The organism is Amycolatopsis sp. NBC_00438 (assembly GCF_036026695.1).
Taxonomy (GTDB): domain Bacteria; phylum Actinomycetota; class Actinomycetes; order Mycobacteriales; family Pseudonocardiaceae; genus Amycolatopsis.
The window spans coordinates 10,123,728-10,349,104 of record NZ_CP107923.1; the positions used below are offsets into that span (position 1 = coordinate 10,123,728).

The following is a 225,377-nucleotide window of genomic DNA, read 5'->3' on the forward strand; positions in this document are numbered from 1 at the left end:
GCTGCCGGCGCAGTCACCGGCCTACGCGGCCGCCCAGGCCGCCCGGATCATGAGCGGGATGCTCGACCGCGGCTTCACCACGGTCCGCGACGTCGCGGGCGCCGACTACGGCCTCGCCGACGCGCAGGCGGAAGGGCTGTTCCGCGGGCCGCGGCTGCTGTTCTGCGGCAAGGCGCTGAGCCAGACCGGCGGGCACGGCGACAGCCGCACCCGCGGCACCCGCGTCCGGGACGACCACCCGTGCTGCGCGGGCCTCAGCCGGATCGCCGACGGCGTCGACGCGGTCCGCGCCGCCGCCCGCGACGAGCTGCGCAAGGGCGCCCACCACCTCAAGGTGATGGCCTCGGGCGGCGTCGCGTCCCCGACCGACCGGATCGACTCGACGCAGTACTCGGCCGACGAGCTGCGCGCGATCGTCGAGGAGGCGGAGGCGGCGAACCGGTACGTCGCGGCGCACGCGTACACCGCCCGCGCCGTCAACCGGGCCCTCGAGCTGGGCGTCCGGTCGATCGAACACGGCAACCTCCTCGACGACCGCAGCGTGGAGCTGTTCCTCGCGCGGGACGCGTACCTGGTGCCGACGCTGGTGACGTACTGGGCGCTGAAGGAGGAAGGCCGCGAGCACGGCCTGCCGGAATCGAGCTGGCGCAAGGTGGACGCGGTCCTCGACGCGGGCCTGGCCGCCCTCGAACGCGCGTCCCGCGGCGGCGTGAAGCTGGTCTACGGCACCGACCTCCTCGGCGGCATGCACCGCCACCAGAACCACGAGTTCCGCCTGCGCGCCGAAGTCCAGTCACCCCTGGAGGTGATCCGCGCGGCGACGTCGACGGCGGCGGACCTGCTGAACCTGACGGGCGAGATCGGCACCCTGGCCGTCGGCGCGCACGCGGACCTCGTCGTGGTGGACGGCGACCCGCTCGCCGACGCCGGGGTGCTGACCCGGCCCTTCCGGCACGTCGTGCAGGGCGGGGAAGTGGTTTCCTAGACCCAGTTCCGCACGTCCGGCGCGTAGCCCGCCGGCTTGTCGCCGATCTTCAGGCCCGGGGTGACGATCCAGTTCTGGTAGCCCGGGGTGAACATCCGGTACACCGAGGCCGGCGGGACCGCGCTCGCCTCGTCCAGCAGGGTGCGCAGCTCGGCCGGGATCTCGAAGTCGAGGGCGGCCATGCTCGCGCCGAGCTGGTCGGCGCTGCTGGCGCCGACGATCGCGGACGCGATGCCCGGCTGGGTGGCGACCCAGTTGAGCGCGACCTGGGCCATCGTCACGCCGAGCTTGCCCGCGATCTCCTCCAGCGGCTTGAGCAGCTGCCAGTCGCGGTCGGTCCAAGTCTGGGCGTCCGGGTCGGCGAACCGGCCTTCGGTCCCGGTGCGGTACTTGCCGGTGAGGAATCCGCCCGCCAGCGGGCTCCACGCCGTGACGCCGAGGCCGAGCGTCCGGCCCAGCGGGACGTGCTCGGTCTCGATCTCGCGCTGCACCAGCGAATACGGCAGCTGCAGGTTGATCACCGGCGTGAGCGCGTTGGCCTCGGCGAACGTCTGGGCCCGCGAGGCGTACCAGGCGGGCACGTCGGAGAGGCCGGCGTAGCGGATCTTGCCCGCGCGGACCAGGTCGTCGAACGTGCGCATGACCTCCTCGACCGGGGTGAGCCGGTCCCAGGTGTGCAGCAGGAAGAGGTCGACGTAGTCGGTGCCCAGCCGGCGCAGCGACGCCTCCAGGGCGCGGATCATGTGCTTGCGCCCGTTGCCGCCCGCGTTCGGGTCGCCGTCGGCGACGCTGTTGGTGAACTTGGTGGTGAGCACCACCTTGTCGCGGACGTTCGCCTCGCCGATGAGCTTGCCGAGGAGGGTTTCGCTCTCGCCGGCGGTGTAGAAGTCCGCGGTGTCGATGAAGTTGCCGCCCCCGTCGAGGTAGCGGCGGAAGATCGGGCGGACCTCCTCCTCGGTCTTGCCGTACGCGGCGTGGAAGCCGCCGGTGCCGAAGTTCATCGTGCCCAGCGCGAGCCGGCTGACACGCAGCCCGGAGCGGCCGAGGAGGTAGTACTGGTCGAGTGCCATGGGGAAGTGCTCCTGTGCAACGGAAATCTTGTGGACTCCTCCAGGGTGCCGAGAGTTTTTTGGACCGGCAAGTCCAGTCGGTGGTGGACATCACCGGGGTCCGTTGTGGACCGGGGCGTCAGGCGAGTTCGGCCGAGACGACCGCCGGGAGTTCGCGCAGCCGGTCCAGCAGGTGGTCCGTCTCCTCGTCGGGGAGCAGCAGCGCGCAGGCCAGGGAGCTCTCGCGGACGCCGTCGCGGACGTCGACCGACAGTTCGTGGATCATGCGGCCCTGCTGGGTGAGGGTGCCGACCAGGTCGGGGATTCCCGCGGCGCCGCCGGTGAAGTACGTGGCGATGCGGCGGCGGACCAGCAGTGAGTTCGGGGCGAAAGACGTGGGGGCCATGACGGATCTCCAGAAAGTGCGGTTCTCGGGGGATCCGGGCCAGGCCCCGGTGCGAAACAGGGTCGTCAGCGCTGCGCGCCGGCGACCTGGTTCAGCCGGCGCGCCGGGTTACGAGTCGCGAGGACGTCATCAGGCGCTGCACGGCGACAGGCTAACACGAGATCACCCGTCCGCCGGGAAATGCGGGTCGACCAGGGCGGCGAGGTGGTCGTCGAGCAGCTCGACCTGCCGGTCCGGCGGGAACGCGCGCGGGTCGAACAGCGCCTGGACGACCAGGCCGAGCGTGAACGACAACGCGCCCGCGGCGACGCGCTCAGGATCGCCCGGGCGCAGCTCGCCGAGCCGTTGTGCGTCGGTGACGAGGTCGCGCAGCCGGTCGCGGCTCTCGCCGTACTTCCGCGCGTACGCGGCGCTCAACGCCGGGTCGGCGAGCGCGGTGTCCCATGAGGACACCCAGATCCGGTTGCCCGTGACCGCTTCACCGGTGAGCGGCAGGACGTCCAGGAGCAGCGCGCGCACCGCGGCGAGGCCCGGGCCGGCGGTCCGGCGGGCGCGGGTGGCAGTGCGCTCGTCCAGCAGGTCGAGCGCGTGCGCGAGCAGGTCCTGTTTGCCGCTGAAGTAGTGCGTGAGCAGGCCGGTGGTGGCGCCGAGCTCGGTCGCGACGGCGCGCATCGTCAGGCCGCCGAAGCCGTGCGCGGTCAGGACCCGCCAGACCGCCTCGGAGACGTCGCGGCGGCGGGCTTCGTGGTCTCCCCTGGGACGCGGCACGCGTGTTATCGTAACAGTCGTTGTGTGAATGGGGGCAGTTGTGTTCTTTCGATCGTTGACGGAAACCGCGCGGCTCGAGCCGCTGGAGCCGTGGCAGGCCGAGGAGTTCGCCGGGCACCTCGAGCGGGCGCGCGAGCACATCCGGCCGTGGGTCGGGCCGGCGTTCGTCACCGACGACGTCGAGGGCGCGCGGGCGACCCTGCGCCGGTACGCCGAGCGTCAGGCCGCCGACGGCGGCCGGCTCTTCGGGATCCGGCTCGACGGCCGGCTGGTCGGCGGCGTCATGTTCGTGGAGTTCGACGCGGGTGTCGGCTCGTGCGAGATCGGCTGCTGGCTCGAACCCGGCGCCGAGGGCCACGGCCTGGTCACGCGGGCCTGCGAGGCGCTGCTCGACTGGGCGTTCACCACCCGGGGCCTGCACCGCGCGGAGTGGCGCTGCCGCGCGGACAACGTCCGCAGCTCGGCGGTCGCCGAACGCCTCGGCATGGTCCGCGAAGGCGTGCTGCGCGAGTACTGGCCGTACGAAGGTGCCCGCTACGACAAGGAAATCTGGGCCATCCTCGCCCGCGACCGGAAAAACCGAACGTCGTGAGGGGCACCTTCAGGGACATCTAAGCCCTGAAGGTGCCCCTCACGACAGGTCAGGCGCCGGTGGCGGCTTTCAGGTCGGCCGCGCGGGCGGTGCTCTCCCACGGCAGGTCCAGTTCCGGACGGCCGAAGTGGCCATACGCGGCGGTCGGGGCGTAGATCGGGCGCAGCAGGTCCAGGTCACGGATGATCGCCGCCGGACGCAGGTCGAACACCTCGGTGATGGCCTGTTGGATCTTCGACGGGTCCACCGTCTCCGTCCCGAACGTCTCCACGAACAGACCCACCGGCGCCGCCTTGCCGATCGCGTACGCGACCTGCACCTCGGTCCGCGTCGCCAACCCAGCGGCGACGACGTTCTTCGCCACCCACCGCATCGCATACGCCGCGGAACGGTCCACTTTGGACGGGTCCTTGCCGGAGAAGGCGCCACCACCGTGACGGGCCATACCGCCGTAGGTGTCGACGATGATCTTCCGACCGGTCAAGCCGGCGTCACCCATCGGACCACCGATCACGAACCGGCCCGTGGGGTTGACCAGCAGCCGCGCGCCGGACGTGTCGATGCCGAGGTCCGCCAGTTCCGGCTCGACGACGTGGTCCTTCACATCGACGCCCAGCATGCGGTCGAGGTCGATGCCTTCCGCGTGCTGCGACGAGACGACGACCGTGTCGAGGCGGACCGGCTGGTCACCGGCGTACTCGATGGTGACCTGGGTCTTTCCGTCGGGACGCAGGTAGGGCAGGACGCCGTCCTTCCGCACCGCCGTCAGGCGACGGGAAAGGCGGTGTGCCAACGCGATCGGCAAGGGCATCAGCTCCGGGGTGTCGGAGCAGGCGTAGCCGAACATCAGGCCCTGGTCACCCGCACCCTGGCGGTTGATCTCGTCCTCATCGGACTCGACACGGGACTCGTACGCGGTGTCGACGCCCTGGGCGATGTCGGCCGACTGCGACCCGATCGCGACGTTGACACCGCACGAGTTGCCGTCGAACCCCTTCGCCGAGGAGTCGTAGCCGATCCGCAGGATCACGTCCCGCACGATCGTCGGGATGTCGGCGTAGGCCTCGGTGGTCACCTCACCGGCGACGTGGACCTGGCCGGTGGTGATCAGGGTCTCGACCGCGACGCGGCTGCGCGGGTCCTTCGACAGCAGACCGTCGAGGATCGAGTCGCTGATGGCGTCGCAAATCTTGTCGGGGTGCCCTTCGGTCACCGACTCCGAGGTGAACAACCTGCTGCCGGACATGACTGTCCTCGCTTCCGTGGTTTTTGTTCGGGAGTAACGGACAGCGGCAGGCATTCCCGCACGGAATGCCTGCCGCTGGTGGTGGTGAACCCGAGTTAAAGTCTTTCCCCAGTCCCCAGTGAACTTCGGTCGAACTCGGTTTCCCCGGTGGTGCGTCGGGAGGCGGTCAGCCTTCCTTCTGCCCCGATATCGCGTGCTGCCCCGATATCGCGTGCTCGTCGCCCGGCAGCCCGATCACGGTGTCCGCCGCGTTGTCCAAAATGGACACGATCCACGAGAGCAGGTCCTGCTTCGTCGTGCTGGCGGCCTCGAGCCATCGCTGCTTCCGGTCCGCCGGCACGTTCATCTCGATACTGAGGACGTCGCTGCCTTCCTCGTCGTCCACCGCCCGTGCCGCCTTGCGGCTGGCCCGGACCCGGTTGCGCAGCTCGTTGCGGGACCAGCCGAACTTCTCCGCCCGATCGAGCCAGTTCTCCTGCTGTTCTTCCGGCAGGCTGGCCAGCTCCGCGTGGTGCTGGAAGCTGAGCGCCGGCCGGCGGCGGGTCACCGAGTACCGCCGTGCCACCCACGCGTAGTTGCGGAGCGTCTGATAGTCCAGCGACGTCTTCGCGATCGCGTGCATGTAGCGGTCCGGGTACTGCGCCTGTCCGTAGATCAACCAGTCACCCAGCCACCACGTCGAGGACTCCGAGATCACGAAGATCTCGTGGCCGATCCTGCTCCACTCGTCGAGCGGGATCTGGGGTGGCAGGTTGAGGCTGGTCCGCCTGGTCAGCATTCCGTCGGTGAACGGCCGGCCGGTCAGGCGGCCTGGGGGCGAAGCGACCGGTGACCGGTCGGTGTTCCGCGGGGCGGCCGGTTCGGCGTGCCGCGGAATGCTGCCCTCTTTGCTCGTCATCATCACCATTCGTCTCCTAGGCGTCATCGACATAGACGACCTCGGCCCGCCAAACGTGTTCGCCGGGCCGCCCTGTACTCCTCCCCATTGGCCTTCTCCTCCTTCCCCGATCGGGTGAATTACTTGGTGTCAGCACCCTACACGCGAGCATCCTGCGAGGTGCCGTTCGCGGGATTTCCTGAGACGGTTCGACACGCCGTTCCGGAATGCGGTCCGAGCCGGTGAGCGGGCCCGCGGCGGCCGGGATCGGAACGGCCCGCTCGCGCGCTCGCCGTCCTATTCCGGGATAGCACCACAACGGTGTGGTGGAGGGAAAAGTGACCCCGGGCACACCCCTGGCCCGCCGGTCGGCGGTGGTGCCGCCGATTAGTCCACGCCGTGGACTAAATGAAGATCATTCGCGTTCGTCCGAGGGCTCCTCGGGCCGGCGCGGACGTCCGCGTCCGCCGCCGGTCGTGCACGAGCCTCGTGCCGAAACGGTCGTGTCCAAAGCGCCCCCAGGTGCCCCAGTGCTGCGGGCCTCGTCGGTGCCCGCTTCCGGCCGAAGCGATCCGGGTGCGCGACGACGCCGCGCAGAAGCGGACCACCTCGGTGACCAGGAGGATTCTGGCACCGTCGTAAGGGTTTGACAAGTTGAGGGGGCTGTGTCCACGTCGGACTCGGCACCGGTCCGGCACCGGCCCGCCCGGGTGCCGCTCGCGGGCGCGGCGTCCCGCCGGCGGGACGCCGCGCCCGGGGGGTGCGCAATCCCGGGTCCCGCGGGAGCACGACCGGAAATCGTCCCCTCCGGCCATTGCGGAAAGGCGCGTCACCGCCGCGTCCGCACCATTGACGCCTCCGCGTCGCCTTGCCTAGTGTTCCCGATATCCACATCGCGGCATTCTCATTCTCGCCTCGCGGTCGACGTATATCGACGAAATGGACCAGAAAATGGACAAGCCCATGAAAGGAATCGTTCTCGCCGGCGGAACCGGTTCGCGGTTGTACCCCCTGACGAAGGCGACGTCCAAGCAGCTGCTCGCGGTCTACGACAAGCCGATGGTCTATTACCCGCTTTCGGTGCTGATGCTCGCCGGCATCCGGGAGATCCTGGTCATCTCGACCCCCGAGAGCATCCCGTCCCTGCGCGCGCTGCTCGGCGACGGCTCCGACCTGGGGCTCGACATCAGCTACGCCGAGCAGGACCAGCCGCGCGGCATCGCCGAGGCGCTGCTGATCGGCGCGGACCACATCGACGGGAATCCGTCCGCGTTGATCCTGGGCGACAACATCTTCCACGGTGCCGGCTTTTCCCGGATCCTGCGCGCCGCGCGCGAGCGCCTCGACGGCTGCACGCTGTTCGGTTACCCGGTCTCCGATCCCGAGCGCTACGGCATCGGCGAAACCGACGAGCGCGGCGCCCTCGTGTCGATCGAAGAGAAACCGCTGCGCCCGCGTTCGGACAACGCGATCACCGGGCTCTACCTCTACGACTCCGACGTCGTCGAGGTCGCCCGCGGCATCGAGCCGTCGGCGCGGGGCGAGCTGGAGATCACCGACGTCAACAAGGCCTACCTCAAGGAGGGCCGGGCGCAGCTGTGCCGCCTGGGCCGCGGGTTCACCTGGCTCGACGCCGGGACGCACGACTCCCTGCTCGCCGCCAGCCAATACGTTCAGGTGATCGAAAAGCGCCAGAGCGTGCGGGTCGCCTGCCTGGAGGAGATCGCGCTGCGCATGGGGTACATCGACGCCGAGCGGTGCCGGCGCTCCGGCGAGGCGATGAAGAGCTCCGAATACGGCAAGTACCTGGTCCAGCTCTCCGAGACGCTGGGCTAGGGGGATGGGATACGCGGAGCTGACCCCGCGCGAGCTGCTCGCGCCCGGGTTCGCGGCGCCGGAGGTGACCGGGCGCGCCTGGCACGTCCGGTGGGACCGCGAGCCGGCGATCGGGCCGGACGCGCTGCCCGCCGTCGTCGACTTCCACACCTCGGGCACCACCGGCCCGCGCCGGCAGTGGCGGCGGTACGGGCCGAAGGTGTGGGCCGAGGCGGGGATGCTCGCCGACCTGGTGGCGCCCGGCCGGCCGGACGCCGTCGTCTCGTTCGTGCCGCCGGTCCACCTGTTCGGCGCGCTCGCCACGGTGCTCGTCCCGGCCCGCCTCGGCGTGCCCGCGTGGTACCGCGACGGCTTCTACGGCACCCTGCCCGACATCGGCGGCCGCCCGGCGGTGATGGCGACGCCGTGGATCTTCGAGCTGCTGCTGCGCCACCTGGACTGGGTGCGCGGGCTCGACCACCTCACCGTGCTCTACGGCGGCGCCATGCTGCCGGCCACCGCGGGCGACCTGCTGCGCGAGCTCGGCCCGGAGCGGGCCCTGCTGGTCGAGGTGCTCGGCTCCACGGAAGCGGGCGGCATCGCGACGCGCAGCTGGCGCGAAGGCGAGCCCCCGGAGTGGCAGCTGTTCCCCGACGTCGGGTTCGCGGGTCCGGTGACGCCGGGCGCCGAGGTGCCGCTGGCCGTCACCAGCCCGCGGCTGGCGTTCCGGCCCGGCGAGCCGGAGCCGGCGTCCTGGGAGGCCGACGACCGGGTCGTGCCGCTCGGCGCGCGCTCGTTCCGGCACGCCGGCCGGGCCGGGCGCCTGGTCAAGGTCAACGGCCGCCGGATCAACCTCGACGACGCCGAGTACGCCCTGCGGGCCGTGCTCGACTGCGCCGACCTGGCGCTGCTGCCGGTCACCGACCCGAAGATCGGCGAGCACGTCGAGCTGCTCGTCGCCCTCGCGCCCGGCACCGAGGTCGCCGACCTCGACTTCGCGGCCGCGTTCGCCCGCCTGGGCGTCCGGCCGCGCAAGCTGCACGTCGTGCCCCGGATCGACCGGTCCGCCCTGGGCAAGCTGCGGCACGTTCCCGCCCCCACCACACCCGACGAGGAGGTCGCAGCGAGGTGACACCGATCGCCGAAAGCCAGGGCCGCGAGCTGACCAGTTCCATGTACCTGAGCGAGATCGTCTGGAGCGCCGACTGGGACGCGAAGATCGACCCGTGCGACGACGCGGACATCGCCCGGATGCGGGCGAGCGCGCGCACCATCGAGGAGCACCTCACCGCCGACAAGCCGGTGTACGGGCTCACCCAGGGCTTCGGGCCGCTGGTGGTGTTCGACGCCGACTCCGAGATGGAGCAGGGCAGTTCGCTCATCTCCCACCTCGGCACCGGCCAGGGCGCGCCGCTCTCGCCGGACGTCTCGCGGTTGATCCTCTGGCTGCGGATCCAGAACATGCGCAAGGGCTACTCCGCCGTCACGCCGCGGTTCTGGCAGATCCTCGCCGACCTGTGGAACAAGGGCTTCACTCCGGTGATCCCGCGCCACGGCACGGTCAGCGCCAGCGGTGACCTGCAGCCGCTCGCGCACGCCGCGCTGGCGTTCGGCGGGCAGGGCCGGGCGTGGCGCCGCGACGGCGGCGGCCGGTGGATCACGGTGCCCGCGAAGGACGCGCTGGCCGCGCTGGGCCACGAGCCGGTCGACTGGCCGGTGCGGGAAGCGCTGGCGTTCGTCAACGGCACCGGCGCGAGCCTCGCCCAGTCGATCGTCAACCACCAGTCGTCGCTGCGGCTGGTCCAGGCTGCCGCGATGCTGACCGGCCGGCTCGCGAAGCTGCTGGGTGCCAACCCGGAGCACTACGACGCCGGGCACGGCATCGCGCGCGGCCAGCTCGGCCAGCTCACCGCGGCCGAGTGGATCCGGCGTGAGCTGCCCGAGGCCCAGACCCGCGACCCGAAACGCCCGCTGCAGGAGCCCTACAGCCTGCGGTGCGCGCCGCAGGTGCTCGGCGCGGTGCTCGACCAGCTCGACAACGTCGGCAACGTGCTGGCCCTGGAGGTCGACGGCTGCCAGGACAACCCGATCACCTTCGAAGGCCGGTTGCTGCACGGCGGCAACTTCCACGCGATGCCGGTCGGGCTCGCTTCCGACCAGACCGGGCTAGCCCTGCACATGGCGGTCTACCTGGCCGAACGGCAGCTGGGCCTGTTGCTGTCCCCGGCCACCAACGGCGACCTGCCGCCGATGCTGACCCCGCGCGCCGGCCGTGGCTGCGGCCTCGCCGGCGTGCACATCAGCGCGACGTCGTTCGTGTCGCGGATCCGGCAGCTGGTCTACCCGTCGTCGCTGACGACGCTGCCGACCAACGGCTGGAACCAGGACCACGTCCCGATGGCGCTCAACGGTGCCAACTCCGTGGCCGAAGCCCTGGAGCTGGGCTGGCTGGTGATCGGCTCGCTCGCCCTCGGCGTCGCGCAGCTGGCCGTGATGACCGACGCGCCGCCGGCCGACGGCGGGATCTGGGCCGAGCTCGCCGGGATCTCCCCGCCGCTGGCCGAGGACCGGCCGATGGCGGCCGAAGTGCGCGCCGCGCGCGACCTGCTCAACCGCTACGCCACCGACGCGCTGGCCAACGGCGACGCGGGATGAGCCTGCGGGTCAAGGGAATCTCGTTGCAGGTCGACGAGGTGAGCGAAGAGGTCGCCGCGCACGACCTGCGGGCGATCCGGGAGCAGCTGCACTGCACCGACGTCATCCTGATCGGGATGGACCTGCCGAAGCTGTTCACCGCGGCGCACAACGCCCTGACGGCGGGCCTCGACGTCTGGATCGAGCCGCACCCGGTGGACATCGGGCGGCGCAAGGTGCTGCGCACCCTCGAGGTCGCCGCGCTGGCCGCGGAACAGCTGCGGCGCGGCTTCCCCGGCCGGGTCAACCTGGTCGTCGGCTGCGAGTTCTCCCTGCACCTGGCCGGGATGATCCCCGGCCGGCCGGAGGCGATGCGGCTGCTCGTCACCATCCACTGGCGGCGGCGCTTCGAAAAGCGGATCAACCGCAAGGTGAACCGGCTGCTGGCGCGGGCGCTGGGCCGCGTCAAGCCGGTGTTCGGCGGCCCGGTCACCTACGCGGCGGCGTCGTGGGAGGACGTCGACTGGTCCGGCTTCGACTACGCGGGAGTGAACCTGTACCGCACGGCGTCGAACTCCGCGCAGTTCGAGGTGCAGTTGAAACAACGGCTCGCGCGCGCCGGGAAACCGCTGCTCATCACGGAGTTCGGCTGCGGGGCCTACGTCGGCGGCGCGCAACGCGGGCCGGGATCGTTCAAGATCGTCAACTGGCTGTCAGTGCCGCCCAAGATCCGCAAGGGCAACATCCGCAGCGAGCGCGTGCAGGCCGCCTACGTCGGCGACATGATCGACGTCTACTCGCGCAACGACGTCCACGGCGCGTTCGTCTACACGTTCGCGCTGCGCGACTACCCGCACTTCGCGGATCCGTTGCGGGACCTGGACATGGCGTCGTTCAGCGTGGTGAAGATCGATCCCGACAACCTGGACCGCTGGGAACCGAAGGACGTGTTCCACGAGATCGCGCGCCGGTACGCCGTTCCCGCGGTTCAGCTCGCCGGGGGTGGCCGCGCTAGCATCGAGCAACCATGATCGGTTAGACCGCTTACGGGGGACCCATGGAAATTCACCAGCTGCAGAAGCACGATCGGTTCCACATCCGGCAGAAGCAGAAGCTGATGGTCATCCGCTACCACGTGTACGCGGACGACGGCCAGGGCCAGCCGGGTGAGCTGGTCGCGTTCATCGAAGAGAAACGCCTCACGTTCAAGGAACACGCGACGTTCTACACCGACGAGAGCAAGGAGACGGTGCTCGCGAAGTTCCGTTCCCACAAGGTGGAAGAGCTGTCCAGCGCGTACCAGGTGCTGGGGACGGACGGCGACGAAGAGGTGCTCGGCCTGTTCGGCAAGAAGTTCGGCAAGTCGTTCTACCGCTCGACCTGGGTGCTCGACCAGGACGGCCGTGACCGCCTGACGGTCAGCGAGCGCAGCCAGGGCATGGCGGCGTTCCGCCGGATCTGGAAACTCGTCCCGTGGCCGGGTGACGTCGAGGTCCCGTTCTTCTGGAAGTACCACTTCGACCTCACCCGCGGCGAGGACCAGGTCGTGGGCGCGCTGGAGAAGACCGCGCGGCTGTCGGACAACTACCTGCTGCGCCTGGACGACGAGGAGATCGACCGCCGTCTGGCCCTCGGCCTCGCGATCGGCCTGGACGCGCTGCAGTACAACTGATCCTCCCGCGGCTCCGTTCAAAGCCGTCAAGGCCTCCTTACCGGCCATAAGAGCCGGTAAGGAGGCCTTCACGGCTTTACGGGGTCAGGTGAGCTGGTGCTTGCGGGTGAGCTGCTCCAGCTGGGTGACGACGTCGTTCGGGCCCGGCTGGGCCTCGATTTCGGCGCGTAGCGCCTGGGCTTGGGTGCGGAACGTCGGTTCGGTGAGGAGTCGTTGTAGCGCGTCGCGGACCGCTGGGCCCGTTGCGTCGTCCGAGTGGACTGTGAGGCCGGTGCCCTGCTCTTCCAGCTTGCGGGCCAGCAGCGGCGCGTCGAAGTCGTACGGGAGCGTCAGCTGCGGGACGCCGTGGCGGGAGAACGTCGCCAGGGTGCCGAAACCGCCGTGGTGGATCGCCGCCGTGCACGTGGCCGCCAGGGCGTCCAAGGGGACGTACGGGACCACTCGCGCGTTCGACGGGATCGGGCCCAGTGACTCAGGATCGGCGATCGTCGCCACCACCTCGATGTCCATTGTGGACAACGCGGCCAGGATGTCGCGGACGTTCACCGTGTAACCCGAGTACTCCGTCGCCGACGTGCCCAGTGTCAACGCCACTCGCGGGCGGGAGAGCGGCTGCGTCACCCAGGGTGGGACCACCGCCGCGCCGCCGTACGGGGTGTAGCGAACCGGGATCGCGTCCAGGGAGACCGCGAGGCTCGGCGGGAGCGGGTCCAGGGTGAAGTGCCCGGCGCGCAAGTGGTCCTCGTACGGGAGGCCGTGGCGCGCCGCCGTTTCGGTGAGCCACCCGGTGAGGCGGTCGGTGGCGGTGAAGCGACGGATCCAGTCGTGCGTGACGCCCAGGAAGTCCGTGCCGAACAGCACCCGGCCGTGCGCGGCGCCGCACGCGTGGGCCGCGAGGGCGCCGCTGTAGGTGAACGGCTCCCACAGCACCAGGTCCGGCCGCCACGCGCGGGCGAACTCGACCGCGCCGTCCAGCAGCGGCTCGTTGTCCTCGCCGAACGCGTACGTCACCATCATCTCGAACGCCTCGGCGCGCTCGTCGGTCCAGTCGGCCGGCGTCGGCGTGAACTCCGCGAGGTCGTACGGCTTCGGCAAGCCGCGCCGCAACGCGTCGCGCGCCTCCTGCGCCTCGGGTGTGTCGTCCTCGGGGTCGGGTTCCGGGTCGTGGCCGAGCGGGACGGCGGTGAGGCCGGCGCGGGTGATCGCGTCGGTGAACCCCGGCGTGCTCGCCACCCGGACCTCGTGCCCGGCCGTGCGCAGCGCCCACGCGAGCGGCGCCAGCGCGTAGAAGTGCGTCAGCTGGGGCAGGACGCAGCACAGGACCTTCACAGCCGGCCTCCGCGGTGTTTCGTGGTCAGTTCCTCGAGCCGGGCGACGACGTCGTTGGGGCTCGGCATCGCCGCGATCTCGCCGGCCAGCCCGGCCGCGGCGGACTGGATGCCGTCGTTGCGCAGCAGCTGTTCGACGCTCCACCGGATCCGGCGGCCGCCGGCCTGGGCCGGGTCGACCGTCAGCCCGGCGCCCTGGGCCGCGAGCTTGCGGCCCAGCAGCGGCGCGTCGAAGTCGTGCGGCAGGGTCAGCTGGGGGACGCCGTGGCGGGCGAACGTCAGCAGTGTGCCGAACCCGCCGTGGTGGATGGCCGCCGCGCAGGTCGGGGCCAGGGCGTCGAGCGGCACGTACGGCACCGCCCGCACGTTGTCCGGCACCGGCCCGTCGACCGTCGCCACCACCTCGACGTCCATTGTGGACAACGCGGCGAGCAGGTCGGTCACCTGCACGGTGTAGCCGCCGTACTCGAGCGTCGCCGAGGTGCCCAGGGTGACCGCGATCCGCGGGCGTGCCGGGGTTTCCCGCAGCCAGGCGGGAACTTCCGCCGGGCCGCCGTAGGCGACGTACCGCGCCGGGACGTACTCCAGCTCCGGTGAAGACAACCGCAGTGGTGACGGCAGCTGGTCGACGGTGAAGTGCCCGGAGCGCAGGTCATCGGTGTAGGAGACGCCGAGGCGGTCGGTCGTCGAAGTGAGCCACCCGGTGAGCCGGTCGTCCGGGACGTGCGTGTGGATCCACTCGTGCGTGACGCCGAGGAAATCGGTGCCGAACAGCACCCGGCCGTGCGCCGCGCCGCAGGCCGCCGCGGCGAACGCGCCCGCGTAGGTGAACGGCTCCCACAGCACCAGATCCGGCTGCCAGGAGCGGGCGAACGCGACCAGGTCGTCGAGGATCGGCGCGTTGAACTCGCCGAAGGCGTAGGTGACCATCGCGTCGAACGCCTCGGCGTGCCCGTCGGTCCAGTCCGAGCCCGACTCCGCGAGGTCGTACGGCGCGGGCAGCCCGGCCGGGGCCTCCTCGGCGATCTCCTCGTCGTCCTCGGCGTCGGCCGGGCCGACCGGGACGGCGGTGAGCCCGGCGTCCGTCACGGCTTCGGCGAAGTCGGGCGAGGTCGCGTACCGGACTTCGTGCCCGGCCGTGCGCAGCGCCCAGGCCAGTGGGACCGTCGCGTAGAAGTGCGTCAGCTGCGGCAAGGCGCAGAACAGGACCTTCACGAGGCACCGCCGCGGTGCTTGACGGTCAGCGCTTCCAGCTCGCCGACCAGCTGGTTCGGCGTCGGCAGCGCGTGCATCTCGTCGCGCAGCCGCGCCGCCCCCTCGGTGAACGACGGTTCTTCCAGCAGCCGCAGGACGTTTGTGCGGATCGTGCCCGCGTCGATCGGGATGCCGTGCATGTTCAGCCCGGCGCCGGTCGCCGCGAACCGGCGGCCGATCAGCGGCTCGTCGAAGTGGTACGGCAGGGTCAGCTGCGGGACGCCGTGCAGCGCGAACGTCGAGAGCGTGCCGACGCCGGCGTGGTTGATCGCGACCGAGCACGTCGACGCGAGCGCGTGCAGCGGGATGTACGGCATCAGCAGCGCGTTCTCCGGGATGCTGCGCAGCTTCTCCTGCTCGTCCTCCGGCACCGTCGCGTACAGCTCGACGTCGAAGTCGGCGAGCGCGTCGAGGACGTCCTGGATGTCGATGGTGTAGCCGGCGAAGTGCCCGGTCGCGGTGAGGCCCATGGTGAGCGCGACGCGCGGCTTCTCGGGCTTGATCTCCAGCCACCACGGCGCGATCGCGACGCCGCCGTACGGGACGTTGCGCATGTGCAGGTAGTTGAGGTCGGCCTCGCACTGCAGGCTGGCCGGCATCGGGTCGATCGTGAAGTCGCCGGTGATCAGGTCCTCGGTGAACTCGAAGCCGTACTTGCGGCCGTAGGAAGCGAACCACTTGGCCAGCGGGTCTTCGGCCTGGCCGAAACCGCGGAAGATCTCGCGGGCGCGGCCGTAGACGTCGGCGCCGAACAGCAGACGCGCGTGCGCAGCGCCGCACGCCTTGGCGGCGATGGCTCCGGCGTAGGTGAACGGCTCCCAGATGACCAGGTCCGGCTGCCACGACTTGGCGAACTCGACGAGCCCGCCGATCATGGAGAAGATCTCGTAGCGGCAGCGCTCGACGTCGTCGACGTAGCCGGTGAGCATGCTGTCCCAGTCGGCGCTCGACGGGTCTTCGACGGCGTCGTACGGCGGGTGCAGGCCTTCGCGGGCCTCCTCGAGCATGTCCTCGGTGACCTGCATGGCCACGAGCAGCCGGCGCGGGTCGACTTGGCGACCCGCCGGGACCGCAGTGAGCCCGGCCTGCGTCACCTCCTCGACGAAGTCGGGCTGCGTGGCGACGACGACCTCGTGCCCGGCCGTGCGCAGGGCCCAGGCCAGCGGCACCATCGGCTGGAACATGCTGCCCTGGTTGGCGGTGGTGAACAGGATGCGCATCGGGCTTACCTTTCGTGCGGTGCCGGTCGTGAGTGGTTAGGGCGGTTAGAACCGCCCTAACCACTCACGACCGGGTGCGGAGTTCGTGGGCTAGCTCGTTGGGGGTGGGCAGGGCCCGGATCTCCTTGCGCAGCGCGGCGGCGCGGTCGCGGAACTCCGGTTCGGTCAGCAGCTGCAGGACGTGCTCCCGGATGGCCGTGGGGGTGGCCTGGTCGCCGGGCAAGGTGAGCGAGCCGCCCTGGTCGGCCGCGCGGGCGGCGAGCGCGGGCTCGTCGAACGTCCACGGCACGGTCAGCTGCGGGACGCCGTGGCGGGCGACGGTCAGGAAGGTGCCGGGGCCGGCGTGGTTGATGACGACGTCGCAGGTCGGGGCCAGGACGTCGAGCGGCACGAAGGGCACCACCCGGGCGTCGACCGGGCCCAGGTCTTCGGCGACGGTGGCGACCACCTCGGCGTCCACAGTGGACAACTCGGCCAGGATGTCCTTGACGCTCACGGTGTACCCGGCGAACTGCTCCGTGGCCGACGTGCCCAGGGTGAGGCCGATCCGGGGGCGGTCGCGGGGGCGTTGCAGCCAGTCCGGGACCGTCGACGGGCCGTTGTAGGGGACGTACTGCATCGACCGGTAGTCGAGATCGGCGTCGAGGCGCAGGGACGCGGGCAGCGCGTCGAGCGTGTACTCGCCGGTGACCAGGCTTTCGTCGAAGTCGAAGCCGTACTTGCGGCCGTACCCGCTGAGCCAGTCCTTCAGCGGGTCGGACTCCGGGGAGTGGGCGAGGAAGCGTTCGCGCGTCACGCCGAAGACGTCGAGGCTCCACAGGAACCGCGCGTGGGCCGCGCCGCACGCCTTGGCCGCGATCGCGCCGGCGTACGTCGTGGCTTCCCAGATCACCAGGTCGGGCTGCCACGCGCGGGCGAACTCGACGAGCCCGGGGACGAGCGCGAAGTTGTTCAGCTTGTGGCCGTGCTCGATCATCCGCTCGTACCCGGCTCGCATCTCCTCGACGCCCACCGGGCGCAACGCGGCGTCGTACGGCGACGGCAGGCCCGCCCGGTCCGCCTCGGCTTCGGCGGGATCCAGGGAGAGCAGCCGCCGCCAGGTGTTCGTGCGCTCCCGGCCGACCGGGACGGCGGTGAGCCCGGCCGCGGTGATCGTGTCGGCGAAAACCGGGGGCGCGGCGACGCGGACCTCGTGCCCGGCCGTGCGCAACGCCCAGGCCAGCGGCACCATCGGCTGGAACACCGTGGACTCGGGGTAGGTGGCGAACAGGACGCGCATCGGCCTCACCGGTTCTTCTCGACGAGGGCTTCGATCTCCTCGGCGACGTCGTTGGGGGACGGCAGGCCGCGCAGCTCGTCACGCAGGTCCGTGGCGCGAGTCCTGAACGAGGGTTCGGCCAGGAGCCGTTCGACGCCCTCGCGGATCCGGACGCCGGTCGCGCGGTCGCCGCGGATCGTGAGCGACCCGCCCTGCGCGGCCGCGCGGCGGGCCAGCTCGGGCTCGTCGAAGTCCCACGGGACCGTCAGCTGCGGGACGCCGTGGCGGGCCACCGTGAGGAACGTGCCCGGCCCGGCGTGGTCGATCACGACGTCGCAGGTCGGGGCCAGGGCGTCCAGGGGGACGAAAGGCACGACGCGCGCGTTGTCCGGGATCGGGAACGCGGGATCCTTGACCGTCGCGACCACCTCGACGTCCAAAGTGGACAGCTCGGCGAGGGTGTCCGCGACATCGACGACGTAGCCGCCGAACTGCTCGGTCGCGGTGGTGCCCAGGGTGAGGCCGATGCGCGGGCGCTGGGTGGGCAGCCAGTCCGGGGTGGCGGCCGGGCCGCCGTAGGGGACGTACTGCATCGGCCGGTAGTCGAGGTCGCTCGCACGCAGGCCGATCGACGGCGGCACCTGGTCGATGCTGAACTGCCCGGTCGTCATGTCCTCGGTGAACTCGAAGCCGTACTTGCGGCCGTAACCGCCGAGCCAGTCCGCGAGCGGATCCTCGGGGGCGCCGTTCGCCGTCCGCCGGTAGATCTCGCGGGTCGCGCCGAAGACGTCGAGGCTCCAGAGCAGCCGGGCGTGCGCGGCGCCGCACGCCTTCGCGGCGATCGGGCCGGCGTAGGTCAGCGGCTCCCAGATCACCAGGTCCGGCTCCCACGCCCGGGCGAACTCGGCGAGGCCGCCGATCAGCGGGAAGTTCTCCAGCTTGTGGCCCTCGTCGACGGCGACGCGGTGGCCCTCGCGCAGGTCTTCCCAGTCGGGGTTCGCGGGGTCCTCGACCACCCGCCACGGGCTCGGCAGGCCGGCCCGCGCCTGCTCCAGCAGGGCCGGGTCGAGGCTCTCCATCCGCCAGATCGTCGCGTCGCGCCCGACCGGGACGGCCGTCAGCCCGGCCTGGGTCACCACGGAAGCGAACGCCGGCTGGCAGGCCACGCGCACCTCGTGCCCGGCCGTCCGCAGCGCCCAGGCCAGCGGGACCATCGAGCAGAAGATGGTCCGCTCGGCGATGACGGTGAACAGGACCTTCATCAGCGCGTCCGGAACTTCACGGTCAGCTCTTCCAGCTGCCCGGCGACGTCGTTGGGCGAGGGTAGCGCGAGCATCTCGTCCCGCAGGTCGACGGCCCGTGCGCGGAACCGCGGCTCGGTGAGCAGCCGGGCGACGCCGTCGGCGACGTCCTTACCGGTCGCGTGGTCGCCGCGGATCATCAACGCCGACCCGTGCGCGGTGGCGCGGCGGGCCAGCTCCGGCTCGTCGAGGTCCCACGGCAGGGTCAGCTGCGGGACGCCGTGCAGCGCGACGGCCAGGTAGGTGCCGGCGCCGGCGTGGTTGATCACGACGTCGCAGGTCGGCGCGAGGGCGTGCAGCGGCGCGTACGGCACGATCCGGGTGTTGCGCGGCACGGCGGTGAGCCGGCCGCGGACGTTGTCGGCGACCGTGGCGATCACCTCGATGTCGAGGTCGCCGAGCGCGGTGAGGACGTCCTGGACGTCCACGGTGTAGCCGTCGAAGCGGATGGCGGCGGTGCTGCCCAGCGTGAGGGCGACGCGCGGGCGGGTCGGGGCCGCCCACAGCCAGTGCGGCACCGACGCCGGGCCGCCGTAAGGAACGTGCTGCATCGGCAGGTAGTCGACGTCGTCGGCGGCCATCCGCAGCGAGCCGGGGAATTGGTCGACGCTGAACTGGCCGGTGACCATGTCCTCGGAGAACTCGAAGCCGTAGCGCTCGCAGTAGCCCTCGTACCAGTCGGCGAACGGGTCGTAGCGCTGGTCTTCCGGCTGCTGCGCCAGGAGTTTCACATAGTGCGAGCGGGTGACGCCGAACGCGTCGAGCCTTCCCAGAAGACGTCCATGGGCCGCGCCGCAGGCCTTGGCCGCGATCGCGCCCGCGTAGGTCGACGGCTCCCACAGCACCAGGTCCGGCTCCCACGCGCGGGCGAACTCGACGAGCCCGGCGATCATCGGGAAGTTCTCGGGCTTGTGGTCGGTCCACACCGCGCCCGCGTAGGCGGGCAGCATCTTCTCCCAGTCGGCGCGCTCGGGGAACTCGGCGACGTCGTAGGGCGCGGGCATCCCGGACTCGAGTTTCAGCAGCTCCAGGGCGTCTTCGTCGGAGACGCCCTCGAACTCGGCCTTCAGCTCCGCGTTGTGTTCGAGTGCGCCCATCACGGCGTCGAGGCGGCGGTACATGTCGACGTCGCGGCCGACCGGGACGGCCGTCAGCCCGGCCTGGGTGATCGTCTCGGCGAAGTGGGGCGCCGCGGCGAAGCGGACCTCGTGCCCGGCCGTGCGCAACGCCCAGGCCAGCGGGGCCATCGGCATGAACGTCGTCGGCTCGGGGGTGTCGGTGAACAGAACACGCATGGTCGTCGTCTCCTAGCGGGTGCGGTGCCGGGCGGTCAGTTCTTCCAGCCGCGGCACCAGGTCGTTCGGGCTGGGGGCGGAGAGCACTTCGCCGCGCAGCGCGACGGCCCGGCGGCGGAACTCCGGCTCGGTGAGCAGCCGCTGCACGGCGTCGCGGACGGCCGTGCCGGTCGCCTCGGTGGTGTGCAGCGCGAGCCCGGCACCGTGCTCGGCGAGCTTGCGGCCGAGGATCGGCTGGTCGAAGTGGTAGTGCACGGCCAGCTGCGGCACCGGGTAACGCGACGTCGTCAGCAGCGTCGCCGCGCCGGCGTGGTGCACGATCGCCGCGCAGGTCGGCACCAGCGCGTGCCACGGGACGTACGACACGACGCGGACGTTGTCCGGCAGCGTCCCGAGCTTCTCCTGCTCGGCCTCGGCGACGGTCGCGACCACCTCGACGTCCAAAGTGGACAGTTCGGTGAGCACGTCCCGCAGTGGGACGGTGTAGCCGGTGAAGATCTCCGTCGCGGTCAGGCCGAGAGTGAGGCCGATGCGGGGGCGTTCCGGCGGGCGCTTGAGCCAGCCCGGGATCACGGCCGGGCCGCCGTACGGGACGTACTGCGTGCGGACGTAGTCGAGGTCGGCGTTCTCCTGCAGGCTCGCCGGGAACTGGTCGATCGTGAAGTGCCCGGTGGTCATGTCCTCGGTGAAGGCGAAACCGTACTTGCGGCCGTACGCGCCGAGCCAATCGGCCAGCGGGTCCTTGTCCTGCTTCGCCTTCCGGAAGTGTTCGCGGGTCAGGCCGAAGACGTCGACGCTGAACAGCATCCGCGCGTGCGCCGCCCCGCACGCCTTGGCCGCGATCGGCCCGGCGAGGCAGAACGGCTCCCAGATCACGAGGTCCGGCTGCCAGGCCTGGGCGAATTCGACGAGCCCGGCGAGCATCGGCACGTTGTCCGGCCGGTGGATCGACGCGACGGCGTGCTCCTGCTTCTCGACGAGATCGTCCTCGTTTCCGTCGAGGACGTCCCACGGCGAGGGGAGCCCGGCGCGCGACTGTTCCAGCAGCTCGGGCTCGGTGCCGCGCCACTTGTCGACGTCCCGCCCGACCGGGACGGCGGTGAGCCCGGCCTGGGTGATGACGTCGGCGAACCCGGGCTGGCTCGCCACCCGCACCTCGTGCCCGGCGGTGCGCAGCGCCCACGCCATCGGCACGAGGTACAGGAAGGTGCTCTTCTCCGGGTTGACCGCGAACAGAACGCGCACGGGCCTTTCCTCCGTTCGTGTCAGATCCGCCACTTTCCCTAGGAAAGTGATCCGGAGGTCGTAACTCCGGAACACTTTCCTAGGGAAAGTGGCGCTTTGGTCAGTGGCGGGTGCGGTGCTTGGCGGTCAGGGCTTCGATCTCGGGGACCAGGTCGTTGGGGCTGGGTAAGGCGCGGATCTCGGTTTGGAGGCGGCGGGCCGCCGTGGTGAAGCTCGGCTCGGTGAGCAGGCGCAGGACGCCTTCGCGGACGTTCGCGCCCGTGACCTGCGTCGGGTCGAGGTTGAGGCCGGCGCCCTGGGCGGCGAGGCGGTGGCCGAGCGTCGGCTCGTCGAAGTGGAACGGCAACGTCAGCTGCGGGACGCCGTAGGGCGCGAACGCCGTCAGCGTGCCGAAACCGGCGTGCGTGATCGCCGCCGTGCACGTCGGGGCGAGCGCGTGCAAGGCCACGTACGGCACGAGCCGCGCGTTGTCAGGGATCCGCGCCAATTTCGCCTGCTCGGCCTCGGCGACCGTCGCCACCAGCTCGATGTCCAGGTCGGCGAGGGAGTCCAGGATGTCCTGCACGTTCACCGTGTACCCGGAGAAGTAGCCGGTGGCGCTCAGGCCCATGGTGAGGGCGACGCGCGGGCGTTGCGGCGGCAGCTGCAGCCAGCGCGGGACGACCGCCGCGCCGCCGTACGGGATGTAGGGCGTGCGCAGGTAGTGCAGGTCGGACTCGGTCTGCAGGCTCGCCGGGATCTGGTCGATGGTGAACTGGCCGACCGTCATGTCCTCGCTGAACTCCGCGCCGTACTTGCGCGCGTACCCGCCGAGCCAGTCCGCGAGAGGGTCGTTCCGGCCGTTGCGGATGCTCAGGAAGTGTTGACGCGCAAAGGCGTAGACGTCGACGCCGTAGAGCAGCCGGGCGTGGGCGGCGCCGCACGCCTTGGCCGCGATCGCGCCGGCCGGGGTGAACGGCTCCCACACGACGAGGTCCGGTTCCCAGTCGCGGACGAACCCGACGAGCGCCGACATGATCGCGAACGTCTCGAACCGCGCGCCCTCGGCGACCTCGGTGAACGCGCGGTGGGCGCGGTCCCAGTCGGTCGAGTCCGGCTCGTCCAGCACGGCGTACGGGTCCGGCAGACCGCGGCGCGCCTCTTCGAGGGCGGCGCTGTCCATGCCCATGGCCAGCAGCAGTCGCGGGATGCCGAGGTCACGCCCGAGCGGCACGGCGGTGAGCCCGGCCTGGGTGATCTCGTCGGCGAACGCGGGCTGGCTCGCGACGCGCACGTCGTGCCCGGCGGTGCGCAGCGCCCAGGCCAGCGGCACCATGCTGTTGAACACGGTCGTCCCCGGGCTGACGGTGAACAAAACCCGCACTACTCCTCCTTTTCCGGGTCTGCCGCGGCTTTGTCGTGAGTGTTTAGGGCGGTTCTAACCGCCCTAAACACTCACGACCCCCTGCGGTACTGGGCGGCCAGCTGGTCGGCGACCTCGTTGGGTGTGGGCATGGCCCGGATTTCGTCGCGTAGGACCGCGGCCCGGTCTGCGAAGGTGGACTCGCTGAGCAGGCGGGACACGGCGTCCGCCACCACCTCGCCCGTTGCCTGGTCGGCGCGGACCGCGAGTGCGCCGCCTTGCGCCGCGGCGCGGGCGGCGAAGACCGGGCCGTCGAAGTCCCAGGGCGTGCACAGCTGCGGGACGGCGTGGCGCGCGGTCGTCAGGAACGTGCCGAAGCCGCCGTGGGAGACGACGGCCGAGCACGTCGCCGCCAGGGCTTCGAGCGGCGCGTACGGCACGATCCGGACGCCGTCCGGGATGCTCGCCAGTTTCGCCTTCTCGACGTCCGGCAGGGTGGCGACCACCTCGACGTCCAGCTTGACCAGGTGATCCAGCACGTCCTGCACCGCGACCGAGTACCCGGCCTCGTGGTCGGTGAGGCTGATCCCCATGCTCAGCGCGACCCGCGGCTTCTCCGGCGGCTTGCGCAGCCAGTCCGGGACGGACGCCGGGCCGCCGTGCGGAAGGTATTGCAGCGGCACGGTTTCCAGCGACGTCGGCAGCCGCAGTGACGCCGGGAGCTGGTCGATCGTGAACTGCCCGGTGACCAGCTCCTCGGTGAACTCGCCGCCGTGCTTGCGCGCGTACGCGCCGAGCCAGTCACCCAGCGGATCGCCGGCGGCGGGAAACGACCGGGTGACGCCGAAGACGTCGGTGCTCCACAGGATCCGGCCGTGCGCGGCGCCGGACGCCAGCGCCGCGATCGGGCCCGCGAAACACAGCGGCTCCCACAGCACGAGGTCTGGCTCCCAGGCGCGCGCGAACTCGACCAGGCCGCCGATCATCGGGAAACACGCGGGTTTGTGCCAGTAGTGCAGGATCGCCGCGTACGACTCCTCGAGGTACTCCGGCGTCGCCTTCTCCGGGAACTCCGCGACCTCGTACGGCACCGGCAGCCCGTACGCCGGTCGCCACTGGGTGCCGCGGTAGTCGGGGTGGCGCGGCATGAGGTCCCACAGGTCGCCGTCGCGGCCGACCGGCACCGCCGTCAGCCCGGCCTGGGTGACGACCGGCGCGAACTTCGGCTGGCACGCGATCCGCACCTCGTGCCCGGCGGTGCGCAGCGCCCAGGCCAGCGGCACCATCGGCAGGAAGTGCGCCTTCTCGGGGTTGGCGGCGAAGAGGACCTTCACGCGATGGCCACTTTCGCGACCCGGTGGGCGAGCTGGTCGGCGACGTCGTTGGGCGTCGGCATGGCGAGGATCTCGTCGCGCAGCCGGTGCGCGCCCTCGGTGAACTTCGGCTCGGTGAGCACGCGCAGCAGCCGGTTGCGCAGCACCCCGCGGGCCGACGCCTGGTGGACGTGCAGCGCCAGCCCGGCCCCCTGCGCGGCGACGCGCTTGGCGAGCGCGGGCCCGTCGGCGTTCCAGGGCACGATGACCTGCGGTTTGCCGTGCAACGCCGTCGTCGCGAGGGTGCCGTAGCCGGCGTGGTGGATGACGGCGGTGCACGTCGGCACGAGCGCGTGCAGCGGCACGAAGGACACCATCCGGACGTTGTCCGGGACCTTCCCGAGCTTCTCCTGGACGCTCTCCGGGATCGTCGCGACGAGTTCCATGTCCACATCGGACAGTTCGTCGAACAGGTCCTTGAGGTCGACCATGTCCCCGCTGGACTCGGCGATGCTGATGCCCATGGTGAGTGCCACCCGTGGCTTCTCCGGCGGCGTCCGCAGCCAGGCCGGGAGCACGGCGGGGCCGCCGTAGGGCACGTACCGCATCGGCACGTAGTCGAGATCCGCCTCCACGCGCAGTGACGGCGGCAACAGCGAGATCGTGAACTCACCCGTGACCAGGCGTTCGCTCCACGGGACGCCGTACTTGCCCGCGGCCGGCGCCAGCCAGTCCTTCAGCGGGTCTTCGGCGCCTTCAGTGCTGAGGCGGGTGAAGTGGTCGCGGGTGACGCCGAAGGTGTCGAGGCTGAACAGCAGCCGCGCGTGCGCCGCGCCGACGGCCTCGGCGGCGATCGCGCCCGCGTACGTCGACGGCTCCCAGATCACCAGGTCCGGCTGCCACACCTGGGCGAACTCGACCAGGCCGGGGATCAGCGGGACGTTGCTCATCTTGTGCCACTTGGTGACGTGCAGCTTGTAGCCGTCGCGGAGGTACTCGTAGGAGACGTCCTCGGGGCGCCAGTCGACGGTGTCGTAAGGCACCGGCAGGCCGTTGAGGCCGACGCTGAACCAGTTCGTGTCACGCGCCATCAGCTGCCAGAGGTCGCGGTCCGGCCCGACCGGCACGGCGGTGAGCCCGGCCTGCGTGACGACGTCGGCGAACTTCGGCTGGCAGGCGACGCGCACCTCGTGCCCGGCGGTGCGCAGCGCCCAGGCGAGCGGCGCCATGGCGAGGAAGTGGGTCTTCTCCGGGTAGGTGGTGAACAGGACGCGCATGGCCTCATCCCTCGGTTAACTGGTGGGCGACGTCGTTGGGCGTCGGCATGGCGAGCATCTCCTCGCGCAGGTGGGCGGCGCCCTTGGTGTACGCGGGTTCGTGCAGCAGCCGGACGAGCGCGTCGCGGATGCCTTCGGTGGTCGCCTCGGTGGCGTGGATGGAGATCCCGGCGTCCTGCGCCGCGAGGCGGGCGCCGAGCGTGGGCTGGTCGACGTCCCAGGGCAGGGTGAGCTGCGGGATGCCGCGCAACGCCGTCGACGCCAGGGTGCCGACGCCGGCGTGGTGGATGGCGACCGAGCACGTCGTCAGCAGGGCGGTCAACGGCACGAACGGGACCAGGCGGGTGCGCTTCGGAACCCTGCTGAGCCGGGTTTCGGGAGTGACCGTGGCGACCAGCTCGACGTCGAGGCCGTCGACCGCGTCGAGGACGTCCTGCAGGTCCACCGGGTAGCCGCCGGTGCGGTCGTGCGCGGTCAGGCCCATGGTCAAGGCGATGCGTGGGCGCGAGGGCGGCGTCGACAGCCAGTCCGGGACCACCGCCGCGCCGCCGTAGTTCACGTACCGCATCGGGACGTGCTCCAGCGAGGCCCGGTGCCGCAGGGACGCGGGGAGCTGGTCGATCGTGAACTGCCCGGTGACCATGTCCTCGCTGAACTCGCCGCCGTACTTCTCCGCGTACGCCCCCAGCCACTCGCCGAGCGGGTCCGGCGCACCGGATGGCCGCAGCCGGAGGAAGTGGTCGCGGGTCAGGCCGAAGACGTCCTCGCCGATGAGGATCCGGCCGTGCGCGGCGCCGCACGCCTTGGCCGCGATCGCGCCGGCGTACGTCGTCGGCTCCCACAGCACGAGGTCCGGCCGCCACCACTGGGCGAAGTCGACGAGGTCGTTGATCAGCGGGACGTTGCTCGTCTTGTGCCAGCGCACGGCGATGTCGCGGTAGCCGCGCAGCACGTGGTCCCAGTCCGGGGTGGACAGTGCCGCCGTGTCGTAGGGCGCGGGCCAGCCCGTCTCGACGCCGAACAGGTGCTCGGGTCCGGTGCGGCGCAGCAGGTCCCACAGGTCGCGGTCGTGCCCGACCGGGACGGCGGTGAGCCCCGCCCCGGTCACCGCCCCGGCGAGCTTGGGCTGCACCGCCACCCGGACGTCGTGCCCGGCGGTGCGCAGCGCCCACGCGAGCGGCACCATCATCAGGAAATGGGTGCGCTCGGCGTAGGTGGTCAGCAGGACGCGCATGTCACCGCGCCCGGTGCTTCACGACGAGCTCTTCGATCCGCGGCACGGCCTGGTTCGGCGTCGGCAGCGCGAAGATCTCGTCGCGCAGGGCCACCGCCCGGTCCTGGAACACCTGCTCGGTGAGCAGCCGGTCGATCGCCGTGCGGAACTTCTCGGGCGTCACCTCGGAGACGTGGATCGACAGCCCGGCGCCCTGCTTCTCGAGCATCTTGCCGAGCGTCGGCTGGTCGTAGTGGTAGGGCAGGGCGAGCTGCGGGACGGGGTGGCGCGCGGTGGTGCCCATGGTCGCGGCGCCGGCGTGGTGGACGACGACCGAGCACGTCGGGGCGAGCGCGTGCATCGGCGCGAAGTCGACGATCCGGGCGTTGTCCGGCGTCTTGCCGAGCAGCGGCTGCTGGGACGCGGCGACCGTCGCGACCACCTCGACGTCGAGGTCGGCGACGGAGTCCAGCAGGTCGCTCAGCGGCACGTTGTACCCGCGGTAGACCTCGACCGCGCTGTTGCCCATGGTGATCGCGATCCGCGGCTTCTCCGGCGGCGTCTGCAGCCACTTCGGGACGACCGAAGCGCCGTTGTAGGCGATGTACTGCGTCCGCACGTACTCCAGGTCGGCCTCGTCCTGCCAGCTCAGCGGGAACTGGTCGAGCGTGAAGTCCCCGGTGAACATGTCCTCGGTGAAGTCGAAGCCGTACTTGCGGGCGTAGGCGCCCATCCACTCGGCGAGCGGGTCGCGGCGCTGGTCGGCCGGCTGTGCGTCCCGCAGCTTCACGAACTGCTGACGCACCTTGCCGAAGACGTCGACGCCGAACAGCAGCCGCGCGTGGGCCGCGCCGCACGCCTTGGCCGCGATCGCGCCGGCGAAGCTCAGCGGGTCCCAGACGACGAGGTCGGGCTCCCAGTAGCGGGCGAACTCGACGAGCCCGGAGATGATCGGGAAGTTGCCGTACTTGTGCCACTCGATGCCCTCGTTGGCCATCGTCGAGACCATGTGTTCCCAGGTGGCCTTCTCGGGCTCTTCGTAGACGTCGTAGGGCGCCGGGATGCCCGCGCGTTCGTTTTCGACGCCGCGGGTGCGGGCGGCGACCTTGTGCATGTCGCGGCTGTGCCCGACCGGCACGGCGGTGAGCCCGGCCTGCAGGACCTCGTCGACGAACTCGGGCTGGCTGGCGAACCGGACCTCGTGCCCGGCGGTCCGCAGCGCCCAGGCGATGGTGAACATGTACTTGTAGACGGTCCGGGGCGGGTTGGAGACGAACAGGATGCGCATGGGTTTCCTCCGGTCAGCGGGCTTCGGATGGCGAGGGAGCGGCGGCCAGCAGGCGCAGCACACTCGCGCGGACGGCGGGGCTCGACGCCCGGGAGCTGCGCCGGTACCGGGTGGCGAGGTCGCGCAGCGCCGGGAAGACGCCGGTGAGAATGCGCGGGGGTTCCTCCGCTCGGCGAGCTTCGAGCACGGGTGCGGCGGCCGTTCCCGTGGCCGGGAAGGTCGGACGGTCGGGGCCGGGCCGGGTGGTCCTCATACGTTCCTCCGGGCGGCGAGGGCTTCGAGCGCCGGGACGACGTCGTTGGGCGAGGGCGTGGCGGCCATTCGCGCGGCCAGTTCCGTGGCCCGTGCGGTGAAGGACGGCTCGCTCAGCAGCCGCAGGACGCCCGCGCGCACGGCCTTGCCCGACACCTCCGCGCCCGTCAGGGTCAGGGCCGAACCGTGGACCGTCGCGCGGCGGGCCAGCTCCGGCTCGTCGAACTCCCACGGCACGGCCAGCTGCGGGACGCCGTAGCGGGCCGTCGTCAGGTAGGTGCCCGGGCCGGCGTGGTTGATGACCGCCGCGCACGTCGGCACGAGCGCGTGCAGCGGCACGTACGGCACGATCCGGGCGTTGGCCGGGACTTCCGGGACCTTGGCGGCTTCGGCGTCCGGCAGGGTGGCGACGATCTCGGCGTCCACATCGGACAGCGCGGCTAGGATGTCCGGGACGCTCACCGTGTAGCCGCCGAAGTGCTCGGTGGCCGTCGTGCCGAGGGTCAGGCCGATCCGCGGCCGGTCGCTCCTGCGCTTCAGCCAGTCCGGGACGCTGGCCGCGCCGCCGTACGGGACGTACTGCACCGGCAGCCTCGGCAGCCGCGTCTGGAGGTGGATCGGCTCCGGCACCGGGTCGATGGTGAACTGGCCGGTGATCAGCTCCTCGTCGAAGGCGAAGCCGTACTTGCGGCAGTAGCCGGCGATCCAGTCGGCCAGCGGGTCGGGACCCGGGCCCAGGGAACGGAAGCGTTCGCGGGCCGCGCCGAAGACGTCGATGCTCCACAAGAGACGGCCGTGCGCGGCGCCGCACGCTTTCGCCGCGATCGCGCCCGCGTACGTCGTCGGTTCCCAGATCACCAGGTCCGGCTGCCACGCTCGGGCGAACTCGACCAGGCCGGTGACCAGCGGGAAGTTGTTCTGCTTGTGCCAGAGTTCCACGATGGACGCGTAGCCTCCGGCCATCTCCTCGCGCGTGCCGACACCGGAAACCGCGGTGTCATAAGGCGAAGGCAGGCCGACGCGCTCGGCTTCGGCCAGGTCGGGGTAGGCCTCGGTGAGCCGCCGCCAGTTGCCGACGCCGCGGCGGCCGACCGGGACCGGCGTCAGCCCGGCGCCGGTGATGACGTCCTCGAAGCCCGGCTGGGTCGCCACCCGCACCTCGTGCCCGGCGGTGCGCAGCGCCCACGCGAGCGTGACCATCGGCTGGAAGATGGTCTTCTCCGGGTAGGTCGTGAGCAGGACGCGCATGGTCTCTCTTCCGGGTCTGCCGCGGCTTGTCGTGAGTGTTTAGGGCGGTTAGAACCGCCCTAAACACTCACGACCTTCTGCGGAACTTGGCGGTGAGGTCTTCGAGGTCGGGGACGATGTCGTTCGGGGTCGGCAGAGTGTCCATTTCGGACTGGAGGTTCGCCGCGCCTCGGGTGAAGGACGGGTCGTCGAGCAGGCGACGGACGCTTGTGCGGATCGTGTCGGCCGTAGGTGAGCGGAGGTCGATCCCGGCGCCCAAGCGGGCCAGGCCGGCAGCGAAGATCGGCTCGTCCAGGTGGTGCGGCACGCACAGCTGGGGGACGCCGGCCCGGGCGAACGTGGCGAGGGTGCCGAGGCCGCCGTGGTGGACGGCGGCCGCGCACGTCGGCGCCAAGGCGTGCAGCGGGACGTAGGAGACCAGGCGGACGTTCGACGGGACGGTGCCGAGCCCCTGCGCCGTCGCCACCACCTCGACGTCCACATCGGACAGTGCGTCGAGGACGTCGGGCAGCGACAGGTGGTAACCGCCGAAGATCTCGGTGGCGCTCAGCCCCATCGTCAGCGCGATCCTCGGGCGTTCGGGAGGACGTTGCAGCCAGTCCGGCACCGAAGCCGGGCCGCCGTAGGGGACGTACTGGAAGCGCAGGTACGGCAGGTCGGCCTCGATCTGCAGGCTGCCCGGCAGGTGATCGAGGGTGAAGTCCCCGGTGACCATGTCCTCGCCGAACTCGAAGCCGTACTTGCGGCCGTAGCCGGAAAACCACGCCTCGAACGGGTCCGGCTCGTCACCGCGCAACCGCAGGTAGTGGTCGCGGACGCCGCCGAAGAGGTCGATGCTCCACAGCATCCGGGCGTGCGCCGCGCCGCACGCCCGCGCCGCGATCGCGCCCGCCTGGCTCAGCGGCTCCCACACGACGAGGTCCGGCTGCCAGGCCCGGGCGAACTCGACCAGGTCGGCCACCATGGGGAAGTTGCTCACCCGGTGCCAGCCGCGCACCGCCTCGGTCAGCCCCGGCTGCAGGTACTCGAGATTCTGCTTGGTGACGTCGTCGAAGGCGTCGTACGGCGGCATGATCCCTTCGCGCATCGCCTCCGTCCCGCCGGCGCGCGTCTCGGTGATGCGCCAGAAGTTGCGGTCGGACCCGACCGGCACGGCGGTCAGCCCGGCCTGGGTGACGACCGGCGCGAACTTCGGCTGGCACGCCACGCGCACCTCGTGCCCGGCCGTGCGCAGCGCCCAGGCGAGCGGGACCAGGTGGTAGAAGAACGTCTTCTCCGGATAGGTCGTCAGCAGGACTCTCATCGGACGCGCGCCTCGATCTCCGGCACGATCGCGTTCGGCGACGGCAGCCCGAGGATCTCGTCGCGCAGGTCCGCGGCCCGGTCCTTGAAGGACTGTTCGGTGAGCAGCCGTTCGACGCTCTCGCGGATCCGCGCGCCGGTCGCGCGGTGGGTCGGCAGCTCCAGCCCGGCGCCGTGCTCGGCCAGCTTGCGCCCGAGGAACGGCTGGTCGTAGTGGTGGTGCAGGGCCAGCTGCGGCACCGGGTGCCGGGACGTCGTGGCCATGGTCGCGGCGCCGGCGTGGTGGACGACCACCGAGCACGTCGGGGCCAGCGCGTGCCAGGGCACGTACGAGACGATCCGCGTGTTGTCCGGGATCCGCGTCAGTTCCGCTTGGGCCTTCTCCGCGACGGTCGCGACCAGCTCGATGTCGAGGTCGGCGAGGGCGTCGAGCGCTTCCTGGACGCCGACGGTGTAGCCGTTGAAGTGCTCGGTCGCGGTCAGCCCCAGCGTCATCGCGACGCGCGGGCGCTCCGGTGGCTTGGACAGCCAGTCCGGCACCACGGCCGGGCCGCCGTACGGGATGTACTGCGTGCGCACGACATCCAGCTCGGTCGCGGGCTGGAAACTGGCCGGGAACTGGTCGATGGTGAACTGCCCGGTCGTCATGTCCTCGGAGAACTCGGCGCCGTACATCCGCGCGTACCGGCCGAGCCACGCGCCGAGGTGATCGACGCGGCCGGGCTCCTCGGCCAGCCGCCGCCGGTACTGCTCGCGCGCCGCGCCGAAGACGTCCACCCCGAACAGGAGACGCGCATGTGCCGCGCCGCAAGCCTTCGCAGCGATCGGCCCGGCGTAGCAGAACGGTTCCCAGACGATCAGGTCCGGCTGCCAGGCGCGGGCGAACTCGACGAGCCCGCCGATCATCGGGTGGTTGGTCAGCCAGTGCCAGCCGCGCACCGCGTCGGCCATGCCCGGCTCGAGGTACTCCCAGGTGGCGCGCTCGTAGTCGTCGAAGACGTCGTACGGCGCGGGCAACCCGGCGCGGCCCTCTTCACGGCCGTCGTCGTCGCTGAGGCGGCGGTTGCGGGTGTGCCCGACCGGCACCGCGGTGAGGCCGGACTGCGTGATCACGTCCGTCAGCGCGGGCTGGCTCGCGAAGCGGACCTCGTGGCCGGCGGTGCGCAGCGCCCACGCCATCGGCGCCAGGTACAGGAAGACGCTCTTCTGCGGCGTGGTGGCGAACAGGACGCGCATAATGCTCCTTTCCGGGTCTGCCGCGGCACTTTCGAGTGAACCTGAATCCGGAGGTCGTAACTCCGGAACACTTTCTCGGCGAAAGTGCGGCTTGGGGTCAGCGGGTGCGGTGCTTGGCGGTCAGCTCTTCGAGCGTTCCGGCCAGCTCGTTCGGGGTGGGGAGCGCGAAGATCTCGTCGCGCAGGTCTGCCGCGCGGGCTTTGAAGGACTGCTCGGTGAGCAAGCGGGCGACGGCGTCGCGGACGTTCGCGCCCGTTGCGTCGCCGGTGTGGATCTCCAGGCCGGCGCCGTGCTCGGCGAGCTTGCGGCCCAGGTAGGGCTGGTCGAAGTGGAAGTGCAGGGCCAGCTGCGGCACCGGGTGCCGCGCCGTGGTGGCCAGCGTCGCCGCGCCCGCGTGGTGCACCACCGCGGCGCACGTCGGGGCGAGCGCGTGCCACGGGACGTACGGCACCATCCGGACGTTCTCCGGCATCGGCGGCAGTGTCCGCTGCACGTCCTCGGCGACCGTCGCCACCACCTCGGCGTCCAATTCGGACAGTCCTAAGAGGATCTCCGACAGCGGCACGTTGTAGCCGCCGAAGACCTCGGTCGCGGTGAGACCGAGGGTCAGCGCGACCCGCGGACGCTCCGCCGGCCGCTTCAGCCAATCCGGCACCACAGCCGCCCCGCCGTAGGGCACTAACTGGACGCGCACGGTGTCGAGCCCGGCGTCCAGGCTCAGCGACGCGGGCAGCTGGTCGATGGTGAAGTCGCCGACGGCGAGGTCCTCACCGGCGTCGAAGCCGTACTTGCGGGCGTAGCTCCCGAGCCAGTCGGCCAGCGGGTCGGCGCGGTCCGCCGGTGCCTGCCGCGCTTGCGTGCGCAGGTAGTCGACGCGGGTGGCGCCGAAGACGTCGATGCCGAACAGCAGCCGGCCGTGCGCCGCGCCGCACGCCTTGGCGGCGATCGCCCCGGCGTAACAGAGCGGCTCCCACAGCACGAGGTCCGGCTCCCAGTACCGGGTGTACTCGACGAGGTCGGCGACCATCGGGAAGTTGGTCAGCCGGTGCCAGCCCGTGACCGCGGCCGTCATCCCGTCTCGCAGGTAGTCCCACGACGCGCTACCGGGCGCGTCGAACAGGTCGTAAGGCGCGGCCACCCCGGCCCGCAGCGCGGCGCGCTCCGCCGGCCGGTTTTCGGTGATGCGCCACGGGTCCCGGTCGTGCCCGACCGGGACGGCCGTCAGCCCGGCCTGGGTGATCGTGCTCGCGAACCGCGGCAGGCTCGCGACGTGCACCTCGTGGCCGGCGGTGCGCAGCGCCCAGGTGACCGGCACCAGGTAGTTGAAGATGCTCTTCTCGGCGGGCAGGACCAGCAGGACGCGCACGGTTTCCCCCTCAGACGCTCTGGGCGACGGCGTCGCGGGCCATCGCCGCGGCGAGGTTCTCCAGGCCGTGCTCCAGCGAGACGCGCGGCGCCCAGCCGGTGGCGTTCTGGAAACCCGACGGGTCGAGCACGAAGTCGAGCAGGTCGGTCGGCATCGAGTGGTCGGCCGGCTTGACCGACACCACCGGCACCGGCTCCCGCCCGGTCTGCGCGGCGACGACCTTCGCGACCCCGCCGAACAGGTCCGCGATGCTCGTCGCGAGCCCGGTGCCGACCAGCCACGGCCTGCCGTCGACGGCGTCCGGCTGGTCGAGCGCGGCGAGGAACGCGCGGGCGACGTCGTCCACGCACACCAGGTCCCGCTTGACCGTGCCGTCGTGCCACATGGTGAGCGGCTCGCCGGCGAACGCGCGGCGCATCATCGCCGAGACGACCCCGCGGTCGAGCGCGGGGGAGTCCGAGCCCTGGGTGTAGAGCGTGGCCAGCCGCAGCGACGCGCCCCGCAGCAGGCCGGCCTCGACGGCGTCGCGGATCGCGTGCTCGGCGTCCAGCTTCTGCCGGTCGTAGGTGGTCAGCGGCCGGTCGGGTTCGGTGCCGTCGATCCGGCCCGAGATCGAGCGCCCGGCCTGCGACATCGACCCGGCCAGCAGGACCACCGGCGGGTTCTCCGGCCGCTGGTCCTTCACCGCGGCGACGAGGTCGTGCACCAGCCCGAGGTTGACGCGCTCGGCGACCGGGTCGTCCGACGACACCCGCCAGGTGCTGGCCCCGGCGATGTGCGCCACCAGGTGGATCACCGCGTCGGCGCCTTCGACGGCGTCGGCGACGGCCCCGTCGGCGGTCAGGTCGGTGGTCCGGACGTCGATGTCGGCCAACGCCCCGTCCGGGACGGTGGTCGGCCGGCGCCCGGCGAGGCGGAGGCGGACCGGCCGGCTCGCCAGTTCGCGGGTGATGGCGGTGCCCAAGAGCCCGGACGAGCCGAGCACCGTGATCAGCGGTCGTGCCTGTGCGCCCACGGCTTCTCCTCCAGTTTCGCGTCACGATGAATGTGCAGAACGGCTCTTCCGGGAATGGCCGGTTCGCCGCGGCCGGTGAGCTGCCCGAAGTCTAGGACAGCGCCGCCACCGTTTCTAAGGAATTGCGCGGTCATTTCGAGACGGCCGGTTCACGGTGTTCGTCCCAGCGCTTTTCGCCGGTCGCCACCGGCAGCGTGTCGATGTCGCGCAGGTCCTCCGCGTCCAGCCGGATCCCGGCCGCGCCGACGTTCTCCTCCAGCCAGCGCAGCCGCCGCGTGCCCGGGATCGGCACGACGTTGTCGCCGTGCGTGGTGAGCCACGCGATCGCCACCTGCGCCGGGGTCGCGCCGTGCCGGGCGGCGACCCGGTGCAGGCCGTCGACGATGCGCTGGTTGTCGGTGAGCGCGGCGGCCTCGAACCGCGGATCACGCCGTCGCGAATCCCCGTCGACGAGCTCGTCGACGGCGACCCGGCCGGACAGGTAACCGCGGCCGATCGGGCAGCAGGCGAGGAACCCGACGTCGTTCTTCCACGTCCACGGAAGGATTTCCTCGAGGTTGCGCCGCTCCCAGACGGACAGTTCGTACTGCACCGCGGCGATCGGGAAGAGCGCGTGGATCTGTTCGAGCTCCTCCACGGTGGCGTGCGAGATGCCGAGGCCGCGGACCTTGCCCTCGGTGACGAGCTCGGCCAGGGCGCCCCAGGACTCGGTCAGCGGCACGTCCGGGTCGACCCGGTGCAGCTGGTAGAGGCCGATCGCGTCGACGCCGAGCCGTTTCAGCGAGCCTTCGCAGGCCTCGCGGAGGTATTCGGGGCGCCCGTTGCGTTCCAGGGTGCCGTCGGGCCGCAGGACCAGCCCGACCTTGGTGGCGATCGTGGTGTCGGCGCGCACCGGCGCGAGCACCTCGCCGAGCAGCTGTTCGTTCGTGAACGGGCCGTAGACGTCGGCCGTGTCGAACACGGTGACGCCGAGGTCGACCGCGTGCCGGAGCACCCGCGCCGACTCCGCGTGGTCCCGCGCGGTCCGGGCGGGCCCGTAACCGTAGGACATCGAACTGCAGCCGAGCCCGATTTCGCCGACGGAAAGCGTTTCGGTGAGCCTGGTGTGCCGCATTGTCACCTCCGAGTTTCGGAATGGTGCGTTGATGGCGCGTCCGATCGCGGGGCGAAATGCGAATCGGCCGGGGGTGTCCCGGTGCCGGAAAGGAATTCGTGCGCGAGTTCCGGGTCGGCGCCGGCGACGAACGCGAGGGCCTGCTCGGTGCCGGCGTCGATCGCGCGGTAGTAGCGGTCGCCGGCCGCGGTCGGGACGCCGATCGTCATCCGCGAGCCCAGTCGCTGGAAGATCGTCTGCCGCAGCCGCCAGCCGATCACCGCGCGGGTGCGCAGCACGGTCGTCGAGCGGCCGGCCGCGCCGCTGCGCACGACCAGGTACGGGCCGATGAGCGCGTGGCCCAGCGTGCGGTAGGCGACCCAGGCCAGCGCCCAGGTCAGCGGCAGGAGCAGCAGCGGCAGCGGCCACCACGACGTCGGCACGACGCCGGTCGCGCCGAGCCAGGCGAGCAGGCCCGCGACGGCCGCCGGGCCGTAGGTCGCCCAGTACAGCCGGCGCCGGAACGCGCCGATGGGGTGGCGCAGCAGCGGCGCTTCGAGGGGCTGGTGGCCGTCCGGGAAGACGAAGCTCGCCGCGTGCCGGGCGTCGCGCAGCGGGGTGCGCGGCAGGATGTTGGCCGACTCGTTGAGCGAGGCGTTGAGCCCGGTCGTGATCACCTTGGTCTCGGCGAGGCGCATCCACCGCCACAGCAGCGGTTCGTGCAGGTGCACGCCCCGGATCCGGCGGTCCTCGCGGTGCACGGTCTTGGTGGTGAACAGGCCCTGCCGGGTGCGCAGCTCGGTGCCGTCCTCGCCGCTGGTCGTGCGGACCAGCTCGAAGTTCCAGTGCTTCGCGGCGAAGTCCAGGCCGAGGGAGAAGTAGCCGAGGACGAACGTGATCCCGACGGACGCGCCGATCGTGCGCCACACGCCGAGGTCCGCCCAGTGGATCAGGCCGGCGATGACGTCGATCAGGTCGACGGCGAACGTCTGCATCGTGAAGTACAGCGAGACGAGGAACAGGACCCCGGCGAGGATCGCCCAGACGTGAAAAACGTTGTACCACAACCAGATCCAGCGCAGCCGGGCGATGACGACCTCGCGTTCCGCCGGTGCCTCGGCGTCGCGGGGGATCAGGTCGCGCCGCAGCTGGGCGGCCGTCTCCTTCGAGAGCGCGTCGAGCTTGAACGCGGCCGAGAAGTGCTTGCCCTCACCCGAGCCGATGTGGACGACGCGCAGTTTCACCAAGCGGTGCCGCAGTTTCGCGCTGCTGCTGACGCTGCGGATGCGGTCGCGCCCGACGTGCCGCTCCTCGCGGACCAGCAGGCCGGTGCGGCGCTCGACGCGTTCGGGGGTGACGCGGTAGCGGGTGAACAGCCAGCGCCACAGGTCCCGCAGGGTCATCAGCGCGCTGATGCCGCTGACCACCAGCAGCGGCCAGACCGGGCCCGAGTCGTAGAGGAAGTAGCTCGTGATGCTGATGGCGAAGGAGATCGTGAACTTGGCCGCGTTGACGTAGAAGAGCTTGATGTCCAGGCGCAGCCAGGGAAGCCCGCTCTCCTCGGCCGGCGCGGGGGTCACGGGCTCGGTGGCCGCTTCCGCCGTCACGTCGCGTCCCCGGGGGTGGCCTGGGCGATCTCGTTGAGCCGGCGGACCGCCTCCTCGGCGATCGGCGTCTCCAGGCCTTCGATCTTCACGTGTCCCTCGTGCGAGGCCGTCGTGACCTTGATGGTCGAGAGGCCGAGCAGCTGCTCGATCGGGCCCTGCACGGTGTCGATGCTCTGGATCCGGGACACCGGGACGATCCGCCACTCCCGGGTGATCCAGCCGCTGAGCGAGTAGACGGCCTCGTCGGTCGTCTCCCAGCGGTGCACCAGGTAGCGGTAGGTCGGCATGAACAGGAAGTTCGCCGCGAAGGTGGCGCCGACGCCCCAGATGACCGGGTCGAGCCAGGTGCGGATGCCGGCGAAGATGATGTGGAGCGTGAAGAACGCGCCGAGCACGCCGATCGCCCAGAACAGCGTGTTGAGCGTGCGCCACAGGATGAACCGGCGCGCGAGCCGGTGCCGCGGCGGCCGGACGGCGAGGGGTTCGGGCCGGACCGGGAGCACGGGCCGTGAAGTATCCGTGGTGGAGTGGTCCATCGGCTGAGCCGTCCGATCTGTGAGGAGAACCGTGTCTCGCCGGCGGGACCGGTGTGCGGGCCCGGGGCGCCCGCACACCGGCGTCTGCCGCGGCCGGTCGTGAGTGTTCAGGGCGGTTCTAACCGCCCTGAACACTCACGAGCACTAGGCCGGGGCGTCCGGAGCGGCGGCGTCGGGGGCCGCCGTTCCGTCTGCGGGGGCCGGGGTTTCGGCCGGGGCCGCGTCCTCCTCGGCGACGATCTTCACGATGTAGGCCGCCAGGTCGCGGAACTCTTCGCCCTCGGTGAAGTCCTCGAACTTCTCCAGCAGCTTCCGGTCCGTCGTGTTCTCGACCTCGAGCAGCACCTGCACCACGGAAAACGAGTCGAGGTCGCGCAGGCTCTCCGGTTCGGGCATGTCGGGCTGCTCGGCGCAGATCATCCGGGCGATCTCCCGGACCATCTCCTCGACGTCGTCGACATTGGTGAGGTCGACTTTCGTGGCGTTCTCTGACATGACAATTCAGCCCTTCCGCTTAATCGTCCGTGTGGCCGCGCGGCGAATCCTTCCCCTGATGCGGGGTGACGCGCTCCGGGCGAATGCCCCCAGTCGGCAGCCGGAACCCGGCCGAGGTTAGCCAGCCCTCCGGCCCCGGTCAACAACACCGTGGCGGTCGTTGTCCCGCCGGCGGGACGGGCCGGTAATGCTCGTCGAATCGGACGCCGGCAATGCTGTGACAGCCGAGCGGAAGTGTGCTTCCATGACTCCGGCGGCGCGGCCAGCGAAAGCGAATAGTCGTCGTGCCGAATAGCCCATGTGTTGCAGCGTCCCGGAAGTCAACCGGGAATTCGCCTGCGTCGTACGAGCCCTGTCCGGTCGTGCCACGGCCGATCCCCTGGAGGTGACCCGCCCTGATGGCTCAATATGTCTGGGGTTATTTGCCGGAGTACGAGAAAGAACGGGACGACATTCTCGACGCCGTCGACACGGTCTTCCGCTCCGGCAAGCTCGTGCTCGGCCCGAGTGTGAAGGCGTTCGAGGAGGAGTTCGCCGCCTACCACGGCGTCGAGCACTGCGTCGGCGTCGACAACGGCACCAACGCCATCGTCCTCGGCCTGCGCGCCCTCGGCGTCAAGGCCGGCGACGAGGTGATCACGGTGTCCAACACCGCGGCGCCGACCGTGCTGGCGATCGACCAGATCGGCGCCGTGCCGGTGTTCGTCGACGTCCACCCCGGCACGTACCTGATGAACGTCGAGCAGGTCGAGGCGGCGATCACCGAGCGCACGACCTGCCTGCTGCCCGTGCACCTGTACGGCCAGTGCGTCGACATGGCGCCGCTGGAAGCGATCGCGGCCAAGCACGGCCTGCCGATCCTGGAAGACTGCGCGCAGGCGCACGGCGCCCGCCACCACGGGAAGATCGCCGGGTCGATGGGCAAGGCCGCGGCCTTCTCCTTCTACCCGACCAAGGTGCTCGGCGCCTATGGTGACGGCGGCGCGACGATCACCTCGGACGCCGAGACCGAGGCGAACCTGCGGCGGCTGCGCTACTACGGCATGGAGAAGGTCTACTACGTCGTCTCCACGCCGGGGTACAACAGCCGGCTCGACGAGGTGCAGGCGGAGATCCTGCGCCGCAAGCTGACCCGGCTCGACGACTACATCGCCCGCCGCCGGCTCATCGCCGAGCGGTACGTCGAGGCCTTCGCCGGCACCGACCTCGTGACGCCGGCCCTCGCGCCGGGCAACGACCACGTCTACTACGTCTACGTGGCCCGGCACCCGTTGCGGGACAAGATCATCGAGCAGCTCAAGCCCGAGGGCGTCGAGCTGAACATCAGCTACCCGTGGCCGGTCCACACCCAGTCCGGCTTCGCGAAGCTGGGCTACCGCGAGGGTTCGCTGCCCGAGACCGAGGCGGCGGCCCACGAGATCTTCTCGCTGCCGATGTACGCGTCGCTGTCCGACGTGGACCAGGAACGGGTCGTGGAGAAGGTGCAGGCGGTGCTGGCGAAGCTCTGACCCATCCGGTGGCCCGAGGAGACAGGAGAGCACGAGCATGAAGCGACTCGCGGTGCTGCACCGGGAACTGAACCCCGTGCCCGAAACCACCGGCGGCAGTGTGATGTCCATGGTGGAGTTCCACGACTGGTGGGCGGAGCGGTCGGCGGCCGGGCACTTCGCCGTCGACCGCATCCCGTTCGCCGAGCTCGGTGACTGGGAGTTCGAGGCCGGCACCGGCAATCTCGGGCACAAGAGCGGGCGCTTCTTCACCATCGAAGGCCTGCAGGTGCGCGAGGGCGGGGTCCCGACGTGGTCCCAGCCCATCATCAACCAGCCCGAGATCGGCATCCTCGGCATCGTCGTCAAGGAGTTCGACGGTGTGCTGCACTGCCTGATGCAGGCCAAGATGGAGCCGGGCAACGTCAACACGCTCCAGCTGTCGCCGACGGTGCAGGCCACCCGCAGCAACTACACGCAGGTGCACCGCGGTGGCTCGACGCGCTACCTGGAGTACTTCGTCGGCGCCGGCCGCGGCCAGGTGCTGGTGGACGTGCTGCAGTCCGAGCAGGGCGCGTGGTTCTGGCGCAAGCGCAACCGCAACATGGTCGTGCTGGTGACCGGCGACGTCGAGCTGCACGAGGACTACTGCTGGCTGAGCCTGGCCCAGATCGGCGAGCTCTCCCACCGGGACAACCTGGTGAACATGGACGCCCGCACGGTGCTCTCGTGCATCCCGTTCGCGCTGCCGGACGGCGACGGCGCGACCGGCGAGGACTTCCGGGACGCGCTCGTGCGTTCCTACCAGTACACGACCGAGGACGCACCGGGCCCGGCCCTGCACACCGCGGGGGACATCCTCAGCTGGTTCACCGAGGCCAAGACGCGCTGCGACTGGTCGGCCCGGCTGACGCCGTTGTCGGCGACGACGGGCTGGCACCGCGACGACGAGGAGATCACCGACGACGCGGGGGAGAACTTCCGCATCATCGGCGTGCGGGTCGAGGCGGGCACCCGGGAGGTCAAGGCCTGGCGGCAGCCCCTGCTCCACCCCAGGGGGGAGGGGCATGCCGCCTTCCTCGCCCGGCGCGTCCGCGGCGTGCTGCACCTGCTGGTGCAGGCCCGCCCGGAGTACGGGCTGATGGACATGGTCGAGATGGCGCCCACCGTGCACCTGCTGCCCGGCCAGGACGTGTCGTCGATCAAGGAGCCCTTCCTGCGGGACGTGCTCGAGGTCGGCGGGGTCAAAACCCACTACGACCAGAAGCTTTCGGAAGAGGGCGGCCGGTTCTACCACGCGCTGACCCGCTACCAGCTGATCGAGGTGGGCGAGGAGTTCCCGGTCGAGGTGCCGCCGAACTACTGCTGGATGACCGTGCGCCAGCTGATCGACCTGCTGCGCCACGGGCACTACCTGAACATCGAGGCCCGCAGCCTGCTGGCCTGCATCCACAGCCTCTGCTGACCCCGGGAACGGCACTTTCACGTGAAAGTGCCCACCTGGGAGCGGCACTTTCACGTGAAAGTGCCGCCTGGCCGGATTCACCGCACCGGGAAAGGAAGTTCGCGTGCGATTGCTGTTCACGACCGCGCCGTTGCGCGGCCATCTGTTCCCCCTCGTGCCGCTCGCCTGGGCGGCCCGGGCGGCCGGGCACGAGGTCCTGGTCGCCACGACCGAGGCGTTCGCGCCGGTCGTGCTCCGGTGCGGCCTGCCGGTGACGTCCTGGGGCGCCGCGCCCGAGTTCGTCGAGCTGGTCGGCGGCGAACCGCCGGTCACCGCCGAGAGCACCGAGCTGCGGCGCTCCGAGCACGGCCACGCGTTCGGGCAGATCGCCCGGGCGTGCCTGCCCGGCGCGCGGAAGCTGATCGGCGCGTGGCGGCCCGACCTCGTCGTCAGCGAGCGGGCGGAGTTCGCCGGCCCGCTGGCGGCCGCGGTCCACGACGTCCCGGTCGTCGCCTACCACTGGGGTGTCGCGCCGCTGACCGAGTACGGCCGGGCGGCGGCGATCGAGCTCGCCGCGGCGCCGCCGGACCCGGTGGGCACGCTGGACCCGTGGCCGCCGGGCATGCGGCTGCCGCACGCGTTCGGCCACGAAGGCGTCCGCGGCGGGTCGTTCAACGGCGACGTGCGGCTGCCGGGCTGGGTGTTCGAGCCGCGGGAGCGGCCGCGGGTGTGCGTCACCTTCGGCACGGTGCTGCCCGGCATGGCCGCCCTCGGGCTGCGCGAGACCGTGGCCCCGATGCTGAAGCTGCTGAAGGAACTCGACGTCGAGCTGGTGGTGGCCGCCGCCGACGACGTGCTGGCGGACTGGCCCGAGCTGGCCGCCGCGGCCGACCGCGCCGGGCGGCTCCCGCTCGCCCAGGTGCTGCCGGCCTGCGAGGCCATGGTCAACCACGGTGGCCAGGGCACCGTGCTCACCGCGCTGGAGGCCGGCTGCCCGCAGCTGGTGCTGCCGCAGTTCGACGACCAGTTCGACAACGCCGCGGCCGTGGCCGCGACCGGCGCGGGCCTGCAGCTCGCCCTGGACGAGGTTTCACCGGAGCGGGTGGCGCAGCGGTGCCGCGCGCTGCTGGACGAGCCCGCCTTCACCACCGGCGCGTTGCGCGCCGCCGCCGCGGTCCGGGCCCAGCGTTCGCCCGCGGAAGCCGTGGGCCTGCTGGAGAAGCTGGCCGCGGCATGACGAACTCTTTCCGGGACGAATTGGGGAGCTGGTAGCTATGCCGGGCGGAATGCGGATCGAAGAGACCAAGGTCCCGAATGCCTTCAGGCTGTTCCCGGAGCAGTTCCCGGACCAGCGGGGCCGGTTCCACGAGGCGTTCCGCGCGGACGCGCTCTCGGACCTGATCGGCTACCCGTTCGTGGTCAACCAGGTGAACTACTCCACGAGCCGCCGCGACACCGTGCGCGGCATCCACGGCACCACGCTCCCGCCGGGCCAGGCGAAACTGGTCACGTGCGTGCGCGGCGCGGTGATGGATGTCGTGGTGGACCTGCGCGTCGGCTCGCCGACGTTCGGCGTCTACGACGTCACCTACCAGGACGAGGACTCCGGCACGGCGGTCTACCTGGCCGACGGGCTGGGCCACGCCTTCCACGCCCTGACCGACGACGCGTGCATGAACTACCTGTGCTCGCAGAACTACGTGCCGGGCACCATGCTCGTGCTCAACCCGATGGACCCGGACATCGGCATCCCGTGGGAGCTGACCGGGCCGCCGATCATGTCCGAAAAGGACGCGAACGGCGTCGGCCTCAAGGAGGCGGAGTCCGAAGGGCTGCTGCCGACCTACGAGGAGTGCCTCGCGCACTACGCGGCACTGGGGGCGGGCGCCCCCGCGGCGCACGCTTCCTGACGAGCCCACCGACCTCCCCCCATCCCGACGAGCAGCGGAGTTTCTGCCGATGACGAGTTACCAACCGGCCCAGCGGCTGCGCTTCGGGGTGATCGGGTGCGCGGACATCGCCTGGCGGCGGACGCTGCCGGCGATGGAGACCGACCCGGCGATCGACGTCGTCGCGATCGCCAGCCGCGACGGCGAGCGGGCCCGGAAGTTCACCGACCGCTTCGGCGGCACGCCCTACGCCGGCTACCAGGCGGTGGCCGAGCACGAGGACGTCGACGCCGTCTACATCCCGCTGCCGCTGATGCTGCACGCGGAGTGGATCGAACGGTGCCTCGAAGCCGGCAAGCACGTGCTGGTGGAGAAGCCGATGACCGACGGCTGCAAGGAGTCGGCGCGGCTGCTCGACCTGGCCCGCGAGCGCGGCCTGGTGCTGCTCGAGAACTACATGTTCCTCTACCACTCCCAGCACGCGGCGGTGCGCAAGCTGCTCGCCGACGGCGCGATCGGGGACCTGCGCGGCTTCCACAGCGCGTTCACGATCCCGCCGAAGCCGCCGGGGGACATCCGCTACCAGCCGGACGTCGGCGGCGGCGCGTTCCTCGACTTCGGCGGTTACCCGATCCGCGCGGCCCAGCACCTGCTGGGCCGGGACCTGTCGGTGGCCGGCGCGGTGTTCCGCCGCGACCGCGCGCTCGACGTCGTGATGTCGGGCAGCGTGCTGCTCGCGTCGCCCGAAGGCGTGCCGGCCCAGCTGACCTTCGGCATGGAGCACTCCTACCAGAACAGCTACGCCCTTTCCGGCAGCACCGGGCGGCTGTCGCTGGACTGGGCGTTCACCCTGCCGGAGACGCACCGGCCGGTGCTGCGGATCGAACGGCAGGACCACCGCGAAGAGGTGGTGCTGGCGGCCGACCACCAGTTCGCCGGGGCGATCCGGGCCTTCGTCGAAGCGGTCGCCACCAAGGCGCCGCTGCGGGAGGAACACGACGGGACGCTCGAACAGGCCGCCTTGATCGAGCAGGTGCAGCGGGTCGCCCGCAACGTCTGGATCTGAAACTTTCCCATACCCAAGAGGGAGATTGTGAGCATGTCGAACACTGCTGAGTGCCGGATCTGCGGCGGCACGGTCGAAGAGTTCTTCGACTTCGGGCGCCAGCCGCTCTCCGACGCCTTCGTCGCGCCGGGCGCCGACCCGGAGAAGGAGTTCTTCTTCCGCCTCGCCGTCGGCCTGTGCGGCGGCTGCACGATGGTGCAGCTGATGGAGGAGGTGCCCCGCGAGGCGATGTTCCACGAGGAGTACCCGTACTACTCCTCGGGCTCCGTGGTGATGCGCGGACACTTCGAGGACCTCGCCAAGCACCTGATCGCCACCGAGCTCACCGGCGACGACCCGTTCGCCGTCGAGATGGGCTGCAACGACGGCATCATGCTCAAGACGCTGGCCGACTCCGGCATCCGGCACCTGGGCGTCGAGCCCTCCGGTGGCGTCGCCGACGTCGCGGCGTCGAAGGGCGTGCGCGTGCGCAAGTCGTTCTTCGAGGAGTCGACGGCGCGCGAGATCCTCGCCGAGGACGGCCCGGCCGACGTCATCTACGCGGCCAACACCCTGTGCCACATCCCGTACATGGACTCGATCCTCGACGGCGTCAAGGCGCTGCTGAAGCCGAGCGGCGTGTTCGTTTTCGAGGACCCGTACCTGGGCGAGATCGTCAAGCGCACGTCATTCGACCAGATCTACGACGAGCACTTCTACTTCTTCACCCTGCGTTCGGTGCAGCAGATGGCGCAGCGCCACGGCCTCGAGCTCGTCGACGCGCACCGCCTCGACGTCCACGGCGGCGAGGTGCGCTACACGCTGGCGCCGGCCGGCTCCCGGACGCCGTCGGCGGCCGTCCACGAGCTGCTGGCCGAGGAGCAGGCCGCCGGGCTGCACGAGCGGGCGACGCTCGAGGCGTTCGGCGCGAAGGTGCTGCAGGTCAAGGAAGACCTCGTCACCCTGCTGCGCAAGGCGAAGGACGAGGGCAAGCGCGTCGTCGCCTACGGCGCCACGGCGAAGAGCGCGACCATCGCCAACCTGTGCGGCCTCGGCCCGGACCTCGTCGAGTTCGTCTGCGACACCACGCCGGCCAAGCAGAACCGCCTCACCCCGGGCACGCACATCCCGGTGAAGCCGGCCGCCGCGTTCTCGGACCCCTACCCGGACTACGCGCTGCTGTTCGCGTGGAACCACGCCGACGAGATCATGGCCAAGGAGCAGGCGTTCCGCGACGCCGGCGGCCAGTGGATCCTCTACGTGCCGACGGTCCGGCTGGTCTGAGATGACCGAGACCACGACGTTCCCGGTCTCCTGGATCGGCGACTGGGCGCCGGAGCCGATCCCGGGCGGCGCGGCGGGCATCTTCAACTCGGCCGTGGCGGCGTTCGCCGTCGCCACGGCCTGGGAGGCCGGCGCCCTCGACGTCCTCGACGGCGGCGGCACCCTCGACGTGCCGGAGTTCTGCGCGCAGCGCGACCTGCACGAGCCGTCGATCCGGAGCGTGTTCGCGGCGCTGGCCTCGGTCGGCGTCGTGGTGCGCGAGGGTGACGTCGTCGTGGCCGGCCCGGAGTTCGCCGAGGTGGTCCGGGCCAAGGCGTTCTTCCACTGGCTGACGATCGGCTGCGGCGAGCTGTTCGCGAACATGCCGCGGATCGTCCGCAACTCCGAGCGCACCGGCGACTTCTTCCGGCGCGACGCCGCGGCCATCGGATTCGCCTGCCGGGACATCAACCGGCAGGCGTTCGACCCGGTGTTCGCCGAAGCCCTGGCCGGCCTGGACTTCCCGGTGACCAAGGTGGCCGACCTCGGCTGCGGCGGCGGCGGGCGGCTCATCGACCTGGCCCGCCGCTTCCCGGGCGTGCGCGGCGTCGGCGTCGACATCGCGGCGGCGGTGCTGCGTTCGGCGGCGTCGAACACCGAAGCCGAGGGACTGGGCTTCGAGTTCGTCGAGGCGGACGTCCGCGCGTTGCGGCCGTCACCGCGCTTCGAAGGCGTCGAACTGCTGACGTGCTTCATGATGGGGCACGACTTCTGGCCGCGGGAGCGCTGCGTGGCGACCCTGCGGATGCTGCGCGAGGCGTTCCCGGACGCGCGCCGGTTCCTGCTCGGCGACACCGCGCGCCTCGAAGGCGTGGCGGACCGCGAGAAGCCCGTGTTCACCCTGGGGTTCGAGACCGCGCACGACCTGATGGGCGTCGACCTGCCGACGCTCGCGCAGTGGGACGGCGTGTTCGCCGAGAGCGGCTGGCGCCTGCTGCGCGCCCGGCCGGTCGAGGTGCCCGCCGCGTCCGTGATCTTCGAACTGAGCTGATCTTCCGAGCTTGCCTGAAAGGGGAAAACGATGCGGGTCCTGGTGACCGGCGGAGCGGGTTTCATCGGCTCGAACTACGTCCGGCAGGTGCTGTCCGGGGCGTACCCGGCGCTCGACGGCGCCGAGGTGACCGTGCTCGACTCGCTGACCTACGCCGGGAACCGGGCGAACCTCGCCCCGGTGGCCGGCAGCGAACGGCTGACGTTCGTCGAAGGCGACATCTGTGATGCCTCGGTCGTAGCGGACGTGATGCGCGGTGTCGACCTCGTGGTGCACTTCGCCGCGGAGTCCCATGTGGACCGGTCGATCGCCGGGGCGGGCGACTTCGTGCTGACGAACGTCCTCGGCACGCACACGCTGCTCGAAGCGGCGTTGCGCGCCGAGGTCGGCAAGTTCGTGCACGTGTCCACCGACGAGGTGTACGGCTCGATCGACGACGGTTCGTGGCCGGAAGAGCACCCGCTGGAGCCGAACTCGCCGTACTCGGCGTCGAAGGCGTCGTCGGACCTGCTGGCGCGGGCGTACTTCCGCACGCACGGCCTGCCGGTGTGCGTGACGCGGTGCTCGAACAACTACGGGCCGTACCAGTTCCCGGAGAAGGTCGTCCCGCTGTTCGTCACCAACCTGCTCGACGGCGCGCAGGTGCCGCTCTACGGCGACGGAATGAACGTGCGCGACTGGCTGCACGTGGACGACCACTGCCAGGGCATCCAGCTCGTCGCCGAGGCGGGCCGGCCGGGCGAGGTGTACAACATCGGCGGCGGGACCGAGCTGAGCAACCTGGACCTGACCGGCCGGCTGCTGGACGCGGCCGGCGTCGGCTGGGACCGGGTGCGCCGGGTCGAGGACCGCAAGGGCCACGACCGCCGGTACTCGGTCGACATCACGAAGATCAGCACCGAGCTGGGGTACGCGCCGCAGGTGAAGTTCGACGAGGGCCTGGCCGCGACGGTGGCCTGGTACACCGGGAACCGGTCCTGGTGGGAGCCGTTGAAGGAACGAGCCGCCGAAAGGTGAAGACGTTTCGGGCCGGCGTCGGCTATGTTGGCTTCTTCGGTCGGCGTGCTGGGGGGTCGGAGGCGATGGCGGGTGCGGAGTCGCACGACCTCGTGACCGAGCGGCGGTACCACCTGGCGCCGCTGCCCGAAACCGAGACCGAGATCGACACGAGCACCGCGCCCGCGCTCGTCGGCGACCGGTACGAGCTGGGCGACCTGCTCGGCAGCGGCGGCACGGCCCGCGTCTACCGCGCCCGTGACCGCGACGCCGGCACCGAGTGCGCCGTCAAGCTGTTCCACCGCAACGCCGCCACCCTCGGGCCCCGCCGCGCCCGGGAGACGGCGATCCTGCAGGGCCTCGACCACCCGGGGGTCGTCGGCCTGCACGACGCCGGCGAGGAGGACGGCCGCGCGTACCTCGTGATGCAGCTCGTCGAGGGCGAAGACCTTTCCGAGCGTCTGCTCACCGGCCCGCTCGGCCTCGACGAGATCGTGGCCATGGCCCGGCGGCTGGCCGACGCGCTGGCCCACGTGCACGAGCGCGGCGTCATCCACCGCGATCTCAAGCCGGGCAACGTGCTGCTCGGCGACGACGGCGCGATGATCACCGACTTCGGCGTCGCGTACCTCCTGGACACCACGCGCGTCACGGCGGTCGGGTCGGTCGCCGGGACCGCCGCGTACATGGCGCCGGAGCAGGTCCTCGGCGAGCCGGTGGGGCCGCCCGCCGACGTCTACGCGCTGGGGCTCGTGCTCATCGAAGCCGTCACGGCCGAGCGCGAGTACGCCGGCCCGCGCGTCGAGGCCGCGCTCGCCCGGCTGAGCCGGCAGCCGCGCATCCCGGAAGGCCTGCCGGACGGGTTCTCCCAGGTGCTGCACCTGATGACGGCCCGCGACCCGGCGCTGCGCCCGACCGCCGCCGAGGTCGTGCGGGCGCTGTCGGAGGCCTCGTCGTCCGAGCCGTTGCCGTCCGGCCTGGTGACACCGCCTTCGCTGCCGGCGTCCCGCCGCAAGCGGGGCGTGGTGGCGGCGGCCGTCCTGTCGCCGGTGGCCGCCGGGCTGGTGCTGGTCGCGCTGGTGACCGGCAGCGGCCGGGTGACCGACAGCCTGCACTCGCCGTCCTACCCGGACCCCGGCCGGATCCCGGCCACGTCGACCGCGCCGCCGCCCTCGCCCGTCGTGATCCTCACCCCGGTCGGTTCGGACGCGGTTTCCCCGCCCGGCGACGGGAAAGCGCCGTCCGGCGGCACGGTGGCCGACGTCCAGGCACCGCCGCCGTCGATGACCACGGTGACGTCGACCGCGACCCGCGGCCCGCACCGCGGGGTCCGCCACCACACCCCGCTGAAGTCGCACTCGACCGGCAAAGCCGTCCCGCCGGGCTGGGCCGCCAAGTAAGCGGGGCGTTCGGGCCGGGGGTGGCGAGGGTCACGGGGGTGCGCGGAAACTCGTGGCCGTCGGAGGCCGGGATCGCCGAGCGCGTCCGGACGGTTACCGGGAGCATGGGGGCATGGCGCGACGTCTGGCTGCGGCCCTCCTCCTGGTGGCACTGTCCCCGTTCGTCGCCGAGTTCCTGCTCGGCGACCAGTACCTCAGCGGCACCCCGCGGCCCGGGCAGCAGTTCGGCCAGTTCGGCATGTTCGTCGCCTTCTACGGCAGTGCCGCGCTGCTCATCCGCGAGACCGCCCGGCACCTGAACCGCGGCTGGCCGACCATCCTCACCCTGAGCCTCGCCTTCGGCCTGCTCGAAGAAGGCCTGCTGACGCAGTCGCTGTTCAACCCGGACTACCTCGGCATCCGCGTGCTCGACGCCGGGCACATCCCGGCGCTGGGGATCGGCGCGCCGTGGACGGTGTACGTGCTGACGCTGCACGTCGTGTGGAGCATGGGCACGCCGATCGCGATCACCGAGGCGCTGTTCGGCCGCGAACCGTGGCTGGGCAAGCTCGGCCTGGTGTTCTGGTCGGTCGTGTTCGTCCTCGGCTGCGCCGCCGAGTTCCTGATCTCGCTGCTGGTCGGGCCCGCGCCGTTCATGTCGGCGCCGGCCCAGCTGATCGTGGCCGGGCTGATCGTGATCGGGCTGGTGGTCCTGGCGATCCGCGGGTTCCGCAAGCCGCCGCGCGACGCGCCGAAGGGCAACCACTGGGCCGGGTTCGCGGTCGGCCTGGTCGCCGGCACGGGCGTGCAGCTGCTGGAACGCTGGGAGTCGATCTCGCCGTGGCTGCTGGCCGCGCTGATGCTGGCGCTGGTCGTAGTGGCCGCCGTGGTCGTGCGGGCCCTGAACCCGCCGGCGTTCGCGCCGGCGGCGGGAACCCTGCTGACGTACTGCTGGGTCGGCCTCAACACCGCGATCGGCCAGGGTGTGGTGGCGATCATCGAGCAGTCGGTGCTGGTCGCCATCGCGGTGGCGCTGCTGCTGGTGACGGCCCGCCGGACCACGGCGGAATACTGAATGTCCACAGTGGACAGCGCCTGGCGGGACGCCGTCCAGTGTGGACTCAGGTGCCGGCCGGCTCGGTCAGCCGGGCGGCGTCGACGGCGCGGCGCATGGCCGCCGCGGTGGCGGGGCAGTCCGGTGCGATCGCGATCGCGGTGTTGACGAGCACCGCGTCCGCGCCGAGCGCCAGCGCGTCCGAGACGTGCCCGGGGGTGCCGAGCCCGCCTTCGACGACGACCGGGACGTCGACGGTTTCGATCACCGCCCGCACGGCGGCCGGGTCGAGCACACCTTGCGCGCTGGCGACCGGCGACGCCAGCACGCGCAACGCCACGGCACCGAGGCCGACGAGCCGGTTCGCCAGCTCGACGTCCGGGCAGATGAAGGGCAGCACGGAAAACCCGGCGTCGACCAGGGTTTCCGCCGCGGCGACGGTGGGTTCGCCGTCGGGCAGGTTGCCCGGCGTGCGGACGTCCAGCTTGATCACCTCGATGCCGAACGCGTCGCGCAGCTTCTTCGCGGTGTCCACGGCTTCCTCGGCCGAGTAGGCGAACGAGGTCGTCCCGATCCAGCCGTACCGGGTGAGGTCCATCGCCTCGTCGAGGTCGGAAAGCAGGAGGCTGGCCCGGTTCCCGCCGGGGTCGTAGGTGGTGATGAAGACGTCGCAGCCGCCGGCGGCCAGGACGTCGGCGACGAGCCGGGGGTCGGAGTACTGCTCGATCCCGACGATCAGCCGGGATGTGAAGGAGACCCCGCCGGTCACCAGCCAGGGTTGTCCGGCGGGGGCGTCAGCCGGTCGGTTCGCGTCGTGCACGATCCTCCTCGTCAGATCGACGACTTCGACACCGGCGGCGGCCGGCGCCCACGATCGAGGATGCCGCATCCTGGTCTGGACCAATAAAGCGCCCCTCCCCGAACGGTTTCGCTAGGGTCTCCGACCATGGATTTCCAAGACGTGGTGCGACGGCGGCGGATGGTCCGGGAGTTCGGCCCCGAGCCGGTGCCCGCCGAGAGCCTGGAGCGCATCCTCGACAACGCGACGCGCGGGCCGTCCGCCGGGTTTTCGCAGGGGCAGGCGTTCCTGGTGCTCGAAGGCGAGGCGCTCGGGCCTTTCTGGACCGTGGGCCTGGACGCCGTGCAGGAGTCGGTGCGCAGCGCGCCGCTGGTGATCGTGCCGCTGTCGTGCAAGCGGGTGTACCTGGACCGGTACGCCGAACCGGACAAGGGCTGGACCGATCGCGACGAAGCGCGGTGGCCGGTGCCGTTCTGGCACATCGACACCGGGATGGCGGCGCTGCTGATCCTGCAGACCGTCGTCGACGAAGGACTGGGCGCGCTGTACTTCGGCATCGTCCCCGAGCAGGTGGCGCCGTTCCGTGCGCTGTACGGCGTGCCCGACGACCAGGAACCGATCGGCGCCATCGCCATCGGGTACCCGGCGGAGACCGTCCCGGTCGACCGGGAGCGGTTCAAGCGGCGCCGGAAGCCGCCGGCCGACGTCGTGCACCGCGGCCGCTGGAGCTGACGCCCGGTTCCGACCGTGGAATTCGTAGCGGCCCGTGTCGCCGCCGTCGCTTTCCGGGGTCCGGTTGCGCCGGTCGAGTCGGCCTTTCGCATTCAGCTAGCGAGGGCCAAACGGCCGTGCCAAATTGATCCCATGAGCGAATACCCGAGTTATCCGGCTTCGTCCGACCCATCCGCTTCGAGCGCCGCCGCCCCCGCCCGCCCGCGCACGATCGAGATCTCGTTCTGGGCGTTCATCGCCTCGACGGTGATCAGCCTGATCGGCGGCATCCTGGTCTTCGGCAACAGGGACGACCTCACCAACGCCACCCGCGACGCCAGCAGGCAGAACGGCACCGGCCTGACCGAAGCCCAGATCGACGCGGCGGTCACCATCGGCCTCGTCGTGGCCGTGGTGATCGCGGTCGTGATCGCCCTGCTGTTCCTGCTGTTCGCCTTCAAGCTCCGCGCCGGCCGCAACTGGGCCCGCATCGTGCTCACGGTCCTGACCGCGCTCCAGCTGCTGTCGGTCCTGGTCGGCCAGAGCACCTGGGTCACCTACGTCAGTGTCCTCGCCGCGCTGATCGGCGTCGTGTACTCGTTCCTGGCGCCCTCGAGCGCGTACATCAACTCGGTGAAGGCCGTGCGCTGAACCCCGCAGGTCGCGCCGTGTCCCCCGGCGGCGCGACCTGGGGGCGGCCGGCTTCACCGGACGAGCTTGATCCCCGACGCCATCGCGCAGAAGCACAGCACCCAGAGCACGATCGGGCCGGACGCGCCGCTGAACTCGACGAGCTGCCCGACCTTCATCTTGATCTTGTCGAACCGCGCTTCGAACGCCGCGATGATCAAAAACGAAGCCAGGGCCGCCGCCGGAAGCCCGATGATGGCGGGGAAGTGGTCGGTGACCAGATCCCGCGCCCACGGTTCCTGCTTCCAGGACGCGACGGCGACGGGGAGGGTGAACACGATCGATTGGGCGAGAGCCACCAAGCCGCCGAGCCACACCACCGCGTGCCGGGCTTCGAGCGCCGGTGACGCCGCCGGAAGGCCGATGAGCGCCGGTGACGGTCAGCCGAGGGCCGTGCGGGCGGCTTCGACGTCCGGGTGGATCTCCAGGATCTCGGCCAGCCCCAGCAGCGAGATCGGCCGGAGCACCGCGCGCTGCTTCGTGACGAGGACGAACCTCGTGCCGGCCGCGACGGCGGCGCGGTGGGCGTGGATCAGCGCCGTCAGTCCGGTGGAGTCGCAGAACGTCACTTCGGACAGGTCGGCGAGCACCGGGGCACCGGCCTCGATGGCCGCCGCCAGGCGGTCGCGCAGCTCGCCGGAGACCGACGCGTCGATTTCGCCGATCGCCTTGAGCACCGTCGCGGCGCCGGTGGACGTCAGCTCGAGCGCGAAGTTGACGCGGGCGGGCGGGCCTTCGATCACCGGTGGACTCCTCGGGGACGGCGTGGAACCACGCATGACACAACCACGGCTGGCGTCTCAACCGTCTTGGTAGGACCGTAGCAGCCGGGACCGGCGGCGGCGCTGCTCCGGATGCCGGGAAGCCGCGTACGGTATGGGAGCGGAGACTGAGGAGGTCCTGGCGTGGATTGGTTCCTTGACCGGCAGGACCGCGCCTCCGCGTCGCTGCTGCGCCGTGAGATCACCGGCTACCTCGCCCGGCACGCCGTCGGCCAGGCCGAGCAGATCGACGACGCCGCGTTGATCGTGGCGGAGCTGCTCGCGAACGCCTACGACCACGGCCGCGGCGACATCTGGGTGTCGCTCCAGTGGACCGAAGTCCGGCCCGTGCTCGAAGTGCACGACATGGGCGAGGCGTTCGCGCTGCCGCGGGAAGCGCCCTCGGCGGAGCAGTACCGCGGGCGTGGCCTGTGGATCGTGTCGCAGTTCTCCTCCGAGCTGGCCGTGGCCGCGAAGCGCGCCGGAGGGAAGGTCGTGCGGTCGGTGCTGCCCGTGGCCCGCCCGGTGGAGCTGTCGATCGATCCGCCCGCGCGCCGCGCCGGCCCGCTGCCCGCCTTGTCCGAGGCCCGTCCCGAGGGCGGTTTCGGCCGGGAGAGTTTCCTGCGCGCCCTGGTCGTGCAGCTGTCGACGGCCGTCGAGCAGCAGCAGGGCCCGGCAGCGGCGCAGCGCGCGATCGCCCAGGTCGCGGCCGACATCGGCGGTCAGATGGAGCAGGAGTACCGCGACGCCATCGCCGTGCGGGCGGCCCAGCTGACCCCCGAGCAGATCGCCGAATGCCTGGTGCGGCTGAAGGCGGCGATCGGCGGCACGTTCCAGGTCGTCGAGATCACCGGCGACCGGCTGGTCTTCGTCAACTCCGACTGCCCGTTCGGCGCCGCGGTGCGCCAGTCGCCGTCGCTGTGCCGGATGACGTCCTCGGTGTTCGGCGGCATCGCGGCCCGCAACGTCGGTTCGTCGGCGGTGACGCTGGAGGAGCGCATCGCGATGGGCGACCCCCAGTGCCGGGTGGTCGTCCACCTCGGCGAGGCGGCGGCGAAAGCGGAGAACGCCCACCGCTACGCCGCGACGGTCTGAGGCTCACCGGCGCCGGAAGGCCAGCAGCGCGATGTCGTCCTCCGCGGCTTCGCCGAAGCGGTCCAGCAGTGTGTCGCACAACGACTCCAGGTCCGCGTCGTGGGCGACCGCCGCCTGGAGCAGGTCCATGCCGTCGTCGATGGTGCTGCCCCGGCGCTCGAGCAGGCCGTCCGTCACCAGCAGCATCAGCGTGCCGGGGTCGAGGGTCAGCGACGTCGCGGGCGGGCGGGGCAGGCCGATGCCCAGGAGCGGTCCGGCGATCTCGACGTACCGCGCGCCGGACGCGTCGGCGAGCAGCGGCGGGACGTGGCCCGCGCTCGCGATCTCCAGCGCGCCCGACGCGGGGTCGAGCACGACGAGGCAGAGCGTGGTGAGGCTGCGCGGGTGGTACCGGTGCAGCATCGCGTCCAGCAGGTGCAGGATCCCGACCGGCCCGTGCCCCTCCACCGCGTACGCGCGCAGGGCGTGCCGGACCTCGCCCATCACGGTCGCCGCTTCGATGGAGTGGCCGACGACGTCGCCGACGGCGATCAGCAGCCGGCCGCCACCGAGGTCGGAGACCTCGTAGAAGTCGCCGCCGATCTCCGCGTTGTCGCTCGCCGGGGCGTACCGCGCGGCCATCTCCAGCTCGGGCCGGGCCGGGAGCTCCCGGGGCAGCAGGCTCTGCTGCAGCGTCAGGGCGAGCTGGTGCTCTTCGGAGAACGTCCGCATCGCCTCGCACGCGAGCGCCGTCGCCTGGCCCAGCTGCAGCAGCAGGTTGCGGTCGTCCTCGGACCGGATCGCCCGCGCCGCCACCGTGATCGCGACGGGCAGCTTCGACGGGTTCGGGGAGACCAGGGCCACCGTCGAAAGCCCGTCCGGGGCCGCGAAGACCGAGGACGCCGGCGCGTCGGGGCCCGCCGCCCCGGTGACCTGGTCCAGCGCGCGCAGGGTGTCCGCGTGGACGACCGGGACGTCGGCGGGGCTGTCGGTGGCGGCGGAGCGCACCAGGCCGCGGTGGCTCGCGCTCAGGACGGAGGCCGGGCTTTCGAAGATCGTCGCCGCGCCGGTCGCCGCCGCGGCGAGGACGTCGTCGAACGTGCGGGCGCTGTTCATCGCGAGGGTGGCGCGGGTCAGCCGGCCCAGCCGCAGCGCCAGCCGTTCGGCGTGGGTCCGGGCGCGGTAGTACCGCAGGGCGGCTTCGACGGTGGCCACCAGCTCACCGGGGTCGACCGGCTCGACCAGGTAACCGTCCGCGCCGCGGTCGAGGCCGGTGGTGCGGTCCTCGACCTCGATGGCCGTGGCGGAGATGTGGATGACGGGCATCGCGGCCGTGCGGGGGTCGCCCTTGACCCGCTCGCAGACCTCGAACCCGCTCATGTCCGGCAGGTGGACGTCCAGCAGGACGAGGTCCAGCTCCTCTTCCGCGACGGCCTCGAGCGCCTCCCGGCCGGTGCGGGCCTCGGTGACGCGGTAGCCGTTGCGGCGCAGCCAGCTGCTGGTCAGGTACCGGCTGGGCTCGAGGTCGTCGACGACCAGGATGCTGGCCCGCCCGGCCGGGCCGGCGTCGTCGAGAGGGGAGCTCATCTGCGCACCGTCCCGGCCACCACCGCGAATGCTTCGCCGATGGCGAGTCCGAGGGTTTCCGGCGTGACCTGCGACTTGAGCAGCAGGCCGGCCCGGAGACCGGCGCCGGTCAGGTCCAGTCCTTCGGGCGCCCCCGAGGTGACCACGACCACCGGGACGTCGCGCAGGTCGGGCTTTTCCCGCAGCACCTGGAGTACCTCCTTGCCGTTCATCCCGGGCATGAACAGGTCCAGGAAGATCAGGCCGGGCCGGTGCTCGTCGAGGGCTTCGATCGCCTCGCGCCCGTCCGCGGCGTGCCGGACGTCGGCGGTGACGCCGTGGACCAGCCGGGCGAGCCGGACCCGGAAGTCGGCGTCGTCGTCCACGATGAGCACCGAGTCGACGCGCGCCGGGGTGGCCCGGGACGGGTCGGGGCGCGGCAGCCGCAGCACGACGGTGGTGCCCACGCCGTGCTCACTGGACAGCGTCAGGCCGCCGCCCAGGATCTCCGCGAGCCGGCGCGCGTACGGCAGGCCGAGCCCGGTGCCCGGCGACGCGGCCTGCAGGTCGTTGTGGACCTGGTGGAACTCTTCGAAGACGCGGTCCTGCTGGTCGGCGGGGATGCCGATGCCGGTGTCCGAGACGGTGAACCGGACGTCGCCGGAGTCGGCGTCGATGGTCAGCCGGACCTCGCCGTGTTCGGTGAACTTGAGGCTGTTGGACAGCAGGTTGCGCAGGATGCGCACGAGCATGGTCTCGTCGGTGACCAGCTCGGGTGCCGGGCCGGGCTCCTCGATCACCAGCTTGACGTCGGGCGAGGTCACGGTCGAGCGCAGGCCGCCCCGCAGCTGGAGGCAGACGGCGGTCAGGTCGACCTGCGTCGGCTGCGCGACCAGCCGGCCGGACTCGGCTTTCGCGGTGTCGAGCAGCTCGTTGACCAGGGAAAGCACGGTCGAGCCCGCGTCGTTGACCAGGCTCACCTGACGGCGCTGGTCGTCGGTGAGCGGATCGGCGCCGGGCCCGGTCAGCAGGCGGGCGAGGCCGATGACGGAGTTGATCGGCGCCCGCAGCTCGTGGCTGATGTTGGACCAGAACCGGGTCTTCGCCTCGCTGGCCGCCTTGAGCTGGCTCGACTTCTCGTTGAGCTCGGCGTAGAGGGCGACGACGCCGCGGTTCGTTTCCTCGAGCTCCTCGGAGAGTTCCTTGTAGAGCGCGACGACACCGTGGTTGGTCTCTTCGAGCTCCTCGTTGAGCCGCATCAGTTCCTGGCTTTTCGCTTCGAGGCTTTCCAGGGTTTCGAGCAGTTCCTGGTTCTGCGCCCGCAGCTCGTCCATCGGGGTGGTCACCCCGCGCTGCTCCAGGACCTGGCGCAGCCGGTCGAGGTCGGCGGCGGTGGGGGACTTCGCCGCGGGGGAGCGCAGTTTGTGCAGCGCGACCAGGTTCTGGCCGGCTTCGCGGGTGACGCGCACGTCGTCCATCAGCCGGTCCGCGGTGCTCCGGCCGCTCCGGAGCACCGTGTCGGCGGCGTCGCCGTGCCAGGCGAACTCGACGACGAGCGCGGGCGGTGCCTCCTTGAGGACGAACCGGACGGTGGCCTGCACCCCGGCGTGCACGAGGTCGCGCCCGATGTCGCTGAGCACGGTGGCGACCCGGACCTGGTCCTGGCCCTCCAAACCGGCCGCGGCGGCCACTTCGCGGCCGCACCGGCGGATCGTGAACACGTCGGGTTCCGCGCCGACCGGCAGCCGGATCAGCTCGTCGCGCTGCCGGCCGGTCATGGGCGGGGCTTGCCGACGAGCACGCCGGCGTCGTCGTGGCGGATCCCGGCGTCGCGCAAAAGGGCCGCCGCGATCGCGAGGGGAGTGGCGGCGAACAGCCGCTCACGGCCTTCGACGCTCCAGCGCTCGGTGAGGCCGTCGGAGTGCAGGACCACCGTCGCGCCGGGCGGCAGCGGGTAGTCGAACGCGCGGATCGTGCGGGCCTGGTGCCCGGCGACCCCGGGCGCCGAGATCATGCCCTGCTTGCGGCCGTCGGCGACGACGCAGCCGGCGATGTTGCCCAGGCCGGCGAACCGCACGGTGCCGGCGGCGGTGTTGATCTCCGCGACGGCGACCGCGCCGCCGCGGGTCCGGCGCAGGGCCTCGTGGATGTGTTTCACGACCGCCTCCGGCGAGGCCGTCACGTGGTCGCGGAAGACGTCGGCGGCGGCCCGCGAAGCCGCGGCCGCCAGCGGGCCGTGGCCCGATCCGTCACACATCATCAGCCGGAGCCGGCCGGGCTCGTGGTGGACGGCGTAGGTGTCGCCGCAGACCTCTTCCCCGTCGATGGGCCGGGTGAGCCCGGCGGTGTCGGCTTCGGGGATCTCCTCGAGGGGCGTCCGCCGGGGGTGGAACCGCGCGGTCACCACGGTGCCGCGGCCGGGTTCGGAGAGCACCGACGTCACGTCGGCGAGCCGGCGCACCGCGCCCATGCCGACCCCGAGCGTGCCGGTGGTGGATTCGCCGTCCCGGCCGGACGCGTCGGCGTCGGCCATGCCGGGGCCGCGGTCGATCGCGACGACCTCGACGGCGGCCTGGGTGACGGCCCGGATCGCCCGGATGACCAGCACGCCTTCGACGGCGTGCTTGGTGAGGTTGGTGCCGAGCTCGGTGACGGCCAGCCCGATCTCGGTGGCCCGGACCTCGCCGAACCCGAGCTGGGTGGCGAGCATGGCCGCGGCCCGCCGGGCCCGGCCGTGCGCCGTCGCGTCCTCGACCCGCAGCCAGGCGAAGTCCTCGGTGACGGGGAGGGAGCCGGCGGCGGTCATCGCGCCCACTTGACGACGACGATGTGCGTCCCGCGGCCGACCTCGGTGTCCAGCTCGAACTGGTCCACCAGCCGCTTGGCGCCGCCGAGCCCGAGGCCGAGCCCCTTGCCGCTGCTCCAGCCGTCGGCCAGGGCCACGGTGACGTCCGGGATGCCGGGGCCCTCGTCGTGGAAACTCGCCCGGACGCCCTTGCGGCGGCCGTCGGTGACCTCTTCGACGCGGGCCGTCCCGCCGCCGCCGTAGATCAGGGTGTTGCGCGCGAGCTCACTGGTGGCGGTGACCAGCTTGGTCTGGTCCACCAGGGACAGCTTGACCTGCAGGGAGTAGGCGCGGACGAGCTGGCGGACGCGGACGACGTCCTCGTCGGCCCGGATCTCCTGCTCGTCGGTTCTGCCGGGATCGCTCATCCCGTCACCGGAAGGAATCCCTCGTCCGGGCCGGCCGTGCTCCCGTTCCGCCGCGCGGTGAGCGTGCCGAGCACCTTGATCCCGCGCTCGAGGTCGAGCGCCGTGCGCACGTCTCCCAGCGTCAGGCCCAGCTCGACCAGGGTGATGGCCACGGCGGGCCGCATGCCGACGACGACCGTCTCGGCGTCGAACAGCTTCGAGAGCGAGGCGATGGTCGCGAACATCCGGCCGATGAACGAGTCGACGATCTCGACCGCGGAGATGTCGATGACCACGCCGGACGCCCCGGTCGTGCTGATCTTCTCGGCGAGGTCCTCCTGCAGCGCCAGGACACTCTGGTCCTGCAGGTCGATCTGGATGGAGACCAGCAGCATGTCGCCGATCTTCAGGATGGGGACGCGGTCCATCAGCGGGTCCGTTCGCGGGAGCGGCTCACGACGACGCCTTCACGCTGCAGGGCGTGGCGCAGCGCGTCGGCCAGCGTGGCCTTGGTGGTGATGTCGCCGAACTCGATCCCGAGCGCCACGATCGTCTGCGCGATCTGCGGCCGGATGCCCGAGATGATGCATTCGGCGCCCATCAGCCGCGCCGCGACGACGGTCTTGAGCAGGTGCTGGGCGACCTGCGTGTCGACGGCCAGCACACCGGTGATGTCGATGATCGCGTGCTCGGAGCCGGTCTCGACCAGCGCTTCCAGCAGCTTCTCCATGACGACCTGGGTGCGCGCGGAGTCGAGGGTGCCGACCAGGGGTACCGCGAGCACGCCCTCCCAGAGCTTGACCACCGGGGTGGTCAGCTCGAGCAGCTGCTCGGACTGCTCGCGGATGATCTCCTCGCGGGCGGTGGCGTAGGTCTCGAACGTCCACAGCCCGAGCGTGTCGAGCAGGCCCGAAAACGCCAGCACCTCGCGGAAGACCTGGGTGCTCTCGTCGTCCTCGGTCAGCTCGGAGACGGCCTGCTTGAGGGCGAAGACGCCCGCGGCGGTCTCGGACGGGCTGAAGCCCTGCCGGGCCCGGGTCCGGGAGAGGTCGGCCAGCTGCGCCTTGAGCTCGGTGTACTCGGAGCGGGTCAGGTCGCCGTCGAGGGTGATCACGGCGGTGATCGCGGAGTACAGGTCGCGCAGGTCACGCTCGAGCTCGGTGGTCGTCAGCCGCCCGCGCAGCGCCGGACCGGCCAGCTCGGCCCAGCGGCCGACCAGCCGTTCCCCGTCCTTCTCGAGCACCTCAGCCAGCCGGTGGGGCTGCCCGCTTTCCGCTACCACGTTTTCTCCTCGCGACGTCACTGGTGGTGCTGACAGTAGCCGGTCTCCCCGGCCGGGTTTCCCGTCGCGAGGGGGTAGTCCCCGAGGGGGGTGCCCGCGCGTCGCAGTCGGTGCACTTCTCACGAACGGGGGATCGGTGTGACCGGCTCGGCGCCGGGGTAATCCGGGGAAATGACGATGACCAGGGCGTACCGCGGCGGCGAGCTGAAGGAGGAGGGGTTCCCGGTCGAGCGGGTGTCGGACTTCCTCGCCGACGAGGACACGACCGTGTGGGTCGACCTGTGCGAGCCGTCGGAGGCCGACCTCGCCGCGCTGACGGAGGAGTTCGGGCTGCACCGCCTGGCCGTGGAGGACGCCGTCCACGAACACCAGCGCCCCAAGCTGGACCGCTACGACCGCCACGCGTTCCTGACCGCGTACTCGGCCGATTTCGACCAGGAGAGCGGCCGGGTGCGGACCTCCGAGCTGGCCGCGTTCGTGATGCCGCACGCCCTGGTGACGGTCCGCAAGGACGACCGGTTCGCGATGGACGCCGTCGTCGCGCGCTGGGACGCCGCCACGGACCTGGCCGGCTCGGGTGTCCCGTACCTGCTGCACGGGCTGCTCGACTACGTCGTGGACGGGCATTTCGAGGCCGTGCAAGCACTCGACGACGAGATCGAACGCCTGGAGGACCTCGTTTTCGACGACCGCCCGGACCAGGCCGAGCTGCAGCGGCGCTCGTTCCGGCTGCGCAAGAGCCTGACCGCGCTGCGCCGGGTGGTGCTGCCGATGCGCGAGGTCGTCAACGCGCTGATGCGCCGCGACCAGCCGTTCTTCGACGAGGCCACCGCGCCGTACTTCCAGGACGTCTACGACCACGTGCTGCGCGCGTCGGAATGGACGGAGTCGTTGCGGGAGCTGGTTTCCACGATCCGCGAGACGCAGCTGAACCTGCAGGGCAACCGGCTCAACCTGATCATGAAGAAGGTGACGGGCTGGGCCGCGGTGATCGCCGTCCCGACCGCGGTGACCGGGTTCTTCGGCCAGAACGTGCCGTACCCGGGCAGCGGCAGCCCGCTGGGGTTCTGGATGTCGACGCTGGCGATCGTGTTGTTGTCGGCGTTGCTGTTCGGTATTTTCCGCCGACGCGACTGGCTCTGACTACTGGCTGCGCAGCAGGACGAAGCTCGCCCGCGCCACCGTCGTTCCCGCCGACGTCACCCGGCAGGACGTGAAGACCGCGCGCCGGCCGACGCGATCCACTGTGGTCTCGGCCTCCAGCCAGCTGCCGACCGCGGCCGGCGAGAGGAAGTCGACCGTGGAGCTGACCGTGCGGACCACCGCGCCCTCACCGATCGCGTGGCGCGCGGTGCGGCCGGCGGAGATGTCGGCCAGCGTCATCAGGAAGCCGCCGTGGACCGTGCCGAGCGTGTTGCGGTGCTCCTCGCGGACGTGGACCCCGAGGACGCCGTCGTCGTTGACGTGGATCGGCCCGACCAGCGCGACGAACGGCGACGACTCCAGCAGGACGAAGCCCGGCGGCGGGCTGATCACCGGGCCGCCTGCAGGACCCGGGCGGGGCGGCCGAGCCCGGGCGTCCTGGCGGTGTGCGCGGTCACGTCGGCGAGGTCGTCGAGGAGGCGGCCGGCGCCTCGCGCAGGATCTGCCGCCGCCGGGCGACCCCCTTGGCGTACGGGCCGCGACGTGTCGGTTCGGGCATGTCCCGACGGTACCGGGAGTCCGAAAGCACAGCATCGCTGGGCTTTTGGGTACCGTCCTCGGCGTGGGGAGATCGATCACGCCGCCGGGTCGGCGGCCCGGTCGGTGGAGGTGAGGGGCGACGGCCGGAATCCCTTGGCGATCAACCAGATTCCCAGCGACAGCTCCCACAACGCGATCGGGAGCGCGGCCAGCGCCACCACCGGGGCGTCCCGCTCGACGGCGCCGGCCATCGTGGCCAGCGTGGCCGCCAGGAGCAGTGGCGCGCCGACGAACCCGAGCACGGGCAGCGCGCGCGGCACCAGGCGCGAGCGGTAGAGCAGCGAGCCGAGCAGCAGCGCGTTCACCGCCGGCATGAGACTCTGCCCGAGCAGGAACAGCCGGTCGTACAGCGCCACCAGCACCTGACCGCTGACGACCGCGTCGGCGCCGGCGCCGGTCCGCCGCAGCGTCACGACGGTCAGCAGGCACGCGACCCCGGCGATGATCGCCGCGCCCTCCAGGGTCCGGGCACCGACGAAGCCCAGCGCGACGGATTCGTTCTGCCGCTTCAAGATCGGGAACAGGGTGACAGCGGTGCCGACGCAGGCGAAGGCGACAACGACCTCCAAGGCACCGCCGACGACCGCCGCGGTGTCCGGGCCGTCGCCGGTGACGTAGTTGCGGCCGCGCACCGGGCCGTAGAGCGCGAGTGTCGGGATCGAGACGAAGGTGAGCAGGTAGAGCACGCCCGCGACGAGCGCGGTCTTCCTCGGTGAGTCCATGTGCCGCTCCGGCTGTCGGTCTCCGGTGCGCCACGTTACGCGCGTGTGCCGCCGGGGGAAACGATCCGGGACCACCCGCCTGGCCGAGCCCGGCCGCGGCGAGCGCGCCTACGCTGGGGGCGCGCCCCGGACCCAGGCGACCGCAGTCGAACGGCCCGAGGAGACCAGCTGATGACCACCACGCACAAGGAGCTCGACCCCGTCGAGATCGAGCAGATCGGCGCGGAGCTGGACAAGCTGCGCACCCGTGTCGCCGGCGAGCTCGGCGCGGAAGACGCCGACTACATCCACAACGTCGTTGCCGTGCAACGGTTCTGCGAGGTCGCCGGCCGGGTGCTGTTGTTCGCCGGCTGGTTCCCGCCCGCCTGGGCGGGCGGGGTCGCGGCGCTCACGTTGTCGAAGATCCTGGACAACATGGAAATCGGCCACAACGTGATGCACGGCCAGTACGACTGGATGAAGGACCCGGCGCTGAACTCGCGGACGTTCGAGTGGGACATGGTGTGCCCGGGCGAGCAGTGGCGCCGCTCGCACAACTTCATGCACCACACCTACACCAACATCCTCGACAAGGATCGCGACGTCGGTTACGGCATCCTCCGGATCACCGAGGACCAGCCGTGGCACCCGTACTACCTCGGCAACCCGGTCTACGCCGCGGCGCAGGCGGTGTTCTTCGAGTACGGGATCATGCTGCACGACCTCGAGGTCGACCGGATCGTGCAACGGCGGCGCAGCTGGCGCGACGTCGTCCCGCTGCTGAAACCGATGCTGCGCAAGACGGCGCGCCAGGCCGGCCGCGACTACGTGGTCCACCCGCTGCTCACCGGACCGCTCGCGCCGTTGACGCTGTCCGCGAACGTCACGGCCAACGTGCTCCGCAACCTGTGGGCGTTCTCGATCATCTTCTGCGGTCACTTCCCCGACGGCGCCGAGGTTTTCGCCGAGGAGGAGAGCGAGCACGAGACCCGGGGCCAGTGGTACCTGCGCCAGATGCTCGGTTCGGCGAACATCACCGGCAGCCCGCTGTTCCACGTGCTGTCGGGCAACCTCAGCCACCAGATCGAGCACCACCTGTTCCCGGACCTGCCCAGCCACCGCTACCCGCGGATCGCCGCCGAGGTCCGGGAGATCTGCGAGGACCACGGCCTGCCGTACAACACGGGCTCACTGTCCCGGCAGCTCGGCTCGGTGGTCCGCAAGATCTTCCGGCTCGCGCTGCCCGGACGTCCACAGTAGACCGGCGGGCGGGCTACGTCAGGCGGCCCAGCAACGTCTCCACCGTGTCGGTGTTGTCGCGGTGCGCCGCCGCCATCTGCACGTCGTGCGCGGCTTCCGGGTTCGCGTCCGCCGGCACCGTCAGCAGGGTCACGCGGTGCCGGTCCGAAGCGCCGATCACGGTCACCGTGCCGGCTCGCTGCGACCGGAACCCCTCCAGCCGGACCCGCTCGCCGTCGTGGACGATCCGGCGTGGCGGCTCGGAAAAGTCGCCGAGGTGGAACGTGACCCGCTCGATCCGGCCCAGCCGGACGGCCAGTACGGCGAACAGTTCCGGCAGTTCGCCGACCAGGTCGGCCGAGCGCGGCCACCACGCGCCGTCGACATACCCGGTCGTGGGTCCCTTCGGCTTCAACCGCAGCCGGAGCGCGTGCTCTTCGGCCGCGGGGGCGGTGACTGTGTGTGGGACCGACGTCATGTCGGTTCTCCCGTCTCCGGCCGCCGATCGCGCCCGGAACGCGCCCGAGGACGGCGCGGGCTCGAGCGCCCGCGCGCGAAATGCTCTCGGTCACCACAGACACTACACGCACCGTGTGTTAAGACTGGGGTCTACCAAAGGGGCCCTCGTGGACCAGCTCACCCTCGGCGTCGTCGCGCGTTCCCGCAAGGAAAACGAACGCCGCCTTCCCATTCACCCGCACCACTTCGAGCTGATCGAAGCCGATCTCCGCGAACGCATCTTCCTCGAACACGGCTACGGCGAAGACTTCGGCGTCGCCGACGAACAGCTGGCCGGCCTCGTCGGCGGCCTGCGCACCCGCGAACAGCTCGTCGCCGAGTGCGACGTCCTGTTGCTCGCCAAGCCGTTGCGCGAAGACGTCGCCGAACTGCGGACCGGTCAGGTGCTGTGGGGCTGGCCGCACTGCGTCCAGGACACCGGGCTCACGCAGCTGGCGATCGACGGCAAGCTGACGCTGATCGCGTTCGAGGCGATGAATCACTGGAACCGCGACGGCTCGTTCGGGCTGCACGTCTTCCACAAGAACAACGAGCTCGCCGGTTACTGCTCGGTGCTGCACGCGCTGCAGCTGGCCGGCTCGACCGGGGACTACGGCCGCCGGCTGAAGGCGGTCGTGATCGGTTTCGGCGCGACGGCACGGGGATCGGTGACCGCGCTCAACGCGCACGGCGTGCACGACGTGCACGTCCTCACCGGCCGGGGGATCGCCGCGGTCGGCTCGCCGATCCATTCCGCCACGATGGTGCACTTCGAGCACGACGAGAACAACCCGGGCGACCTCCGGCGCAGCCACGCGGTGAACGGCCGGGGCCGCGTGCCGCTGGCCGGGTTCCTCGCCGAGCACGACATCGTCGTCAACTGCGTGCTGCAGGACACCGCCGAGCCGCTGACGTTCCTCATCGAGGAAGACCTCGCCGCGTTCGCGCCGGGCAGCCTGATCGTCGACGTCTCCTGCGACGAGGGCATGGGTTTCAGCTGGGCGAAGCCCACCACGTTCGCCCACCCGGCTTTCACGGTCGGCGACGGCATCACCTACTACGCCGTCGACCACAGCCCGTCCTACCTGTGGAACTCGGCCACGTGGGAGATCAGCGAGGCGCTGCTCCCGCTGCTGCGGCCGGTGCTCGGCGGACCGTCCGAATGGGACGGTCACGAGACCGTGCGGCGCGCCGTCGAGATCCGCGACGGCGTCATCCGCAATCCCGCGATCCTCGCCTTCCAGCACCGCTCGGCGGCGTATCCGCACGTCGCGGGGTAGGCTGTCCCGACAACACACCCGCGTTGCGGAGCGATCCGGACCCTGTCCCTTCCCAGTCGGTGTGGCGGTGCAGGACACCGACCCGAGGGAGACCAGGATGCGCTGGCGGCAGGCCGGTGGCTGAGCTCGACGCGCTGCGGACCAGCGTGCTCGCCGCGCTCGCGGACGGCACACCGGGCAGCGGGGTCGACACGGTCGGCCGGGTGTGCCGGGCGTTCGTCCGGCTGCTCCCGGTGGACGGCGCCGCCGTGTCGGTGATGGCCGACGCCGGGCACCGCGAAGTCGTCTACACCAGCGACCCGGTGAGCGCCGCGCTGGCCGAGCTGCAGCTCACCCTCGGGGAAGGGCCGTGTTACGAGGCCTATTCCCTGGGCGGCCCGGTCCTGCACCCCGACCTCGTCGGCGCGCTCCCGCCGGCCTGGCCGGTGTTCGCCGCCCAGGCCGTCGCGCACCCGGTGGCGGCGCTGTTCACGTTCCCGCTGCAGATCGGGGTCGTGCGCGTCGCGACCTTGGACACCTACCGGGCGACCCCGGGCTCGCTGACCACGGTCGAGCTGGCGACCGCCCTGCAGGTGGCCGACATCGCCGCGCTGGCGCTGTCGGGCCTGCTCGGCGGCGACCGGTGGCTCGACGGGGACGGCCGGTGGATGGAGAGCGCCGGGATGCGGCACCGCGAGGTGCACCAGGCCACCGGGATGCTGATCGCGCAGCTGGACGTGCCGGCCGCGGAAGCGCTGGCGAAGATGCGCGCCCACGCCTTCGGGCACGGCCGCACGCTGCTCGACGTCGCCGCCGACATCGTGGCCGGCCGGCTCCGGCTGGACCTGGAGCCCTGAAGGGATCCACCATGAACAGATCCGACGAGAAACGAGGAGATGGTGGGCATGGCCGACCGTGAACGACAGGTGACCCGGACGTTCGTCGCACTGGCCGACACGCTCGTCGACGATTTCGACGTCGCCGACCTGCTGCACACGCTGGTGCGGCGGTGCGTGGAGCTGCTCGACGTCGCCGCGGCCGGCCTGACCCTGGTCGACGAGCGCGGCAGCCTGCAGGTCCTCGCCTCCTCGACCGAACAGGCCCGGCTGCTGGAACTGTTCCAGCTCAGCAGCGACGAAGGCCCGTGTGTGGACTGCTTCGCGAGCGGGGTCCCGGTGCTGGTCGCCGACGTCGCCGCGCAAGCCGGCCAGTGGCCCCGGTTCGCCGCCGAAGCCGCCCGCCAGGAGTACGCCTCGGTGCACGCGCTCCCGATGCGGCTGCGCAAGCAGACCATCGGCGCGCTGAACCTCTTCGGCGCCCGGCCGGGCCGGCTCTCGGCCGACGACGTCGACCTGGCGCAAGGGCTCGCCGACACCGCGACCATCGGCATCCTCCAGGAACGGGCCATCCGGCACGGGGAGACGATGTCCGAGCAGCTGCAGACCGCGTTGAACAGCCGGGTGACCATCGAGCAGGCGAAGGGCGTCCTGGCCGTGACCGGCGGGCTCAGCATGGACGACGCGTTCGTCGCGTTGCGGGGGTACAGCCGCGGCCACAACCTGCGGCTGAGCGACGTCGCCCGCGCGATCGCCGAACGGACGCTGGACCCGGGCCTCGTCCTGGCGCGCCCGAGCCGCAAGGTCTAGCCCGCGTTCACCGGCGGGTCCGGAGGAACGGCCCCGGATCACCGCCGGCGCGGGCGCCGCTGTGCAGCCAGCGGACGAAACCGCGGCGGTCGCGCCGCTCGAGCTCGTCGAGGTAGTCCTGCCGGCGCTGCACCATGCTCCGGCGGGTCGCGGGATCCCGCGCGACGAGCAGCTGGAAGTAGCTGCGCCGCCAAGCTGTGCACAGATCGTCGGTGCTCAGCTCGGCGACCGGCCGGGGAGCCGGCGGCGGCCGGGTGATCGCCGCGACGACGTCGTTCGTGCTCCGGTCCGCCGGGGTGTCCGGGCCGCGTTTCCGCCGCCGTGGCAGCACAACGGCGGCAACCGCGCCGACGGCCGCCGCCGGCAGGCTCCAGCCGAGCATGGCACCGACCGGCGCGCCCACGACCGCGAGCGTCGCGAATACGCCGGCGAAGGCCGTGGCCGCGGCCCAGATCGCGCGGATGAGCATGGTTTCGCCTCGGCGTTCGGTTCGAGCGCCGGGCTCCCGCCTCGCGCTGCCGTCGGAAACAAGCGCCGAGGTCCGGGGCGTCACCCCCGACTTTACCGGTTCCGGCGGGCTTCCGGACCACCCGGCTGGAGCTGCCGGGGCGCGCCGGTACCCGCGTAGGCTGGACCACCGCCCCGGACCCCGGCGATCCCTACGTCGACGAATCGGGGTGGCATCGTGGGACTGACCGGCGATCTGGACGACGAGTACCCGGTGGGCTGGGTCCTGACCTACCGGAACCGGCGGGGACCCGGCTGGTCGGCCGGTGTGGTCCTCGGGCCGCCGTCGCGGGATCCGGGCACCGGCCTCGAAACGATCCCGCTCGCCCCGCTCGGCGACGGCCCGGCGATCCGGGTGCCGGACCGCGACGTCATCGGCATCACGCCCCGGCGCCCGCCCGGCTGACGTCCGTCCTCAAAGGACTCACCGGGGGAACCACCCGGCTGGCCGAGCCCGGCGCGCCCCACCCGGGCTTACGCTGGACGTCGCGCCCCGGACCACGGCGCTCGAAGCGACGTCCGAGTCGAGCGGGGTGACGAGATGGCCGAGGGCGCCGGTCCCGGCGGGTATCCGCAGGGGTGGCAGGTCCGCTACCGCGGCCGCCGGGAGCCGTCGATGCCCGGCTTGCGGACGTCGCCGGAACGCATCGGCACGATCGCCGGCCCCTGCCTGCGCGACGAGCACACGAGCACCACGTGGGTCCGGGTCCGCCCGTTCCGCGCGACCCCCGAAACCCCGCTGCGGCTGGTGCGGTCGACGGACATCCTCGACGCCCGCCCACCCGGCGAGCCCCTGCCCCCGACCCCCGCGGACGACGGCGACACCGGAAAGCGCACGGTGGTGCTAGAACTGCCGAACCGCGGCCCGGTGACCTAGCGGTCCGGCCGCGCCGGGAGTCGATCGGGAGTCGGACGGCAGGGTCGGACGGCGGTGGTTGCGGCGCCGGAACCGGGCCGGGTAGCGGGTTTGCGTACCCGAGCGGTCGGCTCGCGTACCCGGAGAGTCGGCCCGCGTACCTGGAGGGTCGGTTGACGTGTTTGGAGGGTCGACTCGCGTGATTGGGGAGTCGACACGGTGCTGTTGGCGAATTCGTGGCGAGCGCCGGTGAGTGGTCTGCCGCGGCTCGTCGTGAGTGGTTAGGGCGGTTCTAACCGCCCTAACCACTCACGAGGGCCGCGGCAGACTGTGGAGGCTGGGTTCGCGCCAACAGCACCACGCGTCGCGAATCCGGCGCGGGGGCCGGGGGAGCGGGGGTTACGAGGGGGTTGGCAGGTGGCCGGGGCGGAACTGGACCAGCAAGGCCGTCGCCGTCGCGCAGACGGTGTCGCCCGCGCGCAGTTCGCCGGCGGCGTGGACCTTGCGGCCGTCGCGGCTGGTCAGGCGGCCTTCCGCGGTGAGCGGGACGCCGTAGGGCGTGCCCTGGTGGTAGTCGACCGTCAGGGACGCCGTCATGCCGGGGAAGCCGGCCGCCGCGGTGGCGCGGCCCAGCACGTGGTCCAGCACCGCGGCCACCCAGCCGCCGTGCACGCGCCCGGGCGGCCCTTCGTGCGCCGCGCCGAGAAGCAGATCGGCCCGCACCGAGTCCGGCCCGACGTGCACCCACGACAGCGGCGGGGCCAGCGGGTTTCCCGGTCCTTCGACCGGGTTGTTGATGCTCAGGTACCCGCCGCCCTCGAGCGCGGCGAGCAGCAACGGCGACGTACCGCCGGCGGCGCGCAGAACCTCGGTGACGTCTTCGATCCGCCTCGCCGCGGCGACCAGGTCGGCCTCGTCGTCGCGCACGCACACCGCGGCCTCGATCAGGTCCCGGATCCGCGAACCGAGCAGGGCCCGCGCGGGCGGCACGCCGGGGACCACCGGGTAGGCGCCCCTGAGCTGCGGTTCGGCCATCGTCCTCCTGCCCGCGAAACTAGAACGTGTTCCACATTAGCAGGATCTTCCCCGCCCGGTCCGGCCGTCGATCCGCTCGCGCGGCAGGTCGACACCCGCTAGCGACATCGCGCCGCCGCCGTTGCCGTGAAGGCCTCCTTGCCGGCCACAAGAGCCGGTAAGGAGGCCTTCACGGCTTTCACCACCTGCCGAAGCCCGCGGTCACTGCGTGACGAACGGGTTCGCGTCGAGCCCGCAGGTCTTGCCCGCCGCCGGGAACGTCCCGGAGATCAGGTAGTTCCGCTTGACCTGTTCCGTGCACGTGCTCGGCGCGTACATCGACGAGTGCCCGAAGCCGTCGGTCACGAACACCTTGGCGCGCGCCAGTTCCGCGGCGCCGTCCTGCGCGCCGTGCAGCGGCGTCGACGGGTCGTACCGGTTGTTGATCACCAGGATCGGCGCCGACGTCCAGCGGTTCCACGGCCCGGTGTACCGGTCGGTGTCCTTCGCCTTCCAGTACGCGCAGCTCATCATGTCCAGCGCGCCGATCCGCCCGAAGTACGGCACCCGCTGGTCTTCCGAGGCGGCGTACCGGCTGTAGATCGCCGGATCGGCCGGGACGTCGCTGTCGGTGCACTGGATCGCGTTGAACGCCTCGGTGCGGTTCGAGGTGTACTGCTCGCCGGTGGTGCTCGCCGTCCGCGCGGCGGTCACCGTGGTCCGGGCGTCGTACAAGCGCTGCAACAGGTCCGCGATGTCCGGCCAGCCCCGCAGGTCCGAGAGGTCGCCGGCGGTGTTGATGATCCCGGAGTACGTCCAGGTCTCCGGACCGTCGGCGCCGGGGACGGTGATCGGGCCCCGCTGGGCCCGCGTCATGATCTCGGTCCACTTCGCCTTCGGGTCACCCGAGGAGAAAGCGCAGTCCGGGCCGGCCGCGGTGCACTGCTTCAGGAACTGGTCGAACGTGTCCGAGATGCCGCGCGGGACGTCCTGCCGGGTGTCCAGCGGGACCGTCCGGCCCGTGCCGTCGTGGCCGGTGGCGCTGCCGACGAAGTCCATCGAGCCGTCGAAGACCATGGCCCGGATCCGGTCCGGGAACAGGTTGGCGTAGACGGCGCCGAGGAACGTGCCGTACGAGATCCCGTGGTAGGTCAGCTTCTGGTCACCGACGGCGCGGCGCAGCACGTCCAGGTCCCGGGCGGTGTTCGCCGTCGAGACATGCTGGAGGAGGTTCCCCGCCTTCTGGCCGCACCGGTCGGCGAGGTCTTTCGAAGCGGCGAAGAACGGCGCTTCGCCGCTCGGGTCGCCGGGCATTTCCGGGAACGACCCGAAGAACGCCTGCTGGTCCGCCTCGGTGTCGAAGCACCGGACGGCCGTGCTGTTGGCGATGCCGCGCGGGTCCCAGGACACGACGTCGAAGCGGGACCGCAGCTCGGGCGAGAACAGCCACGGCCACTTGCCGCGCTCGCGCAGCCGCTGCAGCCCGGACGCGCCGGGGCCGCCGAAGTTGACGAAGAGGGTGCCGATGCGCTTCGCCGGGTCCGTGGCCGGGAGCTTGATCAGCGCCAGCTGGATCTGGGCGCCGGTCGGCTGGTCGTAGTCCAGCGGCACCGGCGCCGTCGAGCACTGGAAGCCGTCCTGGCAGTCGGACCAGGTCAGGTGGGGTGCCGCCGGTTCGGGTGGGGTGGCGGCGTCGGCGGGCACGCCGGGCAGGGCCAGAGCGGTCGCCAGCACGGCGACCACCAGCCGGCCCGCACGACGGGTCAGAGCGGTGGGCAAGGGAAGGATCCTCCAGTTTTCGGTGCAACCCCAGTGGAACTCTCGGCTCCCAAGACGTGAGCCGGTGGGGAAAGGTTGTCACCGAAGATCGTTTTTCGCGTCAGCGTGCAGGGTCACCCCCTGTTGGCCGCAGCCGCGAAAAGTGTTCACGCGAGTGCCGTGCCACCGCCCGCGGGCACGACGAAGCGGGGCACCGGGAACTCCCCGGTGCCCCGCTTCGCGCACGTCAGGGCAGGGCCAGCGCGTCGTCGACGGTCGGGGCGAGCGTGATCAGCTCGTGGGCGCCGGCGAGCTGGATGGTCTTGAGCACCGTGGGGCCGGTGGCGACGACCCGCAGCCGGGTGGGGTTGTCGTCGGCGTCGCGGCTGGCCCGGACGATGGCGTTGATGCCGCTCGAGTCGAGGAAGGTCACCGCCGTCAGGTCCAGCACGACGGGCCCGGCCGCGGCCGCCTGCAGCGCGGTCAGGGTCCGGCTGAACTCCGGGACGGTCAGGAGGTCGAGCTCGTCGGCCACGGCGACGACGACCGCGCTGCCGCGGCGGCTGACACTGCACTGCAAGGCCGGCTGCTCGTCGGGGATCACCAGCGGCGGCGGCTCAGGGGGTTCGTTGCTGGACACCGCACCAGTCTCTCCCGGGCGTCCGGCGCCCGCAGCGTGGTGCCCGAGGTCGAGTGCCGGTTCTCACTCCGGCAGCGTGGCGCCCGAGGTCACGGTCCGCAGCGCGGCCCGCAGCAGCCGGGCGATCTGTGGCGGCGTCCAGCCCGTGCGGGTGGCCAGCTCGGCCGTCGTGAGGCGGTCCACGGCGGTGGACCACAGGGCGAAGCGCTGGCGGGGCGGCAGCTGCGTGACCTCGTCGAGCAGGACGGCGTCGTGCAGGGCTGCGTCCAGCCGCGCACGCTCGATCCGCGGCGCCAGGTCCGCCCGCAGCGCCACCAGGACACGGGCGCGCACCTGCCGTTCGGCGGCGGCGTTCCGGCAGCGCCGGTCCACCTCGGGTGCCGCGGCGAGCACCCGGCGGCACAACGCGGTGCTCGTGCGCTGGGACCGCCCGGTCTGCATCGCGACGCGGTAGACGAGCGTCAGCATCCGCCCGGGAAGATCGGTTTCGGCGGGCTGCCAGGACGCCACCGGCCGGGTGGGGCTGCCGGTCGTCATCCGTTCGCCTCGACGCCGGTCCGGTCGCTCGGCTCGCCGGGCAGGTGGCTCAGCAGCCAGACGAGCTCGGCGGCGTCGATGAGCCCGGCGTCGGCCGCGCGGATCCAGGCGCCGGCGGCCCGGCGGGTGAATTCTCGCGTGACGACAGGCCTGGTCGCGTGCTGAACGCTGTTCATCAGCTGCTCCCGATCGGCGAGTGGGGTGTGCTCGGCCACCGGGGTCCGGGGGTGCCGCGACGTGAGGAGAGTTTAGGCGCTGTCCGGTGAGTCCGCTCGATGGGCCGCCTGGGCGCGAAGACCGTGAGCTTGACCCGCAGGACAGCGCCCTGACCTCCAGGGATCGTGGCCGCGGTGGTCAGGATCCCAGGGCGAAGCGCTGCGCGGCGGAGGCGTTGCAGTCGTAGATCCGCAGCCGGTCCCCGGCTTTGCCGGCGTTGTCCGGGTCGTCCAGGCAGCGGCCCGCACCGACGTTGCGCAGCGCCCCGTTCGCGGCCGGAACCCATTGCTGAGCCGGGCTTCCGTTGCAGTCCCACAGCTGCACCGGCGTGGTGTTCGCGGTGCCGGCGTTGACGACGTCGAGGCATTTCCCGAGCGTGCGCACCGACGTGTCGCCCGGCGCGGACCACCGCTGCGCGTCCGTGCCGTTGCAGCCGTAGAGCTGCACCGCGCTGCCCGACGCGGGGTAGGCGTCGACGACGTCGGCGCAGAGCCCGGCCGGGCCCGTGACCGGTGCCGGCGGGAAGCGCCAGGCCTGGTCGGCCGTGTCGGCGCAGTCGGCCAGGCGCATCCCGTCGCCCGCCGCCGTGGCGGCCAGGCACCGGCCGGCGTTCGTCAGCTTGCCCGCCGTGGTCAGGCTCCAGGCCTGCGCGGCCGTCCCGTTGCAGGTGTAGAGCTGCACCGGCGTGCCCGCGGCCGTCGAGCCGCCGGCGACGTCGAGGCACTTGCCGAGGACGCGCACCGTGCCCCCACCGGTCGGCGGGGTGAGCTGCTGGCCCGCCGAGTGGTCGCAGGCGGCCAGCTCCAGCGGCGTGCCGTCGGCCGACGCGCCGCCGTGGACGGCGAGGCAGAGCCCGCCGCGGCCGGTCACCTGGCCCGCCGCCGGGTTGTCGGCGGCGGTGCCCGTCAAGGTGACGGTGTGCCGGGCGTTCGACGGCAGGCTCGCCGTGGTCACGGTGACCGTGCGGGAGTGCGCGTTGTAGGCCCACGCCGTCTCGGGCAGCCGCTGGCCGTCCACCGAGACCGCGGTCGGCGCGGCCGCGTTGGCCAGCCGCAGGGTGTAGGCCTTGGCCGGGGAGGTGCCGGCGGCCGCGTCGACCGTCAACGTCCTCGCGGCGTCCTGCCAGCCGAACCGGGTGGTCGACGACGCGCCGGCGCCTTCGCCGGAGTCCTCGTACAGCGAGAAGCTCCCGTCGGCGCCCGCCGTCACGTTCAGCGTGAGCTGGTCCAGCGGCGCGGCGGCGTTGTCGGTGTAGTTGGTGCGGATCGGCACGATGCCGCCGGCCTTGACGAGCACCGGCATCTCCGACAGCGGCTTGGTGATCGTCGCGGTCGACGGTCCCGTGTAGACGGTGCCGGTGAAGTAGTCGGTCCAGGTGCCCGGCGGGATCCACGCCGAGACCGAGCCGCTCGCGGTGGTGATCGGCGCGACGAGGACGTTGTCGCCGTACAGGTACTCCTGCGGGTGGGTGTAGGCCGCGTCCTGGTCCGGGTAGTTCAGGTAGAGCGGCCGGGTGATCGGCACGCCGGTCTGGTTCGCCTGCTTGGCGAGGGTGTAGGTGTAGGGCACCAGCGACTCGCGCAGCCGCAGGAACTTCTCCGCGCTGTCGCCCGCCGCGCCGGGGTAGTCCCAGGGCAGCCGGTCGCCGTGGTCGGAGTGCAGCCGGTCGATCGGCTGGAACGCGCCCAGCTGCAGCCACCGCGCGTAGAGGTCGTCGGGCAGGTGCCCGCCGTGGAAGCTGCCGATGTCGTGGCTGACGTTGCTGAGCCCGGCGGCCGCCTCGTCCGGCGTGAAGCGGGCTTCGTAGGCGAGCATGTCCCAGCTCAGCGGGGTGTCGCCGGTGAACTGGAGGGTGTTGCGGCGCTCCGACCAGGGCCCGAGCGGGTAGCTGCTGTGGATGCCGCCCTGTTCGGCGCCGCCGATGCGGCCGAAGGAGAAGCCCCGCAGGCCCTGCGCCGCCGCGTGGTCGGCGTAGGCCTGGTTGATGAAGTTGTCCGGCGCGACGCCGGTGTCCGACGCGCTCGACCGGCCGCAGCCGGAGCAGTAGTCCAGCCACCACGTCCGGACGCCCTGGGCGTCGAACGGCTTGTGCAGGTCGAAGTAGGAGCGCAGGTGCGCCGGGTTCGACCAGTCCCACACGTAGTTCGAGCCGTCGGCGATCAGCCCGCCCGCGGTCGTGTTCGCCGCCGCGAACTTCGGGTCGTTGCCCGCGATGGACGTGTGGATGTTGAGCGAGACGGCCAGGCCCTGTTGTTTCGTCCAGTTCAGGAACCCTTGCGGGTCCGGGAAGAGCGCGGTGTTCCAGTTCCAGCCGTTCCACTGCGACGGCGACTTCCAGTCGGTGTCGACGACCAGCCAGTCGATCGGGGTGAAGGTGGAGCGGAACTTCGGCAGCAGCGACGTGCGGTAGTCGTTGTCGGAGTAGGCGAAGTAGCGGGAGAACCAGACGCCGTAAGCGGACCGCGGCAGCAGTGCCGTGCCGCCGGTGAGGGCGTTCAGGTCGCCCAGGCCCTGCTTGAAGTCCTTGCCGTAGCCGAAGAAGTAGCCGTCCTGGTAGGGCTGCGCGCCGTGCGACGCCCGGTCCGTGACGGTGCGGTCGGCGTTGAGGACGGCCGAGTGCGTGTCGTCGAGCAGGTACCAGCCGTCGCGGTCGAGCAGGCCGGGGTGCTGCGGCGTCGGGACGGCCTCCGGGTTGTCCAGCGACCGGTCCCAGCCGCCGAGCACGGACTTGGGCCCGGCGCCGTAGGCGGTCGTGAGCAGCGAGGTGTCGGCGGCGGGGTAGGCCGCGGTGGTCGTCGTGACGGCGAGGCTGTCGAGGTTCACGTTGCCCGAGTCACCGGACTTGCGGTCGATCCGGACGGCGTTCGTCCCGGCGGTCAGCGGAACCGTCACCGACGCGGTCGCCCAGGTGTTCCAGGACGACGTCGCCGGCAGCGAGAGCTTCGGCCCGGGCGCGCCGTTGACCGTGGTGGACAGCGTGCGCGTGGTGGTCTGGCCGTCGCCGCCCTGCGCGTTCGCGTAGCGGACGGTGAGCCGGTACTGCCCGGCCGACGGCACCGCGGAGACGTCCTGGGCGAGCGACGCCCCGACCGACGTGAAGCCGGCCAGGAACCCCGAACCGGTGTTCCCGGTGTGGTCGTAGGCGGTCGACGCCGACCCGCCCGGCACGCCGTTTTCGGCCTCGCAGGCCGTGGCGAAGGCGCAGTAGGACGGGAACAGCGGCGCGGCCGTGACGTTGGTCGTCGTGAGCAGCACCGACGTGTTGTCGCGGGTGAACGGGCCGCTGTTCTGCCGGTACCGCAGGGTGAGGCCGGCGGTCTTGATCTCGCGGACGCCGCCGGTCACCGTGGTCGTGTAGGCGGGGGCGGGGAAGGACCGGTTCACGGCGTTGAAGGTGGTCAGGTCCTGGAACCGGTCGTCACCGGCGTATTCGAGCCGGATCAGCGTCGGCGTCAGCACCTCGAACCGGGCGTGCCCGTCCTGGACGACGGCCTGGTCCACCTGCGCGGGTCTCGGATCCCGGGCGGCGGCGACTCCGGTGACGGCGGCCACGCCCGTCACGACCGCGACCAGGGTGTGGATCAGCTTCAGCGACGGTGATCGGAACACGCGCACTCCCTTGTCCACGCAGACCTGCTGATCCACTGTCAACGTTGTCCACCGGACATGTCAGCCGCCGAATGCAGCAGAACCGCCCGAAGTGTCCTCAAAGGACGGACCACGGTGCCGTGCTGGTCCGGTGCGGGTGGCTCTTTCGGGTCCCGGCCGTTTGCCGCGGCCCGTGCGGGGTAAGCCGGGGACGGGCGGTCTCCGCCGGTCAAACAGCCGGCCGGCGGAGACCGTCTCGATCGGGCACCGGAACCCGCCGGAGGGCGTTCGCCTGGCAGGATGACCCGATGGACGCGCGCAGCAGGAACAACGTGGTCGTCACGGGCCCGGCCGACGGCCCCGTGGTGCTGCTCGCCCACGGTTTCGGCTGCGACCAGAACCTCTGGCGGCTCGTCGCCCCCGCGCTGGCCGCCCGCTTCCGCGTGGTGCTGTTCGACCACGTCGGCGCGGGGAAGTCGGACATCGCGTCGTGGTCGGCCAAGCGGTACGCCGGGCTCGACGCCTACGCCGAGGACATCCTCGGGATCTGCGACGAGCTGGACCTGCGTGACGTCGTCCTCGTCGGGCACTCGGTGTCGGCGATGATCGCCGTGCTGGCCGTGAACCGCGCGCCGGCGCGGTTCGCCAAGCTGGTGCTGCTCACGCCGTCGCCGTGTTACCTCGACGACGGGGACTACCGCGGCGGTTTCAGCCGGGCCGACATCGACGAGCTGCTCGACTCCCTCGAAGCCAACTACCTGGGCTGGTCGGCGGCGATGGCGCCGGTGATCATGGGCAACCCGGACCGCCCCGAGCTGGGCGGCGAGCTGACGGACAGCTTCTGCCGCACCGACCCGGTCATCGCGCGGGTGTTCGCGCGGGCCACGTTCCTCTCCGACAACCGCGCCGACCTGCCGGCGGTCACGGTGCCCACGCTGGTCGTCCAGACCGCGCAGGACGCCATCGCCCCGCCGGAGGTCGGCGCGTTCGTGCGCGACCGGATCGCCGGCAGCGAACTGGTGACGCTGGACGCGATCGGGCACTGCCCGCAGCTGAGCGCGCCAGAGGCGACCACTGACGCGATCCGGGCGTTCGCGGAAACGCCGTGATGTGCGAAACCGGGGACACCGACGGCAGTGAGGACACGAGCAGGGCCGCGTTTCCGGCCCTGCTCGAAGACAGCGCCGAGGACCTCTACGAAAACGCGCCGTGCGGCTACCTCTCGACGTTGCTGGACGGCACCATCGCGAAGATCAACACCACTCTGCTCGACTGGCTGGGCCACCGGCGCGACGACCTGGTGGGCCGGCGCCGGTTCGCCGACCTGCTGACCGTCGGCGGCCGGATCTACCACGAGACGCACATCGCGCCGATGCTGGCGATGCACGGCGAGGCCGGCGGCCTGGCGCTGGAGCTGCAGACCGCCGGCGGGACCCGGCTGCCGGTGCTCGTCACATCGACGGTGAAGGCGGGCGCCGACGGCACCGCCCAGCTGATCCGCAGCACGATCTTCGACGCCCGCGACCGCCGCGCTTACGAAGAGGAACTGCTGCGCGCCCGCCGCCAGGCCGACGTCGAACGCGACCGGGCCCGGGAGCTCGCGGCGATCCTGCAGCGCACCCTGCTGCCGCCCACGCTGCCGGCCGTCCCCGGTCTGGAGGTGGCCGCCTACTACCACCCCGCGTCGGTCGACGAGGTCGGCGGCGACTTCTACGACCTGTTCCCGCTCACCGGCGGCACCTGGGGGTTCTTCCTCGGCGACGTCTCCGGCAAGGGCGCCGTCGCGGCCGCGGTGACGTCCCTGGCCCGCTACACGCTGCGGGCCGCCGCCGTCTACGACCCCGACCCCGTCGGCGTGCTCACCAACCTCAACACCGTGCTGCACCAGGAGTTCCGCGGCACCGACCCGCGGTACTGCACCGCCATCTACGGCGCGCTCACCCCGGAGCCGGGCGGCTGCGCGATCACCCTGGCCAGCGGCGGCCACCCGCCGGCGGTCCTGGTCCGCGCCGACGGCACCGCGGCGTTCGTCGACACCCCGGGCGGGATGCTCGTCGGCGCGGTGCCCGGCGCCCGGTTCACCCAGGCCGGCCTGCACCTGGCCCCCGGCGACACGCTGCTGCTCTACAGCGACGGCCTCACCGAAGCCCGCACCGCACCCGGCCGGGACCGCTACAGCGAAGAACAGCTGCTGGAGTTCCTCACCACGCGCGCGTCCACCACGGCCCCGGCGGTGATCGCCGAGCTGACCGCCCTGCTCACCGGCTTCGGCGACGGCGTCGAGGACGACACCGCCCTGCTGGCCCTGAGCATCCCCGCGCGGACCCACCCGTGACCGCGGCGTTCACGACGGCCACCCGCGCGTCCGCCACGGGCACGGTGCTGGAGTTCGCCGGTGAGCTCGACGCCGCCACCTCGCCGGCCGCCCGCGCGGCGATCGAGGCCCTGACCCTGAGCCGCGGCGAGCACCTGATCGTCGACCTGTCGGCCCTGACGTTCTGCGACTCCAGCGGCATTTCCGCCCTTCTGGCGGCCCGCAACCTGGCCCTCGCGGCCGAGGCCGGGATCACCCTGGTCGGGGTGCCGAGCCCGGTGCAGCGCAGCCTCCGGCTCATCGGCCTGGCCGACTTCTTCCCCGCGCACCCCACGATCGCCGACGCCGACCGCGCCTGGGCCGCTCAGCGGTAGCGCGTCTCCGGTCGCCGCCACAGCAGCGCCACGGCGAGCAGCGCGGCCAGGCACGGTGCCACCCCGGACCACCCGAGTGCCGAGGGCAAGCCGGTGTCGCCGGAGGTGTCCTTGACGAGCAGCCCCGTCAGGCCGATCGCGACCCCGAGCACCAGCAGCACGGTCGTGGCCGGGCGCGCCCAGCGCTTGCCCGCCCGGACGGCCCACGTCGTCGTGAGCCAGGCGAGGACGCCGAGCCCGCCGACGGCGGACGACAAGGCCAGGTAAACGGAGACGGCCGTGTCGACCTGCGCCGCGGTGTAGGTGGCCGGTGGGTCTAGGGGTCGGGCGGGCACCAGGTGTCGGACGTGGGACCGTCGGCCGCTCCGCAGAAGCCGTGCACGGCCTTGTCGACTTCGCCGCCCGCCACCCCCATCACCGCGACCGGCTTGTTCTGCGGGACGTTCCGGCCGATGTCGCCGCCGAAGTCGATGGTGCCGGTGACGCCTTCGAGGTACTTGTTGACCTGCTTGGCGTCCGGGCGCGAAGTGTGGATCGCGGTGATCTCGCGCCAGATCGCGCCCGGCGTCACCGGGATTTCGGCGGCGGTCTCCCGCAGGTACGCCGCCGCGACGATCATCACCTGCGCGGCGTCGTAGGCGAGCGCGGCGTGGCCGTCGTACGAGCGGCCCTCCGGCGTCCGCTCGAACGGGAACAGCGTCTGGTCCAGCGTCGTGTAGAAGTCGAGCGCCGCGCCCTTCGGCTCGGTGACCGGCGCGGTGGCGAACGACATGTAGTAGTACGGCAGCGCGCGGTTGCGCTGGCGTTCGCCCTGGTCGGCGACGAACCGCGTGACGTCGTCGTCGCCGATCACCGTGGCGCGGCTGCCGCACTGGGCGGCGCTGCTGATGAACTGGCCGAAGTCGGGGACGCCCCGGCCGGCGAAGAACACAAAACCGTCGTAGGAACAGGTATCGCGGCCCGCCGCGCCGGCGTTGCCCACCAGCGTCTCGCCGTACCGCACGTGGGACGGCGGTCCGCCGGGGCCGCCGTCCGGGGTGAACGCCCGCGCCTCGGCCCGGAAACCCTTGTCCCGGAACGACTTGAGCGCGTCGTCACGCAGGTTGGTGCTGTAGAGGTCGGCGTCGTCGTCGGAGTAGTAGACGCGGACCACGCGCGGGCCCGGCAGCTGTTCGGCGAACCCGGCCGCCACCGCGGCCTCACGCCGGTTCTGCGGCGTCACCTGGAAGTACATCGGATTCAGGTCGGCCAGCGGGTCGGCGGACAGCGTCGAGGCGACCATCGGCAGCCCGGCGTTGGTCAGCGCGGCGATGGTCCGCTGGGTCGGCTCGCTGCTCAGGTCCAGCCCGACCACGCCGACGATGCTGCTGTCCTGCTGGGCCTGCAGCCGCAGCTGGTTCGCCACCCGCACGCCTTCCCGCATGTCGCGCCCCGCGTTGGCGATGAGCAGCCGGACGATCGGGTCGGCCGACCCGGGCGCGTTCAGCTGCCGCAGCTGGGCGACCGCGAACCCTTCCACCGACTCGCGTTCGGTGGTCAGCCCGTCGGCGAGGTGGTTGGACGACGTCAGCGCCTCCAGCACGACGAGCGTGATGTAGGGCCGCTCCGGGTGGGCCTCGTGCAGCGCCTCCGCGCGGTGGTTCTGGTCCAGCACCACCGCTTCGACCTGCCGGATCGTCGCGTCCGATGGCTGGAAGACGTCCTGGGAGCCGTCCGTGGTGCCGACGCACTCGCTGCCGGTCCAGATCAGCCAGGGGTTGTCCGAGCCGCAGTGCTCGGCGTAGGTGTCGTGGTGGCGGTAGGCGACGAACCCGGCGACCAGCGCCACCACCACGACCGGCACGCCGATCCGCGTCCACCGGCTCGCCCACCACGGCGGCCGCACCTGCCGGCGGAACCGGTAGTCGCTGCCGAGGGTCTGCAGCATCTGCTGGACCTTCGGCTCGTCGCCCTCGGCGGGCGGCCGGACGCCGATCGGCAGGTACCAGGCGGTCGGCTGACGTTCCCGCCGGTCGCGTTCGAGCTGGTTCTGCCAGGCCACGTAGGCCGCGCGCGCCTGCTCCGCCTGGAACTGCGGGCGGCGCGAGGTCGGCGACGCGTCCGGCGGCGGCGCCGGGCTGGCGCTGACCACCAGCAGCGGGTCGAAGAGGCCGACCTGGTTGCGGACCGAGTTGACCAGCTCCAGCAGGCGGTAACCGCCGTTGCCGACGCTCACCTCGTCGAGCAGCAGCACCGGGTAGGTCATCCGGCGCCGCCGCCACACCCGCCACGGCCGCAGCCGGTACGCGCGCCGCAGGTCCTCCAGGAACGCGTTGAGCAGCAGCCGGCAGACGTACTCGGGCGCCTCCTCCTGCCACTGCCCCTCGGTGAGCCGCCGGGCGAACCGCACGAAACTGCCGGACATCTCCGGCGCCAGGTGCGGCTGCCGCCGGAACCAGCGGTACCGCCCGGACAGCAGCGGGACCCGCCCGGTGACCGCGATCCGGAAGGTCAGCAGGGTCAGCCCGCGCACGAGCAGCGAAAAGACCTTCCAGATGCCCTGGTTCTCCGGCAGCTGCTTGACGGCGTCCTCGGCGGACGCGCTGAACCGTTCGGCGAGGCTGATCCGCCGGATCGCGCGCCGCAGCACACCGTCGGGATCGTCGCGGCCGTCGTAGTCCTGCAGCATCAGCCAGTAGACGAGGTCGAACAGCGGGAACGGCAGCCTGCTGGTGTGCGCCGTCGCGCTGTCGCCGAGTTCTTTCCGCGCCTCCCGCAGGATGTCCCGCAGGACGGTGACGGAGTCCGCGGTCGCGGCGCCGGCCTCGTCCCGGCCTTCGTGCTGGGCGAGCCCGGGACGTGCGTACCGGATGCTGCCCTGCGGTTTCGCGGTCTTGAGCCGGCCCGCGACCGCGGTCAGCACATCCGCGCTTTCCGGCGGCCGGACCAGGCACACCATCGGCAGACCACGCCGTTCGGACCGCTCGTCCTGATAATCGGTCCACTCGCACTGTTCGTCGAGTTTCCGAGGCCGATCCCCGAGCCGCGGCCGCAAGCACAGCGCGCCGAGCAGTTTCACCAGCGCGTCGGCCCCGAGAAAGCCGAGCGGTCCCGTTCTCCCCATCCCTCCAGGATGGCACATTTCGGACGGGACCGGTCCCGCAAATGTACCGACACCGGTGCGGGGCCTTCTTTCCTCGCGATTCCGATTCGATTCGCGATTCCGGCCGGAATCGCGGGCCGGAAGTACGTCACCGGGGCGGGCAGTGGTGCGGTGTCCGAGCGGCTCTCCACGAACCGGAGCTGGGCGAGACGCCGCAGGCGTACCACGAACCGCCGCCGCGCCGCGGCCCGCCTCCGCGTTCACCGAACCCGGCCGACCACCGCCCGAGCCGCATCCGCGACCTGACCGGCGTCGACCCGGCCCACCCGCGGGCGTCTCCCGCCTCACGGCCGCCCACCGGGCCGGCCACGCCCGCCGATCCAGGCGGCTCGCTCGGTCCTTGAGCAACGCGCGCCGTGACGATCCGCTGGATCTGTTTGGGGCCCTCGTAATCCGGGTGATCTCGGCGTCGCGCATGCGGGAATCGTCAGGTGGAATGAGGTTCCTCGAGGTTTATCGTCGCAAGGAGAAGCGCTCCGAGGTCATCGCTGTCGGTCAGCATTTCGAGGACGCCGGCCAACTGCAGGACACGGCGGACCTGGCCACGAGCGTGACGAACTCTGTAGGACGTGCCGTGATCGACAGCGATGGTGTAGCCGAATACCAGTGCGTGTATTCCGGCGCTGCTGATCGCCGTCACCTGCTGCAGATCGATCAGCAGCGTCTCCGGGCGATCGACGGTGATCAGGTCGGACAGCCGCGATCGGAGTGAGGGAGGTGCGCTGCCCAGCATCTCGCCCGTCAGGACCAGTTCGATGCTCCCGCAACTGTTCCGGCGGACGGTCATCGTGAAGGTCATCGTCTGCCTCCGGTCACTCAGGTCGACGGTCCGGCTCCCGACCAGACCCAAAGCAGAAGTTTCGACGAAAGAGCGTACGTCGGCCGCGTCTTCTTCGCGAGTCTTTGCGTCGCCGGTGCTGATCGGGGTCGGTGAGCGCCACGTCTGCAGGGCGCGTGCCGGTCGGACGCAGTCGGTGAGCGTGCGCGGCTCATGCTCGAACGCGCCCGCGCCGAGACCCTGCCGGTCGAAGAGCCGGGCACGCCCACTCCGGACAGTGGCACCCGACCAGGTCTGACGACGTGTGCGCGGCGTAAGACCTGGCCCGGGCGGCGCGGCCGTCGGCTAGGCCTGCTCTGCCAGTGCCGGCGCGACCCCGGCCCTCACGTGCGCCTTGATGAACGCGGCCGCCGCGTCGAGGGCGGCGTCGGCCTCGTCGACCAGCGCGGCGAAACCCTGGAAGACGTGCGGCAGGCCGGGTGACACCTGCAACCGGACTTCGACGTCGTGCTCGGCGGCGCGGGCGGCCAGCCGGACGGCGTCGTCGAGCAGGATTTCGTAGGACCCGACCTGGACGAGCAGCGGCGCCACCCCGGTCAGGTCGGCGAAAACAGGACTGGCCAGCGGCGTGGCCGGGTCGGTGTCGCCGAGGTAGTCCAAGGCACGCCGGCGGAGGCCGGCCGCGGTCAGCGCGGGGTCCACATCGGCCTTGGCTGTCGCGGAGCCGCCGGACACGGTCAGGTCGGCCCACGGCGAGAAGACCGTGGCCGACGACGGCTGGGGCAGACCGGCGGCCTTGACGGCGACGAGTGTCGCGGCGACCAGGCCGCCGCCGGCGGACTCGCCCACGAACGCGATCGCGGCACTCGGCGTGCCCTGGTCGAGCAGTGCCCGGTAGGCGGCAACGGCGTCGTCGACGGCGGCCGGGTACGGGCTCTCCGGCGCGAGCCGGTAATCCACCGAAATGACGCGCGCGCCGGCGCGGCGGCCCACGTCGGCGGCCAGCCCCGCGCCGTCGGCGGCGGAACCGAGGGCGTAGGCGCCGCCGTGGAAGTACAGGATCACCGTCGACGGGTCGATGTGGGGCGTCTCCACGGTGAGGACCGGGACGCCGCCGAGCTCGCCGGGGCTCGTCGAGACGTCCTCGGGCAAGGGCACTGACGCGATCATGTCGTGGAAGATCACGCGCTGCTCGCCGAGGTCACCACCGATGTCGAGGGGTGCGTGCCGCAGGATGTCCAGCAGGGCCTGGCGTTGGTCGAGCGTCATGGTGATGTCCTTCGTGGTGACGGTTGTCGTTGCTTGTCTGCGGTCGTGGCGGGTGCGGCGGTCGCGGATCACGCGGTGGTCGTCAGGACGACCTTGCCCCTGATCCGGCCGGCCGCGCTCAGCTGGTGCACCGCGGCGATCTCCGCGAGCGGGTAGCCGGCGCTGACGTCGACGCGCAGCTCACCCGTGTCGACCTTCTTCGTGATGGCGGCGAGCTGCGTCACGTCCGGGCGTAGTTGCATCCCGAGGCCCCGCACACCTCGGCCGGCGTCGCCGACGGCGGGTGTCGCTGTGCTGAGGATCGTCCCGCCCGACCGCACGAGCCCGGTCAGCGCGGCCATGTCCGGCTCGCCGATGTTCGCCAGGTTCAGCACCACGTCCACCGGTTCGGTCACCGCCGTGGTCACCGCGGTCGCGGTGTAGTCGACGATCCGGTCGGCCCCGGCGGCGCGCACCGCCTCGGTGCTCCGTGCGCTCGCTGTCGCGAGCACCGTGGCACCGGCCTGCTTGGCCAGCTGGATCGCGAAACCGCCGACGCCACCGCCTGCGCCGTTGACGAGGATCCGCTGGTCGGCGCGCAGGTCGGCGTGGTCGAACAAGGCCTGCCACGCGGTCAGCGCGGCGGCGGGCAACGCGGCGGCCTCGGCGAGCGGGATCGTGGTCGGCGCCGGGGCCACCAGCTCGGCCGGGACGACGGCGAACTCCGCGGCCGCACCGCCGAGCAGCATCGGCAGGTAGGCGATCACCCGCTCGGCGACGGCGTGCCCCTGGACGCCGTCGCCGAGTTCGATCACGGTGCCCGCGACGTCGATGCCCGGTGTGTGCGGGAGTGCGACCGGGAAGACCTCCTGGAGGTAACCCGCGCGGATGGCGGCGTCGACCGGGTTGAACGAGGTGGCCGCGACCTCGACGAGCACCTGCCCGGCCGCCGGGCGGGGCCGGTCGGCCTCTTCGTAGCGCAGTACCTCGGGGCCGCCGTACTGGTGGAAGCGCACTGCCTTCATGACATTCTCCGGATCATGGATATGTGCTTCGAGTTCGAAGTACATCGCAGACTGTATAACTGCTTCGAGTTCGTAGCAAGTGACCTGGGGTGTGTCCGCCCCCACATCCGTGCCGCGGCCCCCGAAGCCGGGCCGCCGGCTTCGCCCTCCTGGAAGTCGGCAGCCCGCTCGCGACTGCGGCCACCTCCGTCCACAAAAGACACTTTCGGGAACCGCGGTCGACCGCCGAACGCGCTGTCGGGCGCGCACCGTCCAGGCAGGACACTGCGCCCCGATCACGCAAGATCATCGTTTGCCGTCGACCGGTTGTTCACCCGGCTCGGGCGGATCCACTGCCGCCGGGACACTGTCACGCCGCGCGGGACGACGGGAGTGTCCGATGTGGTCGGCGCGGATGTCCGGCGTGATCGATCGCACCTCACCATCCAGGCCGACGTAGGTGAACGGCGCCCGGTTCAATGCCACCTCCCGAAGCTCGGACAATGGTGCCGGCCACTTACGACTTCTACCACCCGCTTCGACGCAACCGTATCCCCCGGGTAGGCGGCTGCCCACTATTTGGCCACTGATTGTCCAGAACAGACCGCGTCGTACATCGGTTCGAACTGATCGAATCCTGACAACTTCGGCATCCGCAACCGGTGCGCACACAGTCATCCGGACGGTAACTTCGTACGGAGGAAGACCATCGGCATGTGACATCCGGCGGTCTGGTGCCAAAGTGGACGATGTCTCCTTGTGGCGCCTACCGTTCGGCCAAACCCGTGACACGAGACAGATTTCGCTGCTGTTGTCACCAGGAGCACCGCCTGAAGCGGCAACTATCCGTCCCGTGGAAACACATTGACCCGGAGCACGCGTGGAAGCGCCGGCGCGCGATGGGCTAACCTCTTGCCCACGGACTGGCTTGGCGGTCGCGCCGCGGGGCTCCCGGACCCCTCACTTGCAGACGACGCCGCCCTGACGCTCGGCGTCGTCAGTGGTCCGCGCTCAGGAGACGCCCTTGACCAGTTACAGCGTTCTGGCCTCCGGCCGCCGCTTCTCCGTTCTCGCCACGTGGCCCGGAATGTATGCCGATCACACCCGGAAGGTCACCACCCTCGACGACGGCGACGTGGCCGGCGATCTCGCCGCCTACCTGACGCACCTGTCGGAGGGCGCGTGGGACGCGGCACCCTGGCTCGACACCTACCCGGTCATCGAGGCCGGCATCGCCGAGCTCATCGGCCACTTGCGCGGTCCCGGCACCATCCCGCAGATCAGCCTGTCCGGGGCCGGCTACCGCCACGTCGGCCAGTGGAGCTTCCACGACGTGACCGACATGCTGCACTCCTGCCTGCCGGACGTGCTGCCTCTGCTGAGCAGAGCCCAGCGGCTCACGGTCGCCGACGAGCTCGCCGAGGACGCCGCCGGCCGGGCCGAAGCGCTCCAGGTACTGCCTTTCCCGCAGGAACCGGGCGTCAGCGCGTCCCGCGCTTGGCAGATCCTCGAAGTCACCCGCGTGCTGGGGAACGGGCGATCCGGCCCGTTGCCGGACGGCGCGGCCGGGTGGATGGTGCGCGCGTGGGGAAGGGGTCGCTCGGTGGCCGAGCGGTGGGCGGCCAGGAACCGGCTGGCCCGGATCGAGCAACTGGTCGCGGCGTGCCGGAAGTCCGGGGGCCGCGGCGCCGCGGAGCCGCACCCCGACCCCTGTGCTCACCTCGAAGTGCCTCGAGATGCTTCGGACGCCGAGCTCGACGTCTTCCGTGTCGTGGCCCCGTCCGGACGCCGGCACTGCCGGGAGACGAGCCCGTTCGGACCGATGGTGATCACCGGCTCGGGTCGTGCTGGTTCGAAGCCCGATGTCGTCGCCGTTCTTCAGCCCGGCGATGACGAAGGTTTCGTCAAGGCCCTCGGCGTGTGGACGCTGAGCGTGCCCTGGTCGCCCGTGCGAGTGCCCACGACCTTCGCGGAAGGCGTTCCGTGCACCTAGGCGGCCGGCTGAACACTTTCGACGCCGGTTGGCAAGCACCGGGTGGAAGGACAAGGCGGACCTAGGAGCTGCATGGCGTCGGACGCGGAACTAATCACCAGATCGCTGGACGGCGACGGGAACGCCTTCGTGGAGGTGATCTGCCGCCACGAGGTCGCGCTCGGCGCTTATCTGGCCCGGCGAGTGGGGCGCGACAGGGCGGAGGACCTGCTCGGCGACGTGTGGGTGGCGGCCTACGAATCCCGGCGAAACTACGACAAGTCGTTCGCCAACGCGCGGCCGTGGCTGTACGGCGTGGCGCTGAACATGCTGCGGCGTCACTGGCGGTCGCAACCCGCCGAGGATCTCGTGCCGGACGTCACGAGCATGGCCAGCGGGTGGGACCCGTGGCCCGCGGTGGACGCCCGGGTGGACACCCAGACGTTGCTGCGGGCGGCCTTGGCGAAGCTCCAGCCGACGCAACGAGAGGTGCTGACCCTCGTCGCCTGGGAGGACCTGACCGCCGCCGAGGCGGCACGGGTGCTCGTCATACCAGCCGGCACAGCGCGCCGTTTGCTGCACCAGGCCAGGAAAGAACTGCGGAACGCGCCGGAAGTCGTTGCGTTGCTGAAGATCCCCACTGTGTGAAAGAGAGCTTGCGGACATGGATGAGATGGACTTGGTCAAGCAGGTGAAGGACGTGTCGCCCTTGCGACCGGAGGCGTACGAGCGGGCCAGGGTGACGCTGGGGACAGCGATGGTCGCGTCCGAGATGCCGGACCTGGTCGCGGCTCCGGTGCGGAGGAAGCGGTTCACCCGGACCCCTGGCTTCCGCGTGGGCGTGGGTGTCGTCGGAGTCGCGGCGGCGGTGGCGGTCGTCGTGTCGGTGACGTCGGTGACCTCGGCGCCGCCCGCCGAACCGACCGCCCAGGCGCCCGCGGCGGAGTCCAGGCTGGTGACCCTGGCGGCGGACGTCAAGGTGACCGCGGGTTCGCTGCCGGGAGACGCTTCGCTGGTCATCAGCAGCAAGATCGCGCCCGACGGAAAGCCGTACCCGATCTACACCCTGTACACCGACGCGGGCAAGATCTTCTTCGCGCAGGAGCGGAGTGCCCTTTCCGGGGCGGTGGTCCGTGGTGAGGACCTCGCTGTCTCCTACGATTCCTCGGTGGTCGCGGCCGCGCGGTTCGCGGCGAGCAGCGATCTCGACAAGGCCCGGTTGCAGATGATCAACGCGGCCCCCAACGCGTGGGGAGTGGGCCTCAGTTCGGCCGAGGCGCAGAAAGTGTGGGACAAGGCGCAGGCCGAGTTGATTCCGCGCCTGAAGGAGAAGGGGATCAAGGACCCGCAGCCGCGGCCGCGGCCCACGGGCAAGGACCTGGAGGACGGCATCAACGGCGTCCTGTGGAGCAACAGCTTCCGCGCGCTTGCCGTGGGTGCGGCGAACCCGGAGGTCCGGGCCGGGGTGCTCCGCCTGTTGTCCACCATTCCGGATGTCAAGGTCGACAAGGCGATCGTCAACGGACAGCCCGTGTTGAACCTGACGGCCGGATCCGCCTTGTTCGCCGGGCACTACGAGTACGTGCTGACGATCAACGCCCAGACCGGCCTGCCGCTCCGCTTCGAGACGAGCAAGACCGCTCCGGGCGAGAAGCCGTCGCCTCCGCAGACCTACGAGTCTTCCCGGGTGAAGGTCGCCGACATCGCGGCCGGCAAGTTCTGACCGGCCCCCGGCTCTGATCGTCCGGGAAAAGCCGCAGTACGGGTTCGCACGGCTGGAAAACCACCTCCAGGGCCATTTGTCCAGGGGCGTACAAGTTTCGGCCGGCCGTGCGAACCCGGGTGCTCTCGGGAACTTCTGGGACGAGCGCCGCTCGAGCGGCGCTCGTCCCAGCTGAAGAAGTGTGTGGCTGCGCTGACGTCGACGACCAGCGCCTGGGCACGGGCGCGGATGACGGAACGCTCGCGAACCGTTACCCTGAGGTCGCCGCGCCGGGAGGGCCCAGACCACGCGCTCGCGACGATCACCGTCGACAGCTGGCCGCGTTCCGCGCCGCGGAGGTCAGCGCAGGAGCTGATCGTGGACCACTCCGAACACCACGAGTTCCAGCGTGCCGCTACCCGGCCGCCGCTCACCCTCGTCGGGCAGCTCCCCGCCACGGGCAAGGCGCTGCTGGAGCTCGCTCTGGCCCGCCGGCCAGGCGTCGTCCTGGTCATCGCGGATGGCGAAATCGACCTGTCCACCACGCCCGCGCTCAGCGACGCCCTCGCCGACGTGATCGCCCAGCACCCGCCGCTGCTCGTCGTGGATCTCACCGCGACCACGTTCCTCGCCTGTGCCGGGCTGTCGGTCCTCGTGGCCGCACACCACCTGGTCGGTGCGCGGACCCGGCTGATCGTGGTCGCCGGATCCCCGGCGACCCGGCGGATCCTCCACCTCACCGAGGTAGACCGGATCCTGACCGTTTACGGCCGTCTCGACGACGCGTTGACCGCCGCCGCGCCGGTGCGCCGTCAGCTCGTGCTGCGGACCGTCGTGGCGGATGCCGCGATTCTCATCACCGCCACCGGCGGGGCAGCCCAGGGCGACACCGAGGCGGTGACGGACGAACTCCGGCAGGCCTGCGAGCTGTGCCGCGGCGTCGTCCTGCTCGACGTGTCGGCCTGCACGCTGCCGGTCGCCGACGTCGTGCGCAGCGTGCGTGCGGTCACCGTCGGCGAGGGCCGGCGGGGGTGCGGCGTGCGCGTCCTGACCACCGACCAGGCTCTGATCGAGGCCTTGAACACCGCAGGCATCGCGCACGGCCGTTCGACCGGTGACCGGTGACCGGTGCCGTCGTGACCGGGTGCTCAGCCCCGATCCCGGCCGGCCAACGCGGAGACGTCCAGCTTGCCGTCGAGGTACCGCCCGACCAGCAGTCCGAGGCCCCCGAGGACGAGGAGGAAGGCCCAGAAGCCGCCGAACGCGGCGGCCAGGCCCAGGACGAGGCCGGTCAGCAGGCCGATGTGGCTGTGGTTCACGGGAGCTCCTCGACGACGACGGTGACGGCGCGTGCCGCGGGGGCGGCGATGTCGCCGATGTGGACGTGCACCGGCCGGTCGGCCGGCCCGACCGCGAGGCGGACCGCGGTCCCGATCTCGGCCGCGGTGGCCGGATAACGGCCGGTGACACCGATGGTGATGTCCTCGGGCCGGACCCGGACGCCGGGGACCCGGCGTCCGGGCAGGAGCGTGGCGATCTCCCCGAAGTGACCGGCGTGCAGGGCCGCGACCTGCGGGAGAGCCGTCACGAGCGTGGCGACCACCGCGGGGTCGGGCTCCACGCCCGGAATCACTGGACGCGACCGGTCACGGTGGCGGTGTCGTCGCCCTCGTCGTCGCCGGGGAGGTGGACGTCGGAGACGGTGAGGTTCACCTCGACGACCTCGAGCCCGGTCATCGTCTCGACCGCGCTGATGACGTTGCGCCGCACGGAGCGGGCCAGGTCCGCGATGGAGACGCCGTATTCGACGAGGATCTGCAGGTCGATCGCGGCCTGGCGCTCGCCGACCTCGACGGTCACACCCTGGCCGGAGGACGCGGTCGCGCCGGGGATCCGCTCGCGCAAGGCGTTGAACGCCCGGGTCGCGCCACCGCCGAGGGCGTGGACACCGGCGACCTCGCGGGTGGCCAGGCCGGCGATCTTCTGCACCACGACGTCGGAGATGGTCGTCGTACCGTGCGCGGACGCCACCGCACCGTTCTCGCGGTCCACCACGGTGGTGGCCGCGGGGGCGGGGCTGGTCGTGGCCGGCTTCGTCATGGGGACTCCTTGGGGTCTGGCGTTCGCGGGAGGCTCCCGCTCGCCCGGACCCCTGATGGACCCGGCCGGTCCGCGAACGTCACGGCGTCCCGGGTGTGGGGTGGCTCTCGCCCGTTTCGGGTTTGAACCGGCGCGGGCCCCGATCGCACGTCAAACCGGTGCCCGACGCAGTGCGTACTTCCGGATTCGGCTGGGTAACCGCAGGTTCAGGCTGCTGTCCGCTCCCGTATCGCCTGCCGAAGGACCACATGGATCTCCCGGAACCCAGCCTGCACGAGTGCGAGATCGAGACCGGGGCGACGCCCGATCTGGCGGCCATCCGCCGGTGGGTGCGGCTCGTGCTGGCCGGTGCTCGCCCCGAGTCCGTGGATGACGCCCTGCTGCTCGTCACCGAGCTGGTCACCAACGCGGTGGACCACGCCCACGGTGTGCGGGCGCTGCGCATCCGTTCCGGCGAGCCCGGTCAGCCGGTCAGGCTGGAGATCGACGACCCGCGCCCGGACCTCGGCGTCCGGCTTTGCGAGTCGTCGTCGGAGAGTGCCCGCGGGCGCGGGCTTCTGCTCGTCGATGCGATCAGCCGCCGATGGGGCGTGACCCTCTACGACGACCACAAGACGGTCTGGGCCGACATTCTCGTCTGAAGCGGGACATCGCCGTGCTCGCTCCCCGGACCCGGAGCGCCGGGCCGGCGCCGCGCACGGCCGTGCCCAGGGCCTCGTTCAGGTGTAATCGCCTTCGAGGCCGGGTACGCCGCGCGGGAGGATCCCGACCGGGAGGAACGAAGATGATGGCCCACACCCCGCCCGCCATCGTCACCCTGCGCGCGTCCGCCTGCGAGCTGCCGCCCGGTGCCTCGGCGAGCCGCGAAGCCCGCCGGTTGACAGCGCAGGTGTTCGCGGACACCTCGCCGGCCCATCTGACCGATCTCCTCATCGTGGTCGACGAGCTGGTAGCCGACGCCGATCGGCACGGCAGCCGGCTGCGCGAGGTCCACCTGTGCCGGTTCGACATGCCGGCGGTCGCTCACATCGAGGTGATCTCCACTCCGCCGGTGACGCCGTGCCGGGACGAACCGGCTGCCGCTGATGCCGCGTTGGGACGTCTTTTCCTCGAGGAGCTGGCGGCGGCATGGGGTGTGCAGCGCGAGGGTGACGACTGGATGACCTGGGCCGAGGTGTGAGCGACCGCCGGCGAGCAGAGCGGCCCCCACGCGCCGATGGCCGCGAGTTCCCGTCGCCGGGTTCGAAGTCGAACACGGCGGAGGTCCGCTCCGGACAGGCCGGCCCCACTACAGCTGAGGCTGATTCCGGCTTCCGCCCGGCGCGGCGGTGGTTCGCGGCACTGGACGAACGGTCGCGATACCCGGCCGGGGCGGGCCCTGCCCACCCCGACCGGTACCGGGCGCCTGCGTGGCGGGGGTTGATGCAGCTCAGGAGTGACACTCGTAGAGGGTCTGCGCCATGCCCATCGGCCCGGCTTGGCCGTTCTGCTGGGCGGCCTGCCCGCCGTAGGCCGCCGGGTCGACGGCGGTGCAGTGCTGATCGATCCACTGCTGCCGCTGCCGGCCGGCGCCGCCGTTCATTCCCGGCATGCCACCGCCGGATCCACCGAGGACGAACTTCAGCTTGCCTTCGGCCGTCCACTGCCGGAGCTGACCGACCGAGGGCGAGTCGTCGCTGCCCATGAACCCGCCCATGCCGATGACCGTCTCGTCGGAACCGATGATGAAGCCCGCCACCATGCTCGCCGAGCTGTCGACGGCCAAGGTGATCTCCGCGCCGCCGCCGTGCTGCTTCGCGTAGTCCAGGATGCGATGCTGCTCGTCGGTGAGCTCGCCGTTCAGCGCGCCCATCATGCCGCCGAACCCGCCGGACGGGCGTCCGCCGCCCGGGAAACCGCCGGTGCCACCCGGTATCTCCGGGAGGCCGCCACCGCCCGGTGGCGTTCCCGTGCCACCGGGGAAACCGGCGGGCAGCTGCGGCATCCCGCCGGCGGCGTCCGGGGATCCGCCCGGCCGGAAGCCACCGGAACCGCCGCTCGGGCCCGCGGCCGGCATCACGCCGAGGTCCGCTCCGGTCGCGGCGGTCGCCGTGGACCACACCGCCGGGACCAGCAGCAGGGTGACCAGCCCGAGCACGAGCGAGACGCGCGAGAGCGCCGCACGGCGGGCTTCGACGAGCCGGGCCGCGAGCAGCGCGGCCACCGCCACCACGCCCGCCACCAGGACCGCCCAGCGCGTCCAGCCCTGCCACGAAGGGTCGCGGCTCGCCAGCACGAAGGCCCACACCGCGGTGAGCGCCACCGCGGCGGGCAGCAGCAGCCACCCGGCGGCTCCGTCGCCGCGGTAGGCGCGCCAGAACCGCGCCAGCCCCGCCGCGGAGATCGCCGCGATCGCCGGGGCGAGCATCGTCGTGTAGTACGGGTGCCAGATGCCCTGCGCGTAGCTGAACACCACCGCGGTCACCAGCAGCCAGCCGCCCCACGCGAACCAGCCGGCCCGCGGCGCCGGGTCGCCCGGCTGCTTGGCCGCCCTCCGCAGGACACCCTGGACGGCGACGACCACCAGGACGAACAGGGCCAGCGGCAGCAGCCACGCGATCTGCCCGCCGACCGACGCGCTGAACATCCGGCCGAGACCGGTGTCACCGCCGAACATCCCGCCGGCGCCGCCGCCCAGCCCCGACGGCAGGGTGATTCCCTCGGGCAGGTCCGGGCGCGGTCCTCCACTGCCACCGGGGTTGCCTTCGTTGCCGAAGATCCGGCCGAAGCCGTTGTAGCCGAAGATCAGGTTCCACGCGGTTCCGTCGGTGCTGCCGCCCATGTACGGCTTGGCCCCGGGCCACCAGTCGTGCAGCGCCACCCACCAGAACGACGACGCGACCAGCACGACGCCGGCCCCGAGCAGGTCGAGAACCCGCCGCTTGACCGGCGCGCTCGTGCCGAGGAAGTACGCCAGCGCGAACCCGGGGACGACGATCCACGCCTGCATCATCTTGGTGACGAACCCACAGCCGATGAAAAAGGCGCACCACAGCAGCCACTTCGTCCGCGGACGGCTCGCGTCCGCCTGCACCGAGCGCGTGAACGCGTAGGCCGCCGCGATGAGCAGCAGCACCAGGAGCGTGTCGGGGTTGTTGTCCCGGTTGATCGCGACGGTGATCGGGGTCAGCGTGAGGATCAGCGCGGCCAGCAGCGCCACGTTCTCGCCCGCCCACAGCCGCACCGCGCGGTGCAGGAGGAACACCGCCGCGACCCCCTCGAGCACCTGGGGGAGCAGCAGGGCCCAGCCGTGGAAGCCGAACACCAGCACCGAAAGCGCCTGCGGCCACAGCGACATCGGCGGTTTGTCCACTGTGAACACGCCGTACGGGTCGAACGAGCCGAACAGGAAGTTCGTGAAGCTGTCCGTCATGGACTTCACGGCTGCGGAGTAGTAGGTGTTGCCCAGCTGGCCCGCGCCGATCCGCCACGCGTAGAGCACACCCGCGGCGACGCAGATCCCGGCGAGCGCCCAGGCCCGCCACCGCGTCCCGGATGTGACCGTGACGCGGCCGGCGGGTGCCGCGTGTCCGGCGGCGACTGTCATTCTTCGTCCTTTCGGTTGTCCTTGCGGAAGACCCAGCCGCGCAGGAGCACGAACCGCCCCGCGGTGCCCAGCACCGAGGCCGCGAACAACACCGTCAGCTCCAGCGCGCGTGCGGGGTGCGGGTCGAGCGCGGGCAGTGCGAGCAGCGCGGCCGAGGTGAACGCGTAGTAGAGCCCGAACACCACGAACCCCTGCAGGTGCGCCTTGCTCCGGCCGACGCCCGCGCCGGCGAAGGTGAAGCGGCGGTTGGCTTCGGTGTTGAACAGCGTGGTGAGCACCAGCGCGGCCAGGTTCGCCACCAGTACCGGCCACCACAGCCGGAAGAGCCCGTACAGCACGAGGTTCGCGACGGTGGAGATCACCCCGATCACCGCGAACGACAGGACTTCCCAGAGCCGGCCGCCGCTCGGCGCGCCCAGCACGGCGTCGGGGTGGGCCGCGCGGGGTGCCGGCCGGCGGGGCAGGTCCGCCACCCGCGCGGTGCCGGCCGCTTTCGCGCGGGCGACCCGGACCAGGCCGCGGATGTCGTCGAGCGCGGTCTTGGCGACGTCGACGCGGCTGTCGGTGTCCTCGACCCAGTCGACCGGCACCTCGTGCACGCGCAACCCGTTGTGCTCGGCCAGGAGCAGCAGTTCGGTGTCGAAGAACCAGGCGTCGTCCTCGACGTGGTCCAGCAGCGGCCGGATGACGTCGGTGCGCGCGGCCTTGAACCCGCACTGCGCGTCGGAGAACCGGGCGCCGTGGCTCAGCCGGACCAGCCCGTTGTAGCAGCGGGAGACGAACTCGCGTTTCGGCCCGCGCACCGTGCGGGCCCCGGGGGCCAGCCGGGAGCCGATGGCCAGGTCGGAGTGCCCGTTGACCAGCGGAGCCACCAGCGGCAGCAGGGCGTCGAGCCCGGTGGAGAGATCCACGTCCATGTACACGACGACGTCGGCGGTGCTGGCCCGCCAGGTCTCGCGCAGGGCCAGGCCGCGGCCCTTGCGGTCGAGGTGGCGCACCCGGACCGAGTCGTGTTCACGGGCGAGCGCTTCGGCGACCTCCAACGTCCGGTCCGTGCTGGCGTTGTCGGCGATCACGATGGTCCAGCCGAACGGGAACTGGTCGCGGAGGAACTCGCGCAGCACGCGCACGCAGCCGGGCAACGCGCGTTCCTCGTTGTACACCGGGACGACGATGTCCACCGTGGCCGTCGCCGCACGGTGTTCGGGGGAGGTCCGGAGACCCCCGGTCGTGCCGACCGGCATGCTTCCTCCGTTCTCGCTGGTTCGCGGCCGAGCACGACACTGTGTGACCGGTTACGTTGCCCATACGGTGGGCTACCGATCGTGAGAAGCACCTGGACTTCACCTGAGAGAATCGTGAGAAGTGGATCTACAGCTCACGCACAGGCTGGCCGCGTAGCCTCCGCCGGATGCGACTGCTGGTGGTGGACGACGATCCCGACGTGCGGGAAAGTCTTCAGCGCAGCCTGGAATTCGAGGGCTACGACGTCGGTACGGCGATCTGCGGCGCGACGGCGATCGAGGCCGTCGCCGGTGATCGGAAGCCCGACCTGGTGATCCTCGACGTGATGATGCCCGGGGTCGACGGCCTGGAGACGTGCCGCCGCATCCGCGCGGCGGGCGAGCGGCTGCCGGTGCTGCTGCTCACCGCGCGCGACGCGCTCGGCGACCGGGTGACCGGCCTCGACTCCGGAGCCGACGACTACCTCGTCAAACCGTTCGCCCTGGAGGAGCTGCTCGCCCGCGTACGGGCGCTGTTGAAGCAGAACCGCGGCCGCCGTCGCGCGCCCGCGGTCCGCCGGTTCGCGGACCTGGAGCTCGACCCGCGCACCCGCGAGGTCGCCCGTGGCGGGCGGCGGATGGAGCTGACGCCGACCGAGTTCGATCTCCTGGTGACCTTCCTGGACTCGCCGGGCAAGGTGCTGACCAAACACCAGCTGCGCCAGGCGGTGTGGGGCACGGAACCCAGCCGTACCAACAACCTCGACGTCTACGTCGGGTACCTGCGGCGCAAGACCGAGGCGGGCGGGGCGAGCCGGCTGCTGCACACCGTGCGCGGTGTCGGGTTCGTGTTGCGGGCGCCGTGAAACGCCGCGGAGAGCGCCGGATGCTGCTGCGCAGCCGCGTCGCGCTGATCACCGCGGCGATCGTGGCACTGGCGATCGCGTCGATCAGCACCGTGACGTACGTGGCCACGCAGCACAACCTGCGTGCGCAGCTGGACGAGACGCTGCTCGGCGGCTGGCCGCCGCCCGGCGCGCAGGACCCCGCCCTGCCGAAGCCGGACTGGGCCGACCTGTGCCGTGCGGTGAACCAGGGCCGTCCGCTGCAGCGGTTCCTCGAAGGGGTCCAGCTGCTCAAGGCGGACGGGACGACGTGTTCGCCCGCAGGGGTGGACTCGGTCGTCCTCGAGCCATCGGACCGGACGGCGCGGACGGTGACGCTGCGGGACGGCTACACGCAGTCCGGCGCGCCGGTACGGGTGCTGCTCGGCCCGGCCGGCGACGGGAACGTCGTGGCCATCTCGCGCAGCCTCGCCGAAGTCGAGAGCACCTTGACCGGGCTGCGCACCGTTCTGATCGTGGTGTCGGTGCTGGGCGCGGCGCTCGCGGCCGCGGCCGGCCTGCTCCTCACCCGCCGGACCCTCGAGCCGATGGCGCGGCTGACCGCCGCCGCCGAGGAGATCGCCCGGACCCAGGATCTCGACCTCCCGGTCGCCGTGTCCGGCCGCGACGAGGTCGGCCGGATGGGCCGGGCGTTCGCGGCGATGACCGGCGCCCTCGCCGAGTCCCGCCGCCGCCAGCGGGCATTGGTGACGGACGCGGCCCACGAGCTGCGCACTCCGCTGACCAGCTTGCGCACCAACATCGACCTGCTGGCCCGCAGCGAGCGCACCGGTCGTCCGCTGGCGGACGGGCAACGCGCCCGGATGGTGGACCGGCTGCAGGTGCAGGCGGTCGAACTCGGCGATCTCGTCACCGAGCTCGTGGTGCTGGCCCGCGACGAGCACGAACTGGAGCACACCGACGTCGCCATGGCGGCCGTCGTCCGGCGGGCGGTCCGGCGGGCGTCGAGTCGCGCGCGGGACCACACCTTCGACGTCGACAACGCCGAGTGGTCCGTCCGCGGGGACGCGGGCGCGCTGGAGCGGATGGTCCTCAACCTGCTCGACAACGCGATCAAGTTCTCGCCCGCCGGGTCCGTGGTCACGGTCGGCTCGGCGCCGGGCCGGATCTCCGTCGCCGATGACGGCCCGGGGGTCGCCGCGGAGGACCGCGAGCCCGCGTTCGAACGGTTCTGGCGCGCCCCGGCGGCACGTCCGCTGCCGGGATCGGGCTTGGGCTTGGCGATCGTCGCGGACACCGCGGCCGCCCACGGCGGCCGAGCGCGGTTCGAGGACCCACTGGCCGGCCGGGGCACGCTGGTGGTCGTCGAACTGCCTCCGGCCGCGATCGACGCGTCGTAGGAGACGGTGCAGGGGTGGTAAACGCCGCCGTGAGCCCCGATCACGAGTAGGCTGCGGTGGACAGCGCCGGAGTGCCCAGCCCCTGCCCTCGCGACGATCGACCGTCGAGATCACCAGACATGATCATCGTGTCACGCGAGCACGGGCCAGTTCCTCCGCAGGGAACGATTTTGTGCGCTCAGGCGGGAATCCGGTTCGGGTCCACCGCTGTCCGGATCTTCCCGCCGACCGGCATCGCGACCATTTCCCAGGCGGTCGAGGACGCTCGGCTGTCACGTCGCACCCGTTCACCTCCATGCCCTCGAAGGGGTCTCATGATCGTCGTCACCGCGCCCACCGGCCGGATCGGCCACCAGGTCGTCGACAACCTCCTGGCCCGCAACGCGCCGGTCCGGGTGATCTCCCGCGACCCGTCCCGCCTTCCCACCGAGACACGCGAACGCGTCGAAGTGGTCGAGGGCTCCCACGGGGACCTCGACGTCGTCACCGAGGCGTTCGCCGGCGCCCACGCCGTCTTCTGGCTCGTGCCGGCGGATCCCCGCGCGCCCAGCGTCGAAGCGGCCTACGTCGGCTTCAGCGGACCGGCGTGCAAAGCCCTGGAACAGCATCGAGTCGCGCGGATGGTCGGCGTCTCGGCCCTGGGGCGCGCTACCGCGCTGGCCGGCGACGCCGGGAACGTGACCGCGTCGCTGGCGATGGACGACCTGATCGCGAGCACCGGCGTGAACTACCGTGCGCTGACGATGCCCTCGTTCATGGACAACATCGCCCGCCAGGCGGCGATGATCAAGAACGAGGGTGTGTTCACCTCACCGATCTCCGGGGACCGCAAGCTCCCGTCGTGCGCCACCCAGGACATCGCCTTGGTCGCCGCCGGTCTGCTCATCGATACGTCGTGGAGCGGAGTGGCCGAGGTTCCGGTGCTCGGCCCGCAGGACCTGTCCTTCGACGACATGGCCCGGATCATGTCCGAGGTGCTGCAGCGGCCGATCCGGTTCCAGCGGATCCCCGGCCAGGCCTACAAGGACCGGATGCTGCAGGCGGGGATGTCGGAGGCCATGGCCCAGGGCATGCTCGCCATGGCACTGGCCAAGGACGCCGGCCTCGACAACGCGGTGGCGCGCACCCCGGAAACCGGGACGCCCACCAGTTTCCGGGCGTGGTGCGAGGAAGTCCTCAAGCCCGCCGTCCTCGCCTGACGAGCGAGGCCAGTGTAGTTCAGGCGCGGGGATCGAGCCGGTCGGAGGCGATGACCGGCTGACCTGATGAGCTCACCCACGACGAACGGATCCGAATGCCCCGCACATCCGGTCGGCCCGTCAGACAGCGGGCTCGACCGGATCGGCTCGCCAGGCGTACCGGCCGCGGCACAACACGCAGGCCACGGCGACAGTCACCACAAGAACGAGGCCGACGAGGCCCGCCTGCCGCGCCTGATGCCTGCGGTGTCGGCGACGGGGCACGTGGTGCTCAGCCGCCCGGACCTGGTGCGCAGCCGGCGCGGCGACGTATCCGGAATCCGCGACCCCGGCTACGAGCCGGCCCGCCGCCGGCAAACACCCGGCGACGGCGAGGCCGACGTCGCGGCCCGGCCCGGCGGCAAACGGGGGGCGTCCTGCCGCCGAGCCGGCTGTCGATGATCGGGACGGTCGGGGGGCGTGCCGGACCGATCACCTCAGTAGAGGACAAGAGGGGTTGCTGCATGCGTTATGACGCGTGAGGCCGGATATCGCCGAGATCGGTGACACGTCGATGCTCGGCGCTCGGCCACCTGAACCTGCGAGCGGCATGGACACCAACCGGTCCCGCTATCGCTACGCGGCACTGAAGGCGACTTGCACCCGGCTGGCGCCCTCAGGAGACCACTGTGGACAGTCCAGAGTGGGCGAAAAGATGCCGGAAATCACAAATCCCCAGGCCGAAGAGATCTTCGACCTGGGGAGTGAGGGTGCGCCATCAGGGACTCGAACCCCGAACCCGCTGGTTAAGAGCCAGCTGCTCTGCCAATTGAGCTAATGGCGCCGGTGTCTGCCGGAGGTTTCCCTCGGCGACGTGGAAAAGATTAGCACCGGCTTCGCGGCCCGTTTCAAGGGGGGTCACTTACGCGGGTTCGGACGTTCCCGCCCCGGTGTCCGGGCTGGTCGGGCACACTGGAGGCGGACATCGACGACGAAACAGGCGGGTGGCATGAAGCGTTCGAGCGGCATGGGGGCGCGGCTGCTGGTGGCCGCGGGGGTGATCGGCCTCACGGTGGCCGGGTGCAGTGGCAGTCCTTCGGGTGAATCGCCGCAGGTGACGTCGTCCGCGCCCGCGCCGAAACCGGTGCTGAAGGCCGCCGCGCTCACGCTCACTCCGGCCAAGGACGCCAAGGACGTCGCGCCCGGTGAGCCCGTGACCGTCGCCGTCGCCGACGGGAAGGTCGGGGACGTGAAGCTGACCGGGGCCGACGGGAAGCCTGTCGCCGGGAAGCCGCGGGCGGACGGCGCCGGGTGGGACTCCGCCGAGCCGCTCGGGTACGGCAAGGCCTACAAGCTGACCGCGACGGCGACCGGGACCGACGGGAAGCCGGTCACCGCGGAGTCGAGCTTCACCACCGTCAAGCCCGCCCGTCAGCTCGGCGTCTCGGTGAACCTCGTCGAGGGCGAGACCGTCGGTGTCGGGCTGCCGCTGATCTTCACTTTCACCGGCAACGTCGCCGACAAGGCCGCGGCCGAAAAGGCGCTCAAGGTCACCGCCGAGCCGGCCACCGAGGGCGCGTTCCGCTGGTCCGGCGACAAGCAGGTGACCTGGCGGCCGAAGGACTACTGGAAGAGCGGCACGAAGATCAAGGTCGACGCCGCTGTCTACGGCAAGCCGCTCGGCAACGGCAGCTACGGCCGTGAGGACAAGACGATCACCGGCGCCGTCGGCGACAAGCTCGTCGCGGTCGCCGACGGTGGCACCCACCAGATGACCGTCTCGGTCAACGACCAGGTGGTCAAGACCATGCCGACGTCCATGGGCAAGCCGGGTCACACCACGCCCGCCGGGAACTACACGGTCATGAGCGAGCACAACGGCTACACGATGGACTCCGGCACCTACGGCGTCCCCGAGGACACGCCCGGCGGCTACCGCACCTTCGTCCAGTACGCCGTGCGCCTGTCCTACAGCGGCATCTTCTACCACTCCGCGCCGTGGTCGGTCCGGCAGCAGGGCCACAGCAACGTCAGCCACGGCTGCCTGAACCTGTCCACCGAGAACACGAAGTGGCTGATGGACACCTCCAAGAAGGGCGACGTCGTCACCGTCCAGAACAGCGGCGGCCCGAAGCTCGAGCCGACCGACGGCTGGAGCGTCTGGCAGCTGTCCTGGGACGAGTGGCGGACCGCCGCGAACTAGCGGTTGTCGTACGCCTCGCGGGCGGCGTCGATGTGCGGCAGGTGCTCGATGCTCCACGCCAGCAGCGGCGCGGTGGCTTCGCGCAGCGTGCGGCCCATCGGCGTCAGCTCGTAGCTGACGTTCGGGGGCATGACGGCGAGGACCGTGCGGGTCAGGATCCCGTCGCGTTCGAGGTCGCGCAGGGTCACGGTGAGCATCCGCTGGCTGATGCCGTCGACGGACCGCTTGAGCTCGGTGAAGCGCCGCGGCCCGTCCTTGAGCATGCGCACGACCAGCAGCGCCCACTTGTCCCCGACGATGCCGAGGACTTGGCGGGCCTTGCACGGGTCCTCCATGGTTACCTCCTGGGAACCGGGGCACCAATTAGTGCCGTATTGCCCGGTGCGCGTCGAGTGGATCACGATGGTCTCGGTTACCAAAGGGTACCGAGGCACGAGGAGGAACCGCTCGCCCATGACGACATTTCTGCTGGTACACGGCGCTTGGCACAGCGGGCGCAGCTGGGATCGCGTGGTTCCGCTGCTGGAGGCGGCCGGGCACCGGGTGTTCGCGCCGTCCCTGACCGGCTACGGCGACAAGGCGCATCTGCTGAGGCCCGAGGTCGGGCTCGAAACCCACGTCGACGACGTCGTCGGCCTGATCGAGCACGAGCGTCTCGACGACGTCGTGCTCGTCGGCCACAGCTACTCCGGGCTGGTCATCTCGTCCGTGGCCAACCGCGTCCCGGAGCGGATCGCGCACCTGGTCTACCTCGATGCGATGGTGCCGGAAGACGGCGAGACGGCGGTCGACGTGATGCCGATGAGCAAGCAGCTCGTCGATCTCGCCGTCGACGGCTGGCGTGTGCCGCCGCTGCCGGAGCTGCCCCCGCCGCTCGGACTGTTCGGAGTCACCGATCCCGACGATGTCGCCTGGCTGCGTTCGATGCTCTCGGACCAGCCGGTGCGGTGCCTGACGGAGTCGGTGAGGCTGGACAACCCGGCGGTGAAAGCGATCCCGCGCACGCACATCCACTGCGTCGCCGGGCGGCCGGAAGGCATCACCCGGCGGCCCGTCCCGCCCGGCGAACGGGTCCGGGAGCTGCCGACCGGCCACGACTGCATGATCACCATGCCCGCCGAGCTGACCGGCTTGCTGCTCGAGGTGGCCTAGCCCTTCGCCGAGTCGCGGACGAGTTCCCGCGCCTCGGCCTCGGTCTCGACCGCGGGACCCGAACCCCACAGCGGCTTGTTCGCCGTCTCGCGGCTGAAGTACACCGCGACGGCGCCGACCGCGCCGGCCGCCATCAGGTACCAGGCCGGCCAGAAGTCGTGGCCGGTCGAGGAGATCAGGGCCTGCATGACCAGCGGCGTTGTGCCGCCGAAGAGCGACACGGAGATGTTGAACGCGATGGACAGCGCGCCGTAGCGGATCGCGGTCGGGAACAGCGCGGGCAGCGCCGCGGGCATCGAGACCTCGAAGCAGAGCAGCAGCAGGCCCAGGCCCATCAGGCCGAGGAACGTGAGCACGAGGCCGCCGTCGTGCACCAGCAGCATCAACGGCCACGACAGCACGAGGTAGCCGAGGCAGCCGGCCATCATCACGGGCTTGCGGCCGACCTTGTCGGTGATCCGGCCGCCGACCAGGATGATCAGCATCATCACGACCATCACGACGATGATCAGCAGCAGGCCGTGCGTGGCGTCGAGGTGCAGCTGCTCGGACAGGTACGTCGGCATGTACGACAGCAGCATGTAGTCGGTGACGTTGAACACGAGCACCAGGCCGACGCAGATCAGCAGCGCGGGCCAGTAGTCGGTGAACATCTTCCAGAACGGCTCGCCGGAGCGGCCGCGCTTCTCGGCCTCTTCGGCGTGCTTCTGGAACGCCGGGGTCTCCTCGAGCTTGAGGCGCATGTAGAGGCCGATGATGCCGAGCGGCCCGGCGACCAGGAACGGGATCCGCCAGCCCCAGTCGATCAGCGTCTCGTGCGGGACCCACGTCTTCATGGCGGTGACGACGGTCGCGCCGAGCACGTACCCGGACAGCGTGCCGAATTCGAGCCAGGAGCCCATGAAGCCGCGGCGTTTGTCGGGGGAGTACTCGGCGATGAACGTCGTCGCGCCGCCGTATTCGCCACCGGTGGAGAAGCCCTGGACCATCCGTGCGAGCACGAGCAGGATCGGCGACCACACGCCGATCGAGGTGTACGACGGGATCAGCCCGATGCACAGGGTCCCGATCGCCATCATGATCATGGTGACGGCGAGGACCTTCTGCCGCCCGATCCGGTCGCCGAGGGGCCCGAACACGAGCCCTCCGAGCGGCCGCATGAGGAACGCGGCGGTGAAGGCCCCGAAGGTCCCGATCAGCCGCACCCCGGGGGCGACACTGGTGGGGAAGAATACCTCGGAGATGGTGTCGGCGATGTAGGCGTAGACGCCGAAGTCGAACCACTCCATGGCATTGCCCAGCGCGGCGGCCCCCACGGCCCGCTTGAGCAACGACTGGTCGACGACGGTGATGTCCTCGTACCGCAGCTTCTTCTTCCGCAACTTAGGTCGTGAAATTCCCACGACATCACGGTGCACCCAGCGGCCAACTCCCGCACGCTGAGCCATCCGGTCGTGAGCACTACCACCAACGGGTGAACCAAAGAGCAAACCGACGCCACCCGAGCCGACGCACCCAGGCCGACCACACGGGATGGGGGTCCGGGGGCATCCCCCGGCGGGGGTGTGGGGGTTCGACCCCCACAAGAAAAGGCAAAACCCCGGCTCGGGGAGGTCCCGCAGGGACCGACCAAACCGGGGTGACGGGGTGAGCGACGGGTTTCGAACCCGCGACCTCCTGGACCACAACCAGGTGCTCTACCAGCTGAGCTACGCCCACCATCTGAGGCAACCGCGTGCGATCACCTCGATGTCGTAATCGTAGCGGGTGCCCGCGCGTGGTTTTTCAGGGGGTTACCCCTGGTGCTGTTCCTGCACTTCAGCGGCGACGGCTTTGGCTTCGTCGCTGCTGGGGCCGGGTTGGGCGACGAAGGCGACGCGCCGGTAGTAGTCGAGTTCGCCGATGGATTCCTTGATGTCGGCGAGGGCGCGGTGGGCGAGGCCCTTTTCCGGCTTGGCGTAGTAGATGCGCGGGTACCAGCGGCGGACGAGTTCCTTGACGGAGGAGACGTCGACGAGGCGGTAGTGGAGGTGCGCGTCGAGGGCCGGCATGTCGCGGGTGATGTAGCCGCGGTCGGTGGCGATCGAGTTGCCGGCCAGTGGTGCGGTGCCGGGCTCCGGGATGTACTCGCGGATGTACTCGAGGACGCGGCGCTCGGCTTCTTCGAGGCTCACCGTGGAGCGGCGCACTTCTTCGGTGAGGCCGGAGTGGGCGTGCATCTCGCGGACGATCTCGGGCATGCCGGCGAGTTTTTCCTCGTCGGCGTGGATGACGATGTCCACGCCCTCGCCGAGCACGTTGAGTTCCGCGTCGGTCACGAGGGCGGCGATTTCGATCAACGCGTCCTTGCCGAGGTCGAGCCCCGTCATCTCGCAGTCGATCCAGACTAGGCGGTCGGTCACCTGGTGACCCTAACCCGACACGGGGACAAGAGGTGCGTTACCTGCACGTACGGCGCGTTTACGCTCGCGAGGCCGCCACCGGTGTGGTGCAGGACACAGATCGGGGAGTCGCGAGTGACGGAGCAGGGGACGCCGGCGGGCGAGATCGCCGCCGGTTATGCGAGTGAGGGTGCCGCGCTGGAGCTGGGTGCGGTGGTGATCGACGGCCGGGCGGACGCGGGTGCCGCGGTGCGCTTGCCGTTGGCGACGCTGAACCGGCACGGGCTGGTCGCGGGGGCGACCGGGACGGGCAAGACGAAGACGTTGCAGCTGGTGGCGGAGCAGTTGTCGGCGGCTGGGGTGCCGGTGGTGCTCGCGGACGTCAAGGGCGATCTGTCGGGCCTCGCGGCCGCTGGTGAGGCGAACGACAAGGTGTCGAAGCGCTCGCAGGAGCTCGGTGACGACTGGGCGGGCACGGCGTTTCCGGTGCAGTTCCTGTCGCTGGGGACCGGCGGGAAGGGCTCGCCGATCCGCGCGACGATCACGAGTTTCGGGCCGGTGCTGCTGTCGAAGGTGCTGGGGCTGAACGAGACGCAGGAGTCGACGCTCGGGCTGATCTTCCACTGGGCCGACCAGCGTGGGCTGGCGTTGCTGGACACGAAGGACCTCCGGTCGGTCATCACGCACCTGACCGGCGACGAGGGCAAGGCGGATCTCAAGGGCATCGGCGGCGTCTCGGCCGCGACGGCCGGGGTGATCCTGCGCGCGCTGTCCAACCTGGAGGCGCAGGGTGGTGAGGACTTCTTCGGCGAACCCGAGCTGGACGTCCACGACCTGATGCGCGCACGCGACGGCAAGGGCGTCGTCACGCTGCTGGAGCTGGACAACCTGCAGGCGAAGCCCGCGTTGTTCTCGACGTTCCTGATGTGGCTGCTGGCCGAGCTGTTCGAGGAGCTGCCGGAGGAGGGCGATCTCGACCAGCCGAAGCTGGTCTTCTTCTTCGACGAGGCGCACCTGCTCTTCAACGACGCGTCGAAGGCGTTCCTCGAGCGCATCGAGCAGACCGTGAAGCTGATCCGGTCGAAGGGTGTCGGCGTGTTCTTCTGCACGCAGCTGCCCACGGACATCCCGAACAACGTGCTTTCGCAGCTGGGCGCGCGGATCCAGCACGCGCTGCGGGCGTTCACGCCGGACGACCAGGCGGCGCTGGCCAAGACGGTGAAGACCTACCCGAAGACGAAGTTCTACGAGCTCGACACGGCGTTGACGTCGCTGGGCATCGGCGAGGCGATCGTCACGGTGCTGTCGGAGCGGGGCGCGCCGACGCCGGTGGCGTGGACGCGGCTGCGGGCGCCGCGGTCGAAGATGGGCTCGATCGGCGCGGACGCCGTCGCCGCTTCGGTCGCTTCGTCGGACCTGCACGCGAAGTACGCCGAGACGATCGACCGGGAGTCGGCCTACGAGAAGCTGGCCGCGAAGGTCGCCGCGCCCGCCCCCGACGCGCCCACCCCGGACGCGCCCGCGCCCGAGGCGGCACCCGCACCTGCGCCCAAGGAGAAGGACGACCCCGGGTTCATCGAGTCGGCGATGAAGAACCCGGCCGTGAAGTCGTTCATGCGGTCCGCGGCCAGTGCGCTGGGCCGGGAGATCACGCGCGGGCTGTTCGGCAACCGGAAGCGCTGAGAAAACCTGACGCGACCTGTCAGGTATCGCTGCCAAGCTGGCGTTCATCACCGACGAACAGGGGAAACCAGCCATGACCAGCACCGCCACCGCGTCGTTCGTCCTCGACCAGTGGGAGCCGCAGGCGACCGATGAGGCCGCGGGCACGGAGTTCGCCCGGGTGGCGATCGCCAAGACGTTCACCGGCGCGGTCGAAGGGACCAGCACGGTCGAGATGCTGACAGCGTCCAACGCGACTTCGCGCGCGTACGTCGCCTTCGAGCGTCTCGCCGTCTCGGTCGACGGTCGCAAGGGCGCGTTCGTCCTGCACCACACGGCCGACGACACCGGCCTGACGCTGAAGATCCTCACGGGCTCCGGCTCGGGTGAGCTGAGCGGGATCTCCGGCACGGCGAGCATCGAGATGGACGCGGAGCAGAACCACACCTTCACGCTCACTTACGAGCTGTAGGCAGCACGAAGGCCGTTTCGAGAGCCCCCGATTGACTCTCGAAACGGCCTTCGCCGGGTGTCCTCCGCGCCCCGACACGGGAGGACTGGAGGGGCCGCCCCGAATACGGCCCGTCCGCGTCTGTCAGCCGTTCACGATCTGGTCGACGATCTTCTTGGCGTCGTTGATCGGGATGGCGAAGCCGATCCCGACGCTGCCCGCGGACCCGTTGGCCGAGGCCGTCGGGCTGTAGAGCGCCGAGTTGATCCCGATGACGTTGCCGTTCGCGTCGACGAGCGCGCCGCCGGAGTTGCCCTGGTTGATCGAGGCGTCCGTCTGGATCGCGGTGTAGCTGGGCGAGTCGCTGGTCTGGTTCGAGGTGCGGTTGAACGGCGACTGCTGCTGTTGCTCGCCCTGGCCGATGTCGGACAGGTTCCGGTTCAGCGCGCTGACGATGCCGGTCGTGACGGTGTTCTGCAGTCCGCCCGGCGAGCCGATCGCGACAACTTCCTGGCCGACGGCGAGCTTGCTCGAGTCCCCGAGGCTGGCCGCCGTCAGACTGCTGGCGTTCTTCGCCTGGACCACCGCGATGTCCGCCTTGGTGTCCGCGCCGACCACGCTGGCCTGGTACTTCGTGCCGTCGGAGGTCGTGATGACGACACTCTGGGCGCCGTCGACGACGTGCGCGTTGGTGAGGATTCGGCCGTCGGCGGTGAGGATGACGCCGGAGCCGATCGCCTCGCCCTGGCCGGTGGTGACGTTGATCTGCACGACGCTCGGCGTCACCTTCGCCGCGACGCCGCTGACGTCGCCGGAAGTGCTGTTGGAGACCGTCTGCCCCGTCGCCGCCGGCGTGCTCACCGACGTCGTGCCGTCCGCCGAGGTCGCGGTCAGCCCGACGATCGCGGCGCCGCCGACGCCCCCGACCAGCGCGGCGCCGAGCGCGGTCGCGCCGACGAGCATGGCGATCCGGCCGCCCTTGCGCGGCTTCTTGAGAGCCTGCGGTGCAGGCGGCGGCTGCGGGGTGAAGAGCGGATTCGGCGCGGCCTGCTGGTGGTAGGCGTACTGCGCGTACGGCCCGTACTGCTGGGTGTTCTGGTGCGGCTGGTGCCCACCGGGTGAGGCGGGGCCGGGCCGACTCTCGTTCTCGGTCATGAACCAAGATTCGCGCCCGTGCTTGTGAACAACCTGTGGAAAACCCCGCAGCTTTGCTGAGAAGAATCAGCTGAGAAAACTCAGGCGGTTCTCAGGCTTTCCGTGCGCCTCAGTCGAAGAAAGCCGGAACGTCCAAGGCACCTCCCGCCGCCTCGAACTCGTCGTGGACGGCCTTCCGCAGCTCGGCGTCGCCGAGGTAGTCCGCGGCGGTCAGGGCCAGCCCGAGCGCGCCGTCGCGGACGCCCGCGTCACCCGTCTCCGAGCCGGCCGCGGCCGCGAACTCCTTGGTGTGCAACGCGACCGTGGGGCCGGCGATCCCGAGCATCGGGTGCAGTGCCGGCATCCGGTAGGAAAGGTTGCCGAGGTCGGTCGATCCGGTGAGCGACTCCGGGACGATGCCCGGCGGCAGCGGCTTGCGGCCGGTGCCGGCCTGGTTGACCGACCAGCGCCCGGCGAGTGCGGTGTTGAACCGGATCGGCAGGTACGCGGCCTGGGCGTCCCAGATCAGCTCGACGCCGCAGCCGGTCATCGCCGCCGCGCCCTCGGCGATCGACGTCATGCGGGTGGCCAGGTCGCGCAGCGTCTCAGGGTTCTGGGAGCGCAGGTAGAACAGCAACGCGGCGCGGGCCGGGATGACGTTCGGCCGGGCGCCGCCGTCGCTGAACACGCCGTGCACGCGGTCGCTCTGCGGGAGTTGCTGCCGCAGCGCCGAGACGCCCTGGTAGGCGGCGACCGCGGCGTCGAGGGCGTTGCGGCCCATGAACGGCTGGGCCGAAGCGTGCGCCCCGACACCGTGGAAGACCATCTCCAGCTGACGGCGGCCCAGGAACGGGTGCAGCGCGACGTCGTGGCTGAACGGGTGCAGCATGATCACCGCGTCGACGTCGTCGAAGACGCCCGCGCGAGCCAGGATCTCCTTGCCGCCACCGCCTTCCTCGGCCGGTGTGCCGATGAGGCTGACGCGCCCGCCGAGCCGTTCGGCGACCGTCGCGGCGCCGAGGAAACCGCCCGCGGCCGTGGTGCAGATGACGTTGTGGCCGCACGCGTGGCCGAGGCCGGGCAGCGCGTCGTATTCGGCGAGGACGGCGATGTGCGGACCGTCCCGCTCGGGTGTGCTCACCCGCAGCGCGGTGTCGAGGCCGCCCACGCCGACGGTCGCTTCGTGGCCGTGGCGCGCCAAGAGGTCCGCCAGCGCGCCGACCGAGCGGTGTTCCCCGAACCCTTCCTCGGGATGAGCGTGCAGATCTTGGCTCAACGCCACCAGATCGGGTGAGGTGCGCTCGACCGCGGCGGTCACCTCGGCCCGGGTCGCCTCGTCCGCGCCGGTGTGTGGCGAGGGCAGTGGTTCGGCCGCCGCCACGGCTTCGGCGGTGGCTTCGACCAGGGAACGGAGGTAGCTGTCGTCGGGCGGGACGGGTTCGGCGTGGGTCATGAGGGCGATGCTAACCGCCACCCCCGACAGTTCGCGCCGCTCAGCCCAGCCGGCCCGCCACGATCTGCGTGACCCCGGCGTACCGCTCGGTGATGTCCGTGAAGCCGCGGGCGCGCAGGCTCGCCGCGATTTCGCCGCGGTCGAACATCTTCTGCCCGCTGACGATCCCGCCGACGGACTCCAACCACCGCGCGGGTTGCCGCCCGCGGCGCGCACTGGTGAGCAGCACGATCCGGCCGCCAGGCTTGAGTACGCGCGCGAAGGAGTCCAGCGCGGTCTCCGGTTCGGCGAACATGTGGAGCGCGGCGAAGCAGCAGACAGCGTCCACAGTGGACGCTCGCAGCGGGACGCGTACCGCGTCCGCGCGCAGGTAGGCGACGTTGGCCGGGCCACCCTCGGCCACCGCTTTGGTGAGCATGGTGCGTGCGCCGTCCAGGCCGATCGCGAGTCCGCCCGGGCCGACGGCTTCGCCGAACGCGCGGGTGAACCGGCCGGTGCCGCAGGCGACGTCCAGAGCGGTTGCGCCCGGCGCGAGGTCGAGGAGTTCCGTGGCGAGCCGGACTTCGCCGGCCATGCTGGGCCCGGCCGGGCCTTTGAGCACACGGCCGAGCGCGGGGCGCCAGTACCGCTCGTAGACCCGGGGGAGCAGGGTGGTGCGCATCAGGCGCTGGGTGATGCCGGTGGGCGGCCCCGCCTGGTCCGCGGTGCCCAGCAGGTCGAGGAAGCCCGCGTGGGTGTCCGCCGGGGTCCCCAGCAGCTTCTCGAGCCGGTCGAGGGCGGTGGTCGGCACAGGCGCTCCCATCGTTCGGATACCGGCAGTATGCCCAAGCCGAGGTCACTCGACCGAGTGAACAAAGCCGGGCTCGGGTGTTCGAGGCCGGAAATTGTCGGTGCCCCTTCCTAACGTCGTCGGCGAGGTTCCGATCCGACGATCCGAGGAGGAGACATGACAGCTTCGACCATTGCCACGACCAGCGGGGAAATCCTGATCCACGGCGGGTTCGACCTGGCCGCGGCGGCCCGGTTCCTGACGGGGTTCGCGCCCGCCGGGCGGCCGGAAGCGGGCACGGAGCCCGGAGCGCTCCGGGTGGCGTTCCCGGTCGACGGCGCGTGGACGCCGATGGGAGCGGTCCTGAGACAGAGATCGCCGGGCGTGGTGGAAGCGGAGGTCCACGGCCCGGCGGAGCACACCGAAGCGGCGTTGGCCCAGGTGATGAGGATGTGCTCCCTGGACGTCGACGGCACGGAGTTCCCGGCCGCCGGCCGCCGCGATCCGGTCGTCTCGTTGCTGCAGGACCTGCACCCCGGGCTGCGGCCGGTCCTGTTCGCGTCGCCGTACGAGGCGGCGTGCTGGGCGGTGCTGAGCCACCGGATCTGGATGACCCAGGCGGTACGGCTGCGCCGCCGTCTCACCGACCGTCACGGCACGGAGGTCGACGTCGGCGGCGTGCGGCTTTCCTCGTTCCCGGCGCCGGGAGAGCTGGCGAGGCTGGAGTACCTGCCGGGCGCGCCCGCGCACAAGCTCGAGCGTCTGCGGGGCATCGCCCAGGCGGCGGCGGACGGCCTGCTCGACGCGGCGGCGCTGCGGTCGATGCCGGCGGCGGAGGCCCTCAAACAGCTGCAGCAGCTGCCGGGCGTCGGCCGGTTCAGCGCGGAGCTGATCCTGATCCGCGGCGCCGGACATCCGGACGTCTTCCCGCGAGGAGAGAGCCGCCTGCACGAGATCATGCGTGAGGCCTACCACCTCCCGGACGCCGACGTCGGCGAGCTGACGGAGATCGCGGAGGCCTGGGCGCCGTTCCGGAGCTGGGCATCGTTCCTCTTCCGGGTGGAGGGCGAGGCCCGGATGCGGGAGTCGCGATGAGCTGAGCCGCACCGGTCGTCCCCGGATCGCGGGCGCGTTCGCCCCGCCCGAAGCACCATTACCGTCCCGATCCACGAAAGTGAGGTGTGCCAACGACCCGAACCCATACCGGAAGCCGCGGACCCCGGTCCGGTGGGGACTCACCGTAGCCAGATGTCGCCTGTGGTGAGGTGTCCGGGTGAGCTCGCCCGTTCAACTCGCGCTCGGCAGCACGGCCGGTGACGTCCCGGCGGCCCTCCAAGCCGCCGCCGACCCGGCCGGGACGCTGCTGGAGCAGGCCCAGACGCCCGCCGTCATCACCCTGGTCGCCGGGGCCGTGGCGCTGCTGGTGGTGCTCGTCGGCGGCACGCCGTGGCGGCGGGCGCGCAACGTCGTCACGATCGTGCACGAGGCCGGGCACGGGCTGGCCGCCGTGCTGGTCGGACGGCGCCTGCAGGGCATCAAGCTGCACTCGGACACCTCGGGCGTCACCGTCTCGCGCGGCAAGCCCGAGGGGCCGGGGATGGCGTTCACCGCGATGGCCGGCTACCTGGCGCCGTCGGTGCTGGGGCTGCTGTTCGCCAGCCTGCTGGGCAACGACCTGGTCGGCACGGTCCTCGTGCTGATCGCGCTGCTGCTGCTCGGCGTGCTGGTGATGGTGCGCAACGCCTACGGCGTGTTCACGGTCGTGGCCAGCGCGGTCGTGCTGGCGCTCGTCGCCTTCGTGGCGCCGGTCGAGGTCCAGGCCCCGTTCGGCTACCTGCTGACGTGGTTCCTGCTCTTCGGTGGCGTCCGGCCGGTGATCGAGCTGCAGACCAAGCGCCGCCGGGGCCAGGCCCGCGACTCCGACGCCGACCAGCTCGGCCGCCTGACCGCGGTACCGCCGGTGCTCTGGGTCCTGGTGTTCGGCGTGGCGACGGTCAGCTGCCTCATCGCGGGCGGCCTGTGGCTGCTGGAGCCCGTGGCCGCCTGACCGGCAACGGTGATCGCGGACCGCCGCTGGTCCCCAAACCGCGGCAGGGTGTCGTCAAGGCCGGTGATCGCAGACCGGCTGTCCGAATTGCGGCATGGTGTCGTCGGGGCGGGGCGGGGCGGGGCGGGGCGGGGCCGGGGCCGGGGGCGGAGCGGTGATCGCAGATCGGCTGTCCGAATCGCGGCGCGGCGTCGTGCGCTCCGGCGCGGGCGTCCGGCGTTCTCGGTGTGCGGCCGGTGCGCTGTCTCGTCGCGGTCGGCCGTCGCTCGTGGTCGTGGCGGAGCCCCTGACCCACCGGGCCGGGTCGATGCGGCAAACTGGTCTCTCGCTGGTCAGCCGGAGGGAGCCGAACGATGGACGAGGTCGCCAAGGCCGTGGAGGAGTGCGCACGGGCTGCGAAGCTGGCCGCGCCGTCGCTTGCCGCCGCCAGTGCGGAGGCCGTGGACGCCGCCCTGGCCGGGATGGCCGAACGCCTGCTGACGCATCGCGACGAGATCCTCGAGGCGAACCAGGCCGATGTCGAGCGTTCGACCGCCGAGGGGATGAGCGCCGGTCTGCTCGACCGGCTCACCATCACCCCGGAGCGGCTGACCGGCATGGCCGAGCAGTTGCGGCTCCTCGCCGGCGCCCCGCACCAGGAGCGCTCGGTCGAGGTGTCCACGCTGGACGGCGGGCTGCGGCTGGTCGAACGGCGCCGTCCGGTCGGCGTGATCGGCGCGAACTACGAGGCGCGCCCGAACGTCACGGTCGACGTGGCGTCGCAGCTGGTCAAGTCGCGCAACGCCGGCGTGCTGCGCACCGGCTCGGCCGCGCTCGGCTCGGCGCAGCGGCTGCGTGAGGTGGTCATCGCGCCGGCGCTGACGGAAGCCGGCATCGACGCGGACTGCATTCAGCTGGTGCCGCGCGTGGAGCGCGAAGCCGCGTCCGCGCTGGTACGCCTGCCGAACCTGGTGCCCCTCGTCATCCTGCGCGGCAGCGGCGACAGCACGCGCGCCCTGGCCACCGAGGCCGCGATCCACGGCGTCGGCACGCTCGCCCACGCCGACGGCGGCGGCGTCCTGTACGTCGACCGCGGCGCGGACGTCACCAAGGCACGCGACCTGGTCTTCGCCAGCCTCGACCGGCTCGGGGTCTGCAACCGGCTCAACCTGCTGCTGATCCACGAAAACATCCACGACGACGTCTGGCCGGGCATCGCCGACGCGCTGGCCGAACGGGGCGTGACGCCTTCGCTGGCCCCGCACGAGCACGCGATCGGCTACGAGTGGGCCCTGGACTCCGACCGCGAGGCGACGGTCACGGTCGCCAAGGTCGGCGCCCTCGCCGACGCCGTCGAGATCGCGAACGAGCAGACCTCGGGTCTGGCCGCAGGCATCGCGACCGAGGACGAGGCCGCCGCCGATGCGTTTTTCGACGGCTACACGGGCACGGGCGTCTTCTGGAACGCCCCGACCCGCCTCCTCGACGGCTTCAAGCTGCTCGCGGTCCCGGAAACGGGCATCAACCTGGACAAGGTCCCCGGCCCCCGCGGCCCGGTGACGTACACGGACCTCTACGTCCGCCAGTACGCCGTCCTGCCCGGCTGAGCCCGCCGCCCCATCGCCACGGCGATGGGCGGCTGGGTGTGCCGCGGTCGAGGGGTTCGCCTCGCCGACGACAACAGCCGGCGGCTGGGCACCGTAGCTCGTAGGGCGGACCGCGCGGAGTAGGAACCGGGGACCGAACACCTGCGCGCCTCGGGTGACGCTCTCCGGCGTGTACTGGCACATGAAGCCGATGAAGAAGCGGGCGAGCTCGGACCACACCGAGTCGAATCCGCAGTGCCTGATCTTGCAAGCCGGAACTCCACGACTACCGCCACGCGGCTGAACGCGCGGCCGAAACGATGCGGCCCGACCCGTGGACCTGAAATCCGCAGGGTCAGTCCGAAACTGGGCGGTCAAGCTCGGCTGAGTTGAAGTCCGCAGGGTCCGGCCGAAACTGGGCGGCCAGCTCCGCGGAGTTGAAGTCCGCAGGTCCGGCCGCAACTGGGCGGCCAACTCGGCAGAGCTGAAGTCCGCGGGGTAGGTCGCGACTGCGCGGTCAAGCTCGGCGGAGCTGAGGTCGGCAGGGTAGACCGAAACTGGGCGGCCAAGCTCGGCGGAGCCGAAGTCGGCGGGGTAGACCGCAACTGCGAGGTCAAGCTCGGCGGAGTTGAAGTCCGCAGGGTCCGGCCGAAACTGGGCGGCCAACTCGGCAGAGCTGAAACCCGCGGGGTAGGCCGCACTATTTGGCCAACCTCCGCGGAGCCGGAATCCGCGCGGCCGGAACGTCTGCCGAGGCCTCGCGGCCGGAACCGGCGCCGTGCTAGCGGCGGCGGCGCCGCAGCTGGCGTACCGGGGCGATGCCCGTCAGCGTGTGGAGGTCGTCCGCCGTGTCGGCCGCGTTGATCACCAGTTCGGTGCGGTCGTCGGGGTCGTGCAGGTGGCGGAAGATCGCCGTGGGGCCGTCGCCGACCGCGATGACCGCGACCAGGCGTCCTTCCGGGTCGCGGGTGAGGCCGGTCGTCACCGCTACCCGGCGGCCTACCGTGTCGAGCGTGGTGAGCGTCCGCTCCTTCTGCCAGCCTCGCGTGGTCATGGTTCCTAGGACGTCCCGATCGCCCGCGGTGTTACGGCCCGGCATACTGGGCCGGGTGATCGACCGGCCGCACGTCCTGCTCTCCGCCGCGCAGTCGCTCGACGGTTTCCTCGACAACACCTCACCCGAACGGTTGGTGCTGTCCACTGAGGACGACTTCGCTGTCGTCGACCGGCTGCGGGCCGAGGCCGACGCCGTTCTCGTCGGGGCCGGGACCGTGCGGGCCGACAACCCGCGGCTGCTCGTCCGGTCGCCCGAACTGCGGCGGCAACGTCTTGAGCTGGGCAAGTCCGAGCAGCCGGTCAAGGTCACCCTGACCACCCGCGGCCTCGATCCGGACGCGCAGTTCTTCACCGTCGGGGACACCGAAAAGATCGTCTACGCGCCGCCCGGTGCCGCCGACGCGCTCAAGGACGTCGCCACCGTCGTCGACGCCGGGGATCCGCCCGACTTCGGCCGTGTCCTCGACGACCTCGGCGCGCGCGGCATCAAGAACCTGCTGGTCGAGGGCGGTGGCGGGATCCACACGCGGTTCCTCGCCGAAGGGCTGGCCGACGAGCTGCGGCTGGCGATCGCGCCGTTCTTCGTCGGGCAGCCGGACGCGCCACGGTTCGTCGGGCCCGGCCTCTACCCGCGGCCGTTGCGGCTGGTCAGAGCACGCGAACTGACCGGCATGGCGATCCTCGAATACCGTGCGGTCGACGAACCGACCGGCCGGGACGTCCAGCGGCTGCGGGAGGCCATCGCGCTCGCGGCCGAGTGCCCGCCGAGCCACACCTTCCGGGTCGGGGCCGTCATCACCGACGCCGAAGGCGACGTCATCGCGACCGGGCATTCCGGCGAGGGTGAACCGCTGAACCACGCCGAGGAAGCCGCCCTCGCCAGGTGCGAAGGTGACCCGCGGCTGGCCGGCGCCACCATCTACAGCTCGCTCGAGCCCTGCAGCAACCGCAGCTCGCACCCGCGCAGCTGCACCCGGCTCATCCTCGACGCCGGGATCCCGCGCGTCGTGTTCGCGTGGCGGGAGCCGCCGGTCTTCGTCGACGCCCAGGGCACCGAGCTGCTGCGCCGAGCCGGGCGGCACGTCGTCGAGGTGCCCGCGCTGACCCCGGAGGTCCAGCGCGAGAACACCCACCTCGAGTTCTGACGAGCGAAGGCCGCCCCGAGCGAGCCCGGGGCGGCCTTCGGCAGAGCGAAATCAGCAGGCGCCGTTGTCGGCCCAGACGCCCCATTCACCGGTCGTCCCGGGCTCTTCGCCCTGGGTCCACCACTTCGCGGTGAACTTGTGGCTGTTGTGCTTGACCACGTCGTCCTTCACGTAGACCTTGGTGCGATCCCACTCCGCCGCCGTGCACGAGCCGCCGCCCGGGGTGGTCGGCGTCGTCGGATTGGTGGTCGGCGTCGTCTGGGGCGGGGTCGCCCCGGCGAAGCGGACGCTGAACTTCGTGAAGTCCCAGTCGTTCTGCGGCACGTTGCTGCAGACGCCGTTGTCGGTCGTGCCGACGCAGGCACGGTCGCGGTTGACCGACCAGAACGTGAAGCGGCCCAGGCCGTGGCTGGTCGCGTAGTCGTACACCGTCTGGAAGTCCGACGTGTAGAACATCTCGGCCGCGTCCGACTTGCCGTTCATGCCGGAGAAGCCCTCGTGCGAGTACGCCGTGGCGCTGTCCCAGCCCATGTGTGACATCAGCAGGCCGTGCAGGGCCTCGAGCGCCGACACCTGCGACGAACCGCCGTTGAAGCCGCCGTCGAACGGCATGATCGAGAAGTTGTTGGGGGAGAAGCCGATCGACTTCGCCTGGTCGAGCAGCTGCGTGCCGAACCAGCCGGTGCCGGCCGCGGTGCCCGGCATGGTCACCGACACGAACAGGCCGGGGTTGTTGGCCTGCAACGTCTTCGCCGCGCCGAGCTCGTTCGCGATGGCCGCGGTGTTCTCGTACTCCGGCTCTTCGAGGTCGAAGTCGATCGCCTTGAGCGAGTACTTCGAGATGACCTGCTGGTACGCGGCGGTCGTCGCGGCCACCGTCCCGCAGGTCTGGCCGAGCTTCGTGCCGCCGTAACCGCCGACGGACACCGAGACGTCACCGCCCGCGCCGCGGATCCGGGAGATCACGCCGGCGACGTTCGTGTCCGAGGAGACCGCGGCCGTGCCGTCCCAGGTCGGGCTGCAGCCGCCGCCGTTGGGCGCCAGGATGAACGCCAGCTGGAACGCCTTGAGCCCGGTCGCGTTCATCACCGTGACGGGGTCCGGGGGATTGTTGCTCACGGGCATCAGATACGGCGCCGCGGCGTACCAGTTGTTGCCCAGCGCCGCTGTCGCGGAGGGCGCGCCGATCACGAGACTCACTGCTGTACCGATGAAGGTGGCGGCGGCGAGCCCGACGGCGGCCAGTCTGCTTCTGCGCATGATCTGTCCTCCCGGTGGGGTTCGAGGGTGGACAGATCATTGGACTAGACCATTTCAAAGTCAAGGCGAAGGCGGGGTTACGGGCGAAACCCGAGAAATGTCGCATTCCGGAGACGACGAAAGGCGGTTGCGCCACCGACATGATGGCCACCGCCGAAGAGGCCCCGGCCCGGGCGCAAAAAGCAGGCCACACGCTCCACGCAGAGTTCCGGCAAAGTCATCGCCCAAGTGAGCAGAGGCGACAACGGCAACGGCCACCATGTCGCCCGGGTAGCCAACACGCTGACGGAACGGCCAACACGCTGACGGAACGGCCAACACGCTGACGGAACGGCCAACACGCCGACCGCAATGGCCAACTCGCTGACCGGAACGGCCATTGCGCCGACCGGAACGGCCAACATGCCGACAGCGGAGTTCGGCTGGTGGTGCTGGACGCCGTGTTGGCGGTTCCCGTCGCCGTGTCGGCCGCTCCGGGGGATGTGTTGGCCGTTCCGGAAGAGCCGCCCGGCCCACACCCGCGTGAAGGCGGCCCCCACCCTCCACCGGGGGGCGTGCCCTGCTCCAGTCTATCGGTGAGGGGTGACGGGAAGCCGTGGTCCGGCCGTGGACGGCGGGGTTGTCCACACCCCGATCGGGTGTGGACAACCGCCTTACTGGGACTCTAGGTCGCCCTCCAAGGAGAGGTAGACCTCCCGCATCTGCGCCAAGAGCTCGGGGTCCGGTTCCTCCCACAGGCCGCGGTCCGCCGCCTCGTTCAGGCGCTCCACGATTCCGCGCAACGCCCACGGGTTCGCCTGGCGCAGGAACTCCTGGTTCGTCTCGTCCAGCACGTACGACTCGGTCAGCTTCTCGTACATCCAGTCGCCGACGACGCCCGCCGTCGCGTCGAAGCCGAACAGGTAGTCCACCGTTGCCGCCAGCTCGAACGCGCCCTTGTAACCGTGGCGGCGCATCGCCGCGAGCCAGCGCGGGTTGACCACCCGGGCGCGGAATACCCGGGCCGTCTCCTCGCCCAGTGTGCGGGTGCGGACCGCGTCCGGTGTCGTGCTGTCGCCCACGTACGACACCGGGGCCGTGCCCGTCAGTGCGCGGACCGTGGCGATCATGCCGCCGTGGTACTGGAAATAGTCGTCCGAGTCGGCGATGTCGTGCTCGCGCGTGTCGGTGTTCTTCGCCGCCACCACGATCCGCTTGTACGAACTCTCCATGTCCTCGCGCGCCGGGCGGCCGTCCAGGTCGCGGCCGTAGGCGAAGCCGCCCCAGACCGCGTACACCTCGGCGAGGTCCTTGTCGTCGCGCCAGTTCCCGGACTCCATCAGCGGCAGCAGCCCGGCGCCGTACGCCCCTGGCTTGGAGCCGAAGATCCGGGTCGTCGCGCGTCGCGTGTCGCCGTGCGTGGCCAGATCCGCGGAAACGTGCGCCTTGACGAAGTTCTCGGACGCGGGCTCGTCCAGCCCGGCGACCAATCGCACGGCGTCGTCCATCATCGTGATGACGTGCGGGAACGCGTCGCGGAAGAAGCCGCTGATGCGGATCGTGACGTCGATGCGGGGGCGGCCCAGTTCGGCCAGCGGAATCGCCTCGATGCCGGTGACGCGCCGTGACGCCTCGTCCCACACCGGCTGGACGCCCAGCAGGGCCAAGACCTCCGCGGCGTCGTCGCCCGACGTCCGCATCGCCGACGTGCCCCACACCGACAGCCCGACCGACCGCGGCCAGTCGCCGGTGTCCTCGCGGTAGCGGCGCAGCAGCGAGTCCGCCAGCGCCTGCCCGGTCTCCCAGGCCAGCCGGCTCGGGATCGCCTTCGGGTCGACCGTGTAGAAGTTCCGGCCGGTCGGCAGCACGTTCACCAGCCCGCGCAACGGCGATCCGCTCGGACCGGCCGGGATGTAGCCGCCGTCCAGCGCGTGCAGGATCGCGTCCAGCTCACCCGTGGTCGCGGCCAGCCGCGGGACGATCTCGTTCGCCGCGAACTCCAGGATCAGCTGGACCTGCTCGTCCGGGCCGCCCAGTTTGTCGTCGATGATGCCGCCCACCGCCGTGACGTCCCAGGAGCGCCACTCCATCGCCTCGACCAGCGACCGCGCCGTCTTCTCGATCTTGTCCACTTCGGACGTCGGCGCGTCGGAGTTCTCCTTGAGCCCCAACGCCGATCGCAGCCCGGGGATCGCGCCTTGCTTGCCGCCCCAGATCTGCTGGGCGCGCAACATCGCCAGCACCAGGTTGACGCGCGCCTCACCGGTCGGTGCCGCGCCGAGGATGTGCAGCCCGTCGCGGATCTGGGCGTCCTTGACCTCGCACAGCCAGCCGTCGATGTGCAGCAGGAAGTCGTCGAACTCCGCGTCGTGCGGGCGCTGCTCGACGCCGAGGTCGTGGTCCAGCTTCGCGGCCTGGATGAGCGTCCAGATCTGCGCGCGCACGGCAGGCAGCTTCGCCGGGTCCATCGCCGCGATGTTCGCGTGCTCGTCGAGCAGCTGCTCCAGCCGCGCCATGTCGCCGTACGACTCGGCGCGTGCCATCGGCGGGATCAGGTGGTCGACGATCGTCGCGTGCGCGCGGCGCTTCGCCTGCGCGCCCTCGCCCGGGTCGTTGATCAGGAACGGGTAGATCAGCGGCAGGTTCCCGAGCACGGCGTCCGGCGCGCAGGACGCCGAGAGCCCGGCCGTCTTGCCCGGCAGCCACTCCAGCGACCCGTGTTTGCCCAGGTGGACGACGGCGTGCGCGCCGAACTCCTCTTCCAGCCAGCGGTAGGCGGCCAGGTAGTGGTGGCTCGGCGGCAGGTCCGGGTTGTGGTAGATCGCCACCGGGTTCTCGCCGAACCCGCGCGGCGGCTGGATCATGATGATGACGTTGCCGCTCTGCAGCGACGCCAGCACGATGTCGCCGTTGTCGACGTACAGCTCGCCCGGCGCCTGGCCCCAATGCCCCTCGACGCCTTCGCGCAGCTCCGCGGGCAGCGCGTCGAACCACTCCTGGTAGCGCGCGGCGGGCACCCGGATCGGGTTGCCGGCCAGCTGCTCCTCGGTCAGCCACTCCGGGTCCTGGCCGCCCGCCGCGATCAGCGCGTGGATCAGGGCGTCGCCGTCGGGCTGGTCGGTGCCGGTCGGGTCGACGCCCGGGAACGCGTCCGCGCCCAGGTCGTAACCCAGGTCGCGCATCCGCCGCAGCAGCTCGATGACGGACGCGGGGGTGTCCAGCCCGACCGCGTTGCCGACGCGGGAGTGCTTCGTCGGGTACGCGGACAGCATCAGCGCGACGCGCCGCTCAGAAGCAGGCGTGTGCCGGAGACGCGCGTGCGCCAGGGCGATCTTCGCGACGCGGGACGCGCGCTCGGCGTCCGGGACGTACCGCGGCAGCCCGTCTTCGTCGAGTTCCTTGAACGAGAACGGCACCGTGATCAGCCGTCCGTCGAACTCCGGGACGGCCATCTGGTTGCCGGCGTCCAACGGGGAGAGGCCGTCGTCGCTCGCGGCCCAGGTCTCGCGGTCGCTGGTCAGGCACAGCGCCTGGAGGATCGGGACGTCGAGCGCGGCCATCTCGGCGACGTCCCAGGCCTCGTCGTCACCGCCGGCGCCCACCTCGGACGGCTTCGTGCCGCCCGCCGCGAGCACCGTGACCAGCAGTGCGTCGACCTTGGCCAGCTCGGCCATCATCTCCGGCTCACGAGTACGCAGCGACGCGGTGTACACCGGCAGCGCGCGCCCGCCGGCGGCCTCGATCCGGTCGGCCAGGGTGTGCACGAACGCGGTGTTCCCGGACAGGTGGTGCGCCCGGTAGTAGAGGATCCCGACGAGCGGGCCGTCCGCACGGGTCGCGGGCCGTTCGAGGATGCCCCAGGTGGGCTGCACGGCAGGCGGCTCGAAGCCGTCCCCGGTGAGCAGGAGCGTGTCGGAGAGGAACCGGTGCAGCTGCGTGAGGTTCGCCGGGCCGCCCTGCGCGAGGTAGGCGTGGGCTTCGGCGGCGATGCCGGCGGGGACGGTCGAGAGCTTCATCAGCTCGGCGTCCGGTGTCTGCTCCCCGCCCAGGACGACGACGTGCGCACCCGACGCGAGCAGCGTGTCGAGGCCCTCCTGCCAGCTCCGCGGGGTGCCGAGGATGCGGACGACCACGATGCGGACGCCGTCGAGCAGGCCCGGCAGCTCGGCGACGTCGAGCCGCGAAGGGTTCGCCAGCCGGAACTCGCCGTCGCACGAACGCGCGCTGAGCAGGTCGGTGTCCGATGTGGACAGAAGCAGGATCACGAGGTTCCTCCTCGGGGTCCGCGCCCCGGGTAGACGGGCGCGCCGGCCGGAGTTCCTGGCTCCCGGAGAGCGGGCTCTCCGGTGACAGTGGCGGGACCGCCCCGGACTCTCACCGGGTTCCTCACCTGCCGACGCGTGGGTATCGGACTCACTCTCCGGTGCGGCCGGGCACGGCGTCAAGGTGACGTCCACGGCTCTGGGGTCGGTAACCTGGGTGGTCGAGCGCTACGGATCGGGAGGCTGCCGGGTGGATTCCCTCCTCCGCGACTTCACGGCCGCGCAGTCGACCCGCCAGCCGTACCGGGTGCCGACCGTCGAAGAGCTCCGGGCCGCCGAAGCCGGCTTCGCCGCGCTGCTCGACCGGCGGCCGAACGACCTCGCTGACCTGGGGTTCTCCGTCGACGGCGACACCTTGGCCGTCCAGGAGCCCGGCACCGAACGAGCCTGGGGGCTCTACGCGATCGACCGCTCCGCGCCGCCGTCGCTGGTCGTCGAGGTGCCGCACGCCTCCTCCGACCTGCGGACCGACCGGCTCGGTCTCGCCCTCTTCCGGCAGGTCCCGGGCGCCGTCCTCGTGGTCGGGGGCGCGCACCGCCGTCGCGAAGACCCCGCGCACGAGACCCGCAGCGTCTTCCACGTCGTGACGACACTGCTCGCCCGGCGAGGCCTGCCGCAGGTGCAGCTCCACGGCTTCGGCGATGCCACCCTGACCTCGGCCGACGTCGTGCTCTCGGCCGGCGCCGCCGAAGCCGGCGACGCGGCCCGGCGGGCGGCGGACCGGCTCACCGCCGACGGTTTCCGCGTCTGCCGGGCGTGGGCCGAGCCCTGCCGGGGCCTGGCCGGCACCACGAACGTGCAGAGCCAGGCCGCCGGGCGCACGCCGTTCCTGCACGTCGAGCTCAGCCGGACGGTCCGCGAGAACCGCCGCGCCGACGTCGTCCGCGCGCTGGTCGAAGCGGATCTCCGCAAGCCTTAGTTCGCGGTCTTCGCTTACCCGAGTACGACCCGGTACGAGGCGTGCTGCCCGCACTGCACCGGATGGCGACGACGAGGCCCGCGTGCAGGCCCCTCGCCTGTGGCCGGCCGGCCAGCGCCGTGGCAGCGTCCTCTCCAGCCGCGGACGAGTGGGGACGGGCGCTGCCTCCACGATCGTCCCCGGCACGCCCCCGTTGGCACGCCGCCCGCGCGACTTCGGAGCCGATGAACCCGGCGCCGATCACGACGGTCCGCAGCGTGCGGGCTCCCGGGAGTCGGCGGGCCGCGGCTTCGGTCGCGATCACCGGCGCGTCGTTTAGGCGGACCGCTCTCCCAGCCGCGGGAACGGCTTCGTCGAGAACAGGATCTCCACCGTGACCTCGAAGAAGTCCGCGATCCGCAGCGCCAGGTAGAGGCTCGGGCTGTACTCGCCGCGCTCGAGGTAGCCGATCGTCTGGTAGTGCACGCCCAGCGCGTCCGCCAGCTCGCGGCGTGAGATCGACCGCTCCGCGCGCAGCATCGCGATCCGGTTGTAGACGACCTCGCTCATGACTCACCCCACACGCTGCATGGCCTTCTCCCGGCGTTCGGCCACCGACGAACCCGACTCGCGCCGCGCCATGCGGCGGAGCAGGACCGGGGCCAGGACCAATCCGATCACGGACCACGCGACGAGCACGGCGAGGGTCGGCAGCGGCCGCCACGAATGGCCGATCTCGGCGATGACCGCGCTGTCCGGCAGCAGCGCCGAGCGCATGCCCAGCCCCAGCCAGTACATCGGGAACACCTGCGCGATGCCCTGCACCCACACCGGCAGCGCGATCACCGGGTAGAAGATCCCGGAGATCGCCCCCAGCCCCATCACCGGCAGCACGATCAGCCCCGTGGACCGTGGGCTGCTGATCAGCGACCCCAGCGCGGCCCCGATCGGCAGGGTCGCGAACAGCCCGAGCGCCAGCACGCCCAGCAGGTGCAGGTAGGACCAGAAGCCGTCGGGAGCGAGCGAGGGATACAGGAACAGGCACGGGATCAGCACCACCAGCAGCGACGCCACCTGCCCGAGCGACAGCGTCGTGGTCTTGCCGATCAGGTAGCCGAGCATGCCGTTCGGGGTCGCCTTCGCCCGCAGCAACGTGCCGTCCTCGCGGTCGATGACCAGGTAGCTCGCCGCCCCGGTGAGCCCGGTGAACACGATCCCGGCGCCGAGCACCCCGGGCACGGTCGCCGCGCCGAGGGAGAAGCCGGTGCCGGGCACCGTCGCGTCGCGCATGAAGAACACCACGCCGAGGAAGAGCGCGGCGAAGACGATCTGGCCGACCAGGTCCTCGCGGTTGGTCCAGGTCTGCTTGAACTCGATCCAGCCCCGGGCCAGCCCGGCCCGCATCACGACGGTGTTCATCGCGCACCCGCTTCCTGCAGGCCGACCTCGGTTTCGCCGCCGGTTTCGGCGCGGTGGACGAGGGTCATGTAGGTGTCTTCCAGCGACGCGCGGCGGACTTCGAGATCGGCCACCGCCTCGCCGTGCTGCTTGAACAGGTCGTGGACGTACTTGGTCGCCTCGGTCGTCGAGTGGACGAAGTGCCGGCCGTCGATCGTCCAGCGGACCTCGGCTTCGCCCGCGATCTGGCGGGTGAGCGCGTCGGCCGAGCCGTCGGCGACGATCCGGCCGCCGTTGAGGATGAGGATCCGGTCGGCCAGCTTCTCGGCCTCGTCGAGGTCGTGCGTGGTCAGCAGGATCGTGGTGTCGAGCTCGTCGGACAGCCGGTGCACCAGGTCGTGGAACTCGCGCCGGGCCTCCGGGTCGAAGCCCGCGGTCGGCTCGTCGAGGAACAGCAGCTCGGGACGCCCGACGATGCCGATCGCGACGTCGAGCCGCCGCCGCTGGCCGCCGGACAGGGTCTTGATCTTCTTCTGCGCGTGTTCGGTGAGCCCCACCGCCGCGATCAGCTCGTCGGCGTCCCACGGCCGCGTGCTCGACGGTGTCGAGTACGGCGCGTAGTACCGCCCGAGGTGCGCGAGCAGCTCGCGGACGCGCCACTTCCCGTGGTCGCGCCAGGACTGGAGCACGACTCCCAGGCGTGCCCGCCAGTCCTCGCCGCCGTGTGCCGGGTCGACGCCCAGCACGCTCACCTCGCCGGCCGACCGCATCCGGAAGCCTTCGAGGATCTCGATCGTGGTCGTCTTGCCCGCGCCGTTCGGCCCGAGCAGGCACACGACCTCTCCTCGGGCGGCCTGGAACTCGACGCCGTGCAGGACGTCGTTCGCGCCGTAGCGCATCCGCAGCCCGCTCACGCGGACGGCGGGGTCCGCTGGATCTCTCATGGTCCGAACCCCCATCTGACTGGTGCGATCGAATGTAGCACACCTACTACATTCGATGTGACTTCTGCTGCATCCGGAATTTGACCGGCGGTCATCCGGTTCGCGGGGCATGGGAACTTGGCTGGGGCTGGCCCTTCCGGGCGGCGTGGTGATCCTGCTGGTCATGGCCGCGATCGAGTTGCGGCCGCGCAAGAACGGCTCGCGGTTCAAGGCGCGGCTGTCCGCGACCTACGTCGAAGAGACCACCGCGTTCCTCTACGGCACCAAGCGGCGTGAGCTGGAACACCGCGAGACGATGTCGATGCTCGTCGAGCAGGACGCCGACGGCGCGCCTCCCCGGCGTGACGTGGACCTGGACGCCGGGACAGCCGTCCTACGCCCGCGTCCGGCCGCGAAAGAGCCGGAGAACCGCGAGTTACAGTGACCTCATGCCGACCCCCGCGCGTGTGCGAGCCGACGCGTGCCCCGGCGTTTTCGCCACCCACGACGCCGCGGACGGCCCGTTGGCGCGGGTCCGGCTGCCCGGGGGTGCGGTTTCCGCCGCGCAGCTGCGGGCGCTGGCCGGCTGCGCCGAGGCGTGCGGCGACGGCGACCTCCACCTCACTTCGCGCGGCAACGTCCAGCTGCGCGGGGTGACGCGGCCCGGGCTCGCGGCCCGGCTGACCGACGCGGGCCTGCTGCCGTCGCCGTCGCACGAGCGGGTCCGCAACGTCCTGGCCTCGCCGCTGAGCGGGCTCGCCGGTGGCCTCGCCGACGTCCGCGGTCTGGCCGCGTCGCTGGACTCGCGCTTGTGCTCGATCCCCGAGCTGGCGTCGCTGCCCGGGCGGTTCCTCTTCGCCTTCGACGACGGCCGCGGTGACGTCGCCGGCGAAGGCGCCGACGTCTGCTGGCGCGCGACCGGCCCTTCCGAGGGAACCTTGCTGCTCGCGGGCGGCGACACCGGACGCCGAGTGGCGCTGGCCGACGCGGTCTCGGAGCTGATCGACCTCGCGCGGGAGTTCCTCCGGGTGCGCGGATCCGCGTGGCGCGTCGCCGAGCTGGACGATCCGGCGTGGCGTGGGACGCCGGTTCCCCGTGCCGACATCCCGGTGCCGGCCGGGATGATCTCGGCGTCCGCGGCGGGCGTCGTCCCGAGGTTCGGGCAGCTGTCGGCCGCGCAGGTCCGCGCGCTCGCCGGCTTCGGGCCGGTGCTGGTCACGCCGTGGAAGTCCGTGGTGCTGCCGGACGCGGCCCCCGACGTCTTCGAACGGCTCGGCTTCGGCGGCGAGCCGCTCGGGACCAGTGCGTGCGTCGGCCGGCCGGGCTGCGCGAAGTCGCGCGCCGACGTCCGCGCCGACGCCGTGTTCCGGCCCGGGCTGCGCGCGCACTTCTCGGGTTGCGAACGGCGGTGCGGCAAGCCCTCGCAGTCGCATGTGGACGTGGTCGCCGAAGTCGGCGGCTACCGGGTCGACGGCCGGTGGGTGCCGCTCGAAGAGCTGAAAGGAAGACTGTGATCGACTACCTGCGGGACGGTGCCGAGATCTACCGGCACTCGTTCGCCACGATCCGCGAGGAGGCGGACCTGGCGATCCTGCCCGACGACGTGGCCGGCCTGGCGGTCCGGATGATCCACGCCTGCGGCATGGTCGATCTGGTCGACGACGTGCGCTACACCCTCGACGTCGTCGAGTCCGGCCGCGCCGCCCTCGAGGCGGGCGCGCCGATCCTGTGCGACGCGCAGATGATCGCCAGTGGCGTCACCCGGCGCCGCCTGCCCGCGGACAACGAAGTCGTCTGCACCCTGTCCGACGCCCGGGTGCCGTCCCTCGCCGAGCGGATGGGCACCACGCGCTCGGCGGCGGCGCTGGAACTGTGGCGTGACAAGCTGCCCGGCTCGGTCGTCGCGATCGGCAACGCGCCGACCGCGCTGTTCCGCCTGCTGGAGATCCTCGACGAGGGCGTCGGCGCGCCCGCGGCGATCATCGGTGTCCCGGTCGGGTTCGTCGGCGCGGCGGAGTCCAAAGTGGAGCTGGCCAAGCGCGCGCCGGCACCGTATCTGGTGGTGCACGGGCGTCGTGGCGGCAGCGCGATGGCCGTCGCCGCGATCAACGCGTTGGCGAGCACCGAAGAATGACCGGCACGCTGTACGGCGTCGGGCTCGGTCCCGGCGACCCGGAACTCATGACGGTCAAGGCCGCGCGGCTGATCTCGGACGCGCCGGTCATCGCGTACCACAGCGCGCGGCACGGCCGGAGCATCGCGCGGTCGGTGGCCGAGCCGTACCTGCGTGAGGGGCAGATCGAGGAGAAGCTCGTCTACCCGGTCACGACCGAGACCACGGACCACCCGGGCGGCTACGAAGGTGCGATCGCGGACTTCTACGAGCTGAGCGCGAAACGGCTCGCCGAGCACCTGGACGCCGGTCGCGACGTCGTCGTGCTCTGCGAAGGCGACCCGTTCTTCTACGGCTCGTACATGTACATGCACGAACGGCTGTCCGGTCGGTTTCCCGCCGTGGTCGTGCCCGGGGTGACGTCGGTGAGCGCGGCGTCGTCCGTGCTGGGCCGCCCGCTGGTCCAGCGCGACGAGGTCCTGACGATCCTGCCGGGCACGCTGCCCGCGCCGGAACTGGCGCGTCGTCTCGCGGACACGGATTCGGCGGCGGTTCTGAAGCTGGGACGCACGTTCGGTTCGGTACGGGAGGCGCTGGCGGAGGCCGGGAAGCTCGACGACGCGTTCTACATCGAGCGCGCGACATGGGGTGAGCAGCGGATCGCGCCGCTGGCCTCGGTGGATCCCGCCTCCGTGCCCTATTTCTCGCTGGCGTTGCTGCCTTCGCCGGCTTACGCGTCTCGGCAGTCACCCGTTGTTTCGCCGCCGGTGGCCGCTACCGGTGGCGAGGTGGTCGTCGTCGGCCTCGGTCCGGCGGGTCCGGAGTGGCTGACGCCGGAAGCCTTGGCGGAGTTGGAAGCGGCCGAGCACATCGTCGGGTACGGCCCGTATGTCGCGCGGGTGCCGCAGAAGTCCGGGCAGCAGCGTCACGCGTCCGGCAACCGGGTCGAGGCGGACCGGGCGGTCGAGGCGTTGTCGCTGGCCGCTTCCGGCGCGCGCGTGGCCGTGGTTTCCTCGGGCGATCCGGGGGTGTTCGCGATGGCGTCGGCAGTGCTGGAACAGGTGTCCTTGGGGCAGGGCGCGGGAGTCCGCGTCCGGATCGTGCCGGGCGTGACGGCGGCCCAGGCGGCGGCGTCCCGGGTCGGCGCGCCGCTGGGGCACGACTACTGCGTGCTCTCGCTGTCCGACCGGCTCAAGCCGTGGGAGATCATCGAGAAGCGCTTGGACGCGGCGGGTGCGGCGGATCTGGTGCTGGCGTTGTACAACCCGGCTTCGCGGACCCGCACGACCCAGCTCGCGGACGCCCGTGACGTGCTGCTCCGCCACCGCTCGCCGTCGACTCCGGTCGTGGTGGCGCGGGACGTCGGCGGTCCGGAGGAGGACGTCCGCATCACCACGCTCGGCGAGCTGGACCCGTCCACTGTGGACATGCGCTGCCTGCTGATCGTGGGCTCGTCCCGGACCCGCGCGGAGAACGGCATCGTCTGGACGCCCCGCAGCTACTGAGTCTGCCGTAGCCCGGTCGTGAGTGGTCAGGGCGGTTAGAACCGCCCTAACCACTCACGACCGGGTCAGCGCGTCGGGTCCTTGCCGTTGGGCTGGCTCGGCCCCGGGCCCGGGGACCACCAGCCCGGGACGGTTTTCTCGCCGTGGATCACCGTCGGGGCGATGCCTTCGGTGAACGGCTCGATCTGCAGCAGCTGGCCCCACGACTGGCTCGGCTGGCCGATCAGGTAGCTCGGCACCTCGGGTTCCTCGGCCAGCTCCTCGAGCCAGCCGATCGGGCCGCCGTTGGTCGAGGACGCCCACTCCGCCTCGTCCGCCAGGCCGCCCGCCGTGATGCGGTACTCCGGGACCTGCGAAATGCCGTCGTGGGACATCACCGGCTGGGCGCACGGGTACACGAACGACGCCGGCCAGTCGATGTACACCGGCTTCGAGCCGATCTTGTCCGTCAGCGTCGTGAACGTCGGGACGCGCGGGGCCGAAGCCGCGATCCAGCCGTCTTCGGTGAGGTCGTTGTCGACGATGTTGATGCGCAGCGCGTTCGTCTCCGGGGGGAGATCGCGCAGGTTGATGCGGGTGTCGTTCCAGCCACCCGTGCCCCCGCCCGGCGGGAGCACGAACTGGCTGCGCAGGATCTTCACGCCCTCGGGGGTGTTCACGCCGTAGTCGAGGCTGACCGACGTCGGCCGCCGGGACGCGCCCGCCGTCGCCACCACGACCTGGCCGTCCGCGGGCTTCTCCGTCAGCGCGTACCAGTCGCTGCGCAGGCGGCCCGCGCGCGTCTCGGGGTCGAGGTAGCTCGACCACATCGGCACGTTCTCCGGCGTGAACCCGTGCGGCGGCTCCGCCAGGGGGTCCTTGTCGTCGACCGAGCGGGTGTGGAAGCCGGTCTGGACGCGGCCGTTGTCGTGGTCGGGGTTGGGCAGCGGCGAGTTCTCCGGTGGCTTGGTCTCGTCGGGGACCGTCCGCTGTTCGGCCTGCGGGTGCAGGATGCTCGTCGCCGCGTCGCGCTCCACCATGACGTGGTCGGAGAGGTTGCAGCTCTTGCCGAACAGGTGCCCGACGTTCGCCGCGCCCAGGCTGTAGCTGCCGGCCTGGTTGTGGATCGCCCACGCCATCGTGATGAACTCGCCGCCCGCCACCAGGCCGCAGACCACCACCAGCGACAGCGAGCCGAGCCGCAGCGCGCGCAACCGGCCTTCCTGCACCGGGGGCGCGGCGGTGGGCCGGTGCGCGCGGACGTTCTCCACGAACGCGTAGATCCCCGCGATCGCGGCCGCCACCAGCAGGATCGTGGACAGCGGGATGCCGCCGATCGACGGCGCCACGTTCGTCCACTGGACGCCGAGGCGCGAGACGAACCAGTAGGTGTTCGGCCCGGTCGCGGCCAGCGCGCCGACGACCAGCAGCCCGGCCAGGAACGCGGCGCGGTTGCGTTTGGACCGCAGCACGGTCGAACTCGTCGCGAGTGCCGTCAACGCCGCCATCGACGCCCCGACCGCGGCGAACGCGCCGAAGTGGTGGGTCCACTTCGTCGGCGTCAGGGCCAGGAGCAGGAAGAACAGGGCCGTCGTGCCGATCAGGCGGCGCGCGGGGCCGAGCGACGCGCCCTGGATGCGGCCGCGGCGCAGCAGCATCACCAGGCAGGTGGCCGTGCACAGCACGATCAGCAGCACCGGGAACCGGCGTGGCGCGGAGCCGTCCGGGAGGTCGGCGAACAACAGCTGGTAGCGCGCGAGCTCTTGGAACCACGAGAGGTTCGGGCCGACCTGGGTGCGGATCCGGGTCGCCTCCTGGACCGTCGCGAACGTCTGGTCGGCGAACACCACGACGAGCACCAGCAGCCCCGCCGCGGCGACCGGCGCGAGCACCGGCAGCCAGCCGTTCTCGTTGGCGCGCTGGCGGATCAGCTTGAACAGCGGGCGCGCGGCGACCAGGTACGGCGCGACCGCGATCAACCCGGTCGGCGTCGCGGCCAGGGTGAACCCGGCCGCGGTCAGGCCGAGGCACAGCGGCAGCAGCCGCCGCGTCACCAGGGTGCGTTCGACGGCGCAGATCGCCAGCAGCGACCCGAGCGCGGCGACCGGTTCGGGCCGGACACCGTTGTTGTAGGGCATCCACCAGACCAGGAACACCGTCGCCGCGGCCCAGCTCGCCGGGCGGCTGGTGCGGACCTGGGCGCCCAGGCGCGGCATGACCTCGCGGCTGATCAGCAGCCAGCAGAGCACGCCGAGCAGGAACGACGGCAGCCGGATCCACGGCGGTACCACGCTGACGTGCGCCATCAGTTCGAACAGGTGGTAGAACCAGCCGAACGGCGCCTCGGCGACGCCGAACCAGCGGTGGTAGTTCGTCAGGAACCCGGTCTGCTCGGTGACCCGGGCCATCGTGAGGATGTAGCCGTCGTCCGAGGTCACGGGCCCGATGAAGACCCACGCGCCGAGCGCGGCGATCACCGTGGCGTCCCGCATCGTCAGCCGCCACCAGCCGACCGGCGCCCAGCGCGGCGCGCGGCGGGCGAAGCCGGAGTCGCGGCGCCAGACCGCGATCATGCAGCCGATCAGCGACAGGATCGCGAGCACGCCGACGACGACCTTCAGCGTCGTCGGCGACGTCTGGTAGCGCGTGTCCGGCACGACCGAGACGTGCAGCCCGGCGATCGGGTCCTTGCTCGAGTTGATCGAGGAGTAGATGCCGACCACGCGGGGCCGGACGTCGCCGCCGGTGTGGAACACCGGGGTGCCGGCCACGGCGAGGGTCATCTGCGTCGCGTCGACGTCCAGCTCGACGTCGCACTTCTCGGACGGCAGCGGCTGCTGGGCGATCTGCTGGCCCTGGCTGGAGGCGATCAGCACGCCGTTGTCGACGCGCAGCTGCATCCCGACGCCCTTGCCGGACTTCGGGTCGGTGCGGCCGTCGGGCACGGTGGCGAACAGCAGGCCCGGGCCGTTCGTGCGGGCGTCGACCGAACGGATGGCCGCGCACGGCAGTTCGGCGCGCAGGTCCTGGGCCCAGTACCCGGTCAAGGGCGCGTTGACGGAGCGGGTGTCGCTGCCGGTCGGCCAGACGACCTCCGCCGTGTCCTGCACCACCGGCAGGAGGGGGAAAGCCAGCGCGCACAAGGCCGAGAGCAACCCCAGCGCTACGGCAATCAGACGCATCGGCGCAACGCTAACGGGTCAGACCGAGGCCCGTTACGCAGACCCCGGGTCACGCGGCGTGAAGCGCCCGTGGTGTATCGCCTCGGCCAGGGGACGGCGGCTGCGCCACCCGTGACGCTCCAGGTCGGGCACGGTTTCGAGCCGGCTGACCGGGCCCGTGCAGAGCCACGCGACGGGCCGTACACCGTCCGGGATGCCGAGCAGTTCGCCGAGGAACGGTTCGCGGTAGAAACTCACCCAGCCGACGCCGAGGCCTTCGGCGGTCGCGGCCAGCCACAGGTTCTGGATCGCCAGGCAGACGGAGTACAGGCCGGCGTCGGCGATGGCGTGCCGGCCGAGCACGTCGGGCGCGCCGCGCGCGGGGTCGTAGGTGACGACGATTCCGAGGCTCGACTCGAGGATGCCCTCGATCTTGATGTTCGCGAAGGTGCCGGCGCGCTCTTCGCCGAGCTGTCCCGCGAAGACCTCTCGCTCCTCCTGGACGTGCTTCGCGAACCGCTCGCGGGTCGTGTGGTCGTCGACCAGCACGAAGTCCCACGGCTGCGTGAGCCCGACGCTCGGCGCGGCGTGCGCGGCTTCGAGGATCCTCGTCAGCGTCGCCTCGGGGATCGGCTCGCCGGTGAACTCGCCGCGGACGTCACGGCGTTTGTTCAGGACTTCGTAGAACTCTTCGATCATCGGTTCAGCACCCATTCGACGGCTTCGGGCACGGTCTCGGCGGTCTCCGTGACGGGCCTCGGCGGGCGCCGGACCAGCAGCACGGGCACGCCGAGTTCCCTGGCGGCCGTGAGTTTGGCACTGGTCAGGTCGCCACCGGAATCCTTCGTGACGAGGACGTCGACACCGTGGCCCCTCAGCAGTGCGCGCTCGGCGTCCACTTCGTACGGTCCGCGCGCGAGGAGCAGCTCGTGGTGCCGGGGCAACGGCGGTTCGGGCGGGTCGACGCAGCGGATCAGGAACCACAGGTCGTCGAGGTGCGCGAAGGCGGGCAGTCCTTGGCGTCCGCTGGTGAGGAAGACGCGTTTGCCGAGGTCCGGGAGTTTCTTCGCGGCGTCGGCGAGGTCGTCCGCCCAGTGCCAGACGTCGTTTTCGCCGGCTTCCCAGCCGGGCCGGGCGAGCCGCAGCAGCGGGATTTCGGTGCGTTCGGCTGCTTTCGCCGCGTTGGCCCCGATGCGCTCGGCGAAGGGGTGCGTCGCGTCCACGACAGCGCGTACGTCGTTTTCGCGCAGCCAGCCCGCGAGACCCTCTACGCCGCCGAAGCCGCCTACGCGTACTTCGCCGACCGGGAGGCGTGGCCGCGCGACGCGTCCCGCCAGCGAAGACACGACGCGCACTCCGCGCTCTGTCAGCTCCGAAGCGAGCTTCCGTGCTTCGCCCGTGCCGCCGAGGACGAGGATCACGAAGGACGCCCGTAGCCGACGGCGTCCCGCCAGCGGTCGAGGGTGCGCATGTTGGCCATCGTCTCCGCCCAGGTCAGCTCGGGTGCCTGCCGGTCGGCGATGTGCGCGGCGACGTGATCCGCTTCGCGCGCGAAGAGCCCCTGGCTTGCTTCGATCTCGATGATCTCGGGTGCGCCGTCGAGCGGTGTGAGGACGATCTGCGACGTCACGGGCTTGCGCAGCGCGTGGATCCACGCCGGCCGCGGCACGTGCAGCCGCCCGCGGGTGCCGTAGACGTGGATGGCGTCCTCCTGCGCCAGCCGGAACCCGCACGACAGCCGCGCGAGGATGTCGCCCGGCAGCCGCAGCAGGCCGGTCGCGTACTCGTCGACGCCGGACGCGGACAGCTTCGCCATCCCCGTCACCTCTTCCGGCTCCACGACGTCGACGCCGAGCGCCGCCTGCGCGACCAGCCTGGCCAGCGACGTGCAGTAGCAGCCGACGTCGAGGATCCCGCCGCCGCCGAGCGCGAGGTCGCCGAGCCGGGCCGCTTCGCCGTCGTCAGTGGCGTAGCTGAAGGTGACGTCGACCGCGCGGACGTCGCCGATCGCGCCGCACGAGATCAGCTCGGCCAGCCGCCGTGTCTGCGGGTGCAGCCGGTACATGAACGCCTCCATCAGGAAGACGTCCTGCTTGCGAGCCGCGGCGATGACCACTTCGGCGTCGGCGGCGGTGACGGTCAGGGGTTTCTCGCACAGCACGTGCTTGCCCGCTTCGGCCGCCGCGATGGCCCATTCCTTGTGCATCGGGTGCGGCGTCGAGACGTACACCGCGTCGATCTCCGGGTCGGCGAGGAGGTCTTCGTAGCTGCTGTAGGCCTTCGGGATCTCGAAGCGCGTCGCGAACTCGCGGGCCCGGTCGGCGGACCGCGCGGCGACGGCGGTCAGCGTGCCGTGCCTGCTTTCGTCGACACCCGCGGCGAACTCGGCGGCGATGGTCCCGGCGGCCAGCAGGCCCCAGCGCAGTTCCGTCACAACGACTCCGGTTGGTCGGCCCGGTCGCGGGCACTGGAATAGAGGAAGCTGTCCGGGAACCCGGCCGCGGCGAGCACCCGGCCGACGAAGATCGTCGCCGCCCGCGTCATCCCGGCGGCGCGGACCAGCTCCGGCAGTTCGGCGAGCACCCCGCGCACCACAGTTTCGCCGGGCTGGCTCGCGAGCGCCACGACGGCGACGGGGCAGTCGGCGCCGTAGTGCGGGGTCAGTTCGCCGGTGACCCGTTCGACGTGGTTGATCGCCAGGTGCAGCGCGAGGGTCGCGCCGGTGGCGGCGAACGCGGCGAGGGTCTCGCCCGGCGGCATCGCGGTCGAGCGGGCCTGGACGCGCGTGATGATCAGGCTCTGCCCGACCTCGGGCACGGTCAGCTCCCGCCCGAGCACAGCGGCCGACGCGGCGAAGGCGGGCACACCGGGGACGACCTCGTACGGCACGCCGGCGGCGTCGAGCCGTCGCACCTGCTCGGCGACGGCGCTGTAGAGCGACGGATCGCCGGAGCACAGCCGCACGACATCGTGCCCGGCCCGGTGCCCTCGGGCCAGCATCTCGACGATCTCCTCCAGGCTGAGATTCGCGGTGTCCACCAGCTCCGCGGACGGCGGGCAGTACGCGAGCAGGTCGGTGGGCGTCATGCTGCCGGGGTAGAGACAGACGCCGCAACGGCCGAGCAGGTCCCGCCCGCGCACGGTGATCAGGTCCGCGGCCCCGGGGCCGGCACCGACGAAGTACACGGTCATCGGCTGCTCCCCGGGATGCGGGCTGCGGCGGTGCGGCCGGTTGTGCGCTGTGCGCCGGTGGTGTGGGCCGGGGCGGCCTGCTTGGGCGTGCGCTGCTGTCCGAGGGGGCGGTCGGCGGTGGGTCGGCTGGTTGCCTGCCGCGGTCCGAGGGTGTGGGCCATGGTGGGGCCGGTTGTCCGCTCGCTCGAAGTGTGGACGGCCGTGGGCCGGCTGGTCGGTCGCCGTTGCGCGAGGGCGCGGGCCCTTGCCGTGTGGTCGGTTACCCGCTGCTCGCCGGTGGCGTGGGCCGGGGCGGCCTGCTTGGACGTGCGCTGCTGTTCGAGGGTGCGGTCGGTGGTGGGTCGGCTGGTTGCCTGCCGCTGTCCGCGGGCGCTCGCCGCGGCGGTGGAGGCGGTTGTCCGCCGCTCGCCCTGGGAGTGGGCTGCCGTGGGCCAGCCGGTCGGTCGCCGTTGCGCGAGGGCGCGGGCCCTTGCCGTGTGGTCGGTTACCCGCTGCTCGCCGGTGGCGTAGGTCGTGGTTGCGTGCTTAGGCGTGCGCTGCTGCCTGAGGGTGCGGTCGGCGGTGAAACGGCTGGTTGCCTGCCGCTGTCCGCGGGCGCTCGCCGCGGCGGTGGAGGCGGTTGTCCGCCGCTCGCCCCGGGTGTGGGCCGCGGTGGGCCGACCGGTCGGTCGCCGTTGCGCGAGGGCGCGGGCCCTTGCGGTGCGGTCAGTTGTGCGCTGGGCGCCGGTGGCGTAGGCCGGGGCGGCGTGCCTGGGCGCGCGCTGCTCTCCGAGCGTGCGGGCCGTGGCCGTGTGGTCGGTTGTCCGCCGCTCGCCCAGGGCGTTGACCGCGGTGGGCCGGCTGGTCGGTCGCCGCTGTCCGAGGGGGCGGGTTGCCACCGTGGGGCCGGTCATCGGCTGCTCCACTGCGTCACCGTCCGTGCCGGTGTCCAGCCTGTGAAGCCGCCCAGCGGTGCGGCACGTTCGACCGCGATCCGCAGCAGCTCACCACCGTGCTGTTCGTACGCCCGGCTCAAGGCCTGCTCGGCCTCCAGGGTGACTCCGTGCGCCACCACTCGCGCGCCCGTGGTCAGGCACGCGTCCAGTACACCCGGCACCGTCACGCCGCCTCCGAGGAAGACGGCGTCCGGCGCGGGCAGCGCGCTCAGCGCGTCGGGTGCTTCTCCGGTCACCACCTCCAGTTCCGGTACTCCCAGGTCCACCGCGTTGCGGCCGATCCGCTCGGCGCGCTCGGGGTCACGCTCGATCGCGATCGCCCGGTTCAATCCGTGCATCCGCGACCACTCGATGCCGACGCTGCCCGCGCCCGCCCCGACGTCCCACAGCAGTTCGCCGGGGCTCGGGGCGAGGCGGGCCAGCGCCGACACGCGCAGGTCGCGCTTGGTCAGCTGGCCGTCGTGCGCGTACACGTCGTCCGGGATGCCGATCAGGGGCAGCGCCGGGCCGGTGCACTCCAGCGCGAACACCGTCAGCGGGCCGGGATCGCCGGTCCAGCCGTCGGAGATGCGCTCTTCGGGCCCGCCCAGGTTCTCCAGCGCGAACAGCTCGCTCTCGCCATAACCCCGCACGGTGAGCAGGGAGCGCAGAGCCGCCGCGTCGGCGCCCAGGACGAGCACCCGCCGGCGCGGCGCCAGCACCCGGGCCGCGCGCGCCGACGATCGGCCGACGAGGGTCACCACCTCGGTCTCCTCGGCGGACCAGCCCAGCCGGGCCCGGGCCAGTGTCACCGACGAGAGCGCGGGCAGCGCCTCGACTTCGTATCCATGGGCCACCAGCGTAGAACCCACCCCCGACAAAAACGGATCTCCGCTGGCCAGGACGCACACGCGCCGGCCTTCGTGCTCGGCGAGCAGCGCGTCGAGGCCGGGCAGCAGCGGCGAAGGCCAAGGCACCGCCGGCACGTCGGCGGGCAGGTACTCCAGCTGCCGCGGCGCGCCGATGACGACGTCGGCGCCGAGGACCAGGGCCTGGGCCTGTTCCGACAGTCCCGGCCAGCCGTCGGCGCCGATCCCGACCACCGTCAGGCGTCGTGGGCTCCGTGGTTCCGCGAGTTCCGTTGCAGGTCGACGTGATTTTTCGCGCACGATTTCCCACCCTAAGCGAGGCGCACGCTGTGCGATGATCGGCCGGTCGCCGACCTCCGCCGCTGAAGGAGTGCTGTTGAAGCCGTACCCGTTCACCGCCGTCGTCGGGATGCCGGACCTGCGCCTGGCGCTGATCCTGTCCTCGATCTCGCCCGCCGTGGGCGGGGTGCTGGTGCGGGGTGAGAAGGGCACCGCGAAGTCGACCATGGTCCGCGCGCTCGCGGGCCTGCTGCCGGGTGTGGACGTCGTCGACGGCTGCCGCTTTTCGTGTGATCCCGCGGCGCCCGATCCGAGCTGCCCGGACGGCCCCCACGACGGTGCCGGCCGCCACCGCCGGCCGGCGCGGCTGGTCGAGCTGCCGGTCGGCGCGGCCGAAGACCGCGTCGTCGGCTCGCTGAACCTGGAGAAGGCCCTGGCCGAGGGCGTCACGGACTACCAGCCCGGCCTGCTCGCCGCCGCGCACCGCGGGCTGCTGTACGTCGACGAGGTCAACCTGCTGCACGACCACCTCGTCGACACCCTGCTCGACGCCGCGGCGATGGGGCAGGCGACCGTCGAGCGCGAGGGCGTCTCCGTGTCGCACGCGGCGCGGTTCGTGCTGATCGGCACCATGAACCCCGAGGAAGGCGAGCTGCGCCCGCAGCTGCTGGACCGGTTCGGCCTGACCGTCGAGGTCGCGTCCAGCCGGGACCCGGAGCAGCGCGTCGAGGTCGTCCGCCGTCGCCTGGCCTACGAAGCCGATCCGGACGCCTTCGCCGCCGGGTACGCCGACGACGACACCCGCCTGGCCGAGGAAATCGAGTCGGCGCAACGGCTTCTGCCCGCCGTCAAGCTGCCCGACGACGCGCTGCGCCAGATCGCCGAGATCTGCGCGTCGTTCGAGGTCGACGGCATGCGCGCGGACATCGTCACCGCGCGCGCCGCGGTCGCGCACGCCGCCTGGGCCGGCCGCGACGAGGTGAGCACCGAAGACGTCCGCGTGGCCGCGCGGCTCGCGCTGCCGCACCGGCGCCGCCGCAACCCGTTCGACGCGCCCGGGATCTCGGAAGAGCAGCTGGAGCAGGCCCTTCAGGACGCCCAGCCGCCGGAGCCGGGTCCCGAGGACGACGGCCCGGGCAGCGGTTCGACGCCGGACGACGCGCCGCAAGACGTTCCGCCAGAGGTTCCTCAGGGCGACGCGCCGCAGGGCCGGCCCCAGCAGCAGGGTGGGCAGCAGAAGACCGTCGGCGCCGGCGAAACGTTCAAGGCGCGCGTGTTCCGCGTCAAGGGCATGGGTGAAGGCGAGCGCGGCCGCCGGTCGCGGGCGATCACCGACAGCGGACGCACCATCGGCGTCCAGCCCCCGAGCGTCCGGGACGGGCGGCCGCACCTGGTCGCGACCGTCAAAGCCGCGGCGCCGCACCAGAAAGCACGTGGCCGCGACGGCGCCGGGCTGAAGATGCGACGCCAGGACCTGCGGTTCGCGTTGCGTGAAGGCCGTGAAGGCAACCTCGTGCTCTTCTGCGTGGACGCCTCGGGCTCGATGGGCGCGAAGACCCGCATGCGCGAGGTCAAGTCCGCTGTCCTGTCGCTGCTCCTCGACGCCTACCAGCGCCGGGACAAGGTCGGGCTCGTCACCTTCCGCGGCGATTCCGCCGAACTCGCGCTGCCGCCGACGATCAGCGTCGACGCGGCCGCGTCCCGCCTCGAAGGCCTCCCGACCGGTGGCCGCACGCCGTTGGCCGAAGGACTCCTCGAAGCCGCGCGGGTGCTGCGCGTCGAAGAGATCCGCGATCCGCGACGCCGTCCGCTGCTGGTCGTCGTCACCGACGGCCGCGCCACCAGCGGCGCGAACGCCGTCGCGCGCGCCCAGGCCGCGGCCGGGCTGCTCACCGGCGTCACGACCGTGGTGATGGACTGCGAAAGCGGCAGGATGCGCCTCGGTCTCGCCGCGGATCTGGCCGCGCACCTCGGCGGCGAGCACGTGCCGCTGGCCGACGTCGCCGCGGAGTCCCTCGCCGACGCCGTCCGCGCGCGCACCGCGGGAAGGGCTGCCTGATGCCGCAGGGGAAACCGGAAGTCGTCCCGAAGGACGGGCTGACCACGCGCCAGCGCCGCAACCGGCCGCTGCTCGCCGTGCACACCGGCGAGATGAAGGGCAAGTCGACCGCCGCGTTCGGGATGGCGCTGCGCGCCTGGAACCAGGGCTGGTCGATCGGCGTGTTCCAGTTCGTCAAGTCGGCGAAGTGGCGCGTCGGCGAGGAAGCCGCGTTCCGCGCGCTGGGCAAGCTGCACGACGACACCGGCGAGGGTGGGCCCGTCGAGTGGCACAAGATGGGTGAAGGCTGGAGCTGGGCGCGCAAGTCCGGCACCGACGAGGACCACGCCGAGAACGCGCGTGAGGGCTGGGCGGAGATCAAGCGCCGGCTCGCCGCCGAGACGCACGACTTCTACGTCCTCGACGAGTTCTCCTACCTGCTCAAGTGGGGGTGGCTCGATGTCGACGACGTCGTGTCCACTTTGGCCGATCGGCCGGGGCACCAGCACGTCGTCATCACCGGCCGGTACGCGCCGCCGGAGCTGCTCGACGCCGCCGACCTCGTCGCCGAGATGACCAAGGTGAAGCACCCGATGGACGCCGGCCAGAAGGGCCAGCGGGGGATCGAGTGGTAGCGCGCGTGGTGATCGCCGCGCCCGGCTCCGGGCACGGCAAGACCACTGTCGCCGCCGGCCTGATGGCGGCCCTGCGCACGGCCGGGCACCGGGTGTCGGGGCACAAGGTCGGCCCGGACTTCATCGACCCGAGCTACCACGCCCTCGCGACGGGGCGTCCGGCGCGCAACCTCGACCCGTTCCTGCAGGGTGAGGACACGCTGATCCCGTTGTTGCGCCACGGTTCTCGCGACGCGGACATCGCCGTGATCGAGGGTGTGATGGGCCTGTTCGACGGCGCGCTGGGCACCGAAGGTTACGCGTCGACCGCGCACGTGGCCCGGCTGATCGACGCGCCGGTGGTCCTCGTCGTGGACGCCTCGGCGGCCTCGCGCAGCGTCGCGGCGACGGTTCTGGGGTTCGCCTCCTACGACACGCGGGTGCGGCTGGCCGGCGTCATCCTGAACAAGCTGGGCTCGCAGCGGCACCTCGACGAGATCGCGTCCGCGCTGGAAGCGACCGGCGTCCCGCTGCTGGGTGCGTTGTACCGCAACGAAGAGATCCACGCGCCGAGCCGGCACCTAGGCCTGGTGCCCGCCGCGGAACGGTCCGCGGAAGCCGAGCGCGTGCTGCCTTCGCTCGCCGCGTGGGTCACCGACGGCGTCGACCTGGAGGCGATCGTCCGGATCGCTTCGGGGGCGTCCCGGCTTTCGGCTCCGATGTGGACACCGTCCGGTGTGGACGGTCCACGTGCGACGGTCGCGGCGGCGGGCGGCCCGGCGTTCACCTTCCGCTACACCGAGAACATCGAGCTGCTCGCGGCGTGCGGGGTCGACGTCGTGGACGTCGATCCGTTGCGGGACAAGACCTTGCCGGACGGGTGCGCCGGGTTGTACTTCGGCGGCGGGTTCCCCGAGGTGCACGCGGCCGAGCTGTCGGCGAACACGGCGTTGCGCGCCGAAGTGGCGAAAGCGGTCGACCGCGGGATGCCGGTCAGCGCGGAATGCGCCGGGCTGTTGTACCTGTGCCAGTCGCTCGACGGCGTGCCGATGGTCGGCGCGGTGCCGGCGGACGCCAAGATGACCGCCCGCGGCAAGCTCGGCTACCGGCGCGCGGTCGCCGTCGAGGACAACGTGCTGGCCACGGCCGGTCAGCGCGTCACCGGGCACGAGTTCCACCGCACCGAGGTCACGCCCTCGTACGGCGCGTCGGCGGCCTGGGGCTGGGACCGGCAGCTGGACGGCTTCGCGTCGCCGACGCTGCACGCGTCCTACCTGCACGTCCACTGGGCCGGCTATCCCGAGCTGGCGCAGCGGTTCGCGGCGCGCGTCCGCGAATTCGCCCATGGGTGACTACGACCTGCACCACCACGGCGATCGCGAGGTCGGGCCGGGGCTGGTGGACCTCGCGGTGAACGTCCGGTTGCCGCGGCCACCGGCGTGGCTGCGCGCCGAACTGTCGTCCGCTTTGGACACTCTCGCGGCTTATCCCTCGGCCGTCGAGGCGACTGCGGCCGTCGCGTTGCGGCATGGCCGTTCCTCTTCGGAAGTGCTGGTCACGGCGGGTGCCGCAGAGGCGTTCACGCTCCTGGCGTCGGCGCTGCGGCCGCGGCGCGCGGTGGTCGTGCACCCGCAGTTCACCGAGCCGGAGGCCGCGTTGCGGGCCGCCGGGCACGCGGTTTCACGCGTGATCCTGTCCGAAGTGGACGGTTTCGTGCTCGATCCCGCAGCCGTGCCCGAGGACGCGGATCTGGTGTTCGTCGGCAACCCGACGAACCCGACGTCGGTGCTGCACCCGGCGTCTTCGCTGCGTGTGCTGGCCCGGCCCGGGCGGCTGCTGGTCGTCGACGAGGCGTTCCTGGACGCGGTCCCGGGCGAGGCCGAGAGCCTGGCCGCCGGGGTGCCGGGCGTGGTCGTGCTGCGGAGCCTGACGAAGACGTGGGGGCTGGCCGGGCTGCGGGCGGGGTACGTGCTGGCCGAGCCGGCCGTGATCGAGCGGCTGCGCGCGGTCCAGGTGCCGTGGTCGGTGTCCACTTTGGCCGGTGTCGCGACGGTGGCGTGTTGTCGTCCGTCCGCTGTGGAGGAAGCAGAAAAGCTTGCTGTGGCGGCGGAAACGGACCGGGAGTACCTGGTGTCGGGCTTGACGGCGGCGGGTGTTTCCGTTCTCGGCGAGCCGCGCGGCCCGTTCGTGCTGGTCCGGATCCCGCAGGGCGCCGACGTCCGGTTGCGGCTGCGTGAAGCGGGTTACGCCGTCCGCCGCGGCGACACGTTCCCGGGACTGGGCCTGGACCACCTGCGGCTGGCGGTGCGCGACCGCGACGTGACGGACGCGTTCCTCACGGCACTGCGCAGGTGTGTTTGAACGACGTCGCGTCCGGGCGCTTCAGGAACCCCGCTTCGTGGCCCTTGCTGTCGCGGAAGAGTTCCGCCAGGTCCACGGCGGCGTCAGCGCGGAGGTCTCAGGTCGACAGGACGAGCAGCGCCGCCGCGACGGCGGTTTCGACGCCCGCGCCGAGGACGTCGCCGGTGACGCCGCCGAGCCGTTGGGTGCAGCGCCGGAGAAGCGCCGCGGCGACGGCGTAGGCCAGCAGGACGGCCACGGGTCCGCGCCACCAAGGCAGTCCGGGGACGAGCGCGGCGCAGGCGGCCGCGGCCACCGCCACGCCTGCTGCCGCGGCCCGCGGCACCGAGCCCGCGACGGTCGCGCCGAGTCCCTCCGGCCGGGCCGACGGGACGCCCTTCGCGCAGGACATCGACAGCGTGCAGCGTCCGGCGAGCACCGCCGCCGCGGCCGCCGCGACGCCGTGGTGCGCGCCGATCGCCCCGGCCAGCGCGCCGGCCTGGACGAGCAGGACGAACACGAGTGTCGCGACGCCGGTCGGCCCCGAGTCGCCGCGGCGCATGACGTCGAGGGCCTTGGCGCGGTCGTAGGAGGCGCCGAGGCCGTCGGCGGTGTCGGCGAGCCCGTCGAGGTGCAGGCCACGGGTGCCGAGGGCCACCGCGCCGAGCGCGACGGCGGCGACCGCGAAGGCCGGGAGGTGCAGGGCCTGCCCGGCGGCGACCACCAGCGCGGCCGCGGCGGCGAGCGGGACGGCGGCCAGCGGCGCGAGCAGCATGGCGCCCCCGGCCACGCGCCGATCGATGACGCGCGGCGCCGGGACGGGCACGGTGGTGAGCGTCCCGACGGCCAGCCGCGCGGCGTCACCCCAGCGGCTCACGTCCGGTTGTCCACAGCTCGGCCGGCGCCGGCGGAGTTGTCCACAGATCGCCGAACGGGGCTTCCCCCGGGGCGGGTACCGATAGACTGGACAGGGGACGCCCCCCGGGGAGTGGTGGGGGCTGGGGTCATGCCAAGTCCGCCAGCAGGCCCATCTCCGCGAGGATCGCGCGGGCCGCGCGCAGGGTCGGGATCGCCTGCACCGCGCCGCTGCCTTCGCCCAGCCGCAGACCGAAGTCCAGGATCGGCTCCAGTCCCAGCGCTTTCAGCGCGAACGCCTGGGACGGCTCCGTCGAGCGGTGCCCGGCCAGCCACCACTGCTCCGCGCCCGGCGCGATGTCCCGCGCCACCAGCGCCGCCGCGCCCGAGAACACGCCGTCGAGCAGCACCGGGATGCCTCGGACCGCCGCCTGGACCAGGAAGCCCGCCGTCGCCGCGACACATGCGCTGCCCAGCGCCGTCAAGCGCTCGAACGGGTCTTCCACCCGGCCCGCGGTCCGCGTCAACGCCGCCGAGACCGCCGCCGTCTTGCGCTCCAGGCCGGCCGCGTCGACGCCGGTCCCGGTGCCGACCACTTCCGCGGCCGGCAAGCCCAGCGAAGCCGCGACCAGGGCCGCGCACATCGCCGTGTTGCCGATGCCCATGTCGCCGGGGATGAGCACGTCCGCTTCGCGCTCTTCGTCGGCGATCGCGCGGCCCGCCTCGAAGGCGGCCTGCGCTTCGCCGGGCTCCAGAGCGTCCTCGACGTCGATCGAGCCCGAGCCGCGGCGGATCTTGTGGGCCGTCACGTCCGCGGGGACGTCCGCACCGTCCCAGTCGACGCCGAGGTCGGCGACCCGGACCTCGGCCCCGACCTGCGCGGCCAGCACGTTCACGCCGCTCTTGCCGGCCAGGAACACCCGCACCATCGCCGCGGTCACCTCGCGCGGGTACGCCGACAGCGCGGACACGCCGTGGTCGCCCGCGAAGACGACCACTCGGACGTCGTCCAGGGGACGCGGCGGCACACTGCCGTGCGCGGCGGCCAGCCAGGCCGCGATCTCCTCGAGCCGGCCCAGCGAGCCGAGCGGCTTGACCAGGCCGTCGAGCCGCTCCTGCGCGGCGGCGCGGGCGGTGGCATCAGGCACGGGTACGTCGAACACGAGCGCCTCCGGTTACAGGTCGAGCACCCGGCCCGCGACGACCAGCTGGACCCGGTCGGCGTCGGCGGACACCCGGTTGTTGAGTGCGCCCAGCACATCACGGAACAGCCGCCCGGACGACGTTGCGGGCACCACACCGCTGCCGACCTCGTTGCTGACCGCGACCACCGGCACCCGCGCCGCGGCCCACGCGGCCAGGAAGTCCTCGAGCCGGTCGTCGAGCCGGTGCTCCCAGCCCCGCCGCTGCTCCCACGCGCCGACCTCGTCGAGCACCTGCGAGAGCCAGGTGCCGAGGCAGTCGATGAGGAGCGGCTCGGTCGCCTTCCGGAGGGTGCCCGCGAGGTCCGTGGTCTCGACGGTCTTCCAGTTCGACGGCCGCCGCGCCTGGTGCGCGGCCACCCGCGCGGCCCATTCGGGGTCGTCGTCGCTCGGGGGCAGGCCGGGCGCGACGTAGACGAGGTGCGGGTGGCGGGCGGCGAGCCGCTCGGCGTGCCGTGACTTCCCCGAGCGGACGCCGCCGAGGACGAGCACCTTTCCTTCGTCGCGTCCGTACCGGCGGAGCGCGCGCGCCAGGTTCTCCAGATACCCGGCGAGCCGGAGCGTCAGCTTGGTCATACCGGGCATTGTGGTGCACGCGCTAACGTGCGCCACGTGCCACTCCGTCTAGGGACAACCGCGGCCGGACTCGTTACCGGATATGTCGCCGACGCACTGTTCGGTGACCCCCGTCAGGGTCATCCCGTCGCGATCTTCGGCTCTTTCGCGGCGCGTCTCGAACGCCGCGTGTGGGCCGACTCGAAGCCGCGCGGAGCCGCGTACGCGGGGTTGTGTGCCTTCACTGCTGTCGGCCTCGGAGCCGCGCTTCAGACCGCGACGCGGCGTCGCCCCTTCGCACGCTTCGCGGCGACTGCCGTCTGTACGTGGGTCGTGCTCGGCGGACGTGGTCTCGCCGACGAAGGTGCGGAGATGGCGAAGCTGCTCGAAGCGGGCGAAGTGCCTTCGGCGCGTACGCGGCTGTCGCACCTCTGCGCGCGCGACGCGACGACGCTCGACTCCGCCGAGCTGACCCGCGCGGCGACCGAGTCGATCGCGGAGAACACGTCGGACGCCGTCGTCGCGCCGCTGTTCTGGGGCGCCGTCGCGGGGCTGCCGGGCCTGCTCGGCTACCGCGCGCTCAACACGCTCGACGCGATGGTCGGCTACCGGTCACCGCGCTACCGGCGGTTCGGCTGGGCCGCGGCCCGCGCCGACGACCTGGTGAATCTGGTCCCGTCCCGGCTCGGCGCCGGGCTCACGGCGTTGTGCGCGCCCCTCGCCGGTGGGCGTTCCCGGCAGTCGTGGCGGGTCTGGCGCCGCGACGGCGGGCTGCACCCGAGCCCGAACGCGGGCCAGGTGGAGGCGGCGTTCGCGGGTGCGCTGGACATCCGGCTGGGCGGCACGAACAGCTACGGCGGCGAGGTGGAGCGCCGGGCCCGGCTGGGGGAGGGGCGCGATCCCGCGCCGGGCGACCTGCGGCGCGCGGTGCGCCTGTCCCGGCTGGTGGGGGTCGCCGCGCTGGCCGTGGCGGTGGTGATCGCCTCCGGCACCGGCCGCCGACGGGCGATTCGACGCTCACGCCGAGGTGGGGCGGTCGCGATCGCCGCGACGGCAGCCCCCACCACTCCCTGGGGGGCGGCCCCTGTCCAGTCTATCGGTGGGCGGCGGGGGCCAAGGGCCGTTCGGCGATCTGTGGACAACCCGGCCGGCGGCGCGGCGGCTGTGGACAAAATGCGCCGGTGCGCGGCGGTGGCCCGATGAGCGGCCTGCTCGTCGCCGGGACGACGTCCGATGCGGGCAAGAGCCTGGTCACCGCCGGGATCTGCCGGTGGCTCGCCCGGCGCGGGGTGCGCGTCGCGCCGTTCAAAGCCCAGAACATGTCCAACAACTCCATGGTTTGCGCCGACGGGGCCGAGATCGGCCGCGCGCAGTGGCTGCAGGCGCGCGCGGCCCGCGTCGAGCCCGAAGCCGCGATGAATCCCGTGCTGCTCAAGCCCGGCAGCGATCGGCGCAGTCACGTCGTCGCGCTCGGGAAGCCGTTCGGCACCCTCGAAGCGGGGGAGTACGCGACCGGCCGGGCCGGGCTCGCCGAGATCGCCTTCGCCGCCTACGACGACCTCAGCGCGCGCTACGACGTCGTCGTCTGCGAAGGCGCGGGCAGTCCCGCCGAGATCAACCTGCGTGGCGGCGACTACGTCAACCTGGGGCTGGCGCGGCGGTTCGGGCTGCCGGTGCTGGTCGTCGGCGACATCGATCGCGGTGGTGTGCTCGCCGCGATGTTCGGCACCCTCGCGCTGCTCTCGGCCGAGGACCAGGCGCTCGTCGCGGGCTGGGTCGTCAACAAGTTCCGCGGTGACGTCGGGCTGCTGCGCCCGGGTCTGGACAGCCTGGAAAAAGTCACCGGACGGCCGGTGCTGGGCGTGCTGCCCTGGCTCCACCGGGTGTGGATCGACTCGGAAGACGCGCTGGCCGCGGCCGGCTGGCGCCGCGAGGCCCATCGCGGCGGCCTGAGCGTGGCGGTCGTCCGGTTCCCGCGCGCGTCCAACGCCACCGACGTCGACGCCCTCGCTGCCGAACCCGGCGTCACGGTGTCGCTGACCGCCGACCCGGACACGGTCGCGGCGGCCGACGTCGTGGTGCTGCCCGGTTCCCGCGCCACGGTCGACGACCTGGCCTGGCTGCGTGCCCGCGGCCTGGACACGGCGCTGGCGGCCCGGGCCGCGGCCGGGAAGCCGGTCCTCGGCATCTGCGGCGGTTACCAGATGCTCGCGGAGTCCATTGTGGATGACGTCGAGTCCGGCGCCGGCGAGGTGCCGGGCCTGGGCCTGCTGCCGGCGCGCGTGACGTTCGCCGAGGAGAAGGTGCTCGCCCGCCCGGCGGGCGAGTGGCGCGGCACCCGCGTCGACGCCTACGAGATCCACCACGGCTCGGTGACCGCGACGGCCCCTCTGGAGTCCTTTTTGGACGGCTACCGCGTGGGCGCGGTCTGGGGCACGTTGTGGCACGGCGCGTTCGAGAACGACGCGTTCCGCCGCGCCTGGCTCGCCGAGGCGGCGGCGCAGGCGGGTGTCGCGTGGACGCCGTCCCCGGACGCGCCGGGCTTCGCGGACCTGCGTGAGGACATGCTGGACCGCCTGGCGGACGCCGTCGACGAGCACCTCGACACGGCGGCGTTGCTGACGCTGCTGGAGCGGGGCGCGCCGGCGGGCTTGCCGTTCGTGCCGCCCGGCGCGCCCTGAGCGCCGGTCAGTTGCCGCGCCAAGAGCCGGCGTGCGACTCGAACCCGCACATCGCGGTGCGGCTCCCCTTGGCCCAGGCCGCCTCGTCCGGCCCGTACCCGGTGATCATCGGTTCCGCCGGGACCGCCCCGGCGTCCTCGAGCAGGCTCTTCAGCCGGTCCGAGCACACGCTGAGCGCGCTGTCCCGGACCTTCCGGTCACCGGGGTAGGGCACCTGCGGCCCGGCCATGGTGAAGGAATCGAGCAGGAGGCCGTCGTGGTCGCCGTCACACGAGACCTTCGCCGCGTCCTGGGCCGGGCGTGCGACGTTGTAGCAGTCGTCGACCTGCATCGCGAGGATCGGCGCGTTCGACGAACTCGCCAGCGCGGCCAGCAGCAGGACGGCGGCGACCGGCACGGCGATCGCCCAGGCCACGCTCGCGGCGATCCCGCCGATCGCGAAGCCGCGGCCACGCTCGCCGCTCCGGTGGATCCGGACCAGCGCGACGATGCCGAAGACCAGCCCCAGCAACGCGGTGATCCCGAAGAAGCCCAGCACCCCGGTCGCCAAGGACGCCACGGCGAAGCCGTCCCGTTTCGCGGGCGCCGCGATATCCGTCTCGGTCATGATTTTTCCCCCTCGGATCCCCCGACCCTGGGGGAGATCATAAAGGGGGCGAGGCGACGGGAACAGGCGCGGGGGCGGCCCGGCCCCCGCGCCCGCACGTCAGGCCACGGCCGTGGCGACTGCCTTCTTGGTCAGCGACTTCTCCGCGAGGGCCCCGAAAGACAGGCCCAGAGCGAGCCACAGCGTCGCCTGGGTGCCGATCGACGCCGTCCGGAAGCGCCAGAGCGTCGACGCCGGGAAGGCCGCGGGGACCTCGTCGACCACCGGCATCAGCCAGGCCACCAGCGCGACCACCACGAGGTAGCCCGCCGCGGCGAGGAGGAAGCCGTTCCACGCCCCGAAGCGGTCCGCGAGCTTGCGGCCGAAGACCGTCGCGAGAATGCCCGCGAGCAGTGAGACGGCGACGAACCCGAAGTACAGCTCGGTACGCGAGCCGATCGTGCCCGGCTGGCCCACCGCGGGCGGGTTGGCCGGGTACTTGAGGAACGGGATCAGGAACACCACGGCGAACGCGCCGCCGGTGAGCAGCAACGCCGTCACCCGGGGGCGCAGGCCGCCGAGACGGCCTTGGACGAACGCGAAGGCGAGCGACAGCAGCCCGCCGATCGCGACGGCGTAGACCAGCACCCCGGCCAGCAGCCCGACGGTGCTCTGGATGTCCCGTGGGACGAGCTCCTCCTCGGGCGCTTCGGCAGTCTGGCCGGCGCCGGCGCCGGCGTCCGCGTCCGTTCCGTGGGCGTGGGCGTGGTCGTGCGACAGGGTCTCTTCGAGCCCGATGGACGTTTCGACCGGCGGCTCGCCGAAGGCGTAGGCGAAACCGAACGCGAGCACACCGGCGATCAGGCCCGCGAGCATGCCGCGGACCAGCAGGGACTTCATCATGGGAGTACGTGCCGCCGATCAGTGGCAGGGGAAGGCCAGCAGGTGCCGGCCGTCGTGCACGAACTCGTGGACGTACATGTTCGCGAAGATCGAGGTGGCGCCCTGCTCGGCGCTGACGAAGTACACCGCGATCAGGGCGAGGAGGACCACGAACACCGCCCACGGGACGATCTCACGGATCGGGATCCGGACGGGGAGCGGAACGGCGGGAACTGCCGCTTGCGACATGGTGGGGGCCTCCTCGGGCTTTCGCGGCCTCATCGGGGTCTTACGAGGGTCCGGGTCTGGCTTCCCCCTGGTGGGGGTCACAGTGGCGCGACCGCGCGGACTTGCACCGCGTTCCGGATTCCCTCGTCTGGCCGGTTGAGCGTAGGTCCGCACTTCCGGGCCCGTCAATGTGACAATGCGCCGGTGACTCGAATGGTGGCGGCCCTCGATGTGGGCGGTACGACGATCAAGGCGGCGCTGCTCGACGAGCGGCTGCAGCCGAAGGCGACACTGCGGGCCGAGACGGCGCGCGGCGCGGACGGCACGGCGCTGGCCGAGCAGGTGGCGGACATCGTGGCTTCGTTGTCCGAGCAGGCCGGCGCCGGGACACCGGCCGCGGTCGGCGTGGTGGTGCCGGGGATCGTCGACGAGGAGACCCGGATCTGCCACTTCTCCGCCAACCTCGACTGGCGCGAGGTCCACTTCGGCGAGCTGCTGGAGGACCGGCTGGGACTGCCGGTGGCGTTCGGGCACGACGTCACCGCGGGCGGCATCGCCGAGTTCCGCGTCGGCGCCGGCCAGGGGGCGCGGAACGCGGCGTTCATCCCGGTCGGCACCGGGATCGCGGCCGCGCTGCTGCTCGACGGCCGCATCCACCGCGCGGGCGGGCAGGCGGGCGAGGTCGGTCACATCGACGTCGGCCACTCGCTGAAGTGCGGCTGCGGTGCGATCGGCTGCCTGGAGGCGATCTCTTCGGCGGCGGCGATCGCCCGCCGCTACACCGAACGCACGGGCCGCCCGGCCGACGGCGCCCGCGAGGTGGTCGACCTGGCCCGCCACGGTGACGAGGTGGCGGTGGAGGTGGTCCAGGACGCGCTGGACGGGCTCGGCCACGGGATCCGGACGCTGCTGACGTTGCTGGGTCCGGAGGTGATCGTCCTCGGTGGCGGTTTGTTCACGGCGTCGGACTACGTGCTCGGGCCGGTGCGCGACTGGCTGACGTCGCACCTGACCTTCCAGCGGATGCCGGAGCTGCGGATCGCGCAGCTGGGCGACGAGGCGGGCCGGCTGGGGGCCGGGTTGCTGGCCTTGGACCGGCTGGACGCCTGAGCCGCCGGCGGCCGTCCGGGAACCCGGACGGCCGCCGGTCAGGCCGTCACGACCTCGACCCCCGCCGCCGCGAAGGCGGCTATCTGCTCCGGATCCGCTCCCGAGTCCGTGATCAGCTGGTGGACCGCCGTCGTGTCGCAGATGCGGGCGAACGCGTGGCCGCCCAGTTTGCCGCTGTCCGCGATCACCACCACCTGGCGCGCTTTCGCCGCCAGCAGCCCGTTGATGCTCGCCTCGCCTTCGTGGTGCGCGTACGCGCCGCGCTCGGCGTCGAAGGCGTCCACGCCCAGGAACACCAGGTCCAGGGTGATCTGGTCGAGGACCGGGCCGGCCAGCGGCCCGGTCAGCTCGAACGAGTGCTGGCGGGCCACGCCGCCCGTCACGACGATCTTGATGTTCGGGCGGACCGCCAGCTCGTGGGCGATGTTGAGCGCGTTCGTCACCACCGTCAGCGCCGGCGAGCCGTCCCGTTCGGCCAGGTCCGGGCGCAACGCCAGCGCGCGGGCGACTTCGGTGCTCGTGGTGCCGCCGTTGAGCCCGAGGACCATGCCGCGCTCGACCAGCTGTGCGGCGGCCGCGCTGATGCGCTGCTTCTCCGGCGCGTTGCGCGCGGCCTTGTGCCGCAACGGCAGGTCGTAGGCCACGTTGCTCGCCACCGCGCCGCCCCGCGTGCGGGTCAGCAGCCGGCGACCGGCCAGGTGGTCCAGATCCCGCCGGATCGTGGCGGGGGAGACGTCGAGCTCCTCCGCGGAGGCCTCGACGTCGATCTTGTCCCGCTGCCCCACCATGTCCAGCAGTGCGCTGAGCCGTTCGTGCCGGTCCAAGCCCGTCCCTTTCGCCGCTTCACCAGGAGCGGTAAAGGTACCGGGTAATCAGAGCGAGCGGAGGAACGCCAGCGACGGCATGAAGAAGTACTCGCCGCCCTTGAGCGTCACCGACTGCGGCACCGGGTCCGCCGTGCGCCGCGCCGAGCCGCCCCAGCCGGCGGTGTAGTCCGACGGCTCGCGCCTGCCCTGGCCGATCACCGGGTCCAGGCCCGGTGTGACGCCGTCGACGATCGGGAAGCCCGGGTTGTCCGCCCAGATCGCCTGGGTGAACTCGAACTGGTTGCCCAGCACCGAGTTGAAGGCCATGAACAGCAGTCCGACGCCGCCGCTCGGGCGGGCTCCGGGCGGCACGTCCGCGTTCGGGTCGTCCGGGCGCTCGCCGTAGGTGACGCCCCGGCGGGCCATCAGGTGCAGCCGCTCGGCCGCGGGGTCTTCCGCGCCGCCGGAGCCGCGCGGGTTGGTCTTGCGGATGTGCGCCTGGAACGGGCACTTGAGCGCGTCGCGGTCGCTGTCGAAGGTGAAGTTGTTCGACACCGGGCTTTCGGCGCCGTCCTCCCGCTGGGTGGTCAGCGGCGTGCCGTCCTCGAACCGGCCGATGATCATCGCGCCGGCGCGTTCGCGGTCGTCGCCGGTGAGCCCGAGCGTGTCGGCCAGGTCCGCTTCCGCCTGCTTGAACCGGCGCACGTTCTGCTCCAGTTTGCGGAAAACGAAGTAACTGCCGAAATGCACGCCGGGATCGGGTGCCGCGCTGTCGGCGACCAATACCTGGGAAAGCGGCGCCGCCGGATTCCACACGTTGATGCCGTCGGTGTTGTTCTTTTCCGCGTCGACGTCTTCGGTGAGGAACAACGGCTGGCTCCGGCCGTCGACGTACCCGAAGTGCTCGATACCCTCGCCGCGCGCGTTGGCCCGGCCGAGCCCGGTCTCCTCCGCCACGACGGCGACGGAGTCCGGCAGCAGGTCGAGGATCTCGTTGCGCCGCGCGGTCATCGCCTTGTCGGTGGCGTCCCCGACGAGCACGACGGCGTGGATTTCGCTGTGGTAGCCCGGATCGAACGTCGACCGCGGCGGATCGCCCAGCTTCCGCCGCGTGTCCGGCGCCGCCATCCCGCGCAGGAACGCCTCGTCCTGCGGGAGGTTTCCGACGCCGAGCACGCGGTAGCCCGCCGCGGTGAGCCCGGCGCCGACGTACGGCGTCCCGGGGGCACCGCCGCTGTTGAACCCGCCGACTTCGGCGAGGTGTTCCTTGGCGGACTTCATCTTCCCGGTGAGCGAGACGAGGAAGGCCCGCGCCTCCGCCGGCTCGCCGAACGTCAGGAACAGCGCGGAAAGATGATCACGCACGTGCGCTTTGAGGATGTTCGGCTGCAGTTCGCCGAGCATCGTCGCGGCGTCCCCGCTCGCCGTGGTCCAGGACAGTGTGGTGGACAGATCGACAGACATCAGGGTCCCCTCCCCAAGTAAACCGCCTAGCGGCGGTACCCGGCCGGATCCTCCCCTGGCCCGGCCGGGTCCCCTGAACACAGAATGCAACAAACGGGCGGGTGATCGCCACCCGCCCGGCGGTTTCACACGAAAGATTAAGTTGAACGCGAAATCGCCGCGGAAACGAAAACGCGGGCCCCGGCCGGGACCCGCGTTCCGTCGGACGACTGTCCGGTCAACCGGTCAGGACCACCACTGCGACGTGCCGCCCGCGATGAAGTCCCACAGCTGCAGGCGCGTGCCGTTCGTCCCGGCCTGCCCCTCGGCGGTCAGGTAGCGGGTGCTCGCGCCGCTCTGCAGACGCAGGTAGCCCTCGGGGTTGACGGTGCCCGCCCACCACTGGTTCTTGCCACCGGCGATGAAGTCCCACAGCTGGACCTTGGTGCCGTTCTTGCCGATCGAGTTCAGGTCGGCGTCGAGGTACCGGCCGCTCTGGTAGTTCTGGAAGCGGTAGAAGCCCTCCGGGTTCTGGGTCAGCCAGAACGCCTGGTTCGCGGCCGTGTCGTTGCAGTCCCACAGCTGCATCTTCGTGCCGTTGGCGCCGATCGTGTTCAGGTCGGCGTCCCAGCAGCGCCCGGACTGCGCGGAGACGATCAGCCACGGCCCCGGGTCGACGTCGGCCGCCGCGCGGTTGGTGGACCGCTGCTGCTTCGCCGCGTCGGCCACCTTCGAGTGCCGCAGCGTGACCCCGGCCAGCGAAGAGACCTTCACGTCCCCCTTGCTGTCGGCCGGCGCCGCACTGGCCTGCGGTACGGCGACCAGGCCCAGCAGGCCCGCCGCCGCGGCGACCGTCACCATCAGTCGCTTGATCTTCGTCATCGTTCCCCTTTTTTCGGCATCTGGTAACACCTGATGACGGGGAGAAGGCAGACAGGACCCAGCCCCGGGCCGCAACGGACCCGGCGCACAGGAAAACCGGCGAATCCCCCTCGTCGAGACCCTCAAACCCCCGAAAGCGGGTCTCTGAAAGCCATCATTCAGGGGAGTTCCTGCCTCGTCGAGTAGATTTCCCGGAGCGGCAAAGACGCTGGTCAGCGGTGTAACGGAACGGTACGGCGGCCGATACAGGGGGACAGACACCCCGGGGGCCATCCGTGCGCATCGTGCTGACGTTGCAGGACCTGATCCGCGTCGGGCTCGCCGCCGCGGCCGACCCGATGGCGGAACTCGCCGCGAGCCTGCAGGTCCTGCAGCGGCGCGACGGCGGGCGGAACGCGGCGTCGTCGGCGTTCAACCGCTGGCGGCACCGGGTGTGGCAGGGCCTGCCGGACTCGGCGGCCGTGCTGCTGTGGCTGTGCCGCCCGGACGCGCCGCTCCCGGAGTTCCTGCTGCCGGCCGCGGGCCGCTACGACCTGGAGTCCGGGCTCGCGGCGGTGCTGAAGACGGAGTCGACGGCGCTGAAGATCGGCCTGCGCACCGCGCCGGCCGACCACGAGCTCCCGGGCTGGGCGACGGCGCTCGCCGACGGCGACACCGCGGGCCTGCCGCGAGTGGTCCAGGCCATGCAGGAGTACCACGACCTCGCGCTCGCGCCGGGCTGGGACTACGTCTGCGCGCAGGTGGACGCGGATCTCGGGATGCGCACGCAGGTGCTGCTCCACGGCGGCGTCGACGCGCTCCTGACCGGCCTGCGCCCGATGGTCCGCTGGGCGCCCCCGGTGCTGGAGACCGACGACCGCACCGCCGGCGAGCCCGCCTCGGAGGGCACCGGTCTGCTGCTGGTCCCGACGTACTTCGCGGTGTGCCCGGCGTTCGTGACGCCGGCCCCGGGCGGGATCCCGCGGCTGCTCTACCCGTGCGTCCGCCAGGCCGCGCACGGGGCCGGCCACGACCGCACGGCCCGGAAGGCGCCCGGCAACGCGCTGGCGGACCTGCTCGGCCCGACCCGCGCGGCGGCCCTCACCGTGCTGGCGGTCGGCTGCAGCACGTCCGAACTGGCGGCGCGGCTGGGCGTCACGCCGTCGGCGGTCAGCAAGCACGCCACGGTCCTGCGCCGCGCGGGGCTGATCATCACGCACCGGGAGCGCAACACGGTGCTGCACTCGCTCACCCCGCTGGGAAGCGCTCTCCTCGACAGCTGATCACGGTTCCGCCCGGCACCCGGAATCTCGATACCGGTCATTTCCCCGACAGTTTCCCGGGTTCGGTAGCGGATTCCGCGCGCTCGCCGACCTCTGTCCGTGAACTGCGAACGCGGGAGGCGAAGATGAAACGAGCTGTCGCTCTGGGCGCCGTCGTGGCGGTCGCTCTGGCCGGGCTTTCGGGCTGTGCCAGCGGTCCCGTCGACCGGCGGGCCCTGTGCACCGGCTTCGACGAGCTGGGCCGGACGCTGATGACCGCGGTCGGCGGAATCTTCGACAACGCCGTTTTCTCCAGTGCCGACGACCTTTCCGATCTGGCCGAGCGGTATTCCGGCGCGGACTTGAGCGCCGACGCCGCCGCGCTGGGGAAGATCGCCGATTCCGACGAAACGTCGGGGACGGAACTGCAGCGCGCCACGAGGCAGACCGCGACGGTCTGCGGGCACCCGCTCGGCCTGGGGACGACGAGCTACGCGGACACCGGCAGCACGTCGGCCGGCGGCTACGGCAGTTACGGCGGTGGCTATTCGGCGCCCACGACGTCCTACACCGAGCCGACGACGACGCAGTACGCCGAGCCACCGACGTCGACCGAGCCCACCACCGCGGCGGACAACGCGCCCGCGGACGAGGCGGCCGCGCAGACCACGCTGCGGCAGCAGGTCGGCACCGACCGGACGCGGGCCGAGGCCTTGGCGGACCGGTGGGTCCCGCAGCTGTCGTCGAAGAACGACGGCCTGGTCGCGGACGGCACGACGTACGACCAGCGGGCGATCTGGGCCGACTTCACCACGACCCGCCAGTCCTACCCGTCGGCGCTGCTGCTCTGGTCCGGCGACTACACCAGCTTCACCAAAGGCGACTTCTGGATCACCGTGGTGAACACGCCGTTCACCACCGGCGCCGCGGCGAACGACTGGTGCACCGCGGAACACCTCGACGCCGACCACTGCTTCGCCAAGCTCATCTCCCACACCCACGGCCCGAAGGGCAGCACCCTGCCCCGCTGAACCACCCCCCGAGAAAGGAACTCCCATGGGCGTCTACGAGGTCTTCAGCCTGCTCAGCGGCATCATCCTGGTCGGTGCCGCGTGCGTGCCCAAACTCAAGGCCTCGCAACGGTTCTGGGCCGCCGTCGGCGGCGCCGGCCTGATCGTCTACGCGATCTACGTCGCCAACCAGACGCGCGGCACGTTCGTCTTCCCGGCGGTCATCTTCGTGATCCCCGTCGTCGCCATCGGCTATCTCGTCCTGCAGGCGATCGCGAAGACCAAGGAGACCGGCTCGGCGGCGGAGCGGCCGAGCGAAGAGCGGAACTGAGCGGTGGGACAGCGCCGGCGGGGTGACGACTTTGGCACCGCCGCCGGCGCCGGGTCTTACGTGAGCGGGCGGTCCGTCGGCGCGATCGGGGCCGGCAGGATCCCGCGCCCGGTCAGGAACGCGTCGACGCCGGCCGCCGCGGAACGGCCTTCCGCGATCGCCCAGACGATCAGGGACTGGCCGCGGCCCATGTCGCCCGCGACGAACACGTTGTCCAGGCTCGTCTTGAACGCCTTGTCGCGCGCGACGTTGCCGCGCGCGTCCAGCTCGACGCCCAGGTCCTCGATCAGGCCCTTCTTCTGCGGCCCGAGGAAGCCCATCGCCAGCAGCACCAGCTGGGCCGGCAGCTCGGTTTCGGTGCCCTCGACCGGGACGAACCTGCCGCCCTCGCTGCGCACCTCGACCAGCTTCAGCGCGCGCACCCGGCCGTCGGCGTCGGCCGCGAACTCCTGCGTGTTCACCGAATACAGCCGCTCGCCGCCCTCTTCGTGCGCCGAGGACACCCGGTAGATCATCGGGTACGTCGGCCACGGGTGGGCGTCCGACCGGGCCTGCGGCGGCCGCGGCATGATCTCCAGCTGCGTCACCGAACGCGCGCCCTGGCGGTGCGACGTCCCGACGCAGTCCGCGCCCGTGTCGCCGCCGCCGATGACGACGACGTCGAGGCCCTCGGCCGAGTACGGCGAGACGTCGAGGTCACCCGACGCGACCCGGTTGGCCGGCGGCAGGAACTCCATCGCCTGGTGGATGCCGTCGAACTCCCGGCCGGGGATCGGCAGGTCGCGCCAGTCGGTCGCGCCGCCGGCGAGCACCACGGCGTCGTAAGACGACTGCAGCTCTTCGACGGACAGGTCCACGCCGACGTTCACCGAGGTGCGGAACTCCGTGCCCTCCGCCTCCATCTGCGCGAGCCGGCGGTCCAGGCGGTGCTTCTCCATCTTGAACTCGGGAATGCCGTAGCGCAGCAGCCCGCCGATCTTGTCGGCCCGCTCGAGGACCACGACGCTGTGGCCCGCGCGCGTGAGCTGCTGCGCCGCGGCAAGACCCGACGGGCCGGACCCGACCACCGCGACCTTCTTGCCGGTGCGAGCCTCGGGAATCTCCGGCGTCACCCAGCCTTCGGCGAAGGCGCGGTCGATGATGGAGATCTCGACGCGCTTGATGGTCACCGGATCGTCGTTGATCCCGAGCACGCACGCGGTTTCACACGGCGCCGGGCACAGGGTGCCGGTGAACTCCGGGAAGTTGTTGGTCGCGTGCAGCCGCTCGGCCGCCTGCTGCCAGTCCTCCCGCCACACCAGCGTGTTCCACTCCGGGATCAGATTCCCGAGCGGGCAGCCCTGGTGGCAGAACGGGATGCCGCAGTCCATGCAGCGGCCGGCCTGCTTCTCCAGCTTCGTCGACGCGAAGTCCTCGTAGACCTCGCGCCAGTCCATCAGCCGCAGGTCGACCGGACGCCGCTTCGGCTCTTCGCGCGTGGTGGTCAGAAAGCCCTTGGGGTCAGCCATGTGCGGCCTCCGTTTCTTGCGGGACACCCGCACCCGGTCGGCACTCATGGCCGGCTGCGCGATTTTCAGCCATGAGCTGCCTCCATGATCGCCTCGTTCACGTCGCGTCCGTCCCGTTCGGCCTGCACCTGGGCCGCGAGCACGCGCTTGTAGTCCTTCGGCATGACCTTGCCGAATCGGTCGACGCCCGCGTCCCAGTCGGCGAGCAGGGCGCGCGCGACCGCGGACTCGGTTTCGTCGTAATGCTTTTCGAGGGCCTCGCGCAGGAAGTCGGCGTCCTCGGAGTCGAGCGGGTCGAGGTCGACCATCTCCGGGTTGACGCGGTGCGCGGGCAGGTCCAGCACGTACGCGACGCCGCCGGACATGCCGGCCGCGAAGTTGCGGCCGATCGACCCGAGCACGACCACCCGGCCGCCGGTCATGTACTCGACGCCGTGGTCGCCGACGCCTTCGACGACGGCCAGCGCGCCCGAGTTGCGCACGCAGAACCGCTCGCCGACCTTGCCGCGGATGAAGATCTCGCCGCTGGTCGCGCCGTAGCCGATCACGTTGCCGGCGATGATGTGCTCCTCGGCGGCGTACTGCGCCTCCTTGGACGGGCGCACGATCAGCCGGCCGCCGGAGAGGCCCTTGCCGACGTAGTCGTTGCCGTCGCCGTAGAGCCGCAGCGTGATGCCCTTCGGCACGAACGCGCCGAACGACTGGCCGGCGGTCCCGGTGAAGGTGACGTCGATGGTGTCGTCCGGCAGGCCCTCGCCGCCCCACCGCTTGGTCAGCTCCGAGCCGAGCATGGTGCCGACGGTCCGGTTCACGTTGCGCACCGGCAGTTCCAGCCGCACCTTGTCACCCGAGTTCAGGGCGCCTTCGGCGAGCTGGATCAGCGTGTTGTCGAGCGCCTTCTCCAGCCCGTGGTCCTGCTGCGTCTGCTGCAGCCGCAGGCCGGCCGGCGCCATCTCGGGCACGTGGAAGATCGGCGACAGGTCCAGCCCGGCGGCCTTCCAGTGGTCGATCGCCTTGCGCTTGTCCAGGAACTCGGCGTGCCCGACGGCCTCGGCGATCGTCCGGAAACCCAGCTCCGCCAGGTACTCGCGGACCTCCTGGGCGATGAACTCGAAGAAGTTCACGACGTACTCGGCCTTGCCGCTGAACTTCTCGCGCAGCTTCGGGTTCTGCGTCGCGACGCCCACCGGGCAGGTGTCGAGGTGGCAGACGCGCATCATGATGCAGCCCGACACCACCAGCGGCGCGGTCGCGAAACCGAACTCCTCGGCGCCGAGCAGCGCCGCGATGACGACGTCGCGGCCGGTCTTGAGCTGGCCGTCGGTCTGCACCACGATCCGGTCGCGCAGCCGGTTGGCCAGCAGCGTCTGCTGCGTCTCGGCCAGGCCCAGCTCCCACGGGCCGCCGGCGTGCTTGATCGACGACAGCGGTGACGCGCCGGTCCCGCCGTCGTGGCCCGAGATGAGCACGACGTCCGCGTGCGCCTTCGAGACGCCCGCCGCGACCGTGCCGACGCCGACCTCGGACACGAGCTTCACGTGGATGCGCGCGGCCGGGTTGGCGTTCTTGAGGTCGTGGATCAGCTGGGCGAGGTCCTCGATCGAGTAGATGTCGTGGTGCGGCGGCGGCGAGATGAGCCCGACACCCGGCGTCGAGTACCGCGTCTTCGCGATCCACGGGTACACCTTCGCGCCGGGCAGCTGCCCGCCTTCGCCGGGCTTCGCGCCCTGCGCCATCTTGATCTGGATGTCGTCGGCGTTGACGAGGTACTCGCTCGTGACGCCGAAGCGGCCGGAAGCGACCTGCTTCACGGCGCTACGCCGCTCCGGGTCGTAGAGCCGCTCCGCGTCTTCGCCGCCCTCACCGGTGTTGGACTTGCCGCCGAGGCGGTTCATCGCGATGGCGAGGGTCTGGTGCATCTCCATCGAGATCGAGCCGTAGGAGATCGCGCCGGTGGCGAAGCGCTTGACGATCGACGAGACCGGTTCGACCTCCTCGATCGGCACCGGCGGCCGCTGGCCGTACTTGAAGCCGAACAGCCCGCGCAGCGTCAGCAGCTTCTCGGCCTGGTCGTCGACGGCCTTCGTGTACTCCTTGAAGACGTCGTACTTCCCGGCCCGCGTGGAGTGCTGGAGCTTGAACACCGTCTGCGGGTTGAACAGGTGCGGCTCGCCCTCGCGGCGCCACTGGTAGTCGGCGCCGGTCTCGAGCTGGCGGTGGGCGGCGCGGACGCCGTCGGCCGGGAAGGCGTACTGGTGCCGCTTCGCGACCTCTTCGGCCAGGGTGTCGAAGCCGACGCCGCCGAGGCGCGAGGTCGTGCCGGTGAAGCAGTTTTCGATGACCTCTTCGCCGAGCCCGATCGCCTCGAAGATCTGCGCGCCGGTGTAGGACGCGACGGTCGAGACACCCATCTTGGACATCGTCTTGCGGACACCCTTGCCCAGCGCCTTGATCAGGTTCTGGGTCGCCTGCTTCGGCGTCACGCCCGGGATCAGGCCCCGGTGGGCCATCTCCTCGACGGTCGCCATCGCCAGGTACGGGTTGACCGCGGCGACGCCGTAGCCGACGAGCAGCGCGATGTGGTGCACCTCGCGCGCGTCGCCGGCCTCGACGACGAGCCCGACCTGCGTGCGCGTCTTCTCGCGGACGAGGTGGTGGTGCACCGCGCCGGTCAGCAGCAGCGACGGGATCGGCGCGTGGTCCTCGTCGGTCCCGCGGTCGGACAGCACGATCACCCGCGCGCCGTCCTCGATCGCCTCCGACACCTCGGTGCGGATCTCGTCGAGCCGCTGGACCAGCGCCTCGCCGCCGCCGTGCACGTTGTACCGGCCGAGCACGGTGACGGCCTGGAACTCGGGCAGGTCACCGTCGTCGTTGACGTGCACCAGCTTGGCGAGCTGGTCGTTGTCGAGCACCGGGAACGGCAGCGCGATCCGGCGGCACGACGCCGAGTTGCCGACGAGCAGGTTCGGCTCGGCGCCGATCTGCGCGCCCAGCGCCGTCACCAGCTCTTCGCGGATCGCGTCCAGCGGCGGGTTCGTGACCTGGGCGAACAGCTGGATGAAGTAGTCGAAGATCAGCCGGGAGCGGCTGGAGAGCGACGCCAGCGGCGAGTCGTTGCCCATCGAGCCGATCGGCTCCGCGCCGGTGCGGGCCATCGGCTCGAGGATCGTTTCGAGGTCTTCCTCGGTGTAGCCGAACGCCTGCTGGCGGCGCACGAGCGCGGCGTGCAGCGGGACCTCGCGGTCGCGCTCGGGCAGGTCGTCGAGCTGCAGCAGCCCGGCCTCGACCCACTCGTCGTACGGGTGCGCGGTGGCCAGCTCGCCCTTGATCTCCTCGTCCTCGACGATCCGGCCGGCCTCGGTGTCGACCAGGAACATCCGGCCGGGCTCGAGCCGTCCCTTGCGGACGATCGTCGCCGGGTCGATGTCGAGCACGCCGACCTCGGAGGCGAGCACGACGAGACCGTCGTCGGTCACCCAGTAGCGGCCGGGGCGCAGGCCGTTGCGGTCCAGCACCGCGCCGATCTGGCTGCCGTCGGTGAAGGCGACCAGCGCGGGGCCGTCCCACGGCTCCATCAGCGTCGAGTGGAACTCGTAGAAGGCGCGTCGCGCCGGGTCCATCTCCTGGTGGTTCTCCCAGGCTTCCGGGATCATCATCAGGACGGCGTGGGGGAGCGACCGGCCGCCGAGGTGGAGCAGCTCCAGGACCTCGTCGAAGGACGCCGAGTCGCTCGCGCCGCGGGTGATCACCGGGTAGATCCGCTTGAGGTCGCCCGGGATCAGGTCGGTCTCGAGCAGCGCCTCGCGGGCGTCCATCCAGTTGCGGTTGCCGCGCAGGGTGTTGATCTCACCGTTGTGCGCGACGTACCGGTACGGGTGGGCCAGCGGCCAGGACGGGAACGTGTTGGTGGAGAAGCGGGAGTGCACCAGGCCGATGGCGCTGGTGACGCGCTCGTCGGTCAGGTCGGCGAAGAAGCGCTCGACCTGGGGCTCGGTGAGCATTCCTTTGTAGACGATCGTGCGCGAGGAGAGGCTCGGGAAGTAGACGTCCTCTTCGACGAGCTCGTGCTCGGCGCGCTTGCGGACGCAGAACGCGCTGCGCTCGATCGACAGCGGGTCGGCGTGCTCCGGCTTCGGCCGGCGCGCGGCCAGGAACAGCTGCGTGAAGTGCGGCATTGTCTCGGCCGCGGTCGGCCCGCAGTGCTCGGGGTGCACCGGCAGCTCGCGCCAGCCGAGGACGCGCATGTCCTCTTCGGCCGCGATGCGCTCGATGGTCGTCATCGCCCGGCCGCGGCGTTTTTCGTCCTGGGGCAGGAAAGCGGTGCCCACGGCGTACATGCCGGGTTCGGGCAGTGTGAAGTCGACGACCTCACGGTAGAACTCGTCCGGGATCTGGATCAGGAGCCCGGCGCCGTCCCCGGTGTCCGGTTCGGCGCCCCGCGCCCCGCGGTGTTCCAGGTTGCGCAACGCGACCAGGGCCTTCGCGACGATGGAATGGTCCCGGCGTCCGGTGAGATCGGCGACGAACGCGACACCGCAGGCGTCGTGTTCGTATTCGCTCCGGTAGAGGCCCTTGGCCTCGGCGTTGCTGAGCTGCTCCCCCGACGGGGGGAGCGCACTGGCACGGTGGGTCACGGCTGGCCGCCTCCCAAGGCGTTGGCGTGACCGGTACTCACCTCATCGAGTGGTTCGTGCTGAACCGGTTAACGAAGTGGTCCGGTACCGCGATGGTCAGTCGAGAACAGTTGCTGTTGTCGAGGTGCAAGATGCCGCGAGGTATCGGCCGGGCATGAGAGCCCGGAAGCCGGACGCGGGCATCTGGGAGGCCGCACAACACTGGGCAGCCGAACGTGTCGGTACTGCGGGTGCGCGCAGAGGCAGACCACTGTGGTGGGGGTCGGCCGGAGCGCGCGGTGTTACTCCCGGGTTCGCCGGGTCTTATGACGATAGTGTGAATTCGCTGTTATCGACATACGTCGTTGGCCCCGGGTGGGAAATGCCACGCTTGCGTTGACGGGCCCGGGGGTCGACCCCTATGTCGGCCAGGGTCGGCCAGGAAACCGGCAAATACCCTTCTGACCTGCGGAGATGTCTGTCCCAAGTGGTCTGATGCGGGTGTCGGGGCCCTGCTCCGGGGTGAGAAGCTGGGTACATGGTGAACCCGTCCGATGACTGATCGTTATCTCTCCGTGGCTCGCGAAGGCGGCCACGAGGTCGAGATCAAGCGCTCCCGCTTCCTCTGCGCGCTCGCTCCGGTGTCTTCGGAGGAGGCCGCGCGCGAGTTCATCGCGGCCCGGCGACGGGCCGGACCGGGGGCCCGGCACCACTGCCACGCCTTCGTTCTCGGCCCGGATGGACGGAGCCGACGGTCCAGTGACGACGGTGAACCGGCCGGCACCGCGGGCACGCCGATGCTGGAAGTGCTGCGCCGCCGGGAGTTGACGGACACGGTCGCGGTCGTGACACGCTACTTCGGCGGGGTGCTGCTCGGCGCGGGCGGGCTCATCCGCGCGTACGGACAGGCTGTGGCACAAGCGATCGACGTAGTAGGCGTACTAGAACACCGTCGACTCCAAGTGGTTGAGGTCGCCGTGAGCTACGACCGCGCGGGACGGCTGGAGAACGACCTGCGCGCGTCGCGGTACGCGCTCCACGCGACCCGCTTCGACGAGCTGGCCCACTTCGAGATCGGCCTGGCTCCGGGCGAGGCCGGGACGTTCGCGGGCTGGCTGGCCGACCTCACGGGCGGCGAGGCGAAGGCCACCGGACTCGGCGAGCGGTGGGTCACGTCGGGCCCGTGACTGCGGACCACCGGCGGGTGGTGGGCTGACGGCTCGCGGATTCGGTTGGCGCACAAGGGGGATTCGGACTTTCGGTGCTACCGCGGAGGTATTCGCCCGTGGCACCATGTCCTTCCCCCGACCACCGGATCACCCGGCCCGCTCCGACCCGGGCCCAGCACCACCTCTGTCACCACAGCAGCCCCACCAGCCTCAAAATGCTGCACTTTCCCTAGGAAAGTGCGGTTTTCGGGCCGATTGACAACGTTGTCAGCCACCGCGTGCCGAGGAGAGGAAGGTTCCATGTCCGGACCACTGTCAAGGTTCAGGAGACGGCTTCGGGGAGCGGCGCTCGCCGCGGTCCTCGTGGGCGCGGGGCTCGCCGCGCTGCCCGCCCCGGCCGCCGGCGCCGCGACGCTAGCCCTTACGCAGTACGTGAATCCCTTCATCGGCACGGACAACAGCAACTCGCCCAACCCGGTGCCCGGCGGCGCCGGCGGCAGCACCTACCCGGGCGCCGTCGTGCCGTTCGGGATGACGCAGTTCAGCCCGGACACCCCGACTGGCTCGCCGTCCGGCTACCGCTACGGCGACACCAGCATCGAAGAGTTCAGCCTCACCCACTTCAACGGCGCCGGCTGCCCCAACAACGAGGACCTCGGCCTGCTGCCGATCACCGGCGCGATCGGCACGTCGCCGGGCACCGGCTGGACCGGGTACGCCGGCCGCTACACGAAGGCGAACGAGTCGGCCGCGCCCGGCTACTACAAGAACAAGCTCGACAACTACAACACCACCGTCGAGCTCTCCGCCACCAAGCGGTCCGGCTTCATGAAGCTGACCTACCCGAACACGACGACCGCGCGCCTGCTGGTCAACCCCGGCCGCAGCGCGACCGGCAACCGCAACGGATCCGTCAGCATCAGCGGCAGCCAGCTCACCGGTTCGGCGACCGGCGGCGGCTTCTGCGGCTCGTCCAAGACGTACCAGATCTTCTACGTCATCCAGTTCGACCGCGCGCCCAGCGGCTTCGGCACCTGGCTCGGCGGCACGGTGAGCGCCGGATCCGCGAGCAGCAGCGGCACGAACGCCGGCGGTTACGTCACCTTCGACACCTCCACCAACACCACCGTGCAGGCGAAGGTCGGCATCTCGTTCGTCAGCCTGGCCAACGCGCAGGCGAACCTCGCGGCCGAGAACCCCGGGTTCGACTTCGCGGGGATCCGCGCCGCGGCCGACACGAGCTGGAACAGCGTCCTCAACCGCGTCCAGGTGACCGGGGGTGCCGCCGCGGACCTGCAGAAGTTCTACACGGCGCTGTACCACGTGTTCCAGAACCCGAACATCGCCAGCGACACCAACGGCCAGTACCGCGGGTTCGACCAAGCGATCCACACGGCGTCGCACACCGTCTACCAGAACTACTCCGGCTGGGACATCTACCGGTCCTGGGCCGCGCTGATCGGGTTGGTCGCGCCCGATGAAGCCAGCGACATCGCGAAGTCGATGGTGCTCGACGGCCAGCAGGGCGGGTTGCTGCCCAAGTGGTCGCACAACAACAACGAGCACTTCGTGATGACCGGTGACCCCGGGCCGATCGTCGTCGGCAGCATGTACGCCTTCGGTGTCCGCGGCTTCGACACGGCGGCGGCGCTGACGCTGATGGACAAGAGCTCCAACGGCGGCACCGCGCAGGGGCAGTCGATCCGCGGGCGTCAGTCCGGGTACGTCAGCCGGCACTACGTCACCGAGGACCCGTCGGACTCGCTCGAGTACTCGGCGTCGGACTTCGCGGTGGCCCAGTTCGCGAAGGCCGTGGGCGACACGACGAAGTACAACACCTACATGCAGCGAGCCCAGTGGTGGCAGAACGTGTACGGCCCCGACTCCGGCTACATCCAGCCGCGGGGCAGCACCGGCACGTTCGCGTGGCCGGTCGTGCCGTCGAGCAACAGCGGGTACACCGAGGGCAACCCGGCGCAGTACACGTGGATGGTGCCCTACAACTACCAGGGCCTGATCAACCTGATGGGCGGCGCGAAGACCGCGGTCCAGCGGCTGGACCACCACTTCACCCAGCTCAACGGCGGCCTCACCCAGCCGTACTTCTACATCGGCAACGAGCCCGAGCACGGCGTGCCGTGGGCGTACAACTACGCCGCCCACCCGCAGGGCACCAGCTCGGCGGTGCGGCGCGTGATGAACGAGTCGTTCACCACCGGCGCGGGCGGCGAGCCCGGCAACGACGACCTCGGCGCGACCTCGGCGTGGTACGTCTTCGCCGCGCTGGGGATGTACCCGGCGACGCCGGGCGCGGACGTCCTCGCCCTGCACGGCCCGCTGTTCCCGGCCGTCTCGATCATCCGCCCGAGCGGGACGATCCAGATCACCGGCAGTGGCGCCGGCCAGGGCGCGCAGTACGTGCAAAGCCTCAGTGTCAACGGGACCGCGACGACGAAGTCGTGGATCCGCTACGGCGACATCGCGGGCGCGTCGACGCTGAACTACACGATGGGCTCGTCACCGAGCGCGTGGGGCACGAACGCGGCGGACGTCCCGCCGTCGTACAACGACGGGTTCACCCCGCCGCCCGCCGCGCCGAACCTCGGCGCGAACCTGGCGCAGGGCAAGGCGGCGACGGGCTCGGCGGCGTGTGCCTCGTCCGAAGGCGCGGCCAACGCCGTCGACGGCAGCCTGGCGAACAACAGCAAGTTCTGCAGCACGGCCGCCACGAAGTTCCTCCAGGTCGACCTCGGGTCGGCGCAGAACGTGTCGTCGTTCGTGGTCGAGCACGCCGGCCTCGGCGGTGAGACCACGGCCTGGAACACCGGCGCCTTCACGATCCAGACGTCGACCGACGGCACGAACTGGACGACGGTGGCGTCCGTGACCGGCTCGCGGGCCAGCCGCACGTATCACCCGATCACGACACGATCGGCCCGGTACGTGAAGCTGAACCTCACCACCCCGGCCAACGACGGCAACGGCGCGGCGCGGATCTACGAGTTCGAAGTCCACGGCTGAGCCTTCTGCCGCAGCCTGTCGTGAGTGTTTAGGGCGGTTAGAACCGCCCTAAACACTCACGACCGCAGCCTCCACTGCTCGCGCGTGATCGCGTACTCGACTTCGCCGTGTTCCGCGCCCGGCGCCCGATCGTGCTCCGGGAACTCCTCGAAGTACGTGCGGACGAACGTCATCCCCAGGTTTTCCATCACGCGCCGCGAGCGCTGGTTCACCGTCATGGTGAACGCCGTGACGCGCTTGACCCCCAGGTCGGCGAAGCCTTTCGCGAGCAGCGCCGCCGAGCCCTCGGTGCCGTAGCCCTTGCCCCAGGCGGACTGGTGCAGCCGGTAGCCCAGTTCGGGTTCGTCCGGCGGGTCATGCGGCCGCGGCCGGTAGTGGAACCACCCCAGGAATGCGCTCGACCGCTTCTCGATCGCGGCCCAGAACCCGTAACCGGGAAAACGCTCGTAGTAACCGAGGAACGCGGGGAGATCGAGAGTGACGATCTCCGTGCGATCCGCGGGCCGGCCCCCATTGAGGTACTTCATGACCGCGGGATCGTCGTAGAGCTCGAACAGCGCGTCGGCGTCGTTCTCGGTGAACCGGCGGAGGATCAGCCGCTCGGTTTCGAGGAATACGTGCATCGCGCGATGCTGGCAGCGCCGCTGCCGCGGCGGCAACACAATTACGCGGCGGCCGCGAAGACCTCACCCAGCGCGTGCGAACCGGCTTCGGTGAGTAATGCCGGAACGCGCTGGCCGCACTTGCCCGGGCGGGCCGGCGCGATCAGGCCCAGGCGGGCCAGCCGGTGCACGGTGGACTGGTCGCAGCAGCTCAGGCCGTCGATGAACAGGTCGGGCTCGCAGCTGCAGCTGATCTCGGCGTGGCCCCCGGCCACGGCTCTCAATGTGGCCCGCTCACGATGGTTCAACGTGGTGATCATGGCGGTGCCTCCTTCCCGTCGCACTCATTAGACCTCCCACCACCGGCAGTTTCCGACTCCCAGGGTGCGAATCCGGGTATTTCCGGGGATGGCGCGCCGTCCACGTCCGGGTACCCCTTAGGCCAGCGGTTCCAACGTCGTCTTGCGCAAGTGCCGGAAAATGATCGAAGTGCGGAAGCCGACGATCTCCCGGCGGATCGCGAGCCGGTCGGCGAGGAACGCGTGCAGCCCGTCGATGTCGGGTGTGGTGACTTCGATCAGGAAATCGTCGCTGCCCGCCGTGACGTAGACCGAAAGCACTTCCGGCAGCTGGGCGATCGAGCTCTGGAAAGTGTCGATCACGGCCCGGCTCAGCGGCCGCACCTGCGCCGCGACCAGGGCCCGGACGCCGCGGTTGAGGCTCGCCAGGTCGATGTCGGCGTGGTAGCCGCGGATGACGCCGCGCTCCCGCAGCAGCCGGATCCGCTCGAGGCAGGTCGACGGCGCGATGCCGACCTTGCGGGCGATTTCCCGGTTGGTCTGCCGGGCGTCCTCCTGCAGCAGCCGCACGATCGCCGAATCAAGTTCGTCCAGCACCGGGTCCTCCTTGTCGTCGCCGAATTTAGTTCGGCGACATGTCGATACGGCCGACAATCACTCTAACTTCAGTTCCCATGACCGCACATGAGCAACTGATCGCCCGCCGTGGCCGTCGATCCGGCGTCACCACGATGGTCGCGATCCATTCGAGCGTGCTCGGCCCGGCCGTCGGCGGCTGCCGCTTCAAGGCGTATCCGAGCGTGACCCACGCCGTGGACGACGTCCTGCGCCTCTCGGCCGCGATGACCGCGAAGTGCGCGGTCGCGGGCCTCGATTTCGGGGGCGCGAAGAGCGTCATCGCGCTGGAGCCCGGCCGGGTGCTCTCTCCGGCGGAACGGCGAGACGTCCTTCTGGACCACGCCGATCTGATCGCGTCGTTCGACGGCGGGTACCTGGCCGGCCCGGACGTCGGCACCGGCCCGGCCGACATGCTGGTGCTGCGCGAGGTCACGCCGCACGCGTACTGCACGCCCGAGGCGGCGGGCGGCACGGGCTCGTCGAGCGGCCCGACCGCGATCGGCGTGCTGGCCGCGCTGCGGGCGGCGTCGGGCACCCGGTCGATGGCCGGCCGCCGGGTGGTGATCAGCGGCTACGGCGCGGTGGGCGCGCACCTCGCGGCGAGCCTGCAGGCCATGGGCGCGTCTGTGGTGGTGTCGGACGTCGACCCGGCGAAGCGGGCCGAGGCTCGCGAGCTGGGCTTCGAGTGGGCCGAGCCGGAGAAAGCGCTCACCCTGACGGCGGACGTGGTGATCCCGGCGGCGGTCGGCGGCGTGCTCAGCCTCGAGAGCGTGGCCCGCCTCGACACACCGCTGGTGGTGGGCCCGGCCAACAACCAGCTGACCGACGACGCCGTCGCGGACGCGCTCGCCGCCCGGGGCGTGCTGTGGGTGCCGGACTACGTCGCGAGCGCGGGCGGGATCTTGTACACGCTCGCCCGGGAGGCCGAGGGCTTGGACCACGACGCGGCGCTGGCCCGCGTCGACTCGATCGAAGGGACCGTCGAAACCATCCTCGCGGCGGCGCGGTCCCACGCGACGACGCCGTTGCGCGAGGCGGCCGCGCTGGCCGAGCGCCGCCTCACCGCGGCCGCCACTCGCTGAAGCCGGAGGCCGTGAGGGGCACCTTCAGGGCCGTAAGTCGTGAGGGGCACCTTGAGGGACTTGAGCGCCCTGAGGGTGCCCCTCACGGCGCGTCGGCCGGGCGCAGGGCCTCACCCGGGCCGGCCGGCTTGGCCGGCTCAGGGGCGCAGGGCGGCGAGCACCTCGGGGGACGTCGTGAAGTCGCCGAGGCGGACCGGCTTGCGGTCGCCGTGGAAGTCGCTCGATCCCGTCGTCAGCAACCCCAGCTCCGCGGCCACCTCCCGCAGCCGCCGGCCGACCTCCGGTGGCTGCTCCGGGTGGTCCGCCTCCAGGCCGGCGAGGCCTGCTGCGGCCAGCGTCGCCAGCTGGGCGTCCGATACCTCCGCCCGGCGCTTCGACGAGCGCGGGTGGGCCAGCACCGCCGTGCCGCCGGCCGCGCGGACCAGGGCGATCGCGGCCGTCGTGGGCAGGACGTGCTTCGGGACGTCCGCGCGGCCGCCGTCGGCGAGCCAGTCCTGCGTGAACGCGTCGGTCGTCACCCCCGAGGCCACCAGCGCCGCCGCGATGTGGGGGCGGCCCAGCGGGGCGCCTGCCGCGATCGCCTCCACCTGGGCCAGGGTGATCGGCGCGCCCAGCTCGCGGCAGCGCTCGACCATCCGGACCGCGCGGCGGGCGCGGTCGGTGCGGATCAGCTCCAGCTCGGCGGCGAGCGGCGCGTCCGCCGGGTCGGCGAAGTAGCCGAGCAGGTGCACCTCGGCGTCGTCGAGCCGGCAGGAGATCTCGACGCCGGGCACCAGCTCGATCCCGGCTTCCGCGGCGGCGGGCGCCGCAAGAGCCAGGCCGGCGAACGTGTCGTGGTCGGTCAGCGCGACCACGGTCAGGCCCGCCCGGGCCGCCAGCCGCGGCAGGTCCGCCGGCGGGGTCGTGCCGTCCGAGGCCGTGCTGTGGGCGTGCAAGTCGATCGTCACACAGCGGATCGTGCCACCGATCGACTTGAATGGGGGCGTGGAGATCCTCACCGACGCCGCCACGCTCGCGCTGTACACGACCGACGCCTCCAACTACCGCCACGTGCCCCGCGGCGTCGTGCTGCCGGAGACCGTCGACGACGTCGTCGCCGCGGTCGCCGCCGCCCGCGCCCGGGACCTGCCGGTGATCGCCCGCGGCGGGGGCACCAGCGTCGCCGGGAACGCGTGCGGGCCCGGGCTGGTGATCGACACCTCACGCCACGTCGGCGGGGTGCTCTCGCTCGACCCGGCGACGCGGCTCGCGCGGGTGCTGCCCGGGACCGTGCTCGACGACCTCCAAGCCGTCGCGGCGCCGCACGGGCTGCGGTTCGGCCCGGACCCCTCGACGCACAGCCGCTGCACGATCGGCGGGATGATCGGCAACAACGCCTGCGGCTCGCACTCGGTGGCGTGGGGCCGCACGGTCGACGTCGTGCGCTCGCTGGACGTCCTGCTCTACGACGGCACCCGTCTCACCCTCGGCCCCGGCGAGCCCACTGAGGGCCGGATCTTCGACGAGCTGCGCGCGCTGGTGCGGGACAATCTGGCGCTGCTGCGCAAGGAACTTTCGACGTGGCCGCGGCGCGTCTCCGGCTACGGCCTGGAACACCTGTTGCCGGAGAACGGCTTCGACGTCGCCAAGGCGCTCGTCGGCTCGGAGGGCACGTGCGTCACGGTGCTCGAAGCGACGGTCGCGCTGGCCGAGCTGCCGCGGCACCGGGTGCTGGCCGTGCTGGGTTTCCCGTCCGACATCGCGGCGGCCGACGCGGTGCCGTCGATCCTGCCGTGGTCGCCGCTGACCGTCGAAGGCGTGGACGCCGAGCTGGTCGCGATGCTCCCCGGCCGCGGGAACGACCTGCCGCCCGGCGGCGCGTGGCTGTTCGTCGAGCTGGCCGGCGCGGACCCGGCCGAGGCCGCCGGGCGCGCCCGCGCGCTGGCCGCGTCGCTGGACCTGACCGGATCCGTCGTGCTCGACGACCCCGTCGCGCAGCGCAAGCTGTGGCGGATCCGCGAGGAGGGCGCGGGCCTGGCGACCCGGCTCGCGGACGGCTCGGAAGCGTGGCCGGGCTGGGAGGACGCGGCGGTCCCGCCCGAGCGGCTCGGCGCGTACCTGCGCGAGTTCAAGGACCTGATGCGCGCGCACGGGCGTAAGAGCGTCGTCTACGGCCACTACGGCGAGGGCTGCCTGCACCTGCGCCTGGACTTCGATCTGCTGTCCCGGCAGGGGATCGCCGGATTCCGGCGGTTCCTCGAAGAGGCCGCGGACCTCGTCGCGGCCCACGGTGGATCGTTGTCCGGCGAACACGGCGACGGGCAGGCCCGCTCGGAGCTGCTGTCCCGGATGTACAGCCCGGAGATGATGGACGTCTTCGCGCGGTTCAAGGCGATCTTCGACCCGGCGGGGCGGATGAACCCCGGCATCATCGTCGAGCCGCGCAAGGTCGACGCGAACCTGCGCGTGCGCCCGGCGCCACTGTCCCTTGAGGACGTCACGGTGCTCGGTTACCCGGAGGACCGGGGGAGTTTCGGGCAGGCGATGCGCCGCTGCGTCGGCGTCGGGAAGTGCCGCAACACCAGCGGCGGCGGCGTGATGTGCCCGAGTTACCGCGCCACCCGCGAGGAACGGCATTCGACACGCGGGCGGGCCCACCTGCTCGCCGAGATGCTCAACGGCGAGGTCATCACGGACGGCTGGCGCTCGGCCGAGGTCCACGACGCGCTCGACTTGTGCTTGTCCTGCAAGGGATGCCTGTCGGACTGCCCGGTGGACGTCGACATGGCGACGTACAAGGCCGAGTTCCTGCACCAGCACTACCGGCGGCGGCTGCGCCCGGCGGCGCACTACTCGATGGGCTGGCTGCCGCTGTGGCTGCGGGCCAGCGCACGGGCGCCGCGGCTGGCCAACGCCGTCGGCCGGTCGCCGCGGTTGTCCGGGCTGCTGAAACGGCTGGGCGGGATCGCGAAGGAACGAGCACTGCCGGAGTTCGCGCGGAAGCCGTTCACGACGGCGCGGGCGGACCTGCGGCGCCGCGCGTCCGGCGACCGGAAAGTCGTGCTGTGGCCGGATTCGTTCAACAACTACCTGACGCCGTCGGTGCTCGACGCGGCCCACGAGGTGCTGACCGCGGCCGGGTACGACGTCGTGCTGCCCGACCGTGGTGTCTGTTGTGGACTGACGTGGGTGTCGACCGGCCAGCTGGACGTCGCGCGCCGCGTCCTGCGGCGCACCTTGGACGTGCTGGCGCCGTACCTGGACGCGGGGTACGAGGTCGCCGGGCTGGAGCCGAGCTGCACGGCGCTGTTCCGCGGCGACCTGCCGGCTCTCCTGCCGGACGATCCGCGTGCGTCGCTGCTGGCGTCACGCACGGCCACCTTCGCGGAACTCCTGGAGCGCGCCCCGATCCCGTTCGCGGCGCTGGACGTCGACGCGATCACCCAGGTCCACTGCCACCAGCACGCGGTCCTCGGCTTCACCGCCGACGAGTCGGCGATGGCGGCGGCGGGCGTCCGCAACACGACGCTGGACTCGGGATGTTGTGGCCTGGCGGGCAACTTCGGCTTCGAGCGCGGCCACTACGACGTCTCGAAGGCGGTGGCGGAGGACCGCATGCTCCCGGCGATCCGCGCAGCTTCGGAAGACACGGTCGTCGTCTCCGACGGCTTCAGCTGCCGGACCCAGATCGCCCAGGAGTCGGGCCGCCAGGCAGTGCACCTGGCGGAACTGCTGCGGCGCGCGTTGCCCTGACGAGGCGGCACTTTCACGTGAAAGTGCCGCCTGGTTCGAGCGTTATTCGGTGCGCTCCAGCAAGGTCCGGGTGGCGGCGAGCACGAGCCGGCAGATGGTGTCCGGGTCGGCGCTGGCCAGTGGTTCCTTCGCGGTGACCTCGCGGACCAGCCCGATGCCCAGCAGCCAGGCGAGCGCGAGGTCGGCGCGCAGCTCGGCGTCCGGTGCGTCGGTCAGGCCGGCGAGCGTGCCGGCGTACTCGCGGCCCAGCTCCTGCCGCATCGCCGCGGCGGCGCTGTCGCTGCCCGGTGACCGCAGGTACGTCTCGAGCGTCCGGTTCCGCTCGCCGCCGGGTTCCAGCATGCTGCGCAAGGTCGCGCTGAACAGCCGTTCCGGCGAGTTCGAGGCGATCTGCTCACGCGTGTTCCGCGCGATGACCGCCTCGAACAGCGCTTCTTTACTGCCGAAGTAGCGGAAGAGCAGCGACTGGTTGGCGCCCGCTTCCTTCGCGATGTCCCGCACCGTGGTCCGGTCGAACCCGCGCTCGGCGAACAGCTTCGCGGCGGCGTCGAGCAGCGCCAGGCGCGTCGCGGCGGCGTCCCGCTTCCGGCCCGGCTGTTCGGTCACCGCTGAAGGTTAACCGGCAAACCGGACGCGGGTGCGGTCGGTCAGGCCTCGACGAGCCGGATCGCCGCGGCCGGGCAGGTCAGCTCGGCCTGCCGCGCCGCGTCCCGCTCACCGGCCGGCGGCTCGTCGGCGAGGAGGACCACCGTGCCGTCGTCTTCGTTCTGGTCGAACGTCTCCGGCGCCAGCAGCACGCACTGGCCCGAGGAGACGCACTTGCCGGTGTCGACGCTGATCTTCACGGGACGCTCCTCACCAGGTGACGGGGACGCGGTCGACGCCGCCCGCGACGCGGTTCACGCGGACGGCGATGTCGTCGAGGCCGACGGCGAGGCGCATCTCCGGGAAAGCGCGGAACAGAGCGGGGAAGACCGTCCGCAGCTCGGTGCGGGCCAGGTTCGCGCCGATGCAGACGTGCGCGCCGGTGCCGAAGGCGAGGTGGACGTTCGGGGTGCGGCCCGGGTCGAACTCGTCCGGGTCGGCGAACGCCGCGGCGTCGCGGTTGGCGGCGTCGCTGGAGATGAGCACGGCGTCGCCGCGCATGATCCGGGTCCCGGCGACCTCGACGTCCTCGTGCGCGTAGCGCAGCAGGCCGGTGCCGCTGGTCGCCGTCATCCGCAGGATCTCCTCGACGGTCTGGTTCACCTCGCCCTCGGGGTCGGCGGCGAAGCGGTCGCGGCGGGCGGTGTCGGTGAGCAGGAACAGCACGCCCATCGCGATCCGGGTGGACGTCGTCTCGTGGCCGGCGAACAGCAGCCCGGCGCCCATGCGCGCGAGGTCGTCGTCGGTGAAGGCCGGGTCGTCGGCCTGGACCGCGACCATGTCGGAGATGACGTCGGCCTGCGGGTTCGCGCGCTTGGTGTCGGCCAGGCCGGTCATGTAGGCCTTGAACTCGGTCATCGCGGCCTGCGCGTCGGCGCCGCCGTCCATCACCGCGATCCGCTCCGACAGGTTCCGGAAGTGCTCGCGGTCGTCGAACGGGACACCGAGCAGTTCGCAGATCACCAGCACCGGCAAGGGAAAGGCGAGCAGCTCGGTCAGGTTGACCGGCTCGCCGGGGTGGGCGTCGTGCGCCGCCCGCATGTCGTCGAGGCAGCGGGTGGTCAGCTCCTCGATCCGGTCGCCGAGGGCGCGCATCCGCGGCGCGGAGAACGCGGGCGCCAGCATCCGGCGCATCCGCTTGTGCTCCTGCTCCTCGGTGTCGAAGTCGCCGCTCGGGCCGTCCTGGATCGCGGCGTGGGAGATGCGCGACGCCTGCTCCGGCGCGGGGTGCGAGCGGCCGAAACGCTTGTCGCGGAAGATCTCCTTGGCCTCCTCGAACGACGTCACCAGCCACGCCGGGTCGCCGGCGGGGGTGAGCACCCGGCTGACCGGGGCCTGCCGCCGGAGCGCTTCGTAGTCCGGCGCGATCGCGAGCGCGTCGGCGCGGGCGAAGGGCAGCCGAGGGGTCTCTTCGGTGGTGGTCATGAAACCGCTCCTCGTTTCAGTTCGGCGAGCCAGGCGCGTTCGGTGTCGAACTGCTCGCAGACGTGCTGCATGGTGGCGCGGCTCCACGGATCGGCCTGCTCGGCGAGCAGCCGGGTCAGCCGGTCGCGCTCGGCCGCGAGCCCGCGGTCGCGCACGTCGATGACGCGTATCCGCTCGTCTTCGCGCAGCCAGCCGAAGTTCCCCACTCTGGCGAGGAACTCGGCTTCGTTGAGCGCGAGGTCGTCCGGGAAGTCGGCGAGCATGTCGTGCAGCAGCTCCCGCCCGACGTCGGTGACGGTGTAGACGTGCCGCGGCGGTTTGGCCTCCTGTTCCTCCGCGCTCCGGCTCACCGCGCCGGCGTCGACGAAGCGCCGCAACGTCGGGTACAGCGAGTTGTTCGACAAGGTGTGGCCGGTCGAGGCCTCCACGGCCTTGCGCAGCTCGTAACCGTGCATCGGCTCGCGGGCCAGCCTCGACAGCAGCAGGATCTCTATCCACACCTAGGTCACCGTAACCTAGGTTTCCGTGACTCGGCAATGGCGCATGGTGACAACCGGCCGGAAACTTTCCGCCGGAAGGTGGACAAAAACTGGTCGATAACCGCGCAGGCCTGGGGCAACGGCCGCGCGCACGGCATCGTCGGGTGGCCGCCCGCTTCGGGGGAGGGCGTGGGCGGCGTTCGGCGCCGCCTCGGGAGCCGGCCTCGCGGCCGCTTCCGAGGCGTTCGCCGGTGTCCGCCGATCGCACGGTGGTGTACGCAGCGTGGCCGCGAGAGTGCTCGACGTGAGACTCGATGCTGTGTAGCGTTTGCAAGCAGGTGCTTACAAACGAGACACGGGGGTTCCCGGATGACCACCACGCACACCGAGCCGCTCGCGTACCCGTTCAACGAGGAGGCGGGGCTCGACCTGAACGAGGCCTACTCGGCCGCTCGCGAGGCGGCCGGCCTGGTGCGGGTCAAGATGACCTACGGCGAGCCCGCCTGGCTGGCCACGCGTTACGCCGACGCCCGGTTCGTGCTCGGTGACCGCCGCTTCTCCCGGGCGATGGAGAAGGAGAAGGACGCGCCGCGGCGCTCGCCCGTGCAGCGGGACGGCGGCATCCTGCAGATGGACCCGCCCGACCACACGCGGCTGCGGACGCTCGTCGCGAAGGCGTTCACCATGCGCCGCGTCGAGCTGCTCCGGCCGCGCGTCACCCGGCTCGCGGCCGAGCTGATCGCCGACATGAAGGCCGCCGGGACGACCGCGGACCTCGTCGACGCCTACGCGCTGCCGATCCCGGTCGCCGTGATCTGCGAGCTGCTCGGCGTCCCGGTCGCGGACCGGCCGAAGTTCCGCGTCTGGAGCGACGCGGCCCTGTCCACCAGCGGCCTGACGCCCGAGGAGTTCGAGCGCAACCGCGAGGAGCTGCGCGACTACATGCGCGGCCTGATCGCCGAACACCGCTCGGCGCCGCGGGACGACCTGATGACGGCGTTGATCGAGGCCCGCGACACGCGCGACCGGCTGACCGAGCTGGAGCTGGTCGACCTGTGCGTCGGCATCCTCGTCGCCGGCCACGAGACCACCGCGAGCCAGATCCCCAACTTCGTCTACGCGCTGCTCGACCAGCCCGGGCAGTGGGCGCGCCTGCGGGAGGACCCGGACCTGATCCCGGCCGCGGTCGAGGAGCTGCTGCGCTTCGTGCCACTGGGCGCCGGTGCCGGCTTCGCGCGGTACGCCACCGAGGACATCGAGGTCGGCGGGGTGCTCGTGCGGGCGGGCGAGCCGGTGCTGGTGGCCGTCGGCGCGGCCAACCGCGACCGGCTGCGGTTCGACGACGCGGACGGACTGCGCTTCGACCGCGAGGACAACCACCACCTGGGCTTCGGCCACGGCGTCCACCACTGCCTCGGCGCGCCGCTCGCCCGCCTCGAACTGCAGGAGGCGCTGCGCGCGTTGGTCACCGAGCTGCCCGGGCTGCACCTCGCGGGCGATATCGTGTGGAAGACGCAGATGCTCGTCCGCGGACCGCGGTCGATGCCGATCGGCTGGTGATTCGGAAGGTGACCATGAGCTGGCACGTTGAGGTCGACGAACACACCTGCATCGGCTCGGGGATGTGCGCGTCCCTGATGCCCGAGGTGTTCGCGCTGGACGGTGCCGTCGCGCGCACGGTCACCGAGGAGGTCGACGGGGACGAGACGGTGCTCGACGCCGCCGACTCGTGCCCGGCGATGGCGATCCTGGTGACCGACGGCGGCCGCGAGATCGGCCCGCGCCCCTAAGGGACGTAGCGGCCGTTTTCGGTGACCACGGCCGTGATCAGCGCCGCCGGGGTGACGTCGAACGCGGGGTTGAACACCTCCGCGCCCGGCGGCGTGATGCCGATCCCGGCGTATTCGGTGAGCTCGCGGGCGTCCCGTTCTTCGATGGTGACGCCCGTGCCGTCCGCGAGTGAACTGTCCACTGTGGACGACGGCGCGACGACGACGAACGGCACCCCGTGGTGCGCGGCGGCGATGGCCAGGCCGTAGGTGCCGATCTTGTTGGCCACGTCGCCGTTGGCGGCGATCCGGTCGGCGCCCACGAGCACGCAGTCGACCATCCCGCGGGCCATCGCCGCGGCGGCCGCGCCGTCCGGCTGGACGCGGTAGGGCACGCCGGCCTGCGCCAGCTCCCACGCCGTCAGCCGGGCGCCCTGCAGCAGCGGGCGCGTCTCGTCGACGAGCACCTCCTCGACGAGGCCGCGCTCGTGCAGGTGCCAGACGACGCCGAGCGCGCTGCCCCACCCGACGGTGGCGAGCCGGCCCGCGTTGCAGTGGCTGAGCAGCCGCAACGGCCGGCGCGGGCACTCCGCCAGCACGATCCCGGCGGCGTGCGCGGACGCCGACTTGTTGAGTTGTTCGTCTTCGGTCAGCACGGCCTGCGCTTCGGCGAGGACGGCGTCGGCGCCCTGGCCGAGCTTCGTCAGCGCGCGTTCCACCCCCCAGCGCAGGTTGACGGCTGTGGGGCGGGCGGCCGCGATCAGTTCGGCGTCGGCCCGGACGTCCCCGCCGAGCCGGGCCGCCAGCGCGACGCCGAGCGCGCCGGCACCGCCGAGCGCGGGCGCGCCGCGGACGGCGAGGCGCTGGATCGCGTCGACGAGCTCGCCGACCGTCCGCAGCGCCAGCAGGCGGTAGTCGCCGGGCAGCGCGGTCTGGTCGATGATGACGATCGCGCCGTCCGCCCAGTCGATGGTCCTGCGCACGCGCCCTCCCGAAATCCGGTTGCCCGCCCCGTGATGATGCGGTGGTGACCATTCAACGGCAGAACCCGCCCGGCCTGCACCCGACGCCGGGGTACCACCACGTGACCGTGGCGCCGGCGGGCCGCACGGTGTACCTGGCGGGCCAGTGCCCCCTGGCCGCGGACGGCAAGGTCGTCGACGGCGACGTCCTCGCCCAGACCGACCAGGTGATCGCCAACACGGCGGCCGCGCTGGCGTTCGCGGGCGCGACCCCGCAGGACGTGGTCCGCACGGTGATCTACGTGGTGACCACCGATCGTCCGACGCTGTCGGCGGTCTGGGACCGCCTGAACGAGTCCGGGATCGGCGCGGCGTTCACGACCGCGAGCACGCTGCTCGGTGTCGCGCAGCTCGGGTACACCGACCAGCTGGTGGAGCTGGACGTGACGGCCGCGCTCGCCTGAGCCGCGGCCCGGACCGGCTCGGCGGAACCGGCCGGCTCGGCAATTCCCGGCCCTGCCGGGGTCAGAGTCCGGCCATCAGGTCCGTCTCCGTGATGCCCGGCCCCTGGCCCGCCCGGATGTACCACTCCGTGCCGAACGCGAAGGCGAAGGCGTCGTCCGGCATGGCCAGCATGAACGTGTCCTCGCTGATCTGGCTCGGGTGGGCGCGCATCGCCGCGCGCTTGACGTCGACGTACTTCGTGACGTCCACCGCGGCCGTGATCTCGGCTTCCGGCTTGCCGAACTCGACGTTCTCCGGCGGGTTCGGCCGCGCCTCGGGCGGCATCAGGCCTTGCTCGACCGCCGCGTCGAAGCCGCGCTGCATGAACTCGCGGTTGAACGTCGCCTGGAAGACGCGCGCGGTGCCGGCCAGCTCGGCCGCGCGGACGCCGACGCGGTGGACCTGGATGTGGTCGGGGTGACCGTAGTCGCCGTTGTCGTCGTAGACCGTCAGCACGCTCGCCGACTCCTCGCGCAGGATCGCCGCGAGCTGGGCGGCGGCCGCTTCGACGTCGGCCTGCCAGAAGCACGCCGGGTCGTCGTTCGTCGCCTCGCCCATCATCCCGGAGTCGCGGTAGCCGAGGAACTCGACGCGCTCGACGCCGAGGATCTTCGCGGCCGCGTGGGCCTCTTGGACGCGGCGGTCCTCGAGTTTTTCGCCCTCGGCGAGAAAGCCGTCGGGTACCTCGCCGACCTCGCCGCGCGTCGCGACGACCAGCACGACCCGATGCCCGTCTTCGACGGCCTTCCGCATGACGCCCGCGGTCCGGAGGCATTCGTCGTCCGGGTGGGCGTGGAAGGTGACCAGTGTTGCCATGGATCCGACGCTACCGGCAACCTCCGACAAATTCCGGTCGCCCTCGTGCGGAGTCGCTAGGGTCCGCGGTCGTGGACGGTGAGAAGCGCATGCTGCTGAGGTACCTGCACGCCCAGCGGGCCGCCGTCCTGGCGATCCTCGAAGAACTGGGGGAGCCGGCGCTGACGACGCCGCTCCTGCCGTCCGGCTGGACGCCGCTGGGCATGGTGGAGCACCTCGGGTACGCCGAGCGGTACTGGTTCCAGGAGATCGTCACCGGCACCGCCGGTCTCCTCGCCTGGCCGGACGACGACCACGCGCCGCTGACCACCCCGCGCTCCCCGGACGTCGTTTTCGCCTTTTACCGCGAACAATGCCGCCGCTCCGACGAGATCTTCGCCGCGACGCCGCTCGCCACGCCGCCGGCAGGCCGTCATCCCGGCCCGCCCGAGGAGGAGGAGGTCGCCGATCTGCGCGGGGTGGTGCTGCACATGATCGAGGAGACGGCGCGGCACGCGGGTCAGCTGGACGTCGTGCGCGAGCTGCTCGACGGCCGCACCGGCCTCGGGCCGCGCTAGGCACCGCTCGCGGCCTTCGCGCCCGGATCACGAAGCCCGGCAGCGCCTAGTCCAGCTGTTCCTTCGAACACCACCAGGTCGACCGGCCGCCGACCGTGCCGTGCGCCATCTCCGCCCCGCAGCGCGGGCAGTGGTCGCCGGCTCGGCGGTGTCCGATGATCTCGCCGGTGTGCACCCCGCCGTGCTTGATCGCGGCGCGCAACGCTTTCCTGAGTGCTTTGTGGAGCTCGGTGAGCTCGTCGCCGGTCAGGCCGTCCACGGGCCGCGACGGGCTCAGCGCGGCCTGCCACAGGGTTTCGTCGGCCAGCAGGTTGCCGATCCCGGCGACCACGGACTGGTCCAGCAGCCGCGCCTTCAGCGGGGCCCGGCCGCGGCCGACGCGCTCGCGGAAGCCGGCTCGCGAGATCTCCCCGGCGTCGGGGCCCAGCGCGTCCAGGTCGGGGTCGAGGCGCACCCGGCTCAGCCGCCGCGTGTCGAACAGGAGCAGCTGTTCGCCGTCGGCGAAGGTGATCCCGAACCGGAACCACTCGGGTTTCTCCGCGCGGTGGCGGAACTGTTCCGGGCCGAGTGGCCCGCGTTCGCCGCCGAGCCGCAGCTGGCCGGCCATCCCCAGGTGCAGGCCGAGGTTCGGGCCGGGTTTCCCGTCGCCGCCCTCGGTTTCGCACCACAGCGTCTTGCCCCGCCGGTGCGCGGCGGTCAGCCGCCCGCCGGTCAGCGCGGCGGCGATGTCGCCCGGCGCGTGCGGCCGGCAGACCCAGTCGTCGCGGTCGTCGACGTCGCGGATCTTGCGGCCGAGCGCGCCGGAGAGGACCTGACGGGCGAGCTCGACTTCGGGGAGTTCCGGCACGTCACCCAGTCTGCCCCAGCTCAGCCCGCCCGGCCGAGCCACTCGTCGAGCAGGGCGCGTTCGGCGGTGGTCAGCTTCGACAGTCCCGGCACGACGGCGTCGGGCGCCGGCGCGTCGGTGAGGATCGCGTGCAGCACGGCCTGGTACATCGTGTCGGCGAGGCCGGTCTCCCGGTCGTCCGGTGGCACGGCCAGCAGGGTGAGCACGGCGCCGGTGCCGGCGGCGTGGATCACCTCGACGGCGCGGCGTTCGGTGACCCGCAGGCGCCCGGTCGCCGCGACGCGGTGGACGCGGGCGCGCAGGACCGCCAGCCCGGCCGCCGCGGCGCCGCCGGACGTCCGGCGCGGGTCGATCAGCAGGCCGAACAAGGTGGCGTTGGCGAGGCCGAAGGCGATGTGCGCGTCCCACCCGGCGCGCAGGTCGGCCACCGGATCGGCCGTCTTGTCGACGGCCTTCCCGGCGACGTAGGTGCTGAACACGTGCTCGGCGACCACGTCGAGCAGGGCGTCCTTGTCCGCGAAGAACCGGTAGAGGGCCGGCGGCTGCAGGCCGGCCGCCTGCGCGACGGCGCGGATCGTGACCGCGGCCACACCCTGCTCCCGCAGCAGCCGCCCCGCGACCTCGACGATGTTCGTGCGCGTCTCGTCCCGGACCGTCTTCATGTTTTCAATGATAACGCATCTGTGGTATCCATGATGCTAACGTCGTTACTATCAACGTTAGTGAGAGGTGGGCCATGATCGTCATCACCGGTGGGACCGGCAAGCTCGGCTCCCGGATCGTCGGCCGGCTGCGCGAGCTCGTCCCGGCCGAGCAGATCGGCGTCAGCGTCCGCGACGTCGACCGCGCCGGAAACCTCGGCGTGCGCGTGCGGCGCGGCGACTTCGGCGACCCGCAGTCGCTCGCCGAGGCCTTCGAGGGCGCCACGCAGGTGCTCATCGTCTCGGCGAACGAGACGGGCGGGAAAGCGGTGGAGAGCCACCGGACGGCGATCGAGGCCGCTTCGGCCGCGGGCGCCGGGCGTGTCCTCTACACGAGCCACCAGGGCGCGGCCGAGGATTCGCTGTTCGCGCCGATGCCCGACCACGCCGCGACCGAGGCGTACCTCGCGAAAACGGGCACGCCGTTCACGGTGCTGCGCAACGGGTTCTACGCGAGCACAGTGCCCCAGCTGCTCGGCGCGGCACTGGAAACCGGCGAACTCGTCGCCCCGGCGGACGGCCCGGTGTCCTGGACCGCCCACGCCGACCTGGCCGAAGCGGCGGCGATCATCCTGGCGTCCGGCAGCTCTTTCGAGGGCCCGACACCGCCGCTGACCGCACCGGTCGCGCTGGACCTCACGGACGTCGCGCGGATCCTCTCGGAACTGACGGGCCGCACGATCCGCCGAGTCGTCGCGGACGACGAGGACTGGGTGCGATCGCTGACCGGCCACGGCGTCCCGGCCCCCCGGGCGGAGATGCTGCTGGGCATGTTCCACGCGTCGCGGCGCGGCGAGTTCGCGGCGGTGGACCCGGAACTGGAGCGGCTGCTCGGCCGCCCGGCGACGTCGATGCGCTCGGTGCTGGCGGAGGCCATCGCCGGGTCGGCGTAACAAAGGGACGGCCGGCGCGACCCCTGGGGCATGACGGCGTTCGTGCAGTTCCCCCACCCCGGAGCGGAACATCGCCCGGAGAGCGACGACATGCCCTGGAACGTCGGCCCTCACGGGCGCAAGTTCCTCATTGCCGACGGTCGTTACGTCGACTCCGGCGACCGTCTCCAGGAGGGTGAGGTGGTCTTCTGGGGTGAGTGGGAGCCGCCGTCGCACGTGGAGCGTCGTTGGGCGAAAGAAGGTCGGCTGCCGCGGGCGCTGCACCGGCCGTACTGGACTCGTGGGGGTGGCCAGAACACCGACCCGTGGGTGTTCGGGGATCGGATGCGCTACAGCAACTGCAAGCAGGTCATCCGGGACGAACGGCGGCCTACCTCCATGCAGACGTTGCCGGCGGGTTCGGTGATCTGCTTCGGATCGAGGCTCGACCACGAGTTCTGCGTGGACACGGTGTTCGTGGTCGCCGAGTCCAAGCCGTGGACGCCGGCACAGGCTGCCGACCTCGACGAGGACGAGGCGTTCACGATCTGCACCGCCGGGACGATGGCCGCCGGAGCCGATGCCCACACGAGGTTCACCCTCTACCGCGCGGCGACGTTCGAGAGCCCCGTCCACGGCATGTACAGCTTCGTGCCGGCCAGACCGGCTGACGGCGAGGGACCACGGTTCGCCCGGCCCGCGCTCCACATGCCTGATCTGATCAACCCGGACAACTGGCAGAGCACCCGCGGTTCGAAGTACCCGCTCGCCGAACCCGACGTGTGGAAGGCCTGGAACACCGTCCGCGAGCAGGTCTTCGCCGCCGACCTGGTGCTGGCCACTCACCTGGGCACTCCCACCTGGTCCGCGAACGCACCGGAATCGGCTGGAGTCCCCACCGGCGGCTGCTCGCCGGTAAAGGAGTTGGACTGCTGAAGCCGGGTTGGTACCGTCGCTCCCGACCGTGTACTGCCTGAGGAGGTGAGCCCTGTGAACGTTATGCCGTGGGTGCTCCCTCCCCGTGTCACGGCCGGGTGGTCGGCGTAGGTGCCGCCGGGAGCGTCCTGACACTCCCGAAAGGCACCACTCATGCACTTCACTTCGGAAACGACGTCTGACGGCGTCCTCGAGCGCGACTTCACCGTGGGCGATGTCCCCGGTGTACTCTGGTCACCCGCCGCGGGTGGCGAGCACCTTCCCCTGGTCCTGATGGGCCACGGCGGCGGTACCCACAAGAAAGCCCCAGCCATGGCGGGCCGGGCCGGGCGGATCGTGGCCGGCTGTGGGTTCGCCGTCGCCGTTCTCGACGCGCCCGGTCACGGTGACCGGCCGCGGACGGCTCACGACGAGCGGGAGATCGCCGTCATGCAGCGCGCGATGGCCTCCGGTGAGCCCGTCGGCCCGATCGTCGTCCGGTACAACGCGCACCTGGCGGAGCAGGCCGTCCCGGAGTGGCGGGCGACGCTCGACGCGCTCCAGGAGGCCGGCTTCGACGGTCCGGCCGGCTACTTCGGCCTCAACATGGGCACCGCGATCGGGGTGCCGCTGACGGCGGCCGAACCCCGGATCGCCGCCGCGGTTTTCGGGCTGTTCTGGCCGGAACCCCTGGCGGAGACGGCGAAGCGCATCACGATCCCGATCGAGTTCGCGCTCCAGTGGGACGACGAGCACATCCCGCGCGAAGCCGGTCTCGCGTTGTTCGACGCCTTCGCGTCGAAGGAGAAAACGTTGCACGCCAACGCGGGCGCGCACAAGGAGCTGCCGCGGTTCGAGGCCGACAGCGCGGTCCGGTTCTTCGCCCGGCACCTCGGCGGTGGCCGATGAACCCTTCGGACACGCACGAGAAAACGGTCATCACCCGGGTCGCGGAACGCCACTGGCACGCCTTGGAAGACGACCTGGTCGTCGGCCGCGGCGAAGCGTCGCGACGGCCGGATGGGCGGGTCTTCCTCAGCGTCGATGCCTGGCACGGCGCGGTATTCGACCACCTCGCCGAGACCATGCTGCGCGATCTGCCGAGGCCGCTCCACACCGTCGTCGACGAGGCCGACCTCGACCTCACCACCGACTGGCTGCGCGCCGGCTTCTCCATCCGCCGTCGCGAATGGGAGTACGTCGTCCCCACCGAAGCCGGCCCGGGGCCGGCGCCGTCCGGCGTGACGATGATCGGAGTCGGCGAGGCGGAGGAAAAGCCGTTGAGGGAGCTGGATCGCGTGATCCGCGACGAGGTCGAGGCCACCGTCGGCTGGCAGGAGATGCCCGCCGAGGTGCGGTCCGCGCTGGACCCGTCGAGGTACGCGGTGGCCGCGCGGGCCGGCGACTACGTGGGCCTGGTCCGGGTGGTGCCGCTCCGGCAGCCGCGGATCGGGCTGATCGCCGTCCGCGCCGACCTGCGACGCCGGGGCGTCGCGCGGGCCCTGCTCGCGTACGCGCTGGGTGCGCTGCACCGCTCCGGCGTCGAAACGGCGTCGGCGGAGGTCAACGAAGCCAACACGGCGGCCACGGCGTTGTTCGAAGGCGCCGGCGCCCGGCGGGCGAGCAGCAACCTCGAGCTGGTGATCCGGTGATGGCGAAGACCGGCAGCATCGAAATCGAGGGCACGGTCGTGGAGTGCCTGCGCAACGCCACGTTCCGGGTCGAGCTGGAAAACGGGCACAAGGTGCTCGCGCACATCAGCGGGAAGATCCGGCGGAACTACATCAAGATCCTGCCCTACGACCGGGTGCTCGTGGAGCTGAGCCCGTACGACCTCAGCCGCGGCCGGATCCTGTTCCGCTACCGGAGCTGAACGCCCGCCGGTAGGCACCCGGGGTGGTGCCGACCTGGGCGCGGAAGCGGCGGCGGAGGTTGACCGCGGAGGCGAGGCCGACGCGCGCCGCGACCGCGTCCACCGGCAGGTCGGTCTCTTCGAGCAGGGTGCGGGCCTCGGCGACCCGGCGCGACAGCAGCCAGGCGCCGGGGCTCGTGCCCAGCCGCTCGGCGAAGCGCCGCGCGAGCGTGCGCGGCGAGACGCTCAGGTGCGCGGCCAGGTCGCCCACGGACAAGGACGTCCCGAGGCGCGCGCCGGCCCATGCGAGGAGGCCGTCCAGCGCGTCCTCCGCGGGTACCGGCGGCGCGTACTGTGCCTGCCCGCCGTCACGGTGTGGCGGCATCACCATGTGCCGCGCGACGAGCGCCGCGTGCGCGGCCCCGTGGTCCTGCCGGACGAGGTGCAGGCACAGGTCGATCCCGGCGCCCGCGCCGGCGCTCGTCGCGACGTCGCCGTGGTCGACGTAGAGCGCGTCGGGCTCGACGCGCACGTCGGGGAACTCCTGCTGCAGCTGGGCGGCGCGCTGCCAGTGCGTCGTGGCCGAACGGCCGTCCAGCAGCCCGGTGCGGGCCAGCGCGAACACGCCGGAGCAGATGGTGACGAGCCGCGCGCCCCGGGCGTGGGCCCGCAGCAGCGCGCGGCGCACGCGGGCGGGCAGCGGCGCTTCGACCGGCGCCCAGCCCGGGATGAGCACGGTGTCCGCGGCCGCGAGCGCCGAGAGACCCAGCGGCACGGACATCGTGTACCCGGCCGTCGTCGGCACCGGGCCGGGTGTCTCGGCGCAGACGTCGAACTCGTAGTGCTGCGGCACGCCGGCCCGGCGCGTGCCGAAGACCTCGGCGGCGCAGCCGAGCTCGAACGTCGACTGCACCGGCCGCACCAGGGCCACCACACGATGCATGGCAGGAAAGTACCCCAGGGTGTCTTTGTCGACACTGTCCCCGCCCGGCCCGGGCGCGGCACGGTGGGGGACATGCACCCCGAGATCCTCGCCCAGCCGGGCTACACCGCAGTCTCCGTCGAGCAAGCCCCGATCCGGGAGCTGTTCCCCGGCATCCGGCACCGTCCGTTGTGGACGGACGCGGGCGGCGCGCACGCCGGGGTGCTGGAGATGGACCCGGGCACGTCGTGGCCGCGCCGCGACGTCCACGAGCCCGGCCCGGAGGAGGTCTACGTCGTCGCGGGCACGTTCGACGACGGCGCCCGCGACTACCCGGCCGGGACGTTCCTGCACGCGCCGGCCGGCTCGTGGCACGTGCCCGCGACGGCCACCGGCTGCACGCTGTTCCTCTTCTACCCGCAGGGTTGAGGATCGAGGCTCTCCCCGGGCGCCGGGACTTCGTCGCCGGCCGGCGGTGCCTCGACGGCGTCGTCCTGGTGCTGCTCGGCGAGCAGGGCGAGCAGGTAGTGGTGGCACATCAGGACTGGGGAACCAGTGCGGCGGCTTCCCAGGTGAAGCCGTCCGGGTCGGTGAGCGGCGCGACGCCGCCGACCACGGCGATCCGGTGCGAGCCCGCGCCCTCGGGCGCGACTCCGGCGTCCTTGGCGAGGGCCTTGCGCCGGTAGAGCCCCAGCTTGACGCCGGTCGTGGCGAACTCGACGTACATCCGGCCGAAGCTCTTCCCGACGGTCAGGCCGTGGTCGGCGTAGAACTTCTTGCTCGCCACGATGTCGCTGACGCCGAGCAGGAGCGCGACGTCGTCGACCTGCTTGGTGGCGGGGCCGGTGTCCTTCTTCGCGGAGGTCGCGACCTTCCAGATGGTGCCGTCCGGGGCCCGGACGACGCCGCCGTAGCCCCACATCGACTTCGCGGTGGGCTTGAGGCTCGTCGCGCCGGCTTCGAGGGCGGCGTCGATCAGGGCGTCGACGTCGGCCGGCTGGGACACGATGAGCGACAGGGTGAACCCGCGGAAGCCGGTGCTGGGCGCCTCGGAGGCCCGCAGGCGAAGGCGGTCGCCCAGCCCGAAGGCGGCGGTGTAGAAGCGTTCGGCGGCCGCGGTGTCGGCCACTTCGAGGGTGATGTTGCTGATGGAGGTCATGGCGGTAACGCTAGGCGCGACCCCGTGACCAGGGCTTCTCGATTCCTGATCGGTTCGGGGCCGGGCCGCGCGTACTGTGACGCCTGTTGCCCGGACCCCGGCCCGAGGAGAGCGTCACCGTGGACCTGAACCTGTCCGGCAAGATCGCCGTCGTCACCGGAGCCAGCAAGGGCATCGGGCTGGCCGTCACCCGCGCGCTGGCCGCCGAGGGTGTCCACGTCGTGGCCGGCGCCCGCACGGTCACGCCCGAACTGGCCGAGCTCACCTCCGTCCGGCCGGTCCAGGGCGACCTCGCCGCCCCGGACGGACCCGCGAAGCTGGTCGACGCCGCGATCAGCGCGTTCGGCGGGCTGGACATCCTGGTCAACAACGTCGGCGGGGTCACCCCGCGCACCGGCGGTTTCCTGTCGGTCACCGACGACGACTGGCTCACGGCGCTGACGATCAACTTCCTCGCCGCGGTCCGCACCACCCGCGCCGCCGTCCCGCACCTGCTCGACCGGGGTGCGGGCAGCATCGTCACGATCGCGTCGGTCAACGCGACGCTGCCGGACCCGCTCGTCATCGACTACAGCGCGGCCAAGGCGGCGTTGCTCAACTTCTGCAAATCGCTGTCGAAAGAGCTGGGACCACAGGGGATCCGCGTCAACACGATCAGCCCCGGCCCGGTCAGCACCGGACTGTGGCTGGGCGACGGCGGTGTCGCGGCGACGGTCGGCCGCGCGAACAGCCTGGATCCGGACGCGGTCGCGAAGCAGGCGGCGGGGGACGCGGTGACGGGCCGGTTCACGCAGCCGGAGGAGGTCGCCGACCTGGTGCTGCTGCTGGCGGGCGGCCGAGCGGCGAACGTGACCGGCACGGACATCGTCATCGACGGCGGGATGACACCGACCCTGTGAGCCCGGCCCGGGGCACGGTCGTGCCATGCTCCGGTGATGATCGACCTCGTCGTGCCGTCCGACTTGTCCTGGGGTGACGTGGATCCCCGGCACCACCCGTTCGACGCCGCGTCCGCGCTCGGCGTGATCAGCGCCCTCGCTCCCGCCGCTCGCGTACCCGCCCGGCCGGTCGGGGCGGCCGCCGATCCCGACGTGATCGCCTGGTCCGGAACCGAAGGCGCCGCCTGGGCGGACGAGCTGACCCGGGCCATGACCGGCCGCTTCGGGCGGTGGGCCGCGGGCTGGCGGTGGGCGCACGACGAGGGGGACATCGGCGGCGGGCCGGTCGCCGCCTGGTGCTGCCCCCGCGACTCGATCACCACCCCGGCCGCCACGCTGGAACGCGTCGCGGCCGCGCTCTGCGAGTGGCGGGGCTGGCTGGAGGAGCTGGCCGGGCGGTTCGACCGGTACCCGCCGGACGCCGTCCCGGCCGAAGAACGCCGACGGGTCCCGGAACGCGCCACCACCGACCTGGTCACCGCCGTCGTCGAGCGGACCGGCGCCGGAGACGCCTGGTACCTGCACTGCAAGCAGGTGCTCACCTGGTTCCTGACCCGCTGGGGTGTGACCGCCGAGACCGCGGAGGCCGAGGTCGAACGCGCGGTCTCCGGCGACTTCGAGAGCTGGACCGCGCCGGACACCGGCCTCGTGGACGAAGTCGCCGGACGGCTCGCGGTGTCGTCCCCGCCCGAGAGCCGGGGATGACCGCTCCCGACCACTTGCGGGTGTGGCTGGACGTCCGCGACGCCACGCCGTGGCACCGGGTCCGCCGCACTCCACCGGAGGCTCAGGCGATCATCCCGCTACGCGACGGGCCGGCCCACGACATCCGCACCCGGGACCACCGCCGCGACCCGGTCCGGGCCGCGCGGCTGCTCGCCGCCCTCGCTCGGGCACGAGCCGACGCCGAATCCGGCGCGGTGCTGGGCTTCGAGGTGCTCGGCGCCTGGCAGCGGTGTGTCCTGGACGTCGCCGAGGCGCCGTTCCGGTCTCGACCGGCTTTCGCCAAGGGCGGCCGTGAACGCTACGGCGCCGGGCCCGGGCTGCGCGACCGGTTCGGACGGTGCCTGGCGCAGGCCCACGACCCGGAGCTGCCTCTTCCCGCCCGCGCCGCACGGCTCTACCTCGACGTCTGCTTCTTCCACCCGTTTGACGACGGCAACGCCCGCTCCGCCTTCCTGGCGCTCACTTTTCTCCTGGCGAGGTCGGGGATCGCGCTCGATCAGGTGGCGCCCGTTCGCAGCCTCCCGCGCCGGGCCGACGACCCCGAAGACGCACTCGCGCTGGCCGACCTGGTGGCCATCCTCATCGCGAACACCGCCCGGCGCGGCCGGGTCAGTACTCCTTCTTGACGACGAAGTAGGAGCCGCGGATGGTGCCGGCCAGTTTCGACTTCTGGCGGGCGAACTTGAACGCGCCGAGTTCCTCGGGGACGTCCATCCCGTCGGAGAGCTTGAACCCGACCGCGCGTTTGCCGTTGTCGTCGATCGTGTACATCACGTTGATCGACAGGCCGCTCTCGTAGAAGACGTAGGCCATGCGGATGTTCTCGACCTGGAACGCGGTCGCCTCGAGCGGGCGGGACGCGATGACGATGCCGCGTTCCTCCTCGAGGATCCGGCTCACCCAGTCGACCACCGACGCGGCGTCGCTCGCGGGCTCGACCGTGAAGACGTGGTCGTACTTGTTCTTGAAGTACCGGGCCTCGTTCGCCCGCAGGCCGGCGAGGGCATCGGCGACCGGCGACGACTCCAGGCCGGCCGTCGATACGGTGGCGAAGTCCACGGCGTGGGGCATGGTGAAACCTCCGGGTGCGTGTCGGGCCGGTGACCTGCCACCGACGGCCGGCCCAGCGTAGGCGCCGGCGGGCGAACCGGCTCAGCTCGGCAGGGTCCGCCGCAGGAACTCCGTCGTCAGGTCCCACGCCCGCGCCGCCGCCTCGGGGTGGTGGAACATCGGGGCCACGTGGTTGTGGAACGCGTGCCCGGCTTCCTCCTGCACGTGGATCTCCGCGCCCGGGTGCGAGGCCACCGCGGCCTCCACCGAGGCCACGTCCGGCCGCGGGATGAACGGGTCCTGCCCGCCGAAGTGGAACTGGACGGGGCAGGTGATCTTCGGCAGCTCCGCCAGCTCGGACGGCACCGTCGAGCCGTAGAACGACACCGCCACGTCCGGGTCGCCCGCGGCCGCCGCCGCGTAGGCCAGCGAGCCGCCGAGGCAGAAGCCCAGCACGCCGGCGCCGCCCGTGACCTCCGGCAGGGCGCGGAGGCGGGCGAGGGTCGCCAGGACGTCCGAGAGGCCCAGCTCCGGGTCGAAAGTGGACGCGACCTGCATCGACGCCGCGACGCCGGCTTCGTCGTGGGCCGACGACCAGCCTGGGGAGGTCCGCCAGAACAGCTCCGGGACCGCCACCACGTACCCCCGGCCGGCCAGGTCCGCCGCCACCGACCGGAGGTAGTCGTCCAGGCCGAAGATCTCCTGGATCAGGACCAGGCCCGGGCCGCGGCCGGAAGGGGGCCGCCACAGCGGCGCGTCGGGGCGGGAAAGACCGTTCATGACGACCACCGTAGTGAGCACGACTGGCTTCGGCAGCGGACGCGTCCTAAGTTCGACCGGGGAGCCGACGTAGGAGGCGTGATGGCCGAACGCACCAAGTACATCCTGGACGAAAACGATCTGCCGACCCAGTGGTACAACGTCATCCCCGATCTGCCCGAGCCGCCGCCTCCGCCCCTGCACCCCGGGACCCGCGAGCCGGTCGGGCCGGCCGATCTCGCGCCGCTGTTCCCCCAGGCGCTCATCGAGCAGGAGGTGACGGCGGAGCGCTATATCGACATTCCCGAAGAGGTGCTCGAGGTCTACCGGCTCTGGCGGCCGTCGCCGCTGTTCCGCGCGCGCCGGCTCGAGAAGGCACTCGGGACGCCGGCGCGGATCTACTACAAGTACGAGGGGGTCAGCCCGGTCGGCTCCCACAAGCCGAACACCGCGGTGCCGCAGGCGTTCTACAACGCGCGGGAGGGCGTCGCCCGGCTGACCACCGAGACCGGCGCCGGCCAGTGGGGCAGCGCGCTCGCCTTCGCCTGCGCGCAGTTCGGGCTCGAATGCGAGGTCTGGCAGGTCCGGGCGTCCTACGACCAGAAGCCCTACCGCAAGCTGATGATGGAGACGTTCGGCGCGACGGTCCACCCGAGCCCGTCCGAGCTGACCGAGTCCGGCCGGGCCGTCCTCGAGCAGCACCCCGACTCGACCGGCAGCCTCGGCATCGCGATCAGCGAGGCCGTCGAGCAGGCGGCGCAGGACCCGGACACGCGGTACGCGCTGGGCAGCGTCCTCAACCACGTGCTGCTGCACCAGACGATCATCGGCGAAGAAGCGCTGCGGCAGTTCCGGCTGGCCGGTGACACCCCCGACCTGCTGGTCGGCTGCACCGGTGGCGGCTCGAACTTCGGCGGGCTGGCGTTCCCGTTCCTGCGGGAGAAGCTGGCCGGCCGGATGGACCCGGTGATCCGCGCGGTCGAGCCGGCCGCGTGCCCGACGCTGACCCGCGGGAAGTACGCCTACGACTTCGGCGACACCGCCGGCCTGACGCCGCTGCTCAAGATGCACACCCTCGGCCACGACTTCATCCCGGACCCGATCCACGCGGGCGGCCTGCGCTACCACGGGATGTCGCCGCTGATCTCGCACATCTACGAGCTCGGCCTGATCGAGGCGATCGCGATCGGGCAGCAGGAGTGCTTCGCCGCGGGCGTGCGCTTCGCCCGTTCCGAGGGCATCATCCCGGCGCCGGAGCCGACCCACGCACTCGCCGCGTGCATCCAGGAGGCGTTGCGGTGCAAGGAAACCGGCGAGGAGAAGGTGATCCTCACGGCGTTGTGCGGCCACGCGCACCTCGACCTGCCGGCCTACGCCGCGTACCTCGCCGGGGACATGGTCGACAACGAGCTGTCCGACGCCGTTCTCGCGGAGTCCCTGGCCACGCTGCCCTGACCCGGAAGCCGCCCTCGGGCCTGTCCACATCGGACAGGCCCGAGAGGGGTCAGCGCTTGAGCGTGAAGCAGAAGCCGCCGGAGAGCTTGCCGCTCAACCGGACCGCGGAAACGACCTGGCCTTCCATGATCAGGCGTTCGACCTCCGCCCGGGAAAGAGCGCACCCTTCGGCGATCAGCCGCACCGGCCGGACCGGGATCCGCGCCGCGAACCGGACTTCGACGTCGAGCACCTCCCGGTTCCGGAGATCGGCTCCGCCGGTGTCGAGCCGCTACGCGCCGTCCCCGTCGAGGGTGATGCGGTTGCGGTGCTGCACGAGCGGATCCCGGAGCGGCTCGGCGGTCAGGCCGGAGTCGTTGCCGTGCAGCCGATCCAGCAGATCGGGCCGTACGGAACGCACGTTCACCCGCTCCGGGAACGTGAGCTTCACGTTCGGACGCGCACGCGTGGCAAGGTCGCCGGACGAGGAGCAGGCGGGTGGGCACGACGGCCCGGTTTTCGGGCATGAGAAGGACACCGTTCCGGTGAGAAGTCCGCAGCAAAGGAGCGCGGCGCGGAAAACGCGACGCGCTGGGAGATCAGCGCTCGGGAACTCTCGACGGATGTACAACGGCACGTCCTCGCCTGGACGACTCGGTCACCCGGCACGGTAGTGGGCGCCGTTCCACCGGTTTTCGGGCCGCGCTCAGAGCGTGTCGGGGACTTCGGGCCGGGACAGCTCGGAACGGGTCTCGGCGAGGACCACCTGGTCGCGGCCGGCTTCCTTCGCCGCGAACACCGCGTCGTCGGCCGCCTGCAGCAGGATCGTGTAGTCCGTGGCCGTCTCCGGGTACACCGCCGCGCCGATCGACGCGGTCAGGCCGGTGATCACCTCGGGCTTGCCCGGGCGGACCACCGGGACCTTCACCTCGATCCGCGCGATCGCCGCGCGGATGCGGTCGGCGACGGTGACGATCTCCGTGCTCGTCGTGCCCGGGAGCAGGACCACGAACTCGTCGCCGCCGAAACGCCCGACGTAGTCGCCGCCCCGCACCGAGTTCTGGACGACCGCCGCGATCGCGCGCAGCACCTCGTCGCCGGCCAGGTGGCCGTTGCCGTCGTCGATGGCCTTGAAGTGGTCGATGTCGATCATCAGCACGCCCGCGGTCGACGACAGCTCGGCCGCGCGCGCCAGTTCGTTGCGGGCCAGCTGCACCCAGAACTCCGGGGCCAGCAGCGAAGTCTTCGAATCGGTGCGCGCGGCGGCCTGGAACTGCGGCAGCAGCAGGCCGATGTGCAGCGCCACCGGCGTCACCATGAGCACCGGCAGCAGCCACGGCCGGACCGTCATGACCAGCGCGATACCGCAGCCGACGCCGACCGCGGCGAGCACGATCAGCACGTCGGAGGGGTTGCCGAACGCCTGCCGCGGCGGCTTGCCCGGGTTGCTCATCACGATCGCCAGGATGACCAGCACGTAGTTGAGTCCGAAGTAGACGATCCCGGACGCGAGCAGGGCGGTCATCCCGCCGAAACCGTCGAGGTAGGGGACGTAGGGTGCCACGTGCCCGCCCGTGCCGACGGTCAGCACCACCCCCGCGGCGGCGCAGGCCAGGATCACGGTGGCGCCGGAGAACACTTTCCGGTGAACCACGCCGCGCCTTTTGTAGACTCGGACCCACGAATGGGCGTAACTGACCACGATCACCAGAGTGGCCAGGGGCGGCGGTAGCAGCAGGAGCCCGGCGAAGATCCAGATCGACTGCAGGTGCATGTGCGGCCGGCCGTCGGCGGCGAGCTCGCGGATGCGCTCGATGCGTTGCGCCGCTTCGAGGTGCACGATCTCGCCGGCCAGGATGAGGCCACACCAGAGCACGGCCTGCCCGCTGATCGGCACGAGGCCGGCGGTGGCCAGAATCGCGATCAGGGCCAGTGCGTCGACCACGAGGACGTAGCCGAACACCGGAGTGGGCAGCTTCCACATGGCCCACGTACGGATACCCGATCGTGGACGTTCTGAGCTGGGCTTACGCCCTTGGGACCCGGAGAATCCCACGGAACGCCCCTCTTTCCAGGACGGAACTCTTCGCGGAATCGTCACTGTAATCGAATGAATGCGGTGTGTCATTAGGCTGGTCGGGCTACCGTCCGATTACGCACCGTACAAGATCGCCCCACATTCGTACACCACAAGGAGAAATCATGTCGCACTTCCTGTCCAACGCCAACATCGTCCCGTCCCGCCGTCGCGCGCAGCGGCCCACCGACTGGACGCGGCAGCTGCCGACCGACTGGACCCGCGCCATCCCGACGGACTGGACCACGCGTCAGATGCCCACCGACTGGACCGCGCGCGAACTGCCGACCGACTGGACCGCGCACCAGATCCCGACCGACTGGGCCAATGCCGACACCGACGTCGACGTCGCACCACTGCCCGCGTGCCCGACGGACTGGACCACCCGCACCGGTCAGCGCCCGACCGACTGGACGCGGTTCTGAGAACCGAACCCGGTGACCGGGACCCGCTGGGGACCGGTCACCGGGTCCGGACCGCCCGGCTCGTGGCCGGGTGGCCCGGAAACCAGCTGGGTGGCTCAGGACGGCTCGGCGGCCGGCTGGGCCCGGTGCCAGAGCCGGGCCGCGCCGAACGCCGCTAGCACGCCCAGGGCCCCGGCCGCGGCGACGACGCCGTGCGGGGCCGCCCGCTCGGCCGCGAGCCCGGCGAGCACCACGCCCAGCCCCTGCGAGACCCGCAACGCCGTCAACGCGAAGCCGAACGCCTGCGCGCGCTGGGCTTCCGGCGTCAGCTGGACGAACGTCGTGTTGGCGATGAGGTTGTACGAACTGGCGATCCCGGACAGCGTGAGCAACGCGAGCGTCGCCTCGAGGTCCGGGCGCAGCGCGCAGCCCAGCAGGGCCGCGCACGCCAGCACCGCGAGCGGCCCGAGCAGCCGCGCGCGCCGCTCCGGCGGGACGCGGGACAGCGCGGCCATGCCCACGACGTTGCCCAGCGCGTACGCCCCGAGCAGCAGCCCGACCACCACCGCGCCGCCGCCCAGTTCGGCCGCGTACGGTGCCGCGATCGCCTCGCCTGCGATGTAGCTGCCGGACACGCACCCCAGTGCCACCAGCGCGAGCCGGCGGCGGTCGCCGACGACGACCGTCCAGCCCGCCCGGACGTGCCGCCACCAGCGGATCCCCGGCTCGGCGCGCGGCGGGCGCGGGCGCACGCCCGAGGCCAGCAGCACCGCCGACGCCGCGAAGCTCACCGCGTCCGCCAGCAGCGCCCCGGCGGTGCCGAGACCGGCGACGAGCAGCCCGCCGAGCGCGAACCCGGCGACCTGCCCGGCCTGCACCAGGATCATCAGCAACCCCATCCCGGGCACAAAAGTCTCTTCGGGCAGCACCTGCGGCATCAGCGCGGCCCGCGCGGAGTTCCACACCGGGTTGAACAGCTGGACGCCGACGAGCAGCGCGGCCACGGCGGGCAACGGCAGCCCGGGCAGCGCCATCGCCGTCACCGCGACCGCGCGCACGACGTCGGCGACGACCATCACCCGCCGCGGCGGGTACCGGTCGGCGAGGCCCGACAGCAGCGGGCCGCCGAGGAGGTCGGGCAGGAACGTCAGGGCGTAGGTCAGCGCGGCCCAGCCGGGCGAGTTCGTGCGGTCGTAGACCAGGATCGACAGCGCGACGCGGGCGAGCTGGTCGCCGGTGACGGAGACCAGCTGGGCGCCGAACAGGGCCCGGAACTCCGCTACCGCGAGGACGTCCCGGAACCCTGCCGCACGTGCCGTCATGGCGCCCCCGGGGATTCGCGGAAGCACTCAGCGTACCGGCGTGGACGCAGCCGGTGAACGGCCGTTAGGAGGAGGGGCCGCAGGTGATTTTCGGTTGCGGGTTGTAGCGGACGGTCCGCGTCGAGCGGCTGACCTCACGGCCGGACGAGGCGTCCTTGAGCACGCGGGTGTCGGTCGTGGTGAAGCCCGGCGCGCCGTTGGAGGCGTGGCAGTTCTCCGCCGGGCCCGGCTTGGCCTGGGGGTCGGTCGGGTTGGACCGGCTGCCCGGGATCGACTCGACGGTGTAGCGCTTGGTGCCCCACAGCTTCACGGTGATCGACGACGGCGTCCAGATCGTCTGGATCGCGATGCCGGTCGGCGAGTCGTTCGTGAACTTGATGTCGATGACGCTGGCGCCGTTGGGGTTCTGGAACACCGTCGCCTCCCGCGCGGCGGGGTAGCGGCTGATGTAGTAGCTGTGTTCCTTGTGGCCCGCGTCCTTCATGCCCGAGAAGTACGACGCGTTGTACAGCGTCGTCGCGAACTGCGAGATGCCGCCGCCGACCTCGCGCGCCGGGGCGCCGTTCTCGATCACGCCCGCCTCGACGTACCCCTGCGGCTTGCCGCGCGGGCCGGTGAACCCGTTGAGGCTGAAGGTTTCCCCCGGCTTGACGATGGCGCCGTTGACCTTCTGCGCCACCACGCGGATGTTCGTGCCGGAGTCGGCCGCGAAGCCGCCGGTCGTGAACTCGCCGACGACCTCCTTGACGCCCAGCTGGTTCGCCTGGTCGGTCGTCACCTTGGCCGGGCTGTCCTTGTAGATCGCCGGGACCTCGCGGCCGTCGGTCTTCTTCAGCACCTCGGGCAGCGGCTTGAGGCTCGGGTCCCAGTCGATCGCCCGGCCGTCGGTCGACGGGTCCACCGTGGGCTTGCCGCCTTCGAAGACGATGGTCGCCTCCTTGCCCTCCTTCTCGGTGGACTTCAGCTGCGGCTTGGCGGCGTCGGCGATCTTGGCGTTGTCGATCTTCGGCGTCAGCCCGCCGCCCTCGGCGGGCTCGAAGCTCAGCGCGGCGGCGATCGCGTCCGGCTTCACGGTGGCGTTCTTGCCGTCACCCTTGACGACCAGCGGGCCCGAGACGGCGGGCTTCGCGAACTGCTCCAGCGCGGCCTGGACGCCTTCGGGCGTGGTGCGGACCGGCGTGCTCGTCACCGGCAGGGCCAGGGTCTCGCCGCGGGCCCACTTCTCGACGACGGCGGCCTTCGCGGCCTCGACGTCGAGCTTCTGCCCGGGCTTCGGCGCGACGGCGACCGGGTTCGTCCCCTCGAACTTCACGGTGCCCTCGGCGGGCTCGCGGTCGATCTCGCCGCGGAGGCTCTCGAGGGCGGCGGCGAGCTTGGTGTCGTCGGCGCGGCTGACGACACCGACCTCGCGGCTAGAGAACAGCGAGGAAAGGCGCGTGAACGGGTTCAGCGGCTGCTCGCCGGCCTGGTCCAGCGTCCGCGCCCAGTCGAGGGTCAGCCCGGCGAGGGTGGGGGACAGGCTGCCTCGGACGTCGCCGGCCGTCACGGCCAGCGGACGGGTGAGCCGCGGCTCGATCTGCCCGCGCAGCTCCTGCTCGGCGGCGGCGCGATCCATGCCGCCGACGTCGACGCCCGCGACGGTCACCCCGCGCGGCACGCTGCCCTGGCTGACCATCAGGTCGACGCCGTAGACCACGACGAGCAGCCCGAAGACGCCACCGGCGATCCAGCCGGCCCTGCGCAGGTTTTTCGTCCGGTTCGCCGGGGCATCGGGCTCGGGTGCGGCGTCGGGGCGGACGACCGGAAGGACGTCGGTCTGCTCACCGTGTGACTCGGGCCAGCGCGGTTCGTACGGCAACTCTCCACCCCTTCAACGCGGCGCCCGATCGCGCCGGTGACGGCCTCAGCGTACGGGGCACCCGGACAAGCCGTACGACTCGCCCTAACGGGGGATGAACCGGTCACGGTAGGGGTACGCGAGGCAACCTTCAGCGTGCGTCGGGCTCCGGGTTGTGGCCCGCGCGGGCCAGGAAGTCGAAGTCACAGCCCTCGTCGGCCTGGGTGATGTGCTCGGCGTAGAGCGCTCCGTAACCCCGCTCGAACACCGGCGCCGGCGGCGTCCACGCGGCACGGCGCCGCGCGAGCTCCTCATCGGACACCTCCAGCCGCAGCACCCGCGACGGGACGTCCAGCGTGATCAGGTCGCCGTCGCGGACCAGGGCCAGCGGGCCGCCCACGTGGGACTCCGGGGCCACGTGCAGCACGCACGCCCCGTAGCTCGTCCCGCTCATCCGGGCGTCCGAGATCCGGACCATGTCGCGGACCCCGGCCGCCAGCAGGTGCGCCGGGATCGGCAGCATCCCGTACTCCGGCATCCCGGGGCCGCCGAGCGGGCCCGAGCCGCGCAGCACCAGGACCGAGTCCGCGGTGATCGCCGGGTTCTCGATCCGCTTCTTCAGGTCGCGGTAGTTCTCGAAGACCACGGCCGGGCCGGTGTGCACCAGCAGGTCCGGCTCGGCGGCGAGGTGCTTGATCACCGCGCCCGACGGCGCCAGGTTGCCGTGCAGGACCGCGACGCCGCCCTCGGCGGCGACCGGGTTGTCGCGCGGCCGGATGACGTCGTCGTTGTGTACCCGGGCCGCCGAGAGATCGGCACCCAGGGTGCGGCCGGTGACCGTCGGCCGGTCGAGGTGCAGGAGGTCGGTCAGCCGCGACAGCAACCCCGGCAGGCCGCCCGCGTAGTAGAAGTCCTCCATCAGCCAGTCACCGCCGGGACGGATGTTCGCCAGCACCGGGACGCGCCGCGCGATCGCGTCGAAATCGCCCAGTCCCAACGGGATCCCGCTGCGCCCGGCCATCGCGACCAGGTGGATCACGGCGTTGGTCGAGCCACCCAGGGCGAGCACGGTCGTGATCGCGTCCGCGTACGCGCGCTTGTCGAGGATCTGCCCGATGCGCAGGTCTTCCCAGACCATGCCGACGATCCGGGCGCCGCTCGCCGCGGCCATCCGGTGGTGGGCCGAGTCGACGGCCGGGATCGACGCCGCGCCCGGCAGCGTCATGCCGAGCACTTCCGCGGCCGAGGTCATGGTCGACGCCGTGCCCATCGTCATGCAGTGGCCGGGCGACCGCGCGAGCCCGCGCTCCAGTTCGGACATTTCGGCGTCGCCGATCCGGCCCGCGCGCTTCTCGTCCCAGTACTTCCACATGTCGGTGCCGCTGCCGAGCACCTCGTCGCGCCAGTGGCCGCGCAGCATCGGCCCGGCCGGGACGAAGATCGCGGGCAGGTCCGCGCTCGCGGCGCCCATCAGCAGCGCCGGCGTGGACTTGTCGCAGCCGCCCATCAGCACCGCGCCGTCGATCGGGTAGGACCGCAGGATCTCCTCGGTCTCCATCGCCAGCAGATTCCGGTAGAGCATCGGCGTCGGCTTCTGGTAGGTCTCCGAGAGCGTCGCCACCGGGAACTCCAGCGGGAAGCCGCCGGCCTGCCACACCCCGCGTTTGACCTGCTCGGCGCGTTCGCGCAGGTGCATGTGGCACGGGTTGATGTCGCTCCACGTGTTGAGGATGCCGATCACCGGCTTGCCGAGGTGCTCTTCCGGGTTGTAGCCGAGCTGACGGCTGCGGGCGCGGTGGCTGAAGTCGCGCAGGTCGTCGCCGCCGTACCACCGGTGGCTGCGGAGCTCCTCGGGTTCCTTCATGCCTTCCATTATGGCATCTGATATATGATCCGGTGGGGCTGGTTGAATGGGCTCCGACACGACGAGGGAGCGCGCCATGACCGGGACGTTCAGCCTGCCCGCATCCCGGACCGAAGTGGTCCTGGAGGAGATCCGCCGCGGCATCCTCACCCGCGAGCTGCTCCCCGGCCAGCCCCTGGTCGAAGCCGAGCTGGCCGCGCGGCTGGGCGTGTCCAAGACGCCGGTGCGCGAGGCGCTCAAGGTGCTGTCCAACTCGGGCCTGGTGACGTTCAGCCCGTACAAGGGCGCCTCGGTCTGCGTCGTCGACGCCGACCTGGCCAAGTCCGTCTACGACGTGCGGATGGTGCTCGAGCCCGAAGGCGTCCGGCGCACTGTCGAGCGGCGCGACGCGGACCTGCTGGAAGACGCCGCGGACGCGCTCAAGGAGGCGTCGGCGGCGATCGCCGACAAGGACCAGGTCGCGTTGAGCCTGCTCAACCGCCGTTTCCACCGCGCGCTCTACCGCGGCTGCGGCAACCCGCTGATGGTCTCGATCCTGGACGACCTCAAGGACCGCGCCGCGCTGATCAGCGTCGTCGGCTGGGAAGCCAACCCCAGCTGGAAGAAGGAGTGGACCGAGCACAAGGCCGTGCTGTCCGCGGCCAAGAAGGGTGACGCCGAGGGCGCGGCCGCGCTGCTGCGCGACCACATCGGCGGCTTCCTGGAACGCGTCCTGAAGGCCATCGGGTGAAGCTCCTGCTCATCTCCGACACCCACCTCCCGGGCCGCGCGCGGGTGCTGCCCGAGCAGGTCTGGCGGGAGGTCGAGGCCGCCGACGTCGTCGTGCACGCGGGTGACTGGGTGGACGTGCCCCTGCTCGACGAGCTGGAGACCCGCAGCGAGCGCCTGATCGGCGTGTACGGCAACAACGACGGGCCGGAACTGCGCACGAGGCTGCCGGAGATCGCCCACGCCGACCTCGACGGCGTCCGCTTGGCCGTCATCCACGAGACGGGTGCGAAACAGGGCCGCGAGCAGCGGTGCGACGCGCAGTTCCCGGACACCGACGTCCTCGTGTTCGGCCACAGCCACATCCCGTGGGACACGACCACGCCGGCCGGCCTGCGCCTGCTCAACCCGGGCTCGCCGACGGACCGCCGCCGCCAGCCGTTCTGCACTTACCAGACGGCCCGGATCTCGCAAGGTGCGCTGACGGACGTCGAGCTGCACGAACTGCCCCCGAGGGGGTAGGAAGGTCCCATGGATCCGGCGTGGGCGTTGCGGGAGATCGCGTTCCAGCTCGAACGCGCGGGGGAGCCGAGCTACCGGGTGCGCGCGTTCCGCAACGCGGCCGCCACCGTCGACAAGACCGACGCCGACCGGCTGGCCTCGATGGCCGAGAACGGCACCCTCACCGCGTTGCCCGGGATCGGGAAAGCCACCGCGGGCGTCATCGAAGACGCGCTGGCCGGCCGTGATCCGGCCTACCGCGAGAAGATCGTCGAGGCGAAGCTGCCCGACGGCGAACCGCTTCGATCCGCGCTGAAGGGCGACTGCCACACCCATTCCGACTGGTCGGACGGCGGCAGCTCAATCGGCGAGATGGCCGTCGCGGGCCGGGAGATCGGGCACGAGTGGATGGTCCTGACCGACCACTCGCCGCGGCTGACCGTCGCGAACGGGCTGTCGCCGGACCGGCTGCGGACGCAGATGCAGATCGTCGCCAAGGCCAACGAGCTGATGGCGCCGTTCCGGCTGCTGCAGGGCATCGAGGTCGACATCCTCGACGACGGCGCGCTCGACCAGGAGGAAGAGCTGCTCGGGCAGCTCGACTTCGTCGTCGCGAGCGTGCACTCGAAGCTGCGGATGCCGGCGCGGGACATGACCCGGCGGATGCTCGCCGCGGTGCGGAACCCGCACGTCCGGGTGCTGGGGCACTGCACCGGCCGGCTCGTCGTCGGCCGCGGCCGGCCGGAGTCGGAGTTCGACGCCAAGGCCGTGTTCACCGCGTGCCGCGAGAACGGCGTCGCGGTGGAGATCAACTCGCGGCCCGAACGCCTCGACCCGCCGATGAAGCTGCTGCGCCTGGCCGCGGAACTCGGCTGCGAGTTCGCCATCGACAGCGACGCGCACGCGCCCGGCCAGCTCGACTGGCAGGGCTACGGCTGCGAGCGGGCGATCAAGGCCGGGATCGCGCCCGAGCGGATCATCAACACCCGCACGGTGGACGAGCTGCTCAGCCGCTGACCGAGATGTCGGCGACCGGGTGCCGCGCCGGGTCGAGCCAGCGCATCACGGCATCGAGGTCCGGGCCCGGGATCGAGACGCAGCCCGCGGTCGGCTTCCCGTTCGAGACGTGCAGGAAGAACGCGGACCCGGCGCCCGGCACCACGGGCGAGCGGTTGTAGTCGAGGACGACGGCGTGGTCGTAGACCGGCCCCGCCTTGCCGAGATCCTCACCGGCCGCCTCGTTGAACGGGCACGTTCCGGGAACGCAGGAGAAGTGCGTGTTGTAGTACGGGGACTTCACATCGGACACCCACCAGTCCGACGTCGTGACCTGCCGGTACGGCAGCCGGGTCCCGTTGTCCGGCTGGATCCCGAAGGCCTCGGTCAGCTTCCACACGCCGGCCGGGGTGTGCGACGTCGATTCGCTGGCCTGGCCGACGCCGTCCTTGCCGACGAACGCGCTGATCGGACCGTAGGCCCTGGACCAGCCGGTTTCGGTGCGCTGCCAGGCGGTGAGCACGGCGGTGGTCGCGCTCGCCGAGTCCGCGACGACGGTGAGCACCTGGCCCGCGTCCCCGTGGAAGGACAGCGGGACGGCTCCGGCGGGGGTCGCGGCGGTGCTGGTCAGCAGCGTGCCCGCGACCAGTGCGGCCGCGACCAGCGTGGCGCCGAGGAATCTCCTGCCCATGCCGGAGACCCTAGCGGCGCCACGCCGGTCGCGCACCCACGTCAGTTGATGGTGTAGGAGTCCCCGTAGACCTTCCACTTCAGCGGGGTGTGCAGGTCGAAGTTGCCCGCGTTGAGGAACGTCACCTGCTCGGTGTCGACGCGCGAGGTGTCGGAGTGGGCTTCTTCCTCGTTCATGACGACCTTGCGGGCGGCGAAGAACGCCTTGAGGTAGGTCGCCTCGTCGCCACCCTGCGCCGGGGTCTTGGCCTTCTTCAGCGCGGCCGAGCGGATGCCGCCGAAGCTGCTGTGGTCGGTGCCCGGGCCGTGCATCACGATGGCGTCGTAGTAGGCGAATTGGCCGAGGTTGCTCAGGCCGTCCGTCTTGCCCTGGCTCACCGCGGGGTTGAAGTAGACGCGGTCGCGCTCGTTGTTCTGCGCGGTCTGGAACGCGGTCGTGGCCGCGGCCTGCTTCCACGCGCTTTCGAACGCCGAGCCGAGCCCGCTGTGCGAGTCGGTGCCGTTCACCTTCTTCAGCGCGGGGAGGTACTTCGCGAGCGGGTTGTTCGGGACGGCGTCGGTGTAGGCCTGGACCAGTTCGAGCATGTCGCCGGTGCCGGAGCAGAAACCGATGATGCCGGCGGTGTACCCGCGGCCGTCACCGATGTCCTCGATGTACTTGTACTGCGCTTTCCAGTCCAGGGAGGAGTTTTCCGCGCTGGAGACCAGCTTCATCGCGATCTCCTTCTTGGCCGCGACGGAGAGGTCGCCGACCGCGTTGACGGAGGCGGCGCTCTGCGCGGCCGGCGGCGCGGGGGCGGCCGAGGAGAGCGCGGGCGTGGTGATCACGAGGGCCGCGACGGAGGCCGCGCCGAGCGCGCCGATCAGGACCGGCCGCAACTTCTTGCTCATGGGGGAAAACCCTTTCCGCGAAACGTGCCGTGGGGGAGCACGGCCGTTGGGCAATGACGCTGTGGGCATGGCGGACAGCACCCGGAATTCGGTGGCCCTTCGGCTGCCGGAAACGGGTTGCTGGTGGTGCTGCGGCGTAGCGCCACGGTAGCGAAGGGTCAGCACCGCCACAAGGGGGGACGAAGTTGTTGGCAAATAGGGAAAAAAGCCAAGCCGAAGTAGACTATTTCGGGGTGGTCAGCGGGCGCCGGCGAAGATGCGGATGACGTCCGGCAGCACGTTCACCGGGATCGTCGGGTCGATCGCGCGCTGGACACCCAGGCCGATGCCCAGGCTGAGCAGCGCCGTCGCGGCGTCGTCGGCCGACATCGGGAGGGTGATCCCGAACCGCTCGGCGTAGCCCGAGAGCAGGCTCGCAATGGTGTCGCGGATGGTCTTGTCGCGGGCGGCCAGTTCGGCCCGCACGTGCGGGTTGCGCCGGGCGGTCGTGGCGAACTCGACCTCCAGCGCGGTCCACGCCTCGTCGCCGATGCTGCGCTCGGCCCACGACTGGAACGCCGTCAGCAGCCCTTCCATCCCGTCGGCGCCGACCAGCGCCTCCGCGACCGCCTCCACCTGCTCGTCGTGGATCCGGTCGAGTACGGCGAGGCAGAGCTCGTCCTTGTTGCGGAAGTTCGAGTAGACCGCGCCCTTCGAGTACCCGGCCTCGTCGGCGACCTTCTCCAGCGACGTCACCGAGTAACCGTCACACAGGAAGAGCTGCTTGGCGGTCTCGATGAGCTGTTCGCGGGTGCGCGCCTGGCTTTCCGCGCGGGTGAGTCGGGCCATGCCTGCACTCTAGCGAGTCACGGAACTGGAGTACCAGTAGTACTGAGATACTGTTAGTCTCCGAAAATGGAACAACGCGACTTCGCGGTCCTCGTCGTCGGCGCCGGGGCCTCGGGGCTGGGTGCGGCCATCCGGCTCGGCCAGGCCGGGGTCGACGACCTCGCCGTACTGGAGAAGGCCGCCGAACTCGGCGGCACCTGGCGCGACAACACCTATCCCGGCTGCGCCTGCGACGTCCCGTCCGCGCTCTACTCGTACTCGTTCGCCCCGAATCCCGAGTGGACGCGCGCGTTCGCCGGTCAGGCGGAGATCCGGGCCTACCTGCGTGACACCGCTTCGCGGTTCGGCGTCTCTTCGAAGATCCGGTACGGCGTCGAGGTGACGCGGGCGAAGTGGAACGCTCTTGAGGCGCGGTGGGACTTGGCGACGTCCCGAGGGCCTTACACGGCGAGGATCCTGGTCGCGGGCACCGGGCCGTGGCACGAGCCGCTGATCCCGGACCTGCCCGGTCTCGACGGTTTCCCGGGCGAGGTCTTCCACTCCGCGCGCTGGAACCACGGCTACGACCTGACGGGCAAGCGCGTCGCGGTGATCGGCACGGGCGCGTCCGCGGTGCAGTTCGTCCCGGAGATCGTCGACCGGGTCGAGCGGCTGCACCTGTTCCAGCGCACCGCGCAGTGGGTGCTGCCCAAGCCGGACCACCACGTCCCGGGCGTCGAACGGGTGCTACTGCGGCGGTTCCCGGCGCTGCGACGGATGCTGCGCGGTGTGGAGTACGGCGCCATGGAGACGCTCGGGTTCGGCTTCCGGCACCCGTGGCTGCTGCGGCAGGTCCAGAAGCTCGGGCTCGCGCACTTGCGGCTCGCGGTGCGGGACCCGGTGCTGCGCCGAAAGCTCACACCGGACTACACACTCGGCTGCAAGCGCCTCTTGATGTCGAACACGTACTACCGCGCGCTCACGAAGTCCACAGTGGACGTCCATCCGACCGCGGTCTCTTCGGTAGCCGGCAACCGGGTCGTGGGTGCGGACGGTTCGGCGGCGGAAGTCGACGCGATCGTCTTCGGCACCGGCTTCCACATCCTCGACATGCCGGTGTCGGCCCGCGTGTTCGACGACGACGGCCGCAGCCTCGACGACCACTGGCGGGGCAGCCCTTCGGCGTACCTCGGCACGACGGTCGCCGGGTTCCCCAACCTGTACCTGCTGCTCGGCCCGAGCCTCGGCACCGGTCACACGTCGGCGTTCATGATCCTCGAGGCCCAGCTGCGGCACACGGTCGCCGCGGTGACCCGGACGCTGAATTCGGGCTGGGCGTCGGTCGCGGTGCGCCCGGAGGCCCAGGCGGCGTTCGACGCCGAGGTCCAGGCGGCTTTGCCCGGCACCGTCTACCAGTCCGGCGGCTGTTCGAGCTACTACACGGACGTCAACGGGCGCAACAGCTTCAGCTGGCCGTTCTCGACGGGCCGGTTGCGGTCGCGGGTGGGCTCGTTCGAGGAAGCGGACTACGAGATCGACCGTCAGTCCCACTCCCAGACCATGCCGTAGACGCCCGGCTGCGCGTCCAGCACCGCGATGTGGCCGGTCAGGCTGGGGCCCACCGGCAGCTCCGGTTCCCGCGCGGTGTCCGGGGAGCCGTCGCGGGGGCGGTGGTAGCGGTAGCAGCGGACCGGGACCGCCGCCGGGTCGAAGCAGGCCTGCAGCACCAGCTGACGCGCCGGGGCGCGGATGCCGAACTGCAGGTAGCTCGTCTCCGGCGGGGGGCCGTCGTAACCGAAGTCGAAGTCGAACACGTACGTCTCGCCCGCGCGCAGCGGGTAGTCGAACCGCAGCTCCACGGCCAGCAGCTCCGACGACGGGTCGCGGCGGATCCGGCCGGGGCGGCAGCAGCGCGCCGACCGCAGCACCGGGTGGTGGGCGCCGCCGGTCTGCGGGCGGAAGAACGACACCCAGCGGTCGACGCCGTCGTCGCGGCTGGTCACCACCATCTCCGTGCGCACCGAGGCCTCGGTGCGGTCCGCGGTCAGCGTGGCCCGCTGGTGCACCGACGCGATCGCGAGCCGGGCGTTGCCGTCGAGGTCGATGCCGTCGCACGAGCCCAGCTCGGTCGGCTCGGCGCCGAGCGCGCTGGCCAGGCTGACCCCGCCGGGCCACGGCTCGGTCCGGCGCACGCGCGGCCGGGCCGCCAGGATCGTCAAGGCGTCCGCGGGCAGGCCGAGACAGCCTTCGGCGACGCCGACCGCGTGCAGCGAGCGCTGCCCTTCCGGGTGACGCCGGCCTCGCCGCCAGTAGCTCAGCGTCGCCAGGCTGACCTGGGCGCCGCGGGTCGCCATCCGCCGCTGCAGCGCCTCGAGGCTCAGCCCGCGATGCCGGATCGCCAAGTCGAAGGCCACGTCGAACGGTCCTTCCCGGACCGCCGCCGTGACCTCCGCGGGAAACCCTTCCATCGGGTAAGCATGAATACCCGCTGCACCTGGCGCAACGGGGCCTGCCACCAAAGTAGGTAGCAGGCCCCGCCGGGATCAACCGAGGGTGAGCGCCGTGTCGTCGACGACGAAGGACGTCTGCAGCGACTGGTCCTCCGTGCCGGCGAACTTGAGCGTGACGGTCTGGCCGGCGTAGGACGACAGGTCGATCGTCTTCTGCGCGTAGGCCGGGTTGCGGTCGAGGTTCGAGTACGTCGCCACCGCCGTCGACCCGGCGGACACGACCAGCTTGTCGTAGACGACGTTCTCGGTCTCGGCCGTGCTCACGCGCAGCCAGAAGGTCAGGCTCGCGTGGCAGCCCGCGGGAAGCGCCACTGATTGCGAAAGCGTGTCGGTGTGCGTCACGCCCTGGCCGCCGAGCCACGACGCGTAGGTGCCCGAGCGCGCCGGCGCCTGGTTGCCCCACTGGCCGATGGTGGTGTTCGGGTCGGTCCACGACGTCTTGCCCGACTCGAAGCCCGGGTTCAGCAGCTTCTGGCCGGTGCAGTTCCCCGGCGGCGTGGTCGTCGGCGGCGTCGTGGTGGGGGGCGTGGTCGTCGGGGGCGTGGTGGTCGGGGTCGAGTCGGTGCACGTCGGGTCGCCCGACTGCGCCGGCACGCTGACCGCGTTCCACGCCGCCTTCACGGCGTTGAACTCGGTGCAGGAGTTCGGGTACAGGTTCTTGGCGGCCTGCAGCGTCCACGTGCGGTAGCGCACGTACGAGCTGCCGGACGTCTTGAGCTGGACGGCGCCGTGCATGATGTTGATCGCCTTGCGGATGCCCAGGCCGGCCACGGTGGTGTTGTTGCAGGTCGGGCTGGTGGGCTGGCCGTTCGTCGGGTTGCTGCCCTCGGCCAGCAGGTAGAACCAGTGGTCGCCGGGCCCGGCCGCCTTGTGCACCTCCGCGTTCGGGGTGGAGCTGGAGTAGCAGTTCGGGTCGCCGACCTTCGACGGGTCGTACATGTAGCGGATCGCGCCGGTGCCGACCAGGTTGACCTCTTCGCCGATCGCGTAGTCCGGCGGGTCGTACTGCGACGGCTCGTTCGCGTAGAACTCCGTCGCGGTGCCGAAGGTGTCGGCGACGAACTCCTGCGTCCCGCCGCCGGAGAAGCCGCCGGAGCCGGAGTAGTCGTCGACGCCGTGGCCCATCTCGTGGCCCAGGATGTCGAGCGAGCCGACCCATTCGCCGCTCGGGTTGTGCCCGAGGTTCACGTAGGCCGGGCGCGAGTTGTAGTAGTACGCGTTCTCGTCGTCGAGGCCGACGCGGATCTTCCAGGCGCCGCCGTTGCCGGTGAAGCCGTTGCGGCCCACCCACTCCGAGAGCATCTTCTTCTCGGTCTGGGTGACGAACAACGCGTCCGCGCAGCCGGTCTCGATGTTCGTGCCGGTGCCGTTGCCCCAGCTGTCGTCCGAGCCGGTGAGGACGGAGTCGTTGCTGTAGTTGCGGCAGTCCAGGTTGGCCGTGTCCGGGTCGGCCATCGAGTACGTGCTGCCGGACTTCGTGGTGTTCAGCGGCAGCGGGGCCGGCCCGTTCCACTTGCCGGTGCCGGTGCCCGCGGCGACGTGCTGCACGGTCCGCAGCACCCGGCCGTCCACGGCGTCGACGTAGACGCTCAGGCTGCTCGGCTCACCGCGCGAGTCGGTGCCTTCGACGTTGCTCTCGTAGGCGAGCCGCCCGCTGCCGTCGGCGACGACGACGAGCGTCCCGCCGGGCAGGCCCTTCGGCCCGCGGACCTGCTTCGCGGCGACGGCGTCCGCCTGGGCCGCGGTGAGCTTGGCGCCGCGGACGTTCAGGTCGCCGAGGGGCTGCTGCTGGGCGACGGAGGTGGTCTTCACGGTGCCCGCGGAGTCGGTGGCGATGACGAGGTCGCCGCCGATCACGGGCAGGCCGTCGTAGGTGCGGTCGTAGACGACGTACGACAGGCCGGACGCGGACCGCACGTCCCGCTGGACGAACTTGTCGTGGGATCCGGCGAACAGGGCGGCCGGGCGGGCGCCGACCAGGCCGGCGGCGGCGTTCGTGGCGTTGGCCTGGGCCTGCGCGGCCGACACGGCGGGTGGTGGCGTGGGGGTGGGCTGCGCGGGCGCGGCGACGGCGATGCCGACCACGACCATGCCCGCCGCCGTCGCCCCGCCGAGCGCGGCGAACCGTTGGGGCAGTCTCATGACGCTCCTCGAGAACAGGGGGATGGGGAGTTCCGCGCAGAACCCGATCGACGCTAAACGCGGCTCGGGAGCGGCAGAAGATCCATCACACCGGCAAAGTTTCACGCCACGGCACTGTGAAACCGCGTGAAACCGGCCGGCCCGGGAGAGGAGGGGCAGCGGTCAGAGCGTCTCGAAGCGGATCCCCGCCTTGGTGAGCCGGTCGAGCAGCGCGTCGCCCATCGCCGCCGCCGTGGTCACCTGGCCTGCCGTCTCCGGGAGGTCGTCGGTCGCCAGGCAGAGGGCCGACTCCGCGAGCATCTTCGCCGTCTCGTCGTAACCCGGGTCGCCGCCGGACACTTCGGTCACCACGCGCCGGCCGCCGCCCTCGCCGATGAACCGCACCGAGAACCACGACCGCGCGCGGCGTTCCGGGCTCGGCCCGTTGCCCGGCGCCAGCAGCCGGGACAGCGCCCGCCGGGCCGGCGGGACCTGCGCGGCGGCGAACAGCGCGCCGACACCGACCGCGCCGCCCGCCAGCACCGGCAGGTGCTTGACCGCGGCGAAGTGCCGGTAGGTGAAGTCCGGGCCGTAGCGCTCGACCGCGGCCGCCGACCGGCGGACGACCTCGGGGTCGATCGTCGGCAGCGGCACCGCCCACCAGCCCGCGCCGGGCACCCGGTGCGGCCGGCCGAGCGGGGCCCGCGCGAACCGGCCCGCCGGACGCGGCTCGGCGGCCGCGCGCTCGCGAGCGGCCCGCGCGCCGGCCGGCATGCGGGACAGCACGGTCAGCGCGCTGAGGAACGTGCCACCGGACGGCATCCCGCTCGCCCGGACGTAACCGTCGACGCGCAGCGGCACGCCTTCGGGCAGCTGCCGCACGGTGAACCACGCGCCGAGGTCGTGCGGGATCGAGTCGAACCCGCACGCGTGCACCAGCCGCGCGCCGGTCTCGCGGGCGCGCCGGTCGTGCTTGAGGTACATCAGGTCGGCGAACTCGGGCTCGCCGGTCAGATCGACGTAGTCGGTGCCCGCCTCGGCGCACGCCGCGACCAGCGGCTCACCCTGGCTCAGGTACGGCCCGACCGTCGTGATCACGACCTTCGTGGCCTCGGCGACGGCGCGCAGCGACGCCGGATCGCCGGAGTCGGCGACGAGCAGGTCGAGCGCCGCGAACCGGTCGTCGATCTCCGCGAGCCGCGCCCGCACGGCCTCGAGCTTGCCGCGGTTGCGCCCGGCCAGCGCCCAGCGCAGGTCCGCGGGCGCGTGCCGGGCCAGGTACTCGGCGGTGAGGCCGCCGGTGAAGCCGGTGGCGCCGAACAGGACCACGTCGTGCGCGCGCATGTCTCCTCCAGGGGACGTCGACTGCGGACGCGCCCAGGTTACCGATCCGGCCGGCAGCGGACCGGCCCCCGAGCGGCGGGCGGCTGTCGCCACGGAAGCCATCCGGCCGTGACGGTGGCCGGACCGGTGACGAACGGCCCGGTCCCGCCGGTCACTTCCGGTCGCCGGTGTAGACGACGGCCGCGGCGACCGCCTCCACCCCGGTGATCACGTCGGCGATGCGGCGCGGCAGCGACTCGTGGGTGTCGGCCATCCAGGTGCGCACCTGCGCCCGGCCGAGTTCCGGTTCGCACAGGTCGGAGACCCCCGCGGTCCACGCGAGCAGGGCCAGGCACGCCGCATGCGGGTCCGGCTGCTCGACGCCGAAGACCGCCGACCGGGCCTTGCTGCGCGCGGCCGTCGAGACGAGCAGGTCCGCGGGCGGGTAGCGGTGCGTCCGGCGCAGCAGCACCCGATCCGGGGCGCGGCGCACGAGCCCGAGCGAGATGAGGTTGTCGGCCGTGATCGACGGCAGGGTGGCGCGCAGGTGGTCGATCCAGTCGCGCACGCCGTGCGCGGCGGATTCGCCGAGGATTTCGGAAAAGATCCGGTCCATGGTCGGAATTCCCGGCGGCCGCCGGGTGATCGGGCGGACCTTGCGGTCTTCGACGGTGATCCGGTCGCTGAACAACAGGTCGCACAACACCGCGCCGGCCAGCCCGATGCCGAGCGACGTCCGGCCGAGCACCGCGCGCCCGGTGAACTCGTCGTGCCCGAGGAAGAAGAACGAATCGACCAAGGTGAGCCGGCGCATGACGGAAATGGGCCCCCTGGGCTATCGACGTGAAGGATCCCGAAGATAGCGGTACGTCCTCCGGCGGTTTCCGGTGCCTGGGCGTTTTACCCCGATCGGCCGTACCGCCGGCGGGGGCGCTGCCCCTACTCTGTGGACCGCCGCCAAGATCACTTCGGATTCTCCGGCGGTTTCCAAGCAGTGGGAAAGGTTCATGCGCACGCACACGCCCGAACGGCGCGGCCTCGGCGCCCGGCGGCTCGGGGCCGTCCAGATCGTGTTCTTCGTGGTCGCGGCGGCGGGCCCGCTGTACGCGATCGCCGGCGGGGTTTCGGCGACCTACGCTGTGACAGGCAGTATCGGGGTGCCACTTTCGTTCGTGGTGCTGGCTCCCGTGCTCGCGTTGTTCGCCGTCGGGTACGCCGCGATGAGCCGTTACATCACGAACGCCGGCGCGTTCTACCCGTACGTCGCCCACGGAATCGGGAAATCGGCGGGCACCGGTGTCGCCTACGTGACCGTCGTCGCCTACAGCTCGATCCAGCTCGGGATCTACGGCATCTTCGGCCTTTCCGTTTCGACGTGGCTCGCCGCGCTGTTCGGCGTGCACGTGCCGTGGTGGGTGATCGCGCTGCTGACGGTGCTGGTCGTCGGCGCGGCCGGGGTGCTGCGGATCGACCTCAACGCGAAGGTGCTCGGCGTCGCGCTGGCACTGGAGGTCGCGGTGCTCGTGGTGGTGAACGCCGGGATGTTCGCGCACCCGGCCGGCGGCCACGTTTCGCTGGCGCCGCTGGCGCCGTCGAGCCTGTTCACCGCCGGGACCGGCGCCGTCTTCGCCTTTTCCATCGCCGTTTTCCTCGGTTTCGAAGGCGCCGCGACCTACGGCGAGGAATGCCGCGACCCGAGCCGGACGGTCGGCCGGGCGACCTACATCGCGATCGGCCTGACCGCCGTGCTGTACGTCGTTTCCTCACTCGGGATGGCCGTCGCGACCGGCCCCGACCACATCGTGGAACGGGCCGCCGCCGAAGGGCCGGGCCTGTTGTTCGGGCTCGCCGGGGAACACCTCGGTACGGCTTTTTCCGGCGTCGCCTACGTACTGTTCCTGACGAGCCAATGCGCCGCGATGGTGAGTTTCCACAACGCGGTCGGCCGGTATTTCTTCGCACTCGGCCGGGACGGGCTGCTGCCCGTCGGGTTCAGCCGCACGAGCAAGCGCACCGGCGCCCCGATCGGCGGTTCCCTGGTGCAGACCACGATCGCTTTCGTCGTCGTCGCGGTGTTCGCGCTGGCCGGGCGCGACCCGTTCACCGACCTGTTCACCTGGACCGGCGTCACCGCGTCGACCGGCGTCACGATCATCATGATCGCGGTTTCGCTGTCGGTGGCCGGCTTCTTCCGGCGTCATCCGGGGGAGGAGACGCGCTGGCGGCGGCAGGTCGCGCCGCTGCTGGCCGCGCTGGCGCTGAGCGTGATCCTGGTGCTCATCGTCGTCCACTTCGCCGTCCTGCTCGGCCCGGCGGGCTCGAACCCGCTGCTGCGCTGGGGCCTGCCGGGGCTGCTGGCGCTGGCCGGGCTGGTCGGCTTCCTGCGGGGCGAGTCGCTGCGCACCCGGCTCCCCGACGTCTACGCCGGGATCGGCGGCCCGGTCCGCGAAACCGAGGAGCTGGTGGGCCGATGAGCGACGTCCGGTCCGCGGGTCCGTCCGATGTGGACGCCGTCGTCGGCATCCTCGTCGCGGCGTTCCAGGACGATCCGATGAGCCGCTGGATCTTCCCCGGCGACGACCGCCGCCGCACCGGCGCGCACCCGGCGTTCTTCCGCGCGCTCACCGACCTCGCCGTCGCGACCGGGAGCGTCGACCTGACGGCCGACCACACGGCCGCGGTGATCTGGACCCCCGCCGGCGGTGACGGCGGCGGTGACGTGCTGATCCCGGGCCTCGACGACGACGAACTGCACCGGCTGGGCGTCCTGCTCGGCCTGCTGGCCGCCCGCGAGCCGCGCGAACCGCACTGGCACGCGCAGTTCATCGGCGTCCGGCCCGGCCGGCAGCGGGAAGGCCTCGGCGCGCGGCTGGTCCGCCACGGCCTCGACCGCTACGACGCCGAGGGCGCGTCGACCTACCTCGAAGCCAGTTCGCCGGACAGCGCGCGGCTCTACCGGCGGCTCGGGTTCACCGACCACGGCCCGGCGTTCTCGCCGCCGGGCGGGCCGCCGATGCAGCCCATGCAGCGTCCCCCGGCCTGAGGCGCGGGGCCGTTACCGACGGGTACAGTGCGCCTCGAACGCGAGGAGGCAGACGTGACCGAACGCTTCGGCAGCTACCAGAACGAGCTCTACCTGCAGGGTCTCGGTGGTCAGCTGCCGCCGTGCTCGACCGACGCGACGAAGCTCGAAGCGTCGGCCCGCGAGGTCATGGCGCCCGGTCCGTTCTCCTACGTCGCGGGCGCGGCCGGCTCCGGCGCGACCGCCCGCGCGAACCGCGAGGCGTTCGACCGCTGGCGCGTCGTGCCGCGGATGCTGACCGGCGCCACCGACCGCGACCTGTCGAGCACGGTGCTCGGCACCCGGCTGCCCGCGCCGGTGGCCGTCGCGCCCGTCGGCGTCCAGTCGATCGTGCACTCCGACGCCGAGTCCGCCACGGCCCGCGCCGCGGCCTCGGTCGGCCTGCCGTTCATCCTCTCCACGGCGTCGTCGACCGGCATCGAGGACGTCGCCGCGGCCAACGGCGACGGCCCGCGCTGGTTCCAGCTGTACTGGCCGGGCGACCCGGACGTCTGCGCGAGCCTGCTGGCCCGGGCGAAGGCGGCCGGCTACACGGCGCTGGTCGTCACGCTCGACACGTGGACGCTGGCCTGGCGACCGTCCGATCTGGACCAGGGCTACCTGCCGTTCCTCAAGGGCGAGGGGCTCGCCGTCGCGTTCACCGACCCGGTGTTCCGCGGCCTGCTGGAGAAGACGCCGGAAGAGGACTCCGGCACGGCGATCCTGCGCTGGCTCGGCATGATCACCGGCGCCGACCGGACGTGGGACCAGCTGCCGTTCCTGCGTGAGCACTGGGACGGCCCGATCGTGCTCAAGGGCATCCAGCACGTCGCCGACGCGCGCCGCGCGGCCGAGGCCGGGATGGACGGCATCGTCGTCTCCAACCACGGCGGCCGCCAGGTCGACGGCGCGATCGGCGCGCTCGAGGCGCTGCCCGGCATCGTCGCGGCGGTCGGCGACCGGCTGGAGGTGCTGTTCGACTCCGGCATCCGCACCGGCGCCGACGTCCTCAAGGCGATCGCGCTCGGCGCCCGCGCGGTGCTGGTGGGCCGCCCGTGGGTGTACGGCCTGGCGCACGCGGGCGAGGACGGCGTCCGGCACGTGCTGCGGAGCATCCTGGCCGACTTCGACCTGACGATGGGACTTTCCGGCCACCGGACGCTCGCCGACCTGGGCCCGGACTCGCTCCAGCGGACGTGAGGTAACAAATCGGGAAATCCGGGGACAGGGCTTCGACCGGTCGTTATCGTTCGAGTCCCATTGCGGGCCGTCGGGGGCGGTCTGCTCCCGTTTTCCTTGCCCGTTGGGGGTTTTCCATGTCTTCCATCATGATGCGGATCGGCATCCTGTTCGCCGTCCTCGGCTTCGGCACGTTCGTCCTCGAGCAGTTCGACATGGAGTTCCGGCTCCTCTCGTGGGCCGACGACATGCAGCCCACGTTCGGGATCGTGCTGGGCCTGGTCGGCGTCGCCCTGATCGTCGTCTCGCTGGTGCTCAACCGGTCCAAGGCCGCGCCGCAGCCGCAGCAGCAGTTCGCGCAGCAGCCGCCGGCGCCGGGCGCCCCGCAGGGTTACCCGGGCCAGCCGCAGCAGCAGTTCCCGGGCCAGGCCCCGCAGCAGCAGCCGTACGCCCAGCAGCAGCACCCGCAGCAGCCCGGCCAGCCCGGCTGACGCTCGTCCGTCCGTGAAGGCCTCCTTGAGGGACTCAGAGTCCCTCAAGGAGGCCTTCACGGACTTCCGGGGTGCCGCCGGTCACGCCGCGGGGATATTCAGGAGCCCGCCTCGTCACGCACGGCTATCCTTGGCCCAAGTATGTCCACGCCATCTCCTTTCGAAGCGCTGCGTGCGCGCCTGCCCGAGCTGATGCCGCGCGACGAGCAGCGGCTGCGCAGGCGGCTCGACGGTGCCCGCAAGGCCCGCGACCGCGACAGCGCCCTCGCCAGGATCGCCGCCGACGTCGACGCCGCCGAGCTGCGCCTGCTGTCGCGCCGCGAGAGCGTGCCCAAGATCGAATACCCCGAAGAACTGCCGGTCAGCAGGCTCAAGGACGAGATCGGCGCGGCCATCGCCGCGCACCAGGTCGTGATCGTCGCGGGGGAGACCGGCTCCGGCAAGACCACCCAGCTGCCCAAGATCTGCCTCGAGCTCGGCCGCGGCGTCCGCGGCCAGATCGGCCACACGCAGCCGCGCCGGCTGGCCGCGCGCACGGTCGCCGACCGGATCGCGAGCGAGCTGAAGACCGAGCTGGGCGACACCGTCGGCTACAAAGTCCGGTTCACCGACCAGTCCGGGCAGGACACGCTGGTCAAGCTGATGACCGACGGCATCCTGCTGGCCGAGATCCAGACCGACCGGTCGCTGCTCCAGTACGACACGCTGATCATCGACGAGGCCCACGAGCGCAGCCTCAACATCGACTTCATCCTCGGTTACCTCAAGCAGCTGCTGCCGCGGCGTCCCGACCTCAAGGTGATCATCACCTCGGCGACCATCGACCCGGAGCGGTTCTCGAAGCACTTCGACAACGCGCCGATCGTCGAGGTCTCCGGCCGGACGTACCCGGTCGAGGTGCGCTACCGGCCGCTGGTCGACCCGGAAGACCCCGAAGCGGACGACGAGCGCGACCAGACCCAGGGCATCCTCGAAGCCGTCGAAGAGCTGTGCGCCGAGGGCCCGGGCGACGTCCTGGTGTTCCTCTCCGGCGAGCGCGAGATCCGCGACACCGCGGACGTGCTCAACCGCGCCGACCTGCGGGGCACCGAGGTCCTGCCGCTCTACGCGCGGCTGTCGGCGGCCGATCAGCACCGCGTGTTCCAGCAGCACACCGGACGCCGGGTCGTGCTCGCGACCAACGTCGCCGAGACGTCGCTGACCGTGCCGGGCATCAAGTACGTCGTCGACCCGGGCACCGCGCGGATCTCGCGCTACAGCCACCGCACCAAGGTGCAGCGGCTGCCGATCGAGCCGGTGTCGCAGGCGTCGGCGAACCAGCGCAAGGGCCGCTGCGGCCGGACGTCGGACGGCATCTGCATCCGGCTCTACTCCGAAGAGGACTTCGAGGCGCGGCCCGAGTTCACCGACCCGGAGATCCTGCGGACCAACCTGGCCTCGGTCATCCTGCAGATGACGTCGCTGGGGCTGGGCGACATCGCGGCGTTCCCGTTCGTCGAGCCGCCGGACCGCCGTCAGGTCACCGACGGCATCGGCCTGCTGCAGGAGCTCGGCGCGTTCGACAGCGAGGCCGCCGGCAACAGCGACCGGCGGCTCACCGACACCGGCCGCAAGCTCGCGCAGCTGCCGGTGGACCCGCGGATGGGCCGGATGGTCCTCGAAGCCGCCCGCAACGGCTGCGTCCGCGAAGTGATGATCATCGCGGCCGCGCTGTCCATCCAGGACCCGCGGGAGCGGCCGTCGGAGAAGCAGCAGCAGGCCGATCAGCAGCACGCGCGGTTCGCGGACCCGACGTCGGACTTCCTGGCCTACCTGAACCTGTGGGAGTACGTCGCCGAGCAGCAGAAGGCGTTGTCCAGCAACCAGTTCCGCCGGTTGTGCCGCAACGAGTTCCTCAACTACCTACGCGTGCGCGAGTGGCAGGACATCTTCAGCCAGCTGCGCCAGCTGGCCAAGCCGCTCGGCATCTCGCTCAACACGAACACCGACGCCGTCGACCCGCAGAAGGTGCACACGTCGCTGATCGCCGGGCTGCTCTCGCACATCGGCCTCAAGGACCCGGCGAAGGGCGACTACCTGGGCGCGCGCGGCGCGCGGTTCGGCGTTTTCCCCGGTTCGGCGCTGTTCAAGAAGCAGCCGCGCTGGGTGATGTCGGCCGAGCTGGTCGAGACGTCCCGGCTGTGGGCGCGGGTCAACGCGCGCATCGAGCCGGAGTGGGTCGAGCCGCTGGCGCAGCACGTCGTCAAGCGCAGCTACTCCGAGCCGCACTGGGAACGCAAGCAGGGCGCGGTGATCGCGATCGAGAAGGTGACGCTCTACGGCGTCCCGCTGATCGCCGACCGGCGCGTCAACTACGGCCGGATCGATCCCGAGATGTCGCGGGCGCTGTTCATCCGGCACGCGCTGGTCGAAGGCGACTGGCAGACCCGGCACCACTTCTTCGCCGAGAACCGGGCGCTGCTGGAAGAGGTCGAAGACCTGGAGAACCGGGCGCGGCGCCGCGACATCCTCGTCGACGACCAGACGCTGTACGAGTTCTACGATTCCCGTGTCCCCGCGGACGTCGTCTCGGTGCGGCACTTCGACACGTGGTGGAAGAAGACCCGCCACGAGCAGCCGGACCTGCTGTCGTTCGAGAAGTCGATGCTCATCAACGAGACCGCGGGCGGCGTCCGCGAGGGCGACTACCCCGACTCGTGGACACAGGGCACGCAGGTCTTCAAGCTGACCTACCAGTTCGAGCCGGGCGCGGACGCGGACGGCGTCACCGTGCACATCCCGCTGCCGGTGCTGAACCAGGTCACCGAGGACGGCTTCGACTGGCAGGTGCCGGGTTTGCGGTCGGAACTGGTGACGCAGCTGATCAAGTCGCTGCCGAAGGCGGTGCGCCGCAACTTCGTCCCGGCGCCGGACACGGCCAACTACGTCCTTTCGCGAGTGTCCCCTTCGGACGGACCGCTGCTGGAGGTGCTCGGCCGCGAGCTGCGGGCGTTGCGCGGAATCACGATCCCCTTCTCCGACTGGGACCTTTCGGCAGTGCCGGAGCACCTGAAGATGACGTTCCGGGTGGTGGACGAGCGTGGCAAGAAGCTGGCCGAGGGCAAGGACGTCTCGCTGCTGCGGCTCAAGCTGGCGCCGAAGGTCCGGGAGACCATCTCGAAGGCGGCCAACAGCCTGGAGAAGGCGGGCCTGACGAAGCCGTCGTTCGGTTCGCTGCCAAGGGTTTTCGCCTCGACCCAGCGCGGCCACGACGTCAAGGCGTACCCAGCGCTGGTCGACGAAGGCGCGACCGTGGCGGTCCGCATGCTGGACACGCCGGCCCAGCAGGAGCACGCGATGTGGGCGGGCTCGCGGCGGATGCTGCGGCTCAACCTGAGCTCGCCGATGAAGTTCATCACGAGGTCGCTGTCCAACTCGTCGAAGCTGGTCCTGAACCGCAACCCGCACGGAAGTGTGGCGGCGTTGCTGGAGGACTGCGTCGACTGCGCGGTGGACGCGCTGATGGCGGCCGGCGGCGGCCCGGCGTTCGACGAGACCGGGTTCAAGGTGCTGCTGGAGAAGGTCCGGGCGGGCCTGCACCCCGAGGTGCTGGAAGTGCTGACGGACGTGGAGAAGATCCTGCGCGCGGCCAACGACGTCGAGGTGGCGCTGCCCTCGACCCGCGGCCCGGCGGAGTCCCTGGCGGACATGCGGGCCCAGCTTTCCGGCTTGGTGTACCCGGGTTTCGTGACGGCGACGGGCGCGTCCCGGCTGCGCAACGTGATCCGCTACCTGCAGGGCATCTCGCGCCGCCTGGAGAAGCTGGTCTCGGAACCGACCCGCGACTTGCAGCGGACGGCGGACATCGCGTGGATCACGGGCGAGTACCGCGAGGCTCTCGCATCGCTCCCGCCCGGCACGTCGTCCCCGGCGCTGGACGAGGTCCGCTGGATGATCGAGGAACTGCGGGTCTCGTTCTTCGCCCAGACCCTGGGCACGGCCCACCCGGTCTCGCTGAAACGCATCACGAAGGCCCTGGACGACGCCCTCGCCTGACGCCGTGTCGTCCACCCAGGTACGCGTGTCGTCCACCCAGGTACGCGTGTCGTCCGTTCGGGTACGCGGCCGGACGGACCGGCCGGCGGCCTCGCGTACTCCGGTGGACGACACGCGTACACGGATGGACGACACGCGTACGCAGGTGGACGACACGGCTACTTGGCGTCGGCGTAGGTGTCCACTGGGGCGATGTGCATCGGGAAGCGGACCGGGCACGCCGGGCCGAACAACATCGTCGCCGCCTCCGTGACGCTGTCCACAATGGACGAAGAGACCACGTCGGCCAGCTCGGCCGGGGTGTGGACGATCACCTCGTCGTGCTGGAAGAACACCAGGTGGGCGGGGGACGGCAGGCGGCGGCGCAGCGTCGCGAGCATCACCGCCGTCATGTCCGCCGCGCTCGCCTGGACGACGAAGTTGCGCGTGAACCGGCCCCAGCCGCGCGACGCCCGGCGGGCCTTCAGCTCCGCCGCTTCGTCCGAAGCCAGCCCACCCGTCAGGGCACGCCAAGCCGCCGAAGGGGCCGGCGAGGTGCGGCCGAGCCGGGACCGGACGCGCTCGCCGCGTTCACCCGCCTGGGCCGCGTGCTCCACATAGGACACCGCGTCCGGGAACCGCTGCCGCAGCAAGGCCAGCAGCGGACCCGCCTCGCCGGACGTGCCGCCGTACATCGCCGACAGCATCGCGATCTTCGCGCGCGCCCGGTCGTCCCGGTCGTCGTCCGGTGACAACGGGACCCAGCGGGCGCCCGAGAACAGCGCTTCGGCCAGACGCGCGTACAGGTCCGTCGCCGCCGCGACGTCGGCCAGCCGGCGGTCGCCCGACAGGGCCGTCAGGACCCTCGGCTCCAGCTGGGCGGCGTCGGCCACCACCAGTTTCCAGCCCGGGTCCGCGCGCACGCACGTGCGCAGCACCTTCGGGATCTGCAACGCCCCGCCGCCGCGGCTGGCCCAGCGGCCGGACACCACGCCGCCGACGACGTAGTGCGGGCGGAACCGGCCGTCGGCGACCCACTCGTCGAGCCACGTCCAGCCGTTCGCCGTGTACAGCCGCGACAGCTCCTTGTACTCCAGCAGCGGCCCGACGGCCGGGTGGTCGATGCCCTTCAGGAAGTACTTCCGCGCGGACGGCACCTCGATCCCGGCCCGGGCCAGCGCCCGGACGACGCTCGGCGGCGAGTCCGGGTTGACCGCGCGCCCGCCGAACGCCTCGGTGATCTTCGCCGCCAGCTCGACCAGCACCTTCGGCCGCTCGCCGAAGCGCACCCGCGGCCCGAGCCGCGAGACCAGCAGCTCCTCGTGCAGGTCCGCGCGCCAGGGCAGGCCGTCGGCCGACATCTCCACCGCGGCCAGCGCGCTCGCCGACTCCGCGGCCAGCAGCAGCCGGAACCGGTCCGGGTGCTCGGTCGCCGCCACCCGCCGCTCCTGCTCGGCCAGCACGCGCTCGACCGCCGTGACGACCGTCACGCCGTCGGGCAGGGTCGGGGCCCGGGTGTCGAACAGGGTCGGCTGAGCCAGCTCGACGGTCGCCGAATCGGACGGCGGTTCTTCCCCGTTCGCCCTGGCCCAGGCCGCGCGCAAGCTCCGCGACTGGTCCTCCTGCCCCGCGTGCGCCAGCAGCAGCCCCTCCGCCAGCGCGAGGTCGTAACACCGCCGCACCCGCACGCCGGCCGCGACCAGCACCGGATAGGTCAGCTCCGCCGACGGGAACACCCACCTCGGCTCGTGAGCCGCCTCCAGCTCCCGGGCCGACGCCGCGAAACCCGCCTCGTCCAGGCCGGACAAGGTCGAGGACGGCGAACGCACGGTGAAGCTCCCGTCCTCCTCCCGCCCCGCGATCACCTGCACGGACACAGTGTGCCGACTACCACCGACAGTTTCGGAGCGAGTGCGTCTGGTGCGGGCGCGGTGGGCTTGGTTTACTGTCGAGTAGCCCCCATACCGCCGGTACGGAGTGGGGCGCTCTTCCCGCAGCAACGGAGGTGCCCGGATGAGCCTGGTCGCGCTCGCCACGCAAGTGGCGGACAAGGTGGCCGAGACGGCGCGCAGTGTCGACGTGATGCGGCGGGCCGGGCTGGTGCCCTTTCCCCGCGTCGACGAAGGCCTCCGGTCCCTGGTCGCGATCCGCAAGTACGGGCCGTTCGCCGGCGCCAACCACATCTCCGCGCGCCGCGACCCGACCGCCGTCGGCATCGTCGACGAGGTCGGCCCGCTCACCTACAAGCAGCTCGACGACCAGTCGAACGCGCTGGCCCGGGCCTGGTCGGAGCGCGGGATCAAGCCCGGTCAGGTCGTCGCCGCGCTGTGCCGCGACCACCGCGGCCTGGTGCTCACGATGGCCGCGGCCGGCAAGCTCGGCGTGCGCCTGCTGCTGATGAACACCGGCTTCGCCAAACCGCAGCTGGCCGACGTCGCGAAGCGCGAGAAGGTCACCGCGCTGGTCTACGACCAGGAGTTCACCGGCCTGCTGGACGCCATGCCGAAGAACGTCGACCGCTACCTCGCCTGGGTCGACAACGACAGCGACCTGTCCGACCGGGACGTCCCGGTGCTCGCCGAGATCATCGCCAGCACCGACGACCGGCCGTGGCCCGCGCCAGCCAAACCGGGCGGGTTCGTGCTGCTGACCAGCGGCACCACCGGGACGCCGAAGGGCGCGCCGCGGCCGCACACCTCCGCGCTGGCGTCGGCGCAGTTCCTCGACCGGATCCCGTTGCGCGCCAACGAAGCCACGTACATGGGCGCGCCGCTGTTCCACGGCACCGGCCTGTCGCAGTTCATCCTGTCCTTCGCGCTCGGCTCGACCGTCGTGATGCGCCGCAAGTTCAGTCCGGAGGAGACGCTGCGCGGCGTCGCCGAGCACAAGTGCACCGCGCTGGTGCTCGTGCCGACCATGCTGCAGCGCATCGTCGACCTGCCCGCCGACGTCCGGGCGAAGTACGACACTTCGTCGCTGCGGATCATCTTCGTCGCCGGCTCGGCGCTGTCGCCGGACCTCGGCAACCGCGCCAACGAGGCGTTCGGCCCGGTCGTGCACAACCTGTACGGCTCGACCGAGGTCGCGGTCGCCACGGTCGCGACGCCGGAGGACTGGGTGAAGGCCCCGGGCACCGTCGGCCGCGCGCCGGTCGGCTGCAAAGTCGCGCTGTACGACGAAAAGGGCGGCCGGATCACCGAGGCGCACGTCACCGGCCGCGTGTTCGTCGGCAGCGGTCTCAGCTTCGGCGGGTACACCGACGGCCGGCACAAGGAGATCATCGACGGCCTGCTCTCCAGCGGCGACGTCGGCCACTTCGACGACGACGGCCTGCTCTTCATCGACGGCCGCGACGACGAGATGATCGTCTCCGGCGGCGAGAACGTGTTCCCGATCGAGGTGGAGAACCTCCTGGTCGAGCGCGAGGACGTCCTGGAGGCCGCGGTGATCGGCGTCGAGGACCCGGAGTTCGGCCAGCGGCTCAAGGCGTTCGTCGTCCTGGCCGACGGCGCGGACCTCGACGTCGACGCGGTCCGCGACTACGTCAAGGCCAACCTGGCCCGCTACAAGGTGCCCCGCGACGTCGAGTTCCTGGCCGAGCTGCCGCGCAACGCGACCGGGAAGGTGTTGCGCACCAAGCTTTCCTGAGCTGCTACTCCCAGTCGATGCCGAAGACGCCGGGGCCGAAGTCCAGCGCGACCGCGTGCACGCCGTCCGCGCCGTCCAGCTTCAGCGGGCGGCGCGACAGCGAGCCGGCGTTGCCGTTGCGCGAGTACTGCCAGCAGTGCTCGGGCGCGGTGCCCGGCGCGAACCGGACTTCCAGCAGGTATTCGCGCACCGGGCGGCGGAACTCGCGGTAGTGGGTGTTGCGGCACTCCGGGTACGGCGGCCCGCTGTTGGTCAGGGTGTACTCGATCAGGTGCGTCTCGCCCCGGTCGATCGGCTGGTCGAAGACGAGTTCGGCGACGACGAGGCCGTGTTTCTCGTCGACCTCCGCGCGGCCGATCCGGCAGTTGCGCACCGCGTGCAGCTCCGGGGGCCCGGCGGCCGGGTCGTCCTGGGTGTAGACCAGCAGCCAGCGGTCCAGGCCGTCGGTGCCGGCCTGGAAGACCGCGCGGGCGGTCACCGAGCGCTGGCCGCCGTCCTCGGCGATCTCGCACAGGTCGTGCAGGCCGACCATCTTCAGCGGGTGCTGGCGCTCGAGCGCGTCCGCCGCGCCGACTTTCGCGAGCATCGGCAGCAGTACTTCGCGGGGGAACGACATGGGCTCGCCGCCGGCCTGGCGTTTCCCGGCGCCGCCACGGGGGCGCGGCGGGGGCAGCAAGCCGAGCAGGGCGCCGGCGGGGACGTCGAGGATTTCTTCGAGGCTGCGCACGGCCGAGAGGGAGCTCTGCCGCTCCGGCTGCCGCTTGCCGGACTGCCAATAACTGAGCGCGGTGACGCTGACGACGACGCCGCGGGCCCGCAGCCGGGCCTGGATGCGGTCGAGCGAGAGCCCGCTGGTGGCGATGGCCGCGCGCAGCTGCGTGGCGAACGCGGTGCGTCCACCTTCCTGACCGCCGCTCACCACGTGGTCCGCCGTGCTGCCCGCCATTGCCGATCCGACCCGCCCCGTGCCGTCCCCCCGACGATCCCCGACACGGTGCACGTTAGCAGGATTCCCGGCATGATCCGCGTCCCTCTTCACGGGGGTGCTCGATCGCCTCGGACGTGCGTCCACTCGGGCGAACGGGCTAGTACTGGCAACTGTGAACCATTGCCCCGGCCTGGGCGGACGCGCTTGTATGACTTGCCTGCGCCGGTGGCCCCGCCTCCCCCTCACGGTCCACCCGGACGCAGGCGAACCGGCCGCGAGAGCGGTTCCGGCTCCGGTTCACCCGGCCGCGTTGTGCGACCGGCCGGTGTGGCCGCGCGATGACCGGTGGCCCGGCGACGCCCCCAGCGCCGGGCCACCGGTCTTATTACCACCGGGTAGCATCCGGTCCATGACGCTCCGGAAGAACATCCTGATCACGGGCGCGAGCAGCGGCTTGGGCGAAGGCATGGCCCGGCAGTTCGCGGCGAAGGGGCGCAACCTCGCGTTGTGCGCCCGGCGCACGGAGCGCCTCGAAAAACTCGCCGCCGAGCTGACCGCGGCCCACCCCGGGATCAAGGTCGTGACGCGCACCCTGGACGTCACCGACCACGACAGCGTCTTCCGCGTCTTCGAGGAGTTCCGCGCCGAGCTGGGGTCCCTCGATCGGGTGATCGTGAACGCCGGGCTCGGGAAGGGGCAGCCGGTCGGCAAGGGCCGGTTCGACGCCAACCGCCAGACTCTCGAAGTCAACTTCGTCGCGGCCGCCGCGCAGATCGAGGCCGCCGCCGGGATCTTCCGCGAGCAGGGCAGCGGGCACATCGCCGTCGTCTCGTCGTTCAGCGCGATCCGCGGCCTGCCGGGCAACCTCACCGCGTACGCCGCGTCGAAGGCGGGCATTTCGGCGTTCGTCGACGGCGCCCGCGCCGAGCTGAAGCGCAAGGGCATCAAGGTCACCGACATCCGGCCGGGGTACATCGAGTCCGAGATGAACGACCGGATCGGCCGGAACCCGCTGCTGGCCAAGGCCGACACGGGCGCCCGCGCGCTGGTGAAGGCCGTCGAGGCGGAGGGTGCGCGGGCCTACGTCCCGGCGTGGCCGTGGGTGCCGCTGAGCCTCGCGATGCGCGTCGTGCCGGTCTGGATCCTGCGGAGGTTCGCGTGAGCACCAACGACACCACCGACACCACCGTCGATGTCCGCGCCGAGGACGCCTTCGACGCCGCCGCGGTGCACGCGTGGCTGTCGGTCCGCGTGAGCGGCCTCGGCGCCGAGCCGCCGCGGGTCCGGCAGTTCCCCGGCGGCGCGTCGAACCTGACCTACCTGCTCACCTACCCGGACCGCGAGCTGATCCTGCGCCGTCCGCCGGCCGGGCACAAAGCCGCGTCGGCGCACGACATGCGGCGCGAGTACCGCGTGCAGCACGCCCTGAAGCCGGTGTTCCCGTACGTGCCGGAGATGCTCGCCTTCGGCGACGACCCGGCCGTGCTCGGCGGCGACTTCTACGTCATGGAGAAGCTCGACGGCCTGATCCTGCGCGGCAACCTCCCCGAGGGCATGACGCTCACCCCCGAGCAGGCGCGCGAGCTGTCCGGCAAGGTCGTCGACCGGCTGGTCGACCTGCACGCCGTCGACGTCGAACGCGCCGGGCTGAGCGACCTCGGCAAGGGCGCGGGGTACGTCGAGCGGCAGATCCGCGGCTGGTCGGACCGGTTCACCGCGGCGCGCACGGACAACGTCCCCGACTTCGCCGAAGTGCGCGGCTGGCTGGCTTCGAACCGGCCCGGCGAGGTCAAGATCTGCTTGATCCACAACGACTACCGCCTCGACAACCTGGTGCTGGACGGCTCGTCGACGTTGAACATCGCCGGCGTCCTCGACTGGGAGATGGCGACCCTCGGCGACCCGCTGATGGAGCTGGGCAGCATGCTGGCCTACTGGGTGCAGGCCGATGACGACGACGTCATGCAGGCCAGCCGCCGCCAGCCGACGCACCTGCCGGGCACGTTCACCCGCGAGGAGTTCGTCGCGCGCTACGCCGGGAAGACCGGGCTCGCGATCGGCGACTGGCGGTTCTACGAGGTCTACGGCCTCTTCCGGCTCGCCGCGGTGCTGCAGCAGCTCTACCGGCGCTACCACGACGGCGCCACGCGCAACCCGGCGTTCAAGGACTTCTGGCAGTTCGTCGGGTACCTCGACTGGCGCTGCCGCGAGATCATCGCGAAGGGGAGCGTGTAAGTGGGCGCCATCTACCTGGTCCGGCACGGACAGGCGTCGTTCGGCGCGGCGGACTACGACGCGCTGTCCCCGCGCGGCTTCGAGCAGTCCACTGTGGTCGGTGCGGAACTGCTGCGGCGCGACGTCTCCTTCAGCCGGATCCGGTCGGGCACGCTCGCCCGGCAGCGCGACACGGCGGCGACGGCGCTGAAGGTGCTCGGCACCGACGTGCCGGTGGTCGAGGACCCGCGCTGGAACGAGTACGACCACGTCGACATCGGCGTGCACCACGCGGGCGGCGCGCCGCAGGAGGACTCGCGCGCCTACCAGGGGGTGCTGGACAAGGCGCTGACGTCGTGGATCGAGGCGGGCGCCGACGGCCCGTGCGCGGAGACGTGGCCCGCTTTCCTCGCCCGCTGCCGCGGCGCGCTGGAAGACCTGGTCGCGACGCTGGGCAAGGGGGAGCACGCGGTCGTGTTCACCTCCGGCGGCGTGATCGCGACCGTCTGCGGTGCGTTGCTGGGGACGCCCGAAGTGGGCCTGCTCAAGCTCAACCGCGTCACGGTCAACGGCGGGATCACCAAGCTGGTCTCCGGCCGCGGCGGTGTCACGATGCTGTCGTTCAACGAACACCCGCACTTCGAGGCCGAAGCGGCCCAGCTGCTCACCTACCGGTAGGAGACGTCCGATGCGGTTCGGTCCAGTCACGCTCATCCCGGTCGGCGGCCACGGCCCGGAGGACGTCGTCGTCGACGGCGAAGGCCGGATCTACACCGGCGTCGACGACGGCCGCATCCTCCGCTTCACCCCGGACGGCAGCGGCGTCGAAACCATCGCCGACACCGGCGGCCGTCCGCTGGGCCTGGAGCTCTACGGCGACGACGAGCTGCTGATCTGCGACGCGCGGGCCGGGCTGCTG

General features: G+C 71.6%; 210 protein-coding genes, 2 tRNA genes, 2 pseudogenes and 1 riboswitch (2 of these 215 cut by a window edge). Of the genes and pseudogenes, 96 read left to right on the forward strand and 118 right to left on the reverse strand.

Going from position 1 to position 225,377, the window contains the following annotated elements; translation table 11 throughout:
- Positions 1-985, forward strand: partial view of a metal-dependent hydrolase family protein gene (locus OG494_RS46895; RefSeq protein WP_328450092.1) — the 3' portion only. Its footprint begins 221 nt before the window's first position; the window shows 985 of its 1,206 coding nt (coding positions 222-1,206); its start codon lies off the left edge, out of view; the stop codon is at positions 983-985.
- Here the strand turns inward: OG494_RS46895 and OG494_RS46900 are convergent.
- The 3 genes from OG494_RS46900 to OG494_RS46910 form a co-directional block, all read right to left on the reverse strand.
- A complete protein-coding gene (locus OG494_RS46900) occupies positions 982-2,055 on the reverse strand; it encodes an aldo/keto reductase (RefSeq protein ID WP_328450094.1) in 1,074 nt (357 codons plus the stop codon). The genes OG494_RS46895 and OG494_RS46900 overlap by 4 nt on opposite strands.
- 118 nt (positions 2,056-2,173) lie before the next feature.
- Entirely contained in the window at positions 2,174-2,440 is a 267-nt protein-coding gene (locus OG494_RS46905; protein ID WP_328450095.1) for a hypothetical protein, read from the reverse strand.
- 162 nt (positions 2,441-2,602) lie between these two features.
- Complete coding sequence (locus OG494_RS46910; RefSeq protein WP_328450097.1) at positions 2,603-3,208, reverse strand: TetR/AcrR family transcriptional regulator; 606 nt, start codon at positions 3,206-3,208, stop codon at positions 2,603-2,605.
- 55 nt (positions 3,209-3,263) lie between these two features.
- On the opposite strand from OG494_RS46910, the gene OG494_RS46915 reads away from it, so the two are divergent.
- Positions 3,264-3,800 (forward strand): GNAT family N-acetyltransferase, encoded by a 537-nt coding sequence (locus OG494_RS46915; RefSeq protein WP_328450099.1) that lies wholly within the window; start codon positions 3,264-3,266, stop codon positions 3,798-3,800.
- A 49-nt stretch (positions 3,801-3,849) separates the two neighbouring features.
- Here the strand turns inward: OG494_RS46915 and metK are convergent, their stop codons facing one another.
- Together metK and OG494_RS46925 are read right to left on the reverse strand one after the other, a co-directional pair.
- Positions 3,850-5,046, reverse strand: a complete 1,197-nt coding sequence (gene metK, locus OG494_RS46920) for a methionine adenosyltransferase (protein WP_328450101.1) — start codon at positions 5,044-5,046, stop codon at positions 3,850-3,852.
- A 166-nt stretch (positions 5,047-5,212) separates the two neighbouring features.
- Positions 5,213-5,947, reverse strand: coding sequence for an LmbU family transcriptional regulator (locus tag OG494_RS46925; RefSeq protein ID WP_328450103.1), 735 nt, complete (start codon positions 5,945-5,947; stop codon positions 5,213-5,215).
- 939 nt (positions 5,948-6,886) lie between these two features.
- On the opposite strand from OG494_RS46925, the gene rfbA reads away from it, so the two are divergent.
- Genes rfbA through OG494_RS46950 form a run of 5 tightly spaced genes read left to right on the forward strand, consistent with a single transcriptional unit; the run spans position 6,887 to position 12,044 of the window.
- A complete protein-coding gene (gene rfbA / locus OG494_RS46930; protein WP_328450105.1) occupies positions 6,887-7,759 on the forward strand; it encodes a glucose-1-phosphate thymidylyltransferase RfbA in 873 nt (290 codons plus the stop codon).
- A 4-nt stretch (positions 7,760-7,763) separates the two neighbouring features.
- Complete coding sequence (locus OG494_RS46935; RefSeq protein ID WP_328450107.1) at positions 7,764-8,870, forward strand: AMP-binding protein; 1,107 nt, start codon at positions 7,764-7,766, stop codon at positions 8,868-8,870.
- Positions 8,867-10,393: an aromatic amino acid ammonia-lyase gene (locus OG494_RS46940; RefSeq protein ID WP_328450109.1), complete on the forward strand. Its 1,527-nt coding sequence runs from the start codon at positions 8,867-8,869 to the stop codon at positions 10,391-10,393. Before OG494_RS46935 ends, OG494_RS46940 begins: the two co-directional genes overlap by 4 nt.
- Complete coding sequence (locus tag OG494_RS46945) at positions 10,390-11,403, forward strand: hypothetical protein (protein WP_328450111.1); 1,014 nt, start codon at positions 10,390-10,392, stop codon at positions 11,401-11,403. Before OG494_RS46940 ends, OG494_RS46945 begins: the two co-directional genes overlap by 4 nt.
- A gap of 26 nt (positions 11,404-11,429) precedes the next feature.
- Positions 11,430-12,044 carry a hypothetical protein gene (locus OG494_RS46950; protein ID WP_328450113.1) on the forward strand — a complete coding sequence of 205 codons (615 nt, stop codon included), beginning with the start codon at positions 11,430-11,432 and terminating at the stop codon, positions 12,042-12,044.
- An 84-nt stretch (positions 12,045-12,128) separates the two neighbouring features.
- On the opposite strand, the gene OG494_RS46955 is transcribed toward OG494_RS46950, so the two are convergent.
- The 22 genes from OG494_RS46955 to OG494_RS47060 all read right to left on the reverse strand — a co-directional run bounded on the left by OG494_RS46955 (position 12,129) and on the right by OG494_RS47060 (position 37,528).
- Positions 12,129-13,373, reverse strand: a complete 1,245-nt coding sequence (locus OG494_RS46955) for a nucleotide disphospho-sugar-binding domain-containing protein (RefSeq protein ID WP_328450115.1) — start codon at positions 13,371-13,373, stop codon at positions 12,129-12,131.
- Complete coding sequence (locus tag OG494_RS46960; RefSeq protein ID WP_328450117.1) at positions 13,370-14,587, reverse strand: nucleotide disphospho-sugar-binding domain-containing protein; 1,218 nt, start codon at positions 14,585-14,587, stop codon at positions 13,370-13,372. Before OG494_RS46960 ends, OG494_RS46955 begins: the two co-directional genes overlap by 4 nt.
- Positions 14,584-15,846: a nucleotide disphospho-sugar-binding domain-containing protein gene (locus OG494_RS46965; protein ID WP_328450119.1), complete on the reverse strand. Its 1,263-nt coding sequence runs from the start codon at positions 15,844-15,846 to the stop codon at positions 14,584-14,586. The genes OG494_RS46960 and OG494_RS46965 overlap by 4 nt, the downstream gene beginning before the upstream one ends.
- Before the next feature lie 64 nt (positions 15,847-15,910).
- Entirely contained in the window at positions 15,911-17,125 is a 1,215-nt protein-coding gene (locus OG494_RS46970; RefSeq protein ID WP_328450121.1) for a nucleotide disphospho-sugar-binding domain-containing protein, read from the reverse strand.
- A 5-nt stretch (positions 17,126-17,130) separates the two neighbouring features.
- On the reverse strand, positions 17,131-18,366 hold the full coding sequence (locus OG494_RS46975; protein WP_328450123.1) for a nucleotide disphospho-sugar-binding domain-containing protein: 1,236 nt from the start codon (positions 18,364-18,366) through the stop codon (positions 17,131-17,133).
- Positions 18,366-19,700, reverse strand: a complete 1,335-nt coding sequence (locus tag OG494_RS46980; protein ID WP_328450125.1) for an activator-dependent family glycosyltransferase — start codon at positions 19,698-19,700, stop codon at positions 18,366-18,368. The genes OG494_RS46975 and OG494_RS46980 overlap by 1 nt, the downstream gene beginning before the upstream one ends.
- A gap of 12 nt (positions 19,701-19,712) precedes the next feature.
- Complete coding sequence (locus tag OG494_RS46985) at positions 19,713-20,945, reverse strand: activator-dependent family glycosyltransferase (protein ID WP_328450127.1); 1,233 nt, start codon at positions 20,943-20,945, stop codon at positions 19,713-19,715.
- A 100-nt stretch (positions 20,946-21,045) separates the two neighbouring features.
- Complete coding sequence (locus OG494_RS46990; RefSeq protein ID WP_328450129.1) at positions 21,046-22,308, reverse strand: activator-dependent family glycosyltransferase; 1,263 nt, start codon at positions 22,306-22,308, stop codon at positions 21,046-21,048.
- A 71-nt stretch (positions 22,309-22,379) separates the two neighbouring features.
- Positions 22,380-23,621 (reverse strand): nucleotide disphospho-sugar-binding domain-containing protein, encoded by a 1,242-nt coding sequence (locus OG494_RS46995; RefSeq protein ID WP_328450131.1) that lies wholly within the window; start codon positions 23,619-23,621, stop codon positions 22,380-22,382.
- Positions 23,618-24,877: an activator-dependent family glycosyltransferase gene (locus OG494_RS47000; protein WP_328450132.1), complete on the reverse strand. Its 1,260-nt coding sequence runs from the start codon at positions 24,875-24,877 to the stop codon at positions 23,618-23,620. Before OG494_RS47000 ends, OG494_RS46995 begins: the two co-directional genes overlap by 4 nt.
- Positions 24,878-24,881: 4 nt before the next feature.
- Complete coding sequence (locus OG494_RS47005) at positions 24,882-26,111, reverse strand: activator-dependent family glycosyltransferase (RefSeq protein WP_328450134.1); 1,230 nt, start codon at positions 26,109-26,111, stop codon at positions 24,882-24,884.
- Position 26,112: 1 nt separating this feature from the next.
- The gene (locus tag OG494_RS47010) at positions 26,113-27,378 is read right to left on the reverse strand and encodes an activator-dependent family glycosyltransferase (protein WP_328450136.1); all 1,266 of its coding nucleotides are present in this window, start codon (positions 27,376-27,378) and stop codon (positions 26,113-26,115) included.
- A gap of 13 nt (positions 27,379-27,391) precedes the next feature.
- Positions 27,392-27,631 (reverse strand): hypothetical protein, encoded by a 240-nt coding sequence (locus OG494_RS47015; RefSeq protein ID WP_328450138.1) that lies wholly within the window; start codon positions 27,629-27,631, stop codon positions 27,392-27,394.
- Complete coding sequence (locus OG494_RS47020) at positions 27,628-28,878, reverse strand: activator-dependent family glycosyltransferase (RefSeq protein WP_328450140.1); 1,251 nt, start codon at positions 28,876-28,878, stop codon at positions 27,628-27,630. Before OG494_RS47020 ends, OG494_RS47015 begins: the two co-directional genes overlap by 4 nt.
- A gap of 67 nt (positions 28,879-28,945) precedes the next feature.
- Positions 28,946-30,181, reverse strand: a complete 1,236-nt coding sequence (locus OG494_RS47025; protein ID WP_328450142.1) for an activator-dependent family glycosyltransferase — start codon at positions 30,179-30,181, stop codon at positions 28,946-28,948.
- Positions 30,178-31,416, reverse strand: a complete 1,239-nt coding sequence (locus OG494_RS47030) for an activator-dependent family glycosyltransferase (protein ID WP_328450144.1) — start codon at positions 31,414-31,416, stop codon at positions 30,178-30,180. Before OG494_RS47030 ends, OG494_RS47025 begins: the two co-directional genes overlap by 4 nt.
- Before the next feature lie 97 nt (positions 31,417-31,513).
- On the reverse strand, positions 31,514-32,782 hold the full coding sequence (locus OG494_RS47035) for an activator-dependent family glycosyltransferase (RefSeq protein ID WP_328450146.1): 1,269 nt from the start codon (positions 32,780-32,782) through the stop codon (positions 31,514-31,516).
- A 10-nt stretch (positions 32,783-32,792) separates the two neighbouring features.
- Positions 32,793-33,797 (reverse strand): NAD-dependent epimerase/dehydratase family protein, encoded by a 1,005-nt coding sequence (locus tag OG494_RS47040; RefSeq protein WP_328450149.1) that lies wholly within the window; start codon positions 33,795-33,797, stop codon positions 32,793-32,795.
- 130 nt (positions 33,798-33,927) lie between these two features.
- Entirely contained in the window at positions 33,928-34,911 is a 984-nt protein-coding gene (locus OG494_RS47045; RefSeq protein WP_328450151.1) for an aldo/keto reductase, read from the reverse strand.
- A gap of 2 nt (positions 34,912-34,913) precedes the next feature.
- Positions 34,914-36,497 (reverse strand): PH domain-containing protein, encoded by a 1,584-nt coding sequence (locus OG494_RS47050; RefSeq protein WP_328450153.1) that lies wholly within the window; start codon positions 36,495-36,497, stop codon positions 34,914-34,916.
- On the reverse strand, positions 36,494-37,033 hold the full coding sequence (locus OG494_RS47055; RefSeq protein ID WP_328450155.1) for a PH domain-containing protein: 540 nt from the start codon (positions 37,031-37,033) through the stop codon (positions 36,494-36,496). Before OG494_RS47055 ends, OG494_RS47050 begins: the two co-directional genes overlap by 4 nt.
- 144 nt (positions 37,034-37,177) lie before the next feature.
- Positions 37,178-37,528, reverse strand: a complete 351-nt coding sequence (locus tag OG494_RS47060; RefSeq protein ID WP_328450157.1) for a hypothetical protein — start codon at positions 37,526-37,528, stop codon at positions 37,178-37,180.
- Positions 37,529-37,926: 398 nt separating this feature from the next.
- Here OG494_RS47060 and OG494_RS47065 point away from each other — a divergent pair, with 398 nt between their 5' ends.
- The 10 genes from OG494_RS47065 to OG494_RS47110 all read left to right on the forward strand — a co-directional run bounded on the left by OG494_RS47065 (position 37,927) and on the right by OG494_RS47110 (position 49,157).
- Positions 37,927-39,036: a DegT/DnrJ/EryC1/StrS family aminotransferase gene (locus OG494_RS47065; RefSeq protein ID WP_328450159.1), complete on the forward strand. Its 1,110-nt coding sequence runs from the start codon at positions 37,927-37,929 to the stop codon at positions 39,034-39,036.
- 37 nt (positions 39,037-39,073) lie between these two features.
- Positions 39,074-40,480 (forward strand): NDP-hexose 2,3-dehydratase family protein, encoded by a 1,407-nt coding sequence (locus tag OG494_RS47070; protein WP_328450161.1) that lies wholly within the window; start codon positions 39,074-39,076, stop codon positions 40,478-40,480.
- 103 nt (positions 40,481-40,583) lie between these two features.
- The gene (locus OG494_RS47075; protein ID WP_328450163.1) at positions 40,584-41,696 is read left to right on the forward strand and encodes a nucleotide disphospho-sugar-binding domain-containing protein; all 1,113 of its coding nucleotides are present in this window, start codon (positions 40,584-40,586) and stop codon (positions 41,694-41,696) included.
- A gap of 49 nt (positions 41,697-41,745) precedes the next feature.
- Positions 41,746-42,369: a dTDP-4-dehydrorhamnose 3,5-epimerase family protein gene (locus OG494_RS47080; RefSeq protein WP_328450165.1), complete on the forward strand. Its 624-nt coding sequence runs from the start codon at positions 41,746-41,748 to the stop codon at positions 42,367-42,369.
- Positions 42,370-42,418: 49 nt separating this feature from the next.
- The gene (locus OG494_RS47085; protein ID WP_328450167.1) at positions 42,419-43,414 is read left to right on the forward strand and encodes a Gfo/Idh/MocA family protein; all 996 of its coding nucleotides are present in this window, start codon (positions 42,419-42,421) and stop codon (positions 43,412-43,414) included.
- 33 nt (positions 43,415-43,447) lie between these two features.
- Entirely contained in the window at positions 43,448-44,677 is a 1,230-nt protein-coding gene (locus OG494_RS47090) for a class I SAM-dependent methyltransferase (protein WP_328450169.1), read from the forward strand.
- A gap of 1 nt (position 44,678) precedes the next feature.
- A complete protein-coding gene (locus OG494_RS47095; protein WP_328450171.1) occupies positions 44,679-45,707 on the forward strand; it encodes a class I SAM-dependent methyltransferase in 1,029 nt (342 codons plus the stop codon).
- 30 nt (positions 45,708-45,737) lie between these two features.
- Positions 45,738-46,724, forward strand: coding sequence for a dTDP-glucose 4,6-dehydratase (gene rfbB / locus OG494_RS47100; RefSeq protein WP_328450173.1), 987 nt, complete (start codon positions 45,738-45,740; stop codon positions 46,722-46,724).
- Between the two features lie 65 nt (positions 46,725-46,789).
- Complete coding sequence (locus OG494_RS47105) at positions 46,790-48,103, forward strand: serine/threonine-protein kinase (protein WP_328450174.1); 1,314 nt, start codon at positions 46,790-46,792, stop codon at positions 48,101-48,103.
- 112 nt (positions 48,104-48,215) lie between these two features.
- The gene (locus OG494_RS47110; protein WP_328450175.1) at positions 48,216-49,157 is read left to right on the forward strand and encodes a hypothetical protein; all 942 of its coding nucleotides are present in this window, start codon (positions 48,216-48,218) and stop codon (positions 49,155-49,157) included.
- 46 nt (positions 49,158-49,203) lie between these two features.
- Here OG494_RS47110 and OG494_RS47115 read toward each other — a convergent pair whose 3' ends face one another.
- A complete protein-coding gene (locus OG494_RS47115; RefSeq protein WP_328450177.1) occupies positions 49,204-49,956 on the reverse strand; it encodes a HisA/HisF-related TIM barrel protein in 753 nt (250 codons plus the stop codon).
- A gap of 126 nt (positions 49,957-50,082) precedes the next feature.
- Between OG494_RS47115 and OG494_RS47120 the strand changes: the two genes are divergently transcribed.
- Both OG494_RS47120 and OG494_RS47125 read left to right on the forward strand, forming a co-directional pair.
- Complete coding sequence (locus OG494_RS47120) at positions 50,083-50,667, forward strand: nitroreductase family protein (protein ID WP_328450179.1); 585 nt, start codon at positions 50,083-50,085, stop codon at positions 50,665-50,667.
- A 132-nt stretch (positions 50,668-50,799) separates the two neighbouring features.
- On the forward strand, positions 50,800-51,297 hold the full coding sequence (locus tag OG494_RS47125; RefSeq protein WP_328450181.1) for a hypothetical protein: 498 nt from the start codon (positions 50,800-50,802) through the stop codon (positions 51,295-51,297).
- 53 nt (positions 51,298-51,350) lie between these two features.
- On the opposite strand, the gene OG494_RS47130 is transcribed toward OG494_RS47125, so the two are convergent.
- Together OG494_RS47130 and OG494_RS47135 are read right to left on the reverse strand one after the other, a co-directional pair.
- Entirely contained in the window at positions 51,351-51,635 is a 285-nt protein-coding gene (locus OG494_RS47130) for a hypothetical protein (RefSeq protein ID WP_328450183.1), read from the reverse strand.
- A gap of 81 nt (positions 51,636-51,716) precedes the next feature.
- A complete protein-coding gene (locus tag OG494_RS47135; protein WP_328450185.1) occupies positions 51,717-52,079 on the reverse strand; it encodes an STAS domain-containing protein in 363 nt (120 codons plus the stop codon).
- Between the two features lie 162 nt (positions 52,080-52,241).
- Between OG494_RS47135 and OG494_RS47140 the strand changes: the two genes are divergently transcribed.
- Positions 52,242-53,192 carry a methanogen output domain 1-containing protein gene (locus OG494_RS47140; protein ID WP_328450187.1) on the forward strand — a complete coding sequence of 317 codons (951 nt, stop codon included), beginning with the start codon at positions 52,242-52,244 and terminating at the stop codon, positions 53,190-53,192.
- Positions 53,193-53,195: 3 nt separating this feature from the next.
- On the opposite strand, the gene OG494_RS47145 is transcribed toward OG494_RS47140, so the two are convergent.
- Genes OG494_RS47145 through OG494_RS47170 form a run of 6 tightly spaced genes read right to left on the reverse strand, consistent with a single transcriptional unit; the run spans position 53,196 to position 59,211 of the window.
- On the reverse strand, positions 53,196-54,758 hold the full coding sequence (locus OG494_RS47145) for a SpoIIE family protein phosphatase (RefSeq protein WP_328450189.1): 1,563 nt from the start codon (positions 54,756-54,758) through the stop codon (positions 53,196-53,198).
- The gene (locus tag OG494_RS47150; RefSeq protein ID WP_328450191.1) at positions 54,755-56,515 is read right to left on the reverse strand and encodes an ATP-binding response regulator; all 1,761 of its coding nucleotides are present in this window, start codon (positions 56,513-56,515) and stop codon (positions 54,755-54,757) included. The genes OG494_RS47145 and OG494_RS47150 overlap by 4 nt, the downstream gene beginning before the upstream one ends.
- Positions 56,512-57,543, reverse strand: a complete 1,032-nt coding sequence (locus tag OG494_RS47155) for an ATP-binding SpoIIE family protein phosphatase (RefSeq protein ID WP_328450193.1) — start codon at positions 57,541-57,543, stop codon at positions 56,512-56,514. The genes OG494_RS47150 and OG494_RS47155 overlap by 4 nt, the downstream gene beginning before the upstream one ends.
- Positions 57,540-57,950 (reverse strand): anti-sigma regulatory factor, encoded by a 411-nt coding sequence (locus OG494_RS47160; protein ID WP_328450195.1) that lies wholly within the window; start codon positions 57,948-57,950, stop codon positions 57,540-57,542. Before OG494_RS47160 ends, OG494_RS47155 begins: the two co-directional genes overlap by 4 nt.
- Positions 57,947-58,357 (reverse strand): STAS domain-containing protein, encoded by a 411-nt coding sequence (locus OG494_RS47165; protein ID WP_328450197.1) that lies wholly within the window; start codon positions 58,355-58,357, stop codon positions 57,947-57,949. The genes OG494_RS47160 and OG494_RS47165 overlap by 4 nt, the downstream gene beginning before the upstream one ends.
- Positions 58,357-59,211: an STAS domain-containing protein gene (locus OG494_RS47170; protein WP_328450199.1), complete on the reverse strand. Its 855-nt coding sequence runs from the start codon at positions 59,209-59,211 to the stop codon at positions 58,357-58,359. The genes OG494_RS47165 and OG494_RS47170 overlap by 1 nt, the downstream gene beginning before the upstream one ends.
- Before the next feature lie 171 nt (positions 59,212-59,382).
- On the opposite strand from OG494_RS47170, the gene OG494_RS47175 reads away from it, so the two are divergent.
- Positions 59,383-60,354, forward strand: coding sequence for a magnesium transporter CorA family protein (locus OG494_RS47175; protein WP_328450201.1), 972 nt, complete (start codon positions 59,383-59,385; stop codon positions 60,352-60,354).
- Here the strand turns inward: OG494_RS47175 and OG494_RS47180 are convergent, their stop codons facing one another.
- Both OG494_RS47180 and OG494_RS47185 read right to left on the reverse strand, forming a co-directional pair.
- Positions 60,355-60,747: a PaaI family thioesterase gene (locus OG494_RS47180; RefSeq protein WP_328450203.1), complete on the reverse strand. Its 393-nt coding sequence runs from the start codon at positions 60,745-60,747 to the stop codon at positions 60,355-60,357.
- 242 nt (positions 60,748-60,989) lie between these two features.
- On the reverse strand, positions 60,990-61,676 hold the full coding sequence (locus OG494_RS47185; protein WP_328450205.1) for a DUF4386 domain-containing protein: 687 nt from the start codon (positions 61,674-61,676) through the stop codon (positions 60,990-60,992).
- Positions 61,677-61,847: 171 nt separating this feature from the next.
- Here OG494_RS47185 and OG494_RS47190 point away from each other — a divergent pair, with 171 nt between their 5' ends.
- Positions 61,848-62,915: a fatty acid desaturase family protein gene (locus OG494_RS47190; RefSeq protein WP_328450207.1), complete on the forward strand. Its 1,068-nt coding sequence runs from the start codon at positions 61,848-61,850 to the stop codon at positions 62,913-62,915.
- A gap of 13 nt (positions 62,916-62,928) precedes the next feature.
- On the opposite strand, the gene OG494_RS47195 is transcribed toward OG494_RS47190, so the two are convergent.
- On the reverse strand, positions 62,929-63,372 hold the full coding sequence (locus tag OG494_RS47195; protein ID WP_328450209.1) for a DUF5994 family protein: 444 nt from the start codon (positions 63,370-63,372) through the stop codon (positions 62,929-62,931).
- Positions 63,373-63,520: 148 nt separating this feature from the next.
- Between OG494_RS47195 and OG494_RS47200 the strand changes: the two genes are divergently transcribed.
- The 3 genes from OG494_RS47200 to OG494_RS47210 all read left to right on the forward strand — a co-directional run bounded on the left by OG494_RS47200 (position 63,521) and on the right by OG494_RS47210 (position 66,297).
- Positions 63,521-64,672, forward strand: a complete 1,152-nt coding sequence (locus tag OG494_RS47200; RefSeq protein ID WP_328450211.1) for a N(5)-(carboxyethyl)ornithine synthase — start codon at positions 63,521-63,523, stop codon at positions 64,670-64,672.
- Positions 64,673-64,788: 116 nt separating this feature from the next.
- On the forward strand, positions 64,789-65,508 hold the full coding sequence (locus OG494_RS47205; protein WP_328450213.1) for a GAF and ANTAR domain-containing protein: 720 nt from the start codon (positions 64,789-64,791) through the stop codon (positions 65,506-65,508).
- A gap of 48 nt (positions 65,509-65,556) precedes the next feature.
- Entirely contained in the window at positions 65,557-66,297 is a 741-nt protein-coding gene (locus OG494_RS47210; protein WP_328450215.1) for a GAF and ANTAR domain-containing protein, read from the forward strand.
- A 7-nt stretch (positions 66,298-66,304) separates the two neighbouring features.
- On the opposite strand, the gene OG494_RS47215 is transcribed toward OG494_RS47210, so the two are convergent.
- Positions 66,305-66,766, reverse strand: coding sequence for a hypothetical protein (locus OG494_RS47215; protein WP_328450217.1), 462 nt, complete (start codon positions 66,764-66,766; stop codon positions 66,305-66,307).
- 216 nt (positions 66,767-66,982) lie between these two features.
- Here OG494_RS47215 and OG494_RS47220 point away from each other — a divergent pair, with 216 nt between their 5' ends.
- Both OG494_RS47220 and OG494_RS47225 read left to right on the forward strand, forming a co-directional pair.
- Positions 66,983-67,210: a hypothetical protein gene (locus OG494_RS47220; protein WP_328450219.1), complete on the forward strand. Its 228-nt coding sequence runs from the start codon at positions 66,983-66,985 to the stop codon at positions 67,208-67,210.
- Positions 67,211-67,345: 135 nt separating this feature from the next.
- Positions 67,346-67,681 (forward strand): hypothetical protein, encoded by a 336-nt coding sequence (locus OG494_RS47225; protein WP_328450221.1) that lies wholly within the window; start codon positions 67,346-67,348, stop codon positions 67,679-67,681.
- A 378-nt stretch (positions 67,682-68,059) separates the two neighbouring features.
- Here the strand turns inward: OG494_RS47225 and OG494_RS47230 are convergent, their stop codons facing one another.
- From OG494_RS47230 to OG494_RS47255, 6 genes are all read right to left on the reverse strand, one after another.
- Positions 68,060-68,695: a PaaI family thioesterase gene (locus OG494_RS47230; RefSeq protein WP_328450223.1), complete on the reverse strand. Its 636-nt coding sequence runs from the start codon at positions 68,693-68,695 to the stop codon at positions 68,060-68,062.
- Between the two features lie 201 nt (positions 68,696-68,896).
- Complete coding sequence (locus tag OG494_RS47235) at positions 68,897-70,453, reverse strand: alpha/beta hydrolase (protein ID WP_328450224.1); 1,557 nt, start codon at positions 70,451-70,453, stop codon at positions 68,897-68,899.
- A 226-nt stretch (positions 70,454-70,679) separates the two neighbouring features.
- Positions 70,680-71,072: an STAS domain-containing protein gene (locus tag OG494_RS47240; protein ID WP_328450226.1), complete on the reverse strand. Its 393-nt coding sequence runs from the start codon at positions 71,070-71,072 to the stop codon at positions 70,680-70,682.
- 63 nt (positions 71,073-71,135) lie between these two features.
- Positions 71,136-71,609 carry a hypothetical protein gene (locus tag OG494_RS47245; RefSeq protein WP_328450228.1) on the reverse strand — a complete coding sequence of 158 codons (474 nt, stop codon included), beginning with the start codon at positions 71,607-71,609 and terminating at the stop codon, positions 71,136-71,138.
- A complete protein-coding gene (locus OG494_RS47250; protein WP_328450229.1) occupies positions 71,606-71,785 on the reverse strand; it encodes a hypothetical protein in 180 nt (59 codons plus the stop codon). Before OG494_RS47250 ends, OG494_RS47245 begins: the two co-directional genes overlap by 4 nt.
- Before the next feature lie 178 nt (positions 71,786-71,963).
- Positions 71,964-75,434: a ricin-type beta-trefoil lectin domain protein gene (locus tag OG494_RS47255; RefSeq protein WP_328450230.1), complete on the reverse strand. Its 3,471-nt coding sequence runs from the start codon at positions 75,432-75,434 to the stop codon at positions 71,964-71,966.
- Positions 75,435-75,721: 287 nt separating this feature from the next.
- On the opposite strand from OG494_RS47255, the gene OG494_RS47260 reads away from it, so the two are divergent.
- Genes OG494_RS47260 through OG494_RS47270 form a run of 3 tightly spaced genes read left to right on the forward strand, consistent with a single transcriptional unit; the run spans position 75,722 to position 78,101 of the window.
- Positions 75,722-76,522 carry an alpha/beta fold hydrolase gene (locus OG494_RS47260; protein WP_328450232.1) on the forward strand — a complete coding sequence of 267 codons (801 nt, stop codon included), beginning with the start codon at positions 75,722-75,724 and terminating at the stop codon, positions 76,520-76,522.
- Positions 76,522-77,748, forward strand: coding sequence for a PP2C family protein-serine/threonine phosphatase (locus tag OG494_RS47265; protein WP_328450233.1), 1,227 nt, complete (start codon positions 76,522-76,524; stop codon positions 77,746-77,748). Before OG494_RS47260 ends, OG494_RS47265 begins: the two co-directional genes overlap by 1 nt.
- Positions 77,745-78,101, forward strand: coding sequence for an STAS domain-containing protein (locus OG494_RS47270; RefSeq protein WP_328450235.1), 357 nt, complete (start codon positions 77,745-77,747; stop codon positions 78,099-78,101). Before OG494_RS47265 ends, OG494_RS47270 begins: the two co-directional genes overlap by 4 nt.
- Here OG494_RS47270 and OG494_RS47275 read toward each other — a convergent pair.
- From OG494_RS47275 to OG494_RS47295, 5 genes are all read right to left on the reverse strand, one after another.
- Positions 78,092-78,436, reverse strand: a complete 345-nt coding sequence (locus tag OG494_RS47275) for a hypothetical protein (protein ID WP_328450237.1) — start codon at positions 78,434-78,436, stop codon at positions 78,092-78,094. The two genes, OG494_RS47270 and OG494_RS47275, sit on opposite strands and share 10 nt — an antisense overlap.
- Positions 78,418-81,204, reverse strand: coding sequence for a hypothetical protein (locus OG494_RS47280; protein ID WP_328450239.1), 2,787 nt, complete (start codon positions 81,202-81,204; stop codon positions 78,418-78,420). The genes OG494_RS47275 and OG494_RS47280 overlap by 19 nt, the downstream gene beginning before the upstream one ends.
- Positions 81,205-81,670: 466 nt before the next feature.
- A complete protein-coding gene (locus OG494_RS47285) occupies positions 81,671-82,042 on the reverse strand; it encodes an STAS domain-containing protein (RefSeq protein WP_328450241.1) in 372 nt (123 codons plus the stop codon).
- Between the two features lie 324 nt (positions 82,043-82,366).
- Complete coding sequence (locus OG494_RS47290; protein WP_328450243.1) at positions 82,367-83,290, reverse strand: alpha/beta hydrolase; 924 nt, start codon at positions 83,288-83,290, stop codon at positions 82,367-82,369.
- Between the two features lie 68 nt (positions 83,291-83,358).
- A complete protein-coding gene (locus OG494_RS47295) occupies positions 83,359-84,294 on the reverse strand; it encodes an NADP-dependent oxidoreductase (RefSeq protein WP_328450245.1) in 936 nt (311 codons plus the stop codon).
- A 1,003-nt stretch (positions 84,295-85,297) separates the two neighbouring features.
- Between OG494_RS47295 and OG494_RS47300 the strand changes: the two genes are divergently transcribed.
- The 4 genes from OG494_RS47300 to OG494_RS47315 all read left to right on the forward strand — a co-directional run bounded on the left by OG494_RS47300 (position 85,298) and on the right by OG494_RS47315 (position 89,072).
- Positions 85,298-86,266: a hypothetical protein gene (locus OG494_RS47300; protein ID WP_328450247.1), complete on the forward strand. Its 969-nt coding sequence runs from the start codon at positions 85,298-85,300 to the stop codon at positions 86,264-86,266.
- A gap of 72 nt (positions 86,267-86,338) precedes the next feature.
- Complete coding sequence (locus OG494_RS47305) at positions 86,339-86,893, forward strand: RNA polymerase sigma factor (RefSeq protein ID WP_328450249.1); 555 nt, start codon at positions 86,339-86,341, stop codon at positions 86,891-86,893.
- Between the two features lie 16 nt (positions 86,894-86,909).
- Positions 86,910-87,968, forward strand: coding sequence for a hypothetical protein (locus OG494_RS47310; protein ID WP_328450251.1), 1,059 nt, complete (start codon positions 86,910-86,912; stop codon positions 87,966-87,968).
- A gap of 357 nt (positions 87,969-88,325) precedes the next feature.
- A complete protein-coding gene (locus OG494_RS47315) occupies positions 88,326-89,072 on the forward strand; it encodes an STAS domain-containing protein (RefSeq protein WP_328450253.1) in 747 nt (248 codons plus the stop codon).
- 23 nt (positions 89,073-89,095) lie between these two features.
- On the opposite strand, the gene OG494_RS47320 is transcribed toward OG494_RS47315, so the two are convergent.
- Genes OG494_RS47320 through OG494_RS47330 form a run of 3 tightly spaced genes read right to left on the reverse strand, consistent with a single transcriptional unit; the run spans position 89,096 to position 90,047 of the window.
- Positions 89,096-89,266 carry a hypothetical protein gene (locus OG494_RS47320; RefSeq protein ID WP_328450255.1) on the reverse strand — a complete coding sequence of 57 codons (171 nt, stop codon included), beginning with the start codon at positions 89,264-89,266 and terminating at the stop codon, positions 89,096-89,098.
- On the reverse strand, positions 89,263-89,568 hold the full coding sequence (locus OG494_RS47325; RefSeq protein WP_328450257.1) for a hypothetical protein: 306 nt from the start codon (positions 89,566-89,568) through the stop codon (positions 89,263-89,265). Before OG494_RS47325 ends, OG494_RS47320 begins: the two co-directional genes overlap by 4 nt.
- Before the next feature lie 8 nt (positions 89,569-89,576).
- Positions 89,577-90,047 carry an Asp23/Gls24 family envelope stress response protein gene (locus OG494_RS47330; protein WP_328450259.1) on the reverse strand — a complete coding sequence of 157 codons (471 nt, stop codon included), beginning with the start codon at positions 90,045-90,047 and terminating at the stop codon, positions 89,577-89,579.
- Positions 90,048-90,295: 248 nt separating this feature from the next.
- Between OG494_RS47330 and OG494_RS47335 the strand changes: the two genes are divergently transcribed.
- Positions 90,296-90,688: an ATP-binding protein gene (locus OG494_RS47335; RefSeq protein WP_328450262.1), complete on the forward strand. Its 393-nt coding sequence runs from the start codon at positions 90,296-90,298 to the stop codon at positions 90,686-90,688.
- Positions 90,689-90,831: 143 nt separating this feature from the next.
- Positions 90,832-91,227 (forward strand): hypothetical protein, encoded by a 396-nt coding sequence (locus OG494_RS47340; protein ID WP_328450264.1) that lies wholly within the window; start codon positions 90,832-90,834, stop codon positions 91,225-91,227.
- Positions 91,228-91,476: 249 nt separating this feature from the next.
- On the opposite strand, the gene OG494_RS47345 is transcribed toward OG494_RS47340, so the two are convergent.
- Both OG494_RS47345 and OG494_RS47350 read right to left on the reverse strand, forming a co-directional pair.
- On the reverse strand, positions 91,477-93,633 hold the full coding sequence (locus OG494_RS47345) for an ArnT family glycosyltransferase (protein ID WP_328450266.1): 2,157 nt from the start codon (positions 93,631-93,633) through the stop codon (positions 91,477-91,479).
- Positions 93,630-94,877 carry a bifunctional glycosyltransferase family 2/GtrA family protein gene (locus OG494_RS47350; protein ID WP_328450268.1) on the reverse strand — a complete coding sequence of 416 codons (1,248 nt, stop codon included), beginning with the start codon at positions 94,875-94,877 and terminating at the stop codon, positions 93,630-93,632. Before OG494_RS47350 ends, OG494_RS47345 begins: the two co-directional genes overlap by 4 nt.
- A 167-nt stretch (positions 94,878-95,044) precedes the next feature.
- Between OG494_RS47350 and OG494_RS47355 the strand changes: the two genes are divergently transcribed.
- The 4 genes from OG494_RS47355 (at position 95,045) to OG494_RS47370 (ending at position 98,741) form a co-directional block, all read left to right on the forward strand.
- Complete coding sequence (locus tag OG494_RS47355) at positions 95,045-95,722, forward strand: response regulator transcription factor (protein WP_328450270.1); 678 nt, start codon at positions 95,045-95,047, stop codon at positions 95,720-95,722.
- A gap of 20 nt (positions 95,723-95,742) precedes the next feature.
- Complete coding sequence (locus OG494_RS47360) at positions 95,743-97,101, forward strand: sensor histidine kinase (protein ID WP_328450272.1); 1,359 nt, start codon at positions 95,743-95,745, stop codon at positions 97,099-97,101.
- A 314-nt stretch (positions 97,102-97,415) separates the two neighbouring features.
- Complete coding sequence (locus OG494_RS47365) at positions 97,416-98,300, forward strand: NmrA family NAD(P)-binding protein (protein WP_328450273.1); 885 nt, start codon at positions 97,416-97,418, stop codon at positions 98,298-98,300.
- 66 nt (positions 98,301-98,366) lie between these two features.
- Positions 98,367-98,741: a hypothetical protein gene (locus OG494_RS47370; protein WP_328450275.1), complete on the forward strand. Its 375-nt coding sequence runs from the start codon at positions 98,367-98,369 to the stop codon at positions 98,739-98,741.
- Between the two features lie 309 nt (positions 98,742-99,050).
- Here OG494_RS47370 and OG494_RS47375 read toward each other — a convergent pair.
- A tRNA-Lys gene (locus OG494_RS47375) sits at positions 99,051-99,123 on the reverse strand.
- 165 nt (positions 99,124-99,288) lie between these two features.
- On the opposite strand from OG494_RS47375, the gene OG494_RS47380 reads away from it, so the two are divergent.
- Positions 99,289-100,482: a L,D-transpeptidase gene (locus OG494_RS47380; RefSeq protein ID WP_328450277.1), complete on the forward strand. Its 1,194-nt coding sequence runs from the start codon at positions 99,289-99,291 to the stop codon at positions 100,480-100,482.
- Here OG494_RS47380 and OG494_RS47385 read toward each other — a convergent pair.
- Positions 100,479-100,817, reverse strand: a complete 339-nt coding sequence (locus OG494_RS47385) for a winged helix-turn-helix transcriptional regulator (RefSeq protein WP_328450279.1) — start codon at positions 100,815-100,817, stop codon at positions 100,479-100,481. The two genes, OG494_RS47380 and OG494_RS47385, sit on opposite strands and share 4 nt — an antisense overlap.
- Before the next feature lie 118 nt (positions 100,818-100,935).
- Here OG494_RS47385 and OG494_RS47390 point away from each other — a divergent pair, with 118 nt between their 5' ends.
- Complete coding sequence (locus OG494_RS47390) at positions 100,936-101,634, forward strand: alpha/beta fold hydrolase (RefSeq protein ID WP_328450281.1); 699 nt, start codon at positions 100,936-100,938, stop codon at positions 101,632-101,634.
- On the opposite strand, the gene proP is transcribed toward OG494_RS47390, so the two are convergent.
- The 3 genes from proP to orn form a co-directional block, all read right to left on the reverse strand.
- The gene (gene proP, locus OG494_RS47395) at positions 101,631-103,082 is read right to left on the reverse strand and encodes a glycine betaine/L-proline transporter ProP (RefSeq protein ID WP_328450283.1); all 1,452 of its coding nucleotides are present in this window, start codon (positions 103,080-103,082) and stop codon (positions 101,631-101,633) included. The genes OG494_RS47390 and proP overlap by 4 nt on opposite strands.
- Before the next feature lie 198 nt (positions 103,083-103,280).
- Positions 103,281-103,353: transfer RNA gene (locus OG494_RS47400), tRNA-His, on the reverse strand.
- Between the two features lie 74 nt (positions 103,354-103,427).
- Positions 103,428-104,036, reverse strand: a complete 609-nt coding sequence (gene orn / locus OG494_RS47405) for an oligoribonuclease (RefSeq protein ID WP_328450285.1) — start codon at positions 104,034-104,036, stop codon at positions 103,428-103,430.
- A 114-nt stretch (positions 104,037-104,150) separates the two neighbouring features.
- On the opposite strand from orn, the gene OG494_RS47410 reads away from it, so the two are divergent.
- Both OG494_RS47410 and OG494_RS47415 read left to right on the forward strand, forming a co-directional pair.
- A complete protein-coding gene (locus tag OG494_RS47410; RefSeq protein WP_328450287.1) occupies positions 104,151-105,698 on the forward strand; it encodes a helicase HerA-like domain-containing protein in 1,548 nt (515 codons plus the stop codon).
- 73 nt (positions 105,699-105,771) lie between these two features.
- Positions 105,772-106,149: a DUF3224 domain-containing protein gene (locus OG494_RS47415; protein ID WP_328450289.1), complete on the forward strand. Its 378-nt coding sequence runs from the start codon at positions 105,772-105,774 to the stop codon at positions 106,147-106,149.
- Positions 106,150-106,272: 123 nt separating this feature from the next.
- On the opposite strand, the gene OG494_RS47420 is transcribed toward OG494_RS47415, so the two are convergent.
- The 3 genes from OG494_RS47420 to OG494_RS47430 all read right to left on the reverse strand — a co-directional run bounded on the left by OG494_RS47420 (position 106,273) and on the right by OG494_RS47430 (position 109,505).
- Positions 106,273-107,283, reverse strand: a complete 1,011-nt coding sequence (locus OG494_RS47420; protein WP_328450291.1) for a S1C family serine protease — start codon at positions 107,281-107,283, stop codon at positions 106,273-106,275.
- A 109-nt stretch (positions 107,284-107,392) separates the two neighbouring features.
- On the reverse strand, positions 107,393-108,715 hold the full coding sequence (locus OG494_RS47425; RefSeq protein WP_328450293.1) for a M20 family metallopeptidase: 1,323 nt from the start codon (positions 108,713-108,715) through the stop codon (positions 107,393-107,395).
- Between the two features lie 40 nt (positions 108,716-108,755).
- Positions 108,756-109,505 carry a class I SAM-dependent methyltransferase gene (locus OG494_RS47430; RefSeq protein ID WP_328450295.1) on the reverse strand — a complete coding sequence of 250 codons (750 nt, stop codon included), beginning with the start codon at positions 109,503-109,505 and terminating at the stop codon, positions 108,756-108,758.
- A 156-nt stretch (positions 109,506-109,661) separates the two neighbouring features.
- Here OG494_RS47430 and OG494_RS47435 point away from each other — a divergent pair, with 156 nt between their 5' ends.
- The 3 genes from OG494_RS47435 (at position 109,662) to OG494_RS47445 (ending at position 113,117) form a co-directional block, all read left to right on the forward strand.
- The gene (locus tag OG494_RS47435; RefSeq protein ID WP_328450297.1) at positions 109,662-110,579 is read left to right on the forward strand and encodes a DNA-3-methyladenine glycosylase family protein; all 918 of its coding nucleotides are present in this window, start codon (positions 109,662-109,664) and stop codon (positions 110,577-110,579) included.
- A 178-nt stretch (positions 110,580-110,757) separates the two neighbouring features.
- The gene (locus OG494_RS47440; protein WP_328450300.1) at positions 110,758-111,531 is read left to right on the forward strand and encodes a M50 family metallopeptidase; all 774 of its coding nucleotides are present in this window, start codon (positions 110,758-110,760) and stop codon (positions 111,529-111,531) included.
- A gap of 353 nt (positions 111,532-111,884) precedes the next feature.
- Complete coding sequence (locus OG494_RS47445; protein ID WP_328450302.1) at positions 111,885-113,117, forward strand: aldehyde dehydrogenase family protein; 1,233 nt, start codon at positions 111,885-111,887, stop codon at positions 113,115-113,117.
- Between the two features lie 760 nt (positions 113,118-113,877).
- Here the strand turns inward: OG494_RS47445 and OG494_RS47450 are convergent.
- Positions 113,878-114,150, reverse strand: a complete 273-nt coding sequence (locus tag OG494_RS47450) for a hypothetical protein (RefSeq protein ID WP_328450304.1) — start codon at positions 114,148-114,150, stop codon at positions 113,878-113,880.
- A gap of 55 nt (positions 114,151-114,205) precedes the next feature.
- On the opposite strand from OG494_RS47450, the gene OG494_RS47455 reads away from it, so the two are divergent.
- Positions 114,206-115,297: a dihydrofolate reductase family protein gene (locus OG494_RS47455; RefSeq protein WP_328450306.1), complete on the forward strand. Its 1,092-nt coding sequence runs from the start codon at positions 114,206-114,208 to the stop codon at positions 115,295-115,297.
- A gap of 51 nt (positions 115,298-115,348) precedes the next feature.
- Here the strand turns inward: OG494_RS47455 and OG494_RS47460 are convergent, their stop codons facing one another.
- Both OG494_RS47460 and cobN read right to left on the reverse strand, forming a co-directional pair.
- The gene (locus OG494_RS47460) at positions 115,349-116,557 is read right to left on the reverse strand and encodes a chitinase (RefSeq protein WP_328450307.1); all 1,209 of its coding nucleotides are present in this window, start codon (positions 116,555-116,557) and stop codon (positions 115,349-115,351) included.
- Positions 116,558-117,210: 653 nt separating this feature from the next.
- The gene (gene cobN, locus OG494_RS47465) at positions 117,211-120,801 is read right to left on the reverse strand and encodes a cobaltochelatase subunit CobN (protein ID WP_328450308.1); all 3,591 of its coding nucleotides are present in this window, start codon (positions 120,799-120,801) and stop codon (positions 117,211-117,213) included.
- A 49-nt stretch (positions 120,802-120,850) separates the two neighbouring features.
- A riboswitch (cobalamin riboswitch) is annotated at positions 120,851-120,924 on the reverse strand.
- A gap of 124 nt (positions 120,925-121,048) precedes the next feature.
- On the opposite strand from cobN, the gene OG494_RS47470 reads away from it, so the two are divergent.
- Positions 121,049-121,777: a hypothetical protein gene (locus OG494_RS47470; RefSeq protein WP_328450310.1), complete on the forward strand. Its 729-nt coding sequence runs from the start codon at positions 121,049-121,051 to the stop codon at positions 121,775-121,777.
- 315 nt (positions 121,778-122,092) lie between these two features.
- On the opposite strand, the gene OG494_RS47475 is transcribed toward OG494_RS47470, so the two are convergent.
- Genes OG494_RS47475 through OG494_RS47485 form a run of 3 tightly spaced genes read right to left on the reverse strand, consistent with a single transcriptional unit; the run spans position 122,093 to position 124,098 of the window.
- Positions 122,093-122,326: a helix-turn-helix transcriptional regulator gene (locus OG494_RS47475; protein ID WP_328450312.1), complete on the reverse strand. Its 234-nt coding sequence runs from the start codon at positions 122,324-122,326 to the stop codon at positions 122,093-122,095.
- A gap of 3 nt (positions 122,327-122,329) precedes the next feature.
- The gene (locus OG494_RS47480; RefSeq protein WP_328450314.1) at positions 122,330-123,175 is read right to left on the reverse strand and encodes an ABC transporter permease; all 846 of its coding nucleotides are present in this window, start codon (positions 123,173-123,175) and stop codon (positions 122,330-122,332) included.
- Complete coding sequence (locus OG494_RS47485; RefSeq protein ID WP_328450316.1) at positions 123,172-124,098, reverse strand: ABC transporter ATP-binding protein; 927 nt, start codon at positions 124,096-124,098, stop codon at positions 123,172-123,174. Before OG494_RS47485 ends, OG494_RS47480 begins: the two co-directional genes overlap by 4 nt.
- Positions 124,099-124,207: 109 nt before the next feature.
- On the opposite strand from OG494_RS47485, the gene OG494_RS47490 reads away from it, so the two are divergent.
- Genes OG494_RS47490 through OG494_RS47505 form a run of 4 tightly spaced genes read left to right on the forward strand, consistent with a single transcriptional unit; the run spans position 124,208 to position 127,695 of the window.
- A complete protein-coding gene (locus tag OG494_RS47490) occupies positions 124,208-124,522 on the forward strand; it encodes a DUF6191 domain-containing protein (protein WP_328450318.1) in 315 nt (104 codons plus the stop codon).
- A gap of 4 nt (positions 124,523-124,526) precedes the next feature.
- The gene (locus tag OG494_RS47495; RefSeq protein ID WP_328450320.1) at positions 124,527-125,591 is read left to right on the forward strand and encodes a precorrin-3B synthase; all 1,065 of its coding nucleotides are present in this window, start codon (positions 124,527-124,529) and stop codon (positions 125,589-125,591) included.
- Positions 125,588-126,211, forward strand: coding sequence for a precorrin-8X methylmutase (locus tag OG494_RS47500; RefSeq protein ID WP_328450322.1), 624 nt, complete (start codon positions 125,588-125,590; stop codon positions 126,209-126,211). The genes OG494_RS47495 and OG494_RS47500 overlap by 4 nt, the downstream gene beginning before the upstream one ends.
- Positions 126,208-127,695: a precorrin-2 C(20)-methyltransferase gene (locus OG494_RS47505; protein ID WP_328450324.1), complete on the forward strand. Its 1,488-nt coding sequence runs from the start codon at positions 126,208-126,210 to the stop codon at positions 127,693-127,695. Before OG494_RS47500 ends, OG494_RS47505 begins: the two co-directional genes overlap by 4 nt.
- 65 nt (positions 127,696-127,760) lie before the next feature.
- Here the strand turns inward: OG494_RS47505 and OG494_RS47510 are convergent, their stop codons facing one another.
- The 6 genes from OG494_RS47510 to cbiE form a co-directional block, all read right to left on the reverse strand.
- The gene (locus tag OG494_RS47510; protein ID WP_328450326.1) at positions 127,761-130,856 is read right to left on the reverse strand and encodes an arabinosyltransferase domain-containing protein; all 3,096 of its coding nucleotides are present in this window, start codon (positions 130,854-130,856) and stop codon (positions 127,761-127,763) included.
- A 33-nt stretch (positions 130,857-130,889) separates the two neighbouring features.
- Positions 130,890-131,534, reverse strand: a complete 645-nt coding sequence (bluB, locus tag OG494_RS47515; RefSeq protein WP_328450328.1) for a 5,6-dimethylbenzimidazole synthase — start codon at positions 131,532-131,534, stop codon at positions 130,890-130,892.
- Entirely contained in the window at positions 131,531-132,256 is a 726-nt protein-coding gene (locus OG494_RS47520) for a cobalt-precorrin-6A reductase (RefSeq protein WP_328450330.1), read from the reverse strand. The genes bluB and OG494_RS47520 overlap by 4 nt, the downstream gene beginning before the upstream one ends.
- A complete protein-coding gene (locus OG494_RS47525; protein ID WP_328450332.1) occupies positions 132,253-133,269 on the reverse strand; it encodes a Gfo/Idh/MocA family protein in 1,017 nt (338 codons plus the stop codon). Before OG494_RS47525 ends, OG494_RS47520 begins: the two co-directional genes overlap by 4 nt.
- Positions 133,266-134,027 carry a precorrin-4 C(11)-methyltransferase gene (gene cobM, locus OG494_RS47530; protein WP_328450334.1) on the reverse strand — a complete coding sequence of 254 codons (762 nt, stop codon included), beginning with the start codon at positions 134,025-134,027 and terminating at the stop codon, positions 133,266-133,268. Before cobM ends, OG494_RS47525 begins: the two co-directional genes overlap by 4 nt.
- A gap of 889 nt (positions 134,028-134,916) precedes the next feature.
- The gene (gene cbiE / locus OG494_RS47535) at positions 134,917-136,110 is read right to left on the reverse strand and encodes a precorrin-6y C5,15-methyltransferase (decarboxylating) subunit CbiE (protein WP_442874364.1); all 1,194 of its coding nucleotides are present in this window, start codon (positions 136,108-136,110) and stop codon (positions 134,917-134,919) included.
- Between the two features lie 76 nt (positions 136,111-136,186).
- On the opposite strand from cbiE, the gene OG494_RS47540 reads away from it, so the two are divergent.
- Genes OG494_RS47540 through cobC form a run of 4 tightly spaced genes read left to right on the forward strand, consistent with a single transcriptional unit; the run spans position 136,187 to position 141,102 of the window.
- Positions 136,187-138,148, forward strand: coding sequence for a putative cobaltochelatase (locus OG494_RS47540; RefSeq protein WP_328450338.1), 1,962 nt, complete (start codon positions 136,187-136,189; stop codon positions 138,146-138,148).
- Positions 138,148-138,762: a cob(I)yrinic acid a,c-diamide adenosyltransferase gene (gene cobO / locus OG494_RS47545; protein ID WP_328450340.1), complete on the forward strand. Its 615-nt coding sequence runs from the start codon at positions 138,148-138,150 to the stop codon at positions 138,760-138,762. Before OG494_RS47540 ends, cobO begins: the two co-directional genes overlap by 1 nt.
- Complete coding sequence (locus tag OG494_RS47550) at positions 138,756-140,093, forward strand: cobyrinate a,c-diamide synthase (protein ID WP_442874365.1); 1,338 nt, start codon at positions 138,756-138,758, stop codon at positions 140,091-140,093. Before cobO ends, OG494_RS47550 begins: the two co-directional genes overlap by 7 nt.
- A complete protein-coding gene (gene cobC / locus OG494_RS47555) occupies positions 140,086-141,102 on the forward strand; it encodes an Rv2231c family pyridoxal phosphate-dependent protein CobC (protein ID WP_328450344.1) in 1,017 nt (338 codons plus the stop codon). Before OG494_RS47550 ends, cobC begins: the two co-directional genes overlap by 8 nt.
- A 97-nt stretch (positions 141,103-141,199) precedes the next feature.
- Here the strand turns inward: cobC and OG494_RS47560 are convergent, their stop codons facing one another.
- The 3 genes from OG494_RS47560 to OG494_RS47570 form a co-directional block, all read right to left on the reverse strand.
- The gene (locus tag OG494_RS47560; protein ID WP_328450346.1) at positions 141,200-141,958 is read right to left on the reverse strand and encodes an adenosylcobinamide-GDP ribazoletransferase; all 759 of its coding nucleotides are present in this window, start codon (positions 141,956-141,958) and stop codon (positions 141,200-141,202) included.
- A gap of 127 nt (positions 141,959-142,085) precedes the next feature.
- Complete coding sequence (cobT, locus tag OG494_RS47565; RefSeq protein WP_328450348.1) at positions 142,086-143,099, reverse strand: nicotinate-nucleotide--dimethylbenzimidazole phosphoribosyltransferase; 1,014 nt, start codon at positions 143,097-143,099, stop codon at positions 142,086-142,088.
- 12 nt (positions 143,100-143,111) lie between these two features.
- Positions 143,112-143,714 (reverse strand): bifunctional adenosylcobinamide kinase/adenosylcobinamide-phosphate guanylyltransferase, encoded by a 603-nt coding sequence (locus OG494_RS47570; protein WP_328450350.1) that lies wholly within the window; start codon positions 143,712-143,714, stop codon positions 143,112-143,114.
- A gap of 36 nt (positions 143,715-143,750) precedes the next feature.
- Between OG494_RS47570 and OG494_RS47575 the strand changes: the two are divergent.
- Together OG494_RS47575 and OG494_RS47580 are read left to right on the forward strand one after the other, a co-directional pair.
- Positions 143,751-144,674: pseudogene (locus OG494_RS47575) on the forward strand (cobalamin biosynthesis protein); the annotation flags it as partial.
- Positions 144,675-144,892: 218 nt separating this feature from the next.
- Positions 144,893-146,374 carry a cobyric acid synthase gene (locus tag OG494_RS47580; protein ID WP_328450352.1) on the forward strand — a complete coding sequence of 494 codons (1,482 nt, stop codon included), beginning with the start codon at positions 144,893-144,895 and terminating at the stop codon, positions 146,372-146,374.
- Between the two features lie 7 nt (positions 146,375-146,381).
- On the opposite strand, the gene OG494_RS47585 is transcribed toward OG494_RS47580, so the two are convergent.
- The 3 genes from OG494_RS47585 to OG494_RS47595 form a co-directional block, all read right to left on the reverse strand.
- Positions 146,382-146,981 (reverse strand): DUF4190 domain-containing protein, encoded by a 600-nt coding sequence (locus tag OG494_RS47585; RefSeq protein WP_328450354.1) that lies wholly within the window; start codon positions 146,979-146,981, stop codon positions 146,382-146,384.
- A 99-nt stretch (positions 146,982-147,080) separates the two neighbouring features.
- Positions 147,081-147,863, reverse strand: coding sequence for a CbtA family protein (locus OG494_RS47590; protein WP_328450356.1), 783 nt, complete (start codon positions 147,861-147,863; stop codon positions 147,081-147,083).
- 18 nt (positions 147,864-147,881) lie between these two features.
- Complete coding sequence (locus tag OG494_RS47595) at positions 147,882-148,091, reverse strand: CbtB domain-containing protein (RefSeq protein WP_247055886.1); 210 nt, start codon at positions 148,089-148,091, stop codon at positions 147,882-147,884.
- 192 nt (positions 148,092-148,283) lie between these two features.
- Between OG494_RS47595 and OG494_RS47600 the strand changes: the two genes are divergently transcribed.
- Positions 148,284-149,180: an ROK family protein gene (locus OG494_RS47600; protein WP_328459236.1), complete on the forward strand. Its 897-nt coding sequence runs from the start codon at positions 148,284-148,286 to the stop codon at positions 149,178-149,180.
- Between the two features lie 38 nt (positions 149,181-149,218).
- Here the strand turns inward: OG494_RS47600 and OG494_RS47605 are convergent, their stop codons facing one another.
- The 3 genes from OG494_RS47605 to OG494_RS47615 form a co-directional block, all read right to left on the reverse strand.
- On the reverse strand, positions 149,219-150,004 hold the full coding sequence (locus OG494_RS47605; RefSeq protein WP_328450362.1) for a DeoR/GlpR family DNA-binding transcription regulator: 786 nt from the start codon (positions 150,002-150,004) through the stop codon (positions 149,219-149,221).
- A 48-nt stretch (positions 150,005-150,052) separates the two neighbouring features.
- Positions 150,053-151,450: a Dyp-type peroxidase gene (locus OG494_RS47610; protein ID WP_328450364.1), complete on the reverse strand. Its 1,398-nt coding sequence runs from the start codon at positions 151,448-151,450 to the stop codon at positions 150,053-150,055.
- Between the two features lie 225 nt (positions 151,451-151,675).
- Positions 151,676-152,311, reverse strand: coding sequence for an RICIN domain-containing protein (locus OG494_RS47615; protein WP_328450366.1), 636 nt, complete (start codon positions 152,309-152,311; stop codon positions 151,676-151,678).
- Between the two features lie 275 nt (positions 152,312-152,586).
- Between OG494_RS47615 and OG494_RS47620 the strand changes: the two genes are divergently transcribed.
- The 3 genes from OG494_RS47620 (at position 152,587) to OG494_RS47630 (ending at position 154,893) form a co-directional block, all read left to right on the forward strand.
- Positions 152,587-153,573, forward strand: a complete 987-nt coding sequence (locus tag OG494_RS47620) for an ArsR/SmtB family transcription factor (protein ID WP_328450368.1) — start codon at positions 152,587-152,589, stop codon at positions 153,571-153,573.
- A 125-nt stretch (positions 153,574-153,698) separates the two neighbouring features.
- The gene (locus OG494_RS47625; protein WP_328450370.1) at positions 153,699-154,583 is read left to right on the forward strand and encodes a hypothetical protein; all 885 of its coding nucleotides are present in this window, start codon (positions 153,699-153,701) and stop codon (positions 154,581-154,583) included.
- 25 nt (positions 154,584-154,608) lie between these two features.
- Entirely contained in the window at positions 154,609-154,893 is a 285-nt protein-coding gene (locus tag OG494_RS47630) for a hypothetical protein (RefSeq protein WP_328450372.1), read from the forward strand.
- 56 nt (positions 154,894-154,949) lie between these two features.
- On the opposite strand, the gene OG494_RS47635 is transcribed toward OG494_RS47630, so the two are convergent.
- Positions 154,950-156,401, reverse strand: a complete 1,452-nt coding sequence (locus OG494_RS47635; RefSeq protein ID WP_328450374.1) for a glutamate synthase subunit beta — start codon at positions 156,399-156,401, stop codon at positions 154,950-154,952.
- A gap of 65 nt (positions 156,402-156,466) precedes the next feature.
- A complete protein-coding gene (gltB, locus tag OG494_RS47640; protein WP_328450376.1) occupies positions 156,467-161,038 on the reverse strand; it encodes a glutamate synthase large subunit in 4,572 nt (1,523 codons plus the stop codon).
- 533 nt (positions 161,039-161,571) lie between these two features.
- On the opposite strand from gltB, the gene OG494_RS47645 reads away from it, so the two are divergent.
- Entirely contained in the window at positions 161,572-162,204 is a 633-nt protein-coding gene (locus OG494_RS47645) for a YigZ family protein (protein ID WP_328450378.1), read from the forward strand.
- Between the two features lie 282 nt (positions 162,205-162,486).
- Complete coding sequence (locus tag OG494_RS47650; RefSeq protein WP_328450380.1) at positions 162,487-165,207, forward strand: GH92 family glycosyl hydrolase; 2,721 nt, start codon at positions 162,487-162,489, stop codon at positions 165,205-165,207.
- Positions 165,208-165,263: 56 nt separating this feature from the next.
- Here the strand turns inward: OG494_RS47650 and OG494_RS47655 are convergent, their stop codons facing one another.
- From OG494_RS47655 to OG494_RS47665, 3 genes are all read right to left on the reverse strand, one after another.
- On the reverse strand, positions 165,264-165,830 hold the full coding sequence (locus tag OG494_RS47655; RefSeq protein ID WP_328450382.1) for a GNAT family N-acetyltransferase: 567 nt from the start codon (positions 165,828-165,830) through the stop codon (positions 165,264-165,266).
- A gap of 41 nt (positions 165,831-165,871) precedes the next feature.
- Positions 165,872-166,129, reverse strand: coding sequence for a hypothetical protein (locus tag OG494_RS47660; RefSeq protein WP_328450384.1), 258 nt, complete (start codon positions 166,127-166,129; stop codon positions 165,872-165,874).
- Between the two features lie 117 nt (positions 166,130-166,246).
- Complete coding sequence (locus OG494_RS47665; protein WP_328459237.1) at positions 166,247-166,702, reverse strand: Lrp/AsnC family transcriptional regulator; 456 nt, start codon at positions 166,700-166,702, stop codon at positions 166,247-166,249.
- A gap of 80 nt (positions 166,703-166,782) precedes the next feature.
- Between OG494_RS47665 and OG494_RS47670 the strand changes: the two genes are divergently transcribed.
- Positions 166,783-167,808, forward strand: a complete 1,026-nt coding sequence (locus OG494_RS47670) for a Glu/Leu/Phe/Val dehydrogenase dimerization domain-containing protein (RefSeq protein ID WP_328450386.1) — start codon at positions 166,783-166,785, stop codon at positions 167,806-167,808.
- A 137-nt stretch (positions 167,809-167,945) separates the two neighbouring features.
- Here the strand turns inward: OG494_RS47670 and OG494_RS47675 are convergent, their stop codons facing one another.
- Complete coding sequence (locus OG494_RS47675; protein ID WP_328450387.1) at positions 167,946-168,755, reverse strand: PHP domain-containing protein; 810 nt, start codon at positions 168,753-168,755, stop codon at positions 167,946-167,948.
- A gap of 37 nt (positions 168,756-168,792) precedes the next feature.
- Here OG494_RS47675 and OG494_RS47680 point away from each other — a divergent pair, with 37 nt between their 5' ends.
- Positions 168,793-171,540 carry an FAD-binding and (Fe-S)-binding domain-containing protein gene (locus OG494_RS47680; protein ID WP_328450389.1) on the forward strand — a complete coding sequence of 916 codons (2,748 nt, stop codon included), beginning with the start codon at positions 168,793-168,795 and terminating at the stop codon, positions 171,538-171,540.
- A 42-nt stretch (positions 171,541-171,582) separates the two neighbouring features.
- On the opposite strand, the gene OG494_RS47685 is transcribed toward OG494_RS47680, so the two are convergent.
- Genes OG494_RS47685 through OG494_RS47700 form a run of 4 tightly spaced genes read right to left on the reverse strand, consistent with a single transcriptional unit; the run spans position 171,583 to position 174,110 of the window.
- Positions 171,583-172,146, reverse strand: coding sequence for a TetR/AcrR family transcriptional regulator (locus OG494_RS47685; protein ID WP_328450391.1), 564 nt, complete (start codon positions 172,144-172,146; stop codon positions 171,583-171,585).
- A 41-nt stretch (positions 172,147-172,187) separates the two neighbouring features.
- The gene (locus OG494_RS47690; RefSeq protein WP_328450393.1) at positions 172,188-172,385 is read right to left on the reverse strand and encodes a ferredoxin; all 198 of its coding nucleotides are present in this window, start codon (positions 172,383-172,385) and stop codon (positions 172,188-172,190) included.
- Positions 172,386-172,395: 10 nt separating this feature from the next.
- A complete protein-coding gene (locus OG494_RS47695) occupies positions 172,396-173,610 on the reverse strand; it encodes a cytochrome P450 (protein WP_328450395.1) in 1,215 nt (404 codons plus the stop codon).
- Entirely contained in the window at positions 173,607-174,110 is a 504-nt protein-coding gene (locus OG494_RS47700) for a PadR family transcriptional regulator (protein ID WP_328450397.1), read from the reverse strand. Before OG494_RS47700 ends, OG494_RS47695 begins: the two co-directional genes overlap by 4 nt.
- Positions 174,111-174,458: 348 nt before the next feature.
- Between OG494_RS47700 and OG494_RS47705 the strand changes: the two genes are divergently transcribed.
- Positions 174,459-175,649 carry a cytochrome P450 gene (locus OG494_RS47705; protein WP_328450399.1) on the forward strand — a complete coding sequence of 397 codons (1,191 nt, stop codon included), beginning with the start codon at positions 174,459-174,461 and terminating at the stop codon, positions 175,647-175,649.
- Positions 175,650-175,663: 14 nt separating this feature from the next.
- On the forward strand, positions 175,664-175,879 hold the full coding sequence (locus tag OG494_RS47710) for a ferredoxin (protein WP_328450401.1): 216 nt from the start codon (positions 175,664-175,666) through the stop codon (positions 175,877-175,879).
- Here the strand turns inward: OG494_RS47710 and mtnA are convergent.
- Entirely contained in the window at positions 175,876-176,841 is a 966-nt protein-coding gene (gene mtnA, locus OG494_RS47715; protein WP_328450403.1) for an S-methyl-5-thioribose-1-phosphate isomerase, read from the reverse strand. The two genes, OG494_RS47710 and mtnA, sit on opposite strands and share 4 nt — an antisense overlap.
- Positions 176,842-176,885: 44 nt before the next feature.
- Between mtnA and OG494_RS47720 the strand changes: the two genes are divergently transcribed.
- Entirely contained in the window at positions 176,886-177,284 is a 399-nt protein-coding gene (locus tag OG494_RS47720) for a RidA family protein (RefSeq protein ID WP_328450405.1), read from the forward strand.
- A gap of 61 nt (positions 177,285-177,345) precedes the next feature.
- Here the strand turns inward: OG494_RS47720 and OG494_RS47725 are convergent, their stop codons facing one another.
- Complete coding sequence (locus tag OG494_RS47725; RefSeq protein ID WP_328450407.1) at positions 177,346-178,140, reverse strand: PIG-L family deacetylase; 795 nt, start codon at positions 178,138-178,140, stop codon at positions 177,346-177,348.
- Positions 178,141-178,211: 71 nt separating this feature from the next.
- Here OG494_RS47725 and OG494_RS47730 point away from each other — a divergent pair, with 71 nt between their 5' ends.
- Entirely contained in the window at positions 178,212-178,697 is a 486-nt protein-coding gene (locus OG494_RS47730) for a DinB family protein (protein ID WP_328450409.1), read from the forward strand.
- Between the two features lie 46 nt (positions 178,698-178,743).
- On the opposite strand, the gene OG494_RS47735 is transcribed toward OG494_RS47730, so the two are convergent.
- Together OG494_RS47735 and OG494_RS47740 are read right to left on the reverse strand one after the other, a co-directional pair.
- Positions 178,744-179,544 carry an Fpg/Nei family DNA glycosylase gene (locus OG494_RS47735; RefSeq protein WP_328450411.1) on the reverse strand — a complete coding sequence of 267 codons (801 nt, stop codon included), beginning with the start codon at positions 179,542-179,544 and terminating at the stop codon, positions 178,744-178,746.
- 20 nt (positions 179,545-179,564) lie between these two features.
- Complete coding sequence (locus OG494_RS47740; RefSeq protein WP_328450413.1) at positions 179,565-180,206, reverse strand: TetR/AcrR family transcriptional regulator; 642 nt, start codon at positions 180,204-180,206, stop codon at positions 179,565-179,567.
- Between the two features lie 74 nt (positions 180,207-180,280).
- On the opposite strand from OG494_RS47740, the gene OG494_RS47745 reads away from it, so the two are divergent.
- From OG494_RS47745 to infA, 5 genes are all read left to right on the forward strand, one after another.
- Positions 180,281-181,138, forward strand: a complete 858-nt coding sequence (locus tag OG494_RS47745) for an NmrA family NAD(P)-binding protein (protein ID WP_328450415.1) — start codon at positions 180,281-180,283, stop codon at positions 181,136-181,138.
- 30 nt (positions 181,139-181,168) lie between these two features.
- Positions 181,169-182,053, forward strand: a complete 885-nt coding sequence (locus tag OG494_RS47750) for a hypothetical protein (RefSeq protein ID WP_328450417.1) — start codon at positions 181,169-181,171, stop codon at positions 182,051-182,053.
- Positions 182,054-182,206: 153 nt separating this feature from the next.
- Positions 182,207-182,941: an alpha/beta hydrolase gene (locus tag OG494_RS47755; RefSeq protein WP_328450419.1), complete on the forward strand. Its 735-nt coding sequence runs from the start codon at positions 182,207-182,209 to the stop codon at positions 182,939-182,941.
- Entirely contained in the window at positions 182,938-183,684 is a 747-nt protein-coding gene (locus OG494_RS47760) for a GNAT family N-acetyltransferase (protein ID WP_328450421.1), read from the forward strand. Before OG494_RS47755 ends, OG494_RS47760 begins: the two co-directional genes overlap by 4 nt.
- On the forward strand, positions 183,684-183,905 hold the full coding sequence (infA, locus tag OG494_RS47765) for a translation initiation factor IF-1 (RefSeq protein WP_305879353.1): 222 nt from the start codon (positions 183,684-183,686) through the stop codon (positions 183,903-183,905). The genes OG494_RS47760 and infA overlap by 1 nt, the downstream gene beginning before the upstream one ends.
- Here the strand turns inward: infA and OG494_RS47770 are convergent.
- Positions 183,868-184,827, reverse strand: a complete 960-nt coding sequence (locus tag OG494_RS47770; RefSeq protein WP_328450423.1) for a GlxA family transcriptional regulator — start codon at positions 184,825-184,827, stop codon at positions 183,868-183,870. The two genes, infA and OG494_RS47770, sit on opposite strands and share 38 nt — an antisense overlap.
- A 72-nt stretch (positions 184,828-184,899) precedes the next feature.
- On the opposite strand from OG494_RS47770, the gene OG494_RS47775 reads away from it, so the two are divergent.
- The gene (locus tag OG494_RS47775) at positions 184,900-185,235 is read left to right on the forward strand and encodes a cupin domain-containing protein (protein WP_328450425.1); all 336 of its coding nucleotides are present in this window, start codon (positions 184,900-184,902) and stop codon (positions 185,233-185,235) included.
- Here the strand turns inward: OG494_RS47775 and OG494_RS47780 are convergent.
- Together OG494_RS47780 and OG494_RS47785 are read right to left on the reverse strand one after the other, a co-directional pair.
- A complete protein-coding gene (locus OG494_RS47780; protein WP_328450427.1) occupies positions 185,220-185,345 on the reverse strand; it encodes a hypothetical protein in 126 nt (41 codons plus the stop codon). The genes OG494_RS47775 and OG494_RS47780 overlap by 16 nt on opposite strands.
- The gene (locus OG494_RS47785) at positions 185,345-185,965 is read right to left on the reverse strand and encodes a glyoxalase (RefSeq protein WP_328450429.1); all 621 of its coding nucleotides are present in this window, start codon (positions 185,963-185,965) and stop codon (positions 185,345-185,347) included. Before OG494_RS47785 ends, OG494_RS47780 begins: the two co-directional genes overlap by 1 nt.
- Before the next feature lie 86 nt (positions 185,966-186,051).
- On the opposite strand from OG494_RS47785, the gene OG494_RS47790 reads away from it, so the two are divergent.
- Genes OG494_RS47790 through OG494_RS47800 form a run of 3 tightly spaced genes read left to right on the forward strand, consistent with a single transcriptional unit; the run spans position 186,052 to position 188,255 of the window.
- The gene (locus tag OG494_RS47790) at positions 186,052-186,864 is read left to right on the forward strand and encodes an oxidoreductase (RefSeq protein ID WP_328450431.1); all 813 of its coding nucleotides are present in this window, start codon (positions 186,052-186,054) and stop codon (positions 186,862-186,864) included.
- 36 nt (positions 186,865-186,900) lie between these two features.
- On the forward strand, positions 186,901-187,608 hold the full coding sequence (locus OG494_RS47795; protein ID WP_328450433.1) for a hypothetical protein: 708 nt from the start codon (positions 186,901-186,903) through the stop codon (positions 187,606-187,608).
- The gene (locus OG494_RS47800; RefSeq protein WP_328450435.1) at positions 187,605-188,255 is read left to right on the forward strand and encodes a Fic family protein; all 651 of its coding nucleotides are present in this window, start codon (positions 187,605-187,607) and stop codon (positions 188,253-188,255) included. Before OG494_RS47795 ends, OG494_RS47800 begins: the two co-directional genes overlap by 4 nt.
- On the opposite strand, the gene OG494_RS47805 is transcribed toward OG494_RS47800, so the two are convergent.
- On the reverse strand, positions 188,239-188,700 hold the full coding sequence (locus tag OG494_RS47805; RefSeq protein WP_328450437.1) for a phage tail protein: 462 nt from the start codon (positions 188,698-188,700) through the stop codon (positions 188,239-188,241). The genes OG494_RS47800 and OG494_RS47805 overlap by 17 nt on opposite strands.
- An 81-nt stretch (positions 188,701-188,781) precedes the next feature.
- On the reverse strand, positions 188,782-189,459 hold the full coding sequence (locus OG494_RS47810; RefSeq protein ID WP_328450439.1) for a dienelactone hydrolase family protein: 678 nt from the start codon (positions 189,457-189,459) through the stop codon (positions 188,782-188,784).
- A gap of 81 nt (positions 189,460-189,540) precedes the next feature.
- Here OG494_RS47810 and OG494_RS47815 point away from each other — a divergent pair, with 81 nt between their 5' ends.
- On the forward strand, positions 189,541-190,893 hold the full coding sequence (locus OG494_RS47815; RefSeq protein WP_328450441.1) for a TrpB-like pyridoxal phosphate-dependent enzyme: 1,353 nt from the start codon (positions 189,541-189,543) through the stop codon (positions 190,891-190,893).
- A gap of 49 nt (positions 190,894-190,942) precedes the next feature.
- Here OG494_RS47815 and OG494_RS47820 read toward each other — a convergent pair.
- Together OG494_RS47820 and OG494_RS47825 are read right to left on the reverse strand one after the other, a co-directional pair.
- Positions 190,943-191,509, reverse strand: a pseudogene (locus OG494_RS47820) (DUF1062 domain-containing protein).
- A 69-nt stretch (positions 191,510-191,578) separates the two neighbouring features.
- The gene (locus OG494_RS47825) at positions 191,579-192,856 is read right to left on the reverse strand and encodes a sensor domain-containing diguanylate cyclase (protein WP_328450443.1); all 1,278 of its coding nucleotides are present in this window, start codon (positions 192,854-192,856) and stop codon (positions 191,579-191,581) included.
- Between the two features lie 218 nt (positions 192,857-193,074).
- On the opposite strand from OG494_RS47825, the gene OG494_RS47830 reads away from it, so the two are divergent.
- Positions 193,075-193,374 carry a hypothetical protein gene (locus OG494_RS47830; RefSeq protein WP_247055794.1) on the forward strand — a complete coding sequence of 100 codons (300 nt, stop codon included), beginning with the start codon at positions 193,075-193,077 and terminating at the stop codon, positions 193,372-193,374.
- Between the two features lie 95 nt (positions 193,375-193,469).
- Here the strand turns inward: OG494_RS47830 and OG494_RS47835 are convergent, their stop codons facing one another.
- From OG494_RS47835 to araD, 3 genes are all read right to left on the reverse strand, one after another.
- Positions 193,470-194,675: an MFS transporter gene (locus OG494_RS47835; protein ID WP_328450445.1), complete on the reverse strand. Its 1,206-nt coding sequence runs from the start codon at positions 194,673-194,675 to the stop codon at positions 193,470-193,472.
- A gap of 64 nt (positions 194,676-194,739) precedes the next feature.
- The gene (locus OG494_RS47840) at positions 194,740-196,533 is read right to left on the reverse strand and encodes a VanW family protein (protein ID WP_328450448.1); all 1,794 of its coding nucleotides are present in this window, start codon (positions 196,531-196,533) and stop codon (positions 194,740-194,742) included.
- A 130-nt stretch (positions 196,534-196,663) separates the two neighbouring features.
- Positions 196,664-198,376, reverse strand: coding sequence for an L-arabinonate dehydratase (gene araD / locus OG494_RS47845; RefSeq protein WP_328450450.1), 1,713 nt, complete (start codon positions 198,374-198,376; stop codon positions 196,664-196,666).
- Between the two features lie 76 nt (positions 198,377-198,452).
- Between araD and OG494_RS47850 the strand changes: the two genes are divergently transcribed.
- From OG494_RS47850 to OG494_RS47860, 3 genes are read left to right on the forward strand one after another with little or no spacing between them, the layout of a single operon-like run.
- The gene (locus tag OG494_RS47850; RefSeq protein ID WP_328450451.1) at positions 198,453-199,106 is read left to right on the forward strand and encodes a GntR family transcriptional regulator; all 654 of its coding nucleotides are present in this window, start codon (positions 198,453-198,455) and stop codon (positions 199,104-199,106) included.
- Positions 199,103-199,606, forward strand: a complete 504-nt coding sequence (locus tag OG494_RS47855; RefSeq protein WP_328450453.1) for a metallophosphoesterase family protein — start codon at positions 199,103-199,105, stop codon at positions 199,604-199,606. The genes OG494_RS47850 and OG494_RS47855 overlap by 4 nt, the downstream gene beginning before the upstream one ends.
- Positions 199,607-199,615: 9 nt before the next feature.
- Positions 199,616-200,602, forward strand: a complete 987-nt coding sequence (locus tag OG494_RS47860) for a PHP domain-containing protein (RefSeq protein ID WP_328450454.1) — start codon at positions 199,616-199,618, stop codon at positions 200,600-200,602.
- Here OG494_RS47860 and OG494_RS47865 read toward each other — a convergent pair.
- The 3 genes from OG494_RS47865 to OG494_RS47875 form a co-directional block, all read right to left on the reverse strand.
- Complete coding sequence (locus OG494_RS47865) at positions 200,592-201,272, reverse strand: L,D-transpeptidase family protein (protein WP_328450456.1); 681 nt, start codon at positions 201,270-201,272, stop codon at positions 200,592-200,594. The genes OG494_RS47860 and OG494_RS47865 overlap by 11 nt on opposite strands.
- A gap of 41 nt (positions 201,273-201,313) precedes the next feature.
- Positions 201,314-202,162 (reverse strand): chitosanase, encoded by an 849-nt coding sequence (locus OG494_RS47870; protein WP_328450458.1) that lies wholly within the window; start codon positions 202,160-202,162, stop codon positions 201,314-201,316.
- 237 nt (positions 202,163-202,399) lie between these two features.
- Entirely contained in the window at positions 202,400-202,990 is a 591-nt protein-coding gene (locus OG494_RS47875) for a TetR/AcrR family transcriptional regulator (RefSeq protein WP_328450460.1), read from the reverse strand.
- 66 nt (positions 202,991-203,056) lie between these two features.
- On the opposite strand from OG494_RS47875, the gene OG494_RS47880 reads away from it, so the two are divergent.
- Entirely contained in the window at positions 203,057-204,538 is a 1,482-nt protein-coding gene (locus OG494_RS47880; RefSeq protein WP_328450462.1) for a flavin-containing monooxygenase, read from the forward strand.
- Here the strand turns inward: OG494_RS47880 and OG494_RS47885 are convergent.
- The 4 genes from OG494_RS47885 to OG494_RS47900 form a co-directional block, all read right to left on the reverse strand.
- Complete coding sequence (locus tag OG494_RS47885; protein WP_328450464.1) at positions 204,511-205,437, reverse strand: hypothetical protein; 927 nt, start codon at positions 205,435-205,437, stop codon at positions 204,511-204,513. The genes OG494_RS47880 and OG494_RS47885 overlap by 28 nt on opposite strands.
- Before the next feature lie 75 nt (positions 205,438-205,512).
- Positions 205,513-207,621: a M4 family metallopeptidase gene (locus tag OG494_RS47890; protein ID WP_328450466.1), complete on the reverse strand. Its 2,109-nt coding sequence runs from the start codon at positions 207,619-207,621 to the stop codon at positions 205,513-205,515.
- A 162-nt stretch (positions 207,622-207,783) separates the two neighbouring features.
- Positions 207,784-208,944 carry a saccharopine dehydrogenase family protein gene (locus OG494_RS47895; RefSeq protein WP_328450468.1) on the reverse strand — a complete coding sequence of 387 codons (1,161 nt, stop codon included), beginning with the start codon at positions 208,942-208,944 and terminating at the stop codon, positions 207,784-207,786.
- A 151-nt stretch (positions 208,945-209,095) separates the two neighbouring features.
- Positions 209,096-209,737 carry a GOLPH3/VPS74 family protein gene (locus OG494_RS47900; protein WP_328450470.1) on the reverse strand — a complete coding sequence of 214 codons (642 nt, stop codon included), beginning with the start codon at positions 209,735-209,737 and terminating at the stop codon, positions 209,096-209,098.
- Positions 209,738-209,930: 193 nt separating this feature from the next.
- Between OG494_RS47900 and OG494_RS47905 the strand changes: the two genes are divergently transcribed.
- From OG494_RS47905 to hrpA, 5 genes are all read left to right on the forward strand, one after another.
- Complete coding sequence (locus OG494_RS47905) at positions 209,931-211,397, forward strand: APC family permease (protein ID WP_328450472.1); 1,467 nt, start codon at positions 209,931-209,933, stop codon at positions 211,395-211,397.
- A complete protein-coding gene (locus OG494_RS47910; RefSeq protein ID WP_328450474.1) occupies positions 211,394-211,966 on the forward strand; it encodes a GNAT family N-acetyltransferase in 573 nt (190 codons plus the stop codon). The genes OG494_RS47905 and OG494_RS47910 overlap by 4 nt, the downstream gene beginning before the upstream one ends.
- A 54-nt stretch (positions 211,967-212,020) precedes the next feature.
- Positions 212,021-213,184, forward strand: coding sequence for a lactate 2-monooxygenase (locus OG494_RS47915; RefSeq protein WP_328450476.1), 1,164 nt, complete (start codon positions 212,021-212,023; stop codon positions 213,182-213,184).
- A 116-nt stretch (positions 213,185-213,300) separates the two neighbouring features.
- Positions 213,301-213,654 carry a hypothetical protein gene (locus OG494_RS47920; RefSeq protein WP_328450478.1) on the forward strand — a complete coding sequence of 118 codons (354 nt, stop codon included), beginning with the start codon at positions 213,301-213,303 and terminating at the stop codon, positions 213,652-213,654.
- 141 nt (positions 213,655-213,795) lie between these two features.
- Positions 213,796-217,689: an ATP-dependent RNA helicase HrpA gene (gene hrpA / locus OG494_RS47925; RefSeq protein WP_328450480.1), complete on the forward strand. Its 3,894-nt coding sequence runs from the start codon at positions 213,796-213,798 to the stop codon at positions 217,687-217,689.
- A 158-nt stretch (positions 217,690-217,847) separates the two neighbouring features.
- On the opposite strand, the gene OG494_RS47930 is transcribed toward hrpA, so the two are convergent.
- Positions 217,848-219,539 carry a bifunctional 3'-5' exonuclease/DNA polymerase gene (locus OG494_RS47930; RefSeq protein WP_328450481.1) on the reverse strand — a complete coding sequence of 564 codons (1,692 nt, stop codon included), beginning with the start codon at positions 219,537-219,539 and terminating at the stop codon, positions 217,848-217,850.
- Between the two features lie 142 nt (positions 219,540-219,681).
- Between OG494_RS47930 and OG494_RS47935 the strand changes: the two genes are divergently transcribed.
- Entirely contained in the window at positions 219,682-221,316 is a 1,635-nt protein-coding gene (locus OG494_RS47935; protein WP_328450483.1) for an acyl-CoA synthetase, read from the forward strand.
- A gap of 4 nt (positions 221,317-221,320) precedes the next feature.
- Here the strand turns inward: OG494_RS47935 and OG494_RS47940 are convergent, their stop codons facing one another.
- Positions 221,321-222,262, reverse strand: coding sequence for a hypothetical protein (locus OG494_RS47940; protein WP_328450485.1), 942 nt, complete (start codon positions 222,260-222,262; stop codon positions 221,321-221,323).
- Positions 222,263-222,653: 391 nt separating this feature from the next.
- Between OG494_RS47940 and OG494_RS47945 the strand changes: the two genes are divergently transcribed.
- The 4 genes in view from OG494_RS47945 to OG494_RS47960 are tightly spaced (at most 10 nt apart) and all read left to right on the forward strand, a layout consistent with a single transcriptional unit that may run on beyond the window.
- A complete protein-coding gene (locus OG494_RS47945) occupies positions 222,654-223,406 on the forward strand; it encodes an SDR family oxidoreductase (RefSeq protein ID WP_328450487.1) in 753 nt (250 codons plus the stop codon).
- Positions 223,403-224,479 (forward strand): phosphotransferase family protein, encoded by a 1,077-nt coding sequence (locus OG494_RS47950; RefSeq protein WP_328450489.1) that lies wholly within the window; start codon positions 223,403-223,405, stop codon positions 224,477-224,479. The genes OG494_RS47945 and OG494_RS47950 overlap by 4 nt, the downstream gene beginning before the upstream one ends.
- Positions 224,480-225,136: a histidine phosphatase family protein gene (locus tag OG494_RS47955; RefSeq protein ID WP_328450491.1), complete on the forward strand. Its 657-nt coding sequence runs from the start codon at positions 224,480-224,482 to the stop codon at positions 225,134-225,136.
- A 10-nt stretch (positions 225,137-225,146) separates the two neighbouring features.
- Positions 225,147-225,377: the 5' portion of an SMP-30/gluconolactonase/LRE family protein gene (locus OG494_RS47960; protein WP_328450492.1), read on the forward strand. Its footprint extends 681 nt past the window's final position; only the first 231 of its 912 coding nucleotides appear in the window; the start codon lies at positions 225,147-225,149; its stop codon lies beyond the right edge, outside the window.

Bases quoted from the DNA above. Each gene is read 5' to 3' on its own strand.
- rfbA (WP_328450105.1), top strand. From the start codon at position 6,887: ATGAAAGGAATCGTTCTCGCCGGCGGAACCGGTTCGCGGTTGTACCCC.
- OG494_RS47365 (WP_328450273.1), top strand. From the start codon at position 97,416: ATGATCGTCGTCACCGCGCCCACCGGCCGGATCGGCCACCAGGTCGTC.
- cobO (WP_328450340.1), top strand. From the start codon at position 138,148: ATGCCGCAGGGGAAACCGGAAGTCGTCCCGAAGGACGGGCTGACCACG.
- OG494_RS47085 (WP_328450167.1), top strand. From the start codon at position 42,419: ATGACGAGTTACCAACCGGCCCAGCGGCTGCGCTTCGGGGTGATCGGG.
- OG494_RS47895 (WP_328450468.1), bottom strand. From the start codon at position 208,944: ATGCGCGCGCACGACGTGGTCCTGTTCGGCGCCACCGGCTTCACCGGC.
- OG494_RS47250 (WP_328450229.1), bottom strand. From the start codon at position 71,785: ATGAACAGCGTTCAGCACGCGACCAGGCCTGTCGTCACGCGAGAATTC.
- OG494_RS47850 (WP_328450451.1), top strand. From the start codon at position 198,453: ATGACCGGGACGTTCAGCCTGCCCGCATCCCGGACCGAAGTGGTCCTG.
- OG494_RS47055 (WP_328450155.1), bottom strand. From the start codon at position 37,033: ATGGACCACTCCACCACGGATACTTCACGGCCCGTGCTCCCGGTCCGG.
- OG494_RS47310 (WP_328450251.1), top strand. From the start codon at position 86,910: ATGGATGAGATGGACTTGGTCAAGCAGGTGAAGGACGTGTCGCCCTTG.
- OG494_RS47225 (WP_328450221.1), top strand. From the start codon at position 67,346: ATGGCCGAGGGCGCCGGTCCCGGCGGGTATCCGCAGGGGTGGCAGGTC.
- OG494_RS47870 (WP_328450458.1), bottom strand. From the start codon at position 202,162: ATGAGCAAGAAGTTGCGGCCGGTCCTGATCGGCGCGCTCGGCGCGGCC.
- OG494_RS47920 (WP_328450478.1), top strand. From the start codon at position 213,301: ATGTCTTCCATCATGATGCGGATCGGCATCCTGTTCGCCGTCCTCGGC.
- OG494_RS47195 (WP_328450209.1), bottom strand. From the start codon at position 63,372: ATGACGTCGGTCCCACACACAGTCACCGCCCCCGCGGCCGAAGAGCAC.
- OG494_RS46970 (WP_328450121.1), bottom strand. From the start codon at position 17,125: ATGCGCGTCCTGTTCGCCACCTACCCCGAGTCCACGGTGTTCCAGCCG.
- OG494_RS47090 (WP_328450169.1), top strand. From the start codon at position 43,448: ATGTCGAACACTGCTGAGTGCCGGATCTGCGGCGGCACGGTCGAAGAG.
- OG494_RS47670 (WP_328450386.1), top strand. From the start codon at position 166,783: ATGACCGCACATGAGCAACTGATCGCCCGCCGTGGCCGTCGATCCGGC.
- OG494_RS47585 (WP_328450354.1), bottom strand. From the start codon at position 146,981: ATGACCGAGACGGATATCGCGGCGCCCGCGAAACGGGACGGCTTCGCC.
- OG494_RS47420 (WP_328450291.1), bottom strand. From the start codon at position 107,283: ATGACCGAGAACGAGAGTCGGCCCGGCCCCGCCTCACCCGGTGGGCAC.
- OG494_RS47905 (WP_328450472.1), top strand. From the start codon at position 209,931: ATGCGCACGCACACGCCCGAACGGCGCGGCCTCGGCGCCCGGCGGCTC.
- OG494_RS47935 (WP_328450483.1), top strand. From the start codon at position 219,682: ATGAGCCTGGTCGCGCTCGCCACGCAAGTGGCGGACAAGGTGGCCGAG.
- OG494_RS47795 (WP_328450433.1), top strand. From the start codon at position 186,901: ATGATCGACCTCGTCGTGCCGTCCGACTTGTCCTGGGGTGACGTGGAT.
- OG494_RS46980 (WP_328450125.1), bottom strand. From the start codon at position 19,700: ATGCGTGTTCTGTTCACCGACACCCCCGAGCCGACGACGTTCATGCCG.
- OG494_RS47860 (WP_328450454.1), top strand. From the start codon at position 199,616: ATGGATCCGGCGTGGGCGTTGCGGGAGATCGCGTTCCAGCTCGAACGC.
- OG494_RS47335 (WP_328450262.1), top strand. From the start codon at position 90,296: ATGGATCTCCCGGAACCCAGCCTGCACGAGTGCGAGATCGAGACCGGG.
- OG494_RS47890 (WP_328450466.1), bottom strand. From the start codon at position 207,621: ATGAGACTGCCCCAACGGTTCGCCGCGCTCGGCGGGGCGACGGCGGCG.
- OG494_RS47885 (WP_328450464.1), bottom strand. From the start codon at position 205,437: ATGGAAGGGTTTCCCGCGGAGGTCACGGCGGCGGTCCGGGAAGGACCG.
- OG494_RS47425 (WP_328450293.1), bottom strand. From the start codon at position 108,715: ATGACCCACGCCGAACCCGTCCCGCCCGACGACAGCTACCTCCGTTCC.
- OG494_RS47835 (WP_328450445.1), bottom strand. From the start codon at position 194,675: ATGACGGCACGTGCGGCAGGGTTCCGGGACGTCCTCGCGGTAGCGGAG.
- OG494_RS47265 (WP_328450233.1), top strand. From the start codon at position 76,522: ATGTGCGAAACCGGGGACACCGACGGCAGTGAGGACACGAGCAGGGCC.
- OG494_RS47305 (WP_328450249.1), top strand. From the start codon at position 86,339: ATGGCGTCGGACGCGGAACTAATCACCAGATCGCTGGACGGCGACGGG.
- OG494_RS47380 (WP_328450277.1), top strand. From the start codon at position 99,289: ATGAAGCGTTCGAGCGGCATGGGGGCGCGGCTGCTGGTGGCCGCGGGG.
- OG494_RS47445 (WP_328450302.1), top strand. From the start codon at position 111,885: ATGGACGAGGTCGCCAAGGCCGTGGAGGAGTGCGCACGGGCTGCGAAG.
- proP (WP_328450283.1), bottom strand. From the start codon at position 103,082: ATGGCTCAGCGTGCGGGAGTTGGCCGCTGGGTGCACCGTGATGTCGTG.
- OG494_RS47350 (WP_328450268.1), bottom strand. From the start codon at position 94,877: ATGCCGGTCGGCACGACCGGGGGTCTCCGGACCTCCCCCGAACACCGT.
- OG494_RS46900 (WP_328450094.1), bottom strand. From the start codon at position 2,055: ATGGCACTCGACCAGTACTACCTCCTCGGCCGCTCCGGGCTGCGTGTC.
- OG494_RS47775 (WP_328450425.1), top strand. From the start codon at position 184,900: ATGCACCCCGAGATCCTCGCCCAGCCGGGCTACACCGCAGTCTCCGTC.
- OG494_RS47725 (WP_328450407.1), bottom strand. From the start codon at position 178,140: ATGGCAACACTGGTCACCTTCCACGCCCACCCGGACGACGAATGCCTC.
- OG494_RS47760 (WP_328450421.1), top strand. From the start codon at position 182,938: ATGAACCCTTCGGACACGCACGAGAAAACGGTCATCACCCGGGTCGCG.
- OG494_RS46975 (WP_328450123.1), bottom strand. From the start codon at position 18,366: ATGAAGGTCCTGTTCACCGTCATCGCCGAGCGGACCATCTTCTGCTCG.
- OG494_RS47875 (WP_328450460.1), bottom strand. From the start codon at position 202,990: ATGGCCCGACTCACCCGCGCGGAAAGCCAGGCGCGCACCCGCGAACAG.
- OG494_RS46965 (WP_328450119.1), bottom strand. From the start codon at position 15,846: ATGCGCATCCTGTTCACCACCGCCAACCAGGGCAGCATGTTCCAGCCG.
- OG494_RS47815 (WP_328450441.1), top strand. From the start codon at position 189,541: ATGGCCGAACGCACCAAGTACATCCTGGACGAAAACGATCTGCCGACC.
- OG494_RS47105 (WP_328450174.1), top strand. From the start codon at position 46,790: ATGGCGGGTGCGGAGTCGCACGACCTCGTGACCGAGCGGCGGTACCAC.
- OG494_RS47390 (WP_328450281.1), top strand. From the start codon at position 100,936: ATGACGACATTTCTGCTGGTACACGGCGCTTGGCACAGCGGGCGCAGC.
- OG494_RS47590 (WP_328450356.1), bottom strand. From the start codon at position 147,863: ATGATGAAGTCCCTGCTGGTCCGCGGCATGCTCGCGGGCCTGATCGCC.
- OG494_RS47655 (WP_328450382.1), bottom strand. From the start codon at position 165,830: ATGCACGTATTCCTCGAAACCGAGCGGCTGATCCTCCGCCGGTTCACC.
- OG494_RS47370 (WP_328450275.1), top strand. From the start codon at position 98,367: ATGAGCTCACCCACGACGAACGGATCCGAATGCCCCGCACATCCGGTC.
- OG494_RS47645 (WP_328450378.1), top strand. From the start codon at position 161,572: ATGACTGATCGTTATCTCTCCGTGGCTCGCGAAGGCGGCCACGAGGTC.
- OG494_RS47450 (WP_328450304.1), bottom strand. From the start codon at position 114,150: ATGACCACGCGAGGCTGGCAGAAGGAGCGGACGCTCACCACGCTCGAC.
- OG494_RS47580 (WP_328450352.1), top strand. From the start codon at position 144,893: ATGAGCGGCCTGCTCGTCGCCGGGACGACGTCCGATGCGGGCAAGAGC.
- OG494_RS47190 (WP_328450207.1), top strand. From the start codon at position 61,848: ATGACCACCACGCACAAGGAGCTCGACCCCGTCGAGATCGAGCAGATC.
- OG494_RS47030 (WP_328450144.1), bottom strand. From the start codon at position 31,416: ATGCGCGTCCTGTTCGCCACCACGCCGCAGAAGAGCGTCTTCCTGTAC.
- OG494_RS47045 (WP_328450151.1), bottom strand. From the start codon at position 34,911: ATGCGGCACACCAGGCTCACCGAAACGCTTTCCGTCGGCGAAATCGGG.
- OG494_RS46905 (WP_328450095.1), bottom strand. From the start codon at position 2,440: ATGGCCCCCACGTCTTTCGCCCCGAACTCACTGCTGGTCCGCCGCCGC.
- OG494_RS47600 (WP_328459236.1), top strand. From the start codon at position 148,284: ATGGTGGCGGCCCTCGATGTGGGCGGTACGACGATCAAGGCGGCGCTG.
- metK (WP_328450101.1), bottom strand. From the start codon at position 5,046: ATGTCCGGCAGCAGGTTGTTCACCTCGGAGTCGGTGACCGAAGGGCAC.
- OG494_RS47160 (WP_328450195.1), bottom strand. From the start codon at position 57,950: ATGAGCGATCCCGGCAGAACCGACGAGCAGGAGATCCGGGCCGACGAG.
- OG494_RS47630 (WP_328450372.1), top strand. From the start codon at position 154,609: ATGGGCGTCTACGAGGTCTTCAGCCTGCTCAGCGGCATCATCCTGGTC.
- OG494_RS47480 (WP_328450314.1), bottom strand. From the start codon at position 123,175: ATGAACACCGTCGTGATGCGGGCCGGGCTGGCCCGGGGCTGGATCGAG.
- OG494_RS47705 (WP_328450399.1), top strand. From the start codon at position 174,459: ATGACCACCACGCACACCGAGCCGCTCGCGTACCCGTTCAACGAGGAG.
- OG494_RS47880 (WP_328450462.1), top strand. From the start codon at position 203,057: ATGGAACAACGCGACTTCGCGGTCCTCGTCGTCGGCGCCGGGGCCTCG.
- OG494_RS47060 (WP_328450157.1), bottom strand. From the start codon at position 37,528: ATGTCAGAGAACGCCACGAAAGTCGACCTCACCAATGTCGACGACGTC.
- OG494_RS47595 (WP_247055886.1), bottom strand. From the start codon at position 148,091: ATGTCGCAAGCGGCAGTTCCCGCCGTTCCGCTCCCCGTCCGGATCCCG.
- OG494_RS46935 (WP_328450107.1), top strand. From the start codon at position 7,764: ATGGGATACGCGGAGCTGACCCCGCGCGAGCTGCTCGCGCCCGGGTTC.
- OG494_RS47490 (WP_328450318.1), top strand. From the start codon at position 124,208: ATGGGAACTTGGCTGGGGCTGGCCCTTCCGGGCGGCGTGGTGATCCTG.
- OG494_RS47635 (WP_328450374.1), bottom strand. From the start codon at position 156,401: ATGGCTGACCCCAAGGGCTTTCTGACCACCACGCGCGAAGAGCCGAAG.
- OG494_RS47460 (WP_328450307.1), bottom strand. From the start codon at position 116,557: ATGCGCAGAAGCAGACTGGCCGCCGTCGGGCTCGCCGCCGCCACCTTC.
- OG494_RS47865 (WP_328450456.1), bottom strand. From the start codon at position 201,272: ATGGGCAGGAGATTCCTCGGCGCCACGCTGGTCGCGGCCGCACTGGTC.
- OG494_RS47940 (WP_328450485.1), bottom strand. From the start codon at position 222,262: ATGGCGGGCAGCACGGCGGACCACGTGGTGAGCGGCGGTCAGGAAGGT.
- OG494_RS47510 (WP_328450326.1), bottom strand. From the start codon at position 130,856: ATGCGTCTGATTGCCGTAGCGCTGGGGTTGCTCTCGGCCTTGTGCGCG.
- OG494_RS47625 (WP_328450370.1), top strand. From the start codon at position 153,699: ATGAAACGAGCTGTCGCTCTGGGCGCCGTCGTGGCGGTCGCTCTGGCC.
- OG494_RS47015 (WP_328450138.1), bottom strand. From the start codon at position 27,631: ATGAGGACCACCCGGCCCGGCCCCGACCGTCCGACCTTCCCGGCCACG.
- OG494_RS47125 (WP_328450181.1), top strand. From the start codon at position 50,800: ATGAGCGAATACCCGAGTTATCCGGCTTCGTCCGACCCATCCGCTTCG.
- hrpA (WP_328450480.1), top strand. From the start codon at position 213,796: ATGTCCACGCCATCTCCTTTCGAAGCGCTGCGTGCGCGCCTGCCCGAG.
- OG494_RS47695 (WP_328450395.1), bottom strand. From the start codon at position 173,610: ATGACCACCACCGAAGAGACCCCTCGGCTGCCCTTCGCCCGCGCCGAC.
- OG494_RS47745 (WP_328450415.1), top strand. From the start codon at position 180,281: ATGATCGTCATCACCGGTGGGACCGGCAAGCTCGGCTCCCGGATCGTC.
- OG494_RS47165 (WP_328450197.1), bottom strand. From the start codon at position 58,357: ATGGACCGCGTCCCCATCCTGAAGATCGGCGACATGCTGCTGGTCTCC.
- OG494_RS47245 (WP_328450228.1), bottom strand. From the start codon at position 71,609: ATGACGACCGGCAGCCCCACCCGGCCGGTGGCGTCCTGGCAGCCCGCC.
- OG494_RS47660 (WP_328450384.1), bottom strand. From the start codon at position 166,129: ATGATCACCACGTTGAACCATCGTGAGCGGGCCACATTGAGAGCCGTG.
- OG494_RS47505 (WP_328450324.1), top strand. From the start codon at position 126,208: ATGACCGGCACGCTGTACGGCGTCGGGCTCGGTCCCGGCGACCCGGAA.
- OG494_RS47945 (WP_328450487.1), top strand. From the start codon at position 222,654: ATGACGCTCCGGAAGAACATCCTGATCACGGGCGCGAGCAGCGGCTTG.
- OG494_RS47280 (WP_328450239.1), bottom strand. From the start codon at position 81,204: ATGGGGAGAACGGGACCGCTCGGCTTTCTCGGGGCCGACGCGCTGGTG.
- OG494_RS47005 (WP_328450134.1), bottom strand. From the start codon at position 26,111: ATGCGCGTCCTGCTGACCACCTACGCCGAGCGCACCCATTTCCTGATG.
- OG494_RS47010 (WP_328450136.1), bottom strand. From the start codon at position 27,378: ATGCGCATCCTGTTCGTCTCCAACCCGCCCCGGACCGTCTACAAGTAC.
- OG494_RS47435 (WP_328450297.1), top strand. From the start codon at position 109,662: ATGACAGCTTCGACCATTGCCACGACCAGCGGGGAAATCCTGATCCAC.
- OG494_RS47570 (WP_328450350.1), bottom strand. From the start codon at position 143,714: ATGACCAAGCTGACGCTCCGGCTCGCCGGGTATCTGGAGAACCTGGCG.
- OG494_RS47210 (WP_328450215.1), top strand. From the start codon at position 65,557: ATGGCCGACCGTGAACGACAGGTGACCCGGACGTTCGTCGCACTGGCC.
- OG494_RS47260 (WP_328450232.1), top strand. From the start codon at position 75,722: ATGGACGCGCGCAGCAGGAACAACGTGGTCGTCACGGGCCCGGCCGAC.
- OG494_RS47025 (WP_328450142.1), bottom strand. From the start codon at position 30,181: ATGAGAGTCCTGCTGACGACCTATCCGGAGAAGACGTTCTTCTACCAC.
- OG494_RS47145 (WP_328450189.1), bottom strand. From the start codon at position 54,758: ATGAGCTCCCCTCTCGACGACGCCGGCCCGGCCGGGCGGGCCAGCATC.
- OG494_RS46950 (WP_328450113.1), top strand. From the start codon at position 11,430: ATGGAAATTCACCAGCTGCAGAAGCACGATCGGTTCCACATCCGGCAG.
- OG494_RS47095 (WP_328450171.1), top strand. From the start codon at position 44,679: ATGACCGAGACCACGACGTTCCCGGTCTCCTGGATCGGCGACTGGGCG.
- OG494_RS47900 (WP_328450470.1), bottom strand. From the start codon at position 209,737: ATGCGCCGGCTCACCTTGGTCGATTCGTTCTTCTTCCTCGGGCACGAC.
- OG494_RS47485 (WP_328450316.1), bottom strand. From the start codon at position 124,098: ATGAGAGATCCAGCGGACCCCGCCGTCCGCGTGAGCGGGCTGCGGATG.
- OG494_RS47475 (WP_328450312.1), bottom strand. From the start codon at position 122,326: ATGAGCGAGGTCGTCTACAACCGGATCGCGATGCTGCGCGCGGAGCGG.
- OG494_RS47800 (WP_328450435.1), top strand. From the start codon at position 187,605: ATGACCGCTCCCGACCACTTGCGGGTGTGGCTGGACGTCCGCGACGCC.
- OG494_RS47810 (WP_328450439.1), bottom strand. From the start codon at position 189,459: ATGAACGGTCTTTCCCGCCCCGACGCGCCGCTGTGGCGGCCCCCTTCC.
- OG494_RS47785 (WP_328450429.1), bottom strand. From the start codon at position 185,965: ATGACCTCCATCAGCAACATCACCCTCGAAGTGGCCGACACCGCGGCC.
- OG494_RS47000 (WP_328450132.1), bottom strand. From the start codon at position 24,877: ATGCGCGTCCTGTTCACCACCTACCCGGAGAAGACCCACTTCCTCGCC.
- OG494_RS47650 (WP_328450380.1), top strand. From the start codon at position 162,487: ATGTCCGGACCACTGTCAAGGTTCAGGAGACGGCTTCGGGGAGCGGCG.
- OG494_RS47070 (WP_328450161.1), top strand. From the start codon at position 39,074: ATGAAGCGACTCGCGGTGCTGCACCGGGAACTGAACCCCGTGCCCGAA.
- OG494_RS47610 (WP_328450364.1), bottom strand. From the start codon at position 151,450: ATGTCTGTCGATCTGTCCACCACACTGTCCTGGACCACGGCGAGCGGG.
- cobM (WP_328450334.1), bottom strand. From the start codon at position 134,027: ATGACCGTGTACTTCGTCGGTGCCGGCCCCGGGGCCGCGGACCTGATC.
- OG494_RS47345 (WP_328450266.1), bottom strand. From the start codon at position 93,633: ATGACAGTCGCCGCCGGACACGCGGCACCCGCCGGCCGCGTCACGGTC.
- araD (WP_328450450.1), bottom strand. From the start codon at position 198,376: ATGAAGGAACCCGAGGAGCTCCGCAGCCACCGGTGGTACGGCGGCGAC.
- OG494_RS47020 (WP_328450140.1), bottom strand. From the start codon at position 28,878: ATGCGCGTCCTGCTCACGACCTACCCGGAGAAGACCATCTTCCAGCCG.
- OG494_RS47110 (WP_328450175.1), top strand. From the start codon at position 48,216: ATGGCGCGACGTCTGGCTGCGGCCCTCCTCCTGGTGGCACTGTCCCCG.
- OG494_RS47175 (WP_328450201.1), top strand. From the start codon at position 59,383: ATGACGATGACCAGGGCGTACCGCGGCGGCGAGCTGAAGGAGGAGGGG.
- OG494_RS47120 (WP_328450179.1), top strand. From the start codon at position 50,083: ATGGATTTCCAAGACGTGGTGCGACGGCGGCGGATGGTCCGGGAGTTC.
- OG494_RS47825 (WP_328450443.1), bottom strand. From the start codon at position 192,856: ATGTGGAAGCTGCCCACTCCGGTGTTCGGCTACGTCCTCGTGGTCGAC.
- OG494_RS47830 (WP_247055794.1), top strand. From the start codon at position 193,075: ATGTCGCACTTCCTGTCCAACGCCAACATCGTCCCGTCCCGCCGTCGC.
- OG494_RS47710 (WP_328450401.1), top strand. From the start codon at position 175,664: ATGAGCTGGCACGTTGAGGTCGACGAACACACCTGCATCGGCTCGGGG.
- OG494_RS47415 (WP_328450289.1), top strand. From the start codon at position 105,772: ATGACCAGCACCGCCACCGCGTCGTTCGTCCTCGACCAGTGGGAGCCG.
- OG494_RS47750 (WP_328450417.1), top strand. From the start codon at position 181,169: ATGACGGCGTTCGTGCAGTTCCCCCACCCCGGAGCGGAACATCGCCCG.
- OG494_RS47770 (WP_328450423.1), bottom strand. From the start codon at position 184,827: ATGCATCGTGTGGTGGCCCTGGTGCGGCCGGTGCAGTCGACGTTCGAG.
- OG494_RS46945 (WP_328450111.1), top strand. From the start codon at position 10,390: ATGAGCCTGCGGGTCAAGGGAATCTCGTTGCAGGTCGACGAGGTGAGC.
- OG494_RS47615 (WP_328450366.1), bottom strand. From the start codon at position 152,311: ATGACGAAGATCAAGCGACTGATGGTGACGGTCGCCGCGGCGGCGGGC.
- OG494_RS47340 (WP_328450264.1), top strand. From the start codon at position 90,832: ATGATGGCCCACACCCCGCCCGCCATCGTCACCCTGCGCGCGTCCGCC.
- OG494_RS47295 (WP_328450245.1), bottom strand. From the start codon at position 84,294: ATGAAGGCAGTGCGCTTCCACCAGTACGGCGGCCCCGAGGTACTGCGC.
- OG494_RS47755 (WP_328450419.1), top strand. From the start codon at position 182,207: ATGCACTTCACTTCGGAAACGACGTCTGACGGCGTCCTCGAGCGCGAC.
- OG494_RS46925 (WP_328450103.1), bottom strand. From the start codon at position 5,947: ATGATGACGAGCAAAGAGGGCAGCATTCCGCGGCACGCCGAACCGGCC.
- OG494_RS47740 (WP_328450413.1), bottom strand. From the start codon at position 180,206: ATGAAGACGGTCCGGGACGAGACGCGCACGAACATCGTCGAGGTCGCG.
- OG494_RS47780 (WP_328450427.1), bottom strand. From the start codon at position 185,345: ATGTGCCACCACTACCTGCTCGCCCTGCTCGCCGAGCAGCACCAGGAC.
- OG494_RS47290 (WP_328450243.1), bottom strand. From the start codon at position 83,290: ATGACGCTCGACCAACGCCAGGCCCTGCTGGACATCCTGCGGCACGCA.
- infA (WP_305879353.1), top strand. From the start codon at position 183,684: ATGGCGAAGACCGGCAGCATCGAAATCGAGGGCACGGTCGTGGAGTGC.
- OG494_RS47155 (WP_328450193.1), bottom strand. From the start codon at position 57,543: ATGACCGCCGCCGGCTCCCTCCCCGTCACCGAGGACTTCGCCTGGCTG.
- OG494_RS47080 (WP_328450165.1), top strand. From the start codon at position 41,746: ATGCGGATCGAAGAGACCAAGGTCCCGAATGCCTTCAGGCTGTTCCCG.
- OG494_RS47150 (WP_328450191.1), bottom strand. From the start codon at position 56,515: ATGACCGGCCGGCAGCGCGACGAGCTGATCCGGCTGCCGGTCGGCGCG.
- cobC (WP_328450344.1), top strand. From the start codon at position 140,086: ATGGGTGACTACGACCTGCACCACCACGGCGATCGCGAGGTCGGGCCG.
- OG494_RS47285 (WP_328450241.1), bottom strand. From the start codon at position 82,042: ATGACCTTCACGATGACCGTCCGCCGGAACAGTTGCGGGAGCATCGAA.
- rfbB (WP_328450173.1), top strand. From the start codon at position 45,738: ATGCGGGTCCTGGTGACCGGCGGAGCGGGTTTCATCGGCTCGAACTAC.
- OG494_RS47230 (WP_328450223.1), bottom strand. From the start codon at position 68,695: ATGGCCGAACCGCAGCTCAGGGGCGCCTACCCGGTGGTCCCCGGCGTG.
- OG494_RS47065 (WP_328450159.1), top strand. From the start codon at position 37,927: ATGGCTCAATATGTCTGGGGTTATTTGCCGGAGTACGAGAAAGAACGG.
- OG494_RS47355 (WP_328450270.1), top strand. From the start codon at position 95,045: ATGCGACTGCTGGTGGTGGACGACGATCCCGACGTGCGGGAAAGTCTT.
- bluB (WP_328450328.1), bottom strand. From the start codon at position 131,534: ATGATCGAAGAGTTCTACGAAGTCCTGAACAAACGCCGTGACGTCCGC.
- OG494_RS47330 (WP_328450259.1), bottom strand. From the start codon at position 90,047: ATGACGAAGCCGGCCACGACCAGCCCCGCCCCCGCGGCCACCACCGTG.
- OG494_RS47495 (WP_328450320.1), top strand. From the start codon at position 124,527: ATGCCGACCCCCGCGCGTGTGCGAGCCGACGCGTGCCCCGGCGTTTTC.
- OG494_RS47360 (WP_328450272.1), top strand. From the start codon at position 95,743: ATGCTGCTGCGCAGCCGCGTCGCGCTGATCACCGCGGCGATCGTGGCA.
- OG494_RS47385 (WP_328450279.1), bottom strand. From the start codon at position 100,817: ATGGAGGACCCGTGCAAGGCCCGCCAAGTCCTCGGCATCGTCGGGGAC.
- OG494_RS47185 (WP_328450205.1), bottom strand. From the start codon at position 61,676: ATGGACTCACCGAGGAAGACCGCGCTCGTCGCGGGCGTGCTCTACCTG.
- OG494_RS47910 (WP_328450474.1), top strand. From the start codon at position 211,394: ATGAGCGACGTCCGGTCCGCGGGTCCGTCCGATGTGGACGCCGTCGTC.
- OG494_RS47215 (WP_328450217.1), bottom strand. From the start codon at position 66,766: ATGCTCATCCGCGCGATCTGGGCCGCGGCCACGGCCTTCGCCGGCGTA.
- OG494_RS47805 (WP_328450437.1), bottom strand. From the start codon at position 188,700: ATGCCCCACGCCGTGGACTTCGCCACCGTATCGACGGCCGGCCTGGAG.